The sequence below is a fragment of the Legionella sp. ST3F1 genome (genome assembly GCF_048553315.1).
Lineage (GTDB): Bacteria > Pseudomonadota > Gammaproteobacteria > Legionellales > Legionellaceae > Tatlockia > Tatlockia donaldsonii.
Genome location: NZ_JBLZIO010000001.1, coordinates 57,306 through 287,991 on the forward strand (window position 1 = coordinate 57,306; position 230,686 = coordinate 287,991).

Genomic DNA, 230,686 nt, shown 5'->3' on the forward strand with positions numbered 1-230,686 from the left:
GCTACAACTATTTTCTCGCCACATCCGATAGAATTCTCCGGATAAACAGAGGAATACTTTTTTATCTAGCCTAACTCAGAGTATAATCCCCGATTAAGCCATTACCATCAGGATGATCATGAGCTGTTTATTTTGCAAAATTGCAAGTGGAGAAATTCCATCGAAGATGGTATTTGAAGATCCGGAAGTTATCGTCATTCATGATATTAGGCCACAAGCGCCAACACATATGCTGGTAATTCCGAAGCAACACATTGCAACAATTAATGAAGCCGATAGTAAGGATGAGCAATTATTAGGTCGCATGATACTTACTGGAAAGAAAATGGCTAAAACTGAAAAACTAAGTGATGATGGATACCGATTAGTTTTCAATGTTAATTCCGGTGGCGGGCAGGAAGTTTACCACATTCATTTACATCTACTGGGCGGTCGTCAGATGACATGGCCCCCAGGCTAGGACTCATTACAATGCAGGAATTATATAAAGAAATTATTAAAAGACTGGGTGAGGACGTGAACCGCGAAGGCCTGCGCGACACCCCCGAACGTGCTGCAAATGCCCTACGCTACCTTACTAAAGGGTACAATGAAAATCTTGAGGACATTATCAATAATGCCTTATTTGAATCAGATATGAGCGAGATGGTCATTGTAAAAGAAATTGAAATGTACTCCATGTGTGAACACCACCTATTGCCCTTTTTAGGAAAATGTCATGTAGGCTATTTGCCTAATGGTAAAGTATTGGGTTTATCTAAAATCGCACGTATCGTTGATTATTTTGCTCGCCGTTTACAAATTCAAGAACGCCTGACTAGTGAAATTGCTTATTGTATTGCATCAATTACTGGTGCACGTGGTGTAGCAGTAGTGATGGAAGCAAAACATTTATGTATGATGATGCGCGGTGTAGAGAAGCAAAACTCCATTATGACAACTTCAGTTATGTTAGGTGAAATGCGTGATAATCCCGCCAGCCGAAGTGAATTTTTGCGTCTAATTAGCCGAGTCAGCAGTTTATCCTAAGCGCTCGTTTGTACTGAATAAATTTTTAAAAAAATATAAAAATAGCAGCGCGCTTGAATAAACGCGCTGCGGTATGATTTTACTCTTCTTCTGTGGAGGAAGGCTGAACTTCGCTGTCTAAAGATTCGTCGTCCATCGCTTCAACGGGTGCTGCTTTTTCATTACCAGTCGCAGCTGCTTGCGGTTTATCTTTCCACTCCAGCTTGACTCGTCCCTGCTTATCAACACCTGCCACAAAGACTTCTATTTCCTGACCTTCACTTAACACAGATTCAACCTTCTGAGAGCGATCGGCACAAATCTGAGAAATATGTAAGAGACCATCTTTACCAGGCAACAAATTGATAAAGGCACCAAAATCCACAATCTTGCTGACTTTTCCTTTGTAAGTTTGCCCTACTTCAACTTCAGCAATCAGCGCCTTGATTTGGCGTTGTGCTTCTTCCAAGGCCTCAGCGTCAGGAGAAAATAGTTGTACAGTCCCACTATCATCAATATCAATAGCGACACCAGTACTTTCAATCAAGCCTTTAATTGTAGCACCACCTTTCCCAATAATAGTGCGAATTTTATCTTCAGCAACTTTCATGGTGGCAATTCTAGGAGCATGTTGGGACAATTCTTCACGGTGCTCAGATAAGGAATTGTTCATTACGCCAAGAATATGAATCCGTCCAGCTAAAGCTTGATCCAGAGCCTGCTCCATAATTTCTTTGGTAATCCCGGTAATTTTTATATCCATTTGCAACGCAGTAATCCCTTTTTCAGTACCTGCAACTTTAAAGTCCATATCGCCTAAATGATCTTCGTCACCCAGAATATCGGTTAAAACCGCAAAACGCTCACCTTCTTTAATTAACCCCATGGCAACACCAGCAACAGGTGCTTTCAGAGGTACGCCGGCATCCATTAAAGCCAAGCTGGTACCACAAACTGTTGCCATCGAACTTGATCCATTGGACTCGGTAATTTCAGAAACAACACGCAATACATAGGGGAACTCAGTCGCAGTTGGGAGCACCGCTATCAAGCTGCGTTTAGCTAAACGGCCATGACCAATTTCTCGCCGTTTCGGGCTACCAACCATACCAGTCTCGCCAACTGAATAAGGAGGGAAATTGTAATGCAGCATGAATCTGTCTTTGGATTCACCACTCAAGCTATCCAAAATTTGGGCATCCCGCTCATTACCCAATGTTGCCGCAACGATCGCCTGAGTTTCTCCACGAGTAAACAACGCTGACCCATGTGCTCTCTCCAGGCATTTTGTACGAATCGCAATGGGACGTACAGTTTTCTGATCACGCCCATCAATACGTGGCTCTCCATCCAAAATACGGTTACGTACAATTGCTTTTTCCAAATTCCGTAGCATATCGACCACAGCGTCTTTATTGACTTCCTCGTGTTCGCTGCTGATTTTTTCAACGATTTCTTGCCTTATTTCAGCAAGACGCTGATAACGTTGTTGCTTATCCTTCAACAAATACGCCTGGGTAACTGCGGAAGTAGCCAACTCGGCAACTTTCGATTGCAAGGCTGCATCGGTTGGAGACGCAACCCAATCCCAAGCGGGTTTACCAGCTTCTTTGGCGAATTCCACAATTGCCCGAATAACAGACTTCATCATTTCATGGCCAAATAATACCGCACCAAGCATAACTTCTTCGCTCAGCTCTCGTGCTTCTGACTCAACCATCAAAATAGCGTCATGTGTACCTGCAACAACCAAATCAAGCTCTGATTCTGCAATTGCTTTATACCCAGGATTTAACAGATAGACACCCTCTTTATAACCCACACGTGCAGCACCAATAGGCCCCTGGAAAGGAACACCTGAAATCGCAAGTGCAGCAGAAGCGGCAATCATTGAAACGATGTCAGCTGGTACTTCAGGATTCAATGACATGACAGTTGCAATAATCTGTACTTCATTGTGGAAACTCTCCGGAAATAGGGGACGAAGAGGTCTATCCATTAAACGGGAAGTCAAGGTTTCACTTTCGCTGGGACGTCCTTCACGTTTATTAAATCCACCAGGAATCTTTCCTGCTGCATAAGATTTTTCCTGATAATTAACCGTCATAGGGAAAAAGTCATTCCCTTCAGCCCCATCTTTCTTGGCAACTACAGTAACGAGAACCTGCGTTCCGCCCATACTTGCAAAAACAGCGCCATCAGCTTGCCTAGCTATTTCACCAGTTTCAAGTACTAGCGTGTGTTCACCGAATCGTATTTCTTTAGTGATTTTAGCCACGTAACTCACCTCTTTAAATTGTTATAATGAAAAAAAGGCGCAGAAAACTGCGCCTTTTATTTGACCTGAGAATCGAGCAGACTAGTCCCATTAGCATGGTTCCAAACGCTCAATAGGAATCCCGTAAGCCGAGATTTTGAATCAATGTTTGATAACGAGCCTGATCTTTTCTCTTCAGATACTTAAGCAACTTACGGCGCTTGTTTACTAATTCTTGCAAACCACGTCGTGAGTGGAAATCTTTTTTATTGTCTTTAAAATGATCGGTTAAGTATTTAATCCGACTACTCATTAGAGAAACTTGAACTTCAGGCGAACCAGTATCTTTATCAGCTCGCTTATATTCATTAACAATTTCTGCTTTTTGTGCGCTAGTTAGCGACATTATTCACTCCTGAGGATAAGCTAAGTGTTCATTCAAAGGGGAGCATTCTATCAAGGCCAGCTCTTTGACACAAGTATTAGCTGAGAATTTGTGCAATATTTATTGACTTTTCCCTGCATAAAAAAACGATAAAGCCATGACACAACCTATTCTCGTTGTTGGCAACATCGGACTGCTTTCAAAACGTGCTGGCAACTAATTACTCGAGTCCTGCAACAGTCTCGCTAGTCAATAAACGTTTTACTGTTACAGTACCTGACAACTGAATTTCTCCCAATCCGACAAACCGGCCCTCATCATCATGAAGACGAACACAGCTGTTATACAAATTGGAACCGCTTTTATCAACAAGGACTTTTCCCTGCCGTAGAGCAACGACTTCTTCTCTATTTAAAACTAAAACCGGTAAATAGGATACCGCCCGCTCCATGGGCAAAAGACAAGCTAATCGTTGTGTGGCTGTTTTATTCTGCAAATCATCTATATTGTACATTGGCTCATCAGCAAACCCTGCTGTATGCACACGACGAAGTCTGGTCACATGCGCTCCAACCCCCAGTCTATCACCAATGTCTTCAATCAGATTACGGATATACGTGCCTTTACTGCACGATACTTTAATATCAAATTCCTTATTGTTAAATCTGGTTAAATCCAATTGATGAATACTAATTTCTCGTGCGGCACGCGCAACATCAACGCCCTCACGTGCATATTTATAGAGGGGAGTTCCGTTGTGTTTTAAAGCCGAAAACATGGAAGGGACTTGTTGAATCTTGCCTTTGAATTGCTCAAGGACAGTCAGTAGCTGAGCATCGGTCAGTGTAAAATTAGAGATTTCCTGTGTGATCTCACCCCAAGCATCGGCAGTATTCGTTTTGATACCCAGTAAGCCAGTCGCTTCATAGCATTTATCCGCATTGAGAAGATATTGGCAGAATTTGGTCGCTTCACCAAAGCAGATCGGCAACATACCTGTTGCCAATGGATCCAGACTTCCTGTATGTCCTGCTTTTTTTGCTTGAAATAATCTTTTAACCTGCTGCAACACAGCATTAGACGACAATCCCTGTGGTTTATTAAGCAGCAAAATACCGTTTACAGACTGCTTATTCTCAATCTTGTTCATCATCAGTGTCTGAGGGATTAGCTTCATCAATCAACCGAGTTAATCGCCTGCCATATTCTATTGATTCATCATATACAAAATGAAGCTGGGGAACGGTACGCAATTTTACTGACCTCGCTAAAGCAGAACGCAAATAGCTTGCAGCCGCATTAAGAATTCCTGCCGTTTGCTCTACATCATCGTTGAACACGGTAAAGTAGACCTTTGCGTGCCCCAAATCGGCAGAAACCTTTACTGCTGAGATAGTAATAAAAGCTGGCAATCGCGGATCTTTGATTTCTTGTTGAATGATTTGCGAAAGCTTCCTCTGCATCATCTCTGCAACACGGTCGGTTCGCTTAAAATCCTTACTCATAAATCACGCTTTATTTCAATTGTCTCAAACACTTCAATTAAGTCGCCGGCCTTAACATCATTGTAATTCTTCACACCGATACCGCACTCAAATCCTTGGCGAACTTCAACAACATCATCTTTAAATCGCCTTAATGATTCCAGCGTGCCCTCATAAATAACGACGTTATTTCTGAGTACACGAATTGGATTATTACGCTTGATCATACCCTCAACCACCATACAACCAGCGATGGCTCCCAGTTTGGGCGAACGGAATACGTCGCGGACTTCTGCAATACCGATAATCTCTTCTTTAAATTGGGGAGCCAACATACCCGTTAGAGCACCTTTGACTTGATCAACGATGTCATAGATGACGCTGTAGTAGTGCAAGGAAACAGCTTCCTGTTCAGCCAATTTCTTAGCACCGCTGTCAGCCCGGACATTGAACCCAATTAAAATTGCATTAGAGGCGATAGCTAAATGGACATCAGATTCAGTAATACCACCTACACCACTGGCAATAATTTCAACTTTCACTTCGTCAGTTGATAATTTCACCAAAGCATCAGCAATCGCTTCAACTGACCCCTGTACATCAGCCTTCAAGACCACATTCAATACTTTTGCTTCTGCAATCGTCATGGTTTCAAAGAAGCCATCAAGAGAAGTTTTTTGTCGTCTAGCCAGCTTAACATCACGGAACTTTCCTTGACGGAATAAAGCCACTTCCCGGGCTCGTTTCTCATCAGGAACAACAACTGCTTCATCACCAGCGTGCGGGATAGCGGATAAACCAAGCACCTCAACTGGAATGGAAGGACCAGCACTGTCAACCAGGCTGCCATTATCACTGACTAAGGCGCGAACACGACCATACTGCAAGCCAGCGAGTAAGATATCACCTTTATGCAAAGTTCCATTTTGTACGAGCACAGTAGCCACAGGACCACGCCCCTTATCGAGTCGTGATTCAATCACCACCCCTTTTGCTGCACCATCAGTATTGGCTGTTAATTCCAACACTTCCGACTGCAACAAAACAGCATCCAGTAATTCGTCTATACCTGACCCAGATTTAGCCGAAATTTTTACGAACATTGTATCTCCGCCCCACGACTCAGGAATTACATCATAGGCTGATAGTTCGTTCATAACCCGATCCGGATCAGCATCAGGTTTATCCATTTTATTAACAGCGACGATAATTGGCACGTTAGCCGCTTTGGCATGTTGTACAGCTTCAACGGTTTGTGGTTTAACACCATCATCTGCCGCAACAATCAGAATGACGATGTCAGTAGCCTGCGCTCCACGAGCACGCATTGCAGTAAAGGCAGCATGACCCGGCGTATCAAGAAAAGTAATTTCACCTTTTGGTGTGCCCACATGGTAAGCACCAATATGTTGGGTTATACCACCCGCTTCACCGGCGGCAACCTTGGTACGTCTGATATAGTCAAGTAAAGAAGTTTTACCGTGATCCACATGCCCCATAATGGTTACAACAGGAGCACGAGCTTCTGTTTTACTTCCTTTATTCAATACATCGCCCAGTGTATCTTCGATAGCGTTTTCTTTTACTATTTTTGACTTATGCCCCATTTCTTCAACAACAATGGCAGCCGTATCTTGATCGATAACCTGGTTGATGGTCGCCATAGCCCCAAGGCCCATCATTATTTTAATAACTTCAGCAGCTTTTACCGACATACGTTTAGCCAATTCAGCTACAGTGATTGTTTCCGGTATTAATACTTCATGTACCATAGGTGCAGTCGGCATAGCAAAACCATGGGTCAATGCCTCTTCGGCCTCGCGATATTTCTCTGATTTTTCACCACCCCTGCGCTTCTTAACTTTACTGCGCTTATGACGCATTCCAGAGCCTTCCTCGTCTTCACGCTCAGGAGCCTGATATTTACCTCTCTTGGTGCCCCGCCCTTTTTTGAAATCGGACTCAACCTCAGAATCACCCCTATCGCTTTTATCACCCGGCTTCTTTTTAGCAGCCTTCTCAACTTTTTCTTCAGCAACAGGTTGCGTCAGAACTTGATCGGCTACGGGGAGAATTTCTGGGCTAATCGCTTCTTCTGCTTCAGCAACTAATTCTGGCTCTTCAGCAGCTAACTCCACTTGCACACTTAGCTCTTCAGGTAAGGCTTCAATTTCAGCTCCAGCTCCAGATTCAGCAACAGCTTCAGTATCAGAAGGTTGTGCTACAATATCTTCAACTGGTGCAGCAATATCTTCTTCATGCTCAGTTTCACTTTGCTGATCAAGCAAGCTACTACGTTTGACGTAAGTTCGCTTTTTACGGACTTCGATATTCACTGTTTTGCCACTGTGCACGTCATGGCCAACAGTTACTTGAGAAAGGCTCTTGCGGCGAAGAGTAATTCGCTCCGGAGTTGCGCGTGTTTCTCGGTTAGAGCTACCTTTAAGATGAGTTAACAGAATACGTTTCTGTTCTTCGTTGACTGTCTGTTGTTCATCACTAAAAGATAACCCTGCTTCCTGTAACTGGTTCAATAGGCGTTCAACAGGGATACCAACGACTTGAGCCAATTGTTTAACCGTCACATCCGCCATAATTTAATCCCCTTTCAGCAATCCCGCATAGAAACTGCTCTAATTCTAAATACTATGAGCTCAAAATTCACTTTATAATCAAAGTACTATAAGCATACACCTTGATAATCTGCTAATGTTTGAAGCTGAAATTTTCCAACCCCGAACAATCTCATTAATTCTTATCGAAACCACGGCTCACGCGCCGTCATAATCAGTTTGGCAGCTTGCTCTTCTGTCATACCATGAATATCAAGCAACTCATCAACCGATTGTTCGGCAAGCTCGTCCATCGTTGTAATCCCTTTGGCTGCCAAGCTAATAGCTAAAGCCTCCGTCATCCCGTCCATTTCCAGAAGTGACTCAGTGGGAGTGCCTGCCAGGCCTTGCCCAGAAGTTAACGCCTGGGTCAATAGAGTATCATTTGCCCTGTTTCTTAATTCATCAACAATTTCTTCGTCAAATTCTTCAATAGCAAGTAATTCTTCTTTGGGAACGTAGGCAATCTCTTCCAGAGAAGAAAATCCATGTGTCACCAAAAGATTGGCGATTTCTTCATCAATTTCCAACGTTGTAGTAAAGAGATTAACAATTTTGCTCGACTCTTCCTGACTCTTGTTATTAAATTCTTCAACCGTCATTACGTTCAAAGTCCAACCGGTCAGTTGACTGGCTAGCCTTACATTTTGTCCGCTTCGGCCAATCGCTTGTGATAACTGATCTTTCTGTACTGCCAGATCCATTGTGTGGCTATCTTCATCAACAACAATCGAGGTGATATCTGCAGGTGCCATAGCATTAATCACTAGTTGTGCTGGATTGTCATCCCATAAAATGATATCAACACGCTCACCACCCAACTCGCCGGAAACAGCCTGAACGCGAGCGCCACGCATTCCTACACAAGCACCCACGGGATCAATACGACCATCATTGGTTTTAACAGCGATTTTAGCCCTATTTCCAGGCTCTCGCGCAGCAGCTTTAACCTCAATAACATTCTCACCAATTTCAGGTACTTCTATTCGAAAGAGTTCTACCAACATTTCATTGCGAGTACGGCTAACATACAGTTGTGGCCCACGTGCCTGAGGTGTTATCTCGTATAAATAGGCACGTACTCTGTCATTCGGTCTAAACATTTCATTCGGTAACATTTCGTTACGTGGCATAAATGCTTCTGCTTTACCACCCAAATCAATAATGATGTTATCTCGTGTGACTTTTTTGACTGTACCATAAACAAGTTGACCCAGCTTATTCCTGAATTGATCAACCACTTGTTGCCTTTCTGCCTCACGAACTTTTTGCATAATAACTTGACGGGCAGTTTGCGCAGCGATGCGACCAAATTCAACTGACGGCATAGGCTCTTCAATACGTCCGCCCATTTCAATTTTTGGCTGGCGCTCCTTGGCTTGAGCGAGCGTTAATTGCCGTTCAGGAAACTCCATCTCTTCATCAGCAACAACATCCCAATACCGGAAAGTTTCATATTCGCCAGAACGAGGATCAAGCTTTACTCTCACACCAATATCTTTATCAGTGAGTTTACGAGTGGCAGATTCAAGCGCTGCTTGGATTGCTTGCAATACAACATCTTTGCTCACACCCTTTTCGTTAGATAATGCCTCAGCAACTAATAACAATTCTTTGCTCATTGTTCGCCTCACTCGCCTGTCAAATTTGCTTTTACTATTTGGGAAAATAGTACTTCCAGTTGCTCATCACCCACTTTTAATATCAACTGATCATCACTAACAGTCATAAGAGTACCAGACAGTTTACGTCTACCTGCTACGGGTTTAAACAATTTTACCTGGATATCGCACCCCAGATAACGCTTATACTGCTCTTTATTGAACAGCGGGCGAGGTATTCCTGGGGAAGATATCTCTAAACTATAATTTCCCGAGATGGGATCTTCCACATCGAGAAGCGCGCTAACCTGTTTGCTAACTCGCTCACAATCCTCGATACCAATGCCACCGACTTTATCTATGTATATACGTAGCAGCGAATGTTTTCCCTGTGATAAGTATTCACATCCCCAAAGCTCGTAACCCAAATCCTCGATTATCGGCTTTAATATTTGTTCAATTTCGCTCTGTATCATATGCTACCCGACTACCTACTTTTCCTGGATTGACATTGATTCAGGCATATTTTTCGAAATGATTATTTGGGAACTACTCTAATGAACATCATTGCCCATGGCCCCAAATATAATCTTAAAACAGAGCTTGAGTAATTCACCACCGCCTGACTGATAGCTTTTTATCGCTCATTACCTGTTTGAGCATAATAAAAAACCCCAATGATGGGGTTTTTAATAGTGGTAGCGGGGGCAGGATTTGAACCTACGACCTTCGGGTTATGAGCCCGACGAGCTACCAGGCTGCTCCACCCCGCATCAACTGAGGGCAAGTATACTCACCCTCCCTTTATTTATCAAGCTTTTTTTATCAGTTGGACGATATTAAGAAATTAATTATTCCTTCCGAATTTGAGTTGTTGCGATTTCGCTAGCCGCCTTGTTTATAGCCTGATATTCGGGCCGCCTAATTTAACCGACAGGCCTCCATGACCACTGCACCGGTGGGCGAATCGCCCCTGCCTGCACAGCTTATGGCTTGATATTAGAGCATTGCAGCGAAGTCCAGAAAATCAAGCCATACAGGCTAAATAGAAATCCCAACAGCCCCTAGCCAGCAAACGCGTTAATACAGGCCGTTATTAGCGCTGAAGGGAAAATACCCAGGAACAGTAGGGACAGGCAATTCAAAGAAAATACAATTTGGGTTGGCATAGAAAATCGCACCGGGGTGCTATCACTAGCCTCATCAAAGTACATCACTTTAACAATGCGCAGATAATAATAAGCACCAATAACAGCGAAGAAAAGGCCAAGTACCGCAACCCAAGTCATGTTAACATCAACCAACGCCTTTAAAACCAGTAACTTGGTAAAAAAGCCCACGGTAGGTGGAACCCCTGCCATTGAAAACATGACTATCAAAAGCATGAAGGCAATCCAGGGATTTCTCTTATTGAGGCCTTTCAAATCATCGACCTGATCTATTTCGACACCCTTATTTGATAAAATCACAATCAATCCAAAGGCAGCAACGGTCATTAACGAATAAACCAGTACATAATAAAGCGCTGCAGCATAACCAGCATCACTCGCTGCCAAAAGACCAAAAAGCGAGTAGCCAATATGGGAAATAGCAGAATAAGCCAAAAGTCGCTTAATATTAACTTGGGTAATTGCAAACAAATTACCCAGTCCAGTCGATAACAAAGCCATTATCAACAGTAACTGCTGCCATTGCGGTGAAATACCCGCCAAACCTAGCGTTAACAAACGTAATGCCATGCCAAGCGCGGCTATTTTAGGCGCAGCACTAATAAAAAGAGTGACTGCACTTGGCGCACCTTGATAGACATCCGGTGCCCACATGTGAAACGGCATAGCAGCTAATTTGAACCCTACACCCACCATAATAAATACTAAAGCAAACGACAGCAGAGTACTGTCCTGCTGCCAATTGGCAGCAATGGCATTAGCAATATCAAGCAAATCCAGTTTCCCTGTCGCGCCATACAACAAGGACAAACCATACAAGAGCATGCCAGAGGCAATCGCCCCCATCACAAAATACTTCATGGCTGCTTCTGATGCGTCGCTGTTTGTACGGCGAATTGCAGTCATTGCATATAAAGGCAAGGAAAGTAACTCCAGACCTAGATAAATTGTCAGTAATGAATGAGCTGAAACAAGTACCATCATTCCTAACGTGGAAAACAGGCCAAGAACATAGTAGTCGCCTGCAGGCATTTGACGCTCATCAATGTAGCGCTGCGAATAGAAAAAACAGAGAAAAACACTAAGATAAATAAATAATTTCATCAGCTGTGCAATATCGTCACTTACATAAAGACCGCCAAGGATTACCGTCTTGAAACTACCAAGTAACATAAAACTTACACCAGCGGCTAAAGCCAGTCCAGCAATTGCACAGGCAAATGCAATCGAAGCGTAGCGATGTCGGAAAAAAAGATCACCCAACAAGGCTATACAGGCGGTGACTAACACAATCATCTCTGGTAATGCGATGTGTAGATTCTCAAGTAATGATACTGTCATGTTTATTTAACCTTGCTAGTTATAATTTTGATTTATCAGCCTGAGCCAAGGTGTAGCTGACTGTTTGATGAATATAATTAAGTACGGGCTTTGGATATACACCCATTGCTACCACCATAAAAGCAAGGAGTGCATAAGCACTGATTTCGAAGCCGGAAATATCACTTAAGGATTCAATCTTTTTATTAGTTATCGGGCCAAAAATAACGCGTTTGTACATCCACAAAGTGTATGCGGCACCAATAATCAATGTGGTAGCAGCCCAAAATGCGATCCAGAAGCCTGCTTTAATGCTCCCTAAAATCACCATAAATTCACCAACAAAACCTGAAGTGCCAGGCAATCCTGCGTTTGCCATGGCAAAAAGCATGAAAAAGGAAGCGAATATTGGCATGGAATGGACTAACCCACCAAAATCCTTAACCTGTCGAGTATGCATTCTGTCATAGATATAACCTACGCCGGCAAACATGGCACTGGAGACAAAAGCATGTGAAATCATCACAATAATGGCTCCTTCAAGAACCAAACCCGCATTACTCAGTCCTGACTGTTTCGCTATAGCAAATACAGCAAAACAACCAAGGGTTACAAAACCCATATGGGATATTGATGAGTAGGCAATAAGTCTCTTCATATCTTTCTGGATAATAGCGACCAAGCCCACATAGACTACTGCAATTAATGATAGGGCAATCATAACCATCGCGTATTTACTAGATGCATCAGGTACTATTGGCAAAGAAAAACGAATAAATCCATAAGCACCAAGCTTCAATAAAATTGCCGCCAGAACAACTGAACCACCAGCAGGTGCTTCGGTATGGGCATCTGGTAACCAGGTATGCACAGGGAACATTGGGATCTTGATTGCAAAACCAAGGAAAAAAGCAATAAAGATGAGTGTTTGTGCAGTCATACCTAATTTTATGGCATAGAAAGCTTCAATTTTAAATGAACCTGCCTGATAGCCTATATAAAGGAACGAGGCCAGCATAAGCACCGAGCCCAAGAAGGTATACAGGAAAAACTTTATTGCTGCATAGACGCGATTATCTGAACCCCAAATACCGATAATCAAATACATGGGGATAAGCGTTGCTTCCCAGAATATATAAAAAACAATCGCATCAAGTGCTGAAAAGACACCGACTAATAAACCCTGCATAATTAGGAATGCAGCCATATATTGGCCAACGCGCTGATGAATACTGTCCCAGGTTGCGAGGATCACAATAAGATTGGTAAATATGCTCAGAATGATTAATAGCAGTGACAAACCATCAATTCCCAGACTATAGTTAATTCCTAAAGCCGGCATCCAGGTAATTTCATCAAGATGTTGCATACCCGGTGTATTGACATCAAACCCTGTTACCAAAGGTATACAGATTAGTAACGTGAGTATAACGGTAAATAAAGATAAATAACGTGATACATTCGGGTTATTATCATCGCCAGTGAGGAATACAAAAACGCCTCCGATAATGGGTAACCAAATCAATAAATTGAGCAAATGATACATACCTTCACCTTATAATCAGCCTAGCAATAACCAGCATAGGAAAACAAAAAGACCAAGTACCATCACAGTTGCATAATGGTACAAATAGCCGCTTTGGATAGCGCGACCTTTTTGTGCGAACCACCTAATCGTACGACCTGCACCATTTACGAGCATGCCATCAATAAGTCGTTGATCACCTGTTTGATAAAAAAATTGTCCCATCGCTTTGGAACCACGCACAATGACATGATCATTAAATGCATCAAAACCATACTTGTTCATCAGAATACGGTAGGGCCAAGCGAAGGTCCTGGCCAAAACACCAGGTATTGAAGGCAAGGCAATATAGCAAACCCAGGCAATGACAATACCGGCAATAGCCAACCAGAAAGTTAGTGAACCGACTGAATGCAAGGCCGCTTGCCAAGGGGAAGAGACTTCTTTTGCCAATTCCGCAAGGACATTATGTTCAGGTAAAACAAACAAGGATTTTCCAAGAAGCGTCGGTGTATCAAAAAGCATTGGCATATAAAGGATATACCCGATAATGACTGAAGGAATTGCCAGCATCACTAATGGGAACCATACCACCCCAGGCGACTCATGCAAGTGAGCGAGCGTATGCTCATCCGCTCGACACTTTCCATGAAAAGTCATGAATAAAGCACGGAAAGTATATAGCGCCGTAACCATGGCACCCAAAGCCACACAAAAATAGGCGTAACCACTCCCAGGAATTTCTGAGAGTTTTGCCGCTTCGATAATCGTATCTTTTGAATAGAAACCAGCAAACGGGGGGATAGCACAAAGCGCTAGACTGCCAATGACAAAAGTGGCATAGGTAATGGGCATTTTATTCCACAAACCACCCATTTTGCGCATATCTTGCTCGTGATGCATCCCAATAATGACCGAGCCTGCGCCTAAAAATAATAGGGCTTTAAAGCAAGCATGTGTCAATAAATGGAACATTCCAGCACTATAAGCTGAAGCGCCCATCGCAACCATCATATAGCCTAATTGTGATAAAGTAGAATAGGCAACAACCCGCTTGATGTCATTCATCACCAAAGCCAAAATTCCAGTAAACAGAGCTCCTGTGGCACCTATAATCAGAATGGTGCTCAGTGCTGTAGTTGACAATTCAACCAAGGGGGAAATACGGGCGATCATGAAAACCCCGGCGGTAACCATTGTTGCCGCATGGATCAATGCTGAAATAGGCGTAGGGCCTTCCATTGACTCCGGCAACCATACGTGCAGGGGAACTTGAGCAGATTTACCCATAGCCCCTACATAAAGCAGCAAACAAATCACCGTAAGTAATGACCAGGGATGGCCAGAAAATAGCTCAACGGTAGTCCCAGACAGATGATTTGCACTCTGGAAAACCGTGTCGTAATCCAAACTACCGGTATAAGCCAAGACCATGCCTATCCCTAGCACAAAACCAAAATCCCCTACCCGGTTGACTATAAAGGCTTTCAAACCACCTTCAATGGCTGACTCTTTGTCGTACCAAAAGCTGATAAGTAAATAGGAAACCAGGCCTACGCCTTCCCAACCGAAAAACAGCTGTAAAAAATTATTGGCGGTAACCAGCATCAACATCATAAATGTAAAAAGGGAAATATAACTAAAAAATCGCTGATAACCGTCATCCTCGGCCATATAACCAATACTGTAGATATGCACTAGCAGAGATACAAAATTCACCACAACCAGCATTACTACAGTTAGCGGATCAATTAAAAACCCAATATGGAACGCATAAGGGAACAAATCTCCGCCACTAGCCCATGTATAAATATTACTGTTAACTGAATCAGCCGAACCAGTTAATATGAGTACAGCAACATAAAGCGATAACAGAAAAGATAAACCAACACCAGCAATGGTTACGGAATGTGCACCTGAACGACCAATCTGGTTGCGGAAAAAACCCGCAATGATTGAACCGAGCAGCGGTGCAAGAACAATTACAAGACATAGTTGTTGAATGCTCACGTTGTTAACCTTTTAAATGATTCATCTTATCGACATCGATATTGCCCCTGTTACGGTACAGCAACATCACTATAGCCAAACCTATCGCTGCCTCAGCTGCGGCAACCGTCAGGATAAAGAAAACAAATACTTCACCAGCAACCCCACCATAGAAATGGGAAAAGGCGACAAAATTGGTGTTGACTGCCAGCAGCATCAGTTCAATACAAACCAACAGCAGTATTATATTTTTGCGATTCAGCATGATGCCTACGAGGCTCAAACCAAACAAAATCGCAGCCAATATCAAATAATTGTTTACTGGTATCATCAATTTTCCTAGTGTTTATTTCTCGGGCTTCATTTTGACAAGTTTGACCCTATCCTCGCGACGAGTCATAATCTGCCCAACAATATTCTGTCGTTTAGAACGAATCGCTCCCCGATGCGCCAAAGTAATTGCAGAAATGATCGCCACTAAAAGTAGAACCGCGGCAATTTCAAATGCAAAAACATAATCGGTGTAAAGCACCATTCCTATTTTTTCAGTATTGGATAATGCTTTCGCTGGCTCAACGCCATTACTCTCATCTATTGTTGTGCTTGAGCCTGTTTGTGCACTCATCAGTGCAGGTTGTTCAACGTCGGTTTTAAAGGTGTCTTCAGGGACAGCAACCAGGAGCAACCCTGTCAGCAACGCAACCAAAATCAAACCAAAGGGCAGATAGCGAACAAAATGTGCTTTCATCGACTCTGTATCAATATTAAGCATCATGACCACGAATAAAAACAGGGTCATCACAGCACCAACATAAACCAAGACAAGTATAAGTGCTAAAAACTCTGCTTCAACGAGTATCCAAAGTACAGAGCTTGCAAAAAAGGTCAAGACCAAAAACAAGACGCAGCGTACAGGATTATTTTGTGTAATAACCATCAGGGCGGATAGTATCGACAACCCTGCAAATACGTAGAAAACTATGTCTAAAAATAATTGATGCATTTTTTACCCCATTAGCGCCATTCTTTATCAGCGTCTCTGTCTGCGGCCAATTTCTTTTCCATTAGGCTGCCCACTGCAAGCAGTTTCTCTTTCGTCATAATATTCTGACCACGCTCACTAATATGATAATGATGGATCGGTGTTACCACGATTGAATCGACGGGACAGGATTCCTCGCACAAACCGCAATTGATACATTTAAACATATCAATATCGTAGCGGGTAGTCCGACGAGATCCATCCTCTCGTGGTTCTGATTCAATGGTAATAGCAAGAGCAGGACAAACTGCTTCACATAATTTGCAGGCTATGCACCTTTCTTCCCCATTTGGATACCGCCGTAATGCCAACAAGCCGCGAAAACGGGGAGACAGCGGTGTCTGTTCCTCAGGGAATTGTACGGTCACTTTCTTTTTAAAAAAATATTTCCCTGTTAGCTTCAAACCGGATAGTAATTCCAGAAGCAGGAAGCTACGAATATAATGTCTGATATAGCGATATACTTGTTTCATTCGTTTGCTCAGTTGACTGGTTAAAACCAAGGTTTAAGTTCAGCTACAACCATTAGGGCCGTAACAATAACCCATACAATGGTCACCGGGATCAAAACTTTCCATCCTAAACGCATAAGTTGATCATAGCGATAACGTGGGAAAGTGGCGCGGACCCATAAATAAACAAAAAGAAAGAATGAAATTTTAGCGAGTAACCAAACAAAACCGGGGACAAAAAAGAAAATGTCACCAAGGACCGGCATTCCTTCAAAAGGTGATAACCAACCACCCAAAAATAAAATAGCCATGACGGTAGAAAGTAAAATCATGCTTGCATATTCGGAAAGAAAGAACAAGGCAAAGCCAATTCCTGAATATTCCACATGGAAACCAGCCACGATTTCTGATTCCCCTTCTGCCAAATCAAAAGGTGCTCTGTTTGTTTCGGCGATCCCCGCAATCCAAAAAACAATGAATAAGGGCAGTAAAGGTAAGAACCACCAATGCCAAATGCCGCCGCGTTGGGATAGAACAATCTCACTTAGATTCATGCTGCCAGCTGCCAGCAATACGCCAACAAAAGCAAATCCCATGGCAATCTCATAAGATACTGTTTGCGCCGCACTACGCAGCGAACCAAACATGGCATATTTTGAGTTTGAAGCCCAACCGGCTATCAATACTCCGTAAACACCAAGGGAACTTAGGGCAAAGAGATATAAAACACCAGCATTAACATTTGCTAAAACAATTCCCTGCGAAAAAGGGATAACAGCCCAGCCTGCCAAAGCAGGAGCAAGTGCAAAGAGAGGTGCTATCACAAACAGGTATTTATTTGATCTGCTGGGAACAATAACTTCCTTAGTGATTAGCTTGAAGAGATCAGCAAAAGGCTGCAGTAACCCCAATATACCAACACGATTGGGTCCTATACGAACCTGAATATAACCGATTACCTTGCGTTCAGCATAGGTTAAATACGCCACTCCAATAAGGAGTGGAATCACTATAACCAGGATCTTGATAATGATCCAGAGCAAAATGCCGATATCTTGTAGCATATTTTTACCTGTTTAGCGCTTGATAGTTATTGCAGCAAAAGAGTGCCCTAAATCTGCTGTTTCCGGCATTGCGTTTGCTACCCATACAACATCGGGTGCCATGCGCTCGTCACGTTTAAGCGGCAATGTTATCTCAATATCACCTTGAGATACAGTGGCAACCTCATCTAATTTCAATCTGTTAGCAGTCGTTGGATGAATTCTTATGCAGGCCGATTCAGATGCTGCACATAACTGCAGTGCCTGTGCATGACGCACGATGCTGTCACAGCGATATAAAGGCCATTCTCCCACACGCACCAACTGTTTATTGATCACAGGCAGCGACTCCGGATAGTACGGTTGATATTTGATTTCCGCAACCATTCCTGCCAATGATTTTATTTCTGCTAATACTTCCTCAGAGGAAACCTGCTGGAAATCTTTGCATTGCAATAAATTTGCAAGTACACGTAAAATTTTCCAGGCTGGTCGGGCTTCACCATGTGGCGACTTTGCACCCTTTACGGTTTGCCATAATTTATCAACATTAATGTAAGTACCAGACGTTTCAGCATAAGGTGCCATTGGCAAAATGACATCTGCGTAATCTTGCATGGACTCATTTTGGAATGCCGAAAGCATCACTACAAATTCAGCACCAAGCATAGACTGCCTGGCACGATAAGGATTAGCAAAATCAAATCCAGGCTCAACTGCAAGTAAAAAATATCCTTTTAATTTGGCATCCAGTGCAGCTTGCACATCCATGCCACTAGTCTCTACAGTTTTTCCGGCAACAGTACGGTGCGGTAACATTCCTGCGAGACATGCACCTGCGCTATTTGCCCCCTGGGTAAGCCTTAAAACGCTGACACCACCGTTTTCTTCAAGCAAATAAACCAATGTGCGTAGCAAAGAGGCATCAGGGTGATTTTCACATAATGCACCGGTGATTATGGCAGCCTTGGGTTGGCTCAGTGCTTTAGCCATTGCCTTCGTTGTCTCATCAATTTCTAAGCCAAGCAGTAGTTTCTGTACGTCTTCCGGTAATTTTTTAACGTCTTCAGTCATTGCCAATACCAATTTGGCAAGTTGCATAGGCATTTCCTGTGGAGAAACAATCGCTTTACCGGCGAGATCAAAATGGTAATCATAATCAACTGGATTGATAGCAAATAATTTTGCTCCATTTCGGAAAGCCTTACGTGCCCGAATACCAGCAAGTGGTACTTCCCGATGAATGTTACAACCCAGCAACAAAATAGTCTGCTGGTTTTCCAACTCAGCATATTTCAAAGAACTGGTAGGCATCGTTCCTTGATTGTTTTGATCACGGAAATCGGTTTGTTGGAGACGATGGTCTAAATTGTTAACCCCTAATTCCCGCATGAATTTTTGCAACAGATAAAGCTCCTCCAAACTGGAGGAGGGTGATGCGAAGGCAGCAAACTGCTCTGGACCGTGCTGTTTAATAACGCGACTTATTCCTTCAGCAGTAAATTTAAGTGCTGTTTGCCAATCTACCGTTTCCCATTGACCGTTTCTTTTAATCATCGGCTGGCTTGCACGTGCTTCGCTGTTCAGCCCTAAATAGCTAAATCGGTCTCTATCAGATATCCAGGTTTCATTAATCGCTTCGTTTTCTTTAGGCACTGCGCGCATTAACTCTTCGCGTCGGACATGCAAATAAACATTTGAGCCTAAACAATCGTGTGGAGCCAAGCTATCGTGCTGAGTCATTTCCCAGGCTCTGGCAGTAAAGCGGTAGGGTTTGGAAGTCAATGCTCCTACTGGGCAAAGATCAATAACATTGCCAGACACCTCTGAAACCAGGCTGTGTTGAATGTAGGTGCCAATCTGCATTTTTTCACCGCGACCTGTCGCACCCAACTCAGGGACTCCAGCAACTTCATCCCCAAAGCGTACGCAGCGAGTACAATGGATACAGCGAGTCATTTCGGTAGCTATCAATGAACCCAAATCATCGTCGACGACAGAACGCTTGGTTTCTTCATATTCGGATGCATCATAACCAAATCCCATGGAGATATCTTGTAATTCGCACTCGCCACCCTGATCGCAGATAGGACAATCCAGGGGATGGTTGATCAACAAAAACTCCATTACCGCTTCTTGCGAACGGATAGCCTCTTCGGATTTTGTAAACACCTTCATGCCGTTAGTAATCGGCGTCGCACAAGCAGGTACTGGTTTACGTCCATTTTCGACTTGGACTAAACACATACGGCAGTTGGCTGCTACTGATAATTTCTTGTGGTAGCAGAAACGGGGAATATAGATTCCCGCCTCATCAGCAACCTCGATGATCATTTTACCGTTTTCGACTTCAAATGTTTTACCGTCAATTTCAATGGTGGCCATTGTTTAAACCTTCTTCAATTATGCTGCGACGACCGAGCGTTTATGCTTAATGAAATAATCAAATTCATGATAAAAATGCTTTACGAAACTTTGTACCGGCCATGCTGCCGCTTCGCCAAGTGCACAGATAGTACGACCTTCAATTTTGTCGGCAACGTTTACCAGCTTTTCAATATCACCTGGTTCACCGTGTCCTTCTTTGATTCGGTGGATTAAGCGAACCAGCCAACCGGTCCCTTCTCGGCAGGGTGTACATTGTCCACAGGATTCGTCCATATAGAATTCGGAAATACGATAAAGTGCATCGACCATACAGGTGGTCTCATCCATTACGATGACTGCACCCGAACCCAAACCTGAACCCGCTTTTTGGATGCTGTCATAATCCATATCCAGGTTCATCATAACGTCGCCTGGTAATACTGGCATAGATGTTCCACCAGGGATGACTGCTTTGATTTTTCTCCCTTCACGGACACCGCCTGCCAATTCCAATAAAGTTTTAAATGGAGTACCTAAAGGTATTTCGAAATTTGCTGGCTTGTTAACATGACCGCTCACGCTGAAACACTTTGCGCCGCCGTTATTAGGTTTACCTAACTGGAGAAACCACTCGCCCCCTTTTTCCATAATGACAGGAACAGAAGCGAATGTTTCTGTATTATTAATCGTTGTGGGCTTACCATAAAGACCATAGTTGGCTGGGAAAGGCGGTTTAAATCGGGGCTGTCCTTTTTTACCTTCCAGGGAATTCAATAAAGCGGTTTCTTCCCCACAAATATAAGCACCGGCGCCCAGGTGATTATAAAGATCAAAATCAACGCCTGAACCTAAAATATTCTTACCTAATAAACCTGCGGCATAAGCCTCTTTCAGTGCGGATTCCGTTTTTAGGAAAGGCTCCCAGAACTCACCGCGAATGTAGTTGTAACCTACGGTAGCACCCATTACATAGCCTGCAATAGCCATTCCTTCGATTAATTGATGCGGGTTACGGCTTAAAATCTCACGATCCTTACACGTACCCGGCTCTCCCTCATCCGAATTGCATACCACGTATTTTTGGATCTGCGCGTTACGATTCATAAAACTCCACTTCAGGCCGGTGGGAAATCCTGCACCACCACGACCACGTAAAGCAGACGTTTTTAATTCATCGATGATCTGTTGCGGCGGTGTCTGTTCTTTCAGAATACGCCGCCATGCACTATAACCGCCGATACTTTGATAGGCAGCCAAAGTCCATGGTTCTTGCAAATGGAAAGTACGGTAACAGACTTGATTTTGTTCAACCATGACAACCACCTCTATCATTCATTGGTATTGTTCCAAGACTTTATCAATTTTATCAGTGGTCAGATTCTCGTGATAATCTTTATCTACCTGCATCATTGGCGCATTTACACAGGCACCAAGGCATTCAACTGACCTTAACGTGTATCGACCATCAGCAGTCGTTTCACCCAACTTAATCCCCAGCTTTTTCTGCAAATGCTCCACAACCGTTGCTGAACCACACAGTTTGCATGAAATATTGGTGCAGACATTTACCAAATGCCGTCCCGTGGGTTTTAGTTCGTACATCGTGTAAAAACTTGCTACTTCGTAAACTGCAATAGCAGGCATTTCCAAATAATCTGCTACCGCATCCATGAGACCAGGAGTCAACGACCCTTGTTCTTCCTGGACAATCATCAATGCACGCATCACAGCAGATTGCCTTTGATCTGCTGGATACTTGGCGATCCAATGGTCAATTTCATCCATACCCGCAGATGAAACAAATTGACGAAGTAATTTAGCTGAATTCTCAGACATTCTTTCTAACCTTTAATGTGTTAATAATGAGACCATGCTCATTAGACTTCTTTCGAAACTCTACTTCATTGGAGCATTGCTTCGTCGATACCTTGCTCGAATCCCATTCACTCACATGCTCGCTGTTGTTCTGCACGCCATTTCTTCTCCCCCTGCTCTCAATGCAGCGTGTTTCGAGAGAAGTCTATTAATCTATCGGTCAATCTCACCAAATACAATGTCTTGACTTGCAAGAATCGCGACTCCATCAGCAAGCATATGCCCTCTCACCATCGCATCGAAACTTGATAAATGAGCAAACCCCGGCGCACGAATTTTCATGCGGTAAGGCTTGTTAGCCCCATCTGACACCAAATAAATACCAAATTCACCTTTGGGAGCCTCAACCGCACTATAGACTTCACCTTGCGGCAAACAAAACCCTTCCGTGAAAAGTTTAAAATGATGAATCAATGCCTCCATATCATGTTTCATCTTTTCACGCTTTGGTGGTGTAATCTTGTTATCATCAATTTTTACCGGGCCAGGATTATCACGCAACCATTCAATGCACTGCCTGACAATGTTATTTGATTGCCGTAATTCTTCTACTCGTACTAAGTAGCGGTCATAGCAATCGCCTGTTTTACCTACCGGAATGTCAAAATCTACCTGATCATAAGCAGCATAAGGTTGTTTTTTACGCAGATCCCACGCCACACCGGAACCGCGTAACATAGGTCCAGTAAATCCCCATTGTAATGCCTCTTCAGGTGAAACAATACCAATATCAACTGTACGCTGTTTCCAAATACGGTTATCAGTAAGCAGAGTTTCATACTCATCAACACATTTTGGGAAACGTTCGGTAAAAGCCCACAAGAAATCCAATAAACTACCTTCTCGGTGGACATTCATTTTTTCAACTTCGCGCTCATTATGCCAACGCGAAGGTTTGTACTTTGGCATCGTATTTGGTAAATCACGTGCTACACCACCGGGACGATAATAAGTAGCATGCATGCGGGCACCGGAAACAGCCTCATAGCAGTCAAACAAATCTTCACGCTCGCGGAAACAGTAGAGAAATACCGTCATGGCGCCAATATCCAAGGCAATCGCTCCTAACCAGAGCAGATGATTCAAAATACGGGTCACCTCGTCAAACATAGTGCGGATGTATTTTGCCCGTAAAGGAATATCTATGCCCAGCAGTTTTTCCAGAGCAAGAACATAGGCATGTTCGTTGCACATCATGGAAACATAATCAAGCCTATCCATGTAACCTATACTTTGTAGGTAAGGCTTGGTTTCAGCCAATTTTTCAGTGGCGCGATGCAGCAATCCAATATGGGGATCGGCACGGGTAATGGTTTCACCTTCCAACTCAAGAACAAGGCGCAATACCCCATGAGCTGCCGGATGTTGTGGACCAAAATTGAGCGTGTAATTCTTTAATTCAATCATTGCTCGCTCCGTTTTTGTCAAGATAGCGATTGTCGTTTCGTATTACTTTAGGGACTAAAATTCTTGGTTCGATATCTACTGGTTCGTAGATTACTTTTTGCAACTGTGCATCATAACGCATTTCTACATGGCCACTAAGCGGGAAATCTTTACGGAAGGGATGACCAATAAATCCATAATCAGTAAGAATGCGTCTCAGGTCAGGGTGGTTTTCAAATAAAATTCCATACAAGTCATACGCTTCTCGTTCAAACCAATTTGCCCCCTTCCAAATATCGTGTACTGAAGGAACAACTAAATGGGATTCCTCAACAAAGGCTTTTACGCGCACTCGGTGGTTCTTCTTAGTCGATAATAAATGGTAAACCACTGCAAAGCGCGGCTTGGCCAATGCGTAAGCTTTTGCTTCCTGCCGTTCTACTCCACGCGAAAAGCCACTTTCTGTGGCTGACTCTGTCTCCCAATCGTATTCGCCGTACGACAAATAATCTACAGCGCACAAATCAATGAGTTGATCAAACAAAAATAATTCATGAATACATAGTTGCTGTAAGGTCGTCTTAAGCTTGCTAACCTCACACTCAAGGGTAATTTCATCGTTGGCTACACTAATCGAAGAAAACAAGCCATTCAATTCTGAAGTTAATTTTTCAGCCAAATCGGTTAATTTTGTCATCTGATATGCACCTGTGCTGGTCTCAAGCCTCAATTATCTGTTTGCGCCTGATTTTGTTCTGTAGCTGAATAATGCCATAGAGAAGCGCTTCGGCAGTTGGCGGGCAACCTGGTACATAGACATCCACTGGAACAATGCGGTCACAACCTCTCACTACCGAATAAGAGTAATGATAATAGCCGCCACCATTTGCGCAAGAGCCCATGGAGATAACCCATCGAGGCTCTGGCATCTGATCGTATACTTTACGCAAAGCAGGCGCCATTTTGTTACATAAGGTTCCGGCTACAATCATGACATCTGATTGTCGCGGGCTAGGCCTAAAAATAATGCCAAATCGATCCAAATCATAACGAGCAGCACCGACATGCATCATTTCTACGGCACAACAGGCAAGACCAAAGGTCATAGGCCACATTGAACCGCTACGCGCCCAACCAAGCAGTTTATCCACCGAGGTTGTAACAAAGCCAGTTTTTTGCAATTCTGCAACCGCCATAGCAAGCCTCTAAATATTCTGGGTTAACAAATAATAACGTGATGTTGCTTTTCTACAAAACGAAAACACTCATTCCCATTCAAGCGCGCCCCGTTTCCATTCATAGATGAAGCCAATCACCAACAGGCCAAGAAACATCATCATGGCAGAAAAACCAAACCACCCAATCTTGCGCAACACCAAGGCCCAAGGAAAGAAAAAAGCAGTTTCCAAATCAAATATGATAAATAATATAGCAATTAGATAGAATCTTACATCAAAGGGTAAATGCGAACTTTCGAAGGCACCAAATCCGCATTCATAAGGCGAATTTTTGGCAGGGTCAGGGTTATGCTTACCAAGCAAAGAACCCGCGGTCAGCATTACAAGGCCTATAACAAGCCCGATTATAATAAAAATAAGTACTGGTAAGTATTGTGATAGCATCATTTCGCATTGCTCGGATTAATGGTGCCGAAGGCCGGACTCGAACCGGCACGGCTTACGCCACCGCCCCCTCAAGACGGCGTGTCTACCAATTCCACCACTTCGGCATGTTAGTTATTATTTTCCGCTCTTACTGCTATCAACCGGTACTGGAATTTTATTTTCCGGCACACTGGTTTGATGAGGGATAACTTGTTGTTCCGCTTTTTTATACTGTGTTGACACCATGTATGACAGTGACAAACTAGTGACAAAGAAAGTCAGTGCCAAACCACCAGTTAATTTGAACAGAAAAGTACCTGTCCCCTGGCTACCGAACACCGTATTAGATGCCCCGGAACCAAATGCTGCACCGATATCGGCACCTTTACCATGCTGGATCAAAACCAAGCCAATTAAGACCAGGGCGACCAGCACATGAACCATTAAAATTAATTGATACATTTCAAGATATCCACAAACTGTTGGGCATTAAGGGATGCTCCACCAACTAAACCACCATCAACATCCGGCATCGCAAACAGCGAGCGCGCATTTTTTTCATTCACACTACCACCATAAACGATGGTTAAATGCCTGGCATCATCACTATCAAATTCAGCGACCAAGGTCCTGATTGCAGAATGCACTTCCTGCACCTGCTCGGGCGAAGCTGTTTTCCCAGTTCCTATTGCCCATACCGGCTCATAAGCAACAACACACCCGTTAAAACATCGCTTGCCAACACTTGTCACTGCGAGTAATTGCTTGGCAAGAACTTCTTGCGTAAGCCCTTGCTCACGCTCTGTGATAGTCTCACCCACACAAAGAATCGGTATCATACCATGTTCTTTTACATGGTGGAATTTATCTGCAACAAATTTTTCATCTTCATTAAATAGGTGTCTACGCTCTGAATGCCCCACTAACACATATTTGCAGGCATAATCGGCAAGCATAGGTCCGGATAATTCCCCGGTAAACGCCCCGGCATCTTTTGGGTAAACATTCTGGGCGCCCCAACTGATGTTGCTGCTCTGCAGATAGTCTTTAACCAATGGCAAGTAAATCGCAGGTGGCATAACAACACATTGAGCTCCTAACGCCTCTCCCTGGGTAAGTGCTAGTAATTGTTGCAATAGAAATTTTACCTGATCGCATCGACCATTCATTTTCCAATTGCCAGCTACAATTTTTTTCCTCATTTGCCCCCCAAATCACCGTGCGGAATATACAACAAAGTACTGTGAAATCCTAGCTTTAGATTTGCCTTTTATTAAACAGTGTTGATTCTTTACTCGTTACACGCTGCTAGCCTCTTAAATCAGTTAAAATCTGCTCGGATTAGTAGACTTGCCCACTCAAAGAGGTGTACCAGCAATTTTCTGCTCAATATGCCTAATTTCATCGCTCAATTGTTCAGCCTGTGACTTTACTTGATGACTATCAACCCCTTCAACCATGACACGTAATAAGGGTTCAGTTCCTGAGGGACGTAATAAAACACGTCCTTCACCTTGTAGTTGGTTGCTTAAAGCAGCAACAATTTCTAAAACCCGGGGATCTTCAGCCAGTAATACTGCTTTTTCGGTTTTAATATTGACTAGTGATTGCGGAAGTAATTGAACACCCTCGACTAACTGTTGCAGGGTTTTCTCTTGTTTTACCATACAGGCCAAGACTTGTAAGGCAGCAATTATACCATCGCCTGTTGTTGTTTTATCGAGACAAACAATATGGCCTGAGGATTCACCACCAATTTTCCATTCTTGTTTTTTTAGGGTTTCTAACACATAGCGATCACCGACTTTTGTACGCAAAAAGGGTACGCCCATCGTTGTAATAGCCTTCTCCAAACCATAATTACTCATTAAGGTCCCAACAACACCACCTTGTAATGATCCTCTTTGAAATCGATCTTTCGCAATAACATAAATAACCTGATCACCATCAATTATATTACCGGCGGCATCAATCATGATCAGTCGATCACCATCACCATCTAAAGCAATCCCAAGATCCGCACCTTTGGCCAAAACATGCCGTTTTAAAGCCTCTGGCTCTGTTGAACCGCATTTCTGATTGATATTAAATCCATCCGGTTTATCCCCAATTGTAATCACTTCCGCTCCCAGCTCACTGAATACATTGGGAGCAATGTGATAAGTCGCACCATTAGCGCAATCCACCACTATTTTAAGGCCCGACAAGCGAGTCAATGAAGGGATAGTCGATTTACAAAATTCAATATAGCGGCCAGGCGCATCATTAATACGCATCGCTTTTCCTAATTTTGCTGAGGCAACCGTTTGTAACGGTTTTTCCATTTCAGCTTCAATTGCTAATTCCACCTCATCCGGTAATTTACTACCATCAGCGGAAAAGAATTTAATACCATTATCTTCAAAGAGGTTATGTGAGGCGCTTATTACGATTCCCGCATTGGCACGCAGGGTTTGGGTCAGGTAAGCAACCGCTGGCGTTGGCATTGGCCCTAGCAAGCTAACATCAACCCCTGCCGCTGAAAGACCAGCCTCCAGTGCCGATTCAAGCATGTAGCCGGAGATACGCGTATCTTTCCCAATAATCACTTTTTTACGCTGCCCATTCGCAAGGACTCGCCCTACAGCCCATCCCAGCTTCAACATAAATTCTGGGTTAACATTGGATAAACCAACCTGTCCTCGAATCCCGTCTGTACCAAAATATTTTCGTTGATTCATCCGTATTTCCTCTTTCGTTATTCTTTATCAGCCTGATTAATAGCTTGCATTGTTAGTAGGGCCTGATAGGTTTCAGCAATATCATGGGTTCTAATAATTCCAACCCCTTGTAACATGGCAAAAAGAGCAATTGCCAAGCCACTGGCCAAACGTTGATCAACTGGCTTGCCCGTCAAATAGCCGAGTGTGCTTTTGCGTGATGCACCAAGCATCAAAGGCAAGTTATGCTGCCTAAAAGCAGCAAGACGTTTAACCATGAAGAGATTATGCTCAGGCGTCTTTCCAAAACCAAAGCCAGGATCAAGAATAAGGTGCTTAGTTTTAATTCCAGCAGCTAGACAACATTCTACGCGTTGCTGAAAAAACAAGTTCACCTCATCTACGACACTGCCACTGTAATAGGGATTATTTTGCATACTTTCGGGTCGCCCCTGCATATGCATCAAACATACGGGAACACCTAAACCAGCTGCTGTTTCCAATGACTCATCGCCTGCTAAAGCACTGATATCGTTAATCATAGAAGCGCCAGCAGCAACTGCATTTGCCATAACGTCAGCTTTAGTCGTATCGATAGAGATACACACATCACTTTCTGCTCGCAACGCTTTGATTAAGGGAATCACCCTTGCCAATTCCTCGGCACTGCTAACAGGCAAGGCCCCAGGTCTTGAAGATTCCCCCCCGATATCAATAATATCAGCGCCTTCTGCAATCATTTGTTGCGCGCGGGCGACCGCTTTTTCCGGTGCGTTATAGTATTGTCCGCCATCCGAAAAAGAATCAGGGGTAATATTCAAAACCCCCATAATCAAGGGTTTTCGCAACACCTCTCTGTCATTGGTAGATTGGTGAAATTCACACCATTGTTCAAGCTGTTCTCTATTCACTATATATTTCTCAAAAAAAAATTCATCAAGCCCTTTGCCAGCAGCTTGATGATAATAATGATTAAGATTAGATTTAGTGTTCCCCGGCAGGGTGGTCAACAGGTTTGCCATTTACCGGTTTTGATGTGGGATCTTCACCTTTTTTATCCTTCTGGGTAGCCTTGTTTGCTTCCCAATCCTCTGGCGGAGAAGGCTCATGCCCTGACATAATTTCCTGTATTTGCTTCGCATCAATGGTTTCATACTTAATCAAACCATCAGCCATCAAATGTAACTTATCCAGATTAGCATTAAGAATTTCTTTAGCCCGTTGGTAATTCCTGTCTACAATCTGTCTGACTTCTTCATCGATCTGTTGTGCTGTTTTGTCAGAAATTTCCTTATGCTGACTAACACTTCTACCGAGAAATACTTCACCTTCCTCTTCGCCAAAGGTCAGCGGACCGAGCGTTGATAATCCCCAAGTTGTAACCATCTTACGAGCAATTTCAGTCGCACGCATAATGTCGTTTGATGCACCTGTCGTTACGCTTTCAACACCGAAAATTATTTCCTCAGCAATACGACCACCAAACAAGCTGGATAACTGGCTTTCCAAACGCCGTTTACTATGGCTATAGCGATCCTGCTCGGGCAGAAACATAGTTACACCAAGCGCACGACCACGAGGAATAATGGTTACCTTATAAACAGGGTCATGTTCAGGAACCAACAAACCTACGATAGCATGACCAGCTTCATGATAGGCTGTTAATTTTTTCTCGTTCTCATCCATGACCATCGAACGCCGTTCGGCACCCATCATGATCTTATCTTTCGCTTTATCAAGCTCAATCATGCCTACTTTGCGCTTGTTAGCACGCGCAGCAAATAATGCGGCCTCATTTACCAAATTCGCTAAATCTGCACCAGAAAAGCCTGGTGTACCTCGAGCAATAGGCATTATTTCAACTTGCTTATCGATAGGCACTTTTTGTAAGTGCACTTTCAGTATCTGTTCACGTCCACGAATATCGGGTAAAGGCACAACAACTTGACGGTCAAAACGGCCAGGACGCAAAAGAGCAGGGTCAAGGACATCAGGTCGGTTAGTTGCTGATACGACTATCACACCCTCATTGCCTTCAAAACCATCCATTTCTACCAGCAATTGGTTTAAGGTTTGCTCACGCTCATCGTGCCCTCCACCGAGCCCGGCGCCACGATGTCTCCCCACCGCATCGATCTCATCGATGAAAATAATACAAGGTGCGTGTTTTTTTGCCTGCTCAAACATATCTCGGACCCGTGAAGCACCGACACCCACAAACATCTCGACGAAGTCCGAACCAGAAATCGTGAAAAAGGGAACTTTTGCTTCGCCAGCCACTGCTTTCGCCAACAAAGTCTTACCTGTTCCAGGGGGACCAACTAATAAAACCCCTCGAGGGATACGGCCACCCAGGTTCTGAAACTTACTGGGATCACGCAGAAAATCGACAAGTTCTTTCACTTCTTCTTTAGCTTCATCAACACCAGCTACATCAGCAAAAGTAACTTTGACCTGATCTTCACCCAACAGGCGGGCGCGTGAACGGCCAAAAGACATTGCCCCGCGGCCACCACCACCTTGCATTTGGCGCATAAAGAAAATCCAAACGCCAATTAAGAGAAGCATTGGGAACCAGTTGATAAATAAATGAAGCAAGAAACTCTCTTGTTGCTTTTCCTGACCACTAATATCAACCTTTGATTTTAGCAATTCACCCAGCAAGGCATCATCCTGCATAGGCATATAAGTCACAAAACGATGATTATTTTTGGTCACCCCTTTGATAATTTTATTATCCTCAATGGTGACGGAATTAACCGTGCCTTGCTCGACTTCTCTTAAAAACTGACTATAAGAAAGTTTCTCGGCGGAAGTATGGCGGGGGCCAAAATTACTGAACACGGAGACCAGCACAATTGCTATAATCAACCACAAAAATAAATTTTTTACCATGTCGTTCAAAGCATTAACCTCGATTGTGACGTATTTCTACGACGTTAGAACGATAAAGTTACTATAAATTATAGCCCTTCGCCAGCAAATAGGTTTCTCGTGAGCGGGCACGAGACGCTGCAGGCTTACGAATGACCACTTTGTCAAATTGCCCGCGAGCTTGTTTTACAAGCTCATCAAACCCTGTTCCGTGAAATATTTTCATGAGCAATGTACCTCCTGGTTTTAACATTTTATTGCCAAAATCGAAAGCCAGTTCTGCCAAATACATGGCACTGGGGATGTCCACTGCTGCCGAACCACTCATATTTGGGGCCATATCTGATAAAAGCAAGTCTACCCCACGCTCTGGGACTAAATCCATCAGCTGCTGCAAAACAGCATCCTCACGAAAATCACCCTGAATAAAATCCACACCTGGCAAAGCATCCATAGACAAGAGATCTAATGCAATAATGGTACCATGTCCATCCAGTTTTTCAGTCACGTACTGTGTCCATCCACCCGGAGCCGCTCCTAAATCAACGACTGTCATACCGGGGCGCAACAATCGCTCCTTCTCATCGACTTCTTTTAGTTTGTATACTGCACGGCTGCGGTACCCTTCAGCCTGGGCTTTTTTGACATAAACATCATCAAAATGTTCTTGCAACCAACGTTTACTACTTTTGGAACGAGGCATAACAATTAAATCAATAAAGGAATTAGTGCATGATACTGAAATTTGCTACCTTTTCCCAGCAAAACGTGCAATAATTTGTCATTTTAATAATCAGGATGGCTATTATGGACACTGCATTCAAACAATCTTTAAAAGCAAAGGCCCATCATTTAAGGCCAGTGGTCCTTTTGGGCGCTAAGGGACTTACACCAGCAGTCGTTGAGGAAACAAATATAGCATTACTCGCCCATGAACTCATCAAAATTAAAATTGCTGGTGCTGAAAAAGAAGATCGACAAAAAATGGCAACTGAACTTTGCACGCAACTGCACGCTGATTTAGTGCAATTAATTGGCAACACAGCCATCATTTACCGTCAAAACGAAGAATAACTTCGACTCCGTTTTATCGTAGCCTGATAAGCAGCGTAGTAACCTGATATAAAGCGGGTTAGCTGCGCCAGGACCGTTTTGCAATTCATTGATTATCCTTATAGTGCTTTATTTACACAGCAAACCATACGCACTTCTTGTTATGTCTTGGGCTAGTTTTCCACCACCTGGTTATTTGCAAATCGAATCGGTTTGCTGTCACCCCTTGCAAATGAGAATGATTATCATTTATATTGAATTCAATTCTTGTTCTATCGCTTAATCAGGAGTGAAGAATGGCCTTAGCTCACAGTAATTTCCAGGAATTAAGTCACCAATTACGCTTTCTCCTTTTTGAAGTAGGAATTGGTTTACCACAACGTGCTATTGAGCATTTTATCTCTCTTGCTCATCGCGAATGCTTGCAGCGTCTACAGCAGGCAGTGATGAGGGAGGGTCTTATAGCAGAACCTATCATCAGCCATCATGTGCACGATTTTCTCGCCCAATTACAAGCAAAACTTAAAACCAATCAACCAGCTTCTGTTTTTTTTCACTGGCAGCGTTTACAAGATGAACTGGATGAATCCATTGCTAACGATGCGATGGCGCAAGCTTATCGCCAACATTGGCAAGCAGGACTAAAACGGCAAGCAAAGAATTACACCAGTTTCTGGATGTGGTTAAGCACTGAACAAAACTGCCAAGATATAATACAGCTGCTTGAACAATGGGGTTGCCTCGGTCATCCCAGCCAACCTCAGTTTCGCGCCAAAATAGGATTCAGTCGTCGTGAAGTATTACAATACTCACCCGAATTTAATGCACAAATCAGCCTGCACTGGTGTGCTCTACGTAAACAACAAGCCCAGCTCACCACCAATCAAATAAACTACTCTGAATTGATAGCCAATCAATTCCCCAAAGAATACAAACTATGGCAAGAAAAACTGCGTTTTAAGCAAGTCGATATCACAGAATACTACCCTATGCCGATGCATCCCTGGCAATGGCGCAATCAACTACAAAACACCTTTTCTTCATTAATTGACAGGAAGGAACTGATTTTAATACCCCATCATCAACTGGTAAAACCATCCATGTCTTTTCGAACAACGATGCCATTAAGAAATAACGCTTGCCATCTAGAATTTGCTTCTACAGCGAGCACCAACCCGGCATTATTATCAACGTCAACAACTGACAGTTTCTCTTTCTCTGTATGGCTTAGCCAGTTACTCCATCAGAATCAGCATTATGAACAAAGTCTTTTCCTTGCCGAAGAGCTGGCGGGATTAAGTGTCCAGGAGAAACCCTTTTCTACAACACAAGATAAACAATTTGTTTTAACCCTACGTAAAAACCCCGGCAGTTTCCTGCAGCCGTGGCAAAAAATGGTTCCCTTGGCGGCTCTTTTTACGCAATCCCCCCTTAGTAATCTTCCTCTACTCATCGAGATTATAAATAGTAGCGGTTTAAACCCCATTGATTATTTTAGATTGTACTGTCGCCAGGTTTTAACCGGTCAATTACATTTGTTACTTCATTACGGTGTAGCTATCGACTCGCATCAACAAAATACGCTTGTAATATTTACTGACAACAAACCAGAAGCACTCATCCTGCGGGAACAAGCTAAAGGTCTTGTTTGTATCCATCCCTGTTATCAGCACGTGGTTAAACCCGTTTTTCACACTGGCTCGGCAATAACAACCGATAATTTAGCCCTACTCTGCCAACAATTTATTGAAGGTAATTTGCAAAATAATCTGGCTTATTGGCTGTGTCTGCTTAATCGTTATTTTTCTCTTAAGGCAGAAACGCTTTGGCGGGTCGTTTATAATGAATTGCAAACTGCTTTAAAGAAACTCTCCCCTTCAATTGAATCAGGCATTTTCAAGCAGCAAAGCGATCGCTTATTAGCAGAACCCTGGCACTGCCAGTGCCAATTGAGCATGTTTCTAACTAATCGCAATGAGGGTCTATCTAAACGTATTACCAACCCTTTACATTCATTCTATAACTGATTGTTTTTTAGAACTAATTTAATTTTAGCCATTCCAGCTCAGCAAAATCAGGCCAGCAAATGGACAGTATACCCGCAAAACCATGAGCATCCAGTTTCTTAAATGAATGGCAACAGCGTGACAGTAGCGAGACTATTGTATACACTTTACAGCAAAATACCGTCACAGGCGCCAAGGCGCGTTGGCGTAACCCTTAATGCTGTCGGGACGGATGAAGGCATGTTAAATTTACCGTTTTACCCATGATACTAAAACACATACCGAATGCACTTACCCTATTTCGCCTGGTATTAATAGTGCCCTTTTTAATGCTTCTTTACCAACAGGAATATGTAAATGCTTTTTACACATTTCTGCTAGCTGGCCTAACTGACGGCATTGATGGTTGGTTGGCCAGGCATTTTCACTGGCAAAGTTTTTTTGGTTCATTCATCGATCCTTTAGCAGACAAATTGCTCGTTGCATCGAGTTTTATTTCGCTAGCGCTTATCGGGGAATTACCTTGGTGGCTGGTTATTTTGGTTTTTCTTCGTGATTTAACCATCTCGATTGGTGTTATAGCTTGGTATTGGCTCATTCAGCGTAAACTGGATTTTGAACCAACCCTGTTGAGCAAAATTAACACTACACTGCAGATAATACTAGTTATTTCCTGTCTATTTGAATTGGCTTTTTTTGCTTTTTCGCCTTATTTAATCAATACACTCATTGCGCTCACAGCGCTAACCACTGCCGCTACTTACATTGACTATGTGTTTACGTGGGGCAGAAGAGCGTGTTCAATCAATCATCTCGCCAAATGAATCGTCAATTGGCCCTAGCAATTCAGCTGAATGATGAAGCAACCTTAACCGATTTTTGTTGGGGGTCTAATACGCTATTACAACAACAATTAACCATGGCTCTACAAGGGAAAGGGGAACGCTTATTCACCATCTGGGGGAATCCCGGTTGCGGTAAATCACATTTATTACAAGCCTGTTGCCAGGCAATGAGCATTCATGCAGCAGCAACCATTTATTTGCCTTTGAAAATTCTTAAAGAATGGGGACCAGAGAGTATTGAAGGGATAGCAGAGCAAGATTTGATTGCCATTGATGATATCGATACGATTGCAAATGATACAGCCTGGGAAGAAGCACTATTCCATCTCTATAATAAAGTTCGTGATAATGGCAAAACTATTCTGTTGATCACTAGTCAACACCCACTGTCTTCTTCACCCATCCATTTACCGGATCTTCGCTCTCGCCTTGCCTGGGGCTTGGTTGTACAACTTAATGAGTTAGAAGATGATTTAAAAATCAAAACTCTACAACAACATGCAAGTAAACGCGGTTTCAAATTACCAATCAGTGTTGGGCAGTTTCTGCTTAATCGTTGCGCACGCAATATGCATGATTTACACGCTATACTTAACCAGCTCGATGAAGCGTCTCTAATAGCCCAACGAAAAATTACTATCCCCTTTGTTAAGTCAATTTTGAGTATTTAACCTTAGCCACGTTTCTTACTAGACCAGCAGTGTGCTGCTGGTCTGCCTGGAGAAGGTGCTTTATAGGTACACGCCAGAGGAGGCCTCTTGAGGAATTATTGACGGTGCAGGAGACATGCCAAACAAATCGCCATCTGAGGCCACTCTTCTTATTCCCAATTTACTAGCAAGAAAACCATGACGGTTAGTTCCCACGACTGTATCTTCATTAGCTACAGGCAGTATTCTTGCTCGTGAGACAGGCTCTGACTCTTCGTGGCGAAGGACTACTTTCACTGGATCTTTAAGCTTTTCTGTAGCAGTACGGAGCTCTTTTGTAAGACCTCTGTGTAAGAGTGTCAAATTGTTCTTTTCTTTAGCCACAATTTTTTCCCCACAGAATTCATCAATTTTTTCTTGATCCAAGCCCACATAGCTCGCAATAAGGTTTTCGATACCCAGACGTTCGACATACCAATAAACACTAAAAGCGGCTGCACCAGTCAAAAGACTCATAAAAATAATAGGTAGGGAACTGGCAACAACCGGTATGAAACAGAGTTCAGCAACTTTTACAGCAACCGTTTGACCAGCAAAAAACCCCCCGCTAAAAAAGATAATGCCTGCTACAGCCGCCGTGACTGATTTTGCTGTTTGCAAAGCTGGGCGGCGACCTAAGTTTTGCATCGTAGCGCGTGCAACATCCAGGTCGCCCTGTTTTGCCTGTAACATCTTCACAAGGTTAAGATTTTCCTGTAATTCCTCAACAGACATATCGTCTCGAGAGAGGTGCTCGGCAAGAATATACTCGCGAATCTTAGTAATTAATTTAACTTCTTTTAAGTAAATATCCAGAAGTTGCGGCGCGCTTTTATTTTTTACCCCTAGATTTTTCCCAATTTCAACTAAATCAAAGGCACAGAAGACAGTAATCGCAAGCAATGCAAAAACCACGCCCGTAGCCAAAATTACCGCAGGGGTGAGTGTAAATACTTCCAGCATCGCGGTAATGCCATCAAAGCCTTCGCAACCGAAAAAAATTATTCCAGCAATTGCTAACAACCAATAGGTAAATTTCTTGGATCTATTATCGGATTTCTTTTTATGTTGCTCTTGCTGCGTGAACAAAGTGTTATGCAAATCATTTAATAATGAAGCAGATAATGACTCAAGGAGAAATTCATTCCTCTTATCGCCTTGTGGCCTTGTATTCAGCCATCGCACTAATTCCGCTTGCTCGATTATATTGCTCTGTTGCGCTGCAATTAATGCCTGGGAGAGTGCTTGAGTATCAGCTAATTTAGCCATTAACTGCTTCGTTTTATCGCTTAGAGCTATTTTTCTCGCCACTTCATTACCTCAATTACATAAAATGGGGGATTTACTACCTAAGAGCAAATCGGCAAACAATAATAGCACTATAGTAATGACACTTTATTAATCAAAGCTTAAGGATTTGTAACAATAGTGCAAATAATGAAGGCTAAAATGAAAAGAACCGAAAATTCAGCCTCCATGGTTAGCTTGCTATACTGTTAGAAAAGTTTGCAGGCTATTTGAAGCTTGTAAGCCCGAGATTTCATTATGAAAGGAACATACATTATGGAAAAGAAAATTATTGCCGCCAAAAATGTCTTTGATTATGCCCATTATGGCTTTTCCAATTGTGTAGTTTATAATGGCATCGCTTATGTCACTGGCCAAGCAGGCATCGATGAGCAAGGGAAATTAGTGGGCCCTGATATAAAACAACAGGCTCTTAAAACCTTTGAGAACATCCGAACATTGCTTCTTGCCGCTGGCTCTGATTTGACCAACATGCTTGCAATGACCTGTTTCATCGTGGATATTGAAAAAAATGGCCCTGATTTTTTTGCTGCCCGCGCAAAAATAATGCCTGTCAATTCCTACACGAGTGCATCCATTGGGATTTCAAAACTTGCCATACCTGGCTTACTGGTAGAAGTTCAATGTACAGCAGCAATAGGTTGAGCGACAGATGCCTTAACAAGTAGCCTGGGTGCAACGAAGTGAAACCCGGGTTTACGGTCTTGCAGACCTTCACCCAAGCTACGTTTACTACTGTTCTATCGATAAATCCTCAGCGCTGATTACCCCAAACCGCAAGCCAACAATAATTGCACTGGTGATATTTCGACAATCTAATTTTTGAAAGATGGATTGTCGATGCTGAGTGACTCTTCGTATGGATACCTTTAGAAAAGCCGCAATTTCTTTCAGCTCTTTACCTTGTGCAGATAGATAGAGACATTGCTTTTCCTGCTCACTTAAACGCAGGTCGAAATGAATCGGTTGTCGTACCCAAGTGCTGGCAAGCAGGGCTTGAATTTCCGCTAATTGATTAGAGGTTGGATTGCTATTCCCTAAATAGGCCAGATAGTTCTTTGCAAATACTTTAAAAAAAGGACTATCGATTAAATTCGTTTTCCTCAAGGTTTCTTGCTTTGTTTTCACCATTATTCTTCCTTTATTTTTTAAAGGTGTGACTTAGCACAGGAATTATTGAAAAAATAATCCCTGTGTCTCTAGTCGCTGAAATAATTAAGATTTCTGGTCAAAAGCGAATTAAAAGCACGCTGTAAACCATGCCCTTAATGTTCAACCGGTGTAAATAATGGGAAATTTTGGTGGCTTCTTACGGACATGCCATTGAAATACAAAACTGAAATAGACTAAGATTCCTTTAGCCATTTTTATCTCCAGTGATAAATTTGGTCAGCTGGCGGGGAGGAGTTCGAGCCCTCTCTGTCAGCGCTTGTTGCATTTAATACTTCAAACGCGCTTTTATACTATTTTATTCTGCGGTGTCTTGCAAATGAATTTTAGAGTTAGGCAGACACCACAGAATCTATCTGATTTAACTAATCCTAGCTTTGGCACCTCCTTTACAATACTCCCATCGGTTGTTTTATTAAGAAGAAATCTCTTATTCATTAAGAATTGATTTTCATCAAAAAAGCAAACAAACGAAAGTTTGTATATTGCGCTCTTGCACTCTGCTGCGTACTTTGAAGTTCGCCTCGTTCACCATAGTCTAGTGATTTTACAGATCTTGAAATATACACTAGTGGTTAATGTCTATGGGTCACTTTATTTATATATCACAGACTTTCAATAGGACAATAAATACTCTATCAATAATTAAGCTAAGTGTAATTAAGGGATAATAGATATGTTAGACACAATTGAATATGAGGAGAGACTATGTGTATTTATAGACATTCTAGGCTGGCGAAGTGCAATTAAAGAAAAATCTGCTGGCAATTTATATAAAATTTTTAAACCATTTTTTATATTCAGAAGAATCATCAACAACATAAAAAGCTAATTGAATCTGCAGAAAATACCAATGGCGTAATTAATTTTTCCACTAAAGAAGGAAAAATCCGTCATTACGGGTATTTGACTTGTATAAGCCAGTTCAACTAATTATTTTTTCTGACAGTTTAGTTCTAAGTATGCCATCTAATTATTGTGGGCGTATTTATGACAAAATTCCTCATGCCATTATAAACCTCTTGGAAAGTGGGTTCCTAGTTCGTGGCGGAATCTCTTTAGGGCTCCTACATCACACTGACCAGATTATTTTTGGACCCGCACTGGTTAGAGCACACGACCTAGAACATAATGAGGCTAAATTTCCGCGAATACTTATTGATGATAGCGTAATTGAAAAAACTGGAGCTACAGAACAACCTATAATGAAAGATCAACTTGGGAATTGGATAATTGACCCGTTTCCTAAAAGAATGGAATGTAATTTCAATAAAAATGAATGGCGAAAATTTCTCAATGAAAATTTTCAAATTGAATTTGTAACAGAGAAAATTGAGCGAGCAATTTTAAATGTAACAGAGTCATCATTAAAAAATAAATGGAGATTTCAAGCGGAGGTATGTGCGAGATCATTAGAAAAGTATAATAAAGCTACCGCTGATTTAGTCTTAAGATTAAGGCGTTGTGCTAAATAGATTTGAACTTATAGCTAGCCTGGTTGCAACGAAGTGAAACCCGGGTTACGTTCTTACAAGCCCTCACCCAGGCTGCTTATCTTTTCCATTTCTTAAATAGCTCTGAATTAAATCAACTTGAGCTTCGGTAGAAAGAAGGCCATCAATAAGTAAATCGGCAGTTTTCTTCAACTCTCCATCAAAAAAAAGTTTCCTTGTACGCGTAAGATAAGATTCCAATTCATTCAATAAATCCTCTTTGGATGTATTAACGTCTTTAAAATCCCGAAGTAAACGGCGAACTAGAGAAACATCTAAAGGAGTAACAATGTGAACAAACGTAGTAATATACTTAGCCGTTTGCTGATGTAAACGTCCTAAAGGGGTATCTAAAATAATATAGTCTGTCGCTTGCAACTGTTTTTTTAGTGCCGGGTGTTCTACTACTTGATTTTCTCCAAGTTTAGCAAGAACCTCGGCAAGGGCTGTATAATTCCATTCCGCATAATTTTGGCCGCGCTCGTACCAGGCAAGATAATCGTCTGGACCACTTGCAAGCTCATCAAAGTCATCCCAGAAAAGACAGGTTGCATCCAAAGCGTTTGCTAATGCCTTCGTTAAGGTAGTCTTTCCAACACCAGAAGTACCACTAATTGCGATGATTTTACTAGACATAGAAATCGACGAATTAATAATTAACAGGAATAATGGGGTAGGAAAATAACATTCGTCATCCTCCTAATGCTGCTCTGCTTTAATATAACGACTCAAAAAAGCTGCCCCCACCCACATTAGGCCACCAATGCCCAGTGTTACTAAGCCTATATAAGCAAAAACCTTCGTATAAATTACCAATGATTCCATTCCCGGTTTTACAGTGGCTGGTAAAGCCGTTAAAGAAGCCACCGAGGCACCTACGAACCCTGCAATAGAAGAGGTTAAAAACCACATCCCCATCACAAAGCCGGTAATATGGACAGGAACTAATTCAGCAACCATCGCTACACCCAAAGCAGATACAAACAATTCCCCTGTGCTCTGAAAAAAATAACTGGCTACTAACCACCAGGATGAAACCATCCCACCGTTATCATGTAAATAGCGGGCAAAATACAATAAGGTAAAACTAAAACCGCAACACAGCATACCTACTGCAAATTTATAAGGAATGGAAAAAGCCAATCCTCTTTGTTGCAATTTATGATAAAGCATCGCCAATACAGGACTCATTATAATAATCCAAATTGGATTTAGGGCCTGGAAACTCTGTGGATCAAGAGTAATACCCAGCAAGATCGGCCTAACATTATTAACAGCAAATAAATTTAAGGAGGTGGGCATTTGCTGGTACAAAGTAAAAAAGACAATTGCCTCCAACATCAAGACCAAGGCCACTAGCATTCGAATACACGCGCCTTTGTTCTCACGGCGCATATAGAGCAAATAAATAGCAACAACCACTGCTGTAATTAGCCATACCAAACTTTGGGCAAACAATACATGTTGCAATAAGTAAGCAGCTACAAGCGTGGCGAGTACTATCCCAAGGACCACAAAACACCAGTGCACCAATGGAATAGTTTTCTCATCTGCATTGGTATGGATATTAGCGACATGTTGGTGTTGAAACCAATAGTTAGCCAAACCTAAAACCAAACCTATAAAACTAATAAAATAAGCATAGGCATAACCAAAACTACTCGCTAAGGCAGGTCCGATAAATAACGCAAAGGTAGACCCTAAATTGATAGCCATGTAATAAAGGGTAAATCCACCATGCAGGCGCGGATCATTTTTCTCATAGCATTTTGCCAACAGGCTGGAAGGATTCGCCTTAAATAAGCCATTACCCACACAAACAAGGCCCAAGGCTAAAAAAACCTGTTCTTTATTCACCAAAGCGAGCGCCAGATAACCCAGAGCAAGTGTTATTAGCCCTAATACAATCGTGCGTTTGGTACCTAATATTTTATCTCCTAGATAACCCCCTAAAGCAACCATCCCATAGACCAAGGCCGAGAAAGCCCCAAAGGTGTAGTAGGCCTCGGTGTCGTTAAATCCAAGAAAACGAATGAAATACAACGTCAAAATACCTTGAACAGTATAAAAACCAAAACGCTCCCAGACTTCTAACATAAAAATCATGCGAAAAGCAGGCGGCTGTGTACGAAACAAGGCCAGCATTTTTCCTCTTTATCTGGGAAATTAAAATCAAAACGCTATACCACTTTATCAACGAATGCAAACCGGTAACCGTTTACATTTCGCTAGCTTGAGTCGCTATGCGTTGTTTTTTGAGCATCGCAGCGGAGCATACACGCAAGCAGGTGAACAGCGAAGCACAGCAACTCAAGGCATAAGTGCCAAGATAGTAGAAAATGTAAACAGCCCCTACTTCTTTTCTAATTTTTGACTCATAAGACTGTTCAGCACTCTTGCCAACCTCCCTGTGAGTCACTATATTTCTATAATCTATCAAAAAAATAAGTAGTTATGGCTAAAAAAGCCCTTTATTTAGCAGGTGGTGGTGCCCGTGGCGCCTATCAAGCTGGTGTACTAAAAGCCATCGGCCATATTTTACAAGTGAAAAAACTTCCTTTTGAAATGATTAGTGGCGTCAGCGTCGGGAGTATTAATGCTGCAATCTTAGCCGAGCAAGCCCACGATTTTCCTGCTGGCCTTGAAAAACTGGAGGCTATTTGGAGCGACATTCACTGTCAAAAAATTTTTAATGCCAGCAATTATGAACTCAGCAAATCCGTGTTACGTAATCTGAGTCATTTAATCGTGAAACAACGCCAATCTGGGCACCTTCTTGACACGACGCCGTTGAGAGAGTTTATTACCAACAGCATTAATTTCGAACTTATAGAGGCTAATATAAGCAGTGGCCAATTAGAGGCAATGGAAGTAATCAGTCATTGCTATGAAACCCAGCAAACCATTTCTTTCTATCAGCATGATCATCTTTCATTTGAGGATTGGCATTATCCCCGGCATATCAGTCAACGTGCGACACTGACTATGGAGCATATTTTAGCCTCCAGTGCACTGCCATTATTTTTTCCCACCGCAAAGATTGATGGGTTTCACTATGGCGATGGGAGTATAGGGTTAGTTTCTCCTTTGCGCGGAGCCATCCGTTTTCAAGTTGAGCGTATTCTGATTTTAGGCACACGCCCATTGCCGGCATTTACTGATCCTGAGTTATTACGCAATGGTGATATTGGTTTTGCTCGCGTTTTAGGTGGGATGTTAAATGGCTTATTTCTCGATAACCTTGATCGTGACATTGAAATGGTAAACCGAATGAATGATATCGCGCGTCTGCTTTCGATGTGGAAAAAGCGCCATTCACCTTGGCGTCCCATAGAAACGCTTCATCTGAAACCCAGTGTCGATGTAGCGGCCATGGCACAAGCACAGTACCTGAACATGCCTGCTTTGCTTCGTTTTTTGCTGAATGTTCTCGGCGCCAAAGATCACTCCGGTGATTTACTTAGCTTTCTACTCTTTGAAAAAGAATTCACACGTGAATTAATCGAATTAGGCTATCAAGATACGCTAGCAACTGCGACTGACGTCATCAAGTTTTTTGCTTAGCTTTTAAAGCCATTAATACGGGCCTTGTATCTGGTCTTATCCCATGCCAAATAAAAAACGATTCTGCAGCTTGCTCTACCAACATCCCCAAACCATCCACTGCCTGTCGGCAACCTTGCGCACGTGCCCAAGCAACAAAGGCCGTCTCTCCTTTAGCACTATAAGCCAAATCATAACAACAGGTTGCTGCTTGAAATAACGAGGCAGACAAGGGGAGTTCCTCCCCTGTTAAACTGGCTGAAGTAGCATTAATCAGCACATCATACTCCGCTTGTAATTCGGCCAGGCGACAATAGCTTATCTCGGGAAAATCAGTCTGCAAGCTCATTGCCTTTTCCTCTGTTCTATTCGTTACTGTTAGCTGAGCGATGTTGGCCGCTAATAATGGAGCAATAATGCCACGCGCAGCCCCACCTGCTCCTATCAGGAGAATTTTTTTAGCATTTAAATCGAGATAACGACTTAAATCTTTTATCAAACCCGCACCATCCGTATTATCCGCATGCAGACGCTCTTTCTCCATCCATAAGGTATTGGCCGCTTTGGCTTGCTGACAACGGGGGGTACTTAGGTCTGCCATAGCAAAGGCTCGTTGTTTGAAGGGTAAAGTAATATTTAATCCCAGCCCGCCTTGGGCAAAAAAAACCGTTACCTGGGACTCAAAAGCGTCTTCCGCAACTAACCTTTTTTCATAGCTCAACTGCTTCCCGGTTTGTTCAGCAAAACATTGATGAATGAAGGGAGACAAACTATGGGCTATAGGATTCCCCATGACAGCACAACGACTTGACATATCCGTTCTCTCGCTAGTTATTGATGGAAGAGTTCTTAGTGTTTCGTCATGAAATTGGCGAAACACCAAGCCTAACAATAGGCTAGCTTTCGTTAAGCCAGACTTTTCATAACAACTTCCCGAAGATCGCGTGATAAATCCAGCTTAGCCAACTGTGCCAATTGTTGCTTCATCAAGGTTTGCCTTTTTTGATCAAAACGACTCCAGCGGGTAAAAGGCGTTGCCAATCGTGCGGTAATCTGTGGATTTATCTTATCCAATTTAGCAAGCATTTCACCCAAAAAAGCATAACCACTACCATTAATTGCATGAAAATGACGCGGATTAGCCTGGCAGAATGCGCCTAACACTGCCCGCACCTTGTTGGGATTTTTAATGTGGAAAGCAGGGTGTTGCAGCAAAATTTTTACTCGTGCCAACGTATCGGGCAGTTCACTACTGGCCTGTAGGGCAAACCATTTATCAAGGACAAGCTCATCTTGAGACCATTGCCGGTAAAAACTATCAATGGCTTGTTCACGAACAGTACCCTGCACACAATTATTTAATAAGGCAAAACTGGCAATCTGATCAGTCATGGTGTGCGCCGTAACAAATTGCTGATGACAGCGCTCCAGGGTGTTTTGCTCGTCGGCTTTCATCATTAACCACAAACATAGATTCCGTAGTTTTCTTTGTCCAAAAGCACGAGCATCCATCGCGTGTTTCTCTTGTTGCCATAAGTTCTCGTAGATTTCAGACGCTTGTTGTAAAAGATTTCTGCCCAATTCGGCGCGGAAGAAATCGCGTGCTTTCTCCACAGCATCAACGTTTACCAAGGTTAAATCAGCAATAACTTCTTCAAAACTTGGCGGCATTAAAATTTCAGCACGCAACGCTAAATCCAATGACTCATCAACCAGGACGTGGCGATAAGCAGCAATAAGCGGTACTGGAATTTCCCATGATTTTTCCGGGGTGCTGAGATAACTATGGATACATTTCAGTGCTAAACACTGAGCGGCATCCCATTTTGCATAACCATCGGTTTCAAAACGCAGTAAAGCAAGCAGTTCTTCTTGGCTTATTTCGCGTTGTAATTTCACCGGCGCTGAAAAGTCGCGTAATAAGGAAATAATCGGTTTACAGGGCAAACCGTCAAAATGAAATAGTTGCTGTGTTTCACGTAACTCCAAAACGTCTTCCTTTAAAGGGATACGTTGACCATTAAGATCAAAGAGTGCTATCCGCAAAGGAATATGAAAAGGCTTTTTATCCTGGCACTCCGGTGTTGGAAGGCAGGATTGGATAAGCGTCAAACTCAGGCGACCGTGACTATAATCACTCTTTAATTGCACTTCCGGTGTTCCGGCTTGGCTATACCAGCGTTTAAATTGACTAAAATCAACACCATTGGCATCTTCCATGGCAGCAACGAAATCATCTATTGTGACTGCTTGTCCATCATGGCGTTGAAAATATAAATCCATTCCGCGGCGAAACCCTTCTTTACCTAGCAAGGTATGTTGCATGCGGATTACTTCAGCACCTTTATTATAAATGGTTGCGGTATAGAAATTATTAATTTCTTGATAAGAGTCTGGGCGAACCGGATGAGCCATCGAACCAGCATCTTCAGGGAACTGGGTATTGCGTAGCATTTTAACATCCATAATGCGATTAACGTCACGAGAATTCATATCGCGTGAAAACTCCTGATCGCGAAAAACAGTCAATCCTTCTTTCAAGCTTAATTGAAACCAGTCCCGACAGGTAACGCGGTTACCAGTCCAGTTATGAAAATATTCATGTCCTACTACACCCTCAATATCGGCAAAATCCTGATCAGTTGCTGTATCAGGCCGAGCAAGAATGTATTTGGAATTAAAAATATTCAACCCTTTATTTTCCATTGCCCCCATATTGAAATCACTGACGGCAACGATCATGAAAATAGCCAGATCATATTCTCGACCATACACCTCTTCATCCCAACGCATTGCTTTCTTTAAAGAATGCATGGCATGTCCACATTTATCTTCATTACCTGGTTCTACATAAATCCGTAAATCAATTTTTTTCCCCGAACCAGTCACAAATTCATCTTTGACACACGCCAAATTACCGGCAACCAAAGCAAATAAATAAGACGGCTTTTTGAAAGGATCCTGCCAAACAACCCAATGTCTGCCATTTTCTGCATCACCGGCATCAATTAAATTGCCATTGGAAAGTAAAACCGGGTATTTGGTTTTATCTGCACAAATACGCGTGGTATAGGACGCCAGCACATCCGGTCGATCAGGAAAAAAGGTGATCCGGCGAAATCCCTCCGCTTCACATTGAGTACAAAACAGTTGATTAGAACGATAAAGGCCTGACAACTTACTATTATCCTGTGGGCGAATTCGAGTCACCACTTTTAAGGTGAATTCTGCCGGACATTGCTCAATCAATAAGTCGCCATCTTGCAAACGATAAGCCCCTTTGCCAAGGATTTCCCCGTTTAGATGCAAACTGATCAATTCAAGTTCATCACCATACAAATGCAAAGCCCCTTCACCCTGCCGTTTTAGTTGCATTTGATTTGTGATCAACGCATGATCATCATGCAGATCAAATTCAAGAGCAACTGTATCTACCGTGAAGGCAGGGGCTTGATAATCTTTCAGATAAATAGTCGTGTCTGGCATGAACTTTGCTCCGGTATCGAAAGGGTAACAAACAAAAAAAATAATAGTTTGATTATGTGCAATTTTTTAATATTTTTATATAAAAAGACTCTATACTAAAGCTAGGGAGACAGTATCTCGCTTTTACAAGTCTAAGAGTTTATGAGCGAAATGCAAAATTATAAAGTAAGAAAGAGCGTTTTTTCCCACAAAGGGATTCAGTAAAAGGGGATGACTTTATGAGCACACAAGATTTTTTAGCAGGTTACACAAGACGCTTTGTAGACAACAAAGAAGAGGAGTTAAGTCTGGATGAGTACCTGGAACTGTGTCGTACAGACCCTGCCGCTTATGCCAATCCAGCTGAACGATTATTGTTGGCTATCGGTGAGCCAGAGATAGTCGACACCCGCCACGACCCAATATTATCTCGCTTGTTTTCCAATAAAATTATTCACCAATACCCTGTTTTTAAAGAATTTTTTGGCATGGAAGAACCTATTGAACAAATCGTTGGTTTCTTAAAACATGCCGCACAAGGCCTCGAAGAAACGAAACAGATCCTCTATTTATTAGGTCCGGTTGGTGGTGGAAAATCATCACTGGCAGAAAAATTGAAAGATTTGATGCAGAAAATTCCTTTTTATGCCATCAAAGGCTCACCCGTTTTTGATTCGCCACTATCGCTGTTTAACCCGGAAGAGGATGCGGAATTACTCTATGAGCGCTATGGTATTCCATCACGCCATCTACGTTATATCATGTCTCCCTGGGCGGTGAAGCGCTTGCAGGAATTCAACGGCGATATCAGCCAATTTCGTGTAATAAAAGTTAAACCCTCGCGCCTAAAACAAATTGCCATCGCCAAAACTGAACCCGGAGATGAAAACAACCAGGATATTTCCTCACTGGTAGGCAAGGTCGATATTCGCAAACTGGAAGAATTTTCCCAGGATGATCCCGATGCTTATAGTTATTCGGGTGGCCTGTGTAGAGCCAACCGTGGCTTGTTAGAATTTGTCGAGATGTTTAAAGCCCCGATTAAAGTATTGCATCCTTTACTTACAGCTACTCAAGAAGGAAATTACAATGCCACTGAAGGATTATCTGCGATTCCTTTTGAAGGCATTATTCTGGCGCACTCGAATGAATCAGAATGGCAATCATTCCGTAACAATAAAAATAACGAAGCGTTTATCGACCGTATCAATATCGTTAAAGTGCCTTATTGCCTGCGCGTTTCTGAAGAAATCAGGATTTACCAAAAATTGCTGGATAACAGTTCGCTTAAAGAGGCTCCCTGTGCACCAGGAACACTTGATATGCTAGCGCAGTTTTCAGTTTTGACTCGACTAAAAGAACCACAAAATTCGAGTATCTATTCCAAAATGCGTGTGTACAATGGTGAAAGTTTAAAGGATACCGATCCTAAGGCAAAATCTTACCAGGAATATCGTGATTTTGCCGGTGTAGATGAAGGTATGAGTGGAATTTCCACCCGTTTCGCCTTTAAGATCCTGTCAAAAGTATTCAATTTCGATCATTCTGAAGTTGCCGCCAATCCTGTCCATTTACTCTATGTACTTGAGCGGCAAATTGAACAGGAGCAATTCCCTCAAGAGTTACATGAAAAATATTTAACCTTCATGAAGGAGCATCTGACCGCCAAGTATGTTGAATTCATTGGTAAGGAAATCCAAACTGCTTATCTCGAGTCCTATTCTGAATATGGACAAAATATTTTCGACCGCTACATTACTTATGCTGATTTCTGGATCCAGGATCAAGATTATCGTGATCCGGATACTGGCGAAATTTTTGACCGCGGCTCACTTAATTCTGAGTTGGAAAAAATAGAAAAACCGGCTGGTATTTCCAATCCAAAAGATTTTCGTAATGAAGTTGTCAATTTCGTATTACGGGCACGGGCTAATAATCATGGCAAAAATCCCGTATGGAATAGTTATGAAAAATTGAAGTCAGTCATTGAGAAAAAGATGTTTACCAATACAGAAGATCTGTTGCCGGTGATCTCCTTCAATGCGAAAGCCTCTGAAGATGATAAGAAAAAACATGAGGAATTTATTGCACGCATGGTAGATAAAGGTTACACCCGCAAACAAGTAAGATTGCTCTGTGAATGGTATTTGCGAGTACGTAAATCGCAATAACAAAATCTAAGTTTGTCTTGTAACGCCAATTTACTATGGGCTTACAAGGCAACAGCTGATAAGGATGTAGTTATGTCGCAATTGATTGACCGACGACAGAACGCCGGCAAGAAAAGTACGGTTAATCGCCAACGCTTTCTTCGCCGCTACAAAAACCAAATTAAACGTGCCGTATCTGATGCGGTGGGTAAACGCAGTATTACCGAAATTGATCAAGGCGAACAAATCAGTATCCCTGCCCGCGATATTTCCGAACCGCGCTTTCACCGTGGACAAGGTGGACGAATAGAAAGGATCTTACCCGGGAATGATGAATTCATGACAGGGGACAGGATTAAACGTCCCAGCAGCAACAGCGATGGCGGCAGTGGCAGCCAAGCCTCTAATAGTGGTGAGGGTGAAGACGAATTCGTTTTTCAATTATCACGAGAAGAGTTCCTGGAATTATATTTTGAAGATTTAGAGCTCCCTGATCTGGTAAAAAAAGAATTGGCGCGCATGACTACTTACAAAACCATACGTGCCGGGGTGACTAGCAGCGGTATTCCTTCCAATATTAATGTCGTCCGCTCCATGCGCCAAGCGACCGGGCGGCGGGTGGCTTTAGCATCGCCCTATAAACGTGATCTGCGCCGTGCAGAAGAAGAATTAGCACGTCTGGAAGCATCCCCTAATCCAGATAGATTAGAGTTGCTGCGTTTGCAAAGCGACATTGAGTTTTTAAAAAAGAAAATCGGTGCTGTCCCTTTCATTGATACAATTGATTTACGCTATAATAATCGAGTCCGAATTCCTGCCCCATCAACACAAGCCGTTATGTTCTGTGTAATGGACGTTTCAGGCTCTATGGATGAAGCCAAAAAAGATATCGCTAAACGTTTTTTCATTTTGTTGTATCTATTTTTAACTAAAAATTACGAGAAAATTGAACTGGTTTTTATTCGTCACCATACCTCTGCCAAAGAAGTGAATGAAGAAGAGTTTTTCTATTCACGTGAAACAGGCGGTACCGTCGTCTCCAGTGCCCTGGAATTATTGAGTGCCATTATTGACTCACGCTATCCGGCTGCCTCCTGGAATATTTACGTTGCGCAAGCCTCTGACGGCGATAACTGGAACGCTGATTCGCCCTATTGCCAGGAATTACTACAAGAAAAAATCATGCCCTTGCTGCAATATTTCGCTTACATTGAAATTATGCCTCGCCATCATCAAAGCCTGTGGGAGGTTTATCAGCAAGTACGTAATCAATACCCTAATTTTGCCATGGAAAATATCGATAATATCGCTGATATTTATCCTGTATTTCGCGAATTGTTCAAAAGGAAAACCGCATGAGAAAGAAACCTTTATCCACCGGCGCTGAATGGACCTTTGAATTGATTCAAGCCTATGATAAAGAAATTGCGCGCCTGGCCAAAGAATTCAAATTAGATACCTATCCCAATCAAATTGAAATCATCACTGCCGAGCAAATGATGGATGCTTACGCGTCAGTAGGCATGCCCATTGGTTATCACCACTGGTCTTTTGGTAAACACTTTGTTGGGGTTGAAAAGAGTTATAAACGAGGACAAATGGGGTTAGCTTATGAACTGGTTATTAACTCCGATCCTTGTATCTCCTATTTGATGGAAGAAAATACCATGGCAATGCAAGCTCTTGTGATAGCTCATGCCTGCTATGGACATAACTCCTTTTTTAAAAATAATTATCTGTTTAAAATGTGGACCTCTGCAGATGCCATCATTGATTACCTGGTCTTTGCCAGAAACTATATTAGCGAATGCGAAGAACGTCACGGCATTGACGAAGTAGAAGCAATTCTTGATGCCTGCCACGCTTTAATGAACTATGGTGTCGACCGCTACAAACACCCAACCGGTTTATCAATTCAAGAAGAAAAAATTCGCCAACAAAATCGCGAAATGTATATGCAATCCCAGGTCAACGAATTATGGCGCACTATTCCACAAAGCAAACAAATTGATGCCAATGGCCGCAAAAAACGCTTTCCGGAAGAACCGCAAGAAAACATTCTCTATTTCATTGAAAAGAATGCGCCACTACTAGAATCCTGGCAGCGTGAAATTGTTCGTATTGTCAGAAAAATTGCGCAATATTTTTACCCTCAAGGGCAAACCAAGGTGATGAATGAAGGTTGGGCTTGTTTTTGGCATTACACGCTTTTACATGCCCTCTATGACGAAGGTTTAGTAACCGATGAATTTATGCTGGAAATTCTGCAAAATCACACCAATGTTATCATGCAACCAGCTTTCAATAGCCCTTATTTCAGTGGCATTAATCCTTACACGCTCGGTTATCATATGATGCAAGATATTAAACGGATCTGTGAAAATCCTACTGCTGAAGATAAACAGTGGTTCCCCTACCTGGCCAATACCGATTGGCTAGGTAGTCTTGACAGCGCTATGCGTAATTTTAAAGATGAAAGTTTTATCGCCCAATATTTATCGCCGCGTCTAATACGCGAAATGAAATTATTCCATATTGTGGATGATGACAGACATCCAGATTTAATGGTCGGCGCCATTCATAATGAACAAGGTTATCAAATGATCCGTGAAGCCCTTTCTCGCCAGTATAATCTGAGCTATTTGGAGCCAGACATTCAAGTCTACTCCGTTGATATGGAAGGAAATCGTTCGTTGACTTTACAGTACAAACAGCAAAATCGCACCCCGCTCGGGGAAAATACCAATGAGGTATTAAGGCATCTCCATTCGCTATGGAAATTTCCAGTCATTATGCAGGCTGTCGATACACAAGGACAAATTACCGCAGAATACCACTGCCCTCCTCTGCCAAGCAATAAACACAGTCCTAAGGAAATAATTTAAATTTGGCTCGTAGCAAACACTAATATCCTTAAACAAAAAGCCCCATCAAGGGAAAAATTTTTATTGCGTAAACAAGGTAAATTCAAGGCCGATTTTAAATCGGCGTCTTTTTAATATTTTGCTTTAATCCAGCAACTCGGGATGAGCAGTAATAATATCCTGCCATAGAGGCTGAAAACTAGACCATCCAGCCAAGGGAAATCCAACAGCATTATTGCGAGTTCTTAGCGCTACCTCTCGCTTAATAGGCTCAATCGCTTGTCTGGTTGATTCAGCCAGTATTTGCATTTGACAACAGCGCTCCATGGAAATAAACCACCAAACTGCCGCTTCAACCGTATCAGCAACAGTAAGCAGGCCATGGTTTTTCAGAATAATAGCCTTCTTATCTCCGAGCGCCTTGGCTATACGCTCACCTTCAGAGAGTTGGACAACTACTCCGGTATAATCATCAAATAGGCTATGATCTTCATAAAAAGCACAGCCAGATTGACTAAGCGGTTCCAATAACCGCCCTGTTGTAGACCAAGTTGTCCCATAGAGCGAATGCGAGTGAGCAGCTGCGACAACGTCAGGTCTTGCTTTATGGATACTTGAATGGATAGCAAAAGCAGCTCGGTTAAGTCGAGTATGCTTGCCCTCAATAATTTGACCTTCATCATTACATAAGATTAAATCGGATACTTTGATTTGGTTAAAAGAAATACCTAAAGGATTAAGCCAAAAATAATTGGTATATTCGGGATCCCTAACCGTAATATGCCCAGCCACACCTTCATTTAGACCTAGCTTGCCAAAAATACGAAAGGCTGCGGCTAGTCGTTGTTTGCGATGAAGGCGCTCTTCGACTATAGATTCTTTTTGCACTACAACATGGCTGTATCGCTCAGGATTTTTTATAGGCATAAAGATTATTGTCTGTTATTAATTAATAATATAAGCAAAACAATAGCTTGGTTTATCACTGGGAGCAACTATTTTGTCATCGCTGCCAAGAGTAATCGCTCTCCCTTATGCGGCTCCTTACCATGCATGCATGAGTAATTATCAACAACCATAAGATCACCGACTTGCCAAGAAGTAGATACAATATTTTTCTTAATGGCAAAATGCATTAAGTCCGCTTCTTTCTTTGATATAGGCTCACCATCGCCATAAAAAACAACATAGGGCAGAAAACTTCTATGTGACAGAATAAAGCGTGCAATAGGATTTTTGACTGTACGATTTATGGCAACAAAGCTCTTATTATAATACAAGTTATTGTGAGCGGCTTGATTGAACCAAACCACTTTATTATTAATAGGATGACGGCGGCAAGCAGGTAGCGTTCTTTCTGTAATTAAGCCATTCCCTTTAGACGTCCATCTAAATTGTAAATTCAGAGTATGCAAAATCTTCTCGAGCTCGTTTTTATCTTCTGTTTGAAATGCGCTCATCCATGTTCTGCAATTCAGGCCTTTACCGATGAGTCGAACGAATCTCTGCCTAAGACCTTTACCATAAAAAAAATGGCGATATAACATCCCTTTGGCTTCTAATTTTTGCTGTAAAGAATCCGGAAGGGAAAGCCATATTTTATGTCCGTCAGCTAAAGGAGTATTTCCTCCGAACCCAGGCGTTTTTAAGGAGTTAAAAAAAATGTAATTTGGAAATTCAGGATCATAAGATTTTTCATTATGCATAGGAACACTAAAACTTTCATGGATGTTGATTGAAGTATAGATACCCTCTTGAATTTTAGTACGAGGAACTGCACACAAATCATAATTGAAAAGCATACCTAAGGAGCAGGCACTAATAACAGCTGCGAATTGCTCGGCTGAATTAACATGAAATCCGTGAAACCTAATCGCTCCATATTGCAACAATTGTTCTTTAAAAAATGCATTTTCCTCATTAAGAAAGTGGATTAATGTATCCACATTTGCCTGTCTCTCAGATGTGGGCTGAATTAATAGAGGTAATTTTTCTCTGTTTAAGAAGGTATACGTGAAATCAAAATTTGCCATAAATTATCCATATAAATCATGAAGAAAACTATCCATTATACAAAGCTGGCATCAACCAGGGACTACTCTCATAAGTATCCATTCGCTCATGTAAATATAGTATAAATAAACCACAGGTTCTGATAGATAATCTCCTGCTTTTTAACTCTATTATTGTAAACTTAGATTAACAGCATTAAAAAAGAGCTTACCTATGAGCAATACACATAGACGCAGAGAAATTCATTTACGTTATACAATCAATAACAAGGGCGTAACGTCTATTTATATTGATAACCGCGCGCAACAATTTATCGAATATGCCGCAAATCAACCAGGCCCCGTTTTAGAAATTGGAGCCGCTTATGGTACAGTAACTCTAGCTGCTTTACAGGCTGGCGCCACAGTGATTGCCAACGATATTGAAGAGCAACATTTACAAATTCTCTATAATAATACTCCTCAGGAAATCCGCTCACGCTTAACAATACTTCCCGGTTGCTTCCCCGAAGTATTACAACTGCCTGCGAACAGTTTACGAGGATTTTTTGCTTCTCGTACTCTCGGACATTTGGATTTCATGGCCCTACGACAGGGATTTGAGAAACTGTTTTTTACCCTGTGTCCTGGTTCCAAATTGTTTATTATCAGCGGCACTCCTTATACTAGAGTATTCAAAAATCTTATTCCTGTTTATGAACAACGATTATTATATAATGAGTTATGGCCAGGCTATTTCCCTAATTTGAAAAAATTGGTGGAGAAAAAATATGCTGCTTTTATTCCTGATACACTTAACTTTCTTGACGAAAAAGTACTGTCACGAGAGTTAGGTCGAGTCGGTTTTGTAATTGAAGAAAGCTATGTTTTTTCTCGGGAGGATCTCCCCGAAGGCTTGCGCTTAGATGGTCGGGAAGGTTACTTCACTGTTGCAATAAAGCCACGATAATAGTAACAATAACATAGGAAGAAAAATTTTTTATATTATGAATAAGAATGCAGAATGCTACTACGAAAGCGCTAAAAAACTGAACCTTCTCATAGAACAGGAACCCTTAATCGACGGGTTTAAACTATTACTCGGGAAGCGCCAATATTTTTTTTATGGCCCCAGAACCCCACTAAACCTGAATACGAGCTCTTTAATAGCACATGATAAACATACTGCAAATAAGGTTTTGGAGAAAGCAGGTTTTCCTGTTCCTAAATCGATAGCAATACACTCTTCGGAATTCAATCAAGGACTACTAGAAACCTGTATCAAGAATTTGACTTTTCCATTAGTGATAAAACCCAGAGATGGGACCCTAGGCAGGGATGTCATCTGTAATATTCAAAATTTAACGGCGTTAAAGACACATCTCCACAATAAATTTGCAACGAATGACTGTTTAATCATCCAAGAATTTCATGGCAATTTAAAATCCTACCGTATTCTTGTTCTCTACAACAAAATAATTGGTGTTGTTATTCGTGAGCCCTCTTTTGTTATAGGTGATGGTAGCCATACTTTGCATGAGCTTATCGAAATCACTAATATTAATCGAAATAAACTCCGTGATTTTTTAGGGCCCATTTGTATTGACGAAGAACTCCACATTCGCTTGCAAGAACTCCAGATTGATTTGGGATATATTCCTGCAGTGGATGAAAGAGTTACTTTAGGCTATGCATCGAATGCAACTCGCGGCGGAGTTTATCAAACAATATATAAAAAAATTAGTAAAGAGAACAAGCAATTTTTTCTCCGTGCTGCCCAAGCATTAAATTTGAATATCGTTGGATTTGATGTTGAATGTCCTGATATTGATATTCCTATACAGGCTTCTGGAGGCGTTATTATTGAAGCTAACCCAACTCCGAGCATCAGGATCCACGAAAAGCCAATGGAGGGAACACCGGTTATGGTTTCTAAAAAAATAATACTCAGTATCCTCTATAGACATCCTTTGGCTTATTTAAATACTCTGTGTAAAGAGGGTCATGCTGCTATCTCTATAAAAAGTGCCCTATTGCTACTCTTTTTAGGCTTGATTTATCTCTGTGTCACTCTGTTCTGATAGGGCAGAACAATAATTAATAGTACCTTGCTCCTTTACCGAATTTGCACAATAATCCAGTATAAAGGAGTGAGGATAACCTGGCTTGTGAACTGCTATGAACAAAAATGCGCGTTGTTACTATGAAGCCGCCTTAAAACTCCTTCTTCCTGTTGAAGAAACACCTGAAATAGAAGGGTTTACTTTAAAGCTAGGTAAAAAAAATTACTTTTTTTATGGCAGTAGTTCTCCACTTAATAATAGCGGTAGTGCTCATGTGGCACGTCATAAATATTGTATGAACAAAATTCTCGCGCAAGCCGGCTTACCTGTTCCCAAAAGTGACTTCGTTCATGTTAATGAATACCTCCAGGGAAAAATGGAAAAAAAAATAGCTCCCCTTTCTTTTCCTCTCGTAGCAAAACCTCAAGAAGGTAAACTAGGCAGAGGCGTTTTATGCAATATTAAAACACTCACCCAGTTAAAGAATTATATGGTTAAAGGTTTCCAGTCTGATGACTATCTCCTGATCGAGGAGTTTCATGGCAATTTAAACTCTTACCGTGTCTTGGTACTGAACGGCCGTGTACTAGGAGTGATCCAACGCTATCCAGCACATATAATAGGTGATGGGATTCATACTATTCAAAAACTGATCGAAATAACGAACCTTGAGCGAACACAAATCAGCGATGCATTCGGTCCAATTACTGTTGATGATGAGTGTTTGATTAGGCTCGATGAGCTGGGTCTCACCGTGGACTATGTCCCCTACAAGGGTGAATGGCTTACCTTAGGTTATACCTGTAATGCTACACGGGGAGGTACCTACACTTCTTTAGGCAACAAAATATGCAAAGAAAATCGTCGCCTAATGGCTGCTGCAGCGAAAGCCTTATGTCTGGAGCTTGTAGGCTTTGATGTACAATGTGCGGATATTAACCGACCCATCCAATCTACCGCTGGTGTTATTATTGAGGCTAACGCAGGCCCCAGTATCCGCATTCATGAATCACCTGTATCGGGCATTCCAGTTAATGTCAGTAAAAAAATCATGCGCCGTCTTATTTACCGTCATCCTCTGTCTTATTTAGCAGCGCTCTATAAAAACCCCCGTTCTGGTGTCTACCTGAGAGTCTTGATTTTGGCAGTCATCTGCGGAATCGGTTATTATGGATTCATCGCTTGAGCAGTTGAATCCATAAAGGCAAGGTTATTTTCACCTCGCCTCCAGATGCCACGCCTAATCGCTTGCCAGTTCTATTGCAAAGGCTAATCCCAGTTTAGTGAAATTAACCATATGATCGGTGTTCAATAAATCCATCGTATCTGCTGCAGAGTGGATATAAGGATTATGCCGTTCAAAGCTGGTTTCACAGGGAAAAGCAGCGGGAATACCCGCAGACATCCAGGAGGCATGATCACTACAACCATAGCCACAACGGGAATAAGCGACAGGGACCTTGATATAGGTTTTGATAAGTTCAGCAATGTAATCACTCAACATCTTATCGGTATAATCACGAAAGACCCACATGGTGGGATCATTGGCATCATTACGAAACCCTGTCATATCGAATTGAATGACTGCTTTAACCGGAATCTTTTTACGCAGGAACTTTCGCACGACATATTGGGAGCCAACCAAACCACGCTCCTCCGCTGCATACCAGATCAAATAGATTGGCCGCTCAAATGTCAGCGAGGAGGCCAATAGCACTCGGGCCACTTCCATCAGTGAGGCAGAGCCACTTGCATCATCGCCAGCACCTGGCATAAAGCCGTCCAGGGTATCCATATGCGCACCAAGTACTATCGCGGGCGCGTGGATATCCTTGCCTATTACAGTAACCAAGGAAGGTTGAATGTAATTTCCTGTCTTTACAAAATAACTTTTCGTATCACTGCGACCGTAGGCATGTACTAATCCATCAAATTGTGTCTGTAACCATTTTGCTGTTTGTACGCCGCTATCCCCACTTGCAGAACGATTGTAATAGTTACTCAAATGGGATACGACTTGAATGATATGGTCAGCATCAATTCTTGCCAAAGCGTCATTAACGTTTCTTTCCTGATTTATTTTATAAGGCGGCGAAGAGAGAAACGCTGTTTTAAAGACTGGCGGTTTTGCTAATAACTGCCGGGCAATTTTTTGTTTGTCAGTCGATTTGCTGTTAACAAAATAGTGACTCACATTCACAAAACGACCACAATGTGCTTCATCAGCTAATAAAGCAAGTTTATCCAATTCCTTTGTAGGAAGCTCAATAATTTTAAAATGCCTATTTTGAGCGAGTATGCTGAACTCTGCAGATAATTTGGCTGCCAAGCATTGAGGTATCTGTAGCTGCTCCAGTACAGGCTTGGCTTCCGCAAACAACGGATTGGCCGAGAAAATAAAGACAACTATCAGAAAAATCATCCGTGAATAAAAACGCATAGTAACTCCCTGTTAAGTCTAACAGGCTAGATCCTACAGAAAGGTTCCCAGGATGCAACTGTTATTTTTATGATCGATAACAAGCAATATTGGTCATCTGTTATTTTTTATACCCATTTTTTATCGGGATAAATCTCTCTATAAAACAATATGATTTTTTTTTGTTCGTAAGGTTATTGATAATCATTTTCATTTGTTATAAAGTTCCACTTCCTTTGGTTTGCTTGTGTGGTGAACAATGAAAGTAAAAGCAAAAAAAATTCCCTATTACCTCCTCCTCCTCCTTCTTGCTACCGGCGCGAGCTTGATTTTAGGCTTATTAAGCTTTGGTGGTATGTTTGTTTTATTCCCCACTCTGACTGTTGCAGGAATGGCGCTTACTTTATCTGTCGCTTACGAGGGTGAAATTTATTTACAAAACATCAGTGGCGCCCTAAAAAAATTATTTTTTAAAAACGATTACTTACAAAATCATCTCGCCAACGAATACCTTTTAGAAAAATTCCCTGATACGAAAGTAAAATGTCCACAATTTTTCAAGGATTACGAAGCCCAATTACATTTATTACACGCATTCGGTCATAAACGGCTAAGCAAAGAAGATGCAGCCAGAAAAAAACTGATCGAGAAAACCTTAGGTGACATGGAAAAATGGTTCGCTACCCAATTATTCCCCAGGGCAGGTGACCGCAGGGAACTCAGCGAGTATGAGCAAGAGCTACGTGATTGGTTGGCTCTGAATGGTCAAGCCGAACAAATTGAGTTATTAGAACAGCGCCGTGCTACCTACAATGCAGTAAAGATATTCAGTCTATTTGCCGGCTTCTTTATGGGCTATGGCACAACTTACCTGCTCGTCGAAGCCTTTGAGGTCATTCCATTCCTGGTTGCTATCCCGGCTGCAAGCTTACCGATGTTGATCGTTCCCATGGCTATCGTTGCTGGTAGTGCCTATGGTTTTCTAACCTTTAACGCTGTTACCGATATGATTAATAACGATACTGTGCGTAAGTGGTATCATAAAATTAAACGAAATGTTCAGGAAGAAGGATTCACGCCACGCAACCTATTTATTACGGCAACTGCACTCTTTCTTCTTAGTCTTACACTGGCTCTGACTGCTTGCACGGCAGGTACCTGGTGGACCGTTGCGCAAAATACACGCCCTCTTTTCCCATGGATGAGAAACGTACCCAGCTATGTAATGGGTTTTCTCAATCCCCTAATTACCAGTATGTCCGCGCTTGTTTTTAATATGGAAAATACTAGCGAATCGCTAGAAATGATTGAGGAAATGACAGAGTCTAAATTCCCGAGAAATGCCTATCTGTTGGAAAATTTCCCCAACACTAAAGACAAGGATTGCCCACAATTTTTCAAAGACTATAAAGCTCAATTGAAATTACTGCACCATTACAGTTACAAACATCTAAGCCAAGAAGATCTGGTTCAAAAGAAGCAAATTATTAACGAATTGAATAGACTGGAAACCTTTCTTGCCAAACACTTGGCTCCAACGGAAGGTGAGCTGGTGAATGAGGATGAACAAAAGTTACGTACATGGTTAAGGGAACATCCTCTAAAAACCAGAGGGGAAAAAATCGTTCAAGCGTTTAAGGCCTTTAGAGAACGAGAAAACTGGGGGCAAATAGTTAACCCTGCTCGCTTAATATTAGCCGTTACTATCACACCTCTACGTGTTCTGCTATTCCTTGGTCACTTAGTCAGTATCGGAGTGACTGCTGATAGGATGCCAGGGGTTCCAGAAATTGTCTCTGCAATTCTGGGCATTGTCAGCGAGGGCTTTGAAGATGTCCATTACTTCCTCCCTCATGAGCATGCACATAGCCACTCCACCAAAGGGCTTTTAGAAGAGCGCCTGGAAGCTGGCCATGGCCATGATCACAGTGCTGATCTACCAACACGCATACTCAAATTAATTACTCTTCCAATCTATGGTTTAGCAACACTCTGGGATAGTGCATTCAGCCAATTCAACAATCCTAAGCAACGATTAGGGCTAGGTACAGCCTGGGATAAACAAACTGGCCAACCGTCTGTTGCGCCCCGCGTGGAACTGGATCAAAAAGATGTTGACACAATTTCGGAAGACTGGCGCCGTCATCAAGCTGATTTCCGCATTAAACGCTTCAAAGATGCACATTTGAGTCATGTTGTGATGGGACAAACCCTAGCCAAAGGCAAAGCTGAGCAGTTGAGCTCATTACAACATGACAAGTTACGTCAAAAGGGAGGCGATCAGACTGCGGCAGCAATCATTAGAGAGGAAGCCCAACAACCTATCTATAAGATCCATCGCACGAATGGTATTTTTGGATTATTTTCCCATAAAACGACAACCACGGAAGATTTCCTGGCCGATTTATCTCACCGAGTTAGTTCCCCAGCCGCATAACAATTAAAGGGCAGTATGGTAAACCAATACTGCCCTTTAATTTTCATTCAGCCTTCTTTTTAGCTAACTCCTCAGCCAAGGTCGGCCAATCGGTATAACCATGTTCCCCACCGCCATACCATAACTCCCGGGGCGCTTCGTTCAGCCTTGCCCCAGTTTGCAAACGTTCAACTAAATCAGGATTGGCGATAAAAGGGCGACCAAAACAGATTAAATCAGCCAGATTTTTCTCACGAGCTTGCACGGCAAGCGGCAAGTCATAACCATTATTGGCCATATACTGGCCTTTGAATAAAGTGCGCAGGGTAGCAAAGCTAAAGTCTGCAGGGATAGTACGCGGCCCAATAGTAACGCCTTCAACACAATGGATATAAGCCAAAGCAAACTCATTAAGCGCACTGACCATATAAGAAAAAGTAGCCATTGGATTACTATCGGCAATATCATTAGCCGGGCTAACTGGTGAGAACCGAATACCTATTTTATCCCCTGGCCAGACCTCTTTGAGGGCATCGACCAGTTCTAATAAGAGGCGAGCGCGATTCTCCAAACTACCACCATAACGATCCGTTCGTTTGTTGGTTTTATCGCGCATAAATTGATCGATGAGATAGCCATTGGCGGCATGAATTTCAATCCCATCAAAGCCTGCCTTTTTGGCACAGCGAGCCGCATGGACATAGTCTTTGACGATGCCCGGAATTTCCTCTGTTTCCAAGGCACGAGGGGTAACAAGATCTTTAAACCCGGTTTCCGTGAACGCTTTTCCTTCAGGCTTGATTGCAGAGGGGGCAACCGGTAATTGATGGTCAAGCTGCAAATCAGGATGGGAAATACGCCCCACATGCCATAATTGCGCAAAGATAAGGCCTTTTTGGGCATGCACGGCGTCAGTAGACAATTTCCAACCGGCAATCTGTTCTTCAGTATAAATACCCGGAGTAAAGGCATAACCTTTACCTTGTTGTGAAATTTGAGTTGCTTCACTGATGATTAGCCCTGCACTGGCTCGCTGCGCATAATACTCCGCATTCATCAGACCTAACACATCCCCTTTACCTGCACGACTACGTGTTAGCGGTGCCATAACAATACGATTAGCTAGCTTAAGTGAGCCTAAACCAGTAGGCTGAAATAAATCCGTCGAATTCTCGCTTTGCTTCATTGATCAGGTCCTTCTTTTCACAGTAATTATTAAGAATACCGGGCTTCTATAAAACTCCGATCCCTTCGTTAAAATTCGCTTTTAATTCGGTCATTTCGTAATGGCTAAACTCTCTCATTAAAAGCAAATGTTGCCTCGACCTCAAATTTTTGTAAGCCCTGAAATAATAAGACTGATAACCAATGTAAGATTATTTAAGAATTAAGCCAATAAGTTTTTTAATCCTGCCAAATGAGACTGCGCCAGGGCCTTTGATTTGGCCTCGTTACGCTCACCGCTCTTACCATACCATTCCAGGCTATCTTGCGGTAATTCATCCAAAAAGCGACTGGGTTGGCATTCCTGCAATTCACCGACACGACGACGCTGTCTAGCCAACGTTAAACAGAGGCTCTTTTGTGCACGGGTAATCCCGACATAAGCTAAACGCCGCTCTTCTTCTATTTGCTCTGTATCGATACTCACCCGATGCGGCAATAATTCCTCCTCCATACCGACCAGATACACAAAAGGAAACTCCAAACCTTTTGAAGCATGCAGCGTCATTAGTTGCACTGTATTAGCATCGTGTTCATCTGCTTGTTCTAAAATATCAATAAGAATCAATTTATTAATCACATCCGCTAATTGCTGGGTAGCATCTTTAGCCAGTAAACGTCCAACCCATTCTATTAACTCCCAAACATTGTCCATGCGTTTTTGAGCTTTGGCCGGTGTATCGCTTTGCTCATAAACATAAGCCTCATAACCACTGTCCTCTATCATTTCACGTAAAACTTCCAATACTGGCTCGGTTTGAATACGTGTTTTTATGGTATCCATCCATCCTTTAAATACTTGTAAAGCCATCCGTGGCTTATCGGCAATCTGGCTGCTCAGTGCCAGATGATCACAGCAGAGATAAAGACTTTGACCTCGTGTTTGAGCATAATGCCCTAAGGCATCCAAGGTTGTCTCACCAATACCCCGTTTGGGCGTATTGATTACCCTTAAAAAAGCCGCATCATCAGCCTCATTACAAAGTAATTTAAGGTAGGCAAAAATATCCTTAACTTCCGGGCGTGCAAACCAGGATTGCCCACCACTAATATGGTACGCAATACCATGATGACGTAACATTTTTTCAAAAATTCGTGATTGATGATTGCCGCGATACAAAATAGCGTAATCCCCATACTGAGTGCCCTGACGTAATTTTTGACTGATTAAATCCGCGACCACCTGCTCGGCCTCATCATTTTCATCCTTACAACACAAAACACGTAACAGTTCACCATGTCCCAATTCGCTCCATAATTTTTTACTAAACAAATGCGTATTATTGGCAATTAAATGGTTGGCGGCATGCAAGATTCGGCTAGTGGAACGATAATTCTGTTCCAATTTTATTAGTTTTAATTGGGGGTAATCGCGTTGTAACTGAGCAAGGTTTTCTGGCTTAGCCCCCCGCCAGGCATAAATAGATTGATCATCATCACCTACTACCGTAAAGTGCGCACGTACACCAACCAGAAGCTTGACCAGACTGTACTGACTGGTATTAGAATCCTGATACTCGTCTACCAGTAAATGACGAATTCTATTTTGCCAATATTCGCGTAGCTCAGCATGATGACTTAAAAGACGGACCGGCAAACGAATTAAATCATCAAAATCGACGGCATTATAGGCTTTTAAAGCTTGTTGATAACGAGGGTAAATTAAAGCGGCTTCTTCGTAAATCGGCAAATCGGTAATACAACCACTCACCTCATGAGGCTCGAGTAAATCATTTTTCCAACGTGAAATTTGTTGTTGTATCTGCATAAGATAATCACGCTCATTGGCTTTACCAACGGGTAAAAATCCACGCAACAATTGCAGACAGTCCTCGCTATCAAAAATGGAAAATCCGGTTTTTAAATCACATAAGGCAACATGCCGTTTAATAATGCTCAAGCCCAGGGTATGAAAGGTAGCTACTCTTAAACCATGCCGCTTAGCCGCTGGCAAGACAGCAGCGACTCGCGCACGCATTTCATTAGCCGCTTTATTGGTAAAGGTAACTGCACAGACCGTGTTGGCTGTATAACCGCAGTGTTCAATAAGATAGGCTATTTTTTGAGTAATCACTCGCGTTTTACCACTACCAGCACCAGCCAGCACTAATAAAGGCCCATCAATATATCGGACAGCCGCCTTTTGCTGTGGATTAAGCATGCGTTATTCTCGAACAAAAATGAAACATTTAGATCCTTCGAAACCAATGCGTTTCGAAAAAGGCTATTATCGCTTGTCACTCGCAGGCAGGCAAGCAATCTACTTTATGGTAGAATTAATCGATTTGTTGCCCTTAAGGTCCAAGATGAAAGAAACTGACTCTCTTCAACGCTTTTTATTTGAACATGCCAGTATTCGCGGTGAAATAGCCCACGCCAAAGAAAGTTATCAAACCATCATGGCTCAGCGCCCCTATCCAGCTATGGTAAAACACTTACTCGGCGAAGCCTTGATCTCTTGCCTGCTTTTGGCAGGCAGTATCAAATTCGAAGGGGAATTAAGTTTACAATTCCAAGGTGACAAGCGTTTACCGCTGTTGTTAGTACAGTGTGATAATCAATTACAGCTGCGTGCTTTTGCCAAGTATGAAGAAAATCTTGAGATAAGTGATTATGCTGAGGCCTTTTTAAATGGACAGATGGTATTAACCATTAATCAATACAAGCAAACTCAAACTTATCAAAGTGTTGTCCCTATTCAGGCTACCTCGATGAGCGAAAATTTAATGCATTATTTTGCGCAATCAGAGCAGGTTGCCAGTCGAGTCTGGTTGGCTATTGGTGATGACATGGCGGCCGGTATGTTGCTGCAATTAATGCCAGGACAAGATACTGTCCAACGTGAACAATTTTGGGAGTATGCCGTCCAATTGGGTCAAACCGTGAGCGATAAAGAGCTCTTAACACTCGATAATCAAACCCTGTTATATCGTCTTTATCATGAAACCGAATTACGCCTTTTTGACAACCGTCCCGTGTACTTCAAATGCCGCTGTAGCGAAGAAAAAATGAAACAGGTTTTAACTATTCTTGGTGAAGAAGAAACCAAGCAATTACTGGCAGAGCAAGGAAAAATAGAAGTCAGTTGTGACTTTTGTAATAAGCACTACAGCTTTGATGCCATTGATATTACACTACTATTTCGCAAATAAGCGCTTTTCAACAGGATCGGTACGAGGGTGTGTTGATAATTGGCCTCTACCGCCTGATTTAAAAGATAATGTTCTAAACCTTGGCATATTGCTTGTATAAAAATTAATTTACCTATCGATTGCCGAGAGCCAGTTATGCAGATGCGCTATGCTTTGCTTAACCTGTTGCTAATTTCTTCTTTACATGCAACCAAGGTCCATATTATTGCCGTAGGGGATGTGCTTTTACACCCTCCTTTACAACACAAAGGTCTTGCTGATGGATTTAGTACGCTTTGGGAGCCGGTAATACCTGCCTTGAAAGAAGCTGATCTGACTTATGGGAATTTAGAAGGACCTGCGGCGGAAATGGTTGACCAGCACGGCAAAACAACAACCAGTATCAGCAAAGCTTATACCGCCTATCCTATGTTTAATTACCCCCCAGCATTGATTGGTGCCTTAAAAGCCTCTGGCTTTGATATTGTTTCCACAGCCAATAACCATACTCTGGATCGCTTCGCTATCGGCATTAACAAAACCATTGTGGCCCTCCATGAGAACGAACTGGCTTTTACAGGCACTCGCAGGCAGAACAGCGAAGATGCCTGGTATACAGAAACCAAAACAAACGATCTTTCAATAGCCTGGTTAGCTTGTACCCAAGACACCAATGGTATTGCTGATAAACATCGTCAAGTCTTGCTATGTCAGCGCGATAAAGAACTGGTGTTACAACTGGTAGCAGAACTTGCTAAAACACATGATGCCGTTATTGTGACTCCCCACTGGGGTATCGAATATCAAAGCCGTCCCAATAAAATCCAGCAACGATTTGCCCAAGAATTAGCAGAAGCTGGTGCTCTGGCTATTTTAGGCTCCCATCCCCATTGCGTACAACCCTTTGCCTGGTTAAATGCCAGGGGGAAACGGGTCTTTGTTGCTTATTCATTAGGTAATTTTATTTCTAATCAAGGCAGCTTGAAAAACCGTGCTAGCGGTTTGCTATCACTCTATTTGGAAAAACGCGATGAAGCTACCGTGATTAACAAGGTAAGCTATCAACCTACTTATATGGAAAATCGCGGCGGACAATTGCAGTTAAAAAAAGTTAACTCGCAAAAACATCCTGCCTACCAATTGTTAAAAACAGTTGTAGGTGAAAATTATTTAACCATTAATCATTAATTAAGTCTTATTTTTGTATAAGTTAGCGAAATACAAAAAAATTTCGCTAACCAAGATGAAACCAAGTTTATTGCAAAGGGACATTTATCTTCAGCATTCTATCATTGCTACATTGCAAAAAATCACCGCGCATTGCCCGTAAAATTTGTTGGAGATGAAGAAATTGCGCGCTTAATTGCAGATAGAGGTCCCCTTCTTGCCTATCCTGCAATTCACCCATCGTTAGATAAGCGGCCTGCCCCATATCGGCAAAATAATCAAGACTGAGGTGACGGCGCTCGGCTATCCCTGGAAAAAGCCCACAAAAAAGCAAGCTTTTATCACCTACATCTCTTAATAATTCGAGCTGGCGCCGTCTTGGATTATTCATTGACTCAAGAAAATCAAGAGCAATAACTGATTCTATTAATTTAGTCCCCTGGGAAAACCGCATTAGCAGGAAAACCAAATAACTTTCTGTATTTTCATTGAGTACGAGACTAGTAGACGCCTGCGCCTCATTTACTAAGGCATGCCACTGGCTAAGTTCGGTGGGATGTAGAATCAAAGGCTTCATGGAGATCCCCCATTTCTTTTACTTTTTATAATAGTTTAGCAAACAACGTACCAGATGCTCTTGATTTTTATTAAATTCATGTCCTTTAAGAAACCGATGGCAACGAAATTGCAGTGAGCTGTGCTTTCTGCTTGTTTGCCTCTATTATTTTGGTCCTGGCAGAGCGTGGGTGGAAACAGTGATAATCCCACCCGCAGAAAAAAACTAACACAAGAAAAAGGCCTTAGCTAACCTTCAATCGTATCGATTGATTCGATACAGCAAGCAATTGGATCAAGTTCAGAATAAGGATTTGCTGGTAAAAATTCATTACTATAACAATGACGAATGTCAAACGCCTTATCAATAATTTGCAAATGCTCACTATAATCTCTGACTTTCTTCCAATCACGGGAAACATTGAGCAAGGTTCGGGAAAAAAAGGGTAAAGTACGGATGAATACTCTCTGATACATCTCTTGCCGCAGTTGGGGTTGCTGCTCGCATAGCAATTCAAAGGCTTCATCGGGATATTCAGTTGTGTAGGCTGCACCCCGTTGAGTCGCTCTTAAAAAACCTTTAATCAACTCCGGCTGCTGTCGCGTCGTCTCAGGCACAATCAATTGAATGGAGCAAAAGCAACAGCAACCAAGCCCGGCTAATTGATCGAGACGTAAAAAAATGGTTTCCCCGCATAAATAGTCCAATTCAACCCGTTGAAAATTAATAAAACCAATTCCCACATCGATTTTATTACGGCAAATAGCGTCTGTAAGATTCATACCAATACGGACTGTTTCATAACTTGAAGCGGCAATCCCTGCAAGTTTTGCTAAATCATCAATAATTTTTTTGCCAAACTCACCAATATAACCAACTCGCTTGCCTACAATGTCATGAAAGGTCTGAATACCACTTGATTTTAAGGCAATAAGGCCCGTAGGTGGTTCATCAAGCAACGTGCCAATGGAACTTAGATTATAGCCCTTGGCTCGCGCCGCTACGGTGTGGATCATTGCTTTAACTCCAAAATCCACCTTGCCCAAACCAACAATCTCCGTGACATCACTGGGATCATTAGGCTCCATAATAGCCAGGTGGATGCCCTCCTGACGATAATATCCCTTTGCCTGAGCAACAAAAATCGGCGTATGGTAAGGATTAGCGCGCCAATTTAGAAGAAGGGTCGTTCTTGAATGAAGTGTCTGCATTGCTCGATCTCCTGGGTAAAAAATAAAGGGAGATGGCAAAAGGGCTCCATTACCCAGGAGCCAGTTACACTTCTCAAGCCAATGAAATGTTAGCAGCCCTAAAATCGGGTAATAGATCTTTTGAAGGCATCCTTACGCTGGTATTATCCAGTTCAAGTTCAACGAGTATTTCTCAGCCGGTAACCCGGCACCCCGTGCCATCTTTAAAAATCGAATTTATCCTAATTTACTCATTGTTCTTTGTCAAACAGTCTACAAAAACTCAATGTCGCCAGTAGTCACTCTTTTACAATTAACATGCAGAAGACAAGACTCAGATAGGTTCAAATTGTTGATATTGAATTTGTTCAATCGTACATTCTGTCGCTATAGGCATAACGAAGCTAGCAATAAAAGCCTGCCAGAAATCATAATACAAATATTTTTGTAAGGGGTGCTCATCATCGATAGGAAAGCACGGCCCATGATTGGCTTCCAGGAGCCACAATCGCTGATCTTTATCAACCATAAAATCAAAACCAAAGATAGCCAATTCACGCCGTTGATTACAGACAAAGGCTTGTGGGTAGAGCTGTTGCAGCCCCCCCATCACCTCAGACAAAATTGATTTTATTAACGGGTAAAATGCAGTAAAAGTCGCAAACCGCTGCGCTGGAATCTGAACTACATTTGCCTCTTCATCACTTAAATGTTCATTCGTCAAATGCGGGCGAAGATCAAGAAAATTTTGTGGTTCAAACGGATGCAAGGCAACATTAAAATAGCCTTGCGGATAAAGATAAACTCCTGCGTAATTAGTAAGCACTACAAACATACGGATACTGTACTTATGTCTATCACGTAACAAATGGGGCTCTGTTAGATAACGCTGTAAGACCTGTTCGCCACCCAGGCGCCTGGTAGAAAGAAAATGCTGCTCTAATTCGCTTAATTTCTGAAAAATTTTTATTTCTTTGCCATTGTTCAATAATGCCGGCTTTAAGATCCACACCAAATTATCAATTTGATCCAAGTATTGCCAACCGTGGCGATAGTATTTATCAGCTATGTCTTGCAATACCGCGGGCCAGGTTTGATCGTTAATACAATAAGTCAGGGGCATCACCGCGGAACAAAATTGATGCACTAACTCGGCCAAACGATGTTTAAATTCAAGTTGTTCAGCTGCCTGCAGATTAAAGTGTAAATTTCCTTCCCCAAAATCAGCCTGCTCTTCAAAATGGCTCGCAGACCAACCTTGTTCCTGCAAATAACGACCTAAGTTATATTGAGTCGGGGATTGAGTCTGAGTGAGAAAAAAGCAATATTGGCGGTCATTGTCAGTTAAGGTAATCATAAGAACATAAACCGCCTTTCATTCATTCACGTAAAGTCCTCAAATCAGTTACTTCTTGTGAAGAGGAAACTTTATAATGAGTTAATAATACTAAGGATAGTACACCTGCTATTAACCCCCAAAAAGCCGCCCCAATTCCCCAAAGAGATATTCCCGAAGCAGAAACAAGAAAGGTAATTAAAGCAGATTCACGTTGTTTTTCCTCTTCTAATGCAGCTTTCAAACTATTTGCAATGGTACCGAATAAAGCTAATCCTGCTATCGCTAAAACTAATTCACGGGGAAAAGCAGATAATAAGGCAACTACTGTAGCCCCAAAAATTCCACAGATAAAATAGAAAAATCCTGCGCAAACCGCTGCACGGTAGCGTTGAGTCGGCTCTTTACCTGCCTCTTCACTCATGCATATTGCAGCCGTAAAAGCAGCCAAATTAAAAGCATACCCACCAAAAGGAGCTAAAAGGAAATTCGTAATACCTGTCCAGCTAATCAAAGGAGAAATCGGTGGATGGTAACCAGCATGATGAAGTGCGGCAACACCTGGAATATTTTGTGAAGTCATATTAACCAGAAAGAGCGGAATACCAATGCTAAGTACTACCGACCATGAAAAAACTGGCATCGTAAATATTGGCGAAGAAACGGCAACATGCACATTTTGCCACTGCAATAGACCTTGACCTGCAGCATCTAATATCCCTACCAGCAAAACGATGGGAATGGTGTAGCGAGAAAAATAGCGTTTAGCAAATAGGTAGCTAATGAACATCGTGCAAATCAGCAAGAATTGCTCTTGCATGGTAATAAAAACATTCAAACCAAAGCGTAACAAAATGCCTGCCAACATTGCCGCTGTTAATGCGCGCGGCAAACGCATCAATACTCGTTCAAACCAGCCCGTTACACCAGCAACTATAATGAGCAAGGCTGAAAAGATGAATGCACCAATGGCTTCAGGCATGGAAACACCCGATAACCCAGTGGTTAACAAGGCAGCGCCGGGGGTTGACCAAGCAGTTAAAATAGGCATGCGGTAATAGAGAGAGAGCCCTATACAACTAATTCCTGTTCCAACCCCGAGAGCTAAAACCCAAGAACTAATCTCCGCCGAAGTTGCTCCTGCTGTTGTCGCTGCCTGAAAAATAAGCGCAGCAGAACTGCTAAATCCGACCAGTACTGCTATAAAAGCGGCAGTGATATTGGAAAGAGAGATTTTTTTACTCATAATAAAACCCAAGTCATCATTTTTCTGAGGATTCTTGTGAGTTTGCTGATGCACACCGAGTTGCATGCGTTATAACGCACAAGGAATAGTATGGTATCATTGTGCGCTATAACGCACAATGCATCTAGGAACTAAATTTGCAAAATATAGCTCAACATATTGCCCTGACCTTAAGAAACTTACGCCAACTGCATGGTTGGAGTCTCGACAAAACGGCTCAGGAAACAGGGGTCAGTAAAGCCATGCTGGGTCAAATTGAACGCCAAGAATCCAGCCCTACCGTGGCTACCTTATGGAAAATCGCCAATGGGTTCCATACCTCTTTTTCTTCTTTTTTAGAAGAATCCCCCATTGCTAACCAAGGTCTTATTTACCGTGCAGCCAATAGGGAGAGCCTCGGCCATCATGATGAGAAAATTCGTATTACCCCGCTTTTTCCTTTTGATGAAGAGGTAAATTTTGAATTCTTTGTCATTGAGCTTTTACCTGGCTGCGAACATTTATCAACCCCACATGAAGCTGGTGTCATTGAACATGTTGTAGTCGTTAGTGGCAACATGGAAATCTTGCTAAACGGGATCTGGCAACCCTTAGAGCAGGGTGAAGCGCTACGGTTTATGGCCAATCAATCTCACGGGTACCGTAACCAGAATGAAGACAGTGTTTTTTTCCATAACATCATTCATTACCCGGCTACAAAGGTAAACTCATCGTGATAAAAATTCTTTACCACCATCAGGAAGAGCATCTGCACGGTTCCTTTAAGGTCGTGGAGAACAGGCATGAACGTAGTCCATAGCCATTTCGAAACGTCCTTCCATCAAACTTTTTAAACCCTTGGTTTGACCCATACTGAGTTTCTTGAAGGTCTCGCTATTCATTACATGACCATCACTATCTTTTAGTACCAGTGTTTCTGCCTTTGGATCTTCCGGCTTGTAGCCATTTTGCTCAGCCCACCATAATACACCAGTATCAAAATGCATTTTTTCCTTTTCTGAAAAGGCAATACCATTCTTGGTCGCTGACGACGTTAGACGCCCTTCATCATCTACATTCACGCTAAATTTTATAGCAGGTATAGGCGTCCCTAAGCCCAATTTTCCCAGTGGTCCGGCACCCATTGTCTTCATAGTCCAGCCTGCCACTCCTTCCCAAGCAGCTTCACGAGTTTGTTTGAAAGGAACCATCTCATGAGCAAACTCCCCGGCCATATTAAGCATCCCTAAAGCGGCATAATCGCTATTCCCAATTGGATCGTAAGCCAGAGCAAGTGATAAATCCATGAGCGTATTGATGATTGAATTCATTCCAGAAACCCAATCCGCATAATTTTCCATACCTTTCTTTTGCAATACCTGCGCATTTTCAGCTACTTTTTGCCAATAGGATTTTGGCGCAGGATTACCTTGAGCATCTTTCGCATGGAAATCTTTGGCATTGGCTTCACGCCTTTCACTATTAAGTTTCGCCAATTCTGCTTTCATTTCCAGCTGTTTTATTCTTTCTTCATGGAGTATTTGCTTCCTAAGGGCACCGTCTTTCTCAATCGTTGTCATTCCTATTCCTCCTCATGGGACAAAACTTGCTCATTTTGCCATACCGGGACACCTGGAAGATCAGTTATTAATGCAAAATTTAGTTAAGAATTTGTAAAACCTATCCTCTGTTTACGCTTGCCAACAAGCACGATTATGTGTATAAAGGATCTAGAGTGCGGTAAAATTGCGCATATTAAAGACGATTTATTTCATGGTAAAATTATTGTTTACACCACAATCTGAATTATCATTTTTTCTGCCGCAGGCAAGAAAAATAGATTTTTATCATGTTGTTATTCTAAACCTCCTTCTTTGCGTTGTCTTAGTCGTCAATGTGGCCCTCGCGGCCATTTAATTACCCTTTACACATGTATTCACCACCTAAACGAAAATAAAAATCGGGGACAGACTATGCAACAATATAAATCCATCTTAGTTTATGGTTTCGCAATTTTTGCGATGTTTTTCGGCTCAGGAAATCTGGTCTTTCCACTTCAAATTGGTTACGCGGCAGGTGATTCCTGGTTCATGGGTTTCACGGGTCTATTGATAACCGGCATTTTCTTACCCCTTTTAGGTCTTTTTGTTATTAAACTATATCAGGGAAACTACCATGCATTTTTTGGTGAAGCCGGCAAACTGGCCAGTCTGTTATTACCCCTGTTTATGCTTTCCCTTCTTGGTTCTTTTGGTGTTGTCCCCCGTTGTATTACTGTTGCTTATGGTAGCTTTAGTTATTTAATGCCGCAAATCACTCTGACCTCTTTTAGTCTTGTTTTTTGTATTATCACTTTTTTCTTTTGTTTAAATGACAAAGTGATGATCAAAATATTGGGTAAATGGATGAGTCCAATCTTGCTGACGACTCTGGTTATCTTGATTACCATCGCTATTTTTAAAGCACCAGAATCCAGGGATCAAGCAACCAGAGGAGTGGCTTTTATGAATGGATTTACCACCGGTTACCAGACCATGGATTTATTCGCTGCTTTTTTCTTCTCGGCGCTTATTTTTACTCAGATACAACAATCATTGCCACAAGCCAAGACTCGTGAAATTATCTTGTTTGCAGTTAAATCCTCTATTCTCGGAGCCTCTCTTTTAGCCCTTATCTATCTGGGCCTGGTATTCCTTGGCTCCCATTATTCATTTCTGATTAAGAATGTAGCACCTGAATTGATGTTGCCCAGTATTGCCCAACATGCGATGGGTAATAGTGCGACATTGTTTATGGGTGTTGCCATGTTTTTTTCCTGCCTGACTACTGCAGTTGCTTTGAATAATCTCTATGCTCGCTATCTTTGTTCACTATTTAGGCTTAGTGATAACAAATTTCCACTGCTCTTGTTTATAACGACCGGCCTCTCATTTATCATTTCACTCCTTGATTTTAAAGGTATTGCTGCCTTTTTAGCCCCTCTACTTGAGATGACTTACCCGGGTGTTATCGGCTTAACCATGATGGCTATTTTGATAAAAGGGCGGCGAGCATTAAAAACCAGCCTTTTTTATATTATGACCTTGCTGATGTGTCTGCCACTGGCAATGCATTAATCCACTTTTCCTGGCCTGCCGAAAGACAGGCCTCTACTCTCATTACTTCATGTTGAATGTCTTATACTTAAATTAAGTCGCTGCAGACTCAAAGTGAACGTTGTTAATTCTTCTTAGCACGAGTAAGAAGCGAGTTGATAGGATTTACATAGCAATCCATGTATAATGTCGAATCCATGAACAGATGCTCTGCTTTTGCTTCACTGCGTAAAAGTCATGTAGCCCTCCTTTATCGTCAAACATAGGTCATTTATGATTGAACAAATTCGCAATATCGCCATCATCGCTCACGTCGATCATGGCAAAACTACTTTGGTCGACAAACTGTTACAACAAACAGGGACTCTGAATGAGCGTGCTCCTAAAGTTGAGCGCCTGATGGATTCTAACGCCCTGGAAAAAGAACGTGGTATTACTATTTTAGCCAAGAATACCTGTGTACACTGGCGTGACCATCAAATTAATATCGTCGATACACCAGGGCATGCTGATTTTGGCGGCGAGGTTGAGCGAATTCTATCGATGGTCGATAGTGTGTTGCTGTTAGTCGATGCTGTTGACGGCCCGATGCCTCAAACGCGCTTTGTAACACAAAAAGCGTTTGCCCGTGGTTTAAATCCTATTGTAGTCATCAATAAAATCGATCGCCCCGGCGCAAGGCCTCATTGGGTCATGGATCAAGTTTTTGATCTGTTTGATAATCTTGGCGCCACGGATGCCCAACTTGATTTCCCGGTTGTTTATGCCTCTGCTTTAAATGGCTATGCCAAGCTTGACCTGGATGAAGAAGCGTCGGATATGAATGCATTACTGCAAACTATTATCGATAAAGTCGCTCCGCCGAATGTAGACGCTGACGGCCCTTTCCAGATGCAAATTAGCTCGCTGGATTATTCGTCCTACGTAGGCACCATTGGTATCGGCCGCATTACGCGGGGTCAGATTAAAGCCAAATCGCCCGTTAAAATTATTGATAAAGACGGTAACGTCCGTAGTGGCCGCTTATTGCAATTACTTGGTTTCAAAGGGCTTGAGCGAGTTGAAGTGGAGCAAGCAAGAGCAGGCGATATTATCGCTGTGACCGGTATTGAACAACTTAATATCTCTGATACGCTTTGCGACCCCAACCACGTTGAAGCCTTGCCTGCATTGACAGTTGATGAACCCACAATCAGTATGACCTTTCAGATTAACGATTCACCGTTCGCCGGGCAAGAAGGCAAATTTGTTACAAGTCGTAAAGTGCGTGAACGTTTACAAACTGAACTCCTCCATAATGTGGCTTTACGCGTCGAAGATACTGAAGATCCAGATAAGTTCAGAGTTTCGGGTCGTGGAGAATTACATTTATCAATTCTCATTGAAAATATGCGGCGTGAAGGTTTTGAATTGGCTATCTGTAAACCAGAAGTCATTCTCCGTGAAGAAAACGGCGAACAGCAAGAACCCTATGAGCGCCTGACAGTTGATGTGGAAGAAAATCATCAGGGCAGTATTATGGAAAAACTGGGCGAACGCCGTGGCGAGCTGCAAAACATGGTTCCTGATGGAAAAGGGCGTGTACGACTCGATTATCTTATTCCAACACGCGGCCTGATAGGTTTCCATACCGAATTTTTGTCCAGTACGTCAGGTACAGGATTAATGTATCATGTTTATGATCATTATGGCCCTGCTATTCGTGGACGAATTGGAAAACGCATCAATGGTGTTTTGATTGCCAATTGCCAAGGTACTGCACGTGCCTTTGCGTTATTCAATTTACAGGATCGTGGCCGTTTGTTTATCGAGCCTCAAGCTGTTTGTTATGAAGGAATGATTGTTGGCATTCATGCCCGTGATAATGACCTGGTTGTGAATGTTACTAAAGAAAAACAACTGACCAATATCCGTGCCTCAGGTAGTGATGAAAATATTATCCTGACGCCAGCAATTAAACTGACTCTGGAACAGGCTTTAGAATTCATCGATGATGACGAGCTGGTTGAAGTTACACCCCAATCGATTCGTCTACGTAAAAAAGCCTTGAAGGAGCACGAACGTAAACGTGCTTCACGTGCTTCCAGTGAAGATTAATACTCCTCCCCCGCTTGCCATACGCAAGCGGGATTTCTCTTCTTATACACCGCATTCATATAGCCATTTTTTTGAATGGGAAAAAATGGTATTGTAAAAAGCATTCTACAATCCTCCACGCTATTACTAATCTAAGCAGCAGAATATGAAACAACGATTCAAACGAGTTATTTTGTATGCACGACAACATCGAGCCAATCAAGGGGTTAATGAAAGCCTACACCGTTTGGTTGATTTTTTACAAAGCCAGCAGGTGACTGCCTTTCTTGATATTGATACCGCATCGCATTTCGATATCAATTTGCCAACCCTTCCCCGTGAGGCCATGGGTGACAAGGAGGATTTAATCGTCGTCGTAGGCGGCGATGGCAGTCTGCTATCTGCCGCACGCATGGCAATTAAGGTCAATGTTCCGGTAATAGGCATTAATCGTGGCCGCTTGGGCTTTTTAACTGATATTTCACCCAATAACATAGAACACCATCTTAGCGCCGTGTTGACTGGTAAGTACGAAGAAGAACTACGCTTTTTATTACATACCCGTATTCATGACGGTGAAAAGATTTATTTCCAAGGCGATGCCTTGAACGATGTCGTATTAGGTCGTGGTAATGAGACCCATCTGATTGAATTTGACGTGTTCATCAATCAACAATTTGTCAGTCGTTATCGTTCAGATGGTATGATTCTGGCTACCCCGACTGGTTCCACCGCCTATGCGTTATCAGCTGGCGGCCCCATTATGCATCCTCAACTGAATGCCATTGTCCTGGTACCCATGTTTTCGCATAGCTTAAGTTCACGACCCGTCGTCGTTGATGGTCAGGTGAAAATTGATTTAAAAATCAGTGAGCGTAATGAAAGCGATTTACGCATTAGCTGTGACGGCCATGAATCTCGACTAGTAAAACCCGGACAATTAGTTTCTATCGAAAAAAATGCTCAGCAACTGCGTTTATTACATCCTCGAGATTACCATTATTACGATACATTACGAGTTAAACTAGGTTGGGAAGCCCAACACCAGGATAAATCATGCTGACTACCTTACGCATTGAGAACTTTGCCATAGTTAAACAATTGGAGCTTGATTTTGCAAATGGAATGACCGCTTTTACCGGTGAAACGGGGGCTGGTAAATCCATCATGATTGACGCGCTTATGCTCGCCTTAGGCGGCCGTGCTGACGCCTCCGTTATCCGTACTGGCGAAGAAAAATGCGATATAAGCGCCTGCTTCCATTTTGAAGCAGACTCGGAGCCTGCTCGTTGGCTTACAGAGCAGGATATCAGTTGTGATGAAGGTATTATCATGCTTCGCCGGGTTCTATATAGCGAAGGACGTTCTAAATCTTATATTAATGGCCAACCTTTTCCCTTACAGAAGGTCAAAGAATTAAGTGAAATGCTTGTACATATTCACGGACAACATCAACATCAAACGCTCATGCACCATCAAACCCATCGAGAACAGTTGGATCAATATGCTGGTCACAGCGCGTTAGTCACAGAAGTCAATAAACTCTATAAACAGTGTCAAAAAACAAAACAAGAACTAGACAGCTTGCAAAATCGAGAGCTGCAAAGTGATAAAATCAATTTGTTACAATTTCAAATTGAGGAGTTAACAGAACTCGCCTTGCATGAGAATGAAATGCAGACTTTGCATGAAGAGCATCAATTGTTACATCACGCGCAGGATTACTTACAACGTACACAGCAAATTTCCCATCTACTCAGCGCAGATAATGAACCCAATATCTGCCAGGGACTTAATCAAATCATGCAATTACTGCATGAATTACCACAGGAAAAAGCTCAAATTAGGAATGCTTGTGAATTAGTTAACAGCGCTCTGATTCAATGCGAAGAAGCATTTGATGAAATAAAGCATTTTTCAGAACAGGTACAATTAGACCCCGAACGGTTACAGGAAGTAGAAACAAGAATTAGCGCGTTACACCAGGCGGCACGCAAATATCATGTTGATGCCAATCAATTACCCGAGCATGCCCAGGCATTACAAAAAGAATTAGAGCAATTACAAAATTCTGAAAACAGAGCTCATTATTTACAACAACAGTATCAGCAACAAATCCAAGTCTTTGAATCCGCTGCTCAAACACTTAGAAAATCACGGCAGTTACACGCAGTAAAACTAGCCCAGGAAATAACCGCCTGTATTCAACAACTAGGCATGCCTAAAGGCTATATAGAAATTGAATTTACTGCTTTGGAAAAAATGCAGCCACATGGTTTAGATAAAGTGGAGTACAAGGTTTGTACCAATCCTGGTATGGTGCCAGATGCTTTGGTAAAAATAGCTTCTGGCGGTGAGCTTTCACGAATAAGCCTTGCCATTCAGATGATCACCGCACAACGTGGCTCTACTCCTACCCTTCTTTTCGACGAAGTGGACGTAGGAATAGGCGGTGCTACAGCTGCTTTGGTGGGACAATTATTACGCAAACTGGGTGAGCGCCTCCAAGTGTTTTGTGTTACTCATCAAGCACAGGTTGCTTCTTGCGCACATCATCATTTTGTTGTTGAAAAACACAGCGATAGTAATCAAACATACTCACAGATAATACCTCTGACTGTTGCAGAAAAAGTTGATGAAATAGCCCGTATGCTAGGTGGTTTGACCATCACCGAGCAGACACGTTCACATGCCAAGGAGCTGTTAGTACAAAACCACTAGACTTCTTTATTGATATTTCTAAATGCTGCTCTATTGCCGTATTCCAGCGCGCCATATAGATACTGAGGCGTCTATTAATAACCGAGTAAAGCTCGTATCCGATTTGTATAGGCACCTAGAGCGCTTTCATTCACCATAAACTCTTTCAGTGGCGTTTCTATATTAAAATAAAGGATATTTGCCAAAAATCCATAGCAGCAAGCATCAATAGTATGGAATTTCGAGCCAAAGAAAAAATCATTATGGGCCAGCATTCGATCGATACATTTTAAATTATCAATACCAGCTTGATAAACTTCTTCTGTTTTATAGCGGCCAATGCCTTGGTAATGATACTTTTGAATGTTGTAATTTCTTGTCTTTTCCAAAGAATTTTCAGCCAATTGCGGAAATTGGCGTAAAAATTCCGCTTTAAACAAGGGCCAAAACCGTTCATCTTGCCAACGAGAGTATGACATCACCCAATATAAGTGATTATCCAAAAGCCTTGTCACCAGAAAATGTAGATTTTTCTGCGTTGGATTCAAATTGCTATCGAAAGTGATCTTATATTTTTTAGTCAAATATTGAATGATCCGATTGCTGTCTGTAATCATTTCACCATCATCAAGAATATAGGGTAATTGTCCTCGAGGCGCATCCTTGGTATCAAGAATATGTTCCAGTTGATAATTAATTTTTGTCAGTCTTAGAAAGGTATCAACCTTGAGGCCAAAGGGATTATTATCAGGTAAACCAAATAACTCCGGATAGGAATAGAGAATTAGCATATGAAATCCTTTTTCTTCGGCCCTATTAAACTGTATGGCCATCAAATGGTTCGCTGCGATAAATCCTTAGCGCCATAATAACCATGACAGCATTATAAACAACATTAATACCTACATAACAAATAATAGCCCCTGTCAAATCTAACCAAGGAATCAGAATAAGGCATGAAATAAATTGAAATAACAAAATAGACATCGTCAATTTTGCCCCTACCACGCTGCCTTTATGCGAATACTCTATCATTTTGGACAAAGGCATTGAAACCGCATAGGTCATAACATTTATTAGACAAATATAAGTATAGGGTAATGCATTAATAAAATTTGATTTGTACAACAAAAGAATGGGTTTGGCAAAGAAAGCCATAATGATGATGATAACAAGCGAGGTGACAAAGCAAATCACCAAATATTTCTTTATTGTTCGTTTGAGTACCATTCTACTTTGCGCAAAAGCCGCAGAAATATCTGGACCAATTAAAATACCAATTGGACCTATAGCAATAAAAGCTAATGAAATAATCGAGGTAACTGCCGAAAATAGTCCCGCGGAATGTTCATGATGTCCTAGCCATTCAATCACCAATAAAGGAATCGCTGTGAAAATATACCTATTCAAATTTTGTATAGTGTATCCATACATCTTTTCCTTCCATATAGGCTGCTTATGTAGATCGACAGTGACATGACTCTTATACAGTTGGATTTTTGTTCGCTGCTGAATAAAAACCGAGATAAGCAAGATAAAAGCGTAACTTAAAATAAAACCAATCAGCATGACATGCGGAAAGTAATGAGCATCTTGATGAAAAAAAACCGGGTAAAGGTAAAAGTAAGTCAATAAACTCAAGAGAAAATAAATGATTGTTTGACATAAACTCAAGATTACCGCCGTACGCATATAATCGATGGCACGGAAAAACTGGATGAAAATATTATATAAGGACAGTGCAACTGTACCCCATAAAAAAAGTAAAAAAGGATGCGTAATCTCAAAAAAATCCAATGTTGTTAACGCTTGACCGAGTCCTATAAGGGCTAAACTTAAAAGCAACCCTGAGACAAATAAGGTCAAATAAATGGGTTTTAGAAACCCTCTCATGGAAACCGTTAATCGAATAATTTCACCGTACCTCTTCTTTACATAAAATTTAGGTACGTAATAAGCTATAATTGAATCAATGCCAAAAGTAATGATGGTTGCCAATAGCCATAGTGCATTCGTTGCAACCGTAAAATCTCCAAATAACTCTTCCCCGGCGTGTCTTGCGACCAACATATTAACGATAAAAAGCATAAATTGATCAGCAATCACTATCAATAAATTAAGTGAAAAAACCATAAATATCGAAATTCCTTCATCATGCGATAATTATAATCAACCTACTGCCCCCATTCATGAGAGCCGATTCCATTTGGAAAGCAAAATGCACGCCGGAATTGTTTTAATTGTCTTCCCTAATGAGTGGGATTATTTAATTTTCTTATCATTTTCACATTCTTTGCTTCTTTATGCCAAAATTTAACTATAAGCCAAAACACAGTCTATAGATTACTGCCATACTTGAATTATGGCTGCCAGACACGCAAGCAATACAGCTATATTAAAATTTGAATTTAGATGCCTCATTGCTGATAAGGAGTTAGTGAATGGTTGGTCTTATGCAAAAAATTTTAATACAAATGATTGCCGACCTCGCAGGAGAGGAAGGAATTCGCCAAGTAAAAGCCCTTGCGAAAGTACCCAATGACAGAGAGTTTCAAATGAATACGGTCTATTCTGATGAAGAATGGCAACGCTTGTTTGATGCTGCTCTGCAAATCTTAAAAATAACTCCGGAACAGGCCTATCAGACTTACGCGAATTATTTCGGTGAGGATGCCATTAAACGCTTCCCCACCTGGTTTCGAATGTCGAAAAATTCTTATGAATTTTTATCCATACAACCAACGATTCATAATTGCTTTGCTACAAGCATGGTGGATGTAGAATCTCGCCGGGCTATCAATGATAAATTCAGAGTAGAACAATTCCCCAATCAACTTATCACTCATTATCGTTCTCCTAATAAACTTTGCGGCTTGTATAAGACCTTAGCCCTGTGGGTAATTAATTATTATCAAGATGAAACCACTATAACAGAGAAAAAATGTCTAAAATTAGGAGATGATGAGTGTGAAATTCACATTCGGTGGACAAAGCTAGGAACTTGAGTCTATGGCAAAACAAACATTCTCCACATTACAAAAGAGCATTGAAGAAATAGCAGATCAACTTTGCCTGGCCGTAAAAGGAGACTTTGATTTTACGATTAAGATCGACAGCCAAGACGAAAGCATTCAAAAACTAACGATGCTGGTTAATTTTCTTGTTGATACAGCACGCCGTGCCCTGATTGATACACGGGATAAAAATTATAAACTAATGGAAGTAGACCGCTTAAAATCTGAATTTATCACCAATATAAGTCATGAATTACGTACTCCTTTAACACTCATTTTAAGTCCGCTCAAAACTATTCTGTTAAATGAGGCGAATTCACTCCCTGCTGAAGTAACAAAAAATTTATACCGTATGCAACGCAATGCGGTCCGGCTTTATATATTGGTCAATAACTTGCTGGATTTTACCAAACTTGAGGCAAATAAATTTGAATTATACGAAGAACCGGTAGATTTAAATCAGTTTATCGCGCAATTAATTGATGATATCCAAGGCTTGGCTCAGGAGCGTAAAATTAGCCTCCAATTCTTTCCTGCTCCGGCAATTAAACAAGTCTTATTGGACAAAAAAATAATTGAAAAAATTGTCTTCAATTTACTAAGTAATGCTCTTAAATTCACTTCGCCAGGAGGGGAGATTAAGGTAACCCTTCAACGAGGTAAAAAAACTATAGACCTTCTGGTTACTGATACCGGAGCAGGCATTCCTCAATCTCAAATCCCATTTGTTTTTGAACGCTTCCATCAAGTTGACTCGTCAAGTACCAGAGCTTATGAAGGAAGTGGCATTGGTTTGACCTTGGTTAAACAATTTGTTGAGTTAATGCAAGGAAATATCCGAGTTGACAGTATGGTAGGTAAAGGCTCTTCTTTTCATATCAGCCTGCCAGAACGTACTGCCCAAGCACCACCTGCCTCGACTAAATCAGACGCCATAGCCTCCTCGACACCGCATAACTTTAAGGTTGATTTTTCTCTTCTGGCAACTCCTGAGCAGGGCATTGCTCCCTTACCTGCTAAAACGTCTCCAAAAAAAGAGCGTCCCTTTATTGTCATTGCAGATGATAATCGCGATATCCGTCATTATATAACGTCTTTACTTGAGAATAATTTTGACGTGATTGCAGTTGAGAACGGCAAATTGGCACTCGATGCGGTTCATCAATATAAACCACATGTTATTCTTTCTGACATCATGATGCCGCTTATTGACGGCTACCAACTGACTAAACTTCTTAAAGAAGATCCCTCTACTACCCATATACCTATTATTTTAATTACGGCTAAAGCAGGTAATGAAGCTGTCGTTAGCAGCTTAGGTGCAGGAGCAGATGATTATTTATCAAAACCCTTTGAACCGGAAGAATTGATCGCTCGCACCACTGCCGCATGCAACCATTATCAGACTTATCTGCAAAATTGTGATCTAAATTCGCAATTAATTACCCTGGCACGACAAGCGGGCATGACAGAGCTCGCGACATCCATTTTACATAATATTGGCAATGTGCTTAATACCGTCAATGTTTCTATAGACCTGGTTAAGGAAATGATCAATAAACCTTATGTACCTCATTTGACTGCTGTTTCTACTATGTTAAAAGAAAACATGACCAATCTTGCGTACTATCTGAACGAAGATGAAAAAGGAAAAATCTTGCCTGATTATTTGATAGCCCTTGTTACAAAAATCACTACCGAATACGATAAGATTGATAAAGAAATCACGTGCCTGGCTGAACAAGTCCATCATATCGGTGATATAGTCACCATGCAGGAGTCCATTAGCGGGGTTTCAGGCATTGCGGAAAAATTACTCCTTCCGGAGATTGTGAATACCGCAATTTCCATGTGCAAAAATGCTATTGAAAAACAAGATATTACTATTCATCAAGAAGTGGAACATCACTGCGAACTCATGAGTGACAAAGCCAAACTATTACAAATCATTATCAATTTAATTCAAAATGCCAAAGATGCCTTAACCGATCCTAAACATCATGTACTGAATAAAACCATCAAAATTAAGATAAGGCTTAATCCAATGACTAATCAGGCAGAGCTTATCATTAGTGATAATGGAATTGGTATCACCGCTGAAAATCTGCGCAAAATTTTTACCTTTGGTTTTACTACAAAATCTCATGGCCATGGTTTTGGCCTACATGCCAGTGCCCTGGCAGCAAAAGAATTAGGAGGAACCTTGCTAGTCAAAAGTAAAGGATTTGGGCAGGGAGCCGAATTTACTTTAGCGGTTCCTTTAAAGCAGCTTTCCGGGAGATTTCTGAATGACGATAGCTACAAAGGATATGAAAATTCTCATTATTGATGATAATCCGGCTATTCATTCGGATTTCATCAAAATCTTGTCAACTAAAAATAGCGCAGAAAATGTAGAGGACGCTACATTAGACTCGTTCGAAAAACAAATGTTTGGTCTCCAAAAGAAACCTGAATCCAGCCTGCCTAAATTCCGCATTGTAACCGCTACACAGGGGCAAGATGGTGTAGCAAAAATTGCCGAAGCGCTCCATGATAATGATCCGTACGCACTGGCTTTTGTTGATATCAGGATGCCGCCTGGTTGGGATGGGATAGAGACAACAAAAAAAATTTGGCAGCTTGACCCGAATATTCAAATAGTCATTTGTACTGCTTATTCAGACTATACTTGGGAAGAAACGATTCAACAGCTAGGACAACGTGAAAATTTACTTATCTTAAAAAAACCCTTCGATAGCATTGCAGTACGGCAATTATCCTGCGCCCTGACCAAGAAGTGGCAACTTCTGCAAGAATCCCGCGATTATACTAAATTACTGGAAACCCAAGTTAAAGAACGTACTCAATCCCTGCAAGAATCCCTTTCTGTTACCAGGGGAACACTTGAAGCCTCTGCTGATGGCATTTTAGTAATGAATAATACCAATAGTCTTATTGATTATAATAAAAATCTGATGCATATGTTTCATATTCCCAAAACCATGATGGCAAAAAACGATGCCAATGCACTTTTACACTATATTGCTGGGCAAATGGAAAATTCCCATGCTTTTTTAAAAATCACCCAGCACTTGGCAAGCAAGAAAAATAACACGGCAACAAACACTCTCAGGTATAACAAAAATCAGGTTGTGGAAATCTATACCCAACCCTATAAAATTGCCGATAAAATAACAGGCCGTATTTGGTGTTTCCGTGATATTACCAAACGCGCCCAGCTAGAAGAACAGTTGCAGTACCAGGCTACTCATGATGCTTTAACCCAATTACCCAATCGTATTCTTTTAGCAGAACGACTAACCCAAACTATTTCCTGTGCCCGACGCAATAAAACAATGTTTTGTTTTCTTTTCTTCGATCTCGACCGCTTTAAATTAATCAATGACAGTTTTAGTCATATTGCAGGTGACAAATTATTACAAGAAGCAGCCAAACGCCTGCAAAAAGTGATGCGGAAAGAGGATATCTTAGCGCGTCTTGGTGGGGACGAATTTGTTGCCCTATTGGAATCCTTAGCTAATGACACCCAGGCGGGGAAAATTGCCAACAAGCTGTTACAGGTTTTCAATAAACCCTTTATAGTTAATGGGCAGGAAATTCTAGTAACACCAAGTATTGGTATTGCTGTCTTTCCGCAAGATGGTCAAACTTTTGAAGAGTTATTACGTAGTGCTGATATTGCAATGTATAACGCAAAAGAGCAAGGTGGAAATCAATTTCAATATTATTCTGCAAGTCTCGGTGAGAAAAGTGCAGCACGCTTGCAATTAGAATCTGACTTGCATCGCGCGATTGAGAATAAAGAATTCTTTTTATGCTATCAGCCCCAACTCGATTTGGCTACGCAGAAACTCGTATCAGCCGAAGCACTTATTCGCTGGCACCATCCAGAAAAAGGTATTCTTCTTCCCATTAATTTCATCCCTCTGGCAGAGGAAACCGGCTTAATTCTTCCCATTGGTGAATGGGTTCTACGGGAGGCTTGCAAGCAAAATAAACGATGGCAGGAATTAGGATTCCCCAAAATCCGCATAGCAGTCAATATAGCGAGCAAACAACTAAAACAACCTAATTTGGCCGACATCATTAAAACGATACTATTAGAAACCGGGTTAGAGCCACAATATCTCGAACTTGAAATCACCGAAAATGTCATTTTAACAGGAGGCGAAATCAATCCTATTTTTGCTCAATTAAAGAAATTAGGTGTCCATTTCGCTCTGGATGATTTCGGAGCTGGTTACACGCTCTTAAATCACCTTAAAATATACCCTATTGATCGGATAAAAATCGATCCATCCTATATTAATAATATCAATGTTAATCACGCGGATGAGGTCATCATACAGGCCATTATTACTCTGGCAAAAAATCTAAAGTTGGATGTTATTGCTGAAGGAGTAGAATCTAAAGAGCAACTTGAATTTTTACAGTCTCATCATTGCAATGAAATTCAAGGCCATTATTTTTGTGAGCCTTTGGCAGCACAAGATTTTGAGCAATTTCTCCAGTTCCCCGGCTCGTAAATGCCTCACAAAAACCAGCTAAACTTGACAATAAAAACTAATAATTAAAACGGCTTATTATGAAATAATAATTTTGTAATAGTCTTTGCTGCTAAAATTGCATTAACCCTCAGAGCAATTGCCAAGAAGGTTAATGCTCAATACGGTAAAACTGTTTCCTCACTAGCCTATTTACTATCCGGCTTTTTTGATCCACTTTCAGAACCTAACATTCTATTTTCGCTAGTGCTTAATTTGCCGAATGTGGTATTCATTCTGTTAGCAGGTACAGAGCTTCTATTCTCTGGCATTGTGATTTTGCCAGTAGGCATAGCCAACTTCATGTCAGACATAGGCTTGCTGGTCGATACTGTGCCTGAACTTAATGGTGGTCTATTCATTGGTGTTGACATCTTGCCCGTTGGTGCAGACATTCTACTGGCTGATGTTGATATTCCACTAGCTGGCGTTGACATTCTGCTGGCTGGTGTTGATACCTTGGGGGTTGGTTTCTTAGCCGCAGCCACCTTCTTAACTGGAGACGCTTTTTTCTTGGCTACAGGACTCACCTTCTTAACTGCAGGAGCTGTTTTCTTGCCAGAAGCTACTTTTTTAGCCGCTGGAGAAGCTGCTTTCTTGACAGCAGTTGTCTTGGTAGGAGCCGTTTTTTTAGCCGCATGAACTGTTTTAGCTGCTGGAGAAGCTTTCTTAACTATAGGCGTTTTCTTTTTAGCTGAGGATGCCGCCTTCTTCGCTGTTGTAGTAGCCGCCTTTTTAGCTAAAGAAGCTGTTTTCTTGGCTGCAGAAGAAGTTGCCTTCTTCGTAGCAGAAACTGCTTTCTTAGTCGTTGACAGCGTTTTTTTCATTATTGGTGTAACCTGCTTGATTGTGGACATGGTATTTTCAAAAGTTTTTCCAGTAGTTACTTTCGCTTCTTTGGAAATTGTTTGAAAAGCAGTCTCTAAAATCTGAAACGATTGTTTCATATAATCAAGCGCTTTATGGCTATTCTCCATAACAAGTTTGACTTGCTTATCGAGTAATGCTCCGGGTTTATGCATCTCTGAAAACTCTTCCGGTTTCAGATAAGTTAAATTTTGTAGCATTTTAACATTCAATTCCATCATAGCCTGAAATGGTTTTTGCATTTCATTTGCTATCGCAGCCCAACTCTTTAAATAGTCCTGATTCATAATTTTCTCCGTTTTTGTTGCGTTGCACTATAAGAGCCTAGTTGATTAATTGAATTTTTGCGAGTTATCTACAAAAACAAATAGATTGCTTACACCAAGAAAATCTATTTGCTTGTTTAAAAATACTACTTACTATACCTTTGAGCAACCCATAGCCATTGCATTTTCGCAATTTGGCTCGTTCCCTATTACGGGTAACCCTGAATCACCAAGGTCAACGCGATGCTAAATATCTTTTCAACCTTAAATCTTTTACTATAAAAAGAGTGTTTCTTCTAAATTGAGCAACGATGCTGACTTTAACCTTATGTCTTTTTATTGCCTGCCTACTTCCTTATCTTGCAAAGATTCCAGTCGTTATAATGATGAAAAAGCAACCCGGAGGTTATGACAACAAGCATCCCCGAACCCAACAGGCCGCACTTACCGGGATTGGTGCACGGGCAGTCGCAGCGCATCAAAATAGCTTTGAATCGCTAATTATTTTCTCAACTGCCGCTCTGACGGCCATAGCCACTCATAATACATCTTGCCTAATACAGGGATTAGCTATCTTTCATTTAATATCCCGAGGTATCTATCATTTGCTTTACTTACTCAATTGGGCAACCTTACGCTCGACACTATGGACCCTAGGCAGTCTTTCTTCTCTAGGCATTCTTTGGCTTTGTATTCCTTAATTAATGATGAGTAATTAAAATACCCTTAAATTGAATTGACTTACTCACCCAGGTATACAATTGCGAACAATATCGAGTCATGAGACTAGTTTATTAACCACGTCTTTTGGTAACGTTTCGCTTTCTCAAGCAAATGTAGCCAGCCCCATAACCCTGCTATTTCTTCATGGCCATTGCACTAATAAAACATTCTTTCATAAACAGATGGATGCGCCGATATTCACCGCCTACCGTCGAATTGCCCTTGACTTGCCAGGTTATGGTGAGAGCCCCCCTCCTTTTAATAGTCAACACAGTTATAATTTTCCTGGTTTCGCAGAAATAGTGGCAGAAGTAGTGGAGCAGCTATCAATTAATCAATTAATCATCGTAGGCTGGTCTCTAGGCGGACATGTGGCCCTGGAATTAATACCAAGACTAGAACAGTTACTAGGCCTTATTATTACTGGCACGCCACCAATCGAAGTCTCTAGTTTAGGTTTAACGGAAGGATTTAAAGTCCTTGCCCCTGAAATCTTACAATGCTTTGGCAAGAAAGACTTAACCTTAAAAGAAGCACAATTATTAGCACAAGTCTCTGGTTATGATTACAGCCAGGAAAAACAATTTTTAGTAGATGCTATCTTACACACTGATAACGATGTACGTCTTATTTATCCTCAATCAATCACGGAAAAAATTGGCCTGAATCAAAAAAAAATTGTAGCAACCTGGGAAAAACCCATTGCCGTGATTGCCGGCGGACAGGATATTGCTATTAATTATCACTATGTGAAGGGGCTAGAATTTAAGAATCTTTGGCAACAGAAAATTCATTTCATCGCTAATGCAGGCCACGCAGTGATACTTGAACAACCGGACGCTTTTAATGATTTAGTCAGTCAATTTATCGTCGATCTTGATATTTTTAACAACTAAGCGCTCTATTTGTACCATCATAGATCTTAATGACTGACTTTTTTGCTTATGCTATGATGACTTTGTTCACCAAGGTATGGATATTAAAGGTGACATTCTTTTTAGACAGGGAAGCGGTCCATGACCCAATATACACCAGTGTTAATTCTTTTAATGTAACTGCAGCAGTTTCTCCTACAACTCTCTCTATCTGGCCCTGTTTAGAAAACCTCTGACTTCCGTCGAGAATATCCATTCAAAGTCAATACCACTTAAATAAGGACTATTTTATGATATTAACTATCACAGCAAGTACTATTGTCATTTCTAAAGTCGTTCTTTATTTCACAACATTTGCAGCAGCTTCTGCGGGTGTAGGAGCCACTGTGTTTGTGCAAAAAATGAATGACGCAAGAAATCAAGCAGAGGAAGCGGCAATACAACAAATCGAGGATACCGGGCGGGAAAGAAATGAACGCCGATTGGACCATCTCGATAGTATTGTAGATTCTACCCTGCAACAAACCCTGCGCCTGGAAACAGAGACTAGTGTACATAGCCAAAAAATTGCTTTAAATCTAGAACGCTTAGACAGCGGTGTAGCTGTCATTGATAGTGAAAAAGATAAATTAATGGCAACCAATACCAGCTTGCTCTCAACTAGTGAAGCAAATAACCAAAAAATGCAAGGCCTCCTGGAGGAATTAAAAGTCAAGATAATCTTACTTGAAAAAGCCTCACAAGCTCTTGAGCTTGCAAAATCAACCTTACTTGAAAGAGAAAATGAGATTGCAACAACACAGGAACAATTGGAAACGGCGAAAAAAAGCATCACACAACTTGCAGAAAGTCTCGATACAGTCCGAAATGAAAATGCTGAAAAAAGTAAAAAAATAGCCTCTTTGGAAAAAGATGTGGAAAAGATGGCTGAACAACATTCTGCAAGCAAGGAAAGTCTTAGTCGTGCGTCTCTAAAAATTCAGGATTTAGTAAAAACCAGAAAGGCTTTAGTAGCAGAATTGCAAGCCTCTGAAAAATTAGTCATCGAGCTTACCAGCCAAATAGAAGCAGCTCAAAGACAGCTCCCTATAAGAGCCGTCTCAGGGACTAACCCGGGATTCTTTGCTTAATAATTAACCAATTCTAATATAAGGAAATTAAAATTATGTCTACATCAAATCAAACCAATGCACCATTAGCATCCGATACCTCACTTAATTCATTAAAAATAGTTGCCCATGAAAAACTTGCTCGATTAAATGAACATCAAAAGCGATTTGAGCTATTCAAATCTGATTTAGATTTGCTTAGAAAGCGCTATAACCTGAGGCAAAGTCTCATTGATACAGCCGCCCAATGGTATGGTCAAAAGACTATATGGCAAAAAATAATTTTAACTGCCGAAGTCATTGGAGTCGCATTAGTAGCCAGCCTCTTATTTAATACCATCGCCTTACTGGCTATCATAAGTAGTTACATAGGTTTGATTTTTCTATTTAATAACCATAACGCACGGGATAGCAAACGCGAACAAGACATCTGTGAAAATATTGTTAAAATGGAAAAAAATTTAGCCGAGTCTATTGAGTCCTTCAATGCGGTAGAAACCCGACTCGTCGAAGTATTTGATGCAATTTTCCAAAAAAATGAAGCCCTGGCTTCTTATGCAGCTGATTTGGATAAAAAATTAGAAGCATTAAATAAACAAATTCTATCTTTACAACAAGCAATCAAAGGGTTAGCTGGAGTAAAAGAAGTACTTGATGCAAGCCAAGCACTGGTACAGAGTTCGGGAGGTCAATTTAGTCTCAAACTCGATGAATTGGGTAAAGATGTTCTTCATTGTACGGCAACAATTCGCAGTGTCACTGGGGAACTTACTAGTAAACCAGATAGTAGCGCGACATTAACTGCTGTTAGAGATGATTTAAGCCGTTGTGAGACTGATTTAGTAGAGCTAACAGCAACCCTTAAAGAGCAAGCACAAATTGCTCAAACACAATCAAACCAATGTGAGTCCATGCAATCAAGAATTAATAACGCCTTCTCGGGGACTGCTGAGGCAACGGAATTGCTGAATGAACTCTGTGATACAGATGAGACAGAGGACGCAGAAATAAGCCGTTTGCTGCAAAACACTCAAGCAATCCACGCACGAGCCAAACTCGCCTTGACAACGAAACTATCGGGAAGAGTTTTACAAGTTGTACCTGGTAGCAAGGTACCAGAACCTACAGCGGCTTTGTCTCCTACCATCTAGTATTTTTCTTATGTTATGATGCGTCTTGATTGACTAAAAAGGAAATTAACAATGGCAATTATTAATGGTAATCGCAACATAAAAAAAGAAAAAATTAAGGCAGAGATCAACAATGAAACCTTTATAGCTATTCAGCAATATTGCCAATGGGCAAATATTGATGATGTGGGTTTCTTTATTGAAGAAGCGGCACACTTTATCTTTGCAAAAGATAAAGACTGGAAACAGTATCAAAAAGCCTTAAAAAAAGCGGCGCAAAACGCTTAATAAAAGGCGCATAATGCGCCTTTTATTTAAATCCACCGTTAATCGGGCCTTTCTGATTGTTATGTTATGGTAAGTGCTCACGGGGTAAGTAAATTTTGTCACTGCGAGCCTTCCCTGTGAACACTTCCATTTTATGATGTTGCTATCTCGTCCAGCTGTTTAGGTAGCTATCTTAAATCTGGAAGACCATTGTTTCTCAATACACCTGGCCATATAAACCATCGTAGGGACGGTCAAACCAATAACCAGCCATTCCAGTTGATAAATATGGGCAGGGGGATTGTTAGGTAACATATGGTGAAAAACCAGATGAATAGTAACAAGCGCCAAAACGCATAGGAAAGTTGCTAATAATTTATGTGATAATAAAAGAGCCGTATTTCTTCCACACAACTTATCAGAAATAACAAATCCAGATAAGGCGTAATAGGCCATCCATGCATGGACGGGTATACGCGTATAACGCCAATTAATATAAAACACCAGCAGAGAACCAATAAGAACCACAATGAGAGGCATTTTTTGCGGCCATTTTTTAGATGGCAGATAATAAGCAACGATTAAAAGGAGAGCAAAAAAACTTCCCGCTAACACATCAAACAAATTATGGTAATCAAAATGGATAAGGCTTGCACCAATTCCAACTAATAAAGCAACAATCGCTAATCGGAATAAAGGTTTCGCTACGTTATACGCTAACCAAACGTACAAGACTGTCGATAGTTGCATATGGCCGCTTGGAAAAGCAAACCAGTCTTTACCCAAAGCCGGGGGAAGAGGAATTTGGAAAGTGACCTTCAAGGCAACATTGACCACAATACCTAGTAGAACCAGACAGGCTGCATGATAAAAAACATTACGATCCAGCCAAATAAAACCAAGAATGATTAAAGGAATAACTACTGAGCCATTACTGAAAGCGAGTAGTGTACGGGCAAGTGTATCAAGCATGATAGTTACTTTTAAACCGTGAAAGCGCAAAAAATGCGTATATTTTAGGCAGCCATCATATAAGAAAACGTCTAATAAAGCAATCTACATCCTGTCTTCGATAGATCTGTCATAGCCCTGTTGGTACAAATGAGTACAGTAATCTAACGTTAGGTTTTTTCAGGTATTCACGCAACAACCCACAAACTTACCCACAGATTGTGTGAGTTAAATCGCAAATCGCATTTCAAGGAAATAAATTTAAAAATCAATATGTTAATTATTTTTTTGCCTTTTTTTTCAACGCATTTCCCCTTTGTGAACAAAGTTATCCACAAAACATTAAATGAAATAAAAGCAGCTTATTCTTTGTTTAAATAGGTACGACGCTCATTCATCGTTTCAATGCTATTAATAACCGTCTGGCGACAAATCTCATGCATAATTGGGATAGCATCTAACAACCTTCCAGTATGAATAGCATAAGCAATAAAAAAGCTATCCTGCCATATCTTTTCATTTTTACGGGTTTTTGCTTTTGACCACAAAGCGACCCACAAGAAATGAAATAACCACTTATCGCGGTGTGCCTCTAACTCATTCGCGAAGACAGTCGCAATGGCTTCATCCATAGCACAAACTTTCACACCTTCAACAAAACTGCAGCAGCGATTAACTAATTTATCAATATGGGCATTCTCAATATACCAAGACTCCGTAAAACGTTTGCTATACGGCCATGATTTGGAGCGAATAAATGATGATTGCATTGCTTCGGGTGTGAATGGTGTTATTTGTACACTTAATTGCTCAATAAAGAGCGGAATATCAATCGGATTAGCCAAAAAATGCAACCCCAGCAACTCCTGCATTTCTAGCAAGTGCAAATCAGGCATACCGCCCTGTTGCATTGTTAAAGCTAAAAAATGGCCTGTCATCATCAATAAATAAGCACTGTCTACGGTTCGCAAAGTCACGCTGTCATCGAAGGCTTCATCATAATATTTAGCGACATTTTCAGCAGGTATTTCCGGTGTAATCCAAGCGTCTTTGATACCAAACTCTTGTTTAAAAAGCAAACCACATAAACGATGTTTGCGATTCTTTTTTACATGAATAAAAAGCCCCTGGGCGCCACTACCATCCACTTCACTGGCTTTTATCCGCACCAGTGTGGGTGATTCTTCATGGTGAAATACAACGCCTTTCTTGCGCTGTATTTTCAACCAACGATTAAATTGTTCATGGTAACTAACTGGATACCAATTTTTAATCGCTTGCAACCGGGAAAGTGAAACAGAGCTTAAGGTAATTTTATCTATTAAGTGCTCAAAGGTTGCCACAACGATATTGCGAACCTCTTGCTTGGGATGCAGTAAAGTCAATAGCGCAATATCCTGCCCCTCTTCTATGCTATAGAGATCAAGAATTAAATCTGCAAAAAAATCCGCCGGCATAGCGTAACTCTGGGCAAAAAAGTTTTCCGCTATATCAAAGACCGACAAATCAGACAGTTCTTCAATCATGTCGCGAATAGCATTCAAATGATCAATTTCTTCATCGGGTGACCATTCATCTTCTTGCCCCGCTAATTCCAGATAAGCGTCTTTTAATTCAGGCAGTAGTTCAACATGAACGTCATAAAAGGCATTTAAAATAGGTAGCCAAAAGCTTAAGCTATGTTTATTACTATTAATTGCATCTGCAATTTTAAGCATCAATTGATTAAGTGACTTCCCAGCTAGTTTATTTTCGTTTTCCTGAGCAGATTGCAATTGTGCAACACAGATATCTAAAGCAAAAACACAGGCAGAATAGTAAGAGCGTTCTTCATCCACATTCTCTTCATCCAAATCATCAATAAGGTCGATCAAGGGCAAAGCTAATTCTGGCTCGTGCAAAAAAGGGGTGTAGAGGTGTGGTTCGGGATCAGTGTTTTCCGCGATTACGGTAGCTATGGCGGCAATCCATTGTTTCAAATCATTATGATCAACAGTCATCTTTGCTGAGCACCTGTCTTGGCTTTCCCTCATCATCAATGGCTACAAAAACGAACGTTCCCTCCGTCACGCGGTATTTTCCTGAACCCCAAGCGGGCTCGGCCCATACTTCGACAGCAATGGTCAAGGAAGTCGTACCCTGCTTAATTAATTCAACATGGCAACTCACAACATCCCCCACATGAACAGGTTTCAGAAAAGTCATGCTGTGAATAGCAACTGTGGCCGCACGGCCTCGTGATATTTTTTTTGCCAGGACACCGGCGGCCAAATCCATTTGTGATACTAACCACCCACCAAAAATATCACCATTCGCATTCGTATCAGCCGGCATTGCCAGTGTTTGGATAGTTATCTCGCCGCGAGGGGTCTCCATATTAAGAACCACGCTTTAATTTAGCCAAAGCATCAGCCATTGCCGTATTAAATATTGTTTTCTTCGCTTCTTGCTTCCTTTCTTGCTCAGGTTTTTTCTTCATTTCCTGTTTTCTAGCTGATTGTGGCTTTTTCAACGGGGGCTTCGCCTCCTTTTTTTGTACCAGAGGCGCTTTCTCTTCGTCTAACTTCATACTTAATCCTATACGCCGCCGCTCTTTATCTATTTCTACTACTTTAACAGTCACAATATCACCTGCCTTCACTACAGCGTGGGGATCACTGATAAAGCGATGTGTCATCGCAGAAATATGTACCAAACCATCCTGATGAACACCAATATCAACAAAAGCGCCGAAATTAGTCACATTAGAGACAACACCCTCCAAAATCATGCCCTCTTTTAAATGACTGATGTCTTCCACGCCCTCCTTGAAACTCGCCGTTTTAAATTCAGGTCTTGGGTCACGTCCCGGTTTTTCCAATTCACGCAAAATATCCCGGATAGTTGGGAGACCATAATTTTCATCGATATAATGTTCTGCATTAATAGTTCGTAACAAATCACGATTACCAATCGTTTGGCGAATATTCACTTTTTGCTCAGCAAGGATCCTTTCAACCAAAGGATAAGCTTCGGGGTGTACACAGGAAGCGTCAAGAGGATTATCACCGTTCATGATACGTAAAAACCCGGCTGCTTGCTGGAACGTTTTCTCGCCCATGCGGGCTACGTTTTTTAATTGCTCCCGATTTACAAAAGCACCGTTTTCATCCCGATATTGCACTAAATTTTTTGCCAAGGTTTCATTCAGACCTGACACACGAGTTAATAATGCGACAGAGGCTGTATTAACATCAACACCAACAGCATTTACACAATCTTCTACTACCCCATCAAGACTGCGTGCCAAACGAGTCTGATTCACATCATGTTGGTATTGCCCCACACCAATCGCCTTCGGTTCAATTTTTACTAATTCCGCAAGAGGGTCTTGCAAGCGCCTGGCGATAGAAACTGCCCCTCGTAAACTCACATCCAGATCCGGGAACTCTTTTGCAGCTAATTCCGACGCTGAATAAACGGAGGCTCCCGCTTCACTAACCATAATTTTAGTCAGCTTCAAATCCGGATACATTTTCATCATATCAGCGACCAAACGTTCTGTTTCACGCGATCCAGTACCATTCCCTATACTCAATAAATTGACTTGGTACTTCGCTGCCAATTTGGCCAATTCAGCTATAGATTGATGCCACTCATTTTGCGGTGAAAAAGGAAAAATAGTAGTGTAATCAAGTAACTTACCAGTAATGTCAACCACGACGACTTTCACACCAGTACGAATACCCGGATCAAGTCCTATTGTAATTTGTGGGCCAGCAGGAGCAGCAAGTAATAAATCGCGCAGATTGCGGGCAAAAACATGAATCGCCTCTTCATCCGCTATTTCGCGCAACCGGGTCAGTAATTCTAACTCTAACTTGGTAAATAGTTTAACTTTCCAAGTCAAACGTACTGTATCTGCTAACCATTCATCCGCTGCTCGTTTTTCATTGGCAATATTGAAATAGGATGCAACACGCTTTTCAACATAATCCACCTCTTGCGGCAATACCAAGGTTACCTGCAAAACGCTTTCTCGCCGCCCACGAAATAAGGCCAAAGCACGGTGTGATGGAATCTTTTTAATTGGCTCTGCATAATCAAAATAATCAGCAAATTTATTGCCAGCTGTTTTCTTATCACCACTGCCTTCCGATTTTAATACAGCATGCTGCCACAAATATTCACGTAATTCATTAATCAGCTCTGCGTCTTCAGCAAATTTCTCCATAAGAATCTGGCGTGCGCCTTCCAGGGCAATCTTACAATCTTCAACACCCAACTCAGTATTCAGATATTGCTCCGCTTCTGACTCTGGCTCGAGATTAGGATTCTGCCATAAACTTAAAGCAAGCGGCTCGAGTCCGGCTTCCTTGGCAATCTGTGCTTTTGTACGACGTTTAGGTCTGTAAGGTAAATACAAATCTTCCAGGCGGGTCTTGCTATCAGCCGCTAAAATCGCTTTTTCCAGCTCTGGAGTTAATTTTTCTTGCTCACGAATAGATTGCAAAATAACTATACGACGCTCATCGAGTTCACGGATATAATACAAACGCTCAGCAAGTTGCCGTAGTTGGGTATCATCAAGCCCATCCGTTGCCTCTTTACGGTAACGAGCGATGAAGGGAACTGTCGCGCCTTCGTCCAGCAAACGAATCGCTGTTTCTACCTGAGAAACGTTTACTTTAAGTTCTTGTGCAATAATCGTCGCTGACGCCAACATCTCTTGAGTCATTCACATCCCCGTAAAACATGATAAAAAAAACGGGAATAGTATATACCGATTACCCGTCATTTTGCGAACTTTAGACCATTTGCCTTAGTCTGTCTCTTAACTGTCAAAAAACTGCAGTAATTCAAGAACTACTGCGCCTGTAAAGCCCAGACCTTTTCGGTCACTTCGCGTAATCCACGAGCATACAAGGGCTCTTGTTCGCCTACCTGGCGACTTGTTTCGCGTATGCTTTGTATGATTTGGCAATTACTATATAGCCGCCTTATTTCCTCATCCGCCACGCTAAACGGTGGCCCCTGCATTTCTAAGTTATCGTAATGCATTGTTTTTAATAAAATTTTACCTCGTTCCTTCAACCATTGAAGGCAGCAACGTACATACTGAGGACGCAAATTAGGAGGCAAAGCGATCAATGCTGCTCTATCGTAAATCGCATCGGCAGGAACAATAAAAGCCGGATTTAAAGAAAAAATATTAGCGACCCAAATAGTTAATGATTTGGTCTGGTAACTGATAGCCTGCGGATATATTTTTTTCACCAGCGTTAACCGATTTTCTTCGCTAAATTGCAGTACCGCCTGCTCACTAAGCTCTATCCCGATCACTCGAAAGCCCTGCTCCATAAGCCAAAGCATATCAAGACTTTTACCACATAAAGGAACCAAAACAGTTGCCTCTGTAGGCAACTGCAAGCTGGACCATCTAGCACTTAAATCAGGATTTACCTCTGTACGGTGGAAACTAGTTTTTCCTTCTCGCCATAAATTTAACCAGAATTGCGAACCTGCATTCACTCAACTGTCACCGATTTAGCAAGATTCCTTGGCTGATCCACATCCGTACCCTTAGCAACAGCGACGTGATAAGCCAACAACTGTAAGGGGATTGTGTAAACAATCGGAGCAACCCATTGACCGCATGCGGGTACATGAATTAAACGCGCCCCATTAGGTTGCCAGGCTTGCGAATCATCAACAAACACAACCAATTGACCTCCACGGGCACTGACCTCATGCAAATTTGACTTTAATTTATCCAGTAATTCATCATTTGGCGCCACAGCAATCACTGGCATTTCTTTATCAACCAAAGCTAAAGGACCATGTTTAAGTTCACCAGCTGGATAAGCTTCTGCATGAATATATGAGATTTCCTTTAATTTCAGTGCCCCTTCTAAAGCAACAGGATACTGCACCCCACGTCCTAAGAAGAGGGCATGTGCTTTATTCACAAAAATGGAAGCCAGTGCCTCAATTTCGCTATTCATCTTTAATACACGCTCACAATTAGCGGGCAATTCCTGCAATTGGGCTAAAATGGTATGAATACGCTCATCCTTACACAGTGCGGCAGCTAACATTAGAAAAGCAGCAAGTTGAGTAGTAAACGCCTTGGTTGAGGCAACCCCTATCTCAATACCGGCTCGTGTTAGGAAAACACAATCTGCTTCACGAACCAATGTACTGGTGGCAACATTACAAATAGCCAAGCTGGCCAGATAATTCATTGTTTTGGCCTTGTATAAAGCTGCCAACGTATCCGCTGTTTCCCCCGACTGAGATACAGCGATAAATAAAGCACCCTCATTAACAACTACATCCCGGTAACGATACTCACTGGCAATTTCTACCTGAGTCGGTAAACCAGTCAAAGACTCTAGCCAATAACGGGCAATTAGTCCTGCATGATAGCTAGTACCACAAGCGACAATATGAATTTGCTTGACCTGAGAAAAAATAGCAGAAGCACGTTCCCCAAAGTTTGCTTTCAAAACATCTTGACTGCTTATCCGTCCCTCCAGCGTATCCGCCAAGACTTTGGTCTGCTCATAAATTTCCTTCAACATAAAATGACGATAAGGCCCCTTGCTAACAGCCTGATTATCGCCATTAAGAGGATGCGTCTGACGTTTTACTTTCTGTCGATTGGCATCAAACAAATAAACTTGCCCATCACTGAGTAACGCACTATCCCCTTCCTCAAGATAAATGACTGATTGAGCAAAAGAGCGCAAAGCTAGCGCATCGGAAGCAATAAATTGCTCATCTATTCCTAAACCTACTACCAAGGGGCTACCTTTGCGAATTGCAACTAATTCTTGCGGGCGTTTCTGATGAATAACTCCCAAGGCAAAAGCACCATGCATCTCTTGAGCAGCATCTTGCACAGCACGCAATAATTCTTCATGTTGTTGATAATGATAATGAATTAAATGTGCGGCTACCTCTGTGTCAGTTTCAGAGGTAAATTGGTAACCGGCTTGCTTTAAACGTTGGCGCAAGGCATCGTGATTTTCAATAATACCATTATGTACCAAAGCAATTTCATCATGTGACATATGTGGATGTGCGTTCTGTTCACAAGGCTTTCCATGCGTCGCCCAGCGGGTATGTGCAATACCAGCATTGCCGGCAATCGCTGTTTCTTGCATAGCGTCTGCTAAAGCTTGTACCTTCCCTTGAATTCTTACTCGTTTCAAACGCCCAGTGCCATCAATCACTGCAATACCTGCTGAATCATAACCACGGTATTCTAGACGTCGTAATCCTTCCAACAGCACTTTACTAATATCACGCTGAGATATAGCACCCATGATCCCACACATAAGGAAACTCCTTAGTTATTAAACTCTTCCGTAATCAAAACGGTAAAAATACAGAAGAGGCATCTCCAAAATTGGTCAAGTATGCCACATTTAGCGTTTAAAACTAAATGTTTAAAGTGAAGTTGCAAAGCAATTGCCTCTCTTATGAGGTCGATAAGCGTATTAAAAAATGAATTAGTGGCTACAGTTTCACGAGTGAATTTTTTTGCTTTCACCTTGACTAAGCGCATTTTTTGTCTTAAAAAGTAACATGTCGCCCATAAAAAGGACTAAGGCACATCATGGCTCTACACTATCCAAGCTTAAAAAAGACCGGTGCTAAGTTTGAAGCGGGAGAAAATTCTGGTGCGGTTGTCACTTTCCCAACCACAGCAGCAGCAAAAACCTTCCTTCAAGAAATTGGCAAAGGGGATCAAGACTATCTGGAAACGGGTTTAATCGAAAAAATTAATGAAAAACAACTCTATCTTAATTTAGAATTCGCCGCGGTTTTATACGGTTATCCTGGCGAAAGCTTTGATAACATTAGACTGCGAGAGCTCAATGAATACTCAGGCTATTCTACTCAACCATCCTTTAAAATTATTGCAAAAACTGGCGAGGCCACATCCTCCCCCCCCTCCAAACAGGCACTCTCTTCTCAAGCTTCGCCTAAAATAAAATCGACTCTATTTGTACAAACAGTCAAGAAAAGCAACGATGAAACGCCTTTTAGACGAGAAAATTTCGTATATAACTATTATAACGAGGAGGAATGTAGCGCATTAGTGGGGGAAAAATTAACGGATGAAGATAAAGGGTTATTGGCTTTCCTCGAAAATGGATGTTCTTATAGAACGTTAGCGCTCTATTTAGTAAAGGTTCACAAACAAGAACCGGGATTCGTGCAAGGTGTCATTAATGAGTTAGCTCATGAACACAGCAACCCCCAAACTCTGACTCCACAACAAGTGCTTGGTGCCATTCAATTGAAACTGGACAATGACTCCCCAATTAACTGGATACCAGACTAATGGATAGGAATAACTATTAATAGTATCGAACTGGGCTGTTGTATTGGCCCCTATATAATGCTGCTGCGCATTGACGGGATAAAGTGCGTTAGCGAGATATAAAACAGATGCCTGATTTATATCGAACTCATATTAATTATTTTTTTTCATAAGCCGAGCCTTGTCTCGCTGCCAATCCCGATCTTTAATGGTATCCCTTTTATCATGCGTTTTTTTACCTTTAGCCAATGCGATTTTCATCTTGACCCGATTGCGCTTCCAATAGAGCGATAACGGAACCAAGGTATAACCTTGACGTTCAACACTGCCGATCAATTGATTCAGTTCTTTGCGGTTAAGCAATAACTTGCGTGTTCGTATCGCATCAGGGGCAAGGTGGGTGGACGCCGTTGGTAAAGGTTGAATCTGAGCCCCTAATAGAAAAGCCTCACCATATTTTATTATTACATGCGCATCTGAAAGATTAATTTTACCTGCGCGCAGGCTTTTTACTTCCCATCCTTCGAGAATTAAGCCAGCTTCGTATTCATTTTCGATAAAATAATCAAAATGTGCTTTTTTATTAACAGCGATAGTAGCACTTTGCTGTTTGTTGGTAGTCATGAATCTCGAATATTTAACTAAAAAAATAATTATACATGTATCCCACATACCACAGTAGCGTTTATTTTTGTTTAGACGAGGCAAAACTGATCGAGCAGCGCAGTTTATATACGGCTAAATGAGCGGCAGAAAATCATTATTAACGGCGTAATAAAATAAAATGCTGCTATTGTCGAAATACACGTCTTTCCTCTAGGATATAAAAGCTTCTTTTAGACAACCAAAGGACTCATTATGAAACTGGGTGATCAGATAACGTCTTCCAACTTTACCGCAACAAATGGCTTGCAGGCTAATCTGAAAATATATCAAGGCAAATGGATCGTTTTATATTTTTATCCAAAAGACGCAACACCAGGCTGTACCACAGAAGGGCAAGATTTTCGGGACGCTTATGCAGAGTTCCAAAAACTCAATACGGAAATATTGGGTATCTCCCGTGACAGCTTAAAATCACATGAAAACTTTAAATGCAAGCAACAATTTCCCTTTGAATTAATTAGCGATCCGGATGAAATCTTGTGCCAACAATTTGATGTGATCAAGATGAAATCAATGTATGGAAAGCAAGTACGAGGCATTGAGCGGAGTACTTTCCTTATCGATCCACAGGGCATTTTACGCCATGAATGGCGCAAAGTAAGTGTTAAAGGGCACGTCGCTGAAGTCCTGCAAACCTTAGCGAAACTCCAAGGATAAACCAGAAACTACGTATTCTTTCTATCCATATTATTTTTGTACTGAACAAAACGTTGAAAACCCTTACTAAACAAGGGTATTGAGTCTAATAAGGCTTGACTGAGTCCCAAGCCCTCAGCACAATGAATCTTTTAGCTGATAGGATGAAATCATGGATATGGGGAATAAAGACACAAAACTGTTCGTACTTGATACGAATATCATGATGCATGATCCTACGGCCATCTACCGTTTTGAAGAACATGACATCTATTTACCCATGGTTGTTTTAGAAGAATTAGACAGCCACAAAACAGGGATCTCTGAAGTCGCTCGCAACGTGCGACAGACTAACCGCATGTTAGTCGAGTTGATGAGTAATGCCAACCATCAAGAGATTGTTGCCGGCTTGCCCATTCCCAGTTTTATCACTTCTGATAAAGTAAAAAGCAGCGGGCGCTTATTTTTTCAGACTGATGAATTTGAGCAAATCCGCCCGCCGTCACTGCCTGGACACAAAGCCGATAATACAATTCTTGCTACTGCCTTAGGTTTGCAGAAAAAATACCCTGAGCGGCAAGTCATTATTATTTCTAAAGATATCAATTTACGCATTAAAGCAGGAATTCTGGGTATTCCCGCTGAGGATTATTACAACGATAAAGTACTTGATGATGTCAATTTATTGCATAGTGGCATCCACATTCTTGACAATGATTTCTGGGATACGCATGCAAAAAATATCGAGGCCTGGCAAGAAAATGGTAAAACTTTTTATCGCATCAGCGGCCCACTAACCAATCAATGGAATTACAATGATTGTATCAGTACTCATGATAATCAATTTCAGGCAATCGTAAAGGAAATTGCTGAGGGCAGTACAGTGGTACAATTGGCCCGCGATTTTACGCAAACCAAACATTCCGTGTGGGGAATTAATGCCCGTAACCGCGAACAAAACTTCGCCTTGAATTTATTGCTGGATCCAGACATTGATTTTGTTACGCTGCAAGGCTCAGCAGGGACCGGAAAAACCTTATTGACGATTGCTGCAGGCTTAACCCAGGTCTTGGATCAAAATCGTTATAATGAAATTTTAATGACGCGAGTAACGATTCCTGTCGGTGAAGACATCGGTTTTCTCCCAGGAACAGAAGAAGAAAAAATGACGCCTTGGATGGGGGCGTTAATGGATAACCTCGAAGTACTGCACAGTTCTCAAGAGGGTGGCAGTTTTGGCCGAGGTGCTACGCAAGATTTACTCCAGAATAAAATTAAGATTCGCTCACTCAATTTTATGCGCGGCCGTACTTTTTTAAACCGTTTTATCATTATCGATGAAGCACAGAACTTAACTTCCAAACAAATTAAAACCTTGGTCACGCGGGCAGGACCAGGAAGCAAGATTATTTGCCTTGGCGATATCAAGCAAATTGATACGCCCTATTTAACTGAAACAACCTCTGGCTTAACGTTTGCTGTCGATCGATTTAAACATTGGCAACATAGTGCTCACATGACGTTAACACGGGGTGAGCGATCAAGGCTTGCTTATTATGCGGCAGAACATTTATAGTACGTGTTTTAACAGAGGATAAATAATGAACACTCAAGCCATCACCTTTGATGACGTCCTATTGGTTCCTGCCTATAACCATCATGAATCAAGGCGAGTGGTCAATACCAGCGTAACTGACCGGTTGGCTAAATTAACTCTGGAATTACCAGTGATAAGTTCTAACATGGACACTATCACTGAAAGCAAGATGGCCAATTTCATGCACAGCAAAGGAGGTATTGGCGCGCTGCACCGTTTCTTAAGCATTGAAGACAACATCAAGGAATTTAAACTCTGTCATGGGAAGGTCTTTGTTTCTGTCGGTTGTACTGACAGCGAATTGCAACGAGCCGAAGCACTGCGGGATGCCGGAGCTGATTTTTTCTGCGTAGATGTGGCCCATGCGCACGCCAAATACGTGGGTAAAACACTGAAGAGTCTGAGACAATTGCTGGGAAGCCGTTGCATCATGGCAGGCAATGTCGCCACTTATGCTGGCGCAGATTACCTGGCCTCATGCGGAGCTGACATCATTAAAGCGGGTATTGGTGGCGGCTCTGTCTGCAGTACTCGAATTAAAACAGGCTTTGGAATTCCTATGCTCACCTGTATTCAGGATTGTGCCCGTAGCGATCGTTCAATTGTTGCCGACGGCGGTATCCGCACTTCTGGCGATATCGTCAAAGCCCTGGCTTTTGGTGCCGATTTTGTGATGATTGGCGGCATGCTTGCAGGTACTGAGCCCACACCAGGTGCAGTCATTAGTAAAGAAGACGGTAAGCAAGTAAAGCGCTATCGTGGTATGGCTTCACGTGAAGCACAGGAAGATTTTTTAGGCCAAATGCATGAATGGAAAACAGCCGAAGGTGTAGCAACGGAAGTCACTTATCGCAATAACCAGGATGCCATTATTGCCGATATCGTGGGTGGTTTACGTTCAGGATTAACCTATGCCGGTGCTGATACCATCAGTGAATTGCAACGTAAACTTAATTATGTTGTTGTCACTCAGGCTGGTCGTTTGGAAAGCTTGCCCCACAAATTAATGGAAAGTTAAATCGCATAGACTTGGCGCGACAAATCGCGCCAAGTCAATTACTGTGATAACGTTGTTGATGTGTCGAGACTTGGTGCCTCCGGTTCCGGGCTATTATCAGTGCCATTAAACATTTGTGCCAACCCATCATATTCATTGTTTTCATCCATATCCGGTACTGAGGTTGATTGGGTGTCAGAAGACATCTTGGTCAGGTTAGAGGGACTGGGGTCTTGAGGTCCTTCATCTACCATTGCTGTATAAGCTTCATCTACCTCTTCTTCATCCATTTGCTCATCTACTTCTTCATCCATTTCCTCATCTACTTCTTCATCCATTTCCTCATCTACTTCTTCGTCCATTTCCTCATCTATTTCTTCGTCCATTTCCTCATCTACTTCTTCATCCGTTTCCTCATCTACTTTTGGCTTCATATCTTGCATTTCGATTTCTTCAGGCCCATCCTTTGGCGCATCCTTGGAAGAAAATTTGTCCTTTATTTTATCTGCAAGAGCAGTTGCTCCGGCTACGATGCCGTCTTTCGCCATTGTTGCGCCGGCTACTATACCGTCTTTCACCAGACCTGCACCGGCTACTACCCCTTCTTTGACCTTATTTGCAGCAGCACTCGCAAGCCCTTTTATTTTCCCTTCCACTGCATCTGTAAGCGGCTTATGGATTTCTTTCACTATATCGAGAATGTCTTGCATCAACTGAATCAAAGGCTCTTCATGTTCCTTTTTTTTCTTTTTCTTTTCATCACCCTCATCTTCGGCCTTTGGAGACTTAGGTTGTTGAGGCGCAGGGGTCTTGGGCGCTGCCTTTTTCGCATCAGGTTTCTTGCCTGTTGGCTGGGGCTGCGTTGGTTGCGTCTGCGTCGGTTGCGTTTGGCTTGGACCACCAGTACTAGACCCCTTAGGTTTAGGAGTAGTTGGTGTTGTTGTATCATTGACCGGATCGCCCATAGTATTCACCCTAAATTTCTTAACTCTATTAATTTAAAGATAGCATATCAAAACTTACGATAAGCTTATGCGATAAACTATAGTTCAAATTAATGGAACTAGTTTATTAGCCTTTTTGACTTATTTTATTTCTGGCTTTACCAATTTTATAAAAAATTGCCTTTCTTCTGCTATTGTTATTAAATCTGCTACTGTTTTAACAGTAAAGCACGTTATATTCACATAATATCAAAGTAACCGCTGTAAAAGGGGTAATCAAAGCCTTATTTACACTTATTTTGCAAATTTTTTTATCATAAGGATCTGAATGAATATTGATGCTTTTCGTTGTATGCGACGGGGCGTACAGCTTTTTTCTTTAACCCAAGATGATTTTTCTTTGATGGCCCCCATTGAGCAGCGTAATGGGAAAAAGCAGCGAGCCTTATTATTGTTACACGGGTTTTCATCTTCCCCAGCTGTTTTTCGTGATTTACTACCCTCCCTTGCTTACTATGATGCTGTAATTTGCCCGGTGCTACCAGGACATGCAGCCAATCTTGATAGTTTCGCGCAAAGCAAGGCAAGTGACTGGTTTGTGCTGGCTGAGCAAACTTGTGAATTATTAGTTAACGAATTTACTCAGGTTGATGTCATGGGATTATCTCTTGGAGGATTGTTAGCCTGTCACCTGAGTAATCGTTTCCCGCTCCATCATCTTTATTTATTAGCACCAGCACTGGATTTACGTCTAAAGATTAATCGAACATTGGGTCTGGCAAAACTATTAAACTATTTGGGTTTTAGTCAGGTACGAAGTGTAGCTGGGAATTTATATACCGATGAGCATTGTGAAATTTCTTACCGCAAGATACCCCTTGCAGTTATTATCGAAGTATTAACCTCTATTAGGCAATTTCAGTTTTCACCGCCTAACTGTCCTACCGATTTATTTCTTGGCTGCCATGATAAAGTCGTCGCCTCCTGGCAGGTCGCAGCTCGCTTTGCCAATATGGAAAATGTGACTATTCACTGGCTCGCCAATTCAGCGCATATCATTCCTCTGGATGGCGATACGGATAGCGTCCTAACCTGTATCAAACAGAACAATATGGCTAATAGCTAGCTGATTCAAACTAATACCGCTATTTATTGTAGCGATCGTACTCACGCATAGCATACTGATCCCAATCTCGCATATCGAGGACAGAACCATCAAAAACCATGAAATCTGCCTTGGTATCAGGAATATTATAAAAATAAATATCACTGGCATCAGTAGCAAAGGTATGCTGATGCTTCACGGCGATAATATCTGCAACAGATTTATTATGTGTTTTTGCAAAGGTCCGTTTTGAGCGTAAATATCGACCATTGAAATGAGCTGTATCCCATAACTCCACGTCCAGTTTGTTGACTATACCTGCCAACTGGATAAAAGTCTTACCACGAGCTCGTATGGTCAGCGTATCCGATTTTATCCAATACATGCTCACCCAACTCTGACCCGCCAAATCGAGCTTGGCTAAATTCAACATACCCGCTAATTGCAACCTTGTTTTACCAAGCAACGTCAATTGCAAATATTTACCGTTAACACCGCTGAGTTGGACATTCCCTCCACCACTTATCTTCACTTTACGCAATACAATGGAACCACCCAATGTTGTTCTACCTGGATTATCAATTGCAAGATCAAGAAGTCCTGAGCGTAAATTAGTACCCGTAATAGTGCCTGCACCACGATAAGTGAAGGAATTTAAATAACGACCACGAATTTCGGCTCGAACAGCTCCGCAGCGAGGATAACCACTACCCAGATTAATAATCAGCATACCATTGACTACTCGTGTAGATACATGGATTAAATCACTGGGATTTCCATATAAGATGACCTGTGGACGGGCATAGCCAGTATGCAAATTAACATTGATCCGGCCTTCGACAAGGACCTGATTGAAAGAAGGTACTTGCCTGTTTTGCACCGCTTTAATTGCAACTGGAGGCAGATGAGCCGGTGCTCTCGCACAACTCGACGCTAATAATACGATAAAAAACAAAGAGAAAAACCGCATCAACATGGCCCACATTCCATTTACACGAATTCCCCTACATTAGAGGAAGTTAGTACAATGCGCAAGATTAGCCGTTAACTGCTATCTCAATTCGCTGTGACAACTCTTAGTCCGGTGAAAGAAAGTTGCTAAAAAACAATCAATTTTGCAACCAGTCAATGAAGTCAGAGCCACTATCCAAGAGAAGAAATCACTGCGCGAGTACACCCGAATATCAATTCAGCTAAGGTTTACACATATTGACCAGCTGCCCAACCTGACGACCAAGCCCATTGAAAATTATAACCACCTAGCCAGCCACTCACATCCAGGACTTCACCGACAAAATAAAGACCGGGCAAATGATTAACTTCCATCGTTTGTGACGACAGTACTCGCGTGTCCACACCGCCCAAGGTCACTTCAGCAGTCCTGTATCCCTCCGTACCATTGGGTTTAATACGCCATTGCCGTAAACGTTGTCCGATTTCTTGCAAAATTTTGTCAGATAACGTTTGTAACTCTCGTTCTAATAAAGATTCCGCTACCAAAGTAGCAACCACTCGCTTGGGCAAAACTTCCTCCAAACAATGCTTTAAACGGCTCTGTGGAGCCAAGCGCTTACGTTGTGGCAAGTGAGAAGCCCATTCATCATTGGTATCCAGATCAATCTCCAAGATCCCGCCTGGTTGCCAATAAGATGAAATTTGCAACATTGCTGGCCCGCTTAAACCACGATGGGTAAACAGCATATCCAGGGAAAAGCGTTGATTATTACAAGACACTTCGCAGGGCAAGGAAATACCTGATAACACGGCCAAACGCTCTTTTTCTTCAGGTTGTAAAGTGAAGGGGACCAATCCGGCCCGTGTAGGCAATACTGGCAAACCAAACTGGGTAGCCAATTGGTAACCGTAGGGAGATGCACCCATAGTTGGAATGGATAATCCCCCTGTTGCAACAACCAGGGATTGGCAAAATAACTGCTCTCCCTTTGTTAACCTTAAAGCATAGCCATTATCTGTCTTCTCTACGTGATTAATAGCAGTATTTAAACGTATTTCGACTTTTGCTTGCTCGCAGCAACTCAAGAGCATGGCAACAATATCAGAAGCCTTATTATCACAAAATAGTTGGCCATGTGATTTCTCATGGAAGGGAATACGATGCTTTTTCACCAGATTGATGAAATCAAAAGACGTATAACGTTTAAGGGCAGATTTACAAAAATGAGGATTTGCAGATAAATAATGGCGGGCCTCTACCTCGTAATTAGTAAAATTACATCGCCCACCACCAGACATCAGGATCTTCTTGCCAACCTTGTTAGCATGATCAAGAACTAGTACTCGCCGCCCTCGTTTTCCTGCTTCTATGGCACACATCAAGCCAGCAGCACCAGCACCAATTATGATTACGTCTGAATTTCTCATAAAAATGAAAAGCTCGCTCCCCTCTAGTAGCGCACAAAGTCCATTACTAGAGGGGAGAAGATTGGAGAAACAGCAGGATTATTATACAGCGGTTACATCTTCCGCTTGTAGACCTTTAGGTCCTTTGGTCACCATGAACTCGACGCGTTGACCTTCTACCAAAGTTTTACGACCAGCTGCGCTATTGATCGAACGAAAATGAACGAATACATCGTCTTGACCATTATCACGACTGATAAAACCGTAACCCTTATCATCATTAAACCACTTGACGTGGCCAGTTTCTTTCACAGACATTTCTACTTTCCAAATTAAATTAAACACACACTTGCGTTAAACAATCCAAGCCAGAATCATCATAGGGAAGCAACGCGATAAATTCGCTACTTTGAACTACAAAAGGAGGGATTTTCACGAAGAACAATGTTTCAGCCAGGAAATCTAAACTACAAGTGGCTCCATTATACTCTAGTGTTTATAAAATAGCGAGAATCAACAATAAATATTTATGGACTCCTTTAATAAGGAAGCCCCCTATTTTATTTTTCCAAGAGTCATCACTGGCGAGGTAAAATCTGGAAGCAAGGTTTTTAATTGCTGAGCAAAATGTAACAAAAACCTGTCTCGCCCTTTGGCAGCAGCAAATTGTACTGAGAGTGGGAAATGATTATGACGCATCACAGGGATTGTCATGGCAGGTAGCCCCGCTTGATTAAACAAGGCAGTAAAGGGTGTAAAAGCAAGATTTTTTTGCAAATAATGACTAAAATCATCATTGGTTGGTAAGCTGCCGATAGGAAGAGGCCATTGCGCCAAGGCAGGAGTTAACACGAAATCAACCTGGTTGAATAGTGCATGAAGAGGGCGTAAGAGTTGGTAGAGCTTGTTTTTTGCTGTAATTAATTGGGATGCAGACAACTTCTTCCCTTGTCCCATTAATTCCCAGGTAAATGGCTCTAATTCCTTTTTTTGCACCTTACGCCCAAGCAACTGTTGTTGATTTTCAATTTCAGCACAGGTGTTGGCTGCAATGAGGCATAAAGCGGAGGCAGCAATTCCCTCCAGATCGAGAGACAATTTATAGGAGCTCACCTGATGCCCGGCTCTTGTTAATATAGTTATTGCTTGTTCGAAGGCGTCCAAACAAGGTTTATCAATAGGCACAACTGCAAAAGCCCCCTCAAGACATGCAATTTTTAAAGGTTGAAAGCACTGCTCATCGTGCTGTGGATGGACTACGTTTGGTTTAGGTTCAGGTAACACATTGGTAGCGAGTAACTCAAATAAAAGGGCTGAGTCATCTACACTACGAGTTAATACGAAATTGGTTGACAAACCTGACCAGGCTTCACCAACCCAAGGGCCGACAGGCATTAAACCGGGAGTAGGCTTAAACCCAAATAATCCACAACAAGCCGCAGGTATGCGGATAGATCCCCCGCCATCGCTCGCCGTAGCGACGGGTGCAACCCCAGCGGCTACGGCGGCAGCTGAACCGCCTGAAGACCCCCCTGAAGTACGACTTAAATCATAGGGATTACGGCAAGGGCCAAGTAAAGTTGACTCTGTCACATAAGAAAGGCCGAACTCAGGCACATTGGTTTTTGCGAAGGGCAACATTCCCAAGGCCAATAGACGATCAATAAAATCACTATTTGATGACGAAACAGATGTCGTCAAAAAAGTTGAGCCGGCTGTATAACGCACTCCCTGCATGGAAAAACCCAAGTCTTTCACTAGTACTGGCACACCGTAAAAAGGTTCATCACCACGCATCTTTTTCAATTGCTGACGTGCCCAATCACTGCAATCAGTAATTATTGCATTCAGTTGTGGATTGACTTCATACATGCGCTGAATAGCACAAGCCAACACTTCTTCAGGACTGACTTCTCTTTCTTTGATAAGTTTTGCCAAACCTCGTACATCTTCCTTACAGTACTCAGCAAGCTGCATACCCCCCCCTAGAGTCGATGAATAGGAGGCAGCGGAGTCATTTTGCTATTCTCCGACCTTAGTTTTGCCCCTTTGAAAGAAGTAATAGCAGCCCATAAAGCGGTTCCCTGCCAAGTTTTCTGTGGACTGACATCCTGGTAAAGAGCCTGGGCTAATTGATTAATTTCTTCCTTGAGCCTGGTGTCATCCACCATTTTCTCCACATCAGTTAAATTCAACAAATTCGCTTCAGGCCATTGAAAGCGGGCCCATTTAAGCAAGGCATCACGCGCTTCAGTGGCATGATTATCTAAACAAGCTTTAGCCAACTGCTTCATAACTTGACCTGCTGTTTGCCTTTCTGCCTGTTGTCGCCGTTGTCTATACCATAGTCCAAGTGTAAGTAACCAGGCTATAGCAAAAGCACTGGCTAGCCACCAAGCAACATTGGTTTCTGGGCGCAATGACGGCAGAGTACTTTGCTGTTCTTTCTTAGCATCTACCTCTGTTGTATGCGCCACCGGCTCTGTATTAGCAACAGCAGCAGACGCAGACTGCTTTGTTTCACCAGCAGAAGCCACCACATTCAAAGTAAGTGCTGGTAAAGCGCTTGTTTCTTTTTTACCAGTTGTTGTATTGAACCAGGTTAGTTTAATAGCGGGTATGCTTATTTGCCCCGCTTTGTTAAGTAAATAAGTCGCCTTCACAGTCGTAGAGCTGACTAAATTCGGATGTTTAAAACTAGTTTTTTCCTGGGGTTTTTCGGGATAAACACTAAATTGGTCCGAACTCCCAAAATCCAGGGTTGGTAACAATTGTGCGGGCACAGCCACGGCACTCAACTTGACAGTACGTACTAACGTGTCACCCTGCATTAAAGTAATTGTGTTTTTATCATAGGTCTCAGAGAGAGAAACCTGTTTCGCAGCGAGCCAGTATTTATAGCCTGCAAGTCTTGGTTTAACATGAAGAACAGTCGGCTTGGCTTGGAGATGAACCCGTTTTGGAGTCACACTATAAATCAAGGCGTTGAAAGCTGGTGGGTTAATTTTCAAATCCCCACTTTTTTGTGGAAAGATAGCATATTGCTGTTCTTCAACAGCATAGATCTTGTTGTTACTGGAAATCTGGTAATGACGTCCTTGCCCAAGAGGAATCATTAACGCATCTTCCACCTGAGGGGGTTGATAAGATGCATCGAGCAACCTGCTGCTATAGTATAATCGGGTAGTAAAAATAACCTGTTGATTTACAAAGGGAGTCTTCACACTCACGTCAGTCTCTAAAACAGCATCTTGCTGAGGCGTTTGCGGCTGAACATTCGTTGTTGGTGTTTCTTCCGAAGTCACTTCTATACTGCTTGCCTTCGTATATTCTTGACCTATTTGCAGCGATGGGATAGTTAAAACCCCATTGCGGTTAGCCGTTAACGTTATTATCCATTGACTAACAGAATGTGCTTGGCCATTAATAACACTGTAATTCATACTGCGTTCCGTACCAAGAATGGTAAAATTTTTTTGTAATGGTGTTAAATCAGGAACGCTATCAACAGTACTATCCAGTGTTAAAGTTAAGCTAAAAGGCTGGCCTAATTGTACCTGCGTTACGTCAAGTTGTACGGTGACATCCGCAAAAACTACCTTTAGACAACAACAAAGAAATAAACTTATTAAAATTCGCTTCATTCATACCACCCACTTTGTCTACGCATGTGATCACGTAAAAATTTCTCCCGCATCAAACCACCAGGATCATCGGGAATTAAGCGCAACCATTGCTCTTTTGCCTGTTGTTTTTCATGCTCTAGGGCAGCTTGCTCTTTGGTTGTGGCTCCCTGACCCATCTCTTTTTCACTCTGCTGCGTTTTGCTTTCTTGATCTTTACTCTGCTGGTCTTGGCCTTGCTGGTCCTTCCCTTCCTGGCCGTTACCTTCCTGGTCTTTGCCTTGCTGGTCTTTACCTTGCTGGTCTTTACCTTGCTGGTCTTTGCCTTGCTGGTCTTTGCCTTGCTGGTCTTTGCCTTGCTGGCCGTTACCTTGCTGGTCTTTACCTTGCTGGTCTTTACCTTGTTGGTCTTTACCTTGCTGGTCTTTACCTTGTTGGTCTTTACCTTGCTGGTCTTTGCCTTGCTGGCCGTTACCTTGCTGGTCTTTACCTTGCTGGCCGTTACCTTGCTGGTCTTTACCTTGCTGGTCTTTACCTTGCTGGTCTTTACCTTGTTGGTCTTTACCTTGCTGGTCTTTACCTTGCTGGTCTTTACCTTGCTGGTCTTTACCTTGCTGGTCTTTACCTTGCTGGTCTTTGCCTTGCTGGTCTTTACCTTGCTGGCCGTTACCTTGCTGGCCGTTACCTTGCTGGCCGTTACCTTGCTGGTTCTTGCCTTGCTGATTATTGCCTTGTTGCTGCTGCTTTTCTTTTTTTAATAGCTCTTGCAGCAAATTACGATTATAAATGGCATCTTGATTGTGCGGGTTTAGTGCCAAAGCCTTCTCATAGGCCTTAATTGCTTCTCCATATTGCCCTAAATGGGCCAATGCGTTCCCCTGATTGTAGTACCCCTGTTCATTTTGGAGTGATTGAAAGTCTTTTGCTGCCTGTTCATAATGCCCTGCACGATAAGCTGCAGTAGCACGCCAATCTCCCTGCTGAAAAGTTTTTTCTGCTTTATCAAACTGCTTTTGCTGCATAAGCATTTGTGCTTGCTGATCTTTCGTCACCCATAGCTCAGGCCAGCTAAAAGTATAACCAGAATTGGCAAGGCTCCATAAGAAAATGCTCCATAGGACTCTCATGTAGCGATCCTCTGTAACCATCCACGCCGGAATACCGGTAATAAAAAACCAAGCGCAGGGAGTAAAAACCAACGCCCTTCATCGCGCCACATAGGAATATCATTGTGTTGACTTCGACTATATTGTTGTTCGGTTACGGTATTTTTTAGCCAATTCTCTAAATCAGCCGATGTGTCGGTAAAAGACACTAGTTGTCCTTTCCCCGCCACCGCCAGACGCTCGAAAAGAGGATTAAGCGTTTTATTGGCTAGAATGGGCATTACTGAAGTAAAAATCTGTTTGTTTGCCAACTTGCTAGCCACTTCTAAAGCGGCAAGACTGGGAGTCTCTGCAGTCAATACCAATAGTTGGCCATGATCAAACCCTGCCTGGGTTATCAACTCTCCAGCCTCTTCAAGTGCACTATCTAAACGTTGTCCTTCCACCGGCATAATATCTGGAGTTAAGGAGTCCAATAGGGCGTCGATCGTCTGTGCATCCTCAGTCAATGGTGAAACAACAAAGGGTTCACCGGTATAAACCACCAAACCTAATTGGCCAGCATCCCGACGTTTAAACAAATCATGCAATTTAAATTTAGCGCGATTTAAACGGTCGGGTACCAAATCTTTTGCCAACATAACATCTGACATATCCAATACTAATACTCTTGGCTGTATTTGCAGATAAGCTGGCACCGGCAAGCGAATCCAGGCAGGACCAGCCAAACTAAAGCTCATACATAGGCCACTAAGTAATAAAAACAACAAGGCACCATGCCGTTTTCCTTGCTTTTTAGACTGTACCAAGTAGTTAAGTAAATGACTATCACAAACAGTCGCCCATGCTCCCATACGCGGACTTTGCCGCCATAAACACCCAATAAAACCCAGCAAGGGTAAACAGGTTAGTAACCACCAGGGACGAAGGAAATGGAAATCTGCCATCATGATGAAAACTCCCGGCGGGCAGAAATTGATTTCAAACTGGTCCATATAGCTATCTTTCTAATGAGCCAATACAACAATAAAAAGAGCGCTAGAGCCAATGGCCAAGGATAATAATCATGCTGCGGGCGAATCGTTGCGTCTTCCTGTGTTACAGTCTCTAATTGGTTTATTGTTTCATAAATAGTTTGTAATGACTGGACATCAGTTGCTCTAAAATAGCGCCCCCCTGTCACTTTTGCTATCTCTTGCAACGTTTTTTCGTCCAGATCAGGGGAAGCATTCATGTTAAAAAAAACCCCATTGAATGCGCGAGGATCCCCCTCTGCACCTAAACCAATCGTATAAACTTTAATCTCATCTAATTTTGCCAATTCAGCAGCTTTTAATGGTGCCAATACCCCTGAATTATTGGCGCCATCAGTGAGCAAAATAATCATGCGTCCTTTAGCTGGAACATTTTGCAAACGCTTCACGGCCAAACCAAGCGCATCACCTATGGAAGTAGTTTGTCCTGCCAAGCCAACACTGGCATCTTCAAGTCGAAGCAATACAGTATGGCGATCATAGGTGAGCGGTGTTTGTAAATAAGCGCGACTACCAAAAAGAATCAACCCAATTCGGTCACCTATCCGCTCACGCACAAATTGTTCTGCGGTGCGTTTAACAATAGCCAAGCGAGTAGCGGGACGACCACGCCATGTCATGTCATCCAGGGCCATACTGCCTGATAAATCAAGCACCAACATGATATTACGACCTTCTCTTGCTAAAGGTCTAGGTTCTCCTACCCAACGCGGGCCAGCCGCCGCAAGCAGTAATAACGACCAGATTAGCAAAAACAAACCTAGCTGTGCCTGACCGGCAAAAGTACGCTTTTGGTTGCTTACGATAGTCAACATGGCGTGATAAAAAGGAACTTTCAAAGCAGCGGGTAATTGCAACGTTGCACGTGGAATTAAAAACCAAATTAAAAAAGGTAACGGCAAAAAGAGTAGAATTCTTGGTTCAGCTAATTCGAACATGGTTTTCTCCGTTGCTTTATCCATTTTTCTGCACAAATAAACAGAGGATTTAGGTCCATGTTTTTTCCTGTTTGGTAAGGTGCTTCCAACAAGCAAGGACGTACTGAGTTAAAATCAACGCCTTTTGCGGTTTCATTTAAAAAAGCCAACCAGGCCTCGCCTTGTAAACCAGCTACCCTATCCCTAGGAAAATAGACTAAGGCTACGCGACGCAGTAATTCTGAAATTTCCATGCTGCTGCGCTGACTATTGCCAACCTGCTCATAGGCTTGCTGATAATGGGTCAATAATTGAAGTGCTTCGCGCTTAGCACGGCCAAAGAGATAACTACGGCGAAGAATGTAAAGTAAAAAAATAACACTGAGAACAACTAGTGAGATTAAAAAATACCAGCCAGGAGCCATTGGCCACCAGCTGATAGGGTTTGGCAATTGAATATCACGCAATTTTGCTAGCGCTGCTGATTCAGTCACGTGACCTCCGTGGAAAAGTCTGCCGTACTAATCTTGGTAGATCAGTTTCCGCGAGAACTTGTACATACTGAATTTGCAACCTTTTAAACTGCGACTGCAAATTTGCTAGTCGTAATTCGCAATAAGACTGGTATGCCTGACTTATTTCTTCAATTGTTGTATCGAGAAGAATTTCCTGCTTACCATTGGTCATTGCATAGTGGTTAGGCTTTGGTGGCAAGAGTTCCAAAGGATCGCAAATATGGTAGGCAAGGATATCATTATGCGCTCCCAATCGGGCCAAGTGTTGCTCACTCTCTCTATCCATCTGATAAAAATCGCTAAGAAGGACTATGACACTACCCGGCCGCGCCACACGACGCAAACGAACCAGAACATCACTTAATAGGCGAGGCGAAGTTTCCTCAAGATTTTCTTTACTATATTGACTTAATGCAGCCAAAAGCGGTAAAACGCCAACGTCACGGCTACGAGGTGTAAACTCATCATGTCTGGAGGATGAATACAATAAACCACCAATTCGATCCCCTTGCTTAATCGATGTCCAAGCAATCATCGCAGCTAAACGAGCAGCGACCACGGATTTAAATGCTAACCGTGTACCAAAGAACATAGACGCGTTAAAATCAACAATCAGGACAATGGGGCGCTCACGCTCTTCTTGATAAAGTTTAACATAGGGTTTGCCAGTACGCGCTGTCACACGCCATTCCATATGACGAATTTCATCACCAGCCTGGTAATTACGTACCTCAGCAAAATCCATCCCTCGACCACGTAGTTTAGAAAGGTGATTGCCAGCGCGTAAAGCATTACCTTCAGGCTGATAGTTAACTCTTTGGGCATAACGCTTTAATGCAATTAATTCGCTAAGTTCGACAATTACCCCATCACCCATGATAGACCTCAAGGAACTGCAATCAGGCGTAATAAAGAATCAATAAAATCATCGCTGCTCACTCCTTCTGCCTCTGCTTCAAAGCTTAATAAGATGCGATGACGAAGCACGTCATGAGCAATAAGATGAATATCCTCCGGTGTCACGTAATCACGCCCCGCAAGCCAGGCATGTGCTTTTGCACAACGATCCAGCGCAATAGTTGCCCGGGGGCTTGCTCCAAAGCGTAACCAGCGTGCCAATTCGTCGCTATAAATTGCTGGATTACGTGTAGCAACAACCAATTGCACTAAATAATTTTCCAGTGCTTCGCTGGTATGCACTCGTAAAACTTCACGCCTGGCAGCAAATAACGTGACTTGACTTAGAGGACTGACAGGAGCAGTGGTTACCTTTAAGCTACCCATTTCTTCTGCTTCACGGCGAGCCAGCATAAGAATATCACGCTCGACCTGAACATCGGGATAACCAATTTTCACGTACATTAAAAAACGATCAAGCTGTGCTTCTGGCAACGGATAAGTTCCTTCCTGTTCAATGGGATTTTGGGTGGCCATAACCAAAAATAATTCTGGCAAGGGATAGGTTTTTCCCCCTATCGTAACTTGCCGCTCGGCCATAGCCTCCAATAAAGCAGATTGTACCTTGGCAGGAGCACGATTAATTTCATCAGCAAGAATCAAATGATGAAAAATAGGGCCTGGTTGAAAAACAAAGGAACCGTTCTCGGGATGATAGACATCGGTTCCTGTCAGATCGCCAGGCAATAAATCCGGAGTAAATTGGATACGATGAAAATCTCCTTCGACAACCGACGATAATTCCTTGACAGCTCGTGTTTTTGCTAAGCCAGGCGCTCCCTCAACCAATAAATGGCCATCGGCCAGTAAAGCGATTAATAATCGCGATATCAACTCTTTTTGACCAAGGATGCGCCCGTTAAGATAGGCACTCAATTGTAACAGTTGTTCTTGCACTGTCAGTGCTGTAGTAACCTCTGGCTGTGTCATTTATCCCACCTTGGGTAAAAAAACATAATCCTAGCGTGAAACCAGCATTGTGCCAAGTTCAGCAATAGATATCCAATTAGTAAACCTAAGGCACTGCGCTGCCCCCTATTTTGACTGGCACCACACCTCCATTGCTATCTTGCAAAAGCTTATCATTTTTAATGTCATCCTGTAATTTTTGTGAAAAAGTTTTAACAAGTAATTGGGATTGTGACGGACTAAAGAAGCCTAATCGCCCTACCAGAAAAGTGCCAGTACCACTAACAATCCCCACTAAAAAACTGCTCGCTGCAGTACTAATCATTACCGTTAAACCCGCTCCTTTAAGAGTCGCTAATGCAGCGCCAATACCTCCACCGGTATAATTAGCAGCAACCATACCAAGTCCCGGAATAGCGCTATTTGCTCCTGAACTGAGACAAAATCCGCCTAATAAACCAAACATACTACCAAGGGAAACCCCTAAGAGAGTTCCCACTAAAGTAAAAGCAATCAGCAAGGTTTTTTGTGTCGGAGACAATGCAAGGATACTTTGCTCATAGGCCTGCACTTCGGCAATAAAGCATTTAAGCAGTTGCTGTTTCTCATTACCAGAAAAATTCGGTAACTGTGCAATAAGCTGTTGACAGCTTGTTAAAATTGCTTGGGTTTTGTCAATGATTGGGAGTCTTATTGTAATAGGCTCTTTATCAAGAGCACTCATCAGTGTATTAATATGGTCTGCAATCCACGATGCGGGCAGGGCGTCCTCAATCTGCTTGAAACAAAAATGCATTTTTGTCTGAATTTCAACGATATGAAATACCAATGCTGGATTAATGTTACTCAGAACAACTGTATTATCAGCTACCAGCAATTCTATTTGACAGTTTGGGTAGCTTGTTGGGGGAAGGCTTAGTTTAAACGCCTCATAAATAAGGTTAATCCTTCCGTCACTATTTTTTATATAAATTTTGCCAAAATTATCTCCTGCTTGACTTCTCTTAATGTTGTCAGGATTGGATTGAAAGCTACTATCAATGGTAACCATTGTTCCTTCCAACCCCTCATTTGCTTGCAATGCGCTCTCAATACGATTCGCTTCAAAATAAAGATAATGTTGGATCAATGGAGCACTCTGCCCAAAAATCCCTTTTTCTTTTATCTTGCTTAAGGAAACAAATCGCTCTGCTTCAGGGATAGGCGATTCAACAAGCGTTGGGGCAGAAGCGGCCACCCAAACATCCGCTTCAACCAGAAATAAAGCCCAATTATTTTCGTGAGCTATTATTGTACTATGTTCGTATAAACGGCGCGGATCCCTTAGCTCTAAACCAAACATTTTCCTTAATCCAGGCCCCAGTGCATCAAGCTCTGGATAATAAGGCTCCAGGCAATGCTCTCTGGTACCAAGTATCTCACCCAGAGAACTAGTACATTCTGTAATTGCAAGCTCACCCTGCTTATTTAAAACGAGCACCGATTGGTAATTAATTCGATTCACTGCCATGCTGTCTAAAATCGCATCAACAGAAGCAAATAGCAGCGACCGTTCTTTGACGACTACATCATTGACAGGAAAGCTCCAAATAGAGCAAAGAGTCTTTGCAATCATCATTGGCTCGCCAGGCGCATCAACTATTATTTCTACCTGATTATTTTCCTTGATAGTAAGCTTTATACCATAAGGCCGCATTGTGCGTTCATGGAAGAGACGTTTAGCTTTCGATGGAACCCTTTCCATCGCTCCACGACCAGTTTTCGGATGTGGCAACCCATATTTAGTAAAGTAAGAGAAATTTTGCTCACCGACTAATACTGCTTCAACTTCATGTTGCATCAATCGATTTAAAACCACAGCTTCTGTATTTACTGTATCTACCTTTACAGTAAAATTGTTTTTGCCTTGAACAGCTTTAGGCGGATTGGGAAATCCAAGGATGAAAGGAATAATGGAGAATAGCTCATGGTGAACCGTAGCCGGTGAATACTCGTTCATATGCAAGACAAAATTAAACCTGAGATCTTTCTCCGCTTCATTCCATTGGATATTACAAGCGTCCGGATTAGTCGTTTCACAAATTATTCTGGTAATTTTATTAAGTCTTAATAGAGCTTGATCTTCTGCCAATAATTGCTCCATCGGCTTTGCACTTATCATGCTTTAATTTCCCTAATAGACCTAAGCGACTCTTAGGCAGAACTTTTCATTATGGGCAATAAAAAATCTTACTATATAGCCTGTGAGGATTTTTATGCCTTCTCCTAAACCGATTGGTATTCACTTTGTAACTCTATGGGCATTAACTGTTGTACACGTTCATAAAGCTCAATAATTTCAACGCAGAAACCATGCAAATCCTGTCGATCTTCCCAAAGCTCATAATCGACCCCTTTACGAAAGGCTTGGTGGCGTGCTAAATATTTCAACAGTTTCCTATCTTCATGAGATAATTCCAGTTCAAGACCTGATTCCAGTAATTCCATTAAGTTTTTGTGCTGGTTATTTTTTTTATGTTCATGGAGGAGGTATGCTTTGAATGTTAATTCAAAAGCCGCATACATGAGTGTGGTAATTGCCGCTAACGTATCGCAATTGGAATCTCCATACATGGTCACTTTGGCATTACCAGGTAATAAATACTCGGCGCAGTAAGCATGCTCCGTAGCTATCCGCATTAACTCTAAAGGTGAAAAAAATCGTTTATCCATAAAACACCTAAAAATTAGAGGATTATAACCGGCTCTTTACTAATTCGCATCTTCTAATTTTGCGAGACCTGCCCAATAGATCGCTTGCATAACCTATCTTGTTAGTTCTCTTGTTGCATAATTATTTTTCTGGCTGTATAGGCTGTGTATAATAGAAGCAATTGTAGCGGACTGTGAGTAGTCTTTAATAGATTTTCTCCTTATTATGATGCACTCTTTTCTCAATAGCCCTTTTAGTATTGGCTCTCTTCACTTGCCTAATCGTTTAATTCAAGGACCTTTGGCTGGTTTCAGTTGTGCTCCTTTCCGTGAATTGTTTTATCAATTTACGCCCCCTGCCTACTGCACAACCGAAATGATTTCTGCGCATGATGTCCTTCATAAGCATCCATTGACTTCACGCTATCTTTACCGCTCATCGTTAGAAAAAACGCTCAGCTACCAAATAGCAGGTAATGATCCAGAAATGATGGCCACAGCAAGCGCTTACCTCGCGAGCATCGGTGCTGATTTAATCGATATTAATTGTGGTTGTCCGAAAACCAAAATTCGCAAAAAAGGAGCCGGTAGCGCCTTACTCAGTGAACCGCAGCAATTGCTCAAGATAGTTAACAGTGTTCGTAAAATGATTACGCTTCCCCTAACAGTCAAACTTCGCATCCAAGGGAATGGTAATGATGTTGATCTGGCCAAAGCGATAGAGCAAGCTGGGGCTGATGCGCTTATTGTCCACGGCAGGCGTTGGAATGATGACTATAATATTGACTGTAATTTTGCCCAAATTGCCGCAATTAAAAGGGCTGTTTCTATTCCCGTCATCGCTAATGGCGATATCAGTGATAAAGCGAGTCTAACAAAAGCATTGATTAATAGTGGTTGTGACGGCTATATGATAGCACGCGCGGGAACTGGCAAGCCTTGGCTCTACCAAAATCTCCTTGATAAGACAGAGAATCATCCTGATACTGACACAATAAAAGCTCTTTTTATACAACACTTGCATAACCTGGCAAAATTGGAAAATGACTATAAAGCGGTGTTACAAAGCCGATCGTTATTACGCTATTACTTCAGAGCACAACTGAGTCCAACAGAATTGCAAATTTTTTACAAACTTGAACAACTTGAGGATATCGAAAGGGAATTAAAAAAACTGCCGCTCTAGGAAATGCTGCGTCCACCATCCACATTAACGATTTGCCCTGTAATAAAAGAGTTAGTCGCAAGAGCGAGCACCATTTGCGCAATATATTCAGGAGCTCCATGACGCTTTAAAGGTGTCTTAGCGATAATTTGTTGCTGTGTTTCCATATTTAGCATGTTGTTATCTTCAGGCCATGCTATGGCACCAGGGGCAATTGCGTTGACACGTACTTGAGGTGCAAACTCGCGAGCCAAGGCTTTTGTTTGCATTAGCAAGGCCGCTTTACTTTGGCAATAAACAGCATACCCTTTAAGCGGTTTATCTGCATGGATATCGGTAATATTCACGATACATCCTTCTTGATCTGCAAGATGGGGTCGAGCAGCAAGAGATAACAAGAAAGGTACTTTAACATTAACCGTAAACAACCTATCCCAGACGGTTTCATCGAAGATAGTACAATCACTACGTATAAATAATGAGGCATTATTTACCAATAAATCGACACGTCCTGCCCAGGCCAATACTGAAGCGATCAACTCGCTTGTTGCATTTGCGTCTGTCAATTCTTTTTGTAAAACATAAGCGCTACCAGAGCGTTGCTGATTTAAATCCTGTGCCAACGCTTCCGCGGCAGTCAGCGAACGATTACAATGGATAACAACCTTAAAACCAGCCTGATGCAGTTCTCTGACAATTGCAGCACCTATGCGCCGTGCCGCACCAGTTACCAAAGCCACTTTAGCGGCTTGTTTGTTGGCTTGATTCAAGGTATGTTCCCCACTTTTATAATTTTTAAGCAATTATGAGCCTACTTACATCTATTCGCAGTCAGATTATACAACAAGGGGACATGCCCTTTGTTGAATTTATGCAGCAAGCGCTATACGCACCTGATTTTGGCTATTATAGCGCGGGATTGCAAAAATTTGGGGCTCATGGCGACTTCGTTACCGCACCAGAATTAACCCCCTTGTTTGGCCAAACATTAGCCAAACAATGTAAACAACTCTTGTCAATAATGGCTAACCCTCTTCTTTTTGAATTTGGTGCGGGCTCTGGCCGCCTCTGTGTTGATCTCTTAAAGCAACTTGAACGTGATCAATGTTTGCCCCAGGCTTACCATATTATGGAAGTCAGTAGTCATTTACGCCAAAGACAAGAGGAATTAATACGACAGGAAATCCCTCATTTGCTTGAAAGGGTAACATGGCTCCATCGCTGGCCTGAACAAGCTTTCAATGGAGTGGTCATCGCTAACGAAGTACTTGATGCAATGCCTGTTCATCGTTTTTTAAAAACAAACGAGGGTGTATTGGAAAGTTTTATCACCCTGAATGCGCAACAGGAACTAACAGAAATTTTCAAGCCCTGCACAGACAAGCGATTGCTTGCTCATGTAGCGACTATTTTACCCCCCGAAAATAGACCCTATCAGTCAGAAGCAAATTTATTCATTGATGATTGGATACAACAATGTTACGCCATGCTGACTCAAGGCGCTGTTTTTTTGCTGGATTATGGCTTCCCACGCCATGAATATTATCATCCTGAGCGTAGCAGTGGCACATTAATGTGCCATTATCGCCATCACGCGCACAGCAATCCACTGATTCATGTCGGTGAGCAAGATATCACTGCCCATGTCGATTTTACTCATATTGCCGAAGCAGGTCATACAGCGGGCTTTCAGATTGCTGGTTATACGAATCAAGCCTCTTTTTTGCTTGCCAACGGTTTGTTAAGCTTACTGAATGAACTGGCTGAAGACCGTAATCGGATAAAGGCCCAACAAGCAGTTAAACAGTTACTTCAACCCAGTGAAATGGGCGAACTATTCAAAGTCATTGCCTTGACTAAAAACATTGAATTGGCTTTAACCGGTTTTCAATTGCACGATAAACGAGCGAGTTTATGATCATGAAAAAATATTTGACCACTGTTGAGCTACAAAAAGAATCGATGAAATTCTCAGCAGGACATACCACCATTTTTTCCGCAACCGAGCGTGAACCCCTGCATGGTCATATGTATACGGTTTATCTCGCTTTAACCACTTGGGTAGAAGAAAATGGGATGACCTTTGACTACCGCTATTACAAAGAGCGCATTTATAAATTATGTCATCACTTAAATCAAACCTTCTTAATGCCACAATTTTCACCTTTCTTGCAATTCTCAGAAGATAACGAACATTACTATTTTACTTTTAACCACAAGAGAATACCGTTTTTAAAAGAAGATGTTACCCTTATGCCACTGACCAATATTACAGTAGAAGAGCTATCACGTTGGTTCGTTGAGGAATTAATAAAAGACAAGACCGAATTGGATCGCCATCGCATAGAAAAAATCGTGGTTAAAGTTTTTTCAGCCCCCGGACAATCAGCGAGTCACGAGTGGCAGCGCAGCTAGATGACAGCAACAATCTACAAGGTTTGTATCCCGCATACCAATCGGGATTATTTCGATTATCTAGCAACTGACTGTTCACCTTGTATTGGAGCTCGGGTATGGGTTCCTTTTCGTCAGAAAACACGCTTAGGTGTGGTCGTTGGTCAAGGCTCCTCTGCAAACACTTATGACTCCATTAAGTCCATATCAGCAGTCATTGATGAGCAACCCCTCTTAAATGAAGCAATGCTCAGCTTATGTCAATGGGTAGCGAATTACTATCAGGCACCGCTATCAGAGGTTATCCCACTGGCCTTGCCCAAAAAATATCGTTTGGGGCAAAACAGCCAATTACCACTTGCTGATTACTATCAGTTGGCCTTAGCAGCAGAAGAAGCGCATACATTAATAGCTGACCGAGCCCGTAAGCAGCACGCACTTATTGATTTTTTAAATAATCAAGCTATCCCTTTAAGCAAAAAATTATTAGTACAGGAAGGATTTAATTCCGCACAAATTGATGCGCTTCTGGCAGTTAACGCAATTACCCTGGTGCAAAAAATTAACTTACCTTGCTCAGGACAGGAAGCCACTGATAGCCCTCTCACCTTAAATAATGAGCAAGCTATTGCCGTGCAAGCCATTGCTCAGCAATTACATACCTATCATTGTTTCTTATTACAAGGCGTAACCGGTAGTGGCAAAACGGAAGTCTACCTACAAACAATCGCCAAGGTATTAGCCGAAAATCGTCAGGTCCTGGTTTTAGTGCCTGAAATCGGATTAACACCACAGCTATTGGCACGGTTTCAAGCACGATTCAAAGAGCCTATGGCAGTCCTGCATTCCAATTTAAATGAAAGCGAAAGGCAATTCGCTTGGCAGCTGGCAAAAGATAATTTAGTAAAGCTGGTAATAGGTACGAGAACCGCTATTTTTACCCCAATGCCTGCTTTAGGCTTAATTATTATTGACGAGGAACACGATAGCTCTCTAAAACAAATGGAGGGAGTCCGTTATTCCGCTCGCGACACCGGTCTAATACGTGCTCATTTAGCAAATATCCCTATTATTCTCGGCTCTGCCACACCAAGTCTGGAAAGTATGCATAATTGCACACAAAAAAAATACTCTCTTTTGCGTTTAAATCACAAGGCACTCGACAGTTCACCGCTCCATTATCAACTAATCGACATTCGCAACAAACCATTGCAACATGGACTGGCTGCTAATACCATCCATGCCATTGCTGAGCATCTCAAGCAAGGTAATCAGGTACTGGTTTTTATTAATCGGCGGGGCTTTTCTCCTGTTCTATTATGCCACCAATGTGGCTGGATGGCTGATTGCTCTGCTTGCGATAGTCATCTAACTCTGCACCGCCAATCAGGGCGCCTTATCTGCCATCATTGCGGAGCAACAAAAACAATTCCGCACCATTGTCTTGATTGCCATAGTAAAGAATTACTACCCATCGGAGCCGGTACTCAACGGATACATGAGTATTTGGCCGAACAATTTCCACAGACCAGGCTTCTGCGTATCGATCGCGATGAGATCCAAAAAAAAGACGCTTTGAATAAGCATCTTACAAGCATTCACAACGGCGAGGCCCAATTAATTGTGGGTACACAAATGCTCGCTAAAGGCCATCATTTCCCTCGCTTGACCTTGGTGGTCGTCCTGGATGCCGATGCCGGATTTTATAATCAGGATTTTCGTGCCATTGAGCGCCTTGGCCAACTGCTGGTCCAAGTCGCCGGCCGCGCCGGCCGTGCTCAATATGCCGGCCAGGTACTTATTCAAACGCATATACCACAACATCCCTTGCTCAATCGCCTCATTCAGGAAGGTTATGACTCGTTTGCTACTGCCTTATTAGCAGAGCGCCGCGAAGCTGAACTGCCGCCCTACCATTTTCTGGCAGTTATCAGAGCCCAAGATAAACAGACAAGTAAAGTGTTGGAATTTCTCCATGCAATCAAAGCACAATTGGTTCATCAAAAACTTAAAATCTTAGGTCCAGCACCGGCTCCCTTAGCTCGTAAAGCCGAGCAGCATCGCATGCAATTACTAATTAAATCGCCCTCACGTACCCTTTTGCAAGCCGCATTGACGGCGCTGAGAGAGTGGTTAACAATAAATAAATTAAGCAATAATATCCGCTGGAATGTGGATATTGACCCTATGGATTTATCATGACTGACACGAAGATAACTGTACACCAAAAAACCTTTGCCATTGAATGGGGTGATATGGATGCATTGGGTCATGTGAATAATGGCCGCTACTTTGATTACTTCCAGCAGGCTCGTATTGAGTGGTTGGAAAGCCTAAGTTTGGATATGAAACAACAAGTCGGTCCTGTCGTCATTCATGTTGCCTGCACTTTTCTAAAACCCATCGTTTATCCGGCAATCTTGACAATAAAGAGCAGTGTTCACAATCTCGGTCGTTCCAGTATTACGATGGATCATGATTTATACCAAGGCGAAACCTTGATGACCCAAGGAACAAGTAAAATAGTCTGGGTGGATTATCGCGCCAATAAATCTGTTCCTATCCCGGATTCAATACGAAATTTATTTTAGCCATTTAAGATTGAGCGCTTATTTTTATAACCTGCAAAGCAGCAAACCAGGACTATTCATGGCCAATATAGAGCAACCGCATCTGATCTCACACAACATCGCAGAGGAAACACTAGCTATTGTTGTTGATAAAATCGCCGCCCGAATTAAACAGGAAGGTGATAAACCTTATATTACCGTAACAGAACAACTTGATTTACTGAACCAATTAGCCGACTTTGATTTTGGCCGTTTCTTAATACAAAACCAGGGGATCAATGGATACTGGACTCATTATATGATTTACCATCCCCAAACCGGGCGTATCAGTGGTAAAAACAACCGCGGCCAACCCTTTACGGAGTTGGAAGCATTTATTCTCGATCGCTCTCCTCTGATGCTTGCAACACAAGAACGCTGTCAAATTTTCTTGCAAGAAAATCAGGAAAAAGTACGCAACGGAGCCAAACTTGCCTGTATTCCCTGCGGCTTAATGGGTGAACTTTTATACCTTAATCTGGAATCGGTGCATGATATTGAACTCATCGGGTTTGATTATGACGCTGCTACTTTAAAGGATGCCACTCAGTTGGCAGAACAATGTGGCTTAAGCCATCTAGTGAAATTTTATCAGCAAGATGCTTGGGAATTGGATTTCCACAATGAATTCGATTTAATTTCCAGTAATGGTTTAACCATTTATGAACCTGAGGATGAAAAGGTGATGGAATTGTTTCGCCTGTTTTACCAGGCTTTGAAATCAGGCGGGAAATTAGTCACTAGTTTTTTGACCCCACCGCCAACCCTTACCGAACAATGTGAGTGGGATTTTTCTGTGATTAACCAAAAGGATTTGCTATTGCAGAAAATTCTTTTTGCTGACGTCATGGCCGCGAAATTCCAGTGTTACCGTTCCACTGCGTTAACTAAAAAACAACTGACGAGCCTGGGTTATACCGACATTAAATTTCTTTATGACAAAGCAAAACTGTTCCCAACTGTTATCGCTTATAAAGACTAGCTTGGTACTCGGTACTTACCATTAAGCGATGGAAAAATCACCGCTTAATGGTAAAAATTAACGCTCGTCACAAACGCTATAATAGCCATGGCGATAGGGATTACTGCGTGCTCTAAAAACATAATCACGGCAATGCTGGCCGCGATCGTCAACATAACGTTTATCCAAACGGAAAGCAAAATCGCCAAAATTCATATCTTGCTGCCATTCCTGGGCTTGACGTGCTTTATCATTGGCTTCCATTTTGTTTAAATATTTACTCAACTTACTGGCATGTCCCAACGTTAGACACAATACAGCACTCAGGAGGACTACTAGTTTCTTCACAATTACAGACCCAATAAAAACCAACAAGGACAATATTAAACCACATTATGGGCGAATAACAAAATAACTGCTGACTTCTTGCAAAAATGACTTCCAAGCCCATAAAATTTATCGAGATATCAATCAGTAAACATAAGCACTGTCGCGTACCTCGCAGCAGCCCCTTTAAACAGCAATAGGGGCTTTGATAGCGGGATGTGATTGATAATTCCGAAATTCAAAATCAGCAAACTGATAATCAAAAAGTGAAGGGGCTTTTTGTTGAATAACAAGTTGAGGTAACGGTAAAGGAGTACGTTCCAACTGAGTACGTGCTTGTTCAAGATGATTTAAATACAAATGGCAATCGCCACCGGTCCAAATGAACTCCCCCACGTCCAAATTGCATTGCTCTGCCATCATGTGAGTAAGTAAGGAGTAGGAAGCGATATTAAAAGGGACCCCTAAAAAAACATCCGCCGAACGCTGATACAATTGGCAAGAAAGACGATTATCTGCAACATAAAATTGAAATAAGGCATGGCAAGGCATTAAAGCCATCCTATCCAGCTCACCAACATTCCAGGCGCTTACAAGGAGACGACGAGAATCGGGATTTGTCTTGATTTGGGTAACGACGTCCATCAATTGATCGATAGAGCGGCCATCCGGTGTAGGCCAAGAACGCCATTGGCGGCCATAGATAGGACCTAAATCTCCCTTACTATCTGCCCATTCGTCCCAAATAGTTACGCCATTCTCATTCAGATAAGCAATATTAGTTTCACCCCGCAAAAACCAGAGTAACTCATGAATAATGCTACGCGTGTGTAATTTTTTAGTGGTAAGCAAAGGGAAGCCATCCGCCAGATTAAAACGCATCTGATAGCCAAAAACAGATAGGGTCCCTGTGCCGGTTCTATCCGATTTTTTTGTCCCATGCTCTAAAATGTGTTGGAGAAATTGCAAATATGTCTTCATCGTTTAGCCCACCGAAATAACCATAACCCTGCCACTAACATGGGGATAGATAATAATTGTCCCATTGTTAACCAATCAAAGGCAATATAACCTAACTGCACATCAGGCTGGCGAAAACACTCAGCAATTAAACGGCAAACGGCATAACCAATTAAAAACATTGCTGATATTGCACCCTTAGGCCTGGGTTTGGCGGCATACCACCACAGAAAGATAAATAAAGCAAGACCTTCCAAACCAAATTCATATAATTGGGAAGGATGGCGAGGTTGTCCATCGGAATGGGGAAAGACTATAGCCCAGGGCACATCAGTAACACGCCCCCACAACTCCCCATTAATAAAATTACCGATACGTCCTGCAGCAAGCCCCAAAGGGACTAAGGGAGCAAGAAAATCTGTGATCTCTACAAAGGGTTTTTTAACTTTACGCGCAAACAGGAACATTGCTACAGCTACCCCAAGCAAACCGCCATGAAAGGACATACCTCCCTCCCATAACTTCAGTAATTCCCAAGGTCTGGTAAATAAATGCTGTGTATTGTAAAACAACATATAACCTAGCCGGCCGCCAATAATTACGCCCAAAGCAGCATAAAAAATTAAATCGCTAATTTGCTCAGAAGTCCAATCCAGATGGTAAAGCTTCACCCGCAAATGGGCTAAAAGCCAGGCGATAAAAAAACCAGCCAAATACATTAGGCCATACCAATGCACCTTAATAGGACCTAGAGAAAATGCAACAGGATCAATAGCAGGGAAGGGGAGCATACAATTACCTCTAAAAAAATCCTTTAAATTAATAAATTGATAGCAGTGAAAACCAGGATAACAACAAACCCATATTTCAAATGCTTAATGGGCAATACATACGTCAATTTCGCCCCGATAGGAGCAAAAATACTGCTTGGAATAGCTATACACAATACTGCGGGCCAATAAATATAACCGGTTGTGTAAGCCGGCAAGCCAACCTCATTTAGACCGGTAATTATAAATGTGATTGTACCAATAATAGCAACCGTCATTGTACATAAAGCCGACACTGGTGCAATTTTCGGCATTTCCATACCACAATAGCTAAGATAGGGAATAATGACTGTTCCACCGCCAACCCCTAATAATCCCGATTTACAACCTATTAAAAAACTTATCAACTTGTTAATCCAGGGACGGGGAAATTGCTGTGGGCGAGTGATCTGCATACCAGATAACATCTTGAAAGCAACAAACAACAAAAATATTCCAAATAATATCTCCAACCAACGCGTTGGCAATTGATCGGCGAGCACCCCGCCACTTATAGCACCGATTATAATACCAGGCCATAACCGATTATAAACATCCCACTGAATGCCACTCTGGCGATAATGGGCGCGTATGGAAGACTGCGAAGTGAATAACATAACGGCCAGAGAAGTCCCAGCAGCAAAATGCATCGTTAAACTAGAAGGGAAAGCCGGATTATGTTGAAAGATAAAAAGCAATGCAGGTACCACAACGATACCCCCTCCTATGCCCATAAGACCCGACATAAGGCCAGCAAAAGCGCCTGCCAAGGCATAAATGCCGCCATTCACGGCTATTTCCGATAAAATCACGATCTCCCTGCCCTGATTAAGCCGCCAAGGCCCTCATCCTCCAATGCTTTTTGCAAATACAGTCGGATCTCAGCCGGATGTTCAAGTTCTAACACATCGGCTAACACTTTTCGCGCTTGTGCCAGAGAAATATTACGAATCACCCACTTAACTCGCGGCAAGCTTGTTGAATTCATACTCAACGTATCAAAACCCATTGCCAGTAATAGGATCACCGCGAGAGGATCACTGGCCATCTCGCCACAAATACTTACTTCAATACCCGCCGCATGACCACCTTCTACCACTTTCATTAAGGTACGCAGCATCGCTGGATGAAAACCATCATAAAGTCCTGCTACACGCGCGTTATTACGGTCAACTGCCAGCAAATATTGCGTTAAGTCGTTACTACCTACCGATAGAAAATCAACGCGCTTTGCTAATTCACGAGCAAGATAAACTGCTGCTGGTACTTCAACCATAACACCCAGTTTAGGTCTTTCAATGCGATATCCCTCTTCTAACAATTCTTCATAAGCCTGCCCAACCAGATAGGCCGCCTCTTCTACCTCACTTAAAGTAGTCACCATGGGTAACATGATACGGAGATTATTCAGCTCTTCACTGGCACGCATCATTGCACGCACCTGCATCAAGAAAACATCGGGATGATCGAGAGTGACACGGATGCCCCGCCAACCCAAATAAGGGTTATCTTCTTCCACTGGAAAATAAGGAAGTATTTTATCTCCGCCAATATCCAACGTCCGCATTGTTACAAATCGTGGGGCAAACGCTTTAAGAATCTGACGATAGATAATATGTTGTTCATCTTCAGAGGGGAACCGATCACGGCTCATAAAGGGCACTTCAGAGCGGTAAAGCCCTACCCCTTCTGCACCAACACTCATCGATAAGCCCGCATCCATGGCCAGCCCGGTATTCACTTGTAAAGAGACACGGTAGTTATCCAGTGTTTCCGCAGGCTTATCGCGTAAACTCACCAGGCTTTGATTTAATTCTTGCTCTTCTTGCGCCACCTTCTTAAACTCTGCCAGAACCGTTTTCGAGGGCGACACATAAACGTGTCCGTAATACCCATCAACGACAACAGCACGACGCGATAAATGTTCAATTTTAAGTCCACGAACTCCCATGACCGTAGGCACACCCAAAGCACGCGCTAAAATAGCAACATGAGAATTATTTGCTCCTTTTGCAGATACAACCCCAGCCAAATACCCCTCCGGTACCTCTGCTAATGCTGCAGCAGTGATTTCTTCACCAATCAGGATAGTCCGTCGGGGATAAATTATTTCTTCTCGTTGAGACCATTGCAGTTCAGCAAGTACTCGCCGGCCTAAATCACGAAAATCAGAGGCTCGTTCACGTAGATAGTCATCCTCCATACTTTCAAATAGTTGTACATGTTTTTTGATTACAACAGCCAAAGCGGCCTGGGCGCTAAGATGTTCTTCCCGAATAACATGCTCAACTTCAGCACCCAGGCTATCCTTATCAAGGATACGCAAATACACATCGAATAAAGCGTGCTCATCCTCATCAACGGTAGCTTTCATTCGCTTGCTTAAGCGTTGCATATCCTCACGTGCCATTTGTAAGGCATGGAAGAAAGCAACGAGCTCTGCATCAAGATCTTCGACCGTACGGCGGGGGACTGCATCAATGTCAGCAGGAGGATATACAACAACGGCTGTCCCAATACCAACACCAGGCACGCTACCCACACCAGTTAACGCCATGGGCGCCAAATCAACCTTGTCCGTTCCCAAGGGTTTTGGCTGGGTTAATTGTGCTAATTCGCCGGTTGCTTCCGCATGGGCAATAATACCACCGAGCTGTGCCGCCAAGGTAATTAAAAAGGCTTCTTCAGCATCATCAAAACAACGTTGTTCTTTCTGTTGTACGATTAGTACACCATACAATTTACGATGTTGAATGATCGGTACACCTAGAAAAGCATTCATATGCTCTTCACCTAGAAGGCTATGTTGGTAAAAATCGGGATGCGAGGGTGCGTTTTCAATATTAATCGGTTCTTCGCGACGCCCCACCAAACCAATCAAACCACTGTCTAATCCAACACGCACTCTTGATTCTGCTTGCTTGTTTAAGCCCTCTGTAGCGATCAATACATATTCGGCGTGCTTGTTATCAATGAGGAAAACGGAAACGGCATCAGCATTCACTGCTTTGCGCACTCGTTGCACCAGGATTGTCAATGCATCTGTTAATTGAGTGGCTGTGGTTACATCCTGTACGATTCGTTTTAATATTTTTAGCATTTATCGACTATGATTACCTCGCTTGCGGCGTGCACCAAATGGAGTGCGACGTTTCTTTAACAAGTACTCTAATTCTTTCATGGCCTGAGCATAGACTTGTCTTTTGAAAAAAATAACCTGCTCTTGTGGCTCGTGATAATCAATCCAACGCCAGCTGTCAAACTCCGGCGAATCACTTAAATCCAGTCGAACTTTCTGCTCAGAAGCAACTAATTTTAATAAATACCATTTTTGCTTTTGTCCAATCACCAAAGGCTCTTTGCCGTGACGAAGATATTGTTTAGGCAGACGGTATTTTAGCCAGCGCTTGGTCGAACCTAAAACTTCGATATCCTCTCTATCCAAACCTATTTCTTCTCGCAATTCGCGATACATGGCCTCTAGTGAGGTTTCGCCTGTAGCAAGCCCTCCCTGCGGAAATTGCCAGGCATCATGACCATAGCGCCTACCCCAAAACACCCGACCAGATCCGTTGACCAGAATGATCCCAACGTTCAGCCGGTACCCGGCTCGATCAATAACCATGTTGCCACTGCTTACACTAAACCATTAATACCTTGATTTTTCCACAAAGTACAAGAGCTTGGCAAATAAATCTGTACTTAAAGGACAGGCGATTCATTTCCAAGGTCATCCTTCGTAGGAGAAGACACAATAGGATTTGTCCAAGTGGAGGCAACTGATTGTTCAGACAGTGGATGATAGTAAGCGGCCATGAGTCCCCAAATCGATTTTTCACCCGTTGCAAATAGCATAGGCGGCGCTTCCATTAAGGAAATGCGTTTTATCGCAGCAATTTTTTTAACACTGACTATAACCTGATTTGTCTTTTGGTAGGCAGTAATTAGCAATTCGGTTTTAAGTGCAGGTAGTTTCTCTAAAGCCGCATCCCGAAACTGGACAATTTCCCTATTTATTTCAGTAATGAATTCAGGCGAGATAGTCAGGCTGCCGTATAAACTGGAATAAGTACACTGGCTAGCATAGAGATTATTGGCAATATTCTTCAACAATGCTTGCCATGCTCCATCAAAAAAAAGCCAGGCCAATTTCGTATTGTTAGGGAATTTTTTATAACAGCCTTGCAAATAAAGCCGCCCGCGTTCAAATTGCTCTACAAGTTGCTGTACTTTAAATGGCAATTCCTCTTCAAAGGTTTGAGCACTCTCATAGACGTTCACAAGCAATGCATTAATCTTTTTCTTGTTCGCTTTTGCCTGCCGTAAGCTATTTTGTAAATCTACATTTTCTCCAGACTCTGACAATAGATCTTGCAATTGTTGCGCTACACAGAGGCACTCTTTATGAGCGGTGAGATCTAAATAAGAATACCTAATCATCGCGAAATAAATATCGCAAATACCCAAACTTATTCGGTAAGCAGTCAAACTATCTACCAATTGCTGCATAAAATCCTGTACTTTGGCGGGATAAAGCTTTTCCAGCTTTAGCTGGTATCGGTTATCCAGCACAATTACCGGTAACCCACTGGTTACAATATGTTCATCTAAAGCATGAACCAAACTAGGTAGAGTACTTTCTGATGCCGCATTAAATTGCTCAGCAGTAGCAATAAGTACTTCCTCCTTAACCAGACAGCGCTGCACTCCGTCCTCTATGTCTGTCTGGGCTTCTTCAACCAACATTGCCTTTGTTGTTTCATTAGCAAAATGAGTTAACAAGAGCTGTCTTATTTGACTTGCTGTATTACTAAAATATTCACAACGAGCATGGATAGGCTTATACGCTTTATCATATTCTTCCTGCAATGTTTCTAAGAGATTGCCTCCCATAACCCCTCCCATTCAATCCTTGTGGATTTAATTTCTACAAGGCAGTCGTAAGCTTGTCAAGTTGTAGTCAAAACAATGAAGCATTCCACAATGCTTGGGATGACAGGTATAATTTCAACAACTCTCACAGCAGGCGCGCTTATGAAAAAACGCATTTTGATCCTTAACACCGGTGGAACAATTAGTTCTGTAAAAACTAATCATGGTTATGAACCAGCCATGGGATACGTCCAATCAGCCCTGGCTAAAATCCCTGCCTTAAATCATGCTGAAATGCCTGATTATGCTATTAAAGAGTATCAGCCGCTGCTTGACTCATCCAACATGACAGTAACTGACTGGAATCGCATTGCGACCGATATTGCCAGTGAATATGCGAAGTTTGACGGCTTTGTGATTTTTCATGGTACGGACACCATGGCATATACAGCGTCTGCTTTATCGTTCATGCTGGAAAATCTGGGAAAACCGGTCATTGTTACTGGCTCGCAAATTCCTTTATCTGAGGTTCGTAATGACGCACTGGACAATGTAATTACCTCCTTGTGGCTTTGTGCGCATCAACCCATTAATGAAGTATGTATTTATTTTAATCAACATTTATTGCGTGGTAACCGGGCTCAAAAAATCAGCGCGCAACGTTTTAATGCCTTTGATTCACCGAATGCCCCTCATTTAGCAACGATTGGAATCAGCATCCAATTACATCAAGAACGTCTACTCCCGCCACCGGCCAAGCCGTTTTGTTTACAAACAATAAGCCCCCAATTTATTGCTAACTTTCGTTTATTCCCGGGTTTTGCCACAAAAGTATTGGAATTTATTTTGCAGCCACCACTCAAAGGGCTGGTCTTGGAAACCTATGGCGCGGGGAATGCACAAAACAATGATCCGCAATTTTTGGCTCTTTTAAAAAATGCTTGTGAACGAGGCATTGTCATCGTCAATTGCAGTCAATGTCAGCATGGACGGGTGGAAATGAGCCAATATGCCACCGGACATACTTTAAAGCAGGCTGGACTTATCAGCGGCCATGATATGACACCGGAAGCCGCCCACTGTAAATTGCTCTATCTATTCAGTAAAAATTTGAGTAATCGAGAAGTCAAAACGTTGATGGAAACGAATTTATGCGGCGAACTAACCCCTTAACGTGTATATTTTATATCCTTGCTTACTGAAGGCGTATCCTACAGAGTGCAAATAGAGACCTGGATTACTTCAGGCGGATTAATCTCCGATACTGCCGCTTCAGCACACTCCTGCAAATAACCTGGACCTGGCTTGAAAGTCGGTAGGGCAATACTAAGTGAAGTAAAAAATATCACGCTAACGGGGAGACTAATTTTCGGGCCAAAGCGCTCACATAAAGTTTCATTTTCTTCTTTTAAAGCCTTTAAAGAGGACAAAACACTCTTCTTTCTCAATGCCGGATAATCGACAGGCTTTTTTTCAACAAGAATTTTACTTGGCTTGGGGATTTCTGCATCATCGATATCCTCATCTTCTATAACCTTCTTTGCTTCTTCCATAGCCTTCTTTGCTCTTTCAGCCTCACGACGAGCAATTTCTTCAAACTCATTAAGCTCCCTTATATTTTCTTCACATTGTTTTAAATTGGCGATAAGAATTTTTTCTTTTTCTTCTGCCAATTCGTGGCAAGAGGAAATTTTCGGATTCTGTAATAACTTGTTGATAAGTGACTGGTTGCCCGCATCTTCGACTTTCTGGGCCAGATATCTTATTGTCTGATAACGATAAACATTCAACGGCGTCTCATCATCGGGGGTATCAAGAAGTTTGACGCCCTCTTTTTCTGCGTCTTCAAGTTTTTTGTATATATCATCCAGTAACGTAATTACCGCTTGCAACGCAGGGCCCGAAGTTCCTTCATCATACCCTTTTTTGCTACTTGCTATCTTCGCTGAATTTTTATATTTGCTAATCAGCGTTTTCAGCGTTTCCAACGTAGCCTCATCATTCTCGCCATCCTGGACATCGTTAAGTTCAGATAACAAATCATCGTCCAGATCTTGCTTGGTTGCAGATAGTGCTTTATCACGGCCCAAAAAACCGAGGCTAAAAAAAGTAACTGCGCGGTTAGTCAACCCTGTATCCGCACTAACAGAATCATTCCTAATTTGTTTAATTCTTCTAGCGAGAATAATTTTTGCAACCTGAAGAAAATTGGACATGGCACTACTCCTTTGCTCATATTTTTTTTATCATATCCATTAATTATTCTATTCGCAACATACATACAGATTGCTTAATTCAGTAGCCACCCTGAGTAATGTTGTTCCAAAAAAGGAAATTGTAATCCTATGACACTACAAATTATTATTCTTGCCGCCGGTCAAGGTAAGCGCATGTATTCCAGTACCCCAAAAGTATTGCACAAGATTGCTGGAAAACCGATGCTCGTACGTGTGGTAGAAACAGCACAACAACTCAATCCAGAGGCTATTTATGTCGTTTATGGCCATGGGGGCGAGCAAATAAAAGCAGCGCTTCCCGACCTGCCTGTCAATTGGGTATTACAAAAAGATCAGCTTGGTACCGGACATGCCGTGATGCAAGCCCTTCCTCATATTCCGTTAGATTCACAAGTGCTCATTCTTTCAGCAGATGTTCCTCTAATTGAAGCAAAAACGCTGCAAAACCTGATTGATAAACACCACGCTGCTCCTGCACCAGCCAATTCCTTAAGTTTATTGCTGGCAAAACTTGATAACCCCACTGGACTTGGCCGCATTGTCCGCAATGCGCAAGGCGATATTTCGGCCATCGTCGAAGAAAAAGATGCCACCGCAGAGCAAAAACAAATCCAGGAAATATACAGCGGCATTTGTTGTGTGCAAGCAGCTGACCTGGCTCGTTGGTTACCTCAGTTAGGCTGCAATAATGCCCAAGGCGAATATTATTTGACAGAAATCATTGCCATGGCAGTCAATGAACAGCAAGTGATTACCTCCCTGCAGACACCAAACCTCATGGAAATTCAGGGAGTGAATGATCGGTTACAGTTACAGCAGTTGGAGCGTATTTGGCAACAGCGCCTTGCTAGACAACTCATGCTTTCCGGGGTTTCCCTTGCTGATGCTAACCGCTTCGATGTTCGGGGTGAACTTCATTGCGGCCAGGATGTATTTATTGACGTTAATAACGTGTTTAGCGGCAAAGTAGTGTTGGGTAATGGCTGTTCTATAGGCCCCAATTGCATTCTGCATAATGTTACTTTAGGTGCTCACTGTGAAATTTTAGCTAACTCTGTCCTTGAAGATTGTCACATTGGCGAGTCTTGTCACATTGGTCCCTTCGCACGATTAAGGCCAGGAACGCAATTAGCTAATGATTGCAAAATCGGCAATTTTGTTGAAACCAAAAAAGCGGTTTTTGGTGAGGGAAGTAAAGCCAGCCATCTGAGTTATTTAGGTGATGTAACCCTTGGCAAAGAGGTTAATATTGGTGCGGGTACCATTACCTGCAACTATGATGGTGCCAATAAACACCAGACAATCATCGAAGATGGCGTTTTTGTCGGCTCTGACACCCAATTGGTTGCCCCCGTGACAGTCGGGGCTAATGCTACAATTGGCGCTGGTAGTACTATTCGCAAAAATGTACCCGCCAATGAATTGACCTTGACTGAGAGCAAACAAAAAACAATCACTGGCTGGAAAAGACCTGTCAAAAAATCTTAATTAAAAAATCCCTGCATTCAGCCAGGCTTATCTTTACAGCACCCTGAATGCTTGCGTTAGTTGGCCAGTAAACCCGTCGTATTTTCCATCTGCTTGTGAAATTGATTGCATAACCATAAAATCAGCGGCAAACCAATCAACGTCGCTACTAGTTTGTAGAGCCAGTAGGTAATCGCCAGAGTAAAAATTTGCTCATGAGGATAAATGCCGGCATACAATAAACTGTAATTAACGATACAAATCAACGTAGTGGCGCAAATATTAGCAATGAGAATCCGCGAATAACGATTCGTCACAAGCTGGGCTTTGTTCAGATACTCCAATAAAGAGGCATTGGTAACAAAATTAACAAATAAAGCCAGGCTTGCTGCGGGTATCTGTCGCGGCATCACTAACGAATAGAAAGGATTCAGATTAAAAAAATCAGGTGATGGCAACGCAACTGCCCCCATTAGCAAGAAATCGAAGACTAATTGTGTAATTAAGAGCACGATGATTAAACGAATATTTGCCTTATAACCATAAAGTTCGCCAATAAGACTACTAGCCATCATTGTGAGGGGAAATAACAATCCACTTGCTGTTAAAGCCCAACCATTGGGAAAAGAAACCAGTCGATATTCACAAGCTAAACAGATCAATAAGATAGCAACCGAAAAGCTAACCAAATAATGGTATAAGGGGAATGATAAATAGTGGGGTAACTCGGCAGGCTGTTTTATTTGATCTGGCCTGTTGGAGACTAATAGACAAACGAGATAGATAATTCCTATTAACAATAGAAGAGTCAGTGCAAGCATTGAAGAATCAAGATAAATTTGATTAAAACTATGGATATGCGGATCAGAAAAAAGTAAAACGAAATCCAAACTAAAAAAAGAAAAACCGCCCAAAAGCGCCATTAAAAGGCATTTTCTAGGTGAGGCAAAGACTTTACTCTTTCTTGCGCAGCAAATCATGTGCGGCAAATAAAAACTTAAGCCAAAAGCCAGGGTTGAAGCAAAGAATTTTTTAGGGATGTCCTCGAAAACAATCTGATAGGCCGGGTTATCATACATTGTTTCCGCTGCTGGCAAATTTACCAGCAAATAAATCCCTATAGAAAACAAATACAGTGCAAGGAGCGATTGATTGAGTATATGACGTTGTTGGACAACATTGCATTCGTTTAAAACCAATAAATAAATGAAGGCTATCAAGGGGCAAAGTACGGCACTTGCAGTAAAGATTAAGCCCTGGATCATAATGATCTTAAACGAGACATTGATTAACAAAATAAGACAAGTCATCATACCCACAGTAAGAGGGAGATAGCTGCGTTTTTGCAGCGCAGTTGAAAAAATCGTCATCATTCAGCCCGGACTCATATTACACATCTGAGACTAATTCTTACCCAGATAGTACTTCGAATTGTGCAGTAATATATCATTATTATCTTTCTTTTGGCAAATTCTGTCAGTCAAAAACGATAGAAATAAAACGAAATTCCTTTTCCAAATCAATTATTATTGTCAGAATCAATGTTGACTGAATCTTGTTACGAAATCAGAATAGTAGTGATACAGACTAAGGAATAACTTATGGATTCACATAAGAAAACATCATCAGCAAAAAAAGGGATGCTACCGGGTTCAGCGATCTATGTGGGTGAAAACCCACCCGTTAAAACCAGGATCTTCATCCATATTTACGATAGTCATAGCTATAAAAGACTTGAAGGATTATCCCTGCCTGCCATTCAGGATGCTTTGACTGCGAATCAGTCTGTCTGGGTAGACGTCTCGGGACTTGCAGATAGTCCACAGATTAGTGAACTCTGCGCTGAATTTGCCATTCACCCTTTGTTTGTTGAAGATATCTTAAATACTCATCAACGTGCCAAATTAGATGAAATCGATGGTGGTTTCTTTATTGTTTTTAAGTTGCTGCATAGCGCTACACGTCGTCTAAGCTATAATGTAGAACAGCTCAGCATGCTGGTAAAAAAAAATCTGTTAGTGACTTTTCGTGAATCCGATAATTATGATTTTCATCCCATTTATAAGTATCTAAGCGCACAACATTCTTTGGTAAGAGAACACGGCAGCGAATATCTGACACATCTCCTAATGGACAACATAGTCGATAATTATTTCAATTTCGTTGAGGATGTTGAAAAAAATTTGAGCAACATGGAAGATCTGCTCCTGAAAGACCCTCAAGCTATCGATCTCTCCAGTTTGTATACCATGAAAAGACATACAATGACTCTGCGAAAAGCGATCACCCCACTGCAGGATATTGTCGATTTGTTATTGTCAGAGCGTAACCGTTTTATCGATGTGAAGTGTCGCCTTTATTATCGCGATTTACATGATCACTGCGTGCGTCTTTTACAATCCATTGATTTACAAAGAGAAATGAGCAATTCCATTCTAGAAATTTATTTATCAACTCTTAATAATCGCATGAATGAGACCATGAAGGTCCTTACCGTATTTGCCAGCCTCTTTATTCCCTTGACTTTTATCGCAGGGATCTATGGCATGAATTTCGTCAACATGCCGGAGTTAAGATGGCGTTATTCTTATCCATTTATTCTTGGGCTAATGCTATTACTGACTATTCTGATGCTTTACTATTTTAAAAGAAAAAAACTTCTTTGACTCAAACCAACGTGAGTCGATATAAAAAGCAGGAGCCTGTTTTTTATATCGCTCAACAAACAGGATCCCCACGGGATAGCCTATGTACCATAGTGCTTTTCGATAGGAATACGTCCCGAGCTGCAGGAGTCTTTCCCTGATTCCCTTTAAGTATATTGATTACTGGGAGGCTCCCCTGTATATACCTGCTCCATACTATCCCCTGAACCTCCAGCCACAATAACGCTTGTGGGATCTGTTTTAAAAAAACGAGAGCCCCCTCTTCCGATTACCGCACTTGCACTTATTTTGGGGTGATTAGAGCGTTTTCGAATAACATTCTGAGCCTCCAGTTTGGTAGATTTTTCGTGTCTAATAACGGTTTCCGGAGCAATTTTATGCGGGTTATTGGCGGTAGATTCCGGGTTTTGTAACGGGACTTTTGGTCCATCTTGCTTCTCATGGCCTCGTAGAGAAGGCGAATCTTCCTCAACGGGTATTGGCGGAGGGGGACCAACATGCAACCCCGCCAATTTGTCCCGATAGGTCCCCAGGGCCAGCATAAAGTCCTCATTGGCCATAAGTCTTAGTAAAAACGCAGTGAGAAACTCAGGAACACCAAAGAATGCATTGGCTGCAGCAGAGGAAGCGCCAGGCAGTTGTCCTGCGAAGAAAATTAACCAGCTTTCCCGCTTTTCTGTAAAGGTTTTAATCTCCTTTACCAACTTATTCCGTACACCATTCCAGTTAGGGGCAATGACTGGATCATCAATGAAATACTGCATGCTTTGTAGAGAGTGTGGTAACAAAATAAATCTCGCCTTGTCAGTCCAGCGGTGAAACCAAATGGCCTCTCCCCACTTCCAAATTTTTCCGACTTGGGCTAAAGAAATAGTAGGCAAGCGCTCCTTGTTCACAATACGGGGTAATACGATTCTTGACCCTGCGAACAGAATTTCAAAACCCACCCCGATCGCACGTCTGGCGGCTATTATCGGATCACGAATACTATAGGTTGACTGACTTACGGGTGGGGGTAACTTCATATGGGCAGCGATACTGAAAAAAAGAACGAGCAGGGCACTACTGAAAGCCTCTTCATAATAAAATTTAGGAAGGGCAATCAGGTACTTCGTAGTCAAATATTCTATTAAAAAAGCAGCCCCCTTGGCAGTAAGCGCATGTCCAATCCCGAGAGCAAAAATAAGCCCCGCATACTCATTAAAATACTCTTCCTGGTGGCGATCACAAACCTCGGGAATTATCGTTGACACAATATAACTCCCCTCGTTATAGGCCAATGCCAGAGAGGTCAGTGGCTCACCTATAACGGGTATATACCCAATTAGCTTTACCAATTGTTTTGTGGTGGAATATTTAATAGTACTGCGAATGACCCCTTTTAAAAAACGTGCGTCTGTACAGGCCTCTTTACTACAAATAGTCATCTTCGGTTTATGCAAAGTTAAGTCATCGCCTGCCTCTAGGAGTACAACCAGCATACGCATCGTCATTTGTACCCGGTGCCTATTGGTATAGACCCAAACACTCCAATCTAAAAGTCCCAAGGCCATGATTATGCTGGTATCTATACTTAGCCAAGGGACATCTGATTCATTATTTAGATAGCTATAGCCACTTTGTTGGATCAACGTATTAGCATACGAAGGTGCCATGATAAGGGGTAAATCTTCAACCAGAATACGAGCTACATGGCTAGCAACTTTATGGGTTTGGGGATCAACAACAGCTGAATAAAGGACCTTTGGCGCAGCATCGATTTCTTTACCTAAATGCTCTAAAACAGAATAAGAGGAACGAAATCGATCGACTGCTGTTTTCTTAATATACTCGTTATTCCACAGGGAATTACCCCACTCCTTGACTGTGCTCCATGCATCCCAAAACCCCATATTGCTCTCCGGCAATGGTCAAAATTTTATTCTAGGAGCAACCTTAAAAAATTACCAGAGTAGATTAGAAACTGCCTAATCTGATTATTTAGTTTTATGGTCAAATTCACAAAGATCGCGAATAAGGCAATCGGGGCAACGCGGTTTACGAGCAACACAGACATAGCGGCCATGTAAAATAAGCCAGTGGTGAGCATCCTGGATGAATTCTTTGTCAACCTGCTTAAGTAAAGCCAATTCAACAGCCAGTGGTGTTTTTCCCGGGGCTATTCCAGTTCGATTGGCAACCCGAAAAATATGGGTGTCTACTGCCATCGTTGGCTGACCAAACGCTGTATTGAGCACCACATTGGCTGTTTTACGCCCTACACCCGGCAACGCTTCCAAGGCTTCACGACTGCTTGGTACTTGACCATCATGCTTTTCAATAAGGCATTGGCAAGTCTTTACCACATTTTGTGCTTTACTATTAAACAAGCCAATTGTTTTTATATACGTTTTTAGTTGCTCTTCACCGAGAGCCAATATCGCTTGGGGCGTATTGGCAACAGGAAAAAGTTTAGCCGTTGCCTTATTAACACTCACATCAGTCGCCTGCGCGGAAAGCATGACAGCAATGAGCAATTCAAAAGGCGAACTATAACGCAACTCTGTCGTAGGATGGGGATTTTGAGCGCGAAAACGTTCAAAAATAGCACGACGTTTTGCTTTGTTCATTTCTTCTTTGCCTGCACTCTCATCAGTGCTTGCCTGATATAGTCCTGTTTTGCTTGTACATCCTGCCTGACATCGCTGGTTTTACCGGCCAATTGGCGCTTTTCACGATAAATTTGCTGTTTCTCCTGTTCTTCCCTTAACAAACGCGCCTGTTTGGCATGAAACCGTTGGCGAGCTACTGTTTTATCGTAGCCAGGTTCTGGCAAATCCACCAGTTCAATACAATCTACGGGACAAGGCGCCACACAGAGCCCGCAGCCTGTACATTCATGAGCAATAACAGCATGCATCACCTTGGCACTACCAATAATCGCATCAACAGGACAAGCTTGAATACATTTGGTACAACCGATGCACTCCGTTTCACGAATAACAGCAAGAGAAGGCGGACGCGTATTTGCTTCGACTGCCGCTAAGTAGGATTCTGTATCAACGCCTAACAACTCACCAAGAGCTCGCATTGTCGTCACCCCGCCGGGTGGACAACGATCAATAGGTGCAGTACCTTGCGCCAAGGCTTCAGCATAAGGTAAACAGCCTGGATAGCCGCACTCACCGCATTGTGTTTGCGGTAATAACTCATCAATTGCCTTAACAGAAACCATCATTTTATCTTCATACCAGGTTGCGCTCCTGCATCTGGCTGTAAAAGAAAAATATCTTTCCCATCACCCGCGGCCAAGACCATGCCTTCAGATATCCCAAAACGCATGGTTCGTGGTGCCAAATTTGCTACTACCACAGTCAAACGACCGATGAGATCATCAGGTGCGTAAGCGCTTTTAATTCCGGCAAATACTTGTCGCTGCCCATCACCCAAATCCAGTTGCAGGCGTAATAACTTATCCGCTCCTTCAACAGCTTCAGCAGACATAATTCGAGCGACCCGTAAATCAACTTTGGTAAAATCCTCAATACTGATTGTATTCTCTACAGCCTTAGCCTGGTTTTTTTGAGCATCCGTTGCATTCACCAGAGACTCCTTGGTTTGTAATAGCATGGCATCAATTTTCTCTTTTTCTACTCTCACCATGAGAGGTTTAAACGTATTAATCGTGTGGCCAAGCAGCGGTTTATCGATATTGTCCCAGCCCAACGCTTCGCAATTTAGAAATTGTTCGCAAGCTTCAGCCATCATCGGTAATACCGGCTTTAAATAAGTCATTAACAAACGAAACAGATTCAAACCCATAGTACAAATTGTCTGGACATCAGCCAAGCGCTCATTGTCCTTGGCAAGTACCCAGGGCTTGTTCGTATCGATATACTGATTAACTCGATCAGCACATTCCATGATTTGTCTGATAGCACGCGCATAATCCCGCTTGACAAAGGCATCGATAATCTCTGTCTTTTGAGCCAGCAGCTGCTGGTAAAGAGCAGGCTCTGCTAATTCCGTTGCCAATTGATTATCAAAACGCTTATTAATAAAACCCGCACAACGACTAGCAATATTAACCACTTTACCTACTAAATCTGCGTTCACCCGGTTAATAAAATCATCAAAATTCAAATCCAGATCATCAACACGACTACTTAGTTTTGCAGCAAAATAATAACGTAAGTACTCTGGATGCAAGTGAGCGAGATAAGTACGAGCTTCAACAAAAGTACCGCGTGATTTTGACATTTTCTGGCCATTCACGGTTAGAAAACCATGTGTAAAAATGGCTGTGGGTAATCGATGTCCACTGGCTGCCAATAAAGCCGGCCAGAACAACGCATGGAAATAAACAATGTCCTTACCAACGAAATGGTACAACTCCGTTGTAGCGTTTTTATCCCAAAACTCGGCAAAGGACAAATTATTTTCATCACTGTATTTCTTAAAGCTAGCCATGTAACCAATCGGCGCATCTAACCAAACATAGAAATATTTATCACTAACATTCGGAATTTGAAAACCAAAATAAGGCGCATCACGGGAAATGTCCCACTGTTTTAAGCCAGCAGCAAACCATTCGTCCAATTTGTTGGCTACTTCTGTTTGCAAATGGCCATTACGCGTCCATTCCTTTAATAATTGTTCATAACGCGGCAAATCAAAGAAATAATGCTCAGACTCTTTTTCAACAGGCTTTGCGCCGGAAATAGCGGAAACAGGATTAATGAGTTCGGTTGGTGCATAAGTTGCACCGCAAGATTCGCAATTATCACCGTATTGATCGGCAGCACCACATTTAGGACATGTTCCTTTCACATAGCGATCGGGCAAGAACATTGCCTTCACTGGGTCATAGGCTTGGCGAATGGTTTTTTTAACAATAGCGCCAGCCGCTTGTAACCGTTCATAAATTTGAGCAGCCAATAACCGGTTTTCCTCGGAATGAGTTGTATGGTAACAATCATAAGCAATAGCAAATGCTTTAAAGTCCTGCTCATGACTCTGTCTCATTTGCGTAGTCAGTTCTTCCGGAGTTATCCCCAATTGTTCTGCTTTCAGCATAATTGGCGTGCCGTGGGCATCATCACCACAAACACTGATACATTCATGGCCTAGCATTTTATGAGTACGCACCCAAATGTCAGTCTGGATATGTTCGACCAAATGCCCCAAGTGTAAGTGTCCATTCGCATAGGGGAGTGCGCTGGTCACCAGCATTTTGCGGACTGTTGTCATAAAGTGATTACTCGCAACAATAAAAATGGCAAATTATAACGCATACGCCGCTGGAATGCTCGATTTATACGTTACAATAAAGGCTAATATTATAGTTGCACGATGAAAAAGGATAATAAGCCTCATGAATAACCCACGTCTTATTATTGGTATTAGCGGTTCATCCGGTATTATTTACGGTATTCGCTTGCTGCAAGTCTTAAAAAATTTTCCTATTGAAACGCATCTGATAGTGAGTAAAGCCGCTCAACTCACCCGTGCTTGCGAAACCAATTTAACAATGGAAGAACTTAAGAATTTAGCTGATAGTTATCATCCTGTTAATGATATCAGTGCGTCTATCGCGAGTGGCTCCTATAAAACAAAAGGCATGATTATCGCCCCCTGCTCCATGAAAACGCTCGGCGAAATTGCTCATGGTATTACAGGGACTTTGCTGACCCGCGCAGCCGATGTCGTTCTTAAAGAGCGCCGCCGTTTGGTTTTAATGCCGAGAGAAACGCCCTTGCATCTGGGACATCTGCAAAACATGGTCACCATTACACAAATGGGAGGAATTATTTGCCCGCCTGTCCCCGCCTTTTATACTCAGCCACAAACGATTGATGATTTGATTAATCATAGCGTCGGGAGAATTTTAGATTTGTTCGATATTGATAGCGGCTTAGTAAAACGTTGGCAAGAATAATCGCTAGCAACCTAATAATGAAAAACTGTTACTGGAACCGTTCTTGCCTCCCCTGATTAAAAACAGTTATTTTTGCGGGGTGAGCCTATATCTGTAGAAGGGGAAAGATGGCCATCAACCTTTATGCCTCGGCTCGGCGAATCAATGGGCGAAAAATAATGCGTATCGTCACCATACTTTTCACCCCCATTAGCAGGAGCCATCTTATCACCGTCTGATTGTCTTTTTTTCAAACCACCCTCCTGCATATTACGATGGCTAGTAGTTATTAAATGCTCCGACAGTTCCGGCTGCAACAAATGATCCAAACCATTGTAAATAGTCACGACCGTATTAAAGAGAATACTGGCAACCACATTAATACTGAACACAAGGGCGGTTATCGTAAGAACAGCAGCCGGGAGAGGCATAGGTCCTATAAATGCTAAAGGCGTGGTATCAAATAAAGTAAACCCGGCAATTGCCAGAATGAATGGTGGATAAAGAAAGGCTACCGTAGCAATGGCTATAGCAAAGGCTGTTGCAATAAGAAGAGCGAAAGTCATCGCCCAATGTTCACTGAGTAATTTCCGTAAATCTCTATTCTTTTCAGTACGATAACCGTCTCCCAAATTAATATCGTCCGGGCGAAAAAAATGATCCATGGCGTTGTATATTGCAACCACTATATTAAAGAATGTACTAAGAATCAGATTGATGCTAAAAACAAGAGCAGACAAAGTAGTAATGGCGGCAGGAAGGGGCATTAACCCAATAAAGGCTAAGGGCATAGCATCTGATAGGGTGAATCCCGCTACTGCCAGTATAATTCCGGGATGAAGAAAAATTATTGTTCCCGTCGCAACTGCAAGCGATGTTGCAATAAAAAGAGCTGATGCTGCAGCCCAATGCATCCTTGAAAACTCCAAAACAGTCATGTCTTTCTCCTTGTTTTAGTAACCGAGGCGAATCATAGCAGGCGGCTAACTAAAAACGAACTGGAAATGTACAACCGTTGTCATAACGCAAAGCAAATGGCTCTAAAACGAACCTATTTCGTAGAATGCTCAACCTTTATACGGAATCCATGTCCTGGTTCAATACTAGAAAATAAAATTATGTTTAATATCGAACCTGCTGGGGAATACTTTAAAGATACAATGTTGGATCAGCCACTCCAGCGGCCTCAAAGCCTTGTCGGCGGTAGGTACAGCTATCACAGCGCCCACAAGCATGGCCACTCTCTGTTGCTTGATAACAAGATACGGTCAATGCATAATCTACGCCTAAATGCTTGCCCGCTAAAATGGTTTCTGCTTTACTCAAATGTTGTAAAGGCGTATGTAATTTTACCCCTTCGCCTTCCACGCCAGCCTTGGTTGCCAAATTAGCCATGTGTTCAAAAGCAGCAATATACTCCGGACGACAATCTGGATAGCCAGAATAATCAACTGCACTGACCCCAATAAAAATGTCACGCGCACCAATGACTTCCGCAAAACTCAGTGCAATAGATAAAAATACCGTATTGCGTGCAGGGACATAAGTCACTGGAATTAGTCCATCTCCTTTATAATCTGGTACCGACCGTGTTTCATCGGTCAAAGCCGAACCGCCGAATTGACCAAGATCGAGGGTCACGACACGGTGTTCTACTACTGAGAAATGAGCAGCAACGCGGCGTGCTGCCGATAATTCCACGGAATGCCTTTGGCCATAGGCAAAGCTAAGTGCATAACACGCAAATCCTTGCGCTTTCGCCATCGCCAAACAGGTCGTAGAGTCAAGGCCTCCTGATAATAGAACAACTGCTTTTTTCATTTTTCACTCATTTTATGAAAGGAATAATTTTACATTGTGGTTACTTGGCTACCAACCACCCTTATTTTTAGTGACAATTATAATCATCTTGGCTACAATTGCAGCTCTGATTTCTTTTTTTTAACAAAATCGCAGCTGATTTCATAATTAATTTATCAATTGTGTAAATTTGTTCCTTAAATGCTTGTTCAATAAACAGAGATTATGTTATAAAAAAAGAACATGTTGCACTATTTCAGTGGTATTTCTTGTGCACTAACTTTTTATTGTTGAGGTGATATTATGCCTACAAGCGTTCCTTTTGTAAAAATAGCCTTGCTTTCGCTTAAGGACCGCGGACATGTTATTTTAAATAATTTACTGCACACTCCCTCACTTATAAAAAGAATAACCACACGTAGTATGCGTGCACGCTCTTCATAACGAGCTTTTTCCCGCCATTGCTGATTGCAGCAAATGAGCAATCTCTAAGTAAATTTTTAAATTATTGCTTTAAAACCAGGAAATTATTTATGCCTCCATCCCATCTAAATCAGCTTAAAGACAGCTTTTTTAATAAAAAGCCTAAAGTATCAGAAGCCTTTGACTTTAAGGCTGCTGATTTTAACCTAAATCAGCTGGATGCAGAATTTTCATCTTTATATCAGTTATTCCTTTCTAATAAAAAGCGCTGGGAAAAAGACCGAGACAACGACATAGTGTGCTGTATGGAAGCGCTTTGTGATTTAATGATCCTCTATTACCAATGCAACTATGATGAAGCTACGCTTAATGATCTGCACAAGAAGAAAGCAGAGATAGTTAGTTTTAAAACGCCAAGTGCCTCTTCCAAGTCTAAAGAGGGTAAAAAAGCAGTTCCGCTTTCTTCTTTTTTAAGAAATAAAGTATCTGATACTGTTTCTGATTATAAAGCGAGCTTAACTGATTCAGCCAAATTTCGTGATAACATCTCTAACTTAAATAACAATCGTATTTATTGGATTTACTGTCATGGCATGATCAACAACGCCATTGTTCTTTTGCAAAAAAGTGGTATCCCTGATTACTTAAAAAGAGTAAACGCAACATTTGGACACCATTACAGTATGGATGACTTTGTCAAAGCGCTCGATAAGCCGCAGCAAGTCTTATACGTGTTGAGTGTAAGTATCTATGCATTGCGCTTTATAATTAACCTGGTCACAGTAACAAAACGGGTTATGGATGCCGAGTCAGGAAATGATTTATCAGGCAAAAAAGTTTTAAAACAAGAACTGGAAAAAAGTGGCTTTTCCATGCTCAATGATAGCGTTTGGGGCACGGTCAATTTGCTAACCAATTACAATAAGCTTTTTCATATTTCGGTGGCCGCAGCGGATAAAATAACCGTAGCCTTTTTAGTTTTCGATGTAGCACTCATCCTCGCAAGCTGGCTTTTTGAAAAAGCTAAATATAATCATCGTATTGCAGAATTAGAGGAGCAACAAACTACTGGGTTGCCTAAATCAGAACAACAATTAGCCGTTATAAACCGGCAGATTGATATCTTAAATGACGAATGGGCAGCTCAAACGTCTTATTATGCTTTTAACGTCGTCGCAGCAAGCGCTGTCGTCGCTGGCTTTGGGGCAACCTTGATTTTTACCGGAGGGCTTTCTCTGGCTTATCTAGCTGCTTTAAGCATGCTGGGAACTGCCATGTATGTGTCCGCAGATGACTACAAGACCTATAAAAATTCAACGATAGCCATTCAGCGCGAATTGGTCAATGGTAAACTGGTCGATGATACAATACATCAGGAATTACTTATCCAATTAAAGAAGGAAAGCAGTGACGCCTATTCCAATTTTTGGAAAGGGTTATTCTACAATACAACCGGACCTGCATTCTTTATCACTGCAGCAGCGGTTTCTTGGCCAGTAGCTCTTTTAATGACTGCCGCTTATCTATTTTACCAAATAGATAATTCTCATAAGGAAAGTATGGCAGAGAATAACTCAGCACCAGAGACCCCGGGCATTTACCGTTTGATAGGTTAACAAACAAGCATAGACAGTAATAATTTGTTCCTTGCAAGGAGGCTTCAAGAATCAACTTTTTTATTCATGCTACTTAGAGGTTGGGTATGCTAATAAAAAAATGTATAATTGCTGATTTGTTGCGCAATAGTTTCCTTAAATGAATCTTGAAAAACATTACGACGTTATTGTTGTCGGCGGTGGCCATGCCGGTACTGAAGCAGCACTTGCAGCAGCCCGTCTAGGTGCTCAAACACTGCTACTTACTCATAACATGGATATGCTTGGGCAAATGTCTTGCAATCCTGCTATCGGCGGTATTGGTAAAGGCCATCTGGTCAAAGAAATTGATGCACTTGATGGTGCCATGGCTTTAGCTGCCGATAAAGCAGGTATCCAGTTCCGTATCCTCAATGCTTCTAAAGGACCGGCCGTGCGAGCCACTCGAGCACAAGCAGATCGTGTACTTTATCGGCAAGCAATTCGACAACAATTACAAAATCAAGTTAATTTAACGTTGTTTCAACAGGCCGTTGATGATTTGCTGGTTGAAGGGGAACAAGTCAAAGGCGTTGTCACCCAGATGGGTTTAGTTTTGCGAGCCCATGCTGTCGTTTTAACTGTGGGTACTTTTTTGGGCGGAAAAATTCATGTAGGAATGAGTCAATATGCTGGTGGGCGCGCTGGTGATCCCCCTGCTATTGCCTTGGCAAAACGCTTACGTGAATTAGAATTGCCTGTCGGCCGCTTGAAAACCGGAACGCCTCCCCGTATCGATGGGCGCTCGCTTGATTATGCACAAATGTCGGTTCAACCTGGCGATATGCCTGTGCCCGTATTTTCCTATCTGGGGACTACGGCACTACATCCACAGCAACTGCCCTGCTACATAACACATACAACTGCCGCTACGCATGAAATTATTCAAGCCAATCTGCATCAATCCCCTATGTATGCGGGTGTTATTGAGGGTATTGGCCCTCGCTATTGTCCTTCCATTGAAGACAAAGTAGTTCGCTTTGCCGATAAAACATCCCACCAGATTTTTGTTGAACCCGAAGGATTAACCACAGACGAAATATATCCCAATGGTATATCAACCAGTTTACCTTTCGAAGTACAGGTTCAATTTGTTCGCACTATCAAGGGCTTTGAAAATGCTCATATTACTCGCCCGGGTTATGCCATTGAATACGATTATTTTGATCCACGCGGCTTAACACCTTACCTCCAGACCAAACCGCTCTCCAATCTGTTTTTTGCTGGTCAAATCAATGGTACTACTGGCTATGAAGAGGCGGCAGCGCAAGGTTTGATTGCCGGCATGAACGCAGCCTTACAAACGCAGGAAAAACCCTTATGGTGTCCTCGTCGCGATGAAGCCTACATCGGTGTCCTCATTGATGATTTGATTACCTGCGGGACCCAGGAACCCTACCGGATGTTTACCTCAAGGGCAGAATATCGCCTGCTTTTACGTGAGGATAATGCCGACCTTCGCCTCACAGAAAAGGGCCGTGAATTAGGCTTAGTGGGCGATGAACGCTGGCAAGCTTTTTGTAAGAAACGGGAAGCAATAGAGCAGGCACAAGCCCAACTGAAAGACACCTGGATCCGGGTTGCACACAATGAAGATTTCGCTGCGATGATTGCAAACCCGCTGCAACAGGATTGCCGTGCGGCAGATCTCCTTAAACGACCGGAAATCAACTATAGGGATTTGCAGGCTGTTACTCATTTGGGTTTACCAGAGTTAGCTGCTGATATTGCTGAACAAGTAGAAATTCAAAGTAAATACGCAGGTTATATAGAACGGCAACTCCTGGATATTGAGCGTTTACGCAAGCATGAGAACACGCAGCTACCGGAAAACCTGGACTATACGGCTGTTCCTGGTTTGTCGACGGAAGTCATCCAGAAATTAAGCCGTATCAAACCAAGAACAATGGCCCAGGCAGGGCGCATTTCAGGTGTCACCCCGGCAGCCTTATCCTTGTTGTTAATTTATCTCAAAAAGCATCGAGAACCAGCATGAGTATCTCACCTGAGCTGGCTTTAATTCTCAATAAGGGTCTGCAAGAACTGGGCATATCAACAGAAACTGAACCACTGTTGCATTATTTATCATTACTACACAAATGGAATCGTAGTTATAATTTAACTGCGATTAGAGATATGGATGTCATGGTTACCCGTCACCTGCTTGACAGCTTGGCTATTGCGCCATGGATTCGGGGCAAACGTTTGCTGGATGTTGGGACCGGAGCCGGTTTACCAGGTATCCCGTTAGCACTTATACAACCTGACTTACATGTGGTTTTACTGGACAGTAATGGCAAAAAAATACGATTCCTGCAAGAAGTAAAGCGTGCTCTGACCATAGATAATATTGAAATCGTGCAAACTCGTGTAGAAAACTACCACCCATCACGCGGTTTTGATACAGTAACAAGTCGGGCCTTCAGCGATCTGGCGCAAATGTTGAAATGGACTAACCATCTTGTTGAGACAAATGGTATCTGGCTTGCCATGAAAGGACGCTATCCTGAAACCGAACTGGCGAGCATCAACCTACCCTATCAAGTCCAGTCCTATACAGTACCCGGCCTGGATGGTAAGCGTTGCTGCGTCATTATTGAAAATGCAATCAAGGAATAACCATGGCAAAAGTCATAGCCATTGCCAATCAGAAAGGGGGCGTGGGCAAAACCACGACAGCAATTAATCTAGCAACTTCTATCGCTGCGAATCGTCAACAGGTTTTACTCGTTGATTTAGATCCCCAAGGTAATGCAACGATGGGTTCAGGCGTTGATAAAAGCACGCTGGTGCATACTGCGAATGATGTTTTACTGCGTGATTGTCTCGCCGAGCAGGCTTGTTTAACCACAGCCTGTGGTTTTGATTTAATACCGGCTAATGGCGATTTGACTGTTGCCGAAGTTAGTTTGATGGAAAGAAACCATCGTGAAACCTTCCTATTTAAGGCATTACAATCCATACAAAGCGCCTATGACTTTATCCTAATCGACTGCCCTCCTGCATTAAATACACTCACTATCAACGCATTAGTAGCCGCCGATTCCGTGTTAATTCCGATGCAATGTGAATATTATGCGCTCGAAGGTTTGGCTGCCCTGGTGTCCACTATTGAACAAATTAAGGCCTCGGTAAACCCGCGCCTGCATATTGAAGGTGTTCTACGTACCATGTACGATGCACGTAATCGCTTGTGCTCTGACGTCTCAAAACAGCTATTGGAGCATTTCCAAAATAAAGTATACCGAACGGTAGTTCCAAGAAACGTACGCCTTGCTGAAGCACCCAGTCATGGTTTGCCAGCGTTATACTACGACAAATCATCACCGGGCGCAGCCGCTTATATGGTATTAGCTGCCGAAGTCATTAGTAAGCAAACCACCGTGGCCGGTTAATCGAGGTAATTATGACAACAAAACGCAGTGGTTTAGGACGTAATTTATCTGCCTTACTAGGTAATTCTGCGGTAAATTTGCTTAATGAAAAAGCAACAACCGAACGATTAAACCTGGCTATAGATAGCTTGCAACCTGGTAAATATCAACCTCGAGCAGAAATCGAGGAGGCACCGTTGGCTGAATTGGCTGCATCCATCAAGCAACAAGGCTTGCTACAACCATTGGTAGTTCGTGAAATTGCTAATGGACGTTATGAAATCATAGCCGGCGAACGGCGGTGGCGTGCCTGCCAATTAATCGGTTTTACTGAAGTTCCTGTCGTCTTGCGCCAGGTAGATGACGAAACAGCTATGGCTATCGCTTTAGTGGAGAATTTGCAGCGTGAAGATCTCAACGCCATGGATCAAGCTCGCGCCATGCATCGCCTTACCGATGAATTTGATTTAACCCATCAGCAAGTTGCCGACCTGTTAGGCAAATCGCGAACTGCTGTGAGTAACTACCTGCGTTTATTGGGTTTGAACACGGAAGTAAAACAATTTTTGGAGCATGGTGATTTGGATATGGGGCATGCACGTGCCTTACTTATGCTTAGTGATGAGCAACAAAGTCAGGTTGCACAATTAGTAGTTGCTAAGAATTTGTCAGTAAGGGAAACAGAAAAATTAGTCGCACGCGTCAAAAATGGTAAACCTGAAACTGGCGTGAAAGGAGAAATTACTCCTCTAATCCAGGAGCAGATTGAGACACTGACCCAGCGATTGAAAACTCCGGTTAAGATCAAACCAGGCAAAGCGGGTAAAGGAACCTTAATCATCCATTACGATACCCTACAAAATTTGCAAACTGTTATTAAGCAATTAATAAATTAGGTGCTCAAGTTTTTATCTTATCTGCCGATATTAAGTCATATGGCGGAGAAGTACTATGCAAATCCAACCTGTGCAACCAGTTGCCGTCAAGTTAAAATGCGGGCACGCCCAGGCATCTTGTTGGTTGGTTGAGCTCGGGGAAAGTGAAATGCAATTGACTAGTACTGATTACCTTGATAAAGAAAGTCCTGTCGTTTTTAACGCCGACTTTTTTCGTGGTGAAGCGATCATTACTCATATCAGCTTTCACCGATACCGTTTTACTTATACGTTAACAATTAATTTTATTCAATTTCAACCTGGCTTACTAATCAACACCAAGCTGTAACGGATGCTAGCACGAACGTAGTTTAGCCTGAGAACTGTTTCTTGATGGGGCTTTGAGGCAGGATTTAGCTTCGTAGAACTTTTTCCCTGGCGTCGCTGCCTCCATCAAAGGCTACTTATTTATTCCTGTAGCCTTGATAGAGCTTGCGACATCAAGGTTTATCTCTTCAAGATCGATTTAGCTTATTAGAGCCAATAGACAAAAATAAACAAAAATAACCAGACCACATCTACAAAGTGCCAATACCAGGCAGCCGCTTCAAAGGCAAAATGGCGCTCAGGGGTAAAATGACCACGAATGCAACGCATCAGAATGACAATCAGCATGATTGTCCCGATAGTAACATGCAAACCGTGAAATCCAGTCAGCATAAAGAAAGTCGTGCCATAAATTCCGGCATCCAGCGTTAGATTCATTTCGGTATAGGCTTCATGATACTCATAAGATTGCAGCATCAGGAAAAGTATACCCAGCGCAATAGTACAGATCATCCCTGCGATGAGTTGTTTACGTTTATTCAGTTTCAAAGCCCAATGTGCCCAAGTTATCGTAGCGCCTGATGTCAACAAAATAAGGGTGTTAATAGCAGCCAAACCCCAGGCTCCCATCGCCTTGTCAGCACCGACAAAGGCTTGATTGTCCGGGTTGGTCAGCAAGGGCCAGGTCGCCTGAAAATCAGACCAAAGTGTGATATGGGTAATGGGATGGATATCACCGCCAAGCAGAGGGACTGACCAAAAACGCGCGAAAAAGAGAGCGCCAAAGAAAGCACCAAAGAAGCAAACTTCAGAAAAAATAAACCAGCTCATGCCCCAACGAAATGAACGATCAACCTGTAAATCGTATAAGCCCTTTTCATTCTCGTAAATTACTTGACCAAACCAGCCAAACATCATAAACACTAAAATTGCTAAACCAAGAGTAAAAATATAAGGACCATACCAATCGTGATGTAACCAAGAGGCAGCGCCAACCAGCGTTGTCGTCAAACCAATTGAGCCCACTAATGGCCAGTGACTGGGTTTAGGTACGTAATATGTGCCATGTGCTCCCATTGTATACTTTTCTCCTGTTCTATCTATATCGCCAGCGCAACTGCACTGCGATGCTTAGTTAACGTGAGTCCGCTATATTAAACGAACTGGGACTTAGATACTGGCCCCACACAAATGCTGCGCATTGTAAGGGATAATGTTCGCCTAGCGATATATAAACACAGATTCTGCGTCTATATCGAACTAGTTAATCACTTTATTAGTGACATCAAACAACGTATAAGACAGAGTAATTGTCTTAACCTTTGCCGGTAAATCTGTATCCAAATGGAATAATAAAGGCATATCCATCGCTTCATGCCCATTTAAAGTTTGTTGCGTAAAACAAAAACATTCCGTCTTTTTTAGGTATTTAGCTGCAATGCCTGGTGTGACACTAGGGATTGCTTGCACAGTCATGCGATGATTTGTCTTATTTTCTGCATAAAAAGCAAGTTTAGCAATTTCGCCTGGATGCACTCTTAACTTCTGAACCTTGGGATAAAATGCCCAAGGCACAGAGCTATTATTTGTCGCCACGAACTCCACAACAACCTCTCTTTCATGCACGATTTTTGCCTGCTTTTCATCATAAGCAACTGCTTCGGTATTCGTTTTGCCATTGACTCCCAGCACTCTACATAAACTATTGTAAATGGGTACTAAGGCAAAGCCAAAAGCAAACATGCCGATAACAATCACCGCAAGACTAATCACCAATTTTGCATGACCTTTTTCAGCCATTAAATTCACCACCCTACCTGTTAGTAACTACTTATTTCTCATCAAATTTCAGGCGGCGTAGTGAAGCTGTGATAAGGTGGGGGTGAAGGTAGAGTCCATTCCAGGCCGTGTGCACCTTCCCAAACTCGAGCATCTACTTTCTTACCGCCACGCACTGTTCTTATCACATTGTACAAAAATAATAACTGCGAGAACCCAAAAATAAACGCACCAATCGAAGAAATCATATTGAAATTAGTGAATTGCAATGCGTAATCAGGAATTCGCCTTGGCATTCCAGCCAAACCTAAGAAATGCATAGGAAAGAATGCGATATTTACTGAAATGGTAGACAACCAGAAATGCCATTTTCCTAAACGCTCGTTGTACATATGTCCGGTCCACTTTGGTAACCAGTAATAGGTTGCCCCTAGCAGAGCAAATATAACGCCCGGCACCAAAACGTAGTGGAAGTGGCCAACCACAAAATAGGTATCCTGGTATTGGAAATCTGCTGGCACCAAGGCCAACATCAAGCCGGTAAACCCACCAATAGTAAAGAGGAAAACAAAGGCAATGGCGAAAAGCATCGGGGTTTCAAAAGTCATTGAGCCTTTGAACATCGTACTGACCCAGTTGAAAACCTTAATACCAGTCGGCACCGCGATTAACATCGTTGTATACATAAAAAACAATTCTGCGCCTAAAGGAACACCCGTAGTAAACATATGATGTACCCAGACTACGAAGGAAAGTATCGCGATACTTGCGGTCGCATAAACCATGAAATGGTAACCAAATAGTGGTTTGCGGCTAAATGTAGGAATAATTTCTGACACCACACCGAAGGCTGGCAGAACAAGAACGTATACTTCTGGATGACCGAAAAACCAGAATACATGTTGGAATAAAATGGGATCCCCGCCGCCAGCCGCCTCGAAAAAGCTGGTGCCAAAATGCCTATCGGCAAGCATCATTGTTACAGCCCCGGCTAATACTGGCATAATGGCAATTAGCAAGAAAGCTGTAATCAACCACGTCCACACAAACATGGGCATTTTCATCAAACTCATGCCTGGAGCCCGCATATTCAGAATTGTAGCGATAATGTTGATCGAACCCATGATGGATGAAAGTCCCATCATATGAATCGAGAAAATCATAAAATCAGTGCTGGGAGGGGCATATTTGGTTGACAAAGGCGCATACATCGTCCAACCGAAATTCGGTCCACCACCGCTATGAAACATGGTTGAGCCCAAGAGTACAAAGGCAAAAGGCAATATCCAGAAACTCCAGTTATTCAAACGTGGCAGAGCCATATCAGGCGCACCTATCATCATAGGAATTTGCCAGTTGGCCATCCCTGTAAATGCAGGCATAACTACCCCGAAGAGCATAATCAAACCATGAAGCGTGGTCATTTGATTAAAGAAGTTGGGGTCAACAAATCGCTGGCCAGGCTGAAAAAGTTCAGCACGAATAATTAACGCCATGGAGCCGGCAATAAAAAAACTGATCAACGCCAACCAGAGATAAAGGGAGCCGATGTCTTTATGGTTCGTTGTAAACAACCATCGTTTTACAAAACCGCTTATTCCCTTTCCCTGTTCTGGGCCATGATGTTCGTCGTGATCAGTATCATGCGTTAATATATCACTCATCGCAAACCTCCAGCTTGAGCTTTATTCACCATTTTAGGTTGTTGATTATCACCCTGACGTATTTTTGCAACATCGGCAGGCTGAACTTCATCGTTAGTATTATTTTCCCAAGCATTACGCTCATAGGTAATAATTGCGGCAATTTCAGCATCGCTTAATTGCTCTTTATACGCTTGCATAGCAGAGCCAGGTATGCCATGCAGAACCAATTCAATATGACGTGAAATCGGTTTTCCTACTGCAACCGAACTTCCTTTAAGAGCAGGGTACATAGGCGGTATCCCTTTACCATCCGCCTTGTGGCAAGCTGCACAAATGAGATCGTATTTTTGCTTACCCATACTCATCAGTTCAGCACGAGTCATTTTCGGCTGTTCTGTTGGCTGAGCAACGCTGGCATCATATTCATCCTTGACCTTAACCTGCTCAGCAACCCATTTATTGAACTCCTCATCACTGACTGCTTTTACAACAATGGGCATAAAGCCATGGTTAATACCACATAATTCAGCACACTGGCCACGATAAACCCCGGGCTTTTCTATTCTGGCCCAAGCCTCATGCATGAATCCTGGCATGGCATCCCGTTTTATGCCAATCTCGGGAACCCACCAGGAGTGAATCACATCATTGGAAGTCACCAAGAAACGAATTTTTTTATTAACCGGTAAGACCAGGGGTTTATCCACTTCCAGCAAATACCACTGTCCTTTCTTCTGCTTATTCTGTATTTGTTCATAAGGAGTCGATAAATTACTAAAATAGCTAATACCTTGATCGAGATATTGGTATTGCCATTTCCATTGATAGCCAACAACTTTAATGGTGACATCAGACTCCGCTGTGTCATCCATCCGCATCAAAACTTTGGTAGCAGGAATGGCAAGGCCAACAAGAATCAGAAATGGAATTATCGACCAAACAATCTCCAGGCGAGTATTGTCATGAAAAGTAGCCGGTGTATAACCTTTCGATTTACGATGGTGGATGAGTGAGTAAATCATCACCCCAAACACCACGATACCGATGATCGCACAAATCACCATGGCAATCATGTGCAAATCATACATGTCGTTACTTAAAGGCGTCACACCTTTATACATATTTAGCTGCCATTTATCCGCTGCAGCCATTACGGCCTGGCTCATCACCAGTCCCGTCAAGGCGGCAAGCACCTTGCTTACCTTAAACCTGTTTAGCATCCCCGTCCTCACCTCTTTAAATGGCCAGGTATTCTTCGCTGGCCAATAATTAAATAAATTTATAATCAAACCAGAAACGACACCTCAATTACCAGAGGGAAAAGTTCCCTTCCGTTTTTGATTGACTCACCATATATTTAATTGCCTCAATAACCTCACCGGTTGTGCAATGTTTACACCCACCATTTTTCGGATGTGCTTCACCCTTAATCGTATTTTCAATTAAGACATCCATGTTTTTGGCAATTAATGGCTCCCAGATCGCCTTATCACCAATTTTAGGTGCCCCTTGCTTGCCTGAGTCGTGGCACATGCTGCAATTTTCGTTATAAATTTCTTTTCCATTGGAAGGGTATTTTTTGGATCCACCCGCCGCCAAATCGCTCCACTGTGATCGAGATAGCGATTTGTTAAGAATATAATCAACTGCAGCTAAAATATCGTTATCAGAGCAAGTCACACAAGCCCCTTTCACAGGCATGCTGTTATAGCCGTGGATAGCATGGCGATAAAGCCCGGTTAAACCACTGTTCTTTAAGCGCATATACCAATTGGCTCCATTGCCGATTAATGGCGCACCCATCTCCCCTTTTTGGTGACAGATAATGCAAGAATTTACATAAACCTGCTTGCCTCGTTTCAGCGTTGGCTGGCTTTCTGAGGGAGAAACACCCAAAGGCTCCTCGCTTACAACTGTTTTTAAATAGGTAGCAATTGCCAATCTATCTTCTTCAGTCAAGTAAGTTAAACTGTTATGGTTAACTTCTGCCATAGGCCCCGCAACCGGGCCTGCCTTATTAATAAGTTGACCCTGAGCAAAAACATCTGCCACTTCATAATGGCTTGCTGAGTGTAACCCATATTTCGTGATATTAGGTGCCCAATAACCATCAATAAAACTGCCTGTGAGGTAAAAGCGATTCTTAGGCGCCCCAAAAATATTGAGCGGCGTATGACACATACTGCAATGTCCTAAACCATCAACGATATATTTGCCCCGATTCCATGCGGGTGATTTATCAGATTCATAAGTAATATCATTATCTTCTGGGAAGAAAAACAATAAATTCCATCCCCATAAAGAAAAGCGGGCACCGGGTACACCGAAGGGGAAAGGCAAATCCTTATTCTTTTGCTTGACCGCAGGAATATTCATGAAATAAGCGTAAAGTGCACGCGCATCATCATCCGAAATTTTGGAGAAATAAACATAAGGAAAAACAGGGAAATAATTTCTACCCTGGGGATCTCGCCCTTCTTTTAAAGCGCGAATGAAATCCTGCTCGGTCCAATTTCCAATCCCTGTTTCTTTATCAGGTGTAATATTAGGGCTGTAAAACGTACCAAAAGGAGTATTGATCGGCAAACCGCCTGCAAAAGCTGGCGTCTTCCCTTTAACATCGGTATGGCAAGCAATGCAGTCCCCCATCCGTGCCAAATATTCACCGCGCTTAATTAATTCTTCCTGGGCACCACTGGCAGGAGTAGTCGGAGGGTAACTAGGGTAATACCCTTCGATCAAAGGATCCATCGGTTCGCTGGAGCTTTCTTCAGCAGCCCATAAAGCCCCTGGAAAAGCCATCACCAACGCTAAAAAAGACACAATGATTGCGTTTTTTTTCAACAAAGAGCCCACGCTCCCTCCTTAAACTTATTACCCTTGGTAATCTACAGACAGGAAAAATTAATCTGGCATTTTATACCCCTACTCACGCAACTTGCAACGTTGTTAGTACTAGATTTAACGAAAAACAACAATAGACTTCTTTCGACACTCGCTGCAGTGGGGGCAGTACGAGGAGAAACGGCTCGCAGAACCGCCGTGTACACATCAGTACACGAGGACAGGACTTACGAAAACTTCGAGGTCGAGGCAAAATTTGATTTTAATGAGGGAGTTTAGCTTAACTAAATGACCGAATTAAAATCAAATTTTAACGAAGAGATCGGAGTTTTTCGTAAGTCCTGGAGGATTCGAGTACTGGATCGACAACGTAATGCGCCAATGCAGTAGCGTTTCGGAAATCCAATAAACTTCTTACGAAACTCGCTGCAGTGAGAGCAGGACAAGGAGAAACGGCGCGCAGAACCGCAGTGTACATACCAGTACATGAGGATTCGAGCACCGGATCGACGACGTAATGCGCCAATGCAGTAGCGTTTCGAAAGAAGTAAAATAATTCGGCTGACATCTCCGACAAGCGTTGCTATGATTCCATCCTTCATGGACAACCAAGGAATTCTTATGGTGTGGAAAGCGGCAGTTGATTTAGCCCAATTACAACAAACAGAGAGAGAAACGTTGCTTATTGACGGCCACAAAATCCTCTTTATCTGGCATAACGAGCAAGTGCACGCGGTTCAGGCGCAATGTCCACATTTCAAGCTTCCCCTCGCTAAAGGTAAAATTACGGATAACTGCGCTATTGTCTGTCCCTTTCACAAAAGTGAATTTGATTTAGCCACCGGCGATGTAAAATGCTGGTCACCCTGGCCACCTGCTGTAGGCAATCTCTTAGGAAAAGTTGTCAAACCTAAGAACTTGAAAATTTACCCGACCCGAATTGAGCAAGGTAAAATCGAAGTTGATGTCGTTTAAACGCACTGGACCTAATTTTCCAGTTAGATTTCAATTAGAAACCGCTTTGCTCCTTCCGCAATTTTTTCTATAAAAAGCTTGTATTGCCTGGCAGGTAACTGCCAGTAATGCAAGTATAACGGCATCAACCAACGTTTATCTGGGCAAAGTTCTACTAACAAACCCTGTGCTAACTCGTCACGAATATCCAGACTCGGGATCCAGCCATAACCATAGCCTTTTAAAGCGAATTGCTTATATCCCTGCACGGAAGGCACCTTATGATAACGATACCTGGTAAATGAATGCGCAAAAAAATGTTTAAAATAATGCTCCGGTAGGCGATCGCGGCTATCAAAAATAATCACCGGTGCGGCTAACAAATTATCGATCACCGATTTTTTGGCCTTAAAATGACGGGCGATAAAAGGGGGTGAGGCGACTAATAAATAATCCATATGCCCCAACAAGACACATTCACAGCCTGGCAAAGGCCGATCGTAGCTGGTTACACAAGCCGATACTGAACCTTTACGGAAATAATCAATAGTTACTTCCTGATCATCAGTGATGATGTCAATATTGATTTTTTCCAACAGCTTTAATTCCTCCAACAAACGAACAAACCAGGTTTCCAAACTATCGCGATTCAATGCAACAGAAAGGCGGGCTGGCGTATCTTGTTGAATTTCTTGTAATAAATGCTCTTCTAGCAAACGGGTGCGACGTAGCAAACTAAGTAATTTTTCTCCCAACGGAGTCGCTTGATAAGGCAGTGAGCGAATAAGTAGAGGTTGACCGAATTGGGTTTCCAATTGTTTGATACGCAAACTTACCGCAGGCTGTGTAATAAATAATTGCTTGGCGGCTGCCGCAAAACTCTGGGTTTGAATGACTGCATCCAAAGCCTGTAAGCCTCTTTGCTCTATTCTCATAAGTAAAACTTATCAATGATTATAATTATTAATTTTAATTATAATTAAAAATGCGCAATAATTGCCACATTTCGTTTTGAGGGATAATTCACCATGACGGTATATCTAAATGGTTTAATGCTCGGCTTATCGCTAATAACTGCTCTGGGTCCGCAGAATGTCTTTCTGATTCGCCAGGGTGCTCTACGTAACCACGCCGCCCTTTCAGCCCTCGTTTGTTTTTTCTGCGATATCATTCTGGTTTTTGCCAGCGTTGCCGGTTTGCACGAGGTACTTAAGCTTCATCCTACGTTGCAGGGATGGGTAACCTGGTTTGGCGTCGCCTTTTTACTGTACTATGGGTACAAGACATTAAAGCAAGCTTTGAGCAAAGAAATGCAGATGGCTGCTCCCGACGAGCGAACGCCTAATCGTTTGCAGATTGTCATGCTTGCCCTTGGCTTTAGTTTACTAAATCCGCATGCAATTATTGACAGTCTGGTCATCATAGGAGGAGGCAGCAGTCAATTTCCCGAGCATCAACAAGCCTTCTTATTAGGTGTACTGACCTCCAGTCTCCTGTGGTTCAGCTCACTGACATTTACAACCCACTATTTTGCGCATGTTTTGTCTCGGGCTAAGGTTTGGAAGCGCATCGAATTTTCCAGTGGAATACTGATGCTATTTTTAGGTTTAAAACTAGCTTGTGGTCAATTTTAATAGTCTTTATCCCGTAGAAGAAAGTGCAGTCCTTCTAACCGCTTCGGTAGCTAAATCTTTACCATTGGATTGTAAAAAGACAGACCACAAATCATCTGTTCCCCCCTCGCCATAAATTTTGAATCGCCACTCTTTGGTTTGCTCACCCGCTGCAAACTGCGTTAATTTTGCTTTAAAAAGAGTCGTTGGCTCATTGTCCCTTTTGGCACGTGATAACATAGAAGCCGGCTCAAGATCACCCATACTCCAAGTGCAAATCGTTTCGCTTTTTACGCAGGGCCCTAACGTCAATACAAGATCCTGCAGCGATAGCACACCCAATTTATACCAATGGTCGCCCGTATTTCGTCCCATTGACCAATTATAGGCAGCAATCAAATCATTTAAGGCCTCCTGATATTGTTTAAATGCTTCTGCATGATGTGCATAGTGATAGGTAGCAAAACAGAACGCCGCTATAGACACCGTAACTAAAGGGAAAACATAGCTCCCTACCCAGGAAGCACTACCAATTACTGCTCCTCTTATAATATTGTTATCGATTCTATGTAAATGTTTTTGTGCTTGTTGGAAACGCAAACAGCGCTTGCCGATGATATCGAGATGGTTCGCCGATTTGTAATTAAAATTCCCATCCCCCAATTCTACTCGCGGGATTAAAGCCGGCTCTTCAAAAAATCCAAACATTAGGCAACTCCATTGCTTATCACTTGGAATATTTTTATCGCAATAAAAAAAAGATAGCAAGAAACTTAAAATAGAGAATCAATAAAGAACTAAAGATAGAAAGGGTCAATCAGTGTGTCGCCAATTGACCCAGTGGAATGACACATAGCAAGTCCAACCTCGCGTGGCGAATATCGCACAGCGACGTCAGCATTGTCAATATACAAGCCCCCTTTTACATGAAACTTCTTTCGAAATTCGCTACAGTGAGAGTAATACGAGGAAAACGGCGCACAGAACTGCGAAGCATGAGGACTCGAGCACCCTATCGACGACGCTATGCGCCAATGGAGTAGAGGTTCGACAGAAGTTTATTTGTTGTTCCTTTACGCATACGCTAGACTGCCCCCAAGTTCATAGTTCATAGCGGGTCCATCATGTTTTACGGCGACAATGTGCAAGATACGAGACAACTGTTTTTTTCCAGCTGGCAGAAATACCTCCAAAAGCAACCTTTGCTACCTCTGGAACAACAAATTGTCGACGTTATTCTGGTTCATCCTGAATACCATAAGCTCCTGGAAACTGCTTCCTCCTACGACAATCAGCCTTATTTTCCTGAGCTGGGACAAACCAATCCTTTCTTGCATATGGGCTTACATATAGCAATTCGCGAGCAAATTAGTACTGACCGACCTGGCGGCATTGACTCGCTTTATCGTCAATTACTGCAAAAATACAGCGATCGATTGGTAGTCGAACACCTAATGATGGATTGTCTGGCAGAATCTCTTTGGCGGGCCCAGCGCAGTCAAACATTTCCTAATGAAAAAGATTATCTTGATGCCTTAAATCGCCTATTAGGGGTTGGCTAGGAAAGATTCCTCTTGCGGTTCAACCACCTCACCGCTTTTGCGTAAAAGAAAGAATGGCGTCATGAGTGTACAAACCGTTATGAAATAGGTAAACAATCCCCCCATCCCAAAAACGTGCATAAACCAGGGCGCCAGTAAAGGCCCTGCCATGGCCCCAAGGCTGTAAGCCAGTAATAAGCTTTGTGTGCCAGCAACAATATCGCGTGCTTCTAAAGTATCGCAAGCATGGCTAATGCTAATTGGGTAAAGAGTGAAGGTCAAACCACCAAAGAGCAACATCAACATAAAAAAGCACCAGGGATTCATGTGAGTTGTCATTAAAATGAAAGAAACAATACTGGTAGCCACTGCAATGAGAATCAGAACTAAACGGCGTGCAACCAAATCGGACAGCCTACCTAATGGATACTGTAATAGCATCCCGCCAAAAATAATGGCAAACATATAGTTCGCTACTTTTCCATTATCATGAAATAAATCACTCAGCAGTGTTGGCATCAAACCGTAGATACCACCCATAATCAATCCTGAGCTTAGGCAACCTGCTAAACCCGCCATCGATTTATCAAGTAGTTTCTGTAAACTGAGCGTTGATGCCTCTTCGTACTTCGGTGGATTTACACGAGACATGGCCAAGGGAATAATAGACAAAGAGCAGAGTATGGAGGTCAGGGCAAACAATGATAGCGTGTCTGGCTCCGCAAGATTCAAAAAAAACTGTCCCAAACTCTGTGCTGCATAGTAGCTAATCATGTATAAAGACAGTACTCTTCCCCGATTCATCGCCGTACTTTTACCAAGCAGCCAGCTCTCAATCACGACAAACAAACCCGCTGAGGCAAAGCCGGCTAAACCACGTAAAAATAGCCACAGCCCAACCTGATAAAAAATACCATGCAATAAACAGATAATTGCCTGCGTAGCAGAAAAAACGACATAGGCACGGATATGACCAACCCGGTTAATGAAGCGATCCATGCGAAACGAGCCCACTACCAGTCCGGCATAAAAGACACCTGTCATGGCACCAATTGCAAGTGGCGACGCTTGACTTAAGGTCATATTCAAGGCTAACAGCGTGGAGAAAAAACCCGTTCCGAGGATAAAAATAAATAAACTCAATAAGGGCACAAAAATCTCAATCATAACAACTGGCATGGTGATACACTCGTTAGAGATTAGAGTAGGCAGAAAAAGATACAAAATGAGCATAACAAACTATTGCCTACACTGCATCCACATTATGTACTTATCCAAACACGAGACTAAAAATAAGTCAGACTTAACAAGACCCATCAACATTTTTGTTTTATAGCCCTAGAATCGGTTAAGATAAGCAACCTGCTCCCTATACAAACAACCAATGACCAAAAAAGAAAAAACCACCCATTTTGGCTTTGAATCTGTGGCCTGGGATGAAAAAGAAAAGAAAGTTGGCGCCGTCTTTCACTCGGTTGCCAAGAACTATGATTTAATGAATGACTTAATGTCTCTAGGCATTCACCGCCTCTGGAAACGCTTCACGATTGCCCTAAGTCAGGTACATGCTGGACATCAAGTGCTCGATTTAGCGGGTGGCAGTGGTGATTTAACCCGTTTACTGAGTAAGAAAGTAGGCGATCAAGGACAAGTTATTTTAGCGGATATCAATGCGGCTATGTTAGCTGTAGGACGGGACCGCCTGTTGGATGAAGGCTTGTATAACAATATCAACTTCGTACAAGCTAATGCCCAAAGCCTGCCTTTTGCTGACAATAGTTTTGATTGTATTACGATAGGTTTTGGTTTGCGCAATGTCACTGATAAAGAAGAAGCGTTACGTTCTATGTATCGTGTTTGTAAACCAGGTGGTAAATTGATGGTTCTGGAATTTTCCACACCGACAATTCCAGGACTAAAACCGATTTACGATTGGTATTCTTTTAATGTGTTACCTAAAATCGGGCAATTGTTCGCGCAAGATGCTGACAGCTATCAATATCTTGCTGAGTCAATTCGCATGCATCCCACCCAGGAAGGTTTAAAGGTAATGATTGAACGAGCAGGATTTGAAGATTGTCATTATCATAATTTAAGTGGTGGAATCGTTGCCTTGCACATCGCCCATAAATATTGAGAGTAATATGATTAAGAAATATTCATTGAAAGCACTGCAAAAGGCTATTAATCACGCCCTGGCACTAGACGACTCCATGCCAGCCAAAATCGCAGCCTTGCAGGGCAAAGTGCTCGAAATTATCATCGCCCCCTTGGGTGTTAATTTTTTTATTCATTTCGATCAGCAACAATTAGAGTTACTCGCCGACTATGAAGGGCGACCTGATACCATCATTCATAGCAGTCCTCTTGGTTTAATTCGTTTAAGTTTTTTACCGGTTTCCAAAGCCCGCTCTTTATTCAACGATAAAATCCGATTATCAGGTGATGTAGAACTGGGTCAACAGGTCAAAAAACTATTCGATGAACTGGACATTGATTGGGAAGGCCATCTCGCCCATTTTACCGGTGATGTGGTAGCCCATCAGCTGGGCTCCCTCGTCCGCCATGGTTTGGCATTTAAAAAGCAGTTAGGGGAATCACTGCGCCATAATTTGACTGATTATCTGCAAGAAGAACTGGCTGCTGTGCCGCCACGTGAAGAAATCGATGATTTTTTTAACGATATCGATAAGCTGGCACTTGATGTGGAGCGTTTGCAAGCCCATATTAACCAATTGATGGCAGGCCATGAATTCAATTAAACAATTATTAAGACTGCTGCATATTAATCTGATATTGGCCAAAAATGGCCTCGACCAGGTCATTGTTTCCATTCGGCTTTTTTCACCTTTTCGTTTTATAGTTTATCTAAACCCCTGGAACTGGGTACGCAAAGAAAAATTAACCCGTGGAGAAGCCTTAAGAAAAACCCTGGAAGAGTTAGGTCCCATTTTTATTAAATTCGGCCAGGCCTTATCAACTCGTCCTGACATCCTGCCCCCCGATATCGCATTGGAATTATGTAAATTACAGGATAAAGTCCCGCCCTTTGCCAGTGAAAAGGCTTTAGCCATTGTTGAAGCAGCCTTTGGTCAATCAGCCTTTCAAGTCTTTGCCCGGTTTGATCCCATTCCTCTTGCTTCTGCATCGATGGCACAGGTTCATGCAGCCACCTTAAAAACGGGGGAAGAGGTCGTGGTGAAAATTTTGCGCCCCAATATGCGCAAAATTATTGAGAAAGATTTACGTATTATGTACACCATAGCCAACTTCGCTGACCGTTATTGGGCTGAAAGCAAGCGTCTAAAACCTAAAGAAATTGTTCAGGAATTCGAACATAATTTAATTGATGAACTCGACTTGCAACGGGAGGCAGCCAATGCAGGCCAGTTAAGACGAAATTTTCATAATTCGCCCCTTCTCTACATTCCAGAAGTGTTTTGGGACTATACCCGTGAAAATGTCATGGTGATGGAGCGCATCTATGGAATACCTGTCTCTGATATTGCTACCTTGCGGGAAAGAGGCGTCAACATTAAAAAACTGGCAGAACGGGGCGTAGAAATTTTCTTCACCCAGGTATTTAGAGATTGTTTCTTTCATGCCGATATGCATCCGGGCAATATTTTTGTATCACCACTCCACCCTCATGATCCGCAATATATTTGTATTGATTTTGGCATTATAGGCACCTTAAATGACAGCGATAAGCGTTATCTCGCAGAAAATCTATATGCCTTTTTTAACCGTGATTACCGACGCGTTGCGCAATTGCATGTTGAATCCGGTTGGGTTGCAAGAGACACCCGTATTGAAGAATTTGAAAGTGCTATTCGTACCGTCTGCGAGCCTATCTTCGAAAAACCTTTAAAAGATATTTCTTTCGCCCAGGTAGTCTTACGCCTTTTTCAAGTGGCAAGACGCTTCCATATGGAAGTACAACCCCAATTAGTACTCTTGCAAAAAACGTTATTGGCAATAGAAGGATTGGGGCGCCAACTTTATCCCGAGCTTGATCTTTGGGTCACTGCCAAACCCTTTTTGGAAAAATGGCTGAAAGAACAAATGGGGCCCAAAGCATTCATTCGCCAATTACGCGAGAACCTGCCCTTCCTTACGGAGCAATTACCTCATATGCCACGATTATTACATGACGTATTGGAATTAACTAAAGAGCAAAAAATTCGTGCCTTGCTGCCCGTCAACAACCAGCAGAATGCATACATGACAAGAAATGCCTGGTACAAAGGGCTCGGTTTAGGTATTTTTATTACTATGGCGACAGTCGGTGCGCTCAGTTATTTTAAATTGTTAAACCATGATAAATTGTCAGCTATAGCGATAACCATTGCAATTGCCGGCGGATTTGTCGCCTTTATTAACCGTACTAACAGGAGTTAACATGGGATTAAGTGGGATCAGTCCTTTATCATTACTATTAATATTACTCATTGTTGTAGCCTTGTTTGGTACCAACAAATTAAAAAATATCGGCTCCGATTTAGGCACCGCAATCAAAAATTTTCGCCGCGCTATGAATGAGGATGATGATAAAAAATCATGAGTAGCGGAGAATTATTACTTACTTTCTTAGTGGCCATTGTGGTTTTTGGCCCGAGCAAATTACCCATGCTTGCAGAACATCTAGGCAAACTTGCCCGTCATTTAAACCGGTTAAAAGAGCAAATTACTAATTTTTGGCAAAACCAATTAAGCGAACAGCAACTCATAGAAAATACACGCAAAGCAGAAAAAGCAGATGCTGCTTATCAGCAAGAAGATAAACCCTCCTGATTTAAACCCTCCAATACCTGCGAAGCCAATTATTAGCCTGAAACTAGCCAGTCTCTCCACTCTCTCTAATAACAAAGGGTACGCAAAACACTTGAGTACCGGACACGGGCACGATTTGTTCAGTGCCTTTTCTTACCTGCAAAACCAGCGACTACTCATTTTCCTGTTAAAGTTCTCTTAAGCATCAGATGTTAAAATAATGCTCATATAGATTAATTATTTAATATCGAGATATCATGTTATCCAAACAAGAAGTCGAATCCACCGAAAGCAATTTAGTCCCAACTGCGCTTCCTTATGCTGCTAATTATTCGAAATTTTGCTCTCCTTTCAGTAACAGCTTCGAAAATGCCAAAGCTGTTTTAGGCAATTACTGTACTAGAAGCTGGCTCCAATGGGCTCCCAAAGGCCCCCTTCAGCGCATGGGTAAAAATCGTACTTCAAAAAATATTGATACTGTAGAAGGGCTATTAACTAATCCTCATATTACTTCAATACCCGGACTTGTTTCTTCAATTAATGATCAGATTCAAGATTACTCTACGGATAGCTCTTTGTTGAAGCGTTTGGTATTTATTTGTGCCATGGCAAGCATTCCCTATCAAATCGTTAAGAAAGATGAGAAGTTAGTTTTGGAGCTGCTTGAAGCGCCGGAATTAAGCTTGATAGGTAATAGTATACAAACAACATTAATTGGAGATAGTTCAAACTTGTTGTTGCAATCTTACAGGCAATACCCTCTTCACCCTGAATATACTGAATCCAGAATAATTGCCTCCGAAGATCGCGATTATAAAGGCGTTATGGTCACTAATGATCCCGCCATGCTAAAACCAGGTAAGAACTATTTATATGTTGTTACCTTGGAGGGCGAAGTCTGGTTTGCACCCCAATTTAACGGTTCAACCAAATTAACCCACGGAGGCTTGGCTCGCCAGGCACAATTACTCTCTGGCGGCTCAAACGGAAATGCCGTTCTTAGTGCCGGTGCCATATCGCTAGGCCATAAGGACGCCGTATTTAATTTAGCGAGCGGCCATTTCCAACCGGAATTCGGAGCCTATATACCTCTTATTGAAGCCTTAATGGATAAACTTCCTGGTTATAAGTTACTGTTACAAAGGACTTATTACAAAAGTTTAGACGATCGCGCTTGTGTCGAAGCTTCGTTAGATTTAATAGACGGCATCCGAAATCTTAAATTAAACTTACTAACCTATCTGCAGCAAGTTCGCTCTATTCCTTTGACTGCTGTTGCCCGTAAAATTTTTCTAGATATCAACACTGCCGGTACTGAATACCAAGAAGAAGCTATTAAATTCGATGCAGAAGAGCTAGAAATGTTATTTAAAGATAAAGTGTTAAGAAAAATCATCAGTGACTCTCTGTCTTATTGCCCAGAAGCGATTCAGGAATATGGCAAAAAGCTATTATCAACAGAAACAAACTTCTCGTTGTAATAACATCCTCGGCCAGCTCTACCTAACCAAATCGTGGTTCTGGCCGGTGACAATAAGGAGCTTTGCTGTGTTTCGCATAGTAATCTTGATGATAACCTTCGGCAGGCCAGAACGCTTGTACTTCCAATAAACGAGTAACTACATTATAACCACGCTCTTGTAGTAATTTAATCAATACCTGTGCGTCTTCCCGTTGTTCTTCATTATAATAAAAAACCGCACTTTTATATTGGGAACCGATATCAGGACCTTGCCCGGTGCGTTGCGTAGGATCATGAATTTCAAAGAAACGTTTAAGAACCGTGTAATAATCTGTTTTCGCCACATCATAAACCACTCTTGCTACTTCGTAATGCCCTGTATCACCACGACAAACCTGTTCATAACTGGGATTCATAACTGAACCACCGGAATAACCCACCTCCACGTTCAGTACCCCTGGAACAAGGCGTAAAAAATGATCAACCCCCCAAAAACACCCCCCCGCCACAATTGCCTCTTCCGTATCCAAAACCTGATCATCAGCCACAAAATCCAGGGACGCCGAATTCACGCAATGGCGAAGATTTTTATGGGTAAAATACTCACCAGTGAAGACGTGCCCTAAATGCCCATCACACCGGGCACAAAGTATTTCCGTACGTTGGCCATCCCTGTCCGGAATTTGTTTGACCGCCTGAACAATATCATCATCAAAACTGGGCCAGCCACAGCCAGAATGAAATTGGCTTCGGGCACGAAAAAGAGCCAGGCCGCAACGGCGGCAAAGATACGTTCCGCTTTTTACCAAATGGTCAGTATATTCACCTGTATTGGGATATTCGGTTGCCTTGTCACAGATGATACGTTTGGCAGCAGGAGTTAAACTGGCTGTCTTATCAAGATAATTGCTCACAGATCCACCTCTTAAACAGAAATCGAGCCTTTAGCCATCAGGCGGAAGGCAAATTCCGCCTGTTCAAATCCTCTTGTAATCTACTTAACGCGATTACAAATTTTATCGGCCATATACCCGATTGCACCAGCATAGTAGATAGAATTATTGTAGCGCAAAATCATCTTATAGTTAGGATAAGCGAGGAAAACTGGCCCGCCATTCGGTTGTACGATACTGGCCTCTAGCTCCTGGTGAGGTAAAGGTTGGCCGCTTTCAGTACGTACGCCTAGAGCATTCCATTCACTGACTGGTTTAACGACTGCTTTACCCTCTAATTTCATATCAAATTTCGGAGGAAGTTTCACTTGGATAGCCCAAGGCTGACCAGTCTGCCAACCATTCTTTTTCATGTAGTTGGCAATCGATGCGAATACGTCTGCTTTACTTTCCCAAATGTCTTTACGGCCATCGCCATCATAGTCCACAGCAAATTCTAACCAGCTAGAAGGTAAAAACTGTGGTTGGCCTGAAGCGCCAGCCCATTCTCCTTTGAAATGCTGTAAGGTTACATGACCATCATTCAAAATATGGAGCGCCAGGAAGAGTTGCTTACGGAAAAAATCCCGTCGATTAGAATCATAAGCCAGCGTTGCTAACGATTTAATGACCGGGAAATTACCCATGTAGGTGCCGTAACTGCTTTCCATGCCCCAAAAGGATACAATAAAGCAGGGATCAACACCGAAATGCTGGCCAATTTCATCTAGTAATTCTTTATTCTTATTGTACTGCTTACGTCCCATCATGATCCGGTAATTATCCGCACGCGAATGCAGATATTTACTAAATGTCAATCGATGCTCAGGTTGTGAACGTGCCAGGCCTTTTACTTGGCGGCTTGGCTCACGAATATCTGCAAAGGCTTGATCAAAAACCGTAGAAGAAATACCTTGCTCCAGCGCCTGTTGCCTGACTTCAGCAACCCAGCTATTCCAATTCTGTTGGGCAGCCATAAGCCACTGTGATAGCATCAATAGGCCTAAAGTTGCCGCACGACGTCCCCATTTTTTCATGACCATTCCCCTTATTGTTATTCTTGCTACTACCAAATCAATAAGAACGCTTCTTTTTTTGACCAATTAGCACTGTATTTAGCTCACAGCAAGAAGTTGAAAATTTATACAAGCAGGAATCATGCCTGCAAGCGTCGCATACGCCAGTATACAACTAACCGATGAGAAGACCCAAGATCACTCCTTAGTGATATCAAATCGACCCAATTGCATGCTACATCTTGTCTCTTATCCCTAAGATCTCGAGCCGACCTTTTTTACTTTCTCTAAAAACCTTATGATTAACTGCGTTCCTTGACTTTAGCAGGCGAATTATCAGCAACCACTCATAAGAGGGTCTGCCGCGATGATAAATTCATTAGCTTTACTATTCCCTTAAGCCTATCGAAACAACAATTTCGTCTTGTTTTTGCACCCAATGCTTCGCTAAACGACTGTTTTAGTGCTACTTTGTAATTAGAAGTCTGAAAATTATACAACCCCAAGGAAGGGCAATGGCTGGCTCAAAAAATAAAATTTCAAAAGTACGACGATTATCAAAATCACGCCCGACAACCATAATTCCTGGTTATCCTGAGCGGGCTTCCTCCTTTAAAGAAGCCAGTGAGTTAATTGTTTTTTTTAATCTCTTTGATCAATTTTTTCAGGCAAATCTTGCTAAAATATCTGCCGGAATAAGTCCCGCAGCCCTCAGCACGGCTTATTTTTCCTGGCTAGCCCAATTAGCGCTCTGCCCAGGCCGCTTAACAGAACTAGCGCTTTATCCACTTCTCCATACCGAAGATTGCGGCAACAAAATTTTATGCGAAACCAGACCAGGTAACGGCCGTGATGTAAGATTCCATACCGAAAATTGGGAATCTCTCCCTTGGCGTTTTTGGGCCGAGGGCTTTCTCCAAATAGAAGATTGGTGGCGGCGTGCGACCACCGGGATTCCCGGTTTACCCGAACATGTCGAACGAACGGTTGCTTTTTGCATTCGGCAAATCATGGATGCTTTATCACCATCCAATTTTGTATTGACTAACCCTAATCTTTTTTATGAGACAATTCGCTCAAATGGTCTTAATTTAATTCACGGGACTAAACTCGCTCTACAAGACACCCTGGAACGATTAATCGGTGCGCCGCCAGCTGGAATTGAACACTTTATCCCTGGCAAAACGGTGGCTATTACACCAGGAAAAATCGTCTTTCGTAATCATTTGATTGAGCTCATCCAATATAAACCACAGACCCAAACCGTTTTTAGAGAGCCCCTCCTCATATTGCCCGCGTGGATTATGAAATATTATATTCTCGACCTCTCGCCAAAAAACTCAATGGTGAATTGGTTTGTTAGCAAAGGACATACGGTCTATATCGTTTCCTGGCGCAATCCAGACAGCAAGGACCGTAATTTAGGCCTGGATGATTATTACCGCTTAGGGGCTATGGCAGCAATTGATGCCGTTTCCGCCATTCAACCAAAAACCAAAATTAATCTTATGGGCTACTGCCTCGGTGGTACTCTAGCGATGATTACTGCGGCAGCAATGGCCAGAAATGGCGATGAGCGTCTTAACAGCCTCGTACTATTAGCAGCACAAGGCGATTTCAGTGAAGCAGGAGAACTAATGCTCTTTATCACGGAAAGCCAGGTTTCTTTTCTGAAAAATATGATGTGGGGACAGGGTTATCTGGATACGAAACAAATGGCTGGCTCTTTCCAGATGCTCCGCAGCTATGACTTAATATGGTCAAAAATGGTGCATGACTACATGGCGGGTACTCAACGCGGTCTCATTGATCTGTTAGCCTGGAATGCCGATGCCACCCGCATGCCCTATAAAATGCATAGTGAATATTTGGAAAAGCTTTTTCTCGATAATGATTTTTCTGCAGGGCGTTTTAAAGTTGAAGGCATGCCCGTAGTCGCTGCCAATATTCATTTGCCCGCCTTTATTGTTAGCACAGAAAAAGACCACGTCGCCCCCTGGCGTTCGGTATATAAAATTCATCTGATGATCAATGATGATATTACTTTTGTATTAACCGAGGGAGGGCATAATGCCGGCATAGTTAGTGAGCCAGGACGCAAGAATAGAACTTACCGCATCCACAGGCACAAGAAAGATACAACCTATATTGATCCAACGAACTGGCTCGAAATTGCAACAATCAAACACGGCTCATGGTGGCTGGCCTTACACCATTGGTTGGTTCAACACTCTAGCACAACACGGGTCTCCCCCCCAAAACTGCCTGACTCTCTTCCTGCTGCTCCCGGCAGATATGTCTTGCAGAAATAAAGCGTTATTGCTTATATTCCTCCTTAAACCAATTGGGTTAAGGTTGGTTGTTTATAGATCCTCATTCTTAACGGCAACCTGGATTGATTCATGAAGAAAACAACCATAAGCCTCCCTTCAAAAACACCAACCGTCTTCGGTATATTTTTACTTTTCCTCAAATTAGGTTGCACTTGTTTTGGTGGTCCGATTGCCCATCTCGGCTATTTCAGAGAGGAGTTTGTTCTACGCCAAAAATGGTTAACCGAGCAATCCTACGCCGATTTGGTCGCCTTAAGTCAATTTTTACCTGGCCCAGCCAGTAGTCAGGTCGGTATTGCTCTGGGTTTATCACGTGCCGGACTTAAAGGTGCCATAGCAGCCTGGCTAGGTTTTACCTTACCATCAGCTATCATAATGCTAGTATTTGCCATAGCGATGACTCATCTGCAAACGGCGAATAATAATTGGCTGCATGGTTTGAAGGTAGTTGCTGTTGCAATTGTTGCCCAAGCATTGTGGGGGATGGCAAAAATCTTAACGCCTGATGGGATTCGCATAAGTATTGCCCTTGTCGCTGCAATAGTTACCTCGTTAATCGTGGGCATTTTAGGACAACTCATTGTTATGTTGGGAGGCGGTCTATTAGGCTGGTGGCTACTTACGCCACCAACCCAATTACCTCATTGTTCTCTGTCAGTACCCATCAATAAAAAGCGTGGTTTGGTATGCCTGACTCTCTTCTTTCTTTTGCTGTTTCTATTACCCCTGCTTGCCCTGGAAACTGAGAGTTATGTGACAACGTTATTTGCTGGTTTCTATCGTGCCGGAGCACTCGTGTTTGGTGGCGGGCATGTGGTTTTACCCCTACTACAAACATTGGTAGTTCCTTCGGGCTGGGTAACAAACAATCAATTTCTTGCTGGTTATGGAATAGCACAAGCCTTACCAGGCCCTCTCTTTACCTTCGCTGCCTATCTGGGGCTCTATCCACACAAACACCGGCAGGCTTCGTAGGCGCTAGTATTGCTCTAATCGCCATATTTTTACCGTCCTTTTTGCTAATCATAGGGACCCTGCCTTTCTGGGAAGTCTTACGTAACCATTTTGTTATTCAACGCGCAATGCTGGGAGTAAACGCCGCCGTGGTTGGCCTCTTATTAGCTGCCTTTTATAACCCCGTATGGACAAGTGCTATTTACAATCTCGCTGATTATTTTCTGGCAGTAGTTTGTTTTCTATTATTGCTTTTCTGTAATATACCTTCCTGGGCCGTTGTTATTTTTGCAGCGGTTGTTACCGGACTTGGTTGGCCATAAGCTGTTATCAGGATGAGTTGCTGTGAGACAACTATAAGCAACTCACCCTCTCTCCGATCAATCAATATTTATCGTGTAAGAATAGGTATTAAATCCATCATAACTGAGTCCCTTATACTCCATCCCACTACAGGCAGCGCTTATAGAGGGGTGCATCATATAAGGGCCATCTTTAATATTCAATATGCACCAATGATAATCATCATAAGCAACCCCAACGTGAGCGTAACCTGTGTTGCAGGCATCCGTATCTCTAATTTCAAAGCTACGAGGCCCGATTATTAAAAGGTTTAAATCCTGATTATTGTTGGCACTGCGGATATAAATATTTGGATGGGTACTGCTGCTTAAATGAAAATAATCTTTATAACCGCAGAAAAAAGTACTTCGCTGTGTAGAGGCTTGTACATTGGAAAGAAACAAGCCGGCAAGTAAAACAAACACTATCCTCTTCATAATTCACGCCCCTGTGTTAAATGAAAGCACGCGAATTATATGTAAATGAATCCTGTGAAACAACTGATATTGCTTAAGTAATTATTCCCAGGCATCAGGGCAAGAAAAAACATCCTTTTTTAGTCATACAATAGTTGTCATTTTTAAAGAAAACACGATAAGGCAGAATTCTTATAGAAAAAACCTCTTTCTCATTCAAACAGTACCCTACCTGCAATTCAAATCATTAAAGTTTCAGCAACCGCTGAAAAATACTTTTTTTTTCAGTCGTTTTTTCCCCAATCCCTAGTTCTTTCAAATTATTAATCAAGTCTTTATAGGGGTCTTCCTTGTCATTAAGTTTTTTTTTCATTTCACCATTCACAGTAACCACATCCTTCAAGGTCTGGGACAGTGCAATAATATCAGGGCCTGCGTGACTATTAATTTCCCGGCTTTTTTCCATAGAACTCTGCGCTTCACTCAAATCCTGTAGCAATTTTTCCTTCTCGGCATTACCGTGAAAAACGACTAGCTTGTTAGCCAAAATCACCGTATTTCCATTAATGCAGGCTATAGCAGTGAAGCCTTCAGGTAAATTGATGCGTTTTACACTCTGATCCTGCAATTGCACGGCAATACCCCCAGCTATCAAAGGTGCTTTAACAACATTTCTTTTGACTTTAGGATTTTGCACCACAAAAACACCTTGTGCTCCTTCGCCGAGTTTTACACTTTGTAAAAATGCACCAATACCACCAGTATCATCAACAGATGAACTATCTGCATGATGAAGAACAAATTGATTATCTTTTTTACGTCGCGCCAATACAGGATTACAAGGACCGAAACTCTGAGAAAATACATGATGGCCTGTTCGAGTTCCATTCACTTCAACCTCATTACCGCGACCACTCTGCAATCGAAGTTGTCTAATTATTCCTCTCACTGTAACCAGGTCATTGTTCGCACGATCCACTTTTTGCTTATCATCAAGTTGGAGAAGATTCAGTTTCTCTACATCAAAGCCGTATCTTATTGGACTAGGCGTGGAAGAAACCAGGCCTTTATCCTCAATAAAATAGGCAACCCGTTCTTTTCCACTTCCCAGCAGGATAATGGCATCACGACCAGTTTTTATTATTTCGTCAATTTTTTCGCTAAGATTTTCATAGTCGTTAAAAAGATAAAGTTCGTAATCAGGCGTTACTAAACTTTGTTCTACTAAGATAATTGGAATATAAACAAAGGATTCAGACATCCCCAATGCCAGATTCCCACCTTCAGAATCCTGGCTTAGAATCTGACCACTTGAAGAAGATGAACGGCTTAGGATAACGATCGGTGGTAAATTGCTTTGTGAAGCCATATTACTCTTCTATTAATCCTATTAATGTCTATTATATGCCACCCAAATAGAAAAAAATGATCTGATTGTTTTATTTTCCCTCTTTTCTCCTGGCAGTCTGCTGTAAACTGAGCACCATACTACCCGCCAAAGTAATCACGACTACCCCAAGGGCAATATAGATAGGCATCTTGAACCAATAACTCAACAACATTTTAAATCCAATAAATACCAGAATCAGTGCAATACCATATTTAAGTAAATGAAAGCGTTCGGCTATATTTGCCAACAAAAAATAAAGGGCACGTAAGCCCATAATGGCAAAAATGTTCGATGTAAAAACAATGAACGGATCGTTTGTAATTGCAAAAATGGCGGGAAGACTATCTAAGGCAAAAATTAAATCACTCACCTCAATCAGTACCAAAGCCAAAAACAAAGGGGTTGCATAGAGTAAATTTCCTTGTTTTATAAAGAATTTTTCCTCATGAAAAGCCGTGCTAACCCGCAGATAAGTTCTCATCCAACGTAAAACCCAATTTTCCGTAAAATCAAATTTTTGTTCAGAAAAGATAAACATTTTAATACCGGTTGCTATCAAAACCAGACCAAAGATATATAAAATCCAATGGAATTTTTCTACCAGAAAAACACCCAACAAAATGATACCCAAACGCATGACAATAGCGCCCATGACTCCATATAATAAAACACGGCGCTGGTATTCATGAGGAACTGCAAAATAATTGAAAATCATGATGAAAATAAACATGTTATCAATTGAAAGTGATTCTTCAATTAAATAACCGGTTAAAAATTCCATCGCTTTTTGATGAGCGATAACGACGCCTGCTGTATGAATTAAATACCACCAAAGAAACAAATTAAATAACAAGGCCAGGGATATCCAGATTGAAACCCAGGTAAGTGCCTCTTTAATTGAGATACGGTGTGCTTTCCTCCTGCCCAATAAAAAAATGTCAATGGCTAATACCAGGCTCACTAAGAGAAAAAATCCCAACCACATCCACCATTCGCTGATCGAATGCATTTTCTCGCTCCCGGAGCCAGGCCTGATCCCTTAACAGGGACATGTTATGAAAGTTTAGCAATAAACTCGTTCAGCCAGAGGTATGCCAGGATAGCCAGTAGTCCTGTAAGGCCTGAATATCACCAGAGCATAATAGAGGCATCGCGGGAGTCAATCGTTCTAAAGGCCAATCCCACCATGCCATGGCTAATAAAATATCGATGGTTTGATCACTAAAACGCTTCCGAATGAGTTTTGCCGGATTACCTCCAACAATAGCGTAGGGTTCAACATTTTTAGTTACTACAGCACGGCTGGCAATAATCGCCCCATGACCGATCTGAATGCCGGGCATAATCAATGCTTCGGTACCAATCCAAACATCATTGCCAATAACAGTATTCCCTGCTGCCTGGTAGCCATCTATTGCGCCGCCCAATTCACTTTCATCAAGGTAAAAAAAAGGAAAGGTACTAAGCCAGTCTGTGCGATGGCCCTGATTACCAGCCATCATAAATGCAACGCCACTTCCAATTGAGCAGAAGCTCCCGATAATGAGCTTGTCTACCTCCTCGCTGTCAGGCATGAGATAACGAGCACAATCATCAAAGCTATGGCCATGGTAATAACCAGAATAGTAGCTATACGGCCCCACACTAATATTGGGATTAGTCACTTGTTGTGCCAACGGTACACCCTTAAAAGGGGAATCAAAATAATTTTTTAACATAATCAATACCCTATAACCTTTAATGCGTTACCAATCGATCGTACTACCGTCATAGCTTAGTAGTACTTCAGCATGGCTATGCTGCTTATGTTTTGCAATGACTTTTAACATACTGGCGACGCTGGTTTGTGCATCGATGGGTGCATCGGGGCCTCCTAAACGAGTTTTTACCCAACCAGGATGCAATAGCATCACATGAATACCTTCACGAGCCACATCCAAAGCGAAAGCACGCATCGCACAATTCAATGCCGCCTTGCTTGTGCGATAGGCATAACTACGCCCTCGCTGGTTATCGCTAATACTCCCCATACGCGAACTAATGTTAATAATTAATTTCTCCTTCCCCTTACCTAATTGGGGTAACAAGGCATCAGCCACTTTCAATGCACCAAAACAATTGATCGCCAGTACCTCTAAAAAATTATCACGTTCTATATTGCCAACAGTCACTCCTTGAGCACCACTAATACCAGCATTATTAATAAGCCAATCGAGAGGTTGCTTACTTAATTTTTTAGCCAAGGCCAAAATAGTTTCGTCCTTGGCAAGATCTAATTGGCAAATAACAATATTTTTTCTTTGTACTGCCAATTGCTGCAATTCATCGGCTTGTTCGGGCAAGCGGCAAGCGGCAAAAATATGGCTGTCTAACTCACTCAATTGCCTGACAAATTCTAATCCCAGGCCCCGGTTAGCACCAGTAATCAATATATTTTTCATCCTATTAAATACCCAGATCGAGAGAAAAATGTTGTCCAAATCAAAACATGTCTCGCACCAAACTGCAATAACTCCCTGGGTCGGAATACGCCATTCTGTTTGTCATGTAAGCCACTTTTTTATAAGATGAAAATCTCAATCTGACCTGAATAGTGAATCTCAATCTCATGCACCAAAAAACTATCCTGCTAACTGGTTGTTCCACTGGCATTGGCCATGATGCTGCACTTGCCTTAGCCAAACGAGGGCACCGTGTTATTGCCTCCTGCCGCAAAGAAGACGATGTCCAAAAACTGACAGCGCTTGGCCTTGAAACCGTTCGTATGGATATGGATGACACGACATCCATTGAAGCGGCATTCACAGAAGTCCTGGCAAAAACTGACGGGCGCCTGGATGTGCTTATCAATAATGCAGGTTATGGCCAAGTAGGGGCTTTGGAAGATATCTCCCGAGGAGCCTTGCGCAGTCAATTTGAGACCAACGTTTTTGGCCTGTTAGATCTTACCCGCCTGGCTATCCCCCTCATGCGCAGGCAAGGCCAGGGACGCATTATCAATATGAGTTCCATTCTGGGGGTTATCAGTTTGCCTTTTCGGGGTGCTTATAATGCATCGAAATATGCCGTAGAAGGTTTGAGTGATACGCTGCGCCTTGAACTTCAATCGTCCGGTATTCGGGTAATCACTGTAGAGCCTGGCCCAATCGAAAGTCGATTCAGGGATAACTGCATTGATAATTCTCTGCAAAACATTGATAAAGAACATAGTTACTTTCGAGCTCAATATCAGCAGATGCTTGGTAATTACCGCCGGCAAAAAACCGATTCTCCCTTCACACAAGGTACTGATGCAGTCATTAAGAAACTGATTCATGCCATTGAAGCAAAAAATCCGCGCGCCAAGTATCGTGTCACGTTTCCTGCCCATCTTTTTGTATGGCTCAAACGGCTACTCAGTGTCAAAATGCTTGATCGCTTCCTCGTTTATTTGTCTCGAAAAGAGTTAGGTTCAAACTGAATGCATGGTTTACATTTCAGGTTTTAGGAGTCTTTTATGAAACGATTGCCCACCTTAGCTCTATGTCTTGTTGCTAGCTCTTGTTTTGCAAGCGAAAACGACATTCAAGCTTATGCAGATTATTGTCTTGAATCAGGGGGATGAGTAGAAGAGATGCCTGCCCAATTTGATGGGCCTTTTGGGCAGGTCAACGGCAGCAGCAAACAGTTCTGTACCTTTAACATAGATAAGGGCTTTGTTGTGGTTGGTTTAGAATCATTTGCCTCGACCAAACCCAATATCGCTGCTACCTTAATAAAAAAACTGCCTGCTATTCCTTTTGATTCACCTTTGTTTAAAGGTAACTATAATAATCCTTCGTTAAATTTTTGTAAGAATATAGGCGGCTCAAGTATTCCCTTTACAGTCATCTCTGGCGGCTTTGCTAATGAATTAGGGCAAAGTGATGTCTGTGTATTTGGTGATGCGTCGATGGTTAGCGCCTGGTCCTTAATTTATATTGCTAATGGCAGAACCGGCTATGAACTTGTCAGAGAAAAGATTAAGGCCGAACCACTTCATCTTAGAATACCGATTTAATCCATAGATAAACAACAGCAGATGTGGTTACCACATCTGCTAAAATCTGCTTTTTTTCTAACTACCCTAAATAGGCTGCATTATCGGTCCGTACAAAAATTTGAGTAAAATAGAGTTTCCCTCTACTGTCGCGGGCCAGGCCTATACCTGTCAAATTATAACGTCCTTCAATGTTGCGACGATGCCCGGGGCTGGTTAACCATTGCTCAACAACTATTTTTGCATCTCTGTAATTATAAGCAACGTTTTCTGCACCACCATGACATTGTTGAATGTCATCAAAAATGCGCTTAATACGCTTACTGAAATACTGATGACCAAAGGGGACACGGTGAGTTGCCATATCACGGCTATGACGCTCTGCTTCTTGCGAAATAAGCTTATTCATTTTAAGAGGGGGCAAACCACGTTTTTGACGGTATTGATTCACATAAACCAGAATTTTTTTCTGGTTCTCTGCATCGATAGCAGCATAATTCGTCTTTGCTGCCGCATAAGCCTGAGGCAAAATACTTATTGTTAGGGCAACAATAAGAAAGCTACTCACTAGTTTTTTTATCTTTTTCATAATCTCACTCTTATTCTGCTAATACAGTTTAGATTCTGCTGTAATTTTATGCAGCGCAATAGTGTTACAAAAAGATCGCTGTTGTCCAGAATTAAACAGCTTTTCGAGCAAATTTAGATCTTATTGGCAATAAAGAATCCTAATGCGTTAAGCCATCCTTGTCGTCTTACTCAACGCAAGGCTATATTCTCAATTTGCTCCAATTCATCAACACTCAAGACGAAATCACCAATCGCTAAATCCTCACGCATGTGTTGCTGATCGGTTGTTCCTGTCAAAGGCAACATTTCCATTTGGAGTGCGAAGCGAAAAATGAGCTGAGCCCTATTTTTTTGATATTTCTGGGCTAGGGAGTGTAACCAAGGCTGTGAAAAATACTGATAATTGGCAGTCAGTAAAGAAAACCCCTGATAAATAAGTCCCTGCTCTCTACAAAAAGCCCTGATTTCCTTATCCCATTGCTTTACCGCAAAACACCGGTTCTGGACAAAAGTGGGCTTTACTGTCGAGTAAGTATAAAATTCTTCTAACTGCTTAAGAGTCACATTTGAAATTCCCAGGAATTTGATTTTTTGGGCTCGCCACAATGCTTCCATCGCATGCCAAACTTCCCAATCCCCAGTGCTTAGACCATCGGAAAATAAAGGCCCATGAAGAATATAAGAATCGATATAATCGGTTTGTAAATGCTCCAGCGAACTGCGAAAAGATTGCTGTACCTGTAACTCATAAGAGTCCTTTTCGTGATAGGGTTTGCGGTGATCCTGGCCAGCGGCAAATGTAAATTTTGTTTGCAGAAATAAATCCTGACGCGTTTTTTCACTGCCCGCTAAAAATACTTGAATCCCCCTGCCAACGCCTTCTTCATAATAATGTTTGCGCTGATTTGCCGTATCAATACCAGTAAATCCTGTCTTAAGAGCGGTAATAACCAAATTTTCGGTTGCCTCTTCCTTCCACGCAGTACCATATAAAAACGCTGGAACAATCTGATTATCCTGCTTGTTTTCGCCCTTCTTACCTGACATAAATTTTCTTCCTTATTGGTCCAATAGACTACACAGAAGCGCCCTTGCATTTCTATCTTGAATGCTATCTAATAAAATGATCATTATCGACGGAGAAAGGAATGTCTGTAAGTAATGAATGCCTCAGTTTACTCAATAAATTAGTCAGCGGCTATCAACAAGAAACCAGCGACAAAAATCATACAGAAATTTACTCAACCTTGGCTGAATTGCTTGAAAGGGTCACGAGCAATCAAGCAACGCTTACTGATACAAAAGTGATTTCTTATTTATCAACTTCATTTGTGTTTTTAATCAGGACTAATCCAGGATTCGCTGCTCGCTGCGAGGCTTTTTTTCTTGCTTATCAACAAGTGAAACCATTAGATTCTTTGGTTAATAGTCAGTTTCAGATAAAAACAGAATTGGATTCATGGCCAGCAGTCAAAGAAGCCTCACAGCCAGAATCACCTGTTCAACCTTATCAATCCGCTTTTTTCACTGAGTTACAACGTGAGATCGCCAGGCGTGCCAGGCATAAGATTATAGAAACAACGGCAGCAGCAGAAAAGCAAAGCCAAACATATAGCAGCAATCCTTGTTAAGCGAGCTTGCTCGACAGTTACAAGCTCATTGATAGTTATTCTAATGAGCTTTATTAATTTATAATTTGCCGCTTTAATCCATTTATTTACCTGCCAATGACTCTTATTGTAAATTTATCTACTGTTCATTCTTTGTATCCCATATCCACAAGCGTGCGAGCTTTTGCTCAGCTTTGCAATAATTACTCTACAGGCTGTCTAACCTGTTGCCCAAGCTTTTTTCAGTCGGGAACCAATTTTGCGTGGGTCATGTACCAATATCAGACTAAGTACAAAGCACTCATCGAACCGTATAAACTTGGCAAAATTACAAGCAGGCAATTCTTAGCTAATTTATTGACTATTTTTGATTTTCTTGATGATGATGATTTTGTCTGTAGCGTGAGTGATTCAGTAAAAATTGCTGACTGCTCCTATAGAGAAGAAGCCAATTTGGCCCTGCTAGAAAACGCTTGGAATGCAATCATTGGCCTGGAGGATGATAGAGTAGCCCGTTTTGCCACACTCGCCGAACGAGCTGAGGAAGAACCAGTCTATTTAATATCTAATACCAATGAATTAAATGTAAACAAAATAATTCAACTCTTACAAAGCAAGAATCCTGGAATTCATTTTAATCAAATTGACTGCAGTGTAGTAGATGATAAACAGCCCATTGAAATAGCACCCAACATCTTTCTTTGTTTATCCTACCGCTATCAACTTTTTAAAACGGACTCTCAAACCCGCGTGGCAACGAATTCTCATTCCACCATGTCTTTACTGCGATATCTGGTTGAAGAACAATTACCCGCAAGCGATAGAGAAAGCATTCACGTTATCAGTCAATATCCAGCTGATTTGGAAGAAGCGATAAAATTAGGCATTGCTCCTGCCAATACTCACCAAGATAGCAACTATTTCCCCGTGCCAACGCTGAGAACCCTGGAAATAAATTAAGAAAAACCAGCTTTGCTAATTTAAAAGTGCTTAGCTGGCTTATGGTTGTTAAAACATAAAAAACAACTAAAGATTAGGATGTAGTTTTCTTAGCCCTTGGCTTAGGTGCAGCTTTAACTACTGTTGTTTCTTCTACAGCGCATACTTCACTTTTTTTACAGCAGCAATGAGCAAATAAATTGTAGAGCCAGGCTAGAATAACACCACCAATGAAAGCATCGATAAAACCGATAATGCCGCCAATCACACTGCCTAAAATCGAGGGTTGATAACCGACATACAAAGAACCCATTGCAGCAACAAAAGGCTGACCATAACTAGAATAATAGGCGATCATGCCCATCAGAAAAATAGATATGCCCCACAAAACCCCCAAAGCCAATCCTAAAGCCATTGGGCTTAACCTGCAGTTAGTCATAACAATCTCCCTATTATGAGACCTTGGTGCAATTTCATTACAGTCCCGCTGTAACTTCTTACCATCATTGCAAAAATAGTGCAACGATTCAAGCAAAGTAATGAATCCAATTTTTCTGGGATTTAGCGAAAGGCCGGGTCCCAAAAACTGCGTAACTTACGACTATGCAATTGCTCTCCGCCTCGTTCACGCATTAACTCCAATGCTCTAATACCGATTTTTAAATGTTGATTGACACTTTTTTCGTAAAAATGGCGGGTTATACCAATTAATTTGATTTCCCCATGCAACGGCTTATCAGATACACACAACAAAGTCCCATAGGGAACGCGATAACGAAAACCATTGGTTGCTACTGTCGCACTTTCCATATCCAGGGCAATTGCCCGACTCTGATTCAAATGCAACAAAGGAATACGATGATTGCGCAACTCCCAATTGCGGTCATTGACTGAGGCAACTGTGCCAGTACGCATGATACGCTTCAATTCATAACCATTAAGTTGTGTACAATCGGTAACGGCATCCTGCAATGCCAGTTGTACCTCAGCCAAAGAAGGAATCGGCACCCACAAAGGCAGTTCCTCATCCAAAACATGATCATCACGAACATAGGCATGCGCCAAAACATAATCACCAATTCGTTGTACAGCCGACAAACCAGCACAGTGACCTAGCATCAGCCAGACATGCGGACGCAGAACAGCGACATGATCAGTAATTGTTTTTGCATTGGAAGGCCCCACACCAATATTAATCAAGGTAATACCAGAACCATCTGCCCGCAATAAATGATAGGCAGGCATTTGTGGCTGGCGTAGTGGCGCAACGCCATTTTGCACGCGATCAATCAGTGAGTCAGGCAAATTAGTATTCCAGGTCATCACATTACCAGGCTCAACAAAAGCCGTGTATTGTTGTCGATAGGCACGCAGATCGGGATCAGGTGTTGCCTGCATTAACTCTCGCCCAATCCGGATAAATTCATCAACATAAAACGCATAATTGGTGAACAAGATATAAGACTGAAAAAATTCCGGTGAAGTCGCCGTGTAATGCTTCAAGCGATGGAGGGAATAATCAATGCGAAGGGCGGAAAAAAGGGCGAGAGGGTCCATACCATCAACTTTTTCGTAAGTTCCGTTAACGATACGATCATCAATGGTGGTCAGATCAGGTACGTCAAATATATCGGGTAACTGGTCTATCCGATCGGGTTCGATTAAATCCCGCCCAACATCCAATCCCTCAGGGAATGCAAAATGGACTGGAATTGCTACCTCACTGAGTCCAACAGACAAAGGCACATCATGATGAGCAACTAATGCTCTAAATTGGTTAAGTAAATATTCTTTATATAACAAAGGCCGCGTTAAGGTAGTTTGATAGCAACCTGGTCCTGTGACAAAACCAAAGGAATGACGCGCATCGACATTCGTACGTACTGTCGTTTTAATACGCACAAAAGGGTAATAAGCCCTTACCCGTTTACTGAGGTCTTCGCCGTTAACAAAACGCTTGAATGCTTCGCGGAGTAAGGCGGTCTGGTTTTCATAAATTTCGCCCACGCGCTCGATTGCTTGCTGTGGATCATTATATTGTTTTATTGAAAACATGAATTATCGATAATCCCTAAAGCAAAATAATTCGATAATTTTAGTGTAGCCTCCTTTATACAAAATTGTACTAAACTTAGCAGGTAAGAGCCTGCAAAAGAAGCAATCGCTTACAGGATAAACAGCTATTCGGACTAAATTGATAGGTTCTAGAGGGAAATGAAGAAAATAAAGAAAATGCTATCAATTATTGCGTTGAGCTATTTAATGCAAATTGCTGTTGTTTACGCAACAATTAAAGTCGGGAATCCCGTTTATAGACCCCCTTTTGTGTTCAATCAGGAAGAAGGATTCGATATTGATTTGATGAAACTTCTCTGCCACAAAATAAATGAAGATTGCGAATTTCATTCCATGGAATTCGATAATTTATATACCGCGTTGAATGAAGGAAAACTTGATCTGGCTATCGGTGGAATCACCATTTCCCAAGCCAGAAAAGCCACTTATATTTTCAGCCTACCTTACATGGAAAGCCATGGGCAATTTATCGCTTTAAAGAACAGCGGCTTGAAATCGATTAGTGATTTAAAAGGGAAAAAAATAGGAGCAGTAAGAGGCTCTGATTATGAGGATTTCCTAGTCAATCATTATGGTTTAGAATTCCAAATCGCTTTGTATGAGGGACCTGTTGCTTTAATTGCCAGCCTAAATCAAGGGGATACTGATGCCATATTTTCAGATAGTATCTCAATGAAATATTGGCAACAAACCAGTGATGGAGTCCTGGTCAATGTGGGCGACCCTATGACTGTAGGGGGTGGTTTTGCCATCATGGCTTTGCCACAAAAGGCTGATTTAATTGAATCAATCAATCAACAATTATTAAAAATAGAAAAAGATGGTAATTATATTAAACTTTACAATAACTATCTCACCGATTAAAAAATAGTACCCCTCTTCTGCGTTATCTCTTCTTAAGACTTTAAGCAAAATTCCAGTCCCTCTGGCAATTAATATTTTTTTAAGTTTATTACTCTACAATAAAACTATCCTATGATTTTTGAGTTATTGAAAAAGTGACCATAGCAACATTAAGCAAAACACTGGATGAATTTAATGCTTATATTAGGGGTGGATCAACTTTTAAAGACTTAAAAGCCCGTATGACGTTTTACGATACCAAGCTTATCAAGTTAAATACGGATTTTCATACCATAACCATTTCAGACTCAGAAGAGGATAGTTCCCCTGAATATAAGGAAATCATCAAAAAGCTAAAGGCACTGCTAACAAACCTGAATATACCGCAAAGTCACTGGGACAGGTATTTAAAATCAAGTTTGACCGTTTATGATTTCTTCGCTGAATTAAAAAAAGAAAAAAATAGTCTCCAGGCCGGAGATATTCTCGCTTTAATTGATGAAAAGACTGCCTATGGGAAAATGGAGCTTGCTGTAGGCGGGGCCTTGATATTTTCAATAGTAGCCAATTTATATATGAGCCCCGTGATGGCCGGCACCATAGACATCATAAAAGGATTCCTGGCGTCAGCAACCGGGATACCCATTCTTGGTGCAGTTTATACTGGGTTTGCCGCCCTGTACGCAATGTATCAAAATCATTTTGATAAGAAACGCTCCCTCTTTAACCGCATCCGTGATAATGCGTTCCTATTCACTAATACAGCAATCAACATCGCTGCCTACGCGATTTGGATAGCGTCTGCAACGGTTATGTCACCGATTGTAGCCAGTTTATTCGTCGCTGCTTCTGCTGTAGATGTGTTTAAAGAAATGTTCGCTGCGGCACAAAATTATCTTGAATACAAAAACAGCCCTCCTATTGTCGGAAATGATTTACAAGCGGAACAAGAACTTTTGCGCCGTGAATCGAATTATATAAAACACCGAAACGCAGCAATCGTTAATCTTGTAGCCGCTGTTGTCTTAGTCGGTATTATGGCTGCCTGGTGTTTTGTTCCGGGTGGGATTTTTGTAACCCTCGCCGCAGTGGCCGCCATTGTGACTGTCTATGCCGTTAAAACTGCTATTCTTAAATACAATGAATCCACTATGCGTGACCACTTGCAAACGGGTTTAAAAACCTTGGAAGAAACCCATGAGAAAAAAGTACAGGTTGAGGCTGGTAACGGTCTTGACATGAACCCTCACCATGAAATCAGTACTGGCTTAACTCAGGTTTTAACGCACACTGTCGATTCAACCCTAACGACTGTTACTGTCTCTAGAAGTGATAACCATGATGAGCCATCCAAATTACACGTTAGTGGAGGAGCCTCATTTTTCAACCATGAACACGGGCATCATGAAACCACCACACCGGCCTCTGTTGTAAAACCAAAAGAGGATGGAGAGATTCCACCCTCGTCTATTCCCACCACTAATCAATAGATTTCTGTCCAAATCGCTGCTGCTGGAGAATTGTTTCGTGACTGTGCGGTGCGCGAATCCTCCTGGCTGACGTACACACGGCAAGTTTCGCCGAAAGAAGTCCCAACTCCCCAATCAAGGGTAATTTCATTAATTTTTTACCCTTTTACTAACCAGGCGCGTTAACCCTGGCCATCGGCTTGTTACGTAAAATTAATGTCAGAATCAAACCATACAGCGGCACAAACGAAATGAGACTGATTAGCAATTTAAAAATCAAATCAACCGTAGCAATTTCAAGCCAATGGGTACTTAAAAAGGCATTGTTACTCTGATAAAAAGCAACAAGGAAGAAACTATAGGTATCAAACAGATTACCGAAAATGGTCGATACTGCAGGTGCCACCCACCATTTTGCCTGCTGGCGCAAGCGCTGAAAAATCGTGATGTCCAGGAGCTGCCCTGCCACATAGGCGCAAAAACTCGCGAACGCGATACGCAAAACCAAATTATTGTAGGCTAACAAAACACCATGAGCATACCAATTGGAAATCAAATAAGAACATAGAAGTCCCGGTATCATGGCCGCAAAAATTGTCTTTCTCGCACTCTCTGGCCCTAATAACCGCGTTGTTAAATCAGTAAGAATAAAAATCAGAGGGTAACTAAATGCCCCCCAGGTCGTCCGGAGTCCCCAGAGTACAAAAGGATACTGAACCAAGGTATTACTTAAACAAATAATAACAACGTGAGCTAATACCAACCAATTATTTTTGCCAGGATTAGAAGCCATAATAGTCTGTTTAAAAATAGTCCATTATGCCATCGTTAAGCTAACCATTTCAATCCGTCTTCTCCTGTCTAATGATTTTTACAATACTTAACAATTTTGTTACAATTTCTCCCTCAGCTAATACGACTTATGCTGATAAAAAATGGACCAACTTTTGATTAGATTAAGGAAAATATATGCCAGGTTTTTTTGACAACCTCCGAAATTGGGTCGCTATGCGCGCTCCCTATACCTCCACCGCTGGGCACCGCAATGCACAGCGTACGAATGCAGTGACTCAAATCGCTGGCCAAGGGTTGGAGTCTTTAAATAGTACAGCGGTCATTCCGACTAAATTTGCTCAATTTTTAACCTCTGGTTATGCCTTGTTTCGCCATGATACGCATGTCAGTGAAAAACTAATCCACGCCATTCAACTTCTGCTGGCTGGTGCGCATACTGGCTTAGCGATTGCCCTACTCTTTCAAGAAGGAGATTGCGACGAATTGACCTCTAACGTTTGTAAAGCAGTTACTCTCTGCGAATTTTTATATCAAGGCACCTTAATCGTAGGCTGGGTACCCAGTGAGTTATCCAAAGATCCGCCCCCTGCTCCCGCGCCTGTCTAGACAAGGATAGCTACAGTTTTGCCAAGGCATGTTGACTATTTGTCAACATGCCCCTAACGCCTTGCCAGGAGGCTCAAATCAACGATTAATTCCCTGCCACCAAACTTGGGTGAGCAAACATAACATCACGCAACCGGTATTGGGCAACCGATAGCTAGACTCATTTATTGGCAAGGAACGACCATACTCAAGACAGTCTTCACTATATTTGCTGTTTTTTTATGCTATTAAATGCAATTTTGCTGATAAAATAGTCACTGCGGTTATTTTGACCGCTAAATGAATGCTATTCCATTAAGGCAGGCTAAGAAATTACCATTCTGTCTGCTAATCTTTAAATCGAACCATTTTAAGGGGATTTCCTTTTATGTCCACTATTCTGCGCATTTTTGATTTCGATAAAACCATTAGTATCGAACATACCATGCATAACCCTGCTCTCTATCATCCGGAATCCAATACCAAAAGTGGTTTGCAAAAAACAGTTGTCCATAATGATCAGGAAATCTGTGCCATTGCTACCTTTCATAAAGATCCCGAGTATGTTCTCTCTTATCTGCTTCCCGTGCTTGGTTTAACAGAAAACGATATCACACGTTGCGAACTTGAATCCTTGACAGACCATCAACTGACGAAAGTGTACTTAAAAAACTGCAAATACCCTCTAATCATTTCCACACCTCTAACCGATGACTATAAAGCGCACCTTCTTTCGCTTGCATGGAGTGGCAAGAATACACAGATTAGAGACATTATCAGCCAACTTCCTCCCTGTGATGAGTATCATTTTTATGATGACACTGAAAAAAACTACTCCACCGCAACCCTGCTGGACACTCTACACTGCTATTGGGTAGAGGAAGATAATGTTGAATTTAAAATCTCTAAAACAAGCAAACCAACTCCGATGGGAGAGTTGAAAACCAGGCTTCAAGTTTACCTCGAACACCATCGGGTAAAAGAAGCGGAAGAAGAAAAGCAATCAGAATCCTTCCATGCTCTGTCTTTATTTGCGTCCACATCTGACAATAAAAACAATAATCAGCAAAAAGAGGAGAACGATAGCGTTGCAACTTCGAGCTCAACGGCTCACCCACAAATCAGTGCGGCAACAGCCTTATTGAAATTTTTAGATTTCGGCCCGGCTCTTGGTAACACCGAATTGGAGCAACTACAAGAAGGAATGCTTGCCCTTGTCCTGAGTGATTGGGAACGTGACAGCGAACACTCGCTGATGGATTTTATTAATAATCTGGTGAAGCAACGAGCCGAAGTCGCTGTAGATGACTACCTTTCTGATGATGACCATTATGAAACCGTACCGGGGTTTAAGACCTAAGGGCTTTCACTGATTTTTCCCCGGTTCTGCTGACCGTTCGCCAGCTTGAGCCGAAAACGTTATTTACGCCTAGCGAAGCGCAGGAAATTAACGCTTTTCGGCCAAGATAGTAGAAATGCCAGAGACCCTATTCGCTGCGCAAAGAAACCATGGGTTCAAGTTTTGCTGCACGCCTTGCCGGGTAAAAACCAAAAAAGATACCCGTGGCGACTGATACGGCAAAACCTGCCAGTGGCGGCATTAAGAAAAACGTAAAATGCCATTGACTGAAATAGGCAACACCCCGTGTAAAAATTAATCCCAAGATAACACCCAGAACACCGCCCAGGAAAGACAACATGACGGACTCAATTAAAAAAAGGGCTTGAATTTCACTGTTCTTTGCACCTACCGCTTTGCGGATACCAATTTCTTTTTTGCGCTCACTCACAGACACTAACATCACGTTCATAACCCCAATTCCACCGACCAGTAACGAAATACCACCAATGACGGCTAATAATAAGGTAAAAATCCGGCCTTGATTTTCCATACTCGCAATAATTTGCTTGGCGCTGCGAGGGAAGATATTTAATTTGGGTGCCTGGGCAGTAAGAATTTGCTTAATTTTTGCGATTACATCATCAATAGGGCTATCTGGTTGCAACAGTACAACCGCATTATTTATTTTGCTGTCTTTAGACACTAAGGGCATCCCCGCAATCGGGATAATCGCTGACTGATTAATATCCTCGTTAAAAAAACCATTCTCTTTCCAGGGTTTCGCCACCCCGATGATGGTATACAGTGTTTGCCCTATGCGTAATTGTTTACCAATCGGATTATCGAGACTAACCTCTTGTAATTGACGGGCCAGGCCATCACCTATGACACAAAAATGCTCGAACGATTCGACAAAAGAGACAAAATGGCCGTGAGCCAGTTTGATATGAATAATGGCAGCTAATGATTCATCCGCCCCAATCACGGCTCCCTGCAGCATTTTCCCTTGGAAACTTAAGGGCTGGTAAGCCGTACTGTAAGGCGCAATTTGCAAGATTGCAGGAATCCGCTCCGGTAATTGCCGCCAAAGTTCTATCGGGATCTGGCTCTCATTACTATGTGTTTTGTCCGGCGTTTTCTGATAGACAGAGATTGCCAATAAATCCGTGCCCAGTGCTTTAAATTGCTCCAGGGCTTTTTCTGTTGCCAATTGGCCACAACTTATCAAGGCTACGACTGCCGCAGTACCAACCAGGATACCCAAGACCGCAAGAAACGATCTTAATTTTGATGACGATAAATTAACCAACGCTTGTTGAAAATGGCTGAATAAAGTCATTGCCTGGATTCCGCAATAATTTTTCCATCAGCGAGGGTGATCCGTCTCGCACACTGGGCTGCTATTTGTTCATCATGCGTTACCATGATAATAGTCCGTCCTTCACGGTGCAGCGCTAAAAACAAACTCATGACCTCGGAGCCGGTACGTGAATCAAGCGCCCCCGTAGGTTCATCGGCTAAAATGACTCGAGGCTCCCCAACTAGCGCGCGTGCAATCGCAACACGCTGCTGTTGCCCACCCGATAACTGGGTCGGCCGATGTTCAGCAAAACTGCCCATGCCCACACGAGTCAAGGCATTCATAACACGTTCGTTCAATTCGCCAGTCGCCATCTGACGATAAATTAAGGGCAAAGCGACATTTTGTCTTGCATTAAAACGGGGTAACAAATTAAATTGCTGGAATACAAAACCAATACTCTGATTACGCAAAACAGCTAAGTCATTTGCTGTTAAACCAGCCACGTCTCGTTCATGAAGTAAGTAATGACCACTGTCCGCTTTATCCAACAAACCAATAATATTCATGAGTGTGGATTTTCCAGAACCCGAGGCACCCACAATGGCGACTAACTCCCCCTCTTGTACCGTCAGGGAAATATCTTTTAATACCTGGGAGCAGGCGTCGCCAATTTGATAGGTCTTTGTTATATCACGCAAGGTGATTAATGACTTTTCAGTCATAGGCCACCACATCCCCTGCTTTTAAACCAGAAGCAATCACGACTTTATCCGCCTGAGCCGAGCCAGTTGATACAATACGGCTGGATAAAGAGCCATTACTGGCAAGTACGTTAACGACTGAATTACCTTTTTCTTGTTTCACCGCAACAATTGGTACTAATAATTGCTCATTCCCTGTAATAGGTAATTCAACAGAAGCACTCATACCCACTTTGACCCAACGGCGCTGTTCTTCGGTCAGGTTTTTAACCTCCACTACGGCACTGAAAGAGGGTAAAGCGCCGCCATTATTTGACGCTTGTACATTGACCGCGACTAACTCTCCCTTTAAAACCTGTTTCCCCAGAGCAACCCCGGTGATGTTCGCTGCCATACCGGTATGAATTTTATCAATATCAATTTCAGGCACATCAATTTCGATACTTACTCCGGTTAAGTCGCCAACCAAGGCTAACACCTGGCCGGATTTAACGGCAGCACCGACCATTAATCGGGCTGACTTATCTTCACTGGCCTTGGGCGGGTAAAGCAAGACACCATCCGTTGGCGCCTTTAAATGAATCAAATTATGTTTTGAACCCAAGGCTTGTTTTACTTTAGCAAAATCAGCAATATTAAGCGCTGATAGATTTTTGGCTACCGCTTCACCGTTATCCATTTTCTCTAACATTTCACTTAGCTTACGCGTGGACTGCATCAGACTTACCCGTGCCGTATCCAAACTGGATTTTTCACTTAAATAGTTGTTTTTGGATAGCAATCCCGCATCCCAAAGCTCTTCGGTACCAATGAATTTTGCCTTGGCAACGGTGAAATTATCCTTAGCCTTTAAATACTCGGTAAGCGTGTCATTGTATTGTCTTTGTAGATCAGTGGAATTCAAGGTCACAACGACCGCACCTTTTTTTACTAATTGGCCATAGTGAAAGTGCATGGTTTCTACAATAGCATCCATCGGACTGGTCAAGGTACTTTCCTGTATAGGCTGCATAGTCCCGTTAAAATACAAGGTTTTTTGCACCGGCTCTGTTTTAACAACATAGGTCTGCAAAGTACTTTTTTTCTGTTCTTTAGGATTGCTGCACGCCATCAATAAGCTGGCCATCATAACCAAAAGGAATAAATAGAACCTGTTTTTCATTCGCCATACCTAAGTTTAATTTGCCAATGATCAAGCGTCGTTCCCAGTATACGCTGTAAGGCTGACAACTGGTTAAGATACGCAACTTTGGCAACGATTAAGCCAATTTGTGCCTGAATAAGTTGATTTTGAGTATTATTAACATCAAGCGCGCTGGCAATACCCGCTTGCTGCTTTTTCTTTTCTAACGCATACGATTGGGCTGCCAATTTAACCTGCTTTTCAGCCAATTGGTATCGTTTCGCCAGACTTTGGATCGCATTAATCGTGTTCGTAATCGTTGTTTCCAGCCCTCGCTTCGTTGCGATAAGGGCAAGACGATCTTTTTCCAATTTGACCTTGGCCGTAATGAGTTGGCTGCGACGGTTAACATCATTAAGAGGGACCGTCAGCGTAACCCGTGCCGACTCGGTTAGGTTGCGGCCGCTATAAATACCACGGAAGCCGCTATTATTCGCATCAACCTCAGTGACCGCACCACTTTGTACATTAGCACCCACATCAAGCTGCCAAAGCTGTTGGTTTTTCGCCACCTCATAAGCTCTCTCATCGGCACGAAGGACCATTTTCTGGGCTAAATATTGCGTATTATGATTGAGTGCCAAGTCAATAGATTCCTTCAGATCAGGCACAACGATTCGATCCACGGTCACGTCGCTTGGCACCGATAACCGCATCTGTGGATCAAGACCTATGGTTTGCAGCAAATCTTGTGCTGCTGTTTTAAAATCATTCTCTGCCTGCTCTACCATCAAACTCAACGATTCAATTTGGTAGGCCTGCTGAATATTACCGGTGGGTTCCAGTTGCCCAGCCTCTATTTTTTTCTCATTAAACTCATAGGACTTACGGGCTTCTTTCAATTGTAGTCGTTGGGTTTGTAAGGTATTGCCGCTTAAGATTAATGCCCGATACGCGATAATAACCTGAGTGATCTGATCGATAACCGCTTGTTGCAAATTCAATTTATTAAGCCATTCATTGTCGATGGCATCCAGCAAATTGGCCTCATTGGCCGCCTTGCCAAAACCGCGTAATAAAGGTTGCGTAAAGGAAAAATTGAGGACTGGTGTAAAACTGTTGTAATTGGAAACGTTGTTATCCATATTCAATGACAGCTGTGAACCCAGCCTGGTTTTCAAATTGACTTCCGGGGTTGCCAGGGAACTGTTGTTTGTTTTACTACCCACACCACTATACCGGCTTCGCTCCACTACCGCTGAGCCGGCCAGGGCATACTGCAATTCGAATTCATTATGAGCGAGGCGTAATTGATAGCGCTGGATAATGCGATCCAATTCCGCATTTTGGATATTCGGGTTATAGCGCAAGGCAAGCAAAATCGCTTCACGCAAACCTAGACGCTGTGGTTTTTTGTGCCGTGATTCGGGTGAAGCCGGTAAATCCACCCAATTATCCAGCATGTATTCAGGATTTTTAATGGCTTGCCGCAAGCGCTCACCAGCCTGCTCTACCCGCAAGGCTTCATCCTGGGGCTTATCTACCCAACGATAAAGCGAGGGTGTCTCACTTGCTTTAGGGACTGAGGCAGCCGAGAACTCACCAACCCAGAGGCTGCCTATCAGACAACTCCAGGTTAGCAGCCTCCTGCAATTTAGTGAAAACAACACCGAGCCCCAACCTTACAAAGATTCATGGCTAAAATTAAACCATATATTCACTGAATACAGAAGAGGCCCGCGGGATTAATCACTGCAAAATCCTCTGTTTTATAACATTTCCTCTTATAACCTAGGGAACGGGATAAGTCGCCGTACGGGTACAACGCACAGCCAGGAAGGGGAAAGTCTCTATAAAAAACTCCGCTTGAGTACCAGTACTGAAGAACTGAGCTATAGCAATATCTGTATCGGCCTGATTAGAAGTCCAATAGGGATTCGTTGTTTGAAAATTACCAAAATTTATACCCGAACCACCCACATTAAGTAAGTTAGTGTAGATAGCATTCACCTGATTAATTGCTGGCAAATACCAAGTGGTCAGTCCCGATCCAAGGAACTCCGTGCAATTATTCGCGGCATAGTCATCATTGCCATAGGTATCGATAATGTCCTGAGTATTTTGGGCACCATTATTCGGATCCGTTGCGCCGGTATTTAAACCCAAAACAGAGCCCCAAATATTAGGGGGGTTGTCAGCCGGTGTTACCAGAGTCATTGTCTGAGTACCTGTATCAACCATAAATACAATGTCATTCGAACTGCCACTTGTAAAACCGATGGCGAATTCTAGCGAATTGGCAATCGGTGAGGTCGTGGTGATTGGAAGCACTGCGGGTATAAAAGGCGTGTTGGACGAGAAAAGAAGCTGACAACTAGTACTAGCCGGGAGATTAGCGCATTGACTATCGTCCAGGTTCACTGTTCCAACCCAACTGACAGGAAGAGTAGCTGAGATACCAGTAACCGCGCCCGTCGGAGAGGTATTCGTTACAGTCACTGCTGTCTGTACCGCACCATTGTTATCGATTGAAACAAGCGCTCCTAGTGGGCTTACTGTAACAATGGGATCAGCTACAATCTGGACAACAATGGGGATAGTATTGGTATTGGTCCCTGCGATATTGACTGTTGCAGTTTGTGGTGTATTCCCACCAAAGGTTATGTTGCAGTTATTCTGTGGCGGCAACGCAGCAGGGCATGTGGAGACAGCTGTCATGCCAGCAGGAACAACGGGATTAACGTTTAGGCCGTTTGCATTGAGTCCACCTGGCGGTTGAGTATTGGTTATTTGTAATACTTGGGTTTGATTGGCCTCATACTGCAGCGTCGGCGTGGGAGGTGTCTGGGCTGGGGGAGATGTCGTAATAATGACCGGCGCCACGGTTACATTCACAGTCGCTGGAGGATTTGACGTATTCGTCCCGGTAATAGTAATGGGAGTACTGGCTACCGAAACCGCTGAAGTGACGGTAATGGTGCAAGTGGCATTTGGTGCAAGCGTGGGCGTACAAGTATTGCTGACCAGCGTAATCGGAGCAACCAAATTGGGCGCCACATTAAGCGCAACAACAGGGGAAGTATTTTGTACTGTAATCACGCCATTAGCTCCCACCGTAAACTGCAGGTTGGTCGGCGTAGCCGTAAGCGTTGCGAAAACGGCCTGCAGCGTTATTGTCTCCTGGTTGGTATTCGTACCACCAATGATGACCCCTGTGGGTGCAACCGCAACAGCCGAGGTAAAAATGATCGTACAACTGCTTCCAGGCGCTAACTGCACCCCGCAACTGTTACTACTTACAGTAAGTGGGCTTCCCAGTGGAATTTGAGCGGCGATATTTTGTGCAAAAGCGCTTGCCGACGTATTGGTCACGGTGATTATAGCCGACCCCCCCACAGAAAAAGTTCTCACATTGGGGGAGGCATCAATCGTCGCTGAAACCGACGGCGTTACCGTGACGCGCAAGACGTCGTTATCTTTGGGTTTTGAACATAAAAAAGGATCGGGACGGAGATCGGTAGCGCTTCTGGTCTTACAGACTACCGGCCCATAAAACAGTGGGCGGGGTATCTCACTGCCGAAAAGCTGCAAACGGAGCAAACAAGATTGTCCCACAGCCAAAGGAAAGGGATAGGGGCAAGCACCAGCCCCGCCAGTGAGCTGAATGATTCCAGAAATGGGTTGCATGACCAGCGTACGGTTAAAAATAGAGGTATTGGTAACCCGGTAGGTTGCAAATCCAGTTCCATTGGCAGTAATCTGCGTAGGTGCCTTGACAACAGGTTCAATATTAAATACAGGACGCGAATCATTCGCCTGGGCCGTGATGGAAAATCCCAACGACAAAGCGATGGTTAATCGTTTCAATAAACTTACTATTTTCATCATCAAACCCAATCCTTGAAAAAACAGTCCTTAACACAAATAGGTCAAACTTAATTGAAATTGGGAGCTGGTGATATTATTAATACTCGGCCCAGTTCCCATCGTTTGCCCGGGCGCACGTCCTAATTCACTCTTACCCCAACCCATCCATTCATAGCCAATGCCAGCCCACCAATTTGGTGCGAAGGGCATTTGGATTCCTGCACCCAAGGTGTAACTGAAACTGTTGGTGCTTGTTGTCTGGAACGAGGGCGCGGGTACCGCTTGTTGAATTCGTGGCGTAATAGAGTAAGAAGAGGCCTTGTTACGACCATAACCTAGACTGCCGCTTATGTAAGGGACGATCTCGTAATCAAAGTCGAGGTTAAGCAACAATTTACCTTTCAAAGCAACATGCATATGCTGCACTTTGTAGCTATAGGCAAAGTCATTGTAGAAGGAGTTCCCATCTTCATAAACATCGCCATCCAGTGATGAGGATGACGTTCCTGCAAAAGCCAATCCCAATTGGCCTTGCAATTTGGAATTCAGTACTCTTTGCATGCCAAAAAATAATTCAGCAGCAACGATTGTCTCCTTGTCACGGTCAGCCGTATAGGTTTTAAACACATCCGATTGCAAATAAATGGTTTGCGTTTCGCCAGCCTTCATCCATGCAGGTCCTGCACTTGCAGTGATAACCCAGGCCGAATCGCCATCCCAGTACTCATCGCCCATGACTCCCGCGGTAGCACTGGCCGACACGAGACAACCCAACCCAACAGCTTGCAATTTCTTTAAAGTCATTACATATCCCGGTATTTATTATTTTTTTAATGTCGTCATAGGAACTGTTGATGACATTTCCACCTGATTAGCTAACTTACCGCATTTAAAACAACTTTTCCACGCTCTTATGTGTGCTTAGGACTAGATTTTCGAGCACCGCAACGGAGCCTACACGCAAGTAGGTGAACCGCGAAGCACAAAAAATCCAGCCATAAGCGCCAAGACAGTCGACCCCTAATAGTCCAACGGCTTTCCCACAGCCTGCGCAATAAACAGGCGCTTTAGCGGCGGGCAATGATTGGAAATACGCAAACCCAAACCACGAAGGGCAATCATGGGGGTAAAAGGGCTGGTAAACAGTGTTTTCAAACCATCCATCATGGCAATCACCTGCCAAACAGCATGCTTGCGTTGGCGTTGGTAAGCCCCTAGCGCGCTTGATGAAGTTAACGCGCCTTTTCCCCTATCAGCCAGGCAGGCCAACCAGGCAGAGACATCCGCCAAACCCACATTAAGACCAAGGCCTGCAAGCGGGTGAATAGTATGTGCGGCATCCCCTAATAAAAGCCAGTGCTTCCCACTGTATTGTTTCGCATGACGCATACTCAGCGGAAACTGATATCGCGCTCCCTGTACTTTTACCTGCCCCAATTTATTAGCAAAGGCCTGCGTTAATTCCTGACTGAACGCGTCATCGTCAAGAGCCATCAATCGCCTTGCAACATTGGGTATCGTTGACCAGACAATAGAGCATTGCCGCTCATCGATCAGGGGAAGAAAAGCTAAAGGACCGTCAGCATTAAAGACTTGATAAGCCGTTTTTTGATGTTTTTTCTCTGTACTTACCGAAGCAACAATGGCCTGATGATGGTAAGACCAACTCGTCAAAGGCACTTTCAGTAATTGGCGGCAAGGCGAATTGCCACCATCAGCAACCATCAACAATTGAGCTTGCCAGGATTTACCAGCGCAGCTGACTGTAATTGAATCCGCTTGTTGTTTCACTGCCGTGACCGCATTGTCTGGAAATAGGGTAACGTTGCTCTGTTTGGCTATTTCTTGCAATAAGGCCTGTTTAAGTATGGATTCTTCCAGAATCGTCCCTAGCTGCTGTGCCGCAATCATACGTGCATCAAATTCAATATGGGCTCCGTTTGCAGCATCCCAGACATACATCCGTTGGTAAGGCGATACACGCGTTTGATCTAATTGCGGCCAAACCCCAAGCTGCTGCAATAAATCCTGGGATGCCTGGTTAATCGCATAAACACGACTATCCGGTTTTGCTGCGTTAACCGCCAAAGTACCGGCATCCACCACAGCAGTAGAGAACCCTTGCTGAGCCATTGCCAAAGCAGCCGTTAAACCAACGACTCCCCCACCAATAACAACCACATCAAATTGCTGGTTCATCAAGACTCCTTGGATTCCAGAGCGATCCCACAAACCAAATCCGGCGTTATTCCTGCAAAACCGCGTGTGTAGCGAGTTAAGATTTTTTTTAATAGTGCGCTGTTATCCATCGCAATGAGGCCTAAATTGCGAGCCAAAGCGATCCCTGGTAAACGGCTGGTGAAAAGACTAACCAAACCATCCGTCAAGCGGATTATCGCTGTTTGATCATGGCGCCTCATCGCCTGATAACGCTGTAACATCTTATCATTCAGGCCATCTTCAATAATGCATTGGGCTAAAGTTGCCACATCGCGTAAACCCAGATTAAACCCTTGTCCTGCCACTGGATGCAAGGTGTGGGCAGCATTGCCGACAAAGACTAAAGGCCAGGCAACTTGCTCTGGCATAAATACCTGGCGTAATGGATAAATAGCTCGCTTACCCAGTTTTAAAAAACGTCCCAAGCGGTAACCAAAAGCCTGTTGTAAAGCCGTTAAAAAGGCAGTTTCATTAAGCGTCATCAGGCGTTTTGCTTCTTCGGGCGGCAAAGTCCAAACCAAGGCAGCACGATTATCAGTCATCGGTAATAAGGCTAAAGGCCCAGAGGACGTAAAACGCTCATAAGCCTGTTCTCGATGGGCTCTGGCCAAACCAATATTGGCGACAATCGCCTGCTGGCCATACTCTTTTAGCTTCACTCTCAAACCACTAAAACGACGTACCGCTGATTCAGCGCCATCTGCAGCGACAATTAGCTTAGCCTGAACAGTACACTCACCAGCAGCACTGCTAATAGTTGCTAACCCTTCTTGCCTATCCAATGCGGTCAGCTTGGCAGGCGCTAAAATCGCTGCCTCTTTTAATAATTCATGCAAGGCGCGGTTAATAGACTGCATTTCCACGACATAGCCTAAAGGATGGGCTACCTCGCCGTGCAAACGCGCGGCACCAAAACGATACTGATCGGACACATGAATTGTCGTGATAGGGGTTGCGTCTTTTAGCAAAAGCGGCCAAATCGCTAACAGTTGTAAAATCCGCACACTGGCTGGAGAAAGCGCCAAAGTACGCGCATCAAAATCACTGTTGACTTTGTTACTAAAAGAGTTCGCATCAACCAATAAGGTGCTATACCCTTTGTTTGCCAAAGCAAGCATTAATGTGGCGCCAGTCAATCCGCCACCAACAATTAGAATATCAACCTGTTTATCAGCCACGCATTAACGCCTCAATCTCAGTTATTTCTGTCGGCAGAGCAGCCGTTAAATTCTCGTAACCATCTTCGGTTACAAGAATATCATCTTCTATTCGCACACCAATATTCCACCAGCGTTGCTCAACCCCGTCCATTCCAGCACTGATATACAAGCCTGGCTCTACGGTAAGTACCATCCCTGCCTGCAAAGGACGCCATTGACCCTCGATTTTATAGTGACCGCAATCATGGACATCCAAACCTAGCCAATGCCCGGAATTATGCATGTAGAAAGGCTTATACGCTTCTTGATGGATTAGCTCATCCACCTGCCCTTTTAGCAGGCCTAATTCACACAAGCCACTGGTCAAAATACGAACCATCCTTTGCTGAATTTCATTCCAGGCTACTCCTGGTTTAATGCAAGCGATTCCTGCTTTCTGGGCCTTAAGGACTAACTCATAAATGGCCCGTTGCTCTGGGTTAAAGCGGCCATTGACAGGGAAAGTTCGAGTGACATCAGACGCATAATTACCGAATTCACCGCCAGCATCAATCAACACCAAATGACCGTCACGCAATGGCTGATTATTCTCGGTGTAATGAAGAATACAGGTATTTGCACCACTACCAACGATTGGATCATAAGCAACAGCCCGGCAACCTTGACGACTAAATTCATAAAGCAGTTCTGCTTCCAATTGATATTCATAAGCAATCTGGCTACAAACCTGCATTGCACGTTTGTGAGCGGCAACGGAGATATCAGCAGCCCGACGCATCAATGCAATTTCTGCTGTTGTTTTGATTAACCGCATTTCGCTTAGTACAGGCTCCAAATCACACAAGGCTTCCGGTGCTTTAACGCCTCGTCTTATTTGTCCTTTTAAGGTCTGTAAGGCTTGTAAAACATGTTTTTCATACGCTGGATAACGACCGATCGCGTAGTAAACGGCTGTCTTGCCTGTCAGAAACGCTGGTAAATGCTCAGCTAGCGTCTCTATGGCATAAGCGGCAGTCATATTGAGTTCTTGACAGGCGCCTTCTTGACCCAAACGCTTGCCAGTCCATTGCTCTTGAGCAGGGTTACGGGGACGGTTAAATAAATAATCTTCATTGTTTTCACCGGCCACGATCAATAACAGCGCTTCCGGCTCATTAAACCCCGTTAAATAGTAAAAATCACTATCCTGGCGAAAGCGGTAATGCGCATCACCATTCCGTACGACCTCATCAGCGGCAGGGATAATTGCAATAGCGCCCTGGGGTAATTTTTGCGCTAATTTTCGCCGTCTTTCCTGATATTCTCGCTGACTAATCATCTAACTATCCTTTCAAGAATTCTACCGTTAATGGGTGGTACTGGAAGAATCACGGCCTTCATGATTGGCGAGTAAATCACCGTACAAGCGCAAAACGGCCATACGTGCGTACTCACTGACCTCCATCAATGCTTTTTCATCCTCTTCATCAATCTGTAACGACTCGTAATCCAATTGGGCAAATTCCAGTAAATGCTGTAACGCCTCCTGCGATTCATCTTCTTGCAATTGTTCATAGCTGATACCAGCCATCGTCATCCCTTGCGTAAACCCTTCGCACCACTCACTAAAGGCCTGGGCACGATCAACAAGGGCCTCATGTTCATCAGGCAGCATTAATTGAAACTCAAAATCAAAATTGGCAAGTTGTTGCTGGCTCACTGAATAAACATCAAACATGGCAAGCGCTGCAGCCCGGGTCGATTCATTGCGCTTATAATTAACCATTAACGCACGCAAATAAGACTCGCCCTCAGCGATCGCACCTGCACAAAGATAACCGCACATCACACCATGCAATTCACTGCTGGAAATAGGTAGCCCTAAAACAGAAATAGTATCCACGAATGATTGATATGTAGGAAGGTGTATGGGATTATTTTCAGCAGACATAATAAGCTCATTAGCATAAAATAACTAATAATAACTGATTTGCTCGGGCAAACCAAAATTGTTACCATTTAATAGTACGGGTCACTACAGGTTGCGATAAAATGACAACTTCTAAATCATGCTCCATCAAGTTAATGAATAAATCCTATGAGATTAAATGCCCTGATAATGAGGTGGAGAATCTACAACAGGCAGCAGATAAGCTGAATGAAAGAATCGTTCATAACAAGAAAAAATTTAAACAACTGGACGACTTTCAAACACTGCTCCTGGCAGCACTTCATGTCAGTCATGAATTGATCAGCTGCCAGAGACAGCAAGAACAGCAACGTTTGCAAGTGACTCAATTTATCAATTCCCTGGAAAATAAAATTCACCAGGTGGTTCATGGCAATATTAGCCAGGATCCGCAAACTGATTAGCCTTGTTAAGCGTGTTGGTGCCTGTTGATAGCGATGATGCCTTTCGATTATCGTTATTCATTTAACATCCAGCACGCAGAAACCTGCCGTCTTTAACTGGACTAAAGAACGACCAAAATCCGTCGTCAAGTTTTTCTTCATCGAATACAACGAAAAGAATGCGTAAATTCAACGAAGACCAGTTTATCTGAAAGGCAATAATGCTATACTGCAACTAACCCGACAGCGACTGATTTGTGAACCAATACTCACACTTAGGGGGGCGTTCTGTAGCCGGCGTTGTGCAAGCCCATTATAAAGTGGGAAGCCTGAACTGACTCATCTGCCCCCCACTTGAACCCCAGGGTTCAAAATCATAGCTGTCGGGCTATCTTATACCAGTTTATGGCCTGAGCCGTCGCCCTCGAACATATTAACCAATGCACCTAAACGCCCCTGCTTTAAGGCAATAACCTCAAAAAAACCATATTTAATCGGAAACCCGGCTAAATCTTTACGTTTTTTCTCAGCAGCATTACATTTAGTCTTCCCGGAAGGGGCAAATGGATTGGCAAATTTATCCTTGGGCCTCTCCTCTTCATACACGTACAGACAAAAAGTATATAAAGCATCATGCACCAGATTCGCTTCTCTTTCCGTTAGACAATTTATTTGCCGTCTCGTTTCTGCCGCAAAACCAAGTGCAGCCGAGTAAGAGCGATCTTGCAAGGTGGCAAACTCTTTACGGAACAACTCGATAGTGTGCGCAAGCAACTGATTCTCATCGAGAAGTTGTAATTGCCTGGATTGATAAATAAACGAGTATATCCAACGTGTATTATCAACTGCGTGAAGGAGCGCCCTCCGTGCCGTTGGTATTAACGGAGCAAGGTCTTTTAAACACGCTTCATCCCTGAATGCCTTGGTGTCCACATAACAATTGTTCCGAGCAAAAAAAGCCTGCCAAACCGGGATATCGCTGCATAAGCTGGTAAAGATCGCCAACTCGGAGTTTCTTTCTTCGTCAGTAGTATGCAAACGGTAATAAATTAACGGGGGTATGAGGGCTAATTGCTCAACAGTACAACAACGGTGAAGCAAATAAAAAAGAGTGACCAGTATTGTGGTTTTTGCTTTGAGCTTCCCTACTTCATGCCCAAGTTGGAGACGTTCTATTTTGGCAATAGACGCGTTTAACTGGACCATCGGATAACCAGTACTCCCCCCTCTTTCCACATAACTTATCAGCCGGCCGGAACGTGTAAGCATAAACAGCAATTTATCGAGTTCTAACTGGCTCTGGCCTAAAGAAAGATATTGTCTGGCTAATACACGGAAAAGAATAGGATGATGATAGTCACTTTCTAACAGCCCCGCACGGCTTAACTGTTTTTGCAAGTGCAGCCAGGGACTGACCTCCTCCCCTTTTTGCCAGCTTTCGTGTGCGATATTTTTAGCTACCCATGCCCAATACTGGTCCAGAATCAAACGAACCTCGACCATAAGCTCAGGGTAAACCGGGCTTTCGTCACTTAAATCCTGTAACAGGGCGCCCAATTGGAGTACTAAAGAAAATACTTCCTCACCCTCACCATCTCCCTCTAAAAATGCCCCTAATGCGTTTTCCTCTTTAAAGGCCTCTGACGGTGCGTCAAGCTGAGTAACGGATGCTACTTCATCTTGTTTTAATGCTTGTCTTAATTCACGCACCGCCTCTTTAAATTCACCAATATTCATTTTTTCACTCCCTGAATAATGAACTTCTTAGCTACTGCAGAACGTCGTAAAGATAAAGCAAGGCCTATTACCTTAGCACGCCCCGCGCTTAAGTTCAAATTTTGCCCTTGGGAGTTAATATTTACCCGGCCCTCAGCTGTTCCTTGAGGAGTAACAACTCATCACGCACTTTCGCAGCCTGTTCAAACTCCATATTTTTGGCGTGATTATGCATTTGTTTTTCCAGAATTTTTATTTGTTTTGCTAATTGTTCTGGCGTCATTAACAAATAAGGCGCCTGCCGCTCAGCGAGCTCCATTTTACGTCGACTGCTATAGGCTCCTTCCATGATATCCGTGATGGATTTGTGAATTGTTTTGGGAGTAATACCATGTTTCAGGTTAAATTCTTCCTGTTTACTACGCCGCCGCTCCGTTTCATCCATAGCACGTTGCATAGAACCTGTTATCTGCTCAGCATATAAAATAGCGCGACCATTGATATTTCGGGCAGCTCGACCGATGGTTTGAATCAAGGAGCGATCAGAGCGCAAAAAACCCTCTTTATCTGCATCAAGAATGGCGACTAAAGCAACTTCCGGCATATCCAGGCCTTCGCGTAAAAGGTTAATCCCCACCAGCACATCAAATTCTCCCAAACGGAGATCACGAATAATCTCCATTCGCTCCACGGTATCAATATCGGCATGTAAATAACGGACCTTTACCCCATGTTCACGCAAATAATCCGTTAAATCTTCTGCCATACGTTTGGTTAGTGTCGTTACTAAAATACGCTCCCCTTGGGCGACGACTTGGCGAATTTCAGAGAGTAAATCATCCACCTGATTTTTAACTGGCCGAATAATAACCACCGGATCCACCAAGCCGGTAGGGCGTACGACTTGTTCAGCAATGTTGTCAGAATGATCACGCTCGAAGGGCCCGGGTGTCGCCGAGACATAGATCGTTTGCGGCGAGCGCTGCTCGAATTCCTCAAAACGCAGGGGACGATTGTCCAGGGCGGAAGGCAAGCGAAAACCATAGGCAACCAGGGTTTCCTTACGCGCCCTGTCTCCTCGATACATGCCACCAATCTGAGGGACTGTCACATGCGATTCGTCAATGACAAGTAACGCTTCCGGTGGCAAATAATCAAACAAGGTGGGGGGTGGTTCGCCAGTCTTACGACCCGATAAATAGCGGGAATAATTTTCAATCCCCGAGCAATAACCTAATTCCAACATCATCTCAATATCAAACGCGGTGCGCTGTTGCAAACGTTGTGCTTCCAGTAATTTATCTTGGCTTGTGAATTCGGCAAGACGTTCCTGTAACTCTTCTTTGACTAAATCAATCGTTTGCAAAATTCGCTCACGCGGCGTGACATAATGGGTTTTAGGGAAAATAGTGACTCGTGGTAAACGCTGCAAAACTTCACCAGTCAGTGGATCAAAGCGGGAAAGGTTTTCCACCTCTTCATCAAAAAGCTCGATACGAATAGCCTCTTTTTCAGAATCGGCAGGAAAGATATCAATGACATCCCCATGAACCCGAAATTGCCCTCGTTCAAGCGAAACCTGACTGCGAACATATTGCATTTCAGCCAATCGTTTTAAAATCTTGCGTTGTTCGCATTGTTCTCCTCTAGAGAGATGTAATAACATACGCAGGTAAGAATCGGGATCACCTAAACCGTAAATGGCAGAAACCGTCGCGACAATAATGGCATCTTTGCGTTCGATTAGCGCCTTGGTGGCTGACAAGCGCATCTGTTCGATATGTTCATTAATGGATGCGTCTTTTTCTATGAACGTGTCAGAAGCTGGGACATAAGCCTCTGGCTGATAATAATCATAGTAAGACACAAAGTATTCCACTGCATTGTCAGGGAAAAAGGTTTTGAATTCGCCATAAAGTTGGGCTGCCAAGGTTTTATTCGGTGCCATAATAAGGGTTGGCCTTTTCATCGCCTGGATAACATTTGCAATGGTGTAGGTTTTACCTGACCCGGTGACGCCTAGTAGAATTTGGCGGGCTAAACCAGATTCCAGGCCGTCAATCAAGGATGCTATGGCAGCAGGTTGATCACCGGCAGGCTGATAATTTGAGTAAACTTTGAATGTATTTTTCATAGTGTAACTATAACCGATCAATAAGGTGTTGTGACAGTTTTTAAAACAAAACCAGTTGATCAGCAACAAAGCACAGGAGTTTAAAAGTGAATATTGTACTGTCAGATCGCATACAACAGGTAAAACCGTCTCCTACCCTGGCGGTAGCAGCAAAAGCCGCTAAGATGCGAGCAGCAGGTTTGGATATTATTGGGTTGGGTACGGGTGAGCCCGACTTTGACACTCCACAACATATTAAAGATGCGGCGATCGCTGCAATTAAGGCCGGTTTTACCAAATACACAGCGGTTGAGGGTATTGCTGAACTAAAGCAAGCGATTAAAGACAAATTCAAACGCGATAATAATTTAGAATATGAGTTAAATCAGATTCTCGTTTCTGTCGGGGGCAAACAAAGTGTTTACAATCTATGCCAGGCCCTGATTAACGAAGGTGATGAAGTCATCATTCCAGCACCTTACTGGGTGTCTTATCCTGATATCGCGCTATTAGCTGGCGGTGTGCCCGTGTTTATTCCTTCAACACCCGCTGCTCGCTTTAAAATTACTGCAGCGCAGCTCGAAGCAGCGATTACACCAAAAACCAAATTAGTTTTCTTAAACAGCCCCTCGAATCCCTCCGGTGTAGCTTATAGCCTCGCTGAATTGAAGGCTTTAGGTGACGTATTAAAAAAACATCCGAACGTGTTCATTGCCACTGACGACATGTATGAACACATCATTTGGACTCAACCTTTTGCCAATATTTTAAATGCCTGCCCGGAATTATATGAGCGGACTATTGTCTTAAATGGTGTTTCTAAGGCCTATGCGATGACCGGTTGGCGAATTGGTTATGCTGGCGGCCCAGCACCGTTAATAGGAGCCATGGCTACCGTACAATCCCAATCAACATCTAACCCCTGTTCTATTGCCCAGAAAGCGTCAGTAGCAGCGCTAAACGGCGGCGATGAAGAAGTGAAAAAAATGGTTGAAGCGTTCCGTCAACGCCACGATTACATAGTTAGCCGTTTATCTGATATTCCTGGGATAGAAGTGATTCCCGCTGATGGGACCTTTTACAGTTTCCCCAACGTCCAGGCAATTATCGAAAAACGTGGTTATCAAAATGATGTTGAATTTGCGGAAAAGTTATTGCAGGAAGTTGGCGTAGCCCTGGTTCCAGGCTCTGCCTTTGGTAATGAAGGTTGCATCCGTCTTTCCTTTGCTACCAGCATGGATATCCTGCGTGACGCAATGGATCGCCTACAGCGTTTCTGTCGTTAAAACAAATAGGGTAACTCCCTGGGGATTAGCTTAAAAGGCAAAAAGTAAAAATTTGTCGCAAATCCCCTTGACCCACCAGCGGAATCGATTTAAGATTCCGCCTCATTCCCCGGTAGCTCAGTCGGTAGAGCGGATGACTGTTAATCATTAGGTCGGCGGTTCGAGCCCGTCCCGGGGAGCCACTTTTCAAACGTGGCGATTCTTCAATATTAAACGCATCCACATCTTGTATTTTTCTGTTAATTTCATAATTGAATCAAATGATGAGCTTAATTCCACTTGTGGCTTTGATGCGCCCGGGAGGAGTCCGATACTAGAAATTGCAAGAAGCGGCGTTTTCTATGGGAACTTGCTGAATAAAGAGGTTATAAGTGTTCCCCGCCTGATTTCTTTTACGCGCTGACGAATAACTTTGTTTAAAAACGCTCCTACGCTATCTCTTATTAACGTGCCACTTCGTGGTATTTTTTCAACCCGTTCTAGCGTGCTTATTAGGCAAAACCTCCTATTCCTTTAGCTATACTTGTACAAATAATTACTTCTATAGATAGATATGAAACTTAAAATCGTATTTTGCGAACCACCTGTGAAACCTATTCAAGCTGCTGACGATGAAAAATTAATTGTCATTCAAAGTCCCTATAAGATTATTCAGGCTGAATTAGGTGATACAAGAGAGTATGAAAAATTAGATGGCTCCAAAATGCCTGAAGATTTTACCTATGAACAATATTGCCATGAGATGATGAACCTCATCCATACTACTATCAGTGAAAGCGATATATCTGAGCCTGTTTACGATCAAATCACTATTGAGGGATTCAATCAACCTCCAAATTTTAAAGCAATCTGTTCTGAAATAGAAAAAACACCTATACCTTGTGCTTCAAGCAGTAAAATGTTATTTGAAAACTGTTCTTTTGGAGGGAAGCAACATACCGACTCCGTTAGTAGACTGATTGGTTCCCTGCAAAATCACCATTTTGAACATCACGAGGAACCATTAACCTTCGAAATAATTCTGACTGATCAACGTAAAACTCACCTATCTAAACATGATGAAGCACGTCTTGCGCTGTTGAAAGATGTGGTGGTCTATCGAGGCAGTGAGAATATTTCCCTGAAAACATTTAGCGATGATTCGCTAATTGGAGTAAAGAGGACTCCTTTAATCACAAGGTTAGAGGCGCCTACTTTTTTTTACCGCAACACTATAAAAACGAGGAATGGGCAACCCTCTGCTGAAATGGTATTAAAAAATTTCTTCAGCCAGGAGGCACAGCAGCAAAGTGATTTTACCTGTGGTCCCGCCACTGTAAAAATGGTTGCAGGTTATTTTGATTCCATGCGAAGTCGAGGCTTTTATGGCGCTCCAGTAACAAATCAAGACGTATGGCATAAAATCGATCAAACCCCTGAAATGCTTCTTGCAGAGCAAGTAAATACCTCAGAAGCAGAGGGTTCTGGTATTCCTGAGATTCGCAACGGATTGATAGAAATGGGCATTACTGTGTTTGATGATGATGGTTTGAGTGATAAAACCCATGATGAAGAGACATTAAGTGCCCATAAAGAATTGTTATGGAATAGAATCCATCAAATTCTAAAAATGGGTATCCCTGTTATTTTAAATATGCAAGATAAGGGTGGTTGTGGTCATTTTGAAGTAGTTATTGGTATTGAGGAGAGCCCAGAGGGAGAACACATCATTCTAGCCGAACCAGGAACGGCCTTGATTGGTAATCTTGAATTTGAGCATATTCCAAAAGATAAATTTATTGCCCGATGGAAAAATATGAGTGGTGAATTTCACGGTCGATTTATGATTTTATCCCCTAATGAAGCCTCTAGCCATAAAATAGATACTATTCTCGCAGACGTACCTCACTATAAAAATGGGGAAGAAATGAACAGAGCAGCAGAGTCCACACCTGGCGTCTGAGTTTATGTAGGATAGCAACATTGGTACTTTAGGTCGTTTAGGGGGGACCAGTAAAGAAAAATAGAAAATCATGCTAACTTTCTGTCTAAAACCATTGAGCTGCCCTGACAATGAAACCCCTGATTTTGCTACGCTTTATCAAGGCTACCAGCGCCCTGTTTCCGTCGTCTACGTGGCAACGATCAGAGCACTATTGTTTTTCCTAAAAGGTACTCTTATTATTTGCACATAAAAAACATTCCTAAGAACATTCTTAGTATGTTAATGGTTTGAATCAGGGAGGAAGTATGTTCTACAGGATTTTGTTTCTTTTAACCATTCCCTTTTTATCCTTTGCCGATCCTGCCCCCTTTGGTTTAGAAATCAATAAGACCACGCTGCCAGAAGCCCGCAAACTATATTCATTAGCACTCGCCTCTAAAAACAAAGAAAGCAAAACAGAAACTTACCAGGTCGATACCCGAAAAATTAATTTTAAAGGATTGCTCTCTCTTCAGGCTACCTTCAATGAAAAAGGGATCCTGGCGGCTGTCCATGGAACCATGGAAAAAACAAATTTTGAAAGAATGTTAACTACTCTTGATAACAAATATGAATTAATAACAAAACAAGTTCCTCCGGCAGGTAACAAAGAAGCAAAACTTAAAGATCACAATACCATTATTTTCATTGAAGCCCCTCATCTCAGTACACAAATGGCCTTTCTATACATGAATGAACAGATATGGAATAAAGCACTGGCCACCATTGCCAAGAATGGGAAAAATCAAAAATTACAGGAAAAACGTCAGGTATAACATTTATAAAGGTTCAGATAGTACTGCCAATAACGGCTAACGCCTGGTTTATCTTTCTATAAGGCGCCCACAGTTGATTACAACACCCTAATATTGTCTTAATATTCCTGCTGTACTATTGCGCGCATATTACACTATTTAACGAATAATTATGCAAGACAATAGCCGCATGAAAAGCGAATTGCTATTAAGAAAAAATTTTTTGTTTTTTAAATCGTTTGAAACGATAAGAACACTAATCCTTATTAAGGATGTTTTGGCTTTATACGGCGACAATATTAATGCCATGCATCATTTGGCAACCGGTGAAAAGCCGGAGTTAGTCAACCCATCTGTTGCCATTTATAATTCCAATGACTTCTCTTTTCATTTTTCTGACAAAATAGCTGCCTTTCTTGCCAAACGGAAACAGTTTGATGTTGCTGATTTTAATAATTATTTGTCCCATCTTTTAGATAGGCAATTAAGAGAAATTTTTGGAACAACTGTGAATTTAGTACCCTATAAGCCAATGAGCGCTAAATTTGCACAAGATCTTCTTGCACTGCAACAATTTCAAGCCACCGATTTTCATAATCCTTTTCACAGTTATGAAGTCAGAATGGTCAGTGAAAGAGACTATGCAGAGCTAGAGCAACTACCAAAAAACGTTATTTATCTTTATTTAGAAGAAGGGTCACATTACCAGGCTAAACTTTCCCTGGACGGCCAAATAATACTTTCCTCGTTTGATCATGCCATACATCAGGACTTTGTTGATGAATTTGCTTTATCTCTGGATCCGGCCGATATCATCCTCAATTTTGCCCTGATTGAGCGAGAGCGGGTTGTCGAAGCCGTGATAACCCGAGACCAAATTACTAATTTAGTGAAACATATTGATTGCGGTACTCTAGCCACAAATCTTTATAATCTGTTAGCCGATTCGAAGACTGAGCTTAACACAGAAGGAAATTATCTTGATTTGCACCATTTGCATAAGATGATGGATACCACAGACCAGGAAGGAATACCATTCTTCAGTGTGGATGGCTTTGCCGGCCATGTCTTTACTATCCTGCCCGTTAATGATGACATCGGCACGTCCGAGTATTGTATACTGCAATCAAACACTGCCCATGAATTACAAAGACATAATGCCTATAACGGCAAGCAATGGGTTGAAAATGATAAAAGCGAACGCGTTTATACTTTGGAAATGCTGGTGAGTTTGTTCAATGAATTTTATGCCACAGACACTGAAAACGAGAGAAGAATAGCAATCTACGAAGACCTTTTTTCATTGGCTCCCCTGAATGCCGAGGAAAAGAAAGCGATTTTATCGAAAATTGACTCGGCACCCATCCATATTTATCTGTGCCATTATCAACCAAAAAGCGTTTCTCAAAAAATTTCCACCCGGTTATTGGACTTTCAGTCGCCTATAACGAACATCGTACTGGTAGGTTATTAAGGAAAGCATTTAGCTCACGGCAATCGTCAATGACCAGGTCGGCCCTCCGAGCCAGACTGCCAATTTATTAGACATCTTTCGACACTCACTGCCCGTGCTCCAATACAGTGGAGTATCGAAAGATGTCTATTCTGAGCGCAAAAAAACTAGATCAGGAATGACTAATTATGGTTACAATAACCACTAACTATTAGCTGTAGTAGGAGAAGACGGTGACGAAGACCCCTGAGGGGTTTGCTGAACAGCAAATTCTGAAAATCTCGATAGGGATGACCTTTTTTTTATCAATCACAGGGATCGTATTCGGCCTTCTATCTGGCTCATTGGCGATTGTGTTTGACGGCATGTTTGACATGATTGATGCCTTCATGTCCATCCTTGCTTTACTGGTTACCCGCCTCCTGACGAGTGAAGGCAATCGCCGCTTTCAATATGGTTATTGGCATGTTGAGCCGATGGTTCTGGTTTTTAATGGTAGTGTTCTTATCCTGCTTTCGGCGTACGCACTAATCAACGCCATTGGTAGCTTTTTATCGGGGGGGCGCGAATTAAATTTTGATCTGGCTTTTTTTATCGCCTTATTAATGGCAACTTTATCCATGTATATGTATTTTTATGTGCGCAAAAAGAACCAAATTGTTAATTCTGAATTTTTAAGACTTGACGCCCATAGCTGGTTAATGTCCGGCACCATTTCATTATCCCTTTTAGTTGCATTTGGTATTGCTACCTTCATGGATGGAGGGCGATACCAGTATCTCACTCCTTATGTTGATCCACTCGTATTAGCCGTCCTTTCTCTCTTTTTAATTTTTGTGCCCATGTCCACAGTCGCTAACGCCATGCGCGATATATTTCTGATCGCCCCCTTTGGGCTTGATGAAAAGGTAAGGCTTTTTTTGGATCAACTGGTTGTACGGTATGGCTTTAAAACTTACGCCAGTTATGTAGCCAAAATAGGCCGTGCACAATTTATTGAAATACATATTGTTGTGCCTGCTAATTACCCTATCTCGAGTGTTGAGGAATTAGATGGGATTCGGCGCGAAATAGCAGATGCGATGGGTGGAGATAGCCCACAACGCTGGATAACAATCGCCTTTACTACCAATGAAAATTGGATTTAAGCAATCCTTATAACCGTCGCTCCAGCGCTTTGCTGCACGGGTACCGAACCGTTAGCATCCAACTGCTCAGGAGGTAAAGTATGTGGTCGAAGATCCTTAAAAATGATTTCTATCCTTTGCTTAAGTTGGCATCCCCACTTGTCATATCGGGTCTGGTCAGTGCATCCATAGGATTTTTTGAAACCGTATTTCTCGCTCATTTAAGTCACGAGGCAATGGCCGCTGGCGCTCTCGTTAGTTGGCTCTTTGGTGTTTTTGTTGTCATTATCTACGGAACTCTGGGTTCTATTAATGTTTTGATAGCACACATGCATGGGGCACAAGATCGGGATGGAGTGGTCAAAGTTGTTCGCGATGGACTACTACTGGCAGTGTTGCTTTCTATTCCGGCCATCTTTTTATTTTGGAACATGGCACCACTATTTCTATTCTTTGGACAAAAGCCCTCATTGGCTTTGCTGGCAGAACCTTATTTACACGCATTGACCTGGGGCCTATTACCTACTTTCATCGTTGTCGCGCTCTTTGAATTTATTATCGGCCTGGGGCATGGCCGTGTGGTGATGTTATTTACCACCTTGTCTGTTTTGCTGGCCTTGTTTTTTAGTTTTTCTCTCATTTTTGGACAATTCGGCATGCCTGCTTTAGGCATTGCGGGTGCTGGTTGGGGGACCACTATCAGCTATTGGATCATGGCTTTTATTTTATCGACCTACGTCCTGGTCAATAAACATTACCAAGTTTATTTTAGCTCTGTTTTTACCCGCGAAAAGCCTGCTTTTATTTGGGAATTATTGAAAGTTGGATTACCTATGGGCGTGATGTACTGCTTTGAAGTCGGCTTTTTCTTTGCCTTAACGTTGGTCATGGGCTCCCTAAGCCCGGAATTACTTGCTGCCAACCAAATTGCCTTGCAATACATGGGGACACTCATGAGTGTTATTTTTTCTGTTGCCCAGGCGGTAACCGTTCGTATGGGACATCTAATTGGAGCCAATGAAATTGTTGCCGCAAAGCATGCCAATTACGCAGGTCTTTGCCTTTCAGTCAGCTTTATGAGTTTATTTGCTATCATTTATTGGCTATGGCCGAACTTATTAATTGCCATTGATTTGGATGTCAAAAACCCGCAAAACGCCCTCATAATCAATTACACCAAACAATTATTTGTCGTCAGTGCCGTATTTCAATTATTAGAAGCAACACGAATCACCTTATTTGGCGCTTTACGTGCTTTAAAAGATACCCATTTTACCTTAATCACTTCGATCATTAGCTTCTGGGGTATCGCCTTACCGGTTGGGTACTTACTGGCAACCCGATTCAATTTCGGTGGTGTTGGCCTATGGTCTGGAATGGCAATAGGGGCTGGGTTCAGTATGTCTTTGTTGCTAGGGCGTTTTAACAAAAAAATAAAGGTGAGAATGGCTTGAGAAAACTGGTTATACTTCACAACACCCTTTTTTATGATGTCAAATGGACAAATTCGAGAAAATTATTCTGACCGAGTTAGCTGGTGAGCGTGTATTGCAGGTTACCAGTAAATTAGCTGCAGAAGGTGTTATTCAACAGCGTGATAACTTCTGTTATTTAAAAATCAATGATGACTATATTCACCATACTCATCCCTTCCTGACTGAATATGGCGTCATTGAAAAACCGGCCTATTTTATCCCACCTGACGATGTTGGCGCTCATATTTCCATTATTTATCCGGAAGAAGATAACGTGCCGCAAACAGTAGTCGGACAAATCCATTCTTTTTCAATTTGCGGATTACTGAAAGCTCAGTATGGCTCAAGAGAGTATTTTGTCCTTGCGGTGAGCTCACCCTCCCTAAAAACTTTTCGCCAAACACATCATCTGGCAGAAAAACCAACATTTAAGGGCCAGGAAATTTTTTTCCACATTACGATTGGCGTCAGGGATTGTTTTGAAAATGCGATTAACACGCCTTCGAGAAAATAAAATGGTCAAAAATATCTTAGGGTTAGCTAGAAAGTTACGAATAATTACTTACCTTGACTGACTAATAATTCCCTAATCTGTATTATTTTGTTATAATGAGCACTCCAAAAGTCTACTTAATCAAAAAAGTACTTTTTTATGCAAACCGAACGACATGAACAAATAGCTAAAATCGCTGCTAACTTCGCTACCTTGCAGGTAGAAGAAGCGCGTTCGGCCAATTCCACCTCTGATGAAATCGCCAGCCAGTTGAAAACCGAACTGGGTAGTCCCGCTGCCTAACCTTTTTATTTTTTACATTTAAAAGAACCCGTACATAAAAAAGTATTGTGGGTGCGCTAAATTAATCGATAATTTGAGGTTTTTGTGGCTAATTTAATCCCTGAAGAATTATATAATTTACTCGTCGAAAAACAGGCGCTCATTCAAGACCCTATTGTGGTACCACGCAATTACTCAAGTCTTAAGACGCAAACGATTCAGCAAGAACTTCGTGATGAAATTGAAGCGTTAATAAAACTCTTTGGAGAAGGCTTAGAGACTTTTCGCCAGGGTTTTTTAGACCGTTGTAAATACCGTGCTGAACAAAATGCCGGTACTTGTTTAAGCCTGTTTGCCATGCCTGATGGGGAATGCAATCAATTGTATTGGCAAATTGCCGAACGTCTCTTTGAGCCCAAGACCATGGGAGACATGTTGGCGCTGTTGCTTCCTGATAACACCCTGTTGATTAGCTATGAAGTGACTGAGGAAACTCGCCAACAGTCTCTGCGCGAACGCGTAAAAAATCCAGTTTTCCATTTTGAGGCAAACAATCTTGCCTGTTTAACCCAAGAACCTTCCCCTGCTGCCTTGAGCCAATTTGCCGTCAGTGGTGGCCAGCTTTTTGATGTGACTGATCTCGTACAATGGGAGTTTACTACCCATACAAAATTCTTTAACACCTTTCAAAAGCAATACCCAGAATTAGCCGCAGCACTTTATCAGCATAATGACGCATTTAAAAAACTACGCCAACATTTATTGGCAGTCAGCAAAGGCCAATCACCACGAGAAGTGATTAAAGAGTTCATCCAACAGTTCCTTTTAGGCGGGGAAACCTTAACCGGGGAAACCTATGCCAGTCTTGAGGCACAAACAGCAGTAACCGATTTTTTTGGCTATTTGGAATCGCTTCCCGACACCCTAAAGGAAGCGCTATTCGAGTTAGAAACACTATCATCTGGCATTTCATTGGACTACGTTTGTGAGCATTTAAGAGCTGAAAATTGTGTGGAGCAGGCTGCTGCCTATTTACAGGACATTCTAAATAACAAGGAGAATGCAGTTATTCTGGATACCAGACCGGATTTATCGCCAGAACAATTACAGCGGATTCACAAGTCCTATGGCAAGTCTCATGCTTTGTCTTCAGTAAGTGATAGCCCAACGGCACTCCCCCTGCACTATCTTAAGAAAAACCTGGAAGAACTGGTGATTAAGGATATGCATGTCCTTTTAGATCTGCTTCTTGCCTTTCCTCCAGGTTATTACCCCTTATTGTTTAAATATGCGCAAATTTCCTACGATGCCAGTTCACTGGGAGAAATGATGGCAAGTGGAATTTTTTTAGGGGAACAACTAACTGCCCTTAATCAAGCCATTATGGATAATATGGAAAATTTTGGTGGGTTTTCTGCCTGTTTACAGTTTGCCCTCGATCATCACAATGATGAGTTAGTAAAACTCCTTTTCTCTTTATTGGCGCAAGAGGAACAACCTGCCGCTTTTCTGATGGAGCAATTGGGTGGGTTTTCTGAAAGTCTACGAATAGCCATAGCTCACAAAAATTATGAATTACTCAAACTAATTATCACTTCGTTACCCCTTGAGGAACGACTGGCTGCACTCGTTGAAGCTAAACTCTCTGATGGCGCCCCTATGTTGGCTTTCGCCACAGTTAGAATGCCATCACAATTCCATTGGATTTTGGAATTGTTGCCCGAAGAGCATCGTCTAACTGCAATTACAGCCACAGAAGGTCACCCTACGGTTTTATACTTAACAGCGGATCCTGAGGTCATAGGTACTACATTAAGCTTATTACCTGAGAAAGATCGCCTCACTGCACTTAGAACAGAGAGAAGGGGAAAAAGTGGTTTATTCCGAGGAGCTCTTCATATTGAAGTATTCAAAGTGATGTTGGCGCTCTTACCGCCGACTGATCGCTTGAATGCCGTTACTGAAAGAATATTCTCCGACCTAAATACCCTTGAAGTAACGTTGAGCAGGGATGTATTTAAAGAAATATTGAATTTGTTGCCTGAGATCGTCCCTCCTCCCCCAAACGCTGCTCACTCAGCAAAGCAGAACGAACAAATTGCAACGCTTTATAATCATATCCAGCAGTTAAAGAATCATGGCCTGGAATTATATAACCAGATTGATAATAGAAGCGTTGAGACAGCGGGTAAACAAACCATTTGCTTAGCAGTCAGTCTCGCCACTCTTGCCAACCATCTTATTAACGCGCAAACCAATGCTGAGCAACAAACTGCACAAAGAAATTTTCTGGAAGAATTGCGGCAAAATATAGATATGAAAGAACTAACACTGTTGCAACCTCTTCTAGCCAATATTGCCATTAGCGCATTTGCTTATGCGCTAGGCTTATCAAAAGAATTGGGGGCTTTAGTAGAAAACGGACTCTTCAATAGTGAACAGCTGGCCCATCTAAATGAGACTATTGTTACCAATATTGAACCGGTAGGTGGCATTTCCGCGGGCCTGCGCTTTGCCCTAACTTACAAAAATTATGAGTTGCTAAGACTTATTTTACTTTCATTATCCCCAGAAGAACGTTTGGCTGTAATCAACGAGAAAGGCAGTGAAGGCAACAGTGTTTTACATTTTGCTGCCCATGACCTAGAAGGGCTAAGAGCTGTTTTAGTGTTGCTGCCCGAGTCCAATCGCCTGGCTGCCGTTAATCAAAAGGATAACAACGGTGATTCTGTACTCCACCTTAACCCAGGGGCGTTAAAAACTATTTTAATGTCACTGCCCGAATCCGATCGCCAGGCTGCCATCAATGAAAAGAATAACAACTTCGGTTACTCTGTAATCCATCTTGCTGCCAATAATGCAGAATCGCTAACAGCTATTTTAACGTCGATACCGGAATCTGCTCGTTTAACTCTAGTTAATGAAAAAGCCAACAATGGTCGCACTGCTCTTCATTCTGCCGCCAATAAACCAGAAACGTTAGAAGCTATATTGAACTTGTTACCCGAAATGATGCCTCAGGCCAACCCAAACTACTCGGCCAAAAGGAACGAACAAATTTCAATGCTATATAGCAATATTAATCAATTAAGAAGCTACGGCCGAAAATTATATAATCCAGTTAATGATAAAAAGGCTGAAACAGAGGGTGTAAAAGCCGTTTGTTTAGCACTTAGTCTTAGTTATTTCGCCAACAAATTCATGAATACCCAAAACCATGAAGAACGACAAATCGCGCAAGAAGCATTTCAAAAAGAGCTGAAGCAAGGCATCCTCGATATGCACCACCGCGCACGTTGGAAACCTGTTCTCGCCAATATTATCATTGCGGCCACAGGCATTGGTCTGCTGGTCATTTTTGGGAAACTCTACTTAACCAAAAGCGCCTTTTTTATGCAAACCGAACGGCATAAACAAATAGATAAAATCGCCAGTCACTTTACCGCTTTGCTAACAGAAGAAGCGCCCTCGACTAATTCCACCGCCGATGAAATTGCTAGTCACTTGAACACCGCTCTGGGTAGTCCCTCCGCTTAAGAGGTTATTTTTTTATTTACACTCGCAGTAAAAAACTGCCGGGGCACTCAACTAATCAATAATTTGAGGTTTTTGTGGCTAATTTAATCACTGAAGAATTACATCATTTACTCGTCGAAAAACAACAATTAATACAAAATGGTGTTGATCTGGTACACGATTATCCAAGCCTTAAGGCACAAACCATTCAGCAAGAACTTCGTAATGAAATTGAAGTGTTGATAAAACTTGTTGGAGAGAGCTTAGAGACTTTTCGCCAAGGTTTTTTAGACCGTTGTAAACACCGTGCTGAACAAAATGCTGATTCTTGTTTAAGCCTGTTTGCAATGCCTGACGGGGAATGCAACCAACTCTATTGGCACATTGCAGAGCGTCTATTTGAGCCTAAAACCATGGGAGACCTGTTAGGCATCTTAGCTCCTAACATCACTGCTCTAGTCAGCTATGAGGTTGCTTCTGATGCCAATCAGGGTTCGTTACGCGAACGCGCCAAAAATCCGGTCTTCCATTTTGAAGAAAGAGATCTTAACAGTTTAAAGCAGGAACCATCGCGTGCTGTTTTAGGCGAATTTGCTGTTAGCGGCAATCAACTTTTTGATGTGACTAACCTCGTGCAATTCGATTTTGCCACCTATGAAAAATTCTTTGATGCCTTCCAACAGCAGTACCCAGAATTAGCCGCGGCACTTTATCAGCATAATGAAGCCTTCAAAACGCTTCAAAAGAACTTAGTGCTAGTCAGTAAAGGTCGATCACCACGAGAAGTCATTCAAGAGCTCATTCAACAGCTTCTTTTAGGCGGCGAAACCTTAACCGGGGAAACCTATGCCAGTCTCGAGGCTCAAAAAGCCGTAACCGATTTCTTTGGCTATTTGGAATCGCTTCCTAACGCCATTAAAGGAGCATTATTAGGGTTGAAAACCAAGAAAAGCTTTTCATTAAACGATGTTTGTGAACACCTAAAAAATGAAAACTGTGTCGAGCAGGCTGCATCGTATTTAAAAGATATTCTAAATAATGATGCCAATACAGTTACCCTGGATATAAAACCTCATTTGTCGCCAGAACAGTTGCAAGCGATTCAACGGCCTTATGGAAGAACGCGCCCTTTACCCGCCGCCAGTACGAATACCACCACAACGCTCCCCATACACTACATGGAAGAGGGTTTAAACCAATTAGTCATCGATGATGAACAGGCTTATTTAAATCTTATTCTTGCCTTCCCCCCAAGCTACTACTCCCTACTATTCAAACATGCGCAAATTACCTGTGAGCCAGCTTTACCGGAAGAGCTGGGTGAAATGATAGAAAATGGATTCTTTAATGAAGAACAACTGGCTGCCCTTAACCAGGCTATTGTTGACAATAGGGAGCGCTTGGGCGGTTTGTCCGAATGCCTGCACTTCGCCCTCTATAACAATTATGAATTAATAAAACTTATTTTAACGCCATTGCCTTCTAATGAACGCCTGGCGCCCTTCAAAATAAAATATCGCAAAGATGAAACGTTTTTGCACTTCTTGACGGAAGCACCAGAAGCATTAAGGACTGTTTTGCCATTGTTACCTGAGTCGGAACGCTTGGCTTTAGTCAATGAAAAAGATGCAACAGGCAACAGTACTTTACACCTTGCTGCCAATAATCCAGACGCGTTAAAAGCTATCTTAACGTCATTACCTGAAACCGACCGCCTTGTTGCAGTCAGCACAAAAAACAGTAAACACAACTCCACGCTCCATCTTGCTGCCAATAACCCAGAGGCGTTAAAAACTATTTTAGAGTCACTACCCGAATCCGATCGCCTGGCAGCAATCAACATAAAGAACAGCGACGGGGACCGTATACTCCATGTTGCCGCGGATAATCCAGAGGCGTTGAAAGTCATTTTAACTTTATTGCCCGAATCCGCCCGTTTAACTGCCGTTAAAAAGAAAAACGGGGAAGGTAACTCTAGCCTCCATTACGTTATCGATAAGCGCGAAGCATTGGAAACTATCTTGACTTTGCTCCCTGAAGATCAGCGCTGGGAAGCTGTCCAACAAAGAAACAGCAATAATGCCAGCCTTTTGCATCGACTGCTCTATTATAAAAATAATGCCTTAAGCATGGTTTTTGGCTTATTACATGAGTCACACCGCTTGGCGGCAATTCAAGAAAAAAATCGCGCAGGCAACAGCCTCCTGCAAAGGCTTTTTTCTCAACCAGAAACAATTATCAGGCTATTGACTCTACTACCTAAAACTGATCGCTTTGCAGCAATTACAGAGAAAGACGATAGGGGTAATACTCTCTTGTACAGGGTAGAGATGCAAGCCTTAGCAACTATTTTGGAGTTGTTACCAGAAACTGAGCGTCTTGCAGCACTGACCATACAAAATAAACGCGGTAAAAGTGTTCTGCATACGATGTCGATTGATAATTCACCAGTAATGACAGCTGTTCTCACCGCTGTGCCAGAAGAGAAGCGCCTGACTGCACTGAGAGATAGAGACTATGAAGGCGAGCAGAGCCTACTGCTGCGAATTGCCGATGAGCCGAAAATATTACAAGCGATCTTAACGTTATTACCTCAGACCGATCGCCTCACCGCACTTCTTGAAGAAGACAGCGAAGACAATAAAATTTTATATCAATTCGCTGATAATTCAGAGACCTTGCAGGCTATTTTAGCTTTATTATCACCGCCCGATTATGAAATTGCTGTCAGGGAAATAGACTATTATAAGCAAACGACCTTATTTAAGTTCCTGCAGGAAAAGCGACGGCTACTAAAGGATATTGGGGTAGCCCATGATTACCCAAGCCTTAAGGCAGAAACGATTCAGCAAGAACTTCACGACGAAATTGAAGTATTGGTAAAACTTCTTGGCGAGGGTTTGGAAACCTTTCGCTCAGGATTTTTAGACCGCTGCAAACGGCGAGCCGAGCAAAATGCTGGTACTTGTTTAAGCCTGTTTGCCATGCCTGATGGGGAATGCAATCAATTGTATTGGCACATTGCAGAGCGCCTGTTTGAGCCTAAAACTATGGGAGACCTGCTAGGCATCTTAGCTCCTAACATCACTACCCTAATCAGCTATGAGGTTGCTTCTGATGCCAATCAGGGTACGTTACGCGAACGCGCCAAAAATCCGGTCTTCCATTTTGAAGAGAGAGATCTTAGCAGTTTAAAGCAGGAACCATCGCGTGCGGCTTTAAGCGAGCTTGCTGTTAGCGGCAATCAACTTTTTGATGTGACTAACCTCGTGCAATTCGATTTTGCCACCCATGAAAAATTCTTTGATGCCTTCCAACAACAGTACCCAGAATTAGCCGCCGCACTTTATCAGCATAATGAAGCATTCAAAACGCTTCAAAAGAACTTAATGGTAGTCAGTAAAGGGCTATCACCACGAGAAGTCATTCAAGAACTCATTCAACAGTTTCTTTTAGGCGGTGAAACCTTAACCGGGGAAATCGAAGCCAGCCTCGAGGCTCAAAAAGCCCTAACCGATTTCTTTGGCTATTTGGAATCGCTACCTGACGCCCTGAAAGGAGCATTATTACTATTAGAAACTCAGTCAGGCACCTCATTAACCGGTGTTTGTGAACACTTAAGAAATGAAACCTGTGTCGAGCTGGCTGCATCGTATTTAAAAGATATTCTAAAGAATGAAGCCAATGCAGTTACACTGGATACCCGACCTCATTTGTCTCCAGAACAGTTGCAAGCGATTCAACGGCTTTATGGAAGAACTCATCCTTTACCGGCCGCCAGTACGAATACCACTACAACGCTGCCCATACACTACCTTGAAGAAGGTTTAAAGCAATTAGTTATTGATGATGAACAGGCTTATTTAAATCTTTTACTGGCGCTTCCCCCAAGCTACTACACGCTATTACTTAAACATGTGCAAACTTCCTGCGATCCTGACTTACCGGGGGAGTTGGGCGAAATGATGAGGAGCGGACTCTTTAATAGGGAGCAGTTCACAGCGCTTAACCACGCCATTGTTGCCAATAGGGAGCGATTTGGCGGCTTTGCCGAAAACCTGCGATTCGCCTTAAACTACAGCAATTATGAGTTATTGGGACTTGTTCTAACCTCATTGTCCCCTGAGGAGCGCCTGGCGCAATTCAAAGTAAACTATGATGGAGACGACGGGTACAAATACACTCTCCTGCATATGATGTCGGGCAAACCGGAAGCATTAGCGACTGCTTTAACCTTACTCCCGGAGTCAGATCGCCTGGCTACAATCAATGAGGAAGACAGTGAAGGTAACAGTGTGTTACATCTTGCTGTTAATAACCCAGACGCGTTAAACGCTATTTTAACCTCACTGCCCAAATCGGCTCGCCTGAAGGCCATCAACAAAAAAAACAGCGCAGGCAACTCTGTGCTCCATGTCGCTATTAATAGTCCCCGGGCATTGCAAACTATTTTGGATGCACTTTCTCCAGAAGAACAAGCTGTCGTCAAGGAAGAAGAACTTTATAAGCGGATGGCCTTAGTTAATCTCCTCCAGGAAAAGCGAGCGTTATTACAGGATTTGGGGATAGCCCATGATTACCCAAGCCTCAGGGCGGAAGTGATCGAGCAGGAACTTCACATCCAAATTGAATCATTGCTACAAATTCTACCTCATTGCAAGGATTTAGAAGCCTTTCGCCAGGTATTTTTAGTTTGGTGTAAATCCCGTGCTGAAGAAAATGCAGGGACTTGTCTAAGCTTGTTTGCAATGCCAGATGGAGAGTGTAATCAACTCTATTGGCAAATTGCCGAACTTTTATTTAAGCCCAAGACCATGGGAGACCTGTTAGGCATATTAGCCCCTCACGTTACCACGCTGGTCAACTATGAGGTTAATTCCGATGCTAGTCAGGATTCATTGCGTGAGCGCACGAGAAATCCTCTCTTTCGTTTCCAAGAAAAAAGTCTGGCCTGTTTAGAGCAGACTCCCTCCCGTGCTGCCTTGCGCGAATTGGCTGTTAGCGGCAGTCAACTCTTTGAGGTGGCCAATCTCATACAATTTGATTTTGCCACCCATGAAAAATTCTTTAATGCCTTCCAAACGCAATACCCAAACTTAGCCGAAGCACTTTATCAACACAATGATGCCTTCAAAACACTGCAAAAAAACCTGGTGCTAGTCAGCAAGGGCCAGACACCTCGTGAAGTCATTAATGAGTTCATTCAGCAGCTTCTTTTGGGAGGTGAAACCCTAACAGGAGAGCCCTTTGCCAGTATCGATACACAAAAAGCAGTGACTGATTTTTTTGGCTATCTGGAATCGCTTCCAAACACGCTGAAGGAAGCATTATTAACGTTGCAAACCAAGGAAGTTGCTCTTTTTTCGTTAAATAATGTTTGTGAACATTTAAGAAGAGAAAACTGTGTCGAGCTCGCTGCATCCTATTTAAAAGATATTCTAAAGAATGAAGCCAATGCAGCTGCACTGGATACCCGACCTCATTTGTCGCCAGAACAGTTGCAAGCGACTCAACGGCTTTATGGGAGAACACGCCCTTTACCTGCCGCCGGTACGAATACAACCACGACGCTACCCACATACTACCTTGAAGACAATTTAAAACAATTAGTGATTAATGACGAACAGGCTTATTTAAATCTTCTTCTTGCCTTTCCTCCCAGCTACTACACGCTACTATTCAAGCATGCACAAATTTCATGCGAACCAGCTTTACCAGTCGAGCTCGGTGACATGATAGAAAATGGCCTCTTTAATAACGAGCAACTAACCGCCCTTAATCAAGCCATTGTTGACAATAGGGAGCGATTGGGCGGCTTTTTCGAATGCATGCAATTCGCCCTAAATTACAACAATTATGAGTTAGCGAAATGGGTTCTAACCTCATTGCCCCCAGAACAGCGTGTAGCGCGACTCACAGAAAAAGATGAGGTCGAAAACACACTTCTGCATGCGATAGCCAAACTACCCGAAATCTTAACGATTGCTTTAACCTTGTTACCCGAATCAGAGCGCTTGGCTATAATCAATGGCAAAGGCAGTAAAGGCAAGAGTGTTTTACAGCTTGCTGCCAAAAACCCCCAGGCATTAAAAGCGATTTTAATGTCGCTTCCTGAGTCAGACCGCCTCGCTGCTGTTAATGAAAAGAATAGTAATGGCGATTCAACACTCCATCTTGCCGCCCATAACCCAAAATCCTTAGAGACTATTCTAACCGCCTTACCTGCCATTCAACGCTGGGATGCAATCAACGAAGAAAATGGCAAGTACATCAATTTGTTGCGTCAAATTGCTAACAAGACAGACACTTTAGCGATGGTTTTTGGCCTTTTGCACGAATCACATCGCTCGCTGGCGAATAAAGTCAATAACCTCCTGATCGGGACTATCTATTCTTCCGAAACCTTAACCATCCTATTGGCCTTAATACCCGAAACCGAGCGCTTAGCAGCACTTAAAGACGATAGAGGCAATATTATCCTGCCTGATTTATACGCACGATACAGCACTAATTGGACAGATATTTTACCGTTATTGCCGAATAGTGACCTCCTTGAATTCTTTACTACAAAGGGAGGCGATTATCAAAATATCCTCGAGCGAATAACTACAGAAGAAGAATTTGTCACCCTATTGGATTTATTACCAGAAGCAGTACCCTTAACCAGCTCAGCTTATTCTGCTAAAAAGAATGCACAAATTTCACTGCTGTATAGCCATATTAACCAATTAAGAAGCTACGGCGGAGAATTATATGATCATCTTATTGACAAAGAGGCCGAGAAAGAAGGTAAAAAAGCCATTGTTTTAGCACTCAATCTCAATCATTTTGCCAACAAATTTCTTTATGCGCAAAATAACGAGGAACGACAAGTCGCCAAAATGGCGTTTGAAAAAGAACTGCGAAAAGGCATGCTCGATATGCAACACCGGGCACTTTGGAAGCCTATTCTCGCTAACATCGTCCTTGCTGCTACAGGCCTTGGCTTGTTGATGATTGTAGGGAAAGTCTGTTTAACCGGAAGCGCTTTTTTTATGCAAACCGAACGCCATAAGCAAATCGATAAAATCGCCAGTACTTTTACTGCATTAGAGATAGAAGAGGAAACGCCGTTGGTGAGTGCTTCCATTTAAGCCCATCACTAAAAATCCCTCTTCAATCATCACTCCGAACAAAGAGAAAATCTCCTGGGTCTTCAGGAGATTCTCCCGCTACGTTCAAGAGGATGATGTAGAGGGAAACCCAGGATGACACATGGAATACGCATCAATAAATCGGATACATCATTATTTGCAATCACCGGGCCTCACAGAGGCCCGGCCTAATTCAGCGCCGTTTTTATCATCATAAATAGCAGAAAAAATGATCCCTTGCATAACGTAACGACTTAAATCTTTGTCGCTGCAAATTTCTTTTATTAATTGGGGTTTGATATTGTCGTTAAAGTAATTCAGATCAATCTCTGCTTTATCGGCCTTCAGTAACCGATAGCGGTAGGTAATTGTTTTGTTATCAAATGAAATCGCGTAAATTTCGGTGTCGGAGTCAATTTTACTCGGTAAGGCTTTCTTTAACTGAGTGACTTCCATTTTTATTTTATCGGACAAGCTAGCCCTAAAGAATAAATTGGCTAATAAAACCGCTTTCAAAACGAGTAGAACAGCACCCAGGATTACTGCCAGTTTGGCAAGCCATCGCCAGAGTCTACGCCCCTTGTATGTATTACTACTTCGCCAAATTGCAACATAAATTAAAGGGAAATAAATAAAAGGAAAAATAAGATAGAGATAAAAAAACCATTCCATAGAAGAGGTTGTTGCCAATTGAAAGTAGTATTTTTCGATTACCTTCCCTATGCCATTATAAATAATCGCAGGGATTACTCCAAAAACCCAATAGGTAATAACCAGCCGACGATTCCCTTTTAATAAATCCCACATCGTTTAAAGCCCCTGGGGTTCATTGATTTGTTGTAGCCAAAATCGATATCATTTTCATAGCAAGCCGGGTCTTATTGCTCCAGCATTTCGATCATTAAATGATTCACTTCCACTTCGTTGTGAAAAGCATTTTCTACCATTTCTCGCGAGTACTCTTTTTGGCTTGGCAGCATGATGAAAACCTCGCGTCGAGGATTATAGAGGGCGTGTATTACGCCATACTCAAAGGTATTTATGGTAGTATCGGCTTGTGGAGAACATTTATGTTTTAGCCACTTTTTAAAGTTTTCATGCTCAGTCATTATCTTTTCCTTGAATTAGAGCTACAAACTAAATATAGAATAAAGGCAAGCAGTTGGCACTTGAAGTCATCTGTGATAAAAAGTTTGTCGATTAATGTTGTTTCCAATTTTATTAAGGGAAAAAAATGAAACCGGCTATTTCAATGTACAATGCTTCAGTCCCCGTTTTTAAACAATTACTGAATTCATTAAATACCATTTTAGATAAGGCCCAAACCCATCTGGTCAGTGGTGAAATAGCAGCTGATTCCCTGCTGCAGGCAAACCTGTTCCCGGATATGTTTAATTTTACCCGCCAAATCCAAATCGCAACTGATTTTGCCAAGGGAGTTGTTGCCCGCTTAGCGGGTGTGGAAGTGCCTGTTTATGATGATAATGAAGATAGCTTTGAAGCCTTACAGGCACGCATTGAAAAAACACTGAAATTTATCGCTGCTATTAAACCTGAACAGCTTAATGGTAGTGAGGAAAAAGAAATCACCATTCGCCCTGGCACCCCTAAAGAAAGAACCTTTAACGGCCAAACCTATCTCT

The 230,686-nt window shown here is 42.4% G+C and carries 198 protein-coding genes, 3 tRNA genes, 1 other RNA gene, 3 pseudogenes and 1 riboswitch (1 of these 206 running past the window's edge); of the genes and pseudogenes, 85 read left to right on the forward strand and 120 right to left on the reverse strand.

From position 1 onward, the window contains the following. The first annotated feature begins 118 nt into the window (after nucleotides 1-118). Both ACN4Z1_RS00290 and folE read left to right on the forward strand, forming a co-directional pair. Nucleotides 119-460 carry a histidine triad nucleotide-binding protein gene (locus ACN4Z1_RS00290; RefSeq protein ID WP_115220172.1) on the forward strand — a complete coding sequence of 114 codons (342 nt, stop codon included), beginning with the start codon at nucleotides 119-121 and terminating at the stop codon, nucleotides 458-460. Nucleotides 461-471: 11 nt separating this feature from the next. After that, nucleotides 472-1,029, forward strand: a complete 558-nt coding sequence (gene folE, locus ACN4Z1_RS00295) for a GTP cyclohydrolase I FolE (RefSeq protein ID WP_181879294.1) — start codon at nucleotides 472-474, stop codon at nucleotides 1,027-1,029. 79 nt (nucleotides 1,030-1,108) lie between these two features. On the opposite strand, the gene pnp is transcribed toward folE, so the two are convergent. The 30 genes and pseudogenes from pnp to rlmE all read right to left on the reverse strand — a co-directional run bounded on the left by pnp (nucleotide 1,109) and on the right by rlmE (nucleotide 31,395). After that, complete coding sequence (pnp, locus tag ACN4Z1_RS00300; RefSeq protein WP_228363688.1) at nucleotides 1,109-3,286, reverse strand: polyribonucleotide nucleotidyltransferase; 2,178 nt, start codon at nucleotides 3,284-3,286, stop codon at nucleotides 1,109-1,111. A 109-nt stretch (nucleotides 3,287-3,395) separates the two neighbouring features. Continuing rightward, the gene (gene rpsO, locus ACN4Z1_RS00305) at nucleotides 3,396-3,671 is read right to left on the reverse strand and encodes a 30S ribosomal protein S15 (RefSeq protein ID WP_115220169.1); all 276 of its coding nucleotides are present in this window, start codon (nucleotides 3,669-3,671) and stop codon (nucleotides 3,396-3,398) included. Between the two features lie 199 nt (nucleotides 3,672-3,870). Then, nucleotides 3,871-4,800, reverse strand: a complete 930-nt coding sequence (gene truB / locus ACN4Z1_RS00310; protein WP_228364085.1) for a tRNA pseudouridine(55) synthase TruB — start codon at nucleotides 4,798-4,800, stop codon at nucleotides 3,871-3,873. Beyond that, entirely contained in the window at nucleotides 4,787-5,155 is a 369-nt protein-coding gene (gene rbfA, locus ACN4Z1_RS00315) for a 30S ribosome-binding factor RbfA (protein ID WP_115220167.1), read from the reverse strand. Before rbfA ends, truB begins: the two co-directional genes overlap by 14 nt. Continuing rightward, nucleotides 5,152-7,167, reverse strand: a pseudogene (infB, locus tag ACN4Z1_RS00320) (translation initiation factor IF-2); the annotation flags it as partial. The gene rbfA and the pseudogene infB, both read right to left, overlap by 4 nt. A gap of 251 nt (nucleotides 7,168-7,418) precedes the next feature. Next, nucleotides 7,419-7,728, reverse strand: a pseudogene (locus ACN4Z1_RS00325) (translation initiation factor IF-2 associated domain-containing protein); the annotation flags it as partial. A 161-nt stretch (nucleotides 7,729-7,889) separates the two neighbouring features. Beyond that, nucleotides 7,890-9,368: a transcription termination factor NusA gene (gene nusA, locus ACN4Z1_RS00330; protein ID WP_115220165.1), complete on the reverse strand. Its 1,479-nt coding sequence runs from the start codon at nucleotides 9,366-9,368 to the stop codon at nucleotides 7,890-7,892. Nucleotides 9,369-9,376: 8 nt separating this feature from the next. Continuing rightward, the gene (rimP, locus tag ACN4Z1_RS00335; RefSeq protein ID WP_115220164.1) at nucleotides 9,377-9,823 is read right to left on the reverse strand and encodes a ribosome maturation factor RimP; all 447 of its coding nucleotides are present in this window, start codon (nucleotides 9,821-9,823) and stop codon (nucleotides 9,377-9,379) included. Nucleotides 9,824-10,043: 220 nt separating this feature from the next. Further along, nucleotides 10,044-10,120, reverse strand: a tRNA-Met gene (locus tag ACN4Z1_RS00340). Nucleotides 10,121-10,411: 291 nt separating this feature from the next. Continuing rightward, the gene (gene nuoN / locus ACN4Z1_RS00345; protein WP_228363686.1) at nucleotides 10,412-11,857 is read right to left on the reverse strand and encodes an NADH-quinone oxidoreductase subunit NuoN; all 1,446 of its coding nucleotides are present in this window, start codon (nucleotides 11,855-11,857) and stop codon (nucleotides 10,412-10,414) included. A gap of 19 nt (nucleotides 11,858-11,876) precedes the next feature. Next, nucleotides 11,877-13,382, reverse strand: coding sequence for an NADH-quinone oxidoreductase subunit M (locus ACN4Z1_RS00350; protein WP_115220162.1), 1,506 nt, complete (start codon nucleotides 13,380-13,382; stop codon nucleotides 11,877-11,879). A gap of 15 nt (nucleotides 13,383-13,397) precedes the next feature. Continuing rightward, the gene (gene nuoL / locus ACN4Z1_RS00355; protein ID WP_228363685.1) at nucleotides 13,398-15,371 is read right to left on the reverse strand and encodes an NADH-quinone oxidoreductase subunit L; all 1,974 of its coding nucleotides are present in this window, start codon (nucleotides 15,369-15,371) and stop codon (nucleotides 13,398-13,400) included. 4 nt (nucleotides 15,372-15,375) lie between these two features. Further along, a complete protein-coding gene (gene nuoK / locus ACN4Z1_RS00360; RefSeq protein ID WP_058446156.1) occupies nucleotides 15,376-15,681 on the reverse strand; it encodes an NADH-quinone oxidoreductase subunit NuoK in 306 nt (101 codons plus the stop codon). A gap of 15 nt (nucleotides 15,682-15,696) precedes the next feature. After that, on the reverse strand, nucleotides 15,697-16,353 hold the full coding sequence (locus ACN4Z1_RS00365) for an NADH-quinone oxidoreductase subunit J (protein ID WP_115220160.1): 657 nt from the start codon (nucleotides 16,351-16,353) through the stop codon (nucleotides 15,697-15,699). Between the two features lie 11 nt (nucleotides 16,354-16,364). Then, nucleotides 16,365-16,865, reverse strand: coding sequence for an NADH-quinone oxidoreductase subunit NuoI (gene nuoI / locus ACN4Z1_RS00370; RefSeq protein ID WP_115220159.1), 501 nt, complete (start codon nucleotides 16,863-16,865; stop codon nucleotides 16,365-16,367). Between the two features lie 20 nt (nucleotides 16,866-16,885). After that, nucleotides 16,886-17,908: an NADH-quinone oxidoreductase subunit NuoH gene (gene nuoH, locus ACN4Z1_RS00375; RefSeq protein ID WP_115220158.1), complete on the reverse strand. Its 1,023-nt coding sequence runs from the start codon at nucleotides 17,906-17,908 to the stop codon at nucleotides 16,886-16,888. 12 nt (nucleotides 17,909-17,920) lie between these two features. Next, nucleotides 17,921-20,272, reverse strand: coding sequence for an NADH-quinone oxidoreductase subunit NuoG (gene nuoG / locus ACN4Z1_RS00380; protein ID WP_228363684.1), 2,352 nt, complete (start codon nucleotides 20,270-20,272; stop codon nucleotides 17,921-17,923). Between the two features lie 18 nt (nucleotides 20,273-20,290). Continuing rightward, nucleotides 20,291-21,568 carry an NADH-quinone oxidoreductase subunit NuoF gene (nuoF, locus tag ACN4Z1_RS00385; protein WP_115222614.1) on the reverse strand — a complete coding sequence of 426 codons (1,278 nt, stop codon included), beginning with the start codon at nucleotides 21,566-21,568 and terminating at the stop codon, nucleotides 20,291-20,293. A gap of 18 nt (nucleotides 21,569-21,586) precedes the next feature. Then, complete coding sequence (gene nuoE / locus ACN4Z1_RS00390) at nucleotides 21,587-22,090, reverse strand: NADH-quinone oxidoreductase subunit NuoE (protein ID WP_115220156.1); 504 nt, start codon at nucleotides 22,088-22,090, stop codon at nucleotides 21,587-21,589. 192 nt (nucleotides 22,091-22,282) lie between these two features. After that, the gene (locus tag ACN4Z1_RS00395; RefSeq protein ID WP_115220155.1) at nucleotides 22,283-23,536 is read right to left on the reverse strand and encodes an NADH-quinone oxidoreductase subunit D; all 1,254 of its coding nucleotides are present in this window, start codon (nucleotides 23,534-23,536) and stop codon (nucleotides 22,283-22,285) included. Beyond that, a complete protein-coding gene (locus tag ACN4Z1_RS00400; protein WP_228363683.1) occupies nucleotides 23,529-24,212 on the reverse strand; it encodes an NADH-quinone oxidoreductase subunit C in 684 nt (227 codons plus the stop codon). Before ACN4Z1_RS00400 ends, ACN4Z1_RS00395 begins: the two co-directional genes overlap by 8 nt. Before the next feature lie 22 nt (nucleotides 24,213-24,234). Then, nucleotides 24,235-24,711, reverse strand: a complete 477-nt coding sequence (locus ACN4Z1_RS00405) for a NuoB/complex I 20 kDa subunit family protein (protein ID WP_019215905.1) — start codon at nucleotides 24,709-24,711, stop codon at nucleotides 24,235-24,237. A 69-nt stretch (nucleotides 24,712-24,780) separates the two neighbouring features. After that, nucleotides 24,781-25,137 carry an NADH-quinone oxidoreductase subunit A gene (locus ACN4Z1_RS00410; protein ID WP_115220153.1) on the reverse strand — a complete coding sequence of 119 codons (357 nt, stop codon included), beginning with the start codon at nucleotides 25,135-25,137 and terminating at the stop codon, nucleotides 24,781-24,783. A gap of 22 nt (nucleotides 25,138-25,159) precedes the next feature. Then, nucleotides 25,160-25,244, reverse strand: a tRNA-Leu gene (locus ACN4Z1_RS00415). 10 nt (nucleotides 25,245-25,254) lie between these two features. Next, complete coding sequence (secG, locus tag ACN4Z1_RS00420; RefSeq protein WP_115220152.1) at nucleotides 25,255-25,581, reverse strand: preprotein translocase subunit SecG; 327 nt, start codon at nucleotides 25,579-25,581, stop codon at nucleotides 25,255-25,257. After that, on the reverse strand, nucleotides 25,569-26,321 hold the full coding sequence (gene tpiA / locus ACN4Z1_RS00425) for a triose-phosphate isomerase (protein WP_228363682.1): 753 nt from the start codon (nucleotides 26,319-26,321) through the stop codon (nucleotides 25,569-25,571). Before tpiA ends, secG begins: the two co-directional genes overlap by 13 nt. Before the next feature lie 156 nt (nucleotides 26,322-26,477). Further along, nucleotides 26,478-27,839 carry a phosphoglucosamine mutase gene (glmM, locus tag ACN4Z1_RS00430; protein WP_115220150.1) on the reverse strand — a complete coding sequence of 454 codons (1,362 nt, stop codon included), beginning with the start codon at nucleotides 27,837-27,839 and terminating at the stop codon, nucleotides 26,478-26,480. Between the two features lie 17 nt (nucleotides 27,840-27,856). Beyond that, nucleotides 27,857-28,729, reverse strand: a complete 873-nt coding sequence (gene folP / locus ACN4Z1_RS00435) for a dihydropteroate synthase (RefSeq protein ID WP_370634579.1) — start codon at nucleotides 28,727-28,729, stop codon at nucleotides 27,857-27,859. A 73-nt stretch (nucleotides 28,730-28,802) separates the two neighbouring features. Further along, complete coding sequence (gene ftsH / locus ACN4Z1_RS00440) at nucleotides 28,803-30,713, reverse strand: ATP-dependent zinc metalloprotease FtsH (RefSeq protein ID WP_181879435.1); 1,911 nt, start codon at nucleotides 30,711-30,713, stop codon at nucleotides 28,803-28,805. 61 nt (nucleotides 30,714-30,774) lie between these two features. Beyond that, nucleotides 30,775-31,395, reverse strand: coding sequence for a 23S rRNA (uridine(2552)-2'-O)-methyltransferase RlmE (rlmE, locus tag ACN4Z1_RS00445; RefSeq protein WP_115220147.1), 621 nt, complete (start codon nucleotides 31,393-31,395; stop codon nucleotides 30,775-30,777). A gap of 104 nt (nucleotides 31,396-31,499) precedes the next feature. Between rlmE and yhbY the strand changes: the two genes are divergently transcribed. The 4 genes from yhbY (at nucleotide 31,500) to hda (ending at nucleotide 35,267) form a co-directional block, all read left to right on the forward strand. Next, nucleotides 31,500-31,766 carry a ribosome assembly RNA-binding protein YhbY gene (gene yhbY / locus ACN4Z1_RS00450; RefSeq protein ID WP_115174311.1) on the forward strand — a complete coding sequence of 89 codons (267 nt, stop codon included), beginning with the start codon at nucleotides 31,500-31,502 and terminating at the stop codon, nucleotides 31,764-31,766. Nucleotides 31,767-32,041: 275 nt separating this feature from the next. Next, on the forward strand, nucleotides 32,042-33,772 hold the full coding sequence (locus tag ACN4Z1_RS00455; protein WP_228363680.1) for an IucA/IucC family protein: 1,731 nt from the start codon (nucleotides 32,042-32,044) through the stop codon (nucleotides 33,770-33,772). Nucleotides 33,773-34,014: 242 nt separating this feature from the next. Beyond that, nucleotides 34,015-34,575, forward strand: a complete 561-nt coding sequence (locus ACN4Z1_RS00460) for a CDP-alcohol phosphatidyltransferase family protein (protein ID WP_115220145.1) — start codon at nucleotides 34,015-34,017, stop codon at nucleotides 34,573-34,575. Next, a complete protein-coding gene (hda, locus tag ACN4Z1_RS00465; protein WP_115220144.1) occupies nucleotides 34,572-35,267 on the forward strand; it encodes a DnaA regulatory inactivator Hda in 696 nt (231 codons plus the stop codon). Before ACN4Z1_RS00460 ends, hda begins: the two co-directional genes overlap by 4 nt. A gap of 60 nt (nucleotides 35,268-35,327) precedes the next feature. Here hda and ACN4Z1_RS00470 read toward each other — a convergent pair whose 3' ends face one another. Continuing rightward, on the reverse strand, nucleotides 35,328-36,596 hold the full coding sequence (locus ACN4Z1_RS00470; protein ID WP_228363679.1) for a hypothetical protein: 1,269 nt from the start codon (nucleotides 36,594-36,596) through the stop codon (nucleotides 35,328-35,330). Nucleotides 36,597-36,848: 252 nt separating this feature from the next. Between ACN4Z1_RS00470 and ACN4Z1_RS00475 the strand changes: the two genes are divergently transcribed. Next, entirely contained in the window at nucleotides 36,849-37,238 is a 390-nt protein-coding gene (locus ACN4Z1_RS00475; RefSeq protein ID WP_228363678.1) for a RidA family protein, read from the forward strand. Nucleotides 37,239-37,325: 87 nt separating this feature from the next. Here ACN4Z1_RS00475 and ACN4Z1_RS00480 read toward each other — a convergent pair whose 3' ends face one another. Beyond that, entirely contained in the window at nucleotides 37,326-37,724 is a 399-nt protein-coding gene (locus tag ACN4Z1_RS00480; protein ID WP_419387974.1) for a response regulator transcription factor, read from the reverse strand. 950 nt (nucleotides 37,725-38,674) lie between these two features. Here ACN4Z1_RS00480 and ACN4Z1_RS00485 point away from each other — a divergent pair. Beyond that, entirely contained in the window at nucleotides 38,675-39,238 is a 564-nt protein-coding gene (locus tag ACN4Z1_RS00485; protein ID WP_419387975.1) for a hypothetical protein, read from the forward strand. A gap of 63 nt (nucleotides 39,239-39,301) precedes the next feature. Here ACN4Z1_RS00485 and ACN4Z1_RS00490 read toward each other — a convergent pair whose 3' ends face one another. Both ACN4Z1_RS00490 and ACN4Z1_RS00495 read right to left on the reverse strand, forming a co-directional pair. Further along, complete coding sequence (locus ACN4Z1_RS00490; protein WP_228363675.1) at nucleotides 39,302-39,892, reverse strand: AAA family ATPase; 591 nt, start codon at nucleotides 39,890-39,892, stop codon at nucleotides 39,302-39,304. 63 nt (nucleotides 39,893-39,955) lie between these two features. Continuing rightward, nucleotides 39,956-41,401, reverse strand: a complete 1,446-nt coding sequence (locus tag ACN4Z1_RS00495; RefSeq protein WP_228363674.1) for an oligopeptide:H+ symporter — start codon at nucleotides 41,399-41,401, stop codon at nucleotides 39,956-39,958. 309 nt (nucleotides 41,402-41,710) lie between these two features. On the opposite strand from ACN4Z1_RS00495, the gene ACN4Z1_RS00500 reads away from it, so the two are divergent. Then, a complete protein-coding gene (locus tag ACN4Z1_RS00500) occupies nucleotides 41,711-42,820 on the forward strand; it encodes a patatin-like phospholipase family protein (protein WP_228363673.1) in 1,110 nt (369 codons plus the stop codon). Here the strand turns inward: ACN4Z1_RS00500 and aroE are convergent. Both aroE and pepN read right to left on the reverse strand, forming a co-directional pair. Continuing rightward, nucleotides 42,804-43,613, reverse strand: coding sequence for a shikimate dehydrogenase (gene aroE / locus ACN4Z1_RS00505; RefSeq protein WP_228363672.1), 810 nt, complete (start codon nucleotides 43,611-43,613; stop codon nucleotides 42,804-42,806). The genes ACN4Z1_RS00500 and aroE overlap by 17 nt on opposite strands. Nucleotides 43,614-43,705: 92 nt before the next feature. Further along, on the reverse strand, nucleotides 43,706-46,285 hold the full coding sequence (gene pepN, locus ACN4Z1_RS00510) for an aminopeptidase N (RefSeq protein ID WP_228363671.1): 2,580 nt from the start codon (nucleotides 46,283-46,285) through the stop codon (nucleotides 43,706-43,708). Nucleotides 46,286-46,503: 218 nt separating this feature from the next. Between pepN and ACN4Z1_RS00515 the strand changes: the two genes are divergently transcribed. The 3 genes from ACN4Z1_RS00515 (at nucleotide 46,504) to ACN4Z1_RS00525 (ending at nucleotide 51,299) form a co-directional block, all read left to right on the forward strand. Continuing rightward, nucleotides 46,504-48,435 (forward strand): PrkA family serine protein kinase, encoded by a 1,932-nt coding sequence (locus ACN4Z1_RS00515; RefSeq protein ID WP_115220136.1) that lies wholly within the window; start codon nucleotides 46,504-46,506, stop codon nucleotides 48,433-48,435. Nucleotides 48,436-48,507: 72 nt separating this feature from the next. Then, entirely contained in the window at nucleotides 48,508-49,773 is a 1,266-nt protein-coding gene (locus tag ACN4Z1_RS00520) for a YeaH/YhbH family protein (RefSeq protein WP_115220135.1), read from the forward strand. After that, complete coding sequence (locus tag ACN4Z1_RS00525; protein ID WP_115220134.1) at nucleotides 49,770-51,299, forward strand: SpoVR family protein; 1,530 nt, start codon at nucleotides 49,770-49,772, stop codon at nucleotides 51,297-51,299. The genes ACN4Z1_RS00520 and ACN4Z1_RS00525 overlap by 4 nt, the downstream gene beginning before the upstream one ends. A 123-nt stretch (nucleotides 51,300-51,422) precedes the next feature. Here the strand turns inward: ACN4Z1_RS00525 and ACN4Z1_RS00530 are convergent, their stop codons facing one another. Both ACN4Z1_RS00530 and ACN4Z1_RS00535 read right to left on the reverse strand, forming a co-directional pair. Further along, nucleotides 51,423-52,205, reverse strand: a complete 783-nt coding sequence (locus ACN4Z1_RS00530; protein ID WP_228363670.1) for a class II aldolase/adducin family protein — start codon at nucleotides 52,203-52,205, stop codon at nucleotides 51,423-51,425. Between the two features lie 68 nt (nucleotides 52,206-52,273). Continuing rightward, nucleotides 52,274-53,311, reverse strand: coding sequence for a TauD/TfdA family dioxygenase (locus ACN4Z1_RS00535; protein ID WP_228363669.1), 1,038 nt, complete (start codon nucleotides 53,309-53,311; stop codon nucleotides 52,274-52,276). Nucleotides 53,312-53,504: 193 nt separating this feature from the next. On the opposite strand from ACN4Z1_RS00535, the gene ACN4Z1_RS00540 reads away from it, so the two are divergent. From ACN4Z1_RS00540 to ACN4Z1_RS00550, 3 genes are all read left to right on the forward strand, one after another. Then, nucleotides 53,505-54,239 (forward strand): class I SAM-dependent methyltransferase, encoded by a 735-nt coding sequence (locus ACN4Z1_RS00540; RefSeq protein WP_228363668.1) that lies wholly within the window; start codon nucleotides 53,505-53,507, stop codon nucleotides 54,237-54,239. A 37-nt stretch (nucleotides 54,240-54,276) separates the two neighbouring features. Next, nucleotides 54,277-55,350: a UDP-N-acetylmuramyl peptide synthase gene (locus ACN4Z1_RS00545; protein WP_228363667.1), complete on the forward strand. Its 1,074-nt coding sequence runs from the start codon at nucleotides 54,277-54,279 to the stop codon at nucleotides 55,348-55,350. Nucleotides 55,351-55,447: 97 nt separating this feature from the next. Further along, nucleotides 55,448-56,518, forward strand: a complete 1,071-nt coding sequence (locus ACN4Z1_RS00550) for a UDP-N-acetylmuramyl peptide synthase (RefSeq protein WP_228363666.1) — start codon at nucleotides 55,448-55,450, stop codon at nucleotides 56,516-56,518. Nucleotides 56,519-56,572: 54 nt separating this feature from the next. On the opposite strand, the gene lapA is transcribed toward ACN4Z1_RS00550, so the two are convergent. Then, nucleotides 56,573-57,772: an aminopeptidase LapA gene (lapA, locus tag ACN4Z1_RS00555; RefSeq protein WP_228363665.1), complete on the reverse strand. Its 1,200-nt coding sequence runs from the start codon at nucleotides 57,770-57,772 to the stop codon at nucleotides 56,573-56,575. A 238-nt stretch (nucleotides 57,773-58,010) separates the two neighbouring features. On the opposite strand from lapA, the gene ACN4Z1_RS00560 reads away from it, so the two are divergent. Beyond that, nucleotides 58,011-60,188 (forward strand): hypothetical protein, encoded by a 2,178-nt coding sequence (locus ACN4Z1_RS00560; RefSeq protein WP_304608151.1) that lies wholly within the window; start codon nucleotides 58,011-58,013, stop codon nucleotides 60,186-60,188. Between the two features lie 43 nt (nucleotides 60,189-60,231). Here ACN4Z1_RS00560 and ACN4Z1_RS00565 read toward each other — a convergent pair whose 3' ends face one another. Further along, a complete protein-coding gene (locus tag ACN4Z1_RS00565) occupies nucleotides 60,232-61,353 on the reverse strand; it encodes an alkene reductase (protein ID WP_228363664.1) in 1,122 nt (373 codons plus the stop codon). Between the two features lie 201 nt (nucleotides 61,354-61,554). Then, the gene (locus tag ACN4Z1_RS00570) at nucleotides 61,555-63,552 is read right to left on the reverse strand and encodes a UvrD-helicase domain-containing protein (RefSeq protein WP_228363663.1); all 1,998 of its coding nucleotides are present in this window, start codon (nucleotides 63,550-63,552) and stop codon (nucleotides 61,555-61,557) included. 145 nt (nucleotides 63,553-63,697) lie between these two features. Between ACN4Z1_RS00570 and hslO the strand changes: the two genes are divergently transcribed. Next, nucleotides 63,698-64,543, forward strand: coding sequence for an Hsp33 family molecular chaperone HslO (gene hslO, locus ACN4Z1_RS00575; RefSeq protein WP_115222612.1), 846 nt, complete (start codon nucleotides 63,698-63,700; stop codon nucleotides 64,541-64,543). Between the two features lie 135 nt (nucleotides 64,544-64,678). Next, complete coding sequence (locus ACN4Z1_RS00580) at nucleotides 64,679-65,710, forward strand: CapA family protein (protein WP_228363662.1); 1,032 nt, start codon at nucleotides 64,679-64,681, stop codon at nucleotides 65,708-65,710. Between the two features lie 67 nt (nucleotides 65,711-65,777). Here the strand turns inward: ACN4Z1_RS00580 and ACN4Z1_RS00585 are convergent, their stop codons facing one another. From ACN4Z1_RS00585 to ACN4Z1_RS00600, 4 genes are all read right to left on the reverse strand, one after another. Further along, nucleotides 65,778-66,266, reverse strand: coding sequence for a hypothetical protein (locus tag ACN4Z1_RS00585; RefSeq protein ID WP_115220124.1), 489 nt, complete (start codon nucleotides 66,264-66,266; stop codon nucleotides 65,778-65,780). Nucleotides 66,267-66,493: 227 nt separating this feature from the next. Beyond that, nucleotides 66,494-67,456 carry an ABC transporter substrate-binding protein gene (locus ACN4Z1_RS00590; protein ID WP_228363661.1) on the reverse strand — a complete coding sequence of 321 codons (963 nt, stop codon included), beginning with the start codon at nucleotides 67,454-67,456 and terminating at the stop codon, nucleotides 66,494-66,496. Nucleotides 67,457-67,568: 112 nt separating this feature from the next. Beyond that, nucleotides 67,569-67,661: riboswitch (TPP riboswitch) on the reverse strand. 108 nt (nucleotides 67,662-67,769) lie between these two features. Then, complete coding sequence (locus tag ACN4Z1_RS00595) at nucleotides 67,770-68,792, reverse strand: tubulin--tyrosine ligase family protein (RefSeq protein WP_228363660.1); 1,023 nt, start codon at nucleotides 68,790-68,792, stop codon at nucleotides 67,770-67,772. A gap of 22 nt (nucleotides 68,793-68,814) precedes the next feature. After that, nucleotides 68,815-70,017 carry a benzoate/H(+) symporter BenE family transporter gene (locus ACN4Z1_RS00600; RefSeq protein WP_115222611.1) on the reverse strand — a complete coding sequence of 401 codons (1,203 nt, stop codon included), beginning with the start codon at nucleotides 70,015-70,017 and terminating at the stop codon, nucleotides 68,815-68,817. A gap of 137 nt (nucleotides 70,018-70,154) precedes the next feature. Between ACN4Z1_RS00600 and ACN4Z1_RS00605 the strand changes: the two genes are divergently transcribed. Continuing rightward, on the forward strand, nucleotides 70,155-70,733 hold the full coding sequence (locus ACN4Z1_RS00605; protein WP_115220121.1) for a helix-turn-helix domain-containing protein: 579 nt from the start codon (nucleotides 70,155-70,157) through the stop codon (nucleotides 70,731-70,733). 45 nt (nucleotides 70,734-70,778) lie between these two features. Here ACN4Z1_RS00605 and ACN4Z1_RS00610 read toward each other — a convergent pair whose 3' ends face one another. Beyond that, nucleotides 70,779-71,576, reverse strand: a complete 798-nt coding sequence (locus ACN4Z1_RS00610) for a hypothetical protein (RefSeq protein WP_228363659.1) — start codon at nucleotides 71,574-71,576, stop codon at nucleotides 70,779-70,781. Between the two features lie 393 nt (nucleotides 71,577-71,969). Here ACN4Z1_RS00610 and ACN4Z1_RS00615 point away from each other — a divergent pair, with 393 nt between their 5' ends. From ACN4Z1_RS00615 to recN, 4 genes are all read left to right on the forward strand, one after another. Then, the gene (locus ACN4Z1_RS00615; RefSeq protein ID WP_115220119.1) at nucleotides 71,970-73,112 is read left to right on the forward strand and encodes a branched-chain amino acid transport system II carrier protein; all 1,143 of its coding nucleotides are present in this window, start codon (nucleotides 71,970-71,972) and stop codon (nucleotides 73,110-73,112) included. Nucleotides 73,113-73,364: 252 nt separating this feature from the next. Further along, the gene (typA, locus tag ACN4Z1_RS00620) at nucleotides 73,365-75,188 is read left to right on the forward strand and encodes a translational GTPase TypA (protein ID WP_115220118.1); all 1,824 of its coding nucleotides are present in this window, start codon (nucleotides 73,365-73,367) and stop codon (nucleotides 75,186-75,188) included. Nucleotides 75,189-75,333: 145 nt separating this feature from the next. After that, nucleotides 75,334-76,230 carry an NAD(+) kinase gene (locus ACN4Z1_RS00625; RefSeq protein WP_228363658.1) on the forward strand — a complete coding sequence of 299 codons (897 nt, stop codon included), beginning with the start codon at nucleotides 75,334-75,336 and terminating at the stop codon, nucleotides 76,228-76,230. Next, nucleotides 76,224-77,888, forward strand: a complete 1,665-nt coding sequence (recN, locus tag ACN4Z1_RS00630; protein ID WP_228363657.1) for a DNA repair protein RecN — start codon at nucleotides 76,224-76,226, stop codon at nucleotides 77,886-77,888. Before ACN4Z1_RS00625 ends, recN begins: the two co-directional genes overlap by 7 nt. A gap of 74 nt (nucleotides 77,889-77,962) precedes the next feature. Here recN and ACN4Z1_RS00635 read toward each other — a convergent pair whose 3' ends face one another. Beyond that, nucleotides 77,963-78,658, reverse strand: coding sequence for a glutathione S-transferase family protein (locus ACN4Z1_RS00635; protein WP_228363656.1), 696 nt, complete (start codon nucleotides 78,656-78,658; stop codon nucleotides 77,963-77,965). A gap of 25 nt (nucleotides 78,659-78,683) precedes the next feature. After that, nucleotides 78,684-80,000: a hypothetical protein gene (locus tag ACN4Z1_RS00640; protein WP_228363655.1), complete on the reverse strand. Its 1,317-nt coding sequence runs from the start codon at nucleotides 79,998-80,000 to the stop codon at nucleotides 78,684-78,686. Nucleotides 80,001-80,308: 308 nt separating this feature from the next. Between ACN4Z1_RS00640 and ACN4Z1_RS00645 the strand changes: the two genes are divergently transcribed. Genes ACN4Z1_RS00645 through ACN4Z1_RS00655 form a run of 3 tightly spaced genes read left to right on the forward strand, consistent with a single transcriptional unit; the run spans nucleotide 80,309 to nucleotide 85,410 of the window. Further along, complete coding sequence (locus ACN4Z1_RS00645; protein ID WP_228363654.1) at nucleotides 80,309-80,872, forward strand: heme NO-binding domain-containing protein; 564 nt, start codon at nucleotides 80,309-80,311, stop codon at nucleotides 80,870-80,872. Between the two features lie 4 nt (nucleotides 80,873-80,876). Continuing rightward, nucleotides 80,877-83,210 (forward strand): ATP-binding protein, encoded by a 2,334-nt coding sequence (locus tag ACN4Z1_RS00650; RefSeq protein WP_228363653.1) that lies wholly within the window; start codon nucleotides 80,877-80,879, stop codon nucleotides 83,208-83,210. After that, the gene (locus ACN4Z1_RS00655) at nucleotides 83,170-85,410 is read left to right on the forward strand and encodes an EAL domain-containing protein (RefSeq protein WP_228363652.1); all 2,241 of its coding nucleotides are present in this window, start codon (nucleotides 83,170-83,172) and stop codon (nucleotides 85,408-85,410) included. Before ACN4Z1_RS00650 ends, ACN4Z1_RS00655 begins: the two co-directional genes overlap by 41 nt. A gap of 167 nt (nucleotides 85,411-85,577) precedes the next feature. On the opposite strand, the gene ACN4Z1_RS00660 is transcribed toward ACN4Z1_RS00655, so the two are convergent. After that, the gene (locus ACN4Z1_RS00660; RefSeq protein ID WP_419423035.1) at nucleotides 85,578-86,537 is read right to left on the reverse strand and encodes a hypothetical protein; all 960 of its coding nucleotides are present in this window, start codon (nucleotides 86,535-86,537) and stop codon (nucleotides 85,578-85,580) included. Nucleotides 86,538-86,872: 335 nt separating this feature from the next. Here ACN4Z1_RS00660 and ACN4Z1_RS00665 point away from each other — a divergent pair, with 335 nt between their 5' ends. From ACN4Z1_RS00665 to ACN4Z1_RS00685, 5 genes are all read left to right on the forward strand, one after another. Further along, nucleotides 86,873-87,262 carry an MAPEG family protein gene (locus ACN4Z1_RS00665; RefSeq protein ID WP_115220111.1) on the forward strand — a complete coding sequence of 130 codons (390 nt, stop codon included), beginning with the start codon at nucleotides 86,873-86,875 and terminating at the stop codon, nucleotides 87,260-87,262. Nucleotides 87,263-87,322: 60 nt separating this feature from the next. Beyond that, entirely contained in the window at nucleotides 87,323-88,180 is an 858-nt protein-coding gene (locus tag ACN4Z1_RS00670; RefSeq protein WP_228363651.1) for an alpha/beta fold hydrolase, read from the forward strand. A gap of 269 nt (nucleotides 88,181-88,449) precedes the next feature. Continuing rightward, nucleotides 88,450-89,289, forward strand: a complete 840-nt coding sequence (locus ACN4Z1_RS00675; protein ID WP_115220108.1) for a hypothetical protein — start codon at nucleotides 88,450-88,452, stop codon at nucleotides 89,287-89,289. A 35-nt stretch (nucleotides 89,290-89,324) separates the two neighbouring features. Continuing rightward, nucleotides 89,325-90,419, forward strand: a complete 1,095-nt coding sequence (locus ACN4Z1_RS00680) for a hypothetical protein (RefSeq protein ID WP_228363650.1) — start codon at nucleotides 89,325-89,327, stop codon at nucleotides 90,417-90,419. 51 nt (nucleotides 90,420-90,470) lie between these two features. After that, a complete protein-coding gene (locus ACN4Z1_RS00685) occupies nucleotides 90,471-90,686 on the forward strand; it encodes a hypothetical protein (RefSeq protein ID WP_115220106.1) in 216 nt (71 codons plus the stop codon). Between the two features lie 159 nt (nucleotides 90,687-90,845). On the opposite strand, the gene ACN4Z1_RS00690 is transcribed toward ACN4Z1_RS00685, so the two are convergent. The 6 genes from ACN4Z1_RS00690 to glmS form a co-directional block, all read right to left on the reverse strand. Then, a complete protein-coding gene (locus ACN4Z1_RS00690; protein ID WP_228363649.1) occupies nucleotides 90,846-91,637 on the reverse strand; it encodes a phosphatase PAP2 family protein in 792 nt (263 codons plus the stop codon). Nucleotides 91,638-91,978: 341 nt separating this feature from the next. Further along, nucleotides 91,979-93,616 (reverse strand): hypothetical protein, encoded by a 1,638-nt coding sequence (locus ACN4Z1_RS00695; RefSeq protein WP_228363648.1) that lies wholly within the window; start codon nucleotides 93,614-93,616, stop codon nucleotides 91,979-91,981. Beyond that, nucleotides 93,606-93,992 (reverse strand): acyl-CoA thioesterase, encoded by a 387-nt coding sequence (locus ACN4Z1_RS00700; RefSeq protein ID WP_115220103.1) that lies wholly within the window; start codon nucleotides 93,990-93,992, stop codon nucleotides 93,606-93,608. The genes ACN4Z1_RS00695 and ACN4Z1_RS00700 overlap by 11 nt, the downstream gene beginning before the upstream one ends. A gap of 1 nt (nucleotide 93,993) precedes the next feature. Further along, nucleotides 93,994-96,333: a Tex family protein gene (locus tag ACN4Z1_RS00705; protein WP_228363647.1), complete on the reverse strand. Its 2,340-nt coding sequence runs from the start codon at nucleotides 96,331-96,333 to the stop codon at nucleotides 93,994-93,996. Nucleotides 96,334-96,461: 128 nt separating this feature from the next. Beyond that, entirely contained in the window at nucleotides 96,462-97,127 is a 666-nt protein-coding gene (locus ACN4Z1_RS00710) for a thiopurine S-methyltransferase (RefSeq protein ID WP_228363646.1), read from the reverse strand. Further along, nucleotides 97,124-98,938 (reverse strand): glutamine--fructose-6-phosphate transaminase (isomerizing), encoded by a 1,815-nt coding sequence (glmS, locus tag ACN4Z1_RS00715; RefSeq protein WP_228363645.1) that lies wholly within the window; start codon nucleotides 98,936-98,938, stop codon nucleotides 97,124-97,126. Before glmS ends, ACN4Z1_RS00710 begins: the two co-directional genes overlap by 4 nt. 281 nt (nucleotides 98,939-99,219) lie before the next feature. Between glmS and ACN4Z1_RS00720 the strand changes: the two genes are divergently transcribed. After that, nucleotides 99,220-99,951 (forward strand): hypothetical protein, encoded by a 732-nt coding sequence (locus tag ACN4Z1_RS00720; protein ID WP_228363644.1) that lies wholly within the window; start codon nucleotides 99,220-99,222, stop codon nucleotides 99,949-99,951. A gap of 132 nt (nucleotides 99,952-100,083) precedes the next feature. On the opposite strand, the gene smpB is transcribed toward ACN4Z1_RS00720, so the two are convergent. Beyond that, nucleotides 100,084-100,554, reverse strand: coding sequence for an SsrA-binding protein SmpB (smpB, locus tag ACN4Z1_RS00725; RefSeq protein WP_115220098.1), 471 nt, complete (start codon nucleotides 100,552-100,554; stop codon nucleotides 100,084-100,086). A gap of 234 nt (nucleotides 100,555-100,788) precedes the next feature. Here smpB and ACN4Z1_RS00730 point away from each other — a divergent pair, with 234 nt between their 5' ends. From ACN4Z1_RS00730 to ACN4Z1_RS00740, 3 genes are all read left to right on the forward strand, one after another. Beyond that, a complete protein-coding gene (locus ACN4Z1_RS00730) occupies nucleotides 100,789-101,253 on the forward strand; it encodes a peroxiredoxin (protein WP_228363643.1) in 465 nt (154 codons plus the stop codon). Between the two features lie 151 nt (nucleotides 101,254-101,404). Continuing rightward, nucleotides 101,405-102,808 (forward strand): PhoH family protein, encoded by a 1,404-nt coding sequence (locus ACN4Z1_RS00735; protein WP_115220096.1) that lies wholly within the window; start codon nucleotides 101,405-101,407, stop codon nucleotides 102,806-102,808. Nucleotides 102,809-102,833: 25 nt separating this feature from the next. Continuing rightward, nucleotides 102,834-103,847 carry a guanosine monophosphate reductase gene (locus tag ACN4Z1_RS00740; protein ID WP_115220095.1) on the forward strand — a complete coding sequence of 338 codons (1,014 nt, stop codon included), beginning with the start codon at nucleotides 102,834-102,836 and terminating at the stop codon, nucleotides 103,845-103,847. 38 nt (nucleotides 103,848-103,885) lie between these two features. On the opposite strand, the gene ACN4Z1_RS00745 is transcribed toward ACN4Z1_RS00740, so the two are convergent. Continuing rightward, nucleotides 103,886-104,800: a hypothetical protein gene (locus ACN4Z1_RS00745; RefSeq protein WP_419423036.1), complete on the reverse strand. Its 915-nt coding sequence runs from the start codon at nucleotides 104,798-104,800 to the stop codon at nucleotides 103,886-103,888. Nucleotides 104,801-105,098: 298 nt separating this feature from the next. On the opposite strand from ACN4Z1_RS00745, the gene ACN4Z1_RS00750 reads away from it, so the two are divergent. Further along, nucleotides 105,099-105,896, forward strand: a complete 798-nt coding sequence (locus ACN4Z1_RS00750; RefSeq protein WP_228363641.1) for an alpha/beta hydrolase — start codon at nucleotides 105,099-105,101, stop codon at nucleotides 105,894-105,896. Nucleotides 105,897-105,915: 19 nt separating this feature from the next. Here ACN4Z1_RS00750 and ACN4Z1_RS00755 read toward each other — a convergent pair whose 3' ends face one another. From ACN4Z1_RS00755 to ACN4Z1_RS00815, 13 genes are all read right to left on the reverse strand, one after another. Next, nucleotides 105,916-106,851, reverse strand: a complete 936-nt coding sequence (locus tag ACN4Z1_RS00755) for a GIN domain-containing protein (RefSeq protein ID WP_228363640.1) — start codon at nucleotides 106,849-106,851, stop codon at nucleotides 105,916-105,918. 224 nt (nucleotides 106,852-107,075) lie between these two features. Continuing rightward, on the reverse strand, nucleotides 107,076-108,257 hold the full coding sequence (locus ACN4Z1_RS00760; RefSeq protein ID WP_228363639.1) for an NAD(P)/FAD-dependent oxidoreductase: 1,182 nt from the start codon (nucleotides 108,255-108,257) through the stop codon (nucleotides 107,076-107,078). 81 nt (nucleotides 108,258-108,338) lie between these two features. After that, on the reverse strand, nucleotides 108,339-108,554 hold the full coding sequence (locus ACN4Z1_RS00765; RefSeq protein WP_058443552.1) for a cold-shock protein: 216 nt from the start codon (nucleotides 108,552-108,554) through the stop codon (nucleotides 108,339-108,341). A 237-nt stretch (nucleotides 108,555-108,791) separates the two neighbouring features. Beyond that, complete coding sequence (locus tag ACN4Z1_RS00770) at nucleotides 108,792-110,213, reverse strand: amidase (RefSeq protein ID WP_228363638.1); 1,422 nt, start codon at nucleotides 110,211-110,213, stop codon at nucleotides 108,792-108,794. Between the two features lie 8 nt (nucleotides 110,214-110,221). Beyond that, nucleotides 110,222-111,880 carry a BatD family protein gene (locus tag ACN4Z1_RS00775; RefSeq protein ID WP_228363637.1) on the reverse strand — a complete coding sequence of 553 codons (1,659 nt, stop codon included), beginning with the start codon at nucleotides 111,878-111,880 and terminating at the stop codon, nucleotides 110,222-110,224. After that, nucleotides 111,877-112,986: a tetratricopeptide repeat protein gene (locus tag ACN4Z1_RS00780; protein ID WP_228363636.1), complete on the reverse strand. Its 1,110-nt coding sequence runs from the start codon at nucleotides 112,984-112,986 to the stop codon at nucleotides 111,877-111,879. The genes ACN4Z1_RS00775 and ACN4Z1_RS00780 overlap by 4 nt, the downstream gene beginning before the upstream one ends. After that, on the reverse strand, nucleotides 112,983-113,915 hold the full coding sequence (locus ACN4Z1_RS00785) for a vWA domain-containing protein (protein ID WP_228363635.1): 933 nt from the start codon (nucleotides 113,913-113,915) through the stop codon (nucleotides 112,983-112,985). The genes ACN4Z1_RS00780 and ACN4Z1_RS00785 overlap by 4 nt, the downstream gene beginning before the upstream one ends. Then, nucleotides 113,912-114,937, reverse strand: coding sequence for a vWA domain-containing protein (locus ACN4Z1_RS00790; protein ID WP_228363634.1), 1,026 nt, complete (start codon nucleotides 114,935-114,937; stop codon nucleotides 113,912-113,914). Before ACN4Z1_RS00790 ends, ACN4Z1_RS00785 begins: the two co-directional genes overlap by 4 nt. After that, nucleotides 114,925-115,410: a DUF4381 domain-containing protein gene (locus ACN4Z1_RS00795; RefSeq protein WP_228363633.1), complete on the reverse strand. Its 486-nt coding sequence runs from the start codon at nucleotides 115,408-115,410 to the stop codon at nucleotides 114,925-114,927. The genes ACN4Z1_RS00790 and ACN4Z1_RS00795 overlap by 13 nt, the downstream gene beginning before the upstream one ends. After that, on the reverse strand, nucleotides 115,403-116,308 hold the full coding sequence (locus tag ACN4Z1_RS00800; RefSeq protein ID WP_228363632.1) for a DUF58 domain-containing protein: 906 nt from the start codon (nucleotides 116,306-116,308) through the stop codon (nucleotides 115,403-115,405). The genes ACN4Z1_RS00795 and ACN4Z1_RS00800 overlap by 8 nt, the downstream gene beginning before the upstream one ends. An 8-nt stretch (nucleotides 116,309-116,316) precedes the next feature. Continuing rightward, entirely contained in the window at nucleotides 116,317-117,318 is a 1,002-nt protein-coding gene (locus ACN4Z1_RS00805) for an AAA family ATPase (protein ID WP_228363631.1), read from the reverse strand. Between the two features lie 85 nt (nucleotides 117,319-117,403). Continuing rightward, complete coding sequence (locus ACN4Z1_RS00810) at nucleotides 117,404-119,458, reverse strand: hypothetical protein (protein WP_228363630.1); 2,055 nt, start codon at nucleotides 119,456-119,458, stop codon at nucleotides 117,404-117,406. Between the two features lie 104 nt (nucleotides 119,459-119,562). Continuing rightward, entirely contained in the window at nucleotides 119,563-120,009 is a 447-nt protein-coding gene (locus tag ACN4Z1_RS00815) for a hypothetical protein (protein ID WP_115220082.1), read from the reverse strand. 208 nt (nucleotides 120,010-120,217) lie between these two features. Here ACN4Z1_RS00815 and ACN4Z1_RS00820 point away from each other — a divergent pair, with 208 nt between their 5' ends. Further along, nucleotides 120,218-121,174, forward strand: coding sequence for a tRNA dihydrouridine synthase (locus ACN4Z1_RS00820; RefSeq protein WP_228364084.1), 957 nt, complete (start codon nucleotides 120,218-120,220; stop codon nucleotides 121,172-121,174). On the opposite strand, the gene ACN4Z1_RS00825 is transcribed toward ACN4Z1_RS00820, so the two are convergent. Next, on the reverse strand, nucleotides 121,171-121,923 hold the full coding sequence (locus ACN4Z1_RS00825; RefSeq protein ID WP_228363629.1) for a pteridine reductase: 753 nt from the start codon (nucleotides 121,921-121,923) through the stop codon (nucleotides 121,171-121,173). The genes ACN4Z1_RS00820 and ACN4Z1_RS00825 overlap by 4 nt on opposite strands. 35 nt (nucleotides 121,924-121,958) lie before the next feature. Here ACN4Z1_RS00825 and ACN4Z1_RS00830 point away from each other — a divergent pair, with 35 nt between their 5' ends. The 5 genes from ACN4Z1_RS00830 to ACN4Z1_RS00850 are packed head-to-tail and all read left to right on the forward strand — an operon-like array spanning nucleotide 121,959 to nucleotide 127,138. Then, nucleotides 121,959-123,071 carry a class I SAM-dependent methyltransferase gene (locus ACN4Z1_RS00830; RefSeq protein ID WP_228363628.1) on the forward strand — a complete coding sequence of 371 codons (1,113 nt, stop codon included), beginning with the start codon at nucleotides 121,959-121,961 and terminating at the stop codon, nucleotides 123,069-123,071. 2 nt (nucleotides 123,072-123,073) lie between these two features. Next, entirely contained in the window at nucleotides 123,074-123,568 is a 495-nt protein-coding gene (locus tag ACN4Z1_RS00835; RefSeq protein WP_115222609.1) for a 6-pyruvoyl trahydropterin synthase family protein, read from the forward strand. Further along, nucleotides 123,569-125,749: a primosomal protein N' gene (locus ACN4Z1_RS00840; RefSeq protein ID WP_228363627.1), complete on the forward strand. Its 2,181-nt coding sequence runs from the start codon at nucleotides 123,569-123,571 to the stop codon at nucleotides 125,747-125,749. Then, nucleotides 125,746-126,138: an acyl-CoA thioesterase gene (locus ACN4Z1_RS00845; protein WP_228363626.1), complete on the forward strand. Its 393-nt coding sequence runs from the start codon at nucleotides 125,746-125,748 to the stop codon at nucleotides 126,136-126,138. Before ACN4Z1_RS00840 ends, ACN4Z1_RS00845 begins: the two co-directional genes overlap by 4 nt. Before the next feature lie 58 nt (nucleotides 126,139-126,196). Then, nucleotides 126,197-127,138 (forward strand): SAM-dependent methyltransferase, encoded by a 942-nt coding sequence (locus ACN4Z1_RS00850; protein WP_228363625.1) that lies wholly within the window; start codon nucleotides 126,197-126,199, stop codon nucleotides 127,136-127,138. Nucleotides 127,139-127,195: 57 nt separating this feature from the next. Here ACN4Z1_RS00850 and ACN4Z1_RS00855 read toward each other — a convergent pair whose 3' ends face one another. The 7 genes from ACN4Z1_RS00855 to ACN4Z1_RS00885 form a co-directional block, all read right to left on the reverse strand. Continuing rightward, nucleotides 127,196-127,465, reverse strand: a complete 270-nt coding sequence (locus ACN4Z1_RS00855; RefSeq protein WP_115222608.1) for a hypothetical protein — start codon at nucleotides 127,463-127,465, stop codon at nucleotides 127,196-127,198. 165 nt (nucleotides 127,466-127,630) lie between these two features. After that, nucleotides 127,631-128,425: a thymidylate synthase gene (gene thyA, locus ACN4Z1_RS00860; RefSeq protein WP_115220075.1), complete on the reverse strand. Its 795-nt coding sequence runs from the start codon at nucleotides 128,423-128,425 to the stop codon at nucleotides 127,631-127,633. Beyond that, the gene (gene lgt / locus ACN4Z1_RS00865) at nucleotides 128,422-129,195 is read right to left on the reverse strand and encodes a prolipoprotein diacylglyceryl transferase (protein WP_228363624.1); all 774 of its coding nucleotides are present in this window, start codon (nucleotides 129,193-129,195) and stop codon (nucleotides 128,422-128,424) included. The genes thyA and lgt overlap by 4 nt, the downstream gene beginning before the upstream one ends. 23 nt (nucleotides 129,196-129,218) lie before the next feature. Further along, nucleotides 129,219-130,025 carry a sulfite exporter TauE/SafE family protein gene (locus ACN4Z1_RS00870; RefSeq protein WP_228363623.1) on the reverse strand — a complete coding sequence of 269 codons (807 nt, stop codon included), beginning with the start codon at nucleotides 130,023-130,025 and terminating at the stop codon, nucleotides 129,219-129,221. Further along, complete coding sequence (gene ptsP, locus ACN4Z1_RS00875; RefSeq protein WP_115220072.1) at nucleotides 130,022-132,313, reverse strand: phosphoenolpyruvate--protein phosphotransferase; 2,292 nt, start codon at nucleotides 132,311-132,313, stop codon at nucleotides 130,022-130,024. Before ptsP ends, ACN4Z1_RS00870 begins: the two co-directional genes overlap by 4 nt. Beyond that, entirely contained in the window at nucleotides 132,314-132,838 is a 525-nt protein-coding gene (locus ACN4Z1_RS00880) for an RNA pyrophosphohydrolase (protein WP_058443532.1), read from the reverse strand. It abuts the gene before it with no gap. Nucleotides 132,839-132,915: 77 nt separating this feature from the next. After that, nucleotides 132,916-134,106 carry a hypothetical protein gene (locus ACN4Z1_RS00885; RefSeq protein ID WP_228363622.1) on the reverse strand — a complete coding sequence of 397 codons (1,191 nt, stop codon included), beginning with the start codon at nucleotides 134,104-134,106 and terminating at the stop codon, nucleotides 132,916-132,918. Between the two features lie 141 nt (nucleotides 134,107-134,247). Here ACN4Z1_RS00885 and ansA point away from each other — a divergent pair, with 141 nt between their 5' ends. After that, nucleotides 134,248-135,258 (forward strand): asparaginase, encoded by a 1,011-nt coding sequence (gene ansA / locus ACN4Z1_RS00890; RefSeq protein WP_228363621.1) that lies wholly within the window; start codon nucleotides 134,248-134,250, stop codon nucleotides 135,256-135,258. 38 nt (nucleotides 135,259-135,296) lie between these two features. Here the strand turns inward: ansA and ACN4Z1_RS00895 are convergent, their stop codons facing one another. Continuing rightward, the gene (locus ACN4Z1_RS00895; protein ID WP_228363620.1) at nucleotides 135,297-136,301 is read right to left on the reverse strand and encodes a hypothetical protein; all 1,005 of its coding nucleotides are present in this window, start codon (nucleotides 136,299-136,301) and stop codon (nucleotides 135,297-135,299) included. Nucleotides 136,302-136,430: 129 nt separating this feature from the next. On the opposite strand from ACN4Z1_RS00895, the gene glmU reads away from it, so the two are divergent. Further along, entirely contained in the window at nucleotides 136,431-137,810 is a 1,380-nt protein-coding gene (gene glmU, locus ACN4Z1_RS00900; protein ID WP_228363619.1) for a bifunctional UDP-N-acetylglucosamine diphosphorylase/glucosamine-1-phosphate N-acetyltransferase GlmU, read from the forward strand. A 56-nt stretch (nucleotides 137,811-137,866) separates the two neighbouring features. Here glmU and ACN4Z1_RS00905 read toward each other — a convergent pair whose 3' ends face one another. Beyond that, complete coding sequence (locus ACN4Z1_RS00905) at nucleotides 137,867-139,162, reverse strand: VUT family protein (protein WP_370634556.1); 1,296 nt, start codon at nucleotides 139,160-139,162, stop codon at nucleotides 137,867-137,869. 228 nt (nucleotides 139,163-139,390) lie between these two features. On the opposite strand from ACN4Z1_RS00905, the gene corA reads away from it, so the two are divergent. Beyond that, nucleotides 139,391-140,455 (forward strand): magnesium/cobalt transporter CorA, encoded by a 1,065-nt coding sequence (corA, locus tag ACN4Z1_RS00910; protein WP_115220068.1) that lies wholly within the window; start codon nucleotides 139,391-139,393, stop codon nucleotides 140,453-140,455. Between the two features lie 146 nt (nucleotides 140,456-140,601). Here the strand turns inward: corA and ACN4Z1_RS00915 are convergent, their stop codons facing one another. From ACN4Z1_RS00915 to metG, 4 genes are all read right to left on the reverse strand, one after another. Next, nucleotides 140,602-142,347: a hypothetical protein gene (locus ACN4Z1_RS00915; RefSeq protein WP_228363618.1), complete on the reverse strand. Its 1,746-nt coding sequence runs from the start codon at nucleotides 142,345-142,347 to the stop codon at nucleotides 140,602-140,604. An 84-nt stretch (nucleotides 142,348-142,431) separates the two neighbouring features. Then, the gene (nth, locus tag ACN4Z1_RS00920) at nucleotides 142,432-143,064 is read right to left on the reverse strand and encodes an endonuclease III (RefSeq protein ID WP_419387976.1); all 633 of its coding nucleotides are present in this window, start codon (nucleotides 143,062-143,064) and stop codon (nucleotides 142,432-142,434) included. Beyond that, the gene (locus ACN4Z1_RS00925) at nucleotides 143,061-143,669 is read right to left on the reverse strand and encodes an RnfABCDGE type electron transport complex subunit B (RefSeq protein ID WP_228364082.1); all 609 of its coding nucleotides are present in this window, start codon (nucleotides 143,667-143,669) and stop codon (nucleotides 143,061-143,063) included. Before ACN4Z1_RS00925 ends, nth begins: the two co-directional genes overlap by 4 nt. Next, entirely contained in the window at nucleotides 143,669-145,684 is a 2,016-nt protein-coding gene (metG, locus tag ACN4Z1_RS00930; RefSeq protein ID WP_228363616.1) for a methionine--tRNA ligase, read from the reverse strand. The genes ACN4Z1_RS00925 and metG overlap by 1 nt, the downstream gene beginning before the upstream one ends. A 124-nt stretch (nucleotides 145,685-145,808) precedes the next feature. Here metG and ACN4Z1_RS00935 point away from each other — a divergent pair, with 124 nt between their 5' ends. Next, entirely contained in the window at nucleotides 145,809-146,372 is a 564-nt protein-coding gene (locus ACN4Z1_RS00935; RefSeq protein ID WP_115220063.1) for a UbiX family flavin prenyltransferase, read from the forward strand. A gap of 56 nt (nucleotides 146,373-146,428) precedes the next feature. Here the strand turns inward: ACN4Z1_RS00935 and ACN4Z1_RS00940 are convergent, their stop codons facing one another. Beyond that, complete coding sequence (locus tag ACN4Z1_RS00940) at nucleotides 146,429-147,289, reverse strand: hypothetical protein (protein ID WP_228363615.1); 861 nt, start codon at nucleotides 147,287-147,289, stop codon at nucleotides 146,429-146,431. A gap of 211 nt (nucleotides 147,290-147,500) precedes the next feature. Further along, nucleotides 147,501-148,172 (reverse strand): 7-cyano-7-deazaguanine synthase QueC, encoded by a 672-nt coding sequence (gene queC / locus ACN4Z1_RS00945; protein ID WP_115220061.1) that lies wholly within the window; start codon nucleotides 148,170-148,172, stop codon nucleotides 147,501-147,503. Nucleotides 148,173-148,684: 512 nt separating this feature from the next. Here queC and ACN4Z1_RS00950 point away from each other — a divergent pair. The 6 genes from ACN4Z1_RS00950 (at nucleotide 148,685) to ACN4Z1_RS00975 (ending at nucleotide 154,806) form a co-directional block, all read left to right on the forward strand. Continuing rightward, nucleotides 148,685-150,190 (forward strand): hypothetical protein, encoded by a 1,506-nt coding sequence (locus ACN4Z1_RS00950; protein WP_228363614.1) that lies wholly within the window; start codon nucleotides 148,685-148,687, stop codon nucleotides 150,188-150,190. A gap of 139 nt (nucleotides 150,191-150,329) precedes the next feature. Then, the gene (mnmG, locus tag ACN4Z1_RS00955; RefSeq protein WP_115220059.1) at nucleotides 150,330-152,204 is read left to right on the forward strand and encodes a tRNA uridine-5-carboxymethylaminomethyl(34) synthesis enzyme MnmG; all 1,875 of its coding nucleotides are present in this window, start codon (nucleotides 150,330-150,332) and stop codon (nucleotides 152,202-152,204) included. Continuing rightward, on the forward strand, nucleotides 152,201-152,827 hold the full coding sequence (gene rsmG, locus ACN4Z1_RS00960; protein WP_228363613.1) for a 16S rRNA (guanine(527)-N(7))-methyltransferase RsmG: 627 nt from the start codon (nucleotides 152,201-152,203) through the stop codon (nucleotides 152,825-152,827). The genes mnmG and rsmG overlap by 4 nt, the downstream gene beginning before the upstream one ends. Before the next feature lie 2 nt (nucleotides 152,828-152,829). Beyond that, nucleotides 152,830-153,603: a ParA family protein gene (locus tag ACN4Z1_RS00965; RefSeq protein ID WP_115220057.1), complete on the forward strand. Its 774-nt coding sequence runs from the start codon at nucleotides 152,830-152,832 to the stop codon at nucleotides 153,601-153,603. Between the two features lie 11 nt (nucleotides 153,604-153,614). Next, nucleotides 153,615-154,478 (forward strand): ParB/RepB/Spo0J family partition protein, encoded by an 864-nt coding sequence (locus ACN4Z1_RS00970; RefSeq protein WP_228363612.1) that lies wholly within the window; start codon nucleotides 153,615-153,617, stop codon nucleotides 154,476-154,478. Between the two features lie 55 nt (nucleotides 154,479-154,533). After that, complete coding sequence (locus tag ACN4Z1_RS00975; protein ID WP_115220055.1) at nucleotides 154,534-154,806, forward strand: hypothetical protein; 273 nt, start codon at nucleotides 154,534-154,536, stop codon at nucleotides 154,804-154,806. A 185-nt stretch (nucleotides 154,807-154,991) separates the two neighbouring features. On the opposite strand, the gene ACN4Z1_RS00980 is transcribed toward ACN4Z1_RS00975, so the two are convergent. The 5 genes from ACN4Z1_RS00980 to ACN4Z1_RS01000 form a co-directional block, all read right to left on the reverse strand. Continuing rightward, the gene (locus tag ACN4Z1_RS00980; protein WP_115220054.1) at nucleotides 154,992-155,861 is read right to left on the reverse strand and encodes a cytochrome c oxidase subunit 3; all 870 of its coding nucleotides are present in this window, start codon (nucleotides 155,859-155,861) and stop codon (nucleotides 154,992-154,994) included. Nucleotides 155,862-156,044: 183 nt separating this feature from the next. Beyond that, nucleotides 156,045-156,584 carry a cytochrome c oxidase assembly protein gene (locus tag ACN4Z1_RS00985; protein WP_228363611.1) on the reverse strand — a complete coding sequence of 180 codons (540 nt, stop codon included), beginning with the start codon at nucleotides 156,582-156,584 and terminating at the stop codon, nucleotides 156,045-156,047. 41 nt (nucleotides 156,585-156,625) lie between these two features. Further along, entirely contained in the window at nucleotides 156,626-158,227 is a 1,602-nt protein-coding gene (gene ctaD / locus ACN4Z1_RS00990; RefSeq protein ID WP_115220052.1) for a cytochrome c oxidase subunit I, read from the reverse strand. Beyond that, nucleotides 158,224-159,429 (reverse strand): cytochrome c oxidase subunit II, encoded by a 1,206-nt coding sequence (gene coxB, locus ACN4Z1_RS00995; RefSeq protein WP_228363610.1) that lies wholly within the window; start codon nucleotides 159,427-159,429, stop codon nucleotides 158,224-158,226. The genes ctaD and coxB overlap by 4 nt, the downstream gene beginning before the upstream one ends. A gap of 88 nt (nucleotides 159,430-159,517) precedes the next feature. Then, complete coding sequence (locus ACN4Z1_RS01000) at nucleotides 159,518-160,960, reverse strand: c-type cytochrome (protein ID WP_370634578.1); 1,443 nt, start codon at nucleotides 160,958-160,960, stop codon at nucleotides 159,518-159,520. A 714-nt stretch (nucleotides 160,961-161,674) separates the two neighbouring features. On the opposite strand from ACN4Z1_RS01000, the gene ACN4Z1_RS01005 reads away from it, so the two are divergent. After that, nucleotides 161,675-162,028, forward strand: a complete 354-nt coding sequence (locus ACN4Z1_RS01005) for a Rieske (2Fe-2S) protein (protein ID WP_115220049.1) — start codon at nucleotides 161,675-161,677, stop codon at nucleotides 162,026-162,028. A gap of 23 nt (nucleotides 162,029-162,051) precedes the next feature. Here ACN4Z1_RS01005 and ACN4Z1_RS01010 read toward each other — a convergent pair whose 3' ends face one another. Then, nucleotides 162,052-162,942: an ArgP/LysG family DNA-binding transcriptional regulator gene (locus ACN4Z1_RS01010; protein WP_228363609.1), complete on the reverse strand. Its 891-nt coding sequence runs from the start codon at nucleotides 162,940-162,942 to the stop codon at nucleotides 162,052-162,054. Between the two features lie 93 nt (nucleotides 162,943-163,035). Between ACN4Z1_RS01010 and ACN4Z1_RS01015 the strand changes: the two genes are divergently transcribed. Then, complete coding sequence (locus ACN4Z1_RS01015) at nucleotides 163,036-163,641, forward strand: LysE/ArgO family amino acid transporter (RefSeq protein WP_228363608.1); 606 nt, start codon at nucleotides 163,036-163,038, stop codon at nucleotides 163,639-163,641. Nucleotides 163,642-163,647: 6 nt separating this feature from the next. On the opposite strand, the gene ACN4Z1_RS01020 is transcribed toward ACN4Z1_RS01015, so the two are convergent. Next, the gene (locus tag ACN4Z1_RS01020) at nucleotides 163,648-164,328 is read right to left on the reverse strand and encodes a hypothetical protein (RefSeq protein WP_228363607.1); all 681 of its coding nucleotides are present in this window, start codon (nucleotides 164,326-164,328) and stop codon (nucleotides 163,648-163,650) included. A 416-nt stretch (nucleotides 164,329-164,744) separates the two neighbouring features. Between ACN4Z1_RS01020 and ACN4Z1_RS01025 the strand changes: the two genes are divergently transcribed. After that, a complete protein-coding gene (locus tag ACN4Z1_RS01025; protein WP_228363606.1) occupies nucleotides 164,745-165,182 on the forward strand; it encodes a DUF1841 family protein in 438 nt (145 codons plus the stop codon). Here the strand turns inward: ACN4Z1_RS01025 and ACN4Z1_RS01030 are convergent. Then, nucleotides 165,168-166,340: an MFS transporter gene (locus tag ACN4Z1_RS01030; RefSeq protein ID WP_228363605.1), complete on the reverse strand. Its 1,173-nt coding sequence runs from the start codon at nucleotides 166,338-166,340 to the stop codon at nucleotides 165,168-165,170. The two genes, ACN4Z1_RS01025 and ACN4Z1_RS01030, sit on opposite strands and share 15 nt — an antisense overlap. Nucleotides 166,341-166,545: 205 nt before the next feature. On the opposite strand from ACN4Z1_RS01030, the gene ubiE reads away from it, so the two are divergent. The 6 genes from ubiE (at nucleotide 166,546) to ACN4Z1_RS01060 (ending at nucleotide 171,415) form a co-directional block, all read left to right on the forward strand. Further along, on the forward strand, nucleotides 166,546-167,298 hold the full coding sequence (gene ubiE, locus ACN4Z1_RS01035) for a bifunctional demethylmenaquinone methyltransferase/2-methoxy-6-polyprenyl-1,4-benzoquinol methylase UbiE (protein ID WP_115220043.1): 753 nt from the start codon (nucleotides 166,546-166,548) through the stop codon (nucleotides 167,296-167,298). A 7-nt stretch (nucleotides 167,299-167,305) separates the two neighbouring features. Continuing rightward, nucleotides 167,306-167,923 carry a ubiquinone biosynthesis accessory factor UbiJ gene (locus tag ACN4Z1_RS01040; RefSeq protein WP_115220042.1) on the forward strand — a complete coding sequence of 206 codons (618 nt, stop codon included), beginning with the start codon at nucleotides 167,306-167,308 and terminating at the stop codon, nucleotides 167,921-167,923. Then, nucleotides 167,910-169,562 (forward strand): ubiquinone biosynthesis regulatory protein kinase UbiB, encoded by a 1,653-nt coding sequence (ubiB, locus tag ACN4Z1_RS01045; RefSeq protein ID WP_228363604.1) that lies wholly within the window; start codon nucleotides 167,910-167,912, stop codon nucleotides 169,560-169,562. Before ACN4Z1_RS01040 ends, ubiB begins: the two co-directional genes overlap by 14 nt. A gap of 1 nt (nucleotide 169,563) precedes the next feature. Continuing rightward, the gene (tatA, locus tag ACN4Z1_RS01050) at nucleotides 169,564-169,725 is read left to right on the forward strand and encodes a twin-arginine translocase TatA/TatE family subunit (RefSeq protein ID WP_058443498.1); all 162 of its coding nucleotides are present in this window, start codon (nucleotides 169,564-169,566) and stop codon (nucleotides 169,723-169,725) included. Further along, on the forward strand, nucleotides 169,722-169,955 hold the full coding sequence (locus ACN4Z1_RS01055) for a Sec-independent protein translocase subunit TatA/TatB (RefSeq protein ID WP_228363603.1): 234 nt from the start codon (nucleotides 169,722-169,724) through the stop codon (nucleotides 169,953-169,955). The genes tatA and ACN4Z1_RS01055 overlap by 4 nt, the downstream gene beginning before the upstream one ends. A gap of 236 nt (nucleotides 169,956-170,191) precedes the next feature. Beyond that, nucleotides 170,192-171,415 (forward strand): hypothetical protein, encoded by a 1,224-nt coding sequence (locus ACN4Z1_RS01060; protein WP_228363602.1) that lies wholly within the window; start codon nucleotides 170,192-170,194, stop codon nucleotides 171,413-171,415. Nucleotides 171,416-171,437: 22 nt separating this feature from the next. Here the strand turns inward: ACN4Z1_RS01060 and ACN4Z1_RS01065 are convergent, their stop codons facing one another. Together ACN4Z1_RS01065 and ACN4Z1_RS01070 are read right to left on the reverse strand one after the other, a co-directional pair. Further along, nucleotides 171,438-172,310: a bifunctional methionine sulfoxide reductase B/A protein gene (locus ACN4Z1_RS01065; RefSeq protein WP_228363601.1), complete on the reverse strand. Its 873-nt coding sequence runs from the start codon at nucleotides 172,308-172,310 to the stop codon at nucleotides 171,438-171,440. A gap of 80 nt (nucleotides 172,311-172,390) precedes the next feature. Continuing rightward, nucleotides 172,391-173,365, reverse strand: a complete 975-nt coding sequence (locus ACN4Z1_RS01070; RefSeq protein ID WP_181879289.1) for a lytic murein transglycosylase — start codon at nucleotides 173,363-173,365, stop codon at nucleotides 172,391-172,393. A gap of 494 nt (nucleotides 173,366-173,859) precedes the next feature. On the opposite strand from ACN4Z1_RS01070, the gene ACN4Z1_RS01075 reads away from it, so the two are divergent. Beyond that, nucleotides 173,860-175,656 (forward strand): PHA/PHB synthase family protein, encoded by a 1,797-nt coding sequence (locus ACN4Z1_RS01075; RefSeq protein WP_228363600.1) that lies wholly within the window; start codon nucleotides 173,860-173,862, stop codon nucleotides 175,654-175,656. A 90-nt stretch (nucleotides 175,657-175,746) separates the two neighbouring features. Continuing rightward, a pseudogene (chrA, locus tag ACN4Z1_RS01080) lies at nucleotides 175,747-176,954 on the forward strand (chromate efflux transporter). Nucleotides 176,955-177,011: 57 nt separating this feature from the next. Here chrA and ACN4Z1_RS01085 read toward each other — a convergent pair. The 5 genes from ACN4Z1_RS01085 to ACN4Z1_RS01105 form a co-directional block, all read right to left on the reverse strand. Beyond that, nucleotides 177,012-177,410 (reverse strand): hypothetical protein, encoded by a 399-nt coding sequence (locus ACN4Z1_RS01085; protein ID WP_228363598.1) that lies wholly within the window; start codon nucleotides 177,408-177,410, stop codon nucleotides 177,012-177,014. Nucleotides 177,411-177,636: 226 nt separating this feature from the next. Continuing rightward, nucleotides 177,637-178,758, reverse strand: a complete 1,122-nt coding sequence (locus ACN4Z1_RS01090) for a hypothetical protein (RefSeq protein ID WP_228363597.1) — start codon at nucleotides 178,756-178,758, stop codon at nucleotides 177,637-177,639. 70 nt (nucleotides 178,759-178,828) lie between these two features. Continuing rightward, nucleotides 178,829-179,788: a TerC family protein gene (locus tag ACN4Z1_RS01095; RefSeq protein WP_228363596.1), complete on the reverse strand. Its 960-nt coding sequence runs from the start codon at nucleotides 179,786-179,788 to the stop codon at nucleotides 178,829-178,831. Nucleotides 179,789-179,858: 70 nt separating this feature from the next. Continuing rightward, nucleotides 179,859-180,497, reverse strand: coding sequence for a type B chloramphenicol O-acetyltransferase (catB, locus tag ACN4Z1_RS01100; RefSeq protein ID WP_115220032.1), 639 nt, complete (start codon nucleotides 180,495-180,497; stop codon nucleotides 179,859-179,861). A gap of 27 nt (nucleotides 180,498-180,524) precedes the next feature. Then, nucleotides 180,525-181,220 (reverse strand): SDR family oxidoreductase, encoded by a 696-nt coding sequence (locus ACN4Z1_RS01105; protein WP_228363595.1) that lies wholly within the window; start codon nucleotides 181,218-181,220, stop codon nucleotides 180,525-180,527. 167 nt (nucleotides 181,221-181,387) lie between these two features. Here ACN4Z1_RS01105 and ACN4Z1_RS01110 point away from each other — a divergent pair, with 167 nt between their 5' ends. Beyond that, nucleotides 181,388-182,239: an SDR family NAD(P)-dependent oxidoreductase gene (locus ACN4Z1_RS01110; protein WP_228363594.1), complete on the forward strand. Its 852-nt coding sequence runs from the start codon at nucleotides 181,388-181,390 to the stop codon at nucleotides 182,237-182,239. A 153-nt stretch (nucleotides 182,240-182,392) separates the two neighbouring features. Next, complete coding sequence (locus ACN4Z1_RS01115) at nucleotides 182,393-182,818, forward strand: DUF333 domain-containing protein (RefSeq protein WP_228363593.1); 426 nt, start codon at nucleotides 182,393-182,395, stop codon at nucleotides 182,816-182,818. A gap of 61 nt (nucleotides 182,819-182,879) precedes the next feature. On the opposite strand, the gene ACN4Z1_RS01120 is transcribed toward ACN4Z1_RS01115, so the two are convergent. After that, nucleotides 182,880-183,386: a CAP domain-containing protein gene (locus ACN4Z1_RS01120; protein WP_228363592.1), complete on the reverse strand. Its 507-nt coding sequence runs from the start codon at nucleotides 183,384-183,386 to the stop codon at nucleotides 182,880-182,882. Nucleotides 183,387-183,556: 170 nt separating this feature from the next. Beyond that, the gene (locus ACN4Z1_RS01125) at nucleotides 183,557-184,414 is read right to left on the reverse strand and encodes an aldo/keto reductase family protein (protein ID WP_228363591.1); all 858 of its coding nucleotides are present in this window, start codon (nucleotides 184,412-184,414) and stop codon (nucleotides 183,557-183,559) included. Nucleotides 184,415-184,515: 101 nt separating this feature from the next. On the opposite strand from ACN4Z1_RS01125, the gene ACN4Z1_RS01130 reads away from it, so the two are divergent. Together ACN4Z1_RS01130 and ACN4Z1_RS01135 are read left to right on the forward strand one after the other, a co-directional pair. Further along, nucleotides 184,516-184,998, forward strand: a complete 483-nt coding sequence (locus ACN4Z1_RS01130; protein ID WP_228363590.1) for a hypothetical protein — start codon at nucleotides 184,516-184,518, stop codon at nucleotides 184,996-184,998. 249 nt (nucleotides 184,999-185,247) lie between these two features. Beyond that, entirely contained in the window at nucleotides 185,248-185,937 is a 690-nt protein-coding gene (locus ACN4Z1_RS01135) for a hypothetical protein (protein ID WP_228363589.1), read from the forward strand. Nucleotides 185,938-186,010: 73 nt separating this feature from the next. Here the strand turns inward: ACN4Z1_RS01135 and ACN4Z1_RS01140 are convergent, their stop codons facing one another. Next, nucleotides 186,011-186,355 (reverse strand): bacteriophage holin, encoded by a 345-nt coding sequence (locus tag ACN4Z1_RS01140; protein WP_228363588.1) that lies wholly within the window; start codon nucleotides 186,353-186,355, stop codon nucleotides 186,011-186,013. 122 nt (nucleotides 186,356-186,477) lie between these two features. Next, nucleotides 186,478-187,971, reverse strand: a complete 1,494-nt coding sequence (locus ACN4Z1_RS01145) for an AMP nucleosidase (protein ID WP_228363587.1) — start codon at nucleotides 187,969-187,971, stop codon at nucleotides 186,478-186,480. 159 nt (nucleotides 187,972-188,130) lie between these two features. Here ACN4Z1_RS01145 and ACN4Z1_RS01150 point away from each other — a divergent pair, with 159 nt between their 5' ends. Together ACN4Z1_RS01150 and ACN4Z1_RS01155 are read left to right on the forward strand one after the other, a co-directional pair. Further along, nucleotides 188,131-188,856, forward strand: a complete 726-nt coding sequence (locus ACN4Z1_RS01150; RefSeq protein ID WP_228363586.1) for a transporter substrate-binding domain-containing protein — start codon at nucleotides 188,131-188,133, stop codon at nucleotides 188,854-188,856. Nucleotides 188,857-188,990: 134 nt separating this feature from the next. Continuing rightward, nucleotides 188,991-190,325: a hypothetical protein gene (locus ACN4Z1_RS01155; protein ID WP_419386763.1), complete on the forward strand. Its 1,335-nt coding sequence runs from the start codon at nucleotides 188,991-188,993 to the stop codon at nucleotides 190,323-190,325. 148 nt (nucleotides 190,326-190,473) lie between these two features. Here the strand turns inward: ACN4Z1_RS01155 and ACN4Z1_RS01160 are convergent, their stop codons facing one another. Then, nucleotides 190,474-191,097, reverse strand: a complete 624-nt coding sequence (locus ACN4Z1_RS01160; RefSeq protein ID WP_228363584.1) for a 7-cyano-7-deazaguanine/7-aminomethyl-7-deazaguanine transporter — start codon at nucleotides 191,095-191,097, stop codon at nucleotides 190,474-190,476. Nucleotides 191,098-191,273: 176 nt separating this feature from the next. On the opposite strand from ACN4Z1_RS01160, the gene ACN4Z1_RS01165 reads away from it, so the two are divergent. Beyond that, a complete protein-coding gene (locus tag ACN4Z1_RS01165) occupies nucleotides 191,274-191,705 on the forward strand; it encodes a hypothetical protein (RefSeq protein ID WP_115174213.1) in 432 nt (143 codons plus the stop codon). A gap of 367 nt (nucleotides 191,706-192,072) precedes the next feature. Next, complete coding sequence (locus ACN4Z1_RS01170) at nucleotides 192,073-193,044, forward strand: hypothetical protein (protein ID WP_228363583.1); 972 nt, start codon at nucleotides 192,073-192,075, stop codon at nucleotides 193,042-193,044. Between the two features lie 127 nt (nucleotides 193,045-193,171). Here the strand turns inward: ACN4Z1_RS01170 and ACN4Z1_RS01175 are convergent, their stop codons facing one another. The 10 genes from ACN4Z1_RS01175 to ACN4Z1_RS01220 all read right to left on the reverse strand — a co-directional run bounded on the left by ACN4Z1_RS01175 (nucleotide 193,172) and on the right by ACN4Z1_RS01220 (nucleotide 205,330). After that, nucleotides 193,172-194,365, reverse strand: coding sequence for an ABC transporter permease (locus ACN4Z1_RS01175; protein ID WP_228363582.1), 1,194 nt, complete (start codon nucleotides 194,363-194,365; stop codon nucleotides 193,172-193,174). Next, nucleotides 194,362-195,051, reverse strand: coding sequence for an ABC transporter ATP-binding protein (locus ACN4Z1_RS01180; protein ID WP_115220016.1), 690 nt, complete (start codon nucleotides 195,049-195,051; stop codon nucleotides 194,362-194,364). Before ACN4Z1_RS01180 ends, ACN4Z1_RS01175 begins: the two co-directional genes overlap by 4 nt. Further along, nucleotides 195,044-196,159 (reverse strand): efflux RND transporter periplasmic adaptor subunit, encoded by a 1,116-nt coding sequence (locus ACN4Z1_RS01185; protein WP_370634577.1) that lies wholly within the window; start codon nucleotides 196,157-196,159, stop codon nucleotides 195,044-195,046. The genes ACN4Z1_RS01180 and ACN4Z1_RS01185 overlap by 8 nt, the downstream gene beginning before the upstream one ends. 29 nt (nucleotides 196,160-196,188) lie before the next feature. Continuing rightward, a complete protein-coding gene (locus ACN4Z1_RS01190; RefSeq protein ID WP_370634576.1) occupies nucleotides 196,189-197,775 on the reverse strand; it encodes a TolC family protein in 1,587 nt (528 codons plus the stop codon). A gap of 169 nt (nucleotides 197,776-197,944) precedes the next feature. Further along, on the reverse strand, nucleotides 197,945-200,041 hold the full coding sequence (locus ACN4Z1_RS01195) for a hypothetical protein (protein ID WP_228363579.1): 2,097 nt from the start codon (nucleotides 200,039-200,041) through the stop codon (nucleotides 197,945-197,947). A gap of 27 nt (nucleotides 200,042-200,068) precedes the next feature. Next, nucleotides 200,069-200,824, reverse strand: a complete 756-nt coding sequence (locus ACN4Z1_RS01200) for an outer membrane protein (protein ID WP_228363578.1) — start codon at nucleotides 200,822-200,824, stop codon at nucleotides 200,069-200,071. 216 nt (nucleotides 200,825-201,040) lie between these two features. Further along, nucleotides 201,041-202,219, reverse strand: a complete 1,179-nt coding sequence (locus ACN4Z1_RS01205) for an FAD-dependent oxidoreductase (RefSeq protein WP_228363577.1) — start codon at nucleotides 202,217-202,219, stop codon at nucleotides 201,041-201,043. After that, the gene (ubiH, locus tag ACN4Z1_RS01210; protein WP_228363576.1) at nucleotides 202,219-203,418 is read right to left on the reverse strand and encodes a 2-octaprenyl-6-methoxyphenyl hydroxylase; all 1,200 of its coding nucleotides are present in this window, start codon (nucleotides 203,416-203,418) and stop codon (nucleotides 202,219-202,221) included. The genes ACN4Z1_RS01205 and ubiH overlap by 1 nt, the downstream gene beginning before the upstream one ends. Beyond that, nucleotides 203,411-204,718, reverse strand: a complete 1,308-nt coding sequence (gene pepP, locus ACN4Z1_RS01215) for a Xaa-Pro aminopeptidase (protein WP_228363575.1) — start codon at nucleotides 204,716-204,718, stop codon at nucleotides 203,411-203,413. The genes ubiH and pepP overlap by 8 nt, the downstream gene beginning before the upstream one ends. A 27-nt stretch (nucleotides 204,719-204,745) precedes the next feature. Then, nucleotides 204,746-205,330, reverse strand: a complete 585-nt coding sequence (locus ACN4Z1_RS01220; RefSeq protein ID WP_228363574.1) for a UPF0149 family protein — start codon at nucleotides 205,328-205,330, stop codon at nucleotides 204,746-204,748. Nucleotides 205,331-205,431: 101 nt separating this feature from the next. On the opposite strand from ACN4Z1_RS01220, the gene ACN4Z1_RS01225 reads away from it, so the two are divergent. Together ACN4Z1_RS01225 and ssrS are read left to right on the forward strand one after the other, a co-directional pair. Then, nucleotides 205,432-205,752: a cell division protein ZapA gene (locus ACN4Z1_RS01225; RefSeq protein ID WP_058446394.1), complete on the forward strand. Its 321-nt coding sequence runs from the start codon at nucleotides 205,432-205,434 to the stop codon at nucleotides 205,750-205,752. Nucleotides 205,753-205,965: 213 nt separating this feature from the next. Further along, nucleotides 205,966-206,125, forward strand: a non-coding RNA gene (ssrS, locus tag ACN4Z1_RS01230) — 6S RNA. Here the strand turns inward: ssrS and ACN4Z1_RS01235 are convergent. Together ACN4Z1_RS01235 and uvrB are read right to left on the reverse strand one after the other, a co-directional pair. Then, a complete protein-coding gene (locus tag ACN4Z1_RS01235; RefSeq protein ID WP_228363573.1) occupies nucleotides 206,125-207,468 on the reverse strand; it encodes a hypothetical protein in 1,344 nt (447 codons plus the stop codon). The two genes, ssrS and ACN4Z1_RS01235, sit on opposite strands and share 1 nt — an antisense overlap. 121 nt (nucleotides 207,469-207,589) lie before the next feature. Then, nucleotides 207,590-209,581, reverse strand: a complete 1,992-nt coding sequence (gene uvrB / locus ACN4Z1_RS01240) for an excinuclease ABC subunit UvrB (RefSeq protein WP_228363572.1) — start codon at nucleotides 209,579-209,581, stop codon at nucleotides 207,590-207,592. 86 nt (nucleotides 209,582-209,667) lie between these two features. On the opposite strand from uvrB, the gene ACN4Z1_RS01245 reads away from it, so the two are divergent. From ACN4Z1_RS01245 to ACN4Z1_RS01295, 11 genes are all read left to right on the forward strand, one after another. Next, nucleotides 209,668-210,846, forward strand: coding sequence for a pyridoxal phosphate-dependent aminotransferase (locus ACN4Z1_RS01245; protein ID WP_228363571.1), 1,179 nt, complete (start codon nucleotides 209,668-209,670; stop codon nucleotides 210,844-210,846). Between the two features lie 106 nt (nucleotides 210,847-210,952). Next, a tRNA-Asn gene (locus ACN4Z1_RS01250) sits at nucleotides 210,953-211,028 on the forward strand. A 371-nt stretch (nucleotides 211,029-211,399) separates the two neighbouring features. Beyond that, nucleotides 211,400-212,788, forward strand: coding sequence for a papain-like cysteine protease family protein (locus ACN4Z1_RS01255; RefSeq protein WP_228363570.1), 1,389 nt, complete (start codon nucleotides 211,400-211,402; stop codon nucleotides 212,786-212,788). Between the two features lie 287 nt (nucleotides 212,789-213,075). Continuing rightward, nucleotides 213,076-213,585: a hypothetical protein gene (locus ACN4Z1_RS01260; protein ID WP_228363569.1), complete on the forward strand. Its 510-nt coding sequence runs from the start codon at nucleotides 213,076-213,078 to the stop codon at nucleotides 213,583-213,585. A gap of 151 nt (nucleotides 213,586-213,736) precedes the next feature. After that, complete coding sequence (locus ACN4Z1_RS01265; protein ID WP_228363568.1) at nucleotides 213,737-215,038, forward strand: hypothetical protein; 1,302 nt, start codon at nucleotides 213,737-213,739, stop codon at nucleotides 215,036-215,038. 212 nt (nucleotides 215,039-215,250) lie between these two features. Then, nucleotides 215,251-216,165 (forward strand): cation diffusion facilitator family transporter, encoded by a 915-nt coding sequence (locus ACN4Z1_RS01270; protein ID WP_228363567.1) that lies wholly within the window; start codon nucleotides 215,251-215,253, stop codon nucleotides 216,163-216,165. A gap of 80 nt (nucleotides 216,166-216,245) precedes the next feature. Further along, the gene (locus ACN4Z1_RS01275) at nucleotides 216,246-217,598 is read left to right on the forward strand and encodes an MATE family efflux transporter (protein ID WP_228363566.1); all 1,353 of its coding nucleotides are present in this window, start codon (nucleotides 216,246-216,248) and stop codon (nucleotides 217,596-217,598) included. A gap of 43 nt (nucleotides 217,599-217,641) precedes the next feature. Continuing rightward, a complete protein-coding gene (locus ACN4Z1_RS01280) occupies nucleotides 217,642-218,133 on the forward strand; it encodes a hypothetical protein (protein ID WP_228363565.1) in 492 nt (163 codons plus the stop codon). 138 nt (nucleotides 218,134-218,271) lie between these two features. Beyond that, nucleotides 218,272-218,415, forward strand: coding sequence for a hypothetical protein (locus ACN4Z1_RS01285; protein ID WP_181879287.1), 144 nt, complete (start codon nucleotides 218,272-218,274; stop codon nucleotides 218,413-218,415). An 84-nt stretch (nucleotides 218,416-218,499) separates the two neighbouring features. After that, nucleotides 218,500-221,931: a hypothetical protein gene (locus ACN4Z1_RS01290; RefSeq protein WP_419413435.1), complete on the forward strand. Its 3,432-nt coding sequence runs from the start codon at nucleotides 218,500-218,502 to the stop codon at nucleotides 221,929-221,931. A 74-nt stretch (nucleotides 221,932-222,005) separates the two neighbouring features. Next, a complete protein-coding gene (locus ACN4Z1_RS01295) occupies nucleotides 222,006-229,043 on the forward strand; it encodes a hypothetical protein (protein ID WP_228363562.1) in 7,038 nt (2,345 codons plus the stop codon). Nucleotides 229,044-229,196: 153 nt separating this feature from the next. Here ACN4Z1_RS01295 and ACN4Z1_RS01300 read toward each other — a convergent pair whose 3' ends face one another. Together ACN4Z1_RS01300 and ACN4Z1_RS01305 are read right to left on the reverse strand one after the other, a co-directional pair. After that, a complete protein-coding gene (locus ACN4Z1_RS01300) occupies nucleotides 229,197-229,850 on the reverse strand; it encodes a hypothetical protein (protein ID WP_228363561.1) in 654 nt (217 codons plus the stop codon). Nucleotides 229,851-229,921: 71 nt separating this feature from the next. Then, nucleotides 229,922-230,152 (reverse strand): hypothetical protein, encoded by a 231-nt coding sequence (locus tag ACN4Z1_RS01305; protein WP_228363560.1) that lies wholly within the window; start codon nucleotides 230,150-230,152, stop codon nucleotides 229,922-229,924. 125 nt (nucleotides 230,153-230,277) lie between these two features. Between ACN4Z1_RS01305 and ACN4Z1_RS01310 the strand changes: the two genes are divergently transcribed. Further along, a protein-coding gene (locus ACN4Z1_RS01310) for a DUF1993 domain-containing protein (RefSeq protein WP_058446439.1) crosses the window boundary here: on the forward strand, nucleotides 230,278-230,686 show its 5' portion. The gene runs 110 nt beyond the window's last position; only the first 409 of its 519 coding nucleotides appear in the window; its start codon is at nucleotides 230,278-230,280; its stop codon lies off the right edge, out of view.

Bases quoted from the DNA above. Each gene is read 5' to 3' on its own strand.
- ACN4Z1_RS01175 (WP_228363582.1), bottom strand. From the start codon at position 194,365: ATGACTTTATTCAGCCATTTTCAACAAGCGTTGGTTAATTTATCGTCA.
- ACN4Z1_RS00495 (WP_228363674.1), bottom strand. From the start codon at position 41,401: ATGCTGGCCTTGTTTCGTACACAGCCGCCTGCTTTTCGCATGATTTTT.
- ACN4Z1_RS00455 (WP_228363680.1), top strand. From the start codon at position 32,042: ATGGCCTTAGCTCACAGTAATTTCCAGGAATTAAGTCACCAATTACGC.
- nusA (WP_115220165.1), bottom strand. From the start codon at position 9,368: ATGAGCAAAGAATTGTTATTAGTTGCTGAGGCATTATCTAACGAAAAG.
- ACN4Z1_RS01180 (WP_115220016.1), bottom strand. From the start codon at position 195,051: ATGACTGAAAAGTCATTAATCACCTTGCGTGATATAACAAAGACCTAT.
- ACN4Z1_RS00785 (WP_228363635.1), bottom strand. From the start codon at position 113,915: ATGATGGCAGATTTCCATTTCCTTCGTCCCTGGTGGTTACTAACCTGT.
- ACN4Z1_RS00580 (WP_228363662.1), top strand. From the start codon at position 64,679: ATGCAGATGCGCTATGCTTTGCTTAACCTGTTGCTAATTTCTTCTTTA.
- lgt (WP_228363624.1), bottom strand. From the start codon at position 129,195: ATGCTCCCCTTCCCTGCTATTGATCCTGTTGCATTTTCTCTAGGTCCT.
- ACN4Z1_RS01255 (WP_228363570.1), top strand. From the start codon at position 211,400: ATGAAACTTAAAATCGTATTTTGCGAACCACCTGTGAAACCTATTCAA.
- ACN4Z1_RS01105 (WP_228363595.1), bottom strand. From the start codon at position 181,220: ATGAAAAATATATTGATTACTGGTGCTAACCGGGGCCTGGGATTAGAA.
- ACN4Z1_RS00625 (WP_228363658.1), top strand. From the start codon at position 75,334: ATGAAACAACGATTCAAACGAGTTATTTTGTATGCACGACAACATCGA.
- ACN4Z1_RS01055 (WP_228363603.1), top strand. From the start codon at position 169,722: ATGAGTAGCGGAGAATTATTACTTACTTTCTTAGTGGCCATTGTGGTT.
- ACN4Z1_RS00780 (WP_228363636.1), bottom strand. From the start codon at position 112,986: ATGAGAGTCCTATGGAGCATTTTCTTATGGAGCCTTGCCAATTCTGGT.
- ACN4Z1_RS01185 (WP_370634577.1), bottom strand. From the start codon at position 196,159: ATGATGGCCAGCTTATTGATGGCGTGCAGCAATCCTAAAGAACAGAAA.
- ACN4Z1_RS00635 (WP_228363656.1), bottom strand. From the start codon at position 78,658: ATGCTAATTCTCTATTCCTATCCGGAGTTATTTGGTTTACCTGATAAT.
- ACN4Z1_RS01145 (WP_228363587.1), bottom strand. From the start codon at position 187,971: ATGTTTTCAATAAAACAATATAATGATCCACAGCAAGCAATCGAGCGC.
- ACN4Z1_RS01135 (WP_228363589.1), top strand. From the start codon at position 185,248: ATGTACCAATATCAGACTAAGTACAAAGCACTCATCGAACCGTATAAA.
- ACN4Z1_RS00950 (WP_228363614.1), top strand. From the start codon at position 148,685: ATGCCTCCATCCCATCTAAATCAGCTTAAAGACAGCTTTTTTAATAAA.
- ACN4Z1_RS00740 (WP_115220095.1), top strand. From the start codon at position 102,834: ATGAACACTCAAGCCATCACCTTTGATGACGTCCTATTGGTTCCTGCC.
- ACN4Z1_RS01220 (WP_228363574.1), bottom strand. From the start codon at position 205,330: ATGTCTGCTGAAAATAATCCCATACACCTTCCTACATATCAATCATTC.
- ACN4Z1_RS00530 (WP_228363670.1), bottom strand. From the start codon at position 52,205: ATGCCTATAAAAAATCCTGAGCGATACAGCCATGTTGTAGTGCAAAAA.
- ACN4Z1_RS00520 (WP_115220135.1), top strand. From the start codon at position 48,508: ATGTCGCAATTGATTGACCGACGACAGAACGCCGGCAAGAAAAGTACG.
- nuoK (WP_058446156.1), bottom strand. From the start codon at position 15,681: ATGATACCAGTAAACAATTATTTGATATTGGCTGCGATTTTGTTTGGT.
- ACN4Z1_RS00655 (WP_228363652.1), top strand. From the start codon at position 83,170: ATGACGATAGCTACAAAGGATATGAAAATTCTCATTATTGATGATAAT.
- pepN (WP_228363671.1), bottom strand. From the start codon at position 46,285: ATGCCAGACACGACTATTTATCTGAAAGATTATCAAGCCCCTGCCTTC.
- ACN4Z1_RS00800 (WP_228363632.1), bottom strand. From the start codon at position 116,308: ATGGGTGATGGGGTAATTGTCGAACTTAGCGAATTAATTGCATTAAAG.
- uvrB (WP_228363572.1), bottom strand. From the start codon at position 209,581: ATGAAAAATACATTCAAAGTTTACTCAAATTATCAGCCTGCCGGTGAT.
- glmS (WP_228363645.1), bottom strand. From the start codon at position 98,938: ATGTGTGGGATCATGGGTGCTATATCTCAGCGTGATATTAGTAAAGTG.
- ACN4Z1_RS01005 (WP_115220049.1), top strand. From the start codon at position 161,675: ATGGTGTGGAAAGCGGCAGTTGATTTAGCCCAATTACAACAAACAGAG.
- glmM (WP_115220150.1), bottom strand. From the start codon at position 27,839: ATGAATCAACGAAAATATTTTGGTACAGACGGGATTCGAGGACAGGTT.
- nuoN (WP_228363686.1), bottom strand. From the start codon at position 11,857: ATGACAGTATCATTACTTGAGAATCTACACATCGCATTACCAGAGATG.
- ACN4Z1_RS00500 (WP_228363673.1), top strand. From the start codon at position 41,711: ATGGCTAAAAAAGCCCTTTATTTAGCAGGTGGTGGTGCCCGTGGCGCC.
- ACN4Z1_RS01030 (WP_228363605.1), bottom strand. From the start codon at position 166,340: ATGCCAGTTGTTATGATTGAGATTTTTGTGCCCTTATTGAGTTTATTT.
- ACN4Z1_RS00815 (WP_115220082.1), bottom strand. From the start codon at position 120,009: ATGGATAAACGATTTTTTTCACCTTTAGAGTTAATGCGGATAGCTACG.
- ACN4Z1_RS00675 (WP_115220108.1), top strand. From the start codon at position 88,450: ATGATATTAACTATCACAGCAAGTACTATTGTCATTTCTAAAGTCGTT.
- ACN4Z1_RS00540 (WP_228363668.1), top strand. From the start codon at position 53,505: ATGAGCAATACACATAGACGCAGAGAAATTCATTTACGTTATACAATC.
- tatA (WP_058443498.1), top strand. From the start codon at position 169,564: ATGGGATTAAGTGGGATCAGTCCTTTATCATTACTATTAATATTACTC.
- ACN4Z1_RS01150 (WP_228363586.1), top strand. From the start codon at position 188,131: ATGAAGAAAATAAAGAAAATGCTATCAATTATTGCGTTGAGCTATTTA.
- ACN4Z1_RS00940 (WP_228363615.1), bottom strand. From the start codon at position 147,289: ATGACTGTTTTGGAGTTTTCAAGGATGCATTGGGCTGCAGCATCAGCT.
- ubiB (WP_228363604.1), top strand. From the start codon at position 167,910: ATGAATTCAATTAAACAATTATTAAGACTGCTGCATATTAATCTGATA.
- ACN4Z1_RS00820 (WP_228364084.1), top strand. From the start codon at position 120,218: ATGCACTCTTTTCTCAATAGCCCTTTTAGTATTGGCTCTCTTCACTTG.
- ACN4Z1_RS01275 (WP_228363566.1), top strand. From the start codon at position 216,246: ATGTGGTCGAAGATCCTTAAAAATGATTTCTATCCTTTGCTTAAGTTG.
- hda (WP_115220144.1), top strand. From the start codon at position 34,572: ATGAATCGTCAATTGGCCCTAGCAATTCAGCTGAATGATGAAGCAACC.
- ACN4Z1_RS00790 (WP_228363634.1), bottom strand. From the start codon at position 114,937: ATGTTCGAATTAGCTGAACCAAGAATTCTACTCTTTTTGCCGTTACCT.
- yhbY (WP_115174311.1), top strand. From the start codon at position 31,500: ATGGACACTGCATTCAAACAATCTTTAAAAGCAAAGGCCCATCATTTA.
- ACN4Z1_RS00590 (WP_228363661.1), bottom strand. From the start codon at position 67,456: ATGCAGACACTTCATTCAAGAACGACCCTTCTTCTAAATTGGCGCGCT.
- mnmG (WP_115220059.1), top strand. From the start codon at position 150,330: ATGAATCTTGAAAAACATTACGACGTTATTGTTGTCGGCGGTGGCCAT.
- ACN4Z1_RS00600 (WP_115222611.1), bottom strand. From the start codon at position 70,017: ATGAGTAAAAAAATCTCTCTTTCCAATATCACTGCCGCTTTTATAGCA.
- ACN4Z1_RS01160 (WP_228363584.1), bottom strand. From the start codon at position 191,097: ATGGCTTCTAATCCTGGCAAAAATAATTGGTTGGTATTAGCTCACGTT.
- ACN4Z1_RS00400 (WP_228363683.1), bottom strand. From the start codon at position 24,212: ATGACAAAATTAACCGATTTGGCTGAAAAATTAACTTCAGAATTGAAT.
- aroE (WP_228363672.1), bottom strand. From the start codon at position 43,613: ATGTCAAGTCGTTGTGCTGTCATGGGGAATCCTATAGCCCATAGTTTG.
- coxB (WP_228363610.1), bottom strand. From the start codon at position 159,429: ATGCTAAACAGGTTTAAGGTAAGCAAGGTGCTTGCCGCCTTGACGGGA.
- ACN4Z1_RS00700 (WP_115220103.1), bottom strand. From the start codon at position 93,992: ATGGAGACCCCTCGCGGCGAGATAACTATCCAAACACTGGCAATGCCG.
- nth (WP_419387976.1), bottom strand. From the start codon at position 143,064: ATGAACAAAGCAAAACGTCGTGCTATTTTTGAACGTTTTCGCGCTCAA.
- ACN4Z1_RS00810 (WP_228363630.1), bottom strand. From the start codon at position 119,458: ATGATAAGTGCAAAGCCGATGGAGCAATTATTGGCAGAAGATCAAGCT.
- ACN4Z1_RS00560 (WP_304608151.1), top strand. From the start codon at position 58,011: ATGAAAGTAAAAGCAAAAAAAATTCCCTATTACCTCCTCCTCCTCCTT.
- ACN4Z1_RS01195 (WP_228363579.1), bottom strand. From the start codon at position 200,041: ATGATGAAAATAGTAAGTTTATTGAAACGATTAACCATCGCTTTGTCG.
- ACN4Z1_RS01280 (WP_228363565.1), top strand. From the start codon at position 217,642: ATGGACAAATTCGAGAAAATTATTCTGACCGAGTTAGCTGGTGAGCGT.
- ubiE (WP_115220043.1), top strand. From the start codon at position 166,546: ATGACCAAAAAAGAAAAAACCACCCATTTTGGCTTTGAATCTGTGGCC.
- recN (WP_228363657.1), top strand. From the start codon at position 76,224: ATGCTGACTACCTTACGCATTGAGAACTTTGCCATAGTTAAACAATTG.
- ACN4Z1_RS00490 (WP_228363675.1), bottom strand. From the start codon at position 39,892: ATGTCTAGTAAAATCATCGCAATTAGTGGTACTTCTGGTGTTGGAAAG.
- ACN4Z1_RS00985 (WP_228363611.1), bottom strand. From the start codon at position 156,584: ATGGCTGAAAAAGGTCATGCAAAATTGGTGATTAGTCTTGCGGTGATT.
- ACN4Z1_RS00680 (WP_228363650.1), top strand. From the start codon at position 89,325: ATGTCTACATCAAATCAAACCAATGCACCATTAGCATCCGATACCTCA.
- ACN4Z1_RS00885 (WP_228363622.1), bottom strand. From the start codon at position 134,106: ATGGGAGGCAATCTCTTAGAAACATTGCAGGAAGAATATGATAAAGCG.
- nuoG (WP_228363684.1), bottom strand. From the start codon at position 20,272: ATGGCCACCATTGAAATTGACGGTAAAACATTTGAAGTCGAAAACGGT.
- rpsO (WP_115220169.1), bottom strand. From the start codon at position 3,671: ATGTCGCTAACTAGCGCACAAAAAGCAGAAATTGTTAATGAATATAAG.
- ACN4Z1_RS00805 (WP_228363631.1), bottom strand. From the start codon at position 117,318: ATGACACAGCCAGAGGTTACTACAGCACTGACAGTGCAAGAACAACTG.
- ctaD (WP_115220052.1), bottom strand. From the start codon at position 158,227: ATGAGTGATATATTAACGCATGATACTGATCACGACGAACATCATGGC.
- ACN4Z1_RS00720 (WP_228363644.1), top strand. From the start codon at position 99,220: ATGGCTCTACACTATCCAAGCTTAAAAAAGACCGGTGCTAAGTTTGAA.
- ACN4Z1_RS00965 (WP_115220057.1), top strand. From the start codon at position 152,830: ATGGCAAAAGTCATAGCCATTGCCAATCAGAAAGGGGGCGTGGGCAAA.
- ACN4Z1_RS01305 (WP_228363560.1), bottom strand. From the start codon at position 230,152: ATGACTGAGCATGAAAACTTTAAAAAGTGGCTAAAACATAAATGTTCT.
- ACN4Z1_RS01040 (WP_115220042.1), top strand. From the start codon at position 167,306: ATGATTAAGAAATATTCATTGAAAGCACTGCAAAAGGCTATTAATCAC.
- ACN4Z1_RS01225 (WP_058446394.1), top strand. From the start codon at position 205,432: ATGACAACTTCTAAATCATGCTCCATCAAGTTAATGAATAAATCCTAT.
- lapA (WP_228363665.1), bottom strand. From the start codon at position 57,772: ATGCGTTTTTATTCACGGATGATTTTTCTGATAGTTGTCTTTATTTTC.
- ACN4Z1_RS01075 (WP_228363600.1), top strand. From the start codon at position 173,860: ATGGCTGGCTCAAAAAATAAAATTTCAAAAGTACGACGATTATCAAAA.
- ACN4Z1_RS00410 (WP_115220153.1), bottom strand. From the start codon at position 25,137: ATGCTATCACAATACTTACCAGTACTTATTTTTATTATAATCGGGCTT.
- ACN4Z1_RS00845 (WP_228363626.1), top strand. From the start codon at position 125,746: ATGACTGACACGAAGATAACTGTACACCAAAAAACCTTTGCCATTGAA.
- rsmG (WP_228363613.1), top strand. From the start codon at position 152,201: ATGAGTATCTCACCTGAGCTGGCTTTAATTCTCAATAAGGGTCTGCAA.
- ACN4Z1_RS00475 (WP_228363678.1), top strand. From the start codon at position 36,849: ATGGAAAAGAAAATTATTGCCGCCAAAAATGTCTTTGATTATGCCCAT.
- nuoF (WP_115222614.1), bottom strand. From the start codon at position 21,568: ATGGTTGAACAAAATCAAGTCTGTTACCGTACTTTCCATTTGCAAGAA.
- folE (WP_181879294.1), top strand. From the start codon at position 472: ATGCAGGAATTATATAAAGAAATTATTAAAAGACTGGGTGAGGACGTG.
- ACN4Z1_RS01060 (WP_228363602.1), top strand. From the start codon at position 170,192: ATGTTATCCAAACAAGAAGTCGAATCCACCGAAAGCAATTTAGTCCCA.
- ACN4Z1_RS00545 (WP_228363667.1), top strand. From the start codon at position 54,277: ATGAATAAGAATGCAGAATGCTACTACGAAAGCGCTAAAAAACTGAAC.
- ACN4Z1_RS00765 (WP_058443552.1), bottom strand. From the start codon at position 108,554: ATGTCTGTGAAAGAAACTGGCCACGTCAAGTGGTTTAATGATGATAAG.
- ACN4Z1_RS00935 (WP_115220063.1), top strand. From the start codon at position 145,809: ATGAATAACCCACGTCTTATTATTGGTATTAGCGGTTCATCCGGTATT.
- metG (WP_228363616.1), bottom strand. From the start codon at position 145,684: ATGACAACAGTCCGCAAAATGCTGGTGACCAGCGCACTCCCCTATGCG.
- ACN4Z1_RS00905 (WP_370634556.1), bottom strand. From the start codon at position 139,162: ATGATGACGATTTTTTCAACTGCGCTGCAAAAACGCAGCTATCTCCCT.
- ACN4Z1_RS01110 (WP_228363594.1), top strand. From the start codon at position 181,388: ATGCACCAAAAAACTATCCTGCTAACTGGTTGTTCCACTGGCATTGGC.
- ACN4Z1_RS01025 (WP_228363606.1), top strand. From the start codon at position 164,745: ATGTTTTACGGCGACAATGTGCAAGATACGAGACAACTGTTTTTTTCC.
- ACN4Z1_RS00535 (WP_228363669.1), bottom strand. From the start codon at position 53,311: ATGGCAAATTTTGATTTCACGTATACCTTCTTAAACAGAGAAAAATTA.
- ACN4Z1_RS01205 (WP_228363577.1), bottom strand. From the start codon at position 202,219: ATGAACCAGCAATTTGATGTGGTTGTTATTGGTGGGGGAGTCGTTGGT.
- ACN4Z1_RS01130 (WP_228363590.1), top strand. From the start codon at position 184,516: ATGTCTGTAAGTAATGAATGCCTCAGTTTACTCAATAAATTAGTCAGC.
- ACN4Z1_RS00690 (WP_228363649.1), bottom strand. From the start codon at position 91,637: ATGCTTGATACACTTGCCCGTACACTACTCGCTTTCAGTAATGGCTCA.
- ACN4Z1_RS00730 (WP_228363643.1), top strand. From the start codon at position 100,789: ATGAAACTGGGTGATCAGATAACGTCTTCCAACTTTACCGCAACAAAT.
- thyA (WP_115220075.1), bottom strand. From the start codon at position 128,425: ATGAAGACATATTTGCAATTTCTCCAACACATTTTAGAGCATGGGACA.
- ACN4Z1_RS01200 (WP_228363578.1), bottom strand. From the start codon at position 200,824: ATGACTTTAAAGAAATTGCAAGCTGTTGGGTTGGGTTGTCTCGTGTCG.
- ACN4Z1_RS00755 (WP_228363640.1), bottom strand. From the start codon at position 106,851: ATGTTGATGCGGTTTTTCTCTTTGTTTTTTATCGTATTATTAGCGTCG.
- ACN4Z1_RS00515 (WP_115220136.1), top strand. From the start codon at position 46,504: ATGAGCACACAAGATTTTTTAGCAGGTTACACAAGACGCTTTGTAGAC.
- ACN4Z1_RS00970 (WP_228363612.1), top strand. From the start codon at position 153,615: ATGACAACAAAACGCAGTGGTTTAGGACGTAATTTATCTGCCTTACTA.
- catB (WP_115220032.1), bottom strand. From the start codon at position 180,497: ATGTTAAAAAATTATTTTGATTCCCCTTTTAAGGGTGTACCGTTGGCA.
- ACN4Z1_RS00610 (WP_228363659.1), bottom strand. From the start codon at position 71,576: ATGACAACGATTGAGAAAGACGGTGCCCTTAGGAAGCAAATACTCCAT.
- nuoE (WP_115220156.1), bottom strand. From the start codon at position 22,090: ATGTCTGAGAATTCAGCTAAATTACTTCGTCAATTTGTTTCATCTGCG.
- ACN4Z1_RS00880 (WP_058443532.1), bottom strand. From the start codon at position 132,838: ATGGTTATTGATCGAGCCGGGTACCGGCTGAACGTTGGGATCATTCTG.
- ACN4Z1_RS00640 (WP_228363655.1), bottom strand. From the start codon at position 80,000: ATGGTTTTTTCACTTAATTTATTGATAGTGATTGCTGATCAATTTATG.
- ACN4Z1_RS00695 (WP_228363648.1), bottom strand. From the start codon at position 93,616: ATGACTGTTGATCATAATGATTTGAAACAATGGATTGCCGCCATAGCT.
- ACN4Z1_RS00735 (WP_115220096.1), top strand. From the start codon at position 101,405: ATGGATATGGGGAATAAAGACACAAAACTGTTCGTACTTGATACGAAT.
- ACN4Z1_RS00830 (WP_228363628.1), top strand. From the start codon at position 121,959: ATGAGCCTACTTACATCTATTCGCAGTCAGATTATACAACAAGGGGAC.
- ACN4Z1_RS00915 (WP_228363618.1), bottom strand. From the start codon at position 142,347: ATGGGGTTTTGGGATGCATGGAGCACAGTCAAGGAGTGGGGTAATTCC.
- ACN4Z1_RS01010 (WP_228363609.1), bottom strand. From the start codon at position 162,942: ATGAGAATAGAGCAAAGAGGCTTACAGGCTTTGGATGCAGTCATTCAA.
- ACN4Z1_RS00460 (WP_115220145.1), top strand. From the start codon at position 34,015: ATGATACTAAAACACATACCGAATGCACTTACCCTATTTCGCCTGGTA.
- ACN4Z1_RS00570 (WP_228363663.1), bottom strand. From the start codon at position 63,552: ATGCTTAATCCACAGCAAAAGGCGGCTGTCCGATATATTGATGGGCCT.
- ptsP (WP_115220072.1), bottom strand. From the start codon at position 132,313: ATGCTAAAAATATTAAAACGAATCGTACAGGATGTAACCACAGCCACT.
- ansA (WP_228363621.1), top strand. From the start codon at position 134,248: ATGAAAAAACGCATTTTGATCCTTAACACCGGTGGAACAATTAGTTCT.
- ACN4Z1_RS01140 (WP_228363588.1), bottom strand. From the start codon at position 186,355: ATGACTAACTGCAGGTTAAGCCCAATGGCTTTAGGATTGGCTTTGGGG.
- ACN4Z1_RS00895 (WP_228363620.1), bottom strand. From the start codon at position 136,301: ATGTCCAATTTTCTTCAGGTTGCAAAAATTATTCTCGCTAGAAGAATT.
- rimP (WP_115220164.1), bottom strand. From the start codon at position 9,823: ATGATACAGAGCGAAATTGAACAAATATTAAAGCCGATAATCGAGGAT.
- ACN4Z1_RS00660 (WP_419423035.1), bottom strand. From the start codon at position 86,537: ATGCAAAAACCATTTCAGGCTATGATGGAATTGAATGTTAAAATGCTA.
- ACN4Z1_RS00480 (WP_419387974.1), bottom strand. From the start codon at position 37,724: ATGGTGAAAACAAAGCAAGAAACCTTGAGGAAAACGAATTTAATCGAT.
- ACN4Z1_RS00835 (WP_115222609.1), top strand. From the start codon at position 123,074: ATGAAAAAATATTTGACCACTGTTGAGCTACAAAAAGAATCGATGAAA.
- ACN4Z1_RS00760 (WP_228363639.1), bottom strand. From the start codon at position 108,257: ATGAGAAATTCAGACGTAATCATAATTGGTGCTGGTGCTGCTGGCTTG.
- ACN4Z1_RS00925 (WP_228364082.1), bottom strand. From the start codon at position 143,669: ATGGTTTCTGTTAAGGCAATTGATGAGTTATTACCGCAAACACAATGC.
- ACN4Z1_RS01165 (WP_115174213.1), top strand. From the start codon at position 191,274: ATGCCAGGTTTTTTTGACAACCTCCGAAATTGGGTCGCTATGCGCGCT.
- pepP (WP_228363575.1), bottom strand. From the start codon at position 204,718: ATGATTAGTCAGCGAGAATATCAGGAAAGACGGCGAAAATTAGCGCAA.
- queC (WP_115220061.1), bottom strand. From the start codon at position 148,172: ATGAAAAAAGCAGTTGTTCTATTATCAGGAGGCCTTGACTCTACGACC.
- ACN4Z1_RS00405 (WP_019215905.1), bottom strand. From the start codon at position 24,711: ATGGCGGTTGCAGAATTGCAAAAAACTGGCTTTGTTACAACCTCGGTG.
- hslO (WP_115222612.1), top strand. From the start codon at position 63,698: ATGAAAGAAACTGACTCTCTTCAACGCTTTTTATTTGAACATGCCAGT.
- typA (WP_115220118.1), top strand. From the start codon at position 73,365: ATGATTGAACAAATTCGCAATATCGCCATCATCGCTCACGTCGATCAT.
- ACN4Z1_RS01070 (WP_181879289.1), bottom strand. From the start codon at position 173,365: ATGAAAAAATGGGGACGTCGTGCGGCAACTTTAGGCCTATTGATGCTA.
- ACN4Z1_RS00775 (WP_228363637.1), bottom strand. From the start codon at position 111,880: ATGAAGCGAATTTTAATAAGTTTATTTCTTTGTTGTTGTCTAAAGGTA.
- glmU (WP_228363619.1), top strand. From the start codon at position 136,431: ATGACACTACAAATTATTATTCTTGCCGCCGGTCAAGGTAAGCGCATG.
- ACN4Z1_RS01260 (WP_228363569.1), top strand. From the start codon at position 213,076: ATGTTCTACAGGATTTTGTTTCTTTTAACCATTCCCTTTTTATCCTTT.
- ACN4Z1_RS00750 (WP_228363641.1), top strand. From the start codon at position 105,099: ATGAATATTGATGCTTTTCGTTGTATGCGACGGGGCGTACAGCTTTTT.
- ACN4Z1_RS00975 (WP_115220055.1), top strand. From the start codon at position 154,534: ATGCAAATCCAACCTGTGCAACCAGTTGCCGTCAAGTTAAAATGCGGG.
- corA (WP_115220068.1), top strand. From the start codon at position 139,391: ATGGATTCACATAAGAAAACATCATCAGCAAAAAAAGGGATGCTACCG.
- ACN4Z1_RS00290 (WP_115220172.1), top strand. From the start codon at position 119: ATGAGCTGTTTATTTTGCAAAATTGCAAGTGGAGAAATTCCATCGAAG.
- truB (WP_228364085.1), bottom strand. From the start codon at position 4,800: ATGAACAAGATTGAGAATAAGCAGTCTGTAAACGGTATTTTGCTGCTT.
- rlmE (WP_115220147.1), bottom strand. From the start codon at position 31,395: ATGCCTCGTTCCAAAAGTAGTAAACGTTGGTTGCAAGAACATTTTGAT.
- ACN4Z1_RS00585 (WP_115220124.1), bottom strand. From the start codon at position 66,266: ATGAAGCCTTTGATTCTACATCCCACCGAACTTAGCCAGTGGCATGCC.
- ACN4Z1_RS00685 (WP_115220106.1), top strand. From the start codon at position 90,471: ATGGCAATTATTAATGGTAATCGCAACATAAAAAAAGAAAAAATTAAG.
- ACN4Z1_RS01095 (WP_228363596.1), bottom strand. From the start codon at position 179,788: ATGCATTCGATCAGCGAATGGTGGATGTGGTTGGGATTTTTTCTCTTA.
- ACN4Z1_RS00850 (WP_228363625.1), top strand. From the start codon at position 126,197: ATGGCCAATATAGAGCAACCGCATCTGATCTCACACAACATCGCAGAG.
- ACN4Z1_RS01015 (WP_228363608.1), top strand. From the start codon at position 163,036: ATGACGGTATATCTAAATGGTTTAATGCTCGGCTTATCGCTAATAACT.
- ACN4Z1_RS00525 (WP_115220134.1), top strand. From the start codon at position 49,770: ATGAGAAAGAAACCTTTATCCACCGGCGCTGAATGGACCTTTGAATTG.
- ACN4Z1_RS01090 (WP_228363597.1), bottom strand. From the start codon at position 178,758: ATGGCTTCACAAAGCAATTTACCACCGATCGTTATCCTAAGCCGTTCA.
- nuoH (WP_115220158.1), bottom strand. From the start codon at position 17,908: ATGCTACAAGATATCGGCATTTTGCTCTGGATCATTATCAAGATCCTG.
- ACN4Z1_RS01000 (WP_370634578.1), bottom strand. From the start codon at position 160,960: ATGGATCCTTTGATCGAAGGGTATTACCCTAGTTACCCTCCGACTACT.
- ACN4Z1_RS00705 (WP_228363647.1), bottom strand. From the start codon at position 96,333: ATGACTCAAGAGATGTTGGCGTCAGCGACGATTATTGCACAAGAACTT.
- ACN4Z1_RS01235 (WP_228363573.1), bottom strand. From the start codon at position 207,468: ATGAATATTGGTGAATTTAAAGAGGCGGTGCGTGAATTAAGACAAGCA.
- rbfA (WP_115220167.1), bottom strand. From the start codon at position 5,155: ATGAGTAAGGATTTTAAGCGAACCGACCGTGTTGCAGAGATGATGCAG.
- ACN4Z1_RS01085 (WP_228363598.1), bottom strand. From the start codon at position 177,410: ATGAAGAGGATAGTGTTTGTTTTACTTGCCGGCTTGTTTCTTTCCAAT.
- ACN4Z1_RS01115 (WP_228363593.1), top strand. From the start codon at position 182,393: ATGCCTGCCCAATTTGATGGGCCTTTTGGGCAGGTCAACGGCAGCAGC.
- ACN4Z1_RS00615 (WP_115220119.1), top strand. From the start codon at position 71,970: ATGCAACAATATAAATCCATCTTAGTTTATGGTTTCGCAATTTTTGCG.
- ACN4Z1_RS01120 (WP_228363592.1), bottom strand. From the start codon at position 183,386: ATGAAAAAGATAAAAAAACTAGTGAGTAGCTTTCTTATTGTTGCCCTA.
- ACN4Z1_RS00840 (WP_228363627.1), top strand. From the start codon at position 123,569: ATGACAGCAACAATCTACAAGGTTTGTATCCCGCATACCAATCGGGAT.
- ACN4Z1_RS00565 (WP_228363664.1), bottom strand. From the start codon at position 61,353: ATGAAGCAAAGCGAGAATTCGACGGATTTATTTCAGCCTACTGGTTTA.
- ACN4Z1_RS00645 (WP_228363654.1), top strand. From the start codon at position 80,309: ATGGTTGGTCTTATGCAAAAAATTTTAATACAAATGATTGCCGACCTC.
- ACN4Z1_RS00350 (WP_115220162.1), bottom strand. From the start codon at position 13,382: ATGTATCATTTGCTCAATTTATTGATTTGGTTACCCATTATCGGAGGC.
- ACN4Z1_RS00395 (WP_115220155.1), bottom strand. From the start codon at position 23,536: ATGATTGAATTAAAGAATTACACGCTCAATTTTGGTCCACAACATCCG.
- ACN4Z1_RS01265 (WP_228363568.1), top strand. From the start codon at position 213,737: ATGCAAGACAATAGCCGCATGAAAAGCGAATTGCTATTAAGAAAAAAT.
- ACN4Z1_RS00770 (WP_228363638.1), bottom strand. From the start codon at position 110,213: ATGCAGCTTGCTGAGTACTGTAAGGAAGATGTACGAGGTTTGGCAAAA.
- ACN4Z1_RS00550 (WP_228363666.1), top strand. From the start codon at position 55,448: ATGAACAAAAATGCGCGTTGTTACTATGAAGCCGCCTTAAAACTCCTT.
- ACN4Z1_RS00980 (WP_115220054.1), bottom strand. From the start codon at position 155,861: ATGGGAGCACATGGCACATATTACGTACCTAAACCCAGTCACTGGCCA.
- ACN4Z1_RS01285 (WP_181879287.1), top strand. From the start codon at position 218,272: ATGCAAACCGAACGACATGAACAAATAGCTAAAATCGCTGCTAACTTC.
- tpiA (WP_228363682.1), bottom strand. From the start codon at position 26,321: ATGAGGAAAAAAATTGTAGCTGGCAATTGGAAAATGAATGGTCGATGC.
- ACN4Z1_RS01020 (WP_228363607.1), bottom strand. From the start codon at position 164,328: ATGTTTGGATTTTTTGAAGAGCCGGCTTTAATCCCGCGAGTAGAATTG.
- ACN4Z1_RS00365 (WP_115220160.1), bottom strand. From the start codon at position 16,353: ATGCATCAATTATTTTTAGACATAGTTTTCTACGTATTTGCAGGGTTG.
- ACN4Z1_RS01300 (WP_228363561.1), bottom strand. From the start codon at position 229,850: ATGTGGGATTTATTAAAAGGGAATCGTCGGCTGGTTATTACCTATTGG.
- ACN4Z1_RS00665 (WP_115220111.1), top strand. From the start codon at position 86,873: ATGCTGACTTTAACCTTATGTCTTTTTATTGCCTGCCTACTTCCTTAT.
- ACN4Z1_RS00650 (WP_228363653.1), top strand. From the start codon at position 80,877: ATGGCAAAACAAACATTCTCCACATTACAAAAGAGCATTGAAGAAATA.
- ftsH (WP_181879435.1), bottom strand. From the start codon at position 30,713: ATGGTAAAAAATTTATTTTTGTGGTTGATTATAGCAATTGTGCTGGTC.
- ACN4Z1_RS01170 (WP_228363583.1), top strand. From the start codon at position 192,073: ATGTCCACTATTCTGCGCATTTTTGATTTCGATAAAACCATTAGTATC.
- nuoI (WP_115220159.1), bottom strand. From the start codon at position 16,865: ATGAAACAAGTATATCGCTATATCAGACATTATATTCGTAGCTTCCTG.
- ACN4Z1_RS00595 (WP_228363660.1), bottom strand. From the start codon at position 68,792: ATGATTACCTTAACTGACAATGACCGCCAATATTGCTTTTTTCTCACT.
- secG (WP_115220152.1), bottom strand. From the start codon at position 25,581: ATGTATCAATTAATTTTAATGGTTCATGTGCTGGTCGCCCTGGTCTTA.
- ACN4Z1_RS01125 (WP_228363591.1), bottom strand. From the start codon at position 184,414: ATGTCAGGTAAGAAGGGCGAAAACAAGCAGGATAATCAGATTGTTCCA.
- smpB (WP_115220098.1), bottom strand. From the start codon at position 100,554: ATGACTACCAACAAACAGCAAAGTGCTACTATCGCTGTTAATAAAAAA.